Below are 170,253 nucleotides of genomic sequence, written 5' to 3'. Positions count from 1 at the left end.
TTCCCGCAAATCCGAAGCCAAAGTTTCTGCAACTTTCTTTCCGGCCGCGTTCCTCTCCACCCCAGCGCATCCGCCGGGGCCGCAAAGGTAAGTGCACCGCCCGCGCTCCTGCAAACATTCCGGAAGGTTTCTTTTCCGAAAGATCCAGTCGCAACCGTCACCCGGTACCGCTCCCCCCAGCGCGGCGGCCGCAGCCACCCCCGGGGGTAAAGGAAAACCGGATGGACCCACCTCAGCCCCCTCAGGGACCCCGGTGAATCGGGCACCGCTCGTCTGCGGGGGCGCAAAAGTACAACGACTCGCTTCACCCCTGCAACCTTATCGCAGATTAATTTTCAATTCCGCTCGAGGCGAAAGTTTCAATGCGCTGCGGCCGTTGCCGCATACGCTTTTCAGCGAAACCTGCCTGGAAAGGGGGGGCGCGCCAATTCGGTAAGAAGTTACCAGTGTTGGGGCGCAGGATTGTAAACGCACAGAGACAAGGAGGGTTGAACCACCTCTCCTTTTTTCCGACTTTTTTTCCGTTGGCGCGGTCCTACAGGACTTCCCGCAGAAAATTACGGGCGAATGGCCCCACCGGCACGGTAGCCATGAGGCGCAACTCATCCAGCAAGCTGCTCTCCCCGTTCAGAAAGGCCAGCACCCGGGCCGGGGGGTTGCGCCGGAAGAGGTCAACGAATACCTTGTCGCCCGGCAATTCGTTCCGCTGCAGAATCCGTAACAGGGTAGCGTCGTAAGTGAGGTGACGCCGCGTCCAGGGTGCCGTCACCGCCGGTGCGGGGAAATCCTCCGCCATTTGGGCCAGCTGTCGTTGCAACCCGTAAAAAGTATAACCCGTGGAAGGCCGCGCCGCGCCGCCACCGAGTCCTATATATATAAGATTACCGTCCTGCTGCGGAAAGGGGTAGGTGGTCATGGGGATATTGCCGCTCTCCGTATGGGTGATCCGGTAGCCGTCGCGCGTCCACCGGGTCGCTATGTAGTCGCGTAGCAGAGCATCATACTCTTCGGTCAGCAGGTGGTGGTTACCAAAGATGGCCAGTTCCACGACGGCCCGCCGGGGGGTAAAGGGCAGCACGTAAAAGAAGCGTGTCTCGCCGGCTTGTGGCGTCCGGAAGTCCATGAAAGTGGCCAGTGCGGGATCGAATACCTCGGTATCCGTCTCCACGAACCACCCCCGGAAGTGCTGGTCGAGGTAAGGCTCCTTGACTTGCCGGTAGTCCAGCGGGCGCGGCAGGCTGCTGTATACGCGCTGGGCGGTGTAGGTCTTTCCGTCGGCCACGAAGCTTGCCCCTTGCGGCGTGTTCTGCAGCTCCGTTGCGCGTGCACTCAGGTGCGTCAGTCCGGCGATCCCGTCCACCACGGCGTTGACCTTGGCGTAGAATTCGGTGCTGCGAATCAGCTTGTAGGTATAGGGGCGCAGATCGCAGGTGCAATGGGAAGTGGCATTGAGCAGTGCAACGCGGTTCCACCGGTGGTATACAATATCTTCGAAGGGGCCCTCCCCCCGTTCCCAGAACGACCAGGTGCGGTCGTGGGCCGTTTTCCGTTCCGGATCGACCAGCAGTACCCGCTTGCCGTGGAGCCGGCCCGCCCGCTCAAAGTGATACAACAGGCTCAACCCGGCCAGCCCCCCACCCACTACCGCAAGGTCATAGTCGTTCACAGGGCAATGTTTAATACGAGGAAGAAGAATAGCTGGGCAAACAGGTACACCAGTAGCAACGGACTGCGGTACCGGATGCGGAGCAGCTGCAGGGGCAGGGAGATCAGGAAGGCCACCACCGCCCACATCAGGTAATTGCGCAGGGGGATCGTCCCACCCGCCCACTGCCAGTAATCCAGGGCGATGGCCACGGGCTCGATGGCCACGTCGTACAGGGCGATCAGGACGCTAGCCAATGCCGCGACCCACCAGGGTCGTGGCCCCACCAAGCGTTCCGCGAGTTCGTTGGTGGCCAGTGTCAGGGCGCACCAGTTCAGCGCGATGACGAAGGGCACCCCCAGCCACTGCCACCACATTGTAGGTCCGTAAGCGTAGGATCCGAAGATGGCCCCGGTAGCCACCCCCACCGCCTCCGCGGCGAAGGTGAAGCAGTACGCTCCCACCAGCCAGACCCACAGTCCGGGATCTTCGTTACGCCGGTAGATACTGTACAGGAGTAGTCCGTTGATGACCAGGAGCAGTCCATCCGTAGTATACCGCGTGACCGGCAAGACCGCAGGCAGGGTATGGGCCAGGGCACCCGAGGCAAAGGCGAACAGGAGAAAGGCCGCCAGGTACTTTTCAAAGGGGGTGCGGAGAGGAAGGGTGCTGCCCCGGGCGGGGGAATCCAAAGGGATCAATCAAGCGGCGGTTTGGTCATGGTATAGACGCGGGCGACGGCAAATGGTTCTCTCGCCCGGGGCCGGGGTATACCGCTTGCCGATCCGTGACGTACTTTCCACTTTATTACGCGCTACACCGCTATCGCATGTTACTACGCTCCTTACTGGCCTTCCTCTTGATCGCCGGATCCTCCGCTGTCTTCTCCCAACAGGGGGATGCCGCCACCGGGCGTCCGCCGATCATCGATATCCACGTCCACACCCTCCGGGTCAACCCCGCCTTTACCACACCGCTGTGCCCCTGGTTCCTCAGCGACATGCCCGGCGGTGACCCGCGTGATCCTGCGCCCCCCATCTTCAACTCCGACTGCGCGGATCCCCTGCCCGCCGCCGCCAGCGACGACGAACTGCGGGAGGCGATCCTCGCCCGCATCCGGGACCTGAACATGACGATGGTTGCCTTCGGTGATCCCGGCGTCCTTCACGAATGGGCAGCCGCCGCCCCGCCGGGCCTCATCCTGCCGGGTATTGGTATCAATACCGATATGCCGGTGGCGGACTTCCGGGATTCGCTCAGCAGCGGATTTTACCGGGTCGTAGCGGAGGTAGCCCCCCAGTACCGGGGGATGTCGCCCAGCGATACGGTCTTTACGCCCTACTTCTCCGTCGCCGAGGAGTTGAATATTCCGGTGGGCATCCATATGGGCACGGGAGGCAACGGTCAGGCCAACATCGGGCAACCGGCTTACCGTGCTTCCCTGGGTAACCCCCTATTACTGGAGGACCTGCTGGCCCGCCACCCCAAAATGAAGATCTGGGTCATGCACGCCGGCTACCCCCTGGTCGACGAGCTGATCGCCCTCATGGGTGCCCACGCCTACGTATACCTGGACGTATCCGGCTTCATCTGGAGCTACCCCCTCGACGAGGTCCACTACGTGATCCGGCGGCTCGTCCAGGCGGGCTTTGGCAAGCGGATCATGTACGGCACCGACTTCATTTACTGGCCGCGGATGATCGAAACCTCCATTGGCGTGATCGAGAACGCTCGTTACCTGTCCGCGGACCAGAAGCGCGACATACTCTTCAACAACGCGGCTCGCTTTTTCCGGATGAACCACGAAGACTTTGCCTGGCCGACGGACTAGGTACCCGCGCTCCGCCGCCCGGATGTTTGTCCGTGATCCCGCGTATCTTCCATTCCCACGACCGCTATGCAAAGCCAATCCTACCGACTGAAAGCCGGAGCGCTGAGTAACCTTAACCTCGTACAAGAGGAGCTTCCGCCCCCCGCCCCCGGGGAGGTGACGGTGGCGGTGCGGACGATCGGACTGAACTTCGCCGACATCTTCGCCATCTGGGGGCTGTATGGCGCCACTCCGGATGGCGTCTTCACCCCCGGCCTGGAATATGCTGGTGTGGTAGAGGCGACGGGAGTAGGCGTACAGAACGTGTCCGTCGGCGACCGGGTCATGGGCGTTACCCGCTTCGGGGCCTACACCTCCCGGCTGAATATCGACCACCGCTACGTGCTCCCGCTGCCCGATGGCTGGACACTGGAAGAAGGGGCTTCCTATCTGGTACAGGCCCTGACGGCCTATTATGGTCTGGTACACCTGGGGAACATTCAGTCCGGGCAGACGGTCCTGATTCATTCCGCGGCCGGGGGTGTAGGCACCTTCGCCGGACGCATTGCCCGGCAATTTGATGCCTACACCATTGGGACGATCGGCAGCGACAAGAAAATCGGCTACCTGCGGGAAGAAGGCTACCACGACTGGATCGTCCGGAATAAGCGCACTTTTCGCCGGGATCTCAACCGGGCCCTCGGCGGCCGGGAGCTGAACCTCATCATGGAATGCATCGGGGGTAAGATCTTCTCCGTGGGGTTCGAGACGCTGGCTCCCATGGGCCGGCACGTTGTCTACGGCTCGGCGCGCTACGGCTCGGTGGGTAACCGACCGAATTACCCCCGCCTCCTCTGGCAGTTCCTCACTCGGCCGAAAATTGATCCGCAGAAGTTGCCCGAAAACAACAAGTCCGTCATGGGCTTCAACCTGATCTGGCTCTACGAGCGGGCTGAGCTCATGCACCGTACGCTGGCGGAGCTGGACAAGCTCGACATCGGCAAACCCAGGGTAGGCCATACTTTCCCTTTCCGGCAGTTACCGGACGCGATCCGCAAATTCCAGGGCGGAGAAACGACCGGCAAGGTGGTCGTCACCGTGGCGGAGTAGGCACCCGCGCGCCGCCGCCCCCCGGTCAGAGCAGGTTAAAGCGGTGCTTAACGGCGGAACTGGCCAGAAGGTACACTTTGCGATGGTCGGCCACGCGGATGCGTTGCTCGGTCACCTCGCGGGCGGGGGAGTTGCGGATCTTCTGGAAGAGCTTGGTGTAGTACACGTAGGCCAGGTAAACGCCGAAGCGGGCGCTGGGCGGCAACTGGAGGATGCCCGTGTAGGCGTGGTCGAAGTCCGCCTTGATGTCGGCTTCGATACTGGCCTTGACGTCGTTGTCGAACCTCTCGTAGTCTACGCCAGGAAAGTAGACCCGCCCGCGCTCGTGGTAATCGGAGCGGATGTCGCGCAGGAAATTGATCTTCTGAAAGGCGGCACCCAGCGAGCAGGCGGGGGCCTTGAGGCGCTCGTACTCCTCCTCATTGCCGTCGACGAAGACCCGCAGACACATCAGTCCCACCACCTCGGCCGAGCCGAAAATGTACTCCTTATATAAGGACGGGTTGTAGCGGGTATTGTCGAGGTCCATTTCCATACTATCCAGGAAGGGATCGATCAGGTCGCGGCCGATGCCGTAGCGATGGGCCACCTCCTGGAAGGCCTGCAGAATGGGGTTGAGGCTGATGCCGTGTTCCAGGGCGTGGTAAGTGTCTTCGCGGAACCGGCGGAAGAGTTCCTGTTTGTCCTTGTGGTGGAAGGTGTCCACGATCTCGTCGGCGAAACGCACGAAGCCGTAAATGCCGTAGATGGGGGCACGCAGCGGCTTGTCGAATACCCGAATGCCCATGCTGAAGCTCGTGCTGTAGCGGCGGGTGACGAGGGAGGCGCACTCCCGGCAGACTTGATGGTAAAGGCTAAGCATGAGCGGGTTGGGCACTGAAGATGTCACGGGCGGCTACTTCGCCGGAAATGATGCTGGGGGGCATGCCGGGGCCGGGGGTCGTTAACTGGCCTGCGTACCAAAGGTTCTTCAATTTACGGCTTCTCAGCTTGGGTTTCAGGAAAGCGGTCTGCCGCAGGGTGTTGGCCAGCCCGTAGGCGTTACCGCGGTAGGCGTTGTAGTCTTCCCGAAATTCCCGGTGGGCGTAGCCACGGCGGTAGAACACGTGGGGGCGGATGTCGAAGCCGATGCGCTGGCTCAGCCGATCGCACATCAGGCTCCAGTAGTGTTCCCGCCGTTCGGGGTTGTCGTCGAGGTCGGGGGCCAGCGGGAGCAGAAAGAACATATTCTCACAACCCGGGGGGGCTACCCCAGGATCGGTGACCGAGGGGGCGCAGACGTAAAAGAGTGGATCTTCCGGCCAGCGGGGCTCCTCGTAGATGTCGTGGGCGTGGCGGTTGAAATCGGCGTCGAAGAACAGCGTATGGTGGTGGAGGCCCGGCACCTTGCGGTCGAGGCCCACGTAGAACAGCAGGCTGGAGGGGGCCATGGTGCGGTTGCGCCAATAATCTTCCGAGTAGACGCGATCGGCGGGGTCGAGTACCTCCTGTTCGAAGTGGTGGTAGTCGGCGGCGCACAGCAGGATATCGGTGGGATACACCGTGCCGTCGGCCGTGGTCACGGATTGGACTTCCCCGTGCGTAGTCTGCACACTGGCCACCGGCTGGCTGGTCAGGATCTCGGCTCCCTGCTCACGGGCCACGGCGGTCATGCCCTCGATGATCTTGTGCATACCGCCCAGCGGGTACCAGGTGCCCAGCTCCAGGTCGGCGTAGTTCATCAGGCTGTACAGCGCCGGGGTATTGGCGGGGGTGGCGCCCAGGAAGAGTACGGGGAATTCCAGCAGCTGGATGAGCTGGGGGTGTTTGAACAGCCTGCGGACGTAGGTGGCCATATCGGTGAGCATCTGCAGCCGGAAAACCGACTGGAAGACCCGCCGGTCGGCGAAGTCGAGGATGCTGTGGCCGGGCTTCTGCACGAACTCGTTGATGCCTACGCGGTACTTGTACTCGGCCTCGTCGAGGAACTTCCGCAGGTTGGCCGAGCTGCCCGGCTCGAGCCGCTCGAAGAGGGCAAACAGTTCAGCGGTGGTGGCGGGTACTTCGACCCGGTCCTCTACTCCGAAAACTACCTCGTAGCTGGGGTCGAGGCGGACGAGCTCGTAGTAGTCGGCCGCCGAGTGCCCGAAATTTTGGAAGAACTGCTCAAATATCTCGGGCATCCAGTACCAGCTCGGCCCCATGTCGAAGGTGAACCCTTGCTCGTTGAACTGGCGGGCGCGGCCGCCGAGGCCGGCGTTCTTTTCCAGGATGCGGACGCGGTACCCGCGGCTCCCGAGGTGGGCGGCGGCGGAGAGGCCGGCGAAGCCGGCCCCGACGATGGTGACTTGTGGGTTCAAGCAGGCGGGGTATAATAGTGTACCGGCCTAACACGGTTTCCCCAAATCGGTTTATCGGTTGTAGGCGCTCATGGTATTGGCCAGGCCGTGGGCGCAGAAGCTGAGGCAGGCCTCGCTGGCGTCCTTGAGCAGTTTGGGCAGATCGATCCGCTCGTCGGCTGTCCAATCGCTCAGCACGTAGTCGGCCTGTTGCCCGGGGTGGAAGTCGTTGCCGATGCCGACGCGCAGGCGGGCGTAGTTGTTGCCGCCGGTGAGCTGGTCGATACTCTTCAGACCATTGTGCCCCGCGTCGCTGCCCTTGCCGCGCAGCCGCAGGCGGCCGAAATCGAGGTGGAGGTCGTCCATCACCACGAGCAGGTTCTCCTTCGGAATCTTCTCAGCCTGCAGCCAGTAGCGCACGGCCTTGCCGCTGAGGTTCATGTAGGTACTAGGCTTGAGCACCACGATTTGCTTCCCGCGGTGGGTGATGCGCGCCAGGTCGCCGTGGGTGCCGGGTGCCCAGTCGTCGCTGAGTTGCTCCACGACGCGAAAGCCGACGTTATGGCGGGTGTCTTCGTACTTGGGCCCGGGGTTACCGAGGCCGACGATGAGAAATTTCATGGCGCGAAGGTAAGTGGTCGGACGACTTAGTGGTCGGACGGCCAATGGTCCGACTACTGGGCGTTGGACGACTTAAGTGGTCCAACGATTAATCGGTCGGACCATTCAGCACCGAACGACCGAAGCCACCCTGCGACTTACCTTCGCGCCGATGCAGTTCACCCTCGAGCACACCGACCCCACCACCAGCGCCCGGGCCGGCCAGGTCACCACCGATCACGGGACCATCCAGACCCCCATCTTCATGCCCGTAGGCACCCTGGGCACCGTCAAGGGCGTCCACCAGCGGGAACTGCGGGAGGACGTCCGCGCCCAGATCATCCTCGGCAATACCTACCACCTGTACCTGCGGCCCGGCACCGAAGTGCTCGAGGCCGCCGGTGGCCTCCATCGCTTCATGCAGTGGGACGGGCCCATCCTCACCGACAGCGGCGGCTACCAGGTGTTTAGCCTGGCCCACCGGCGCAAGATCACCGAGGAGGGCGCCACCTTCGCCAGCCACATCGACGGCAGCAAGCACCTCTTCAGCCCAGAAAGCAGCCTGGCCATCCAGCGTTCCATCGGGGCCGACATCGTCATGGCCTTCGACGAGTGCCCCCCCTACCCCAGCACCCGCCAGTACGCCGAGAACAGCATGCACCTTACCCACCGCTGGCTCGAACGCTGCGTGGCCTATATGCGCGACAGCGAACCACGGTACGGTCATTCCCAGGCCCTCTTCCCCATCGTGCAGGGGGGCAGCTACGACGACCTGCGGCGACAGTCGTGCGAATTTATCGCCGGCCAGGACCAGCCCGGTAACGCCATCGGCGGACTCTCCGTCGGTGAACCCATTCCGGATATGTACCGCATCACCCAACTGTGCTGCGATATCCTGCCCGAAGACAAGCCCCGCTACCTCATGGGCGTCGGTACCCCGGCCAATATCCTGGAGTGCATCAGCCGCGGGGTCGACATGTTCGACTGCGTGCTGCCCAGCCGCAACGCCCGCCATGGTATGCTCTATACCCGGCACGGCATCATCAACATCCGCAACGCCCGCTGGAAGAACGATCACTCTCCCATCGACGACCACCCCGAGGCGGCGCCCACCTCGCAGGTACACAGCAAGGCCTACCTCTGCCACCTGCTCCGCTGCGGAGAACTCCTGGCCGGCCAATTGGCCACCCTGCACAACCTGGCCTTCTACCTCTCGCTGGTCCGCGAGGCCCGGCAGCGGATCCTCGACGGGAGCTTCCGCGAATGGAAGGACGCGCTGGTGCCGCAGTTGGAACGCAAGCTCTAGCCGGACACATTTTTCGGGTGCGCCCACCCGTCTGGTCGCCCGCGGTTGGCGGCCCGGGGAACCGTCGATTAATTACCTTTGCGCACCGCCGCAGGCCGCAGCGTAGCAAAACCCATATGAATATGGCCCTGAAATACCGCCGCATCATGCTCAAACTGTCCGGGGAAACCCTCATGGGCGACCAGCAGTACGGCATCGACCCCAATATGCTGGAGTACTACACCAAGCAGATCAAGGAACTGATCGACATCGGCGTGGAAGTGGCGGTGGTCATCGGCGGCGGAAACATCTTCCGCGGACTCTCCGCGGCCGAATCCGGTATCGAACGTACCCAGGGCGACTATATGGGCATGCTGGCCACCGTGATCAACGGCATGGCCCTGCAAAGCATGATGGAAACCCACGGGGTGTACACCCGCCTGATCTCGGCCATCGAGATGCAGCAGATCGCCGAACCCTACATCCGCCGGCGGGCCATCCGCCACCTGGAGAAGGGGCGGGTCGTGATCTTCAGCGCCGGCACCGGCAACCCCTACTTCACCACCGACAGCGCCGCGGCCCTGCGGGCCAACGAGATCGACGCCGACGTCATCCTGAAGGGCACCCGCGTCGACGGCATCTACTCCGCCGACCCCGAAAAGGACCCCTCGGCCACGAAGTACGACCGCATCTCCTTCCGCGAGGTACTGAACAAAAACCTGCGCGTGATGGACCAGGCCGCCTTCGCCCTCTGCGCCGAGAACAACCTGCCCATCATCGTTTTCGACATCAACGAGCCGGCCAACCTCCGCAAGATCATGTTCGGCGAGCCGGTCGGCACCCTCGTCACTAACGGGGGCGGCGTCGTTCATACGCCAGTATAGCCCGCCCCAGACGGCCGAAGAAGGGCATGCCCACTTCCTCGTATTCGTACACCCCGTCGTTGTAGATGCGGTTGGCGTTGGTGTGGATCGTACCCACCAGCATGAATTCCACCTCCCCGTCGGTGATGTAAGCCGCGTCGGTCAGATAGCCGTACGCCCAGCCCACCTTGTTGAGAATGCGCACTTTGTCGGGGATGCGGGTAGACTCAGGCTGGTCGCCGTAGATCCAGAACTTGACGTAGTTGTCGGGCTTCGTGTAGCGCGGCGAGATACTTTCCCGCGGCCGTTGGGCCATGGCCGTACGCAGCAGCTCGTAGTCGGCCGGAGTGAGGCGGAAGGTATCGTTAACGGCCTCGGGCACCACTACCTGCAGCAGGATGTCGTGAAGGTTCTGCAGCGACAGGTAGTTCTTGCGGCGGAAGTCAAAGGGCGCGTTCACCAGGCTGTCGCCCTCCAGGTAGCCCACCCCCCGCAGCTGGCCGCAGAGCGTGCTTAAGGGATCGTAAAAGGGGTCGTGTCGCTCCCCGATCTGGTAAAGGGTCTCGTAGCCTGCGGCGAAGCGCACCGGGTTGAGGTAGGCGTGATTTTCCGGGGTAAACCCGTCCACCCCCACCCGGTGCAGAATACGCCCACCCGTGATCCCCACTTCCCGCAGGGCCGCATTGATGTAGGTCGGCCCGAGCCATTCGAACAGGCGGTTGTAGGCGTCGTTGTCGCTCGCCAGGAAGATCTTGCGCACGTAATGGGCTACGCTGGGCAGCCCGTCGAGGCTGCTCGTATCCCGGCTGACGGGGGTTTGCGGCGCGGACGCGAGTACCGTACCCGTACCGTGAAACAGCGGGGTATAGGCATCCATCCCCAGCACCCCCAGTTCATTGAGCCGCTGCAGGGCCAGGACGGCCACCGGCAATTTGACCGTGCTGGCCGGGTAAAAGTATTCGGTATCGTCGACGCCCCAACGGTGGGTGGTCAGCGCGACCGAGCCGTCCGGTGAGCGATCGATTTGGGTATACAGCACCTGCACTTCGTACCGGGCTGGGTCGTCTACCCAGGGTGCGAAGCTGTCGCGTTGCTCCTCGATGATGCGCGCCAGGGGATTATCCTGTGCGGAAACCAACAGGGTGGTCAGCAACCATCCGAGCAGCAGTCCGCCCCGGAGACACAGCGTAAGGATTTGGGTTGGCATAACAACCAGATAGTTTTAGTGCGTTCCCCAGGAGCCGTCGATCATACGGCGCAGCCCGAGGGGATTGTCGTCACGCAAGGCCGGGGGCAGCAGGAAGGACGGAAAGTTTTGGTAGCAGACCGGCCGCGCGAACCGCAGGATGGCCCGGGTACCCACCGAAGTGGTGGCGGCGGCCGTGGTGGCGGGGAACGGTCCGCCGTGCACCATGGAATGACACACCTCCACGCCCGTGGGGAAGTTGTTGACGATGAGCCGTCCGACCTTGCCCTCGAGGATCGCTACCAGATCCTGGTATTCGGCCAGGTCTTCCTCGGTACCGAAGAGCGTAGCCGTCAAATGACCGTGCAGGGCGCGGGCGCTCTTCAGCAGCTCATCCCTGCGATCCCCGGTTACCAGGACGGTCGAGGGCCCGAACACCTCCTCCTGCAGTTCGGGATCCGCCAGGTAGCGGTCGGCGGTGGTAGTAAAGACCCGGGCCGTGCCGGTGTAGCCGGTATTTGCGGATTTTCCTTCGGCCAGTTTTTCCACTCCGTTGGCGGCGGAAAGGTCCCGGACGCCCCCCTCATAGGCGGCCCGGATGCTTTCGCTCAGCATGACCGCGGCGTCAACCCCGCGGAAGTTTTCGGCCACCGCTTCCCGGAAGGGGGCCACGGCGGCACCGGCTTCCAGGAATACGAGTCCGGGCGTAGTGCAGAATTGTCCTACCCCGAGGGTGACGGATTGGGTAAGCCCCCGCGCGATCTCCTCGCCCCGCTCCCGGAGCGCGCCGGGCAGGATAAATACGGGATTCGAACTGCCCATCTCGGCGTACACCGGAATGGGTTCCGCCCGACGGTTGGCGGCGTCGAAAAGGGCCTTGCCGCCGCCGTATGAACCGGTAAAGCCAACGGCCTTGATGGCGGGATGACCAACCAGCCGGCCGCCGCTCTCGTGGGTGTGCCCCTGAACGAGGGAAAACACCCCCGCCGCCAGGCCGCAGCGCTCCGTAGCCCGGTGAATCGCCCGGGTGATCAATTCGCAGGTGCCAGGGTGACTGGGGTGCGCCTTGGCCACCACCGGGCAGCCTGTGGCCAGGGCCGAGGCGGTATCTCCTCCGGCTACGGAGAAGGCCAATGGAAAATTGCTGGCGCCGAATACGGCCACCGGCCCCAGGGGGCGCAGCATCGAGCGTACGTCCGGTTTGGGAACGGGTTCGCGGTCCGGCTGGGCGCGGTCGATGCGGGCGTCCACCCAGGAGCCTTCCCTGGCTACTTCGGCGAACAGCTTCAGTTGATTTACGGTGCGGCCGCGCTCCCCGGTGATCCGGCCGGCCGGCAGTCCGGACTCCGCGCAGCAACGCTCAATGAGCGCGTCGCCCAGGGCCATGATCTCTTCGGCGATGGCCGTCAGGTAGCGGTGGCGTTGGTCGGGGGTGGAGTTGCGGTAGCTTTCGAAGGCCGCCTCGGCGGCCTGAGCTGCGCGGTCGACTTCCTGCTCGGTGGCGGCGTGGAAGCGGGTGTCCAGTTCTTTTCCCGTGGCCGGATTGACGGCGGTGAAGGTCTGGCTGCCCTCCGCGGAAGATTCGCCGGCGATATAATTGGTGCCCGTTAGTGTCATTTTACGTAATTGATCAGTGTTCCGATGGGGGGAATGGTGATGCGTATCTCATCGCCGCTCGCCAGGGTGAATTCGGGTCCCGGCACGATGCCCGTCCCGGTCATCAGCAGGCAACCGTGGGGGAAGCTGCATTCCCGAAAGAGGTAATCTACCAAATCTTGCAGTTTACGCTTCATGCTGCCGAGGGTGGTCCGCCCCCCGAAGACTTCGTGGCCGTCGCGGTGGACGGTCAGCACGATCTCCGTTTCCGGCGCGGGCGGCGTCTCGGCGATCAGCAGGCAGGGGCCGAGGCCGGCGCAGCCGTCGTAGGTCTTGGCCTGGGGCAGGTACAGCGGGTTTTCTCCCTCGATGCTGCGGGAGCTCATGTCGTTGCCGATGGTGTAGCCGACGATCTTGCCGTTGGAGGTGACCATGAGGGTCAGCTCTGGCTCGGGCACATCCCAGGTGGAGTCTTTTCGGATGCGGACCTGCCCCCCGGAAGCCACCGCCCGCTGCGGCGTAGCTTTGCAGAATAGTTCCGGACGATCGGCGTGGTAGACCCGCTCGTAAAAGTCCCCGCCGCCGGCCCTCGCGGATTCCTCCTGCCGGGCCAGCTTGCTGTTGAAGTAGGTTACCCCGCTGGCCCAGATCTCCTGCCGCTGGGCCGGCACCTTCAGGGTGGGTTCGCCCGGCACCTGCGCGCCGCCGCCCGCTTCTACGACGGCCCTCGCTTTCCGGAGCAGGTTGTCGTCGTTCACGAATTCATCCCAATCGGCCGCGATGCGAAAGAATTGCCGCTCGGCCTCCAGCAACGGGCCCTCGGTGGTATGGTAGAGTTTCATGGTCGGTATTTGCTGTGGGCAACGGGCTACCCGGCGATGAGATAAACGAAAAACAGGGTGACGGCCGCCGAAAATCCGAGGACGAGCGAGGCCAGCGACATGAAGCGGTAGCCCATTTTGACGTCCATGCCCGAAAGCCGCGTCACCACCCAGAAAAAGCTGTCGTTGGCGTGCGACACCACCGCGGAGCCGGCCCCGATCGCGACTACCACCAGGGCCCGGTCGATGGGCGTTTCGAACTGCAATTCGGTCATCATCGGCGCCATGATAGAGGCGGCGGTGATGAGGGCCACGGTGGAGGACCCCTGGGCGGTCTTGATGGCGGCGGCCAGCAGGAAGGGCAGCCAGATGTTGAGGTTTACGCCGGCGAGGGCCTCCCCGAGAACATCGGCGATGCCCGAGTTTCGCAGGATCTGTCCGAACACGCCCCCCGCCCCCGTGATGAGCAGAATGGAGGCCGCCCCGGTGAGGGCCTTGCCGATCCAGCCGGAGGTGGAGAACATTTCCTTCTCCAGCCGGCGCGGCAGCAGCAGCGCCAGGAAGCACCCGATGGTGAGCGCGATAAAGGGTTCGCCGAGAAAAAATACCAGTCGCGGTCCGAAGGGCAAGTCACCGTAGCCGTCGGCGTCGTAGCCCGCGACCGAGACCAGTACCGAGCGGATCACGATCAGCACGATCGGTACGAAGATCGGCACCGAAGAGAGCAGGGCCCCGGGTGCGGTGGTCATCCGGGCGGCGATCTCCTCCTCGGAGACCTCCGGGGCGGGGTCAATGTAGGTGGTAGCCACGAAGCGGCGGATAAAGAGCAGACAGACGCCGAGCGCCACCAAACTGACCGGAATCCCAAGCAGCAGCACCAGGCCCAGGTCGGCCCCCAGGTAGTAAGCGGCGGCGATGGGGCCCGGCGTCGGGGGAACCATGGTGTGGGCGGCCATGAGTCCCATGGCCAGGGCGATGGCCGTACCCGCGAGCGACAGACCCGCCTTTTTGGACAGGCTGCGGTTGAGGGGGGCCAACAGCATGAAGCCGCTGTCGGCGAAGACCGGAATGGACACCACCCAACCGATCAGGCCCATCGCCAGGGGCACGCGCTCGCGACCGGCGATCTTCAATACCCGGTTGGCGAGGGCGTAGGCTCCGCCGGTGTTCTCCAGGAAGGTGCCGATGATGACGCCCAGGATGATGATGAGGCCAATGCCGCCCAGGGTGTTACCGAAGCCTTCGTTGACGGAAGCCACGATGCGGTCGAGGGGCATACCCACCAGTACGCCGTAGCCCAGCGCCACCAGCATGAGGGCCACGAAGGGGTGCACCTCCGCGCGGGCGGTGAGGAAGATGATGGCGGCGACGCTCAGCAGCAGCAGAAGTACGGTAAGCATGGCCGGATCAGTGTAGGTCGCGGTCTACGGCCGAGCCGGACTTGCCGGTCAGGATATCCAAGTCGGCCCCCAGTTCCGCCTGTTCCACGTGGTCGAGATAGAGGCGTACGTAGCCCCGTGTGGCCCGGGGTTCGGGGGCCTGCCAGGCGGCCTTTCGCCGGGCGAGTTCTTCGTCGGAGATCTCCAGCCGGAGCAGCCGCCGCGGTACGTCGAGGGTAATCAGGTCGCCGTTGCGAACGACGGCCAGCGTGCCGCCCACCGATGATTCGGGGGAGACGTGCAGCACGACCGTCCCGTAGGCCGTACCACTCATGCGCCCGTCGGAGATGCGGACCATATCCTTTACGCCCTGACGGATCAGCTTTTCGGGCAGGTCGACGTTGCCTACTTCGGGCATGCCGGGGTAGCCGCGGGGCCCTACTCCTTTCAGGACGATCACGCAGCTGGGGTCGATGTCGAGTTCCGGATCGTCGATGCGGGCGTGGTATTCTTCCATGCTCTCGAAGACCACCGCCCGGCCGGTGTGCTGCATCAGGGCGGGGGTGGCGGCGCTGGGTTTGATGACCGCCCCGTTCTCGCAGAGGTTGCCGCGGAGTACGGCGATGCCGGCGTTGGACTGCAGCGGCGCGGCGCGGGTGGCGATTACCTCCCGGTTGTAGCACTGCGCATTTTGGTAGTTGTCGGCGATCGACCGGCCGTTGGCGGTGACAGCGTCCCCGTGGAGGAGGTCGCCGAGTTCCTTCATGACGACGGACAGTCCGCCAGCGTAGCAGAAGTCCTCCATCAGGTACCGCCCGGAGGGCATCAGGTTGACCAGCAGCGGCACCCCGCTGCCCAGCCGGTCGAAGTCGGCCAGCTCCAGGTCTACGCCGATACGGCGGGCGATGGCCGTCAAATGGATGATGAGGTTGGTGGAGCCGCCGACGGCGGCGTTGGTCACGATCGCGTTCTCGAAGGCCTGGCGGGTGAGGATTTTGGACATCTTAAGGTCCTCCTTCACCATGTCTACGATGCGGCGGCCGGAAAGCTGCTGCATGACCTGCTTGCGGGAGTCGACCGCCGGCAGAGAGGCGATGCCCGGCAGGGTGAGGCCGAGGGCTTCACTCATCACCGCCATGGTGGAGGCCGTACCCATGGTGTTGCAGTGGCCGATGCTGCGCGCGGCGCAGATCTCGGCTTCCCGCAGGTCGTCGGCGTCGAAGGCTTCGTTGGTCTGCTTTTCCTTGATGAGCCAGTTGAAGGAACCGGAGCCGATGGTCTCGCCACGGAAGCGGCCGTTGAGCATGGGGCCACCGGGCACGACGATCGTGGGCAGGTCGACGCTGCAGGCTCCCATGATGGTGGAAGGGGTGGTCTTGTCGCAGCCGGTGAGCAGCACCACCCCGTCGAGGGGGTTGGCGCGGATCGACTCCTCGGTGTCCATACTCGCCAGGTTGCGGAAGAGCATGGTGGTGGGCCGCATGATGGTCTCGCCGAGCGACATCACCGGAAACTCCAGCGGGAAGCCGCCGGCCTCGATGACGCCCCGCTTCACCCGCTCGGCCACCTCGCGCAGGTGGCCGTTGCAGGGGGTGAGCTCCGACCAGGTGTTGCAGATGCCGATGACCGGCTTGCCCCGGAAGTAGTCGTCCGGGTACCCCTGGTTGCGCATCCAGGACCGGTGCACGAAGCCCATCTTGTCGTTGCCGCCGAACCATTCCTGACTGCGCAGTTTTTTCTCTTCGCTCATTTCCTCTTGCATGATGTGGGTAAGATAGGGTGTTGGCCCCGGCTTCACGGCCGGCGGCAAAATGGCAGTACTGCTCTTAGTGCGGGACGGACAGGATAGCCTCCAGCGCAGGTTTCGGGGTCAGGTCCCGGTTGAAGGGCAGCACGTAATTCGTGCGGTTGGGGATGGGGTAGTCGTTTTTCCACGACATCCCGTCGTGTACCCCCCAGAAGGTGACGCGGTCGATCTTGTCGCGTTTGCGGTAAAAGATTTCGAAGAGCTCCCGATAGCGGTCGGTGAGCCGTTGCTGGACGCTGTCGGGCAATCCCGAGGCGTAGGGGTCCAGGTACTCCTTGAATTCTTCCAACTGAAATTGCGGATGCATCATGCCGGTGCCGATGATCTGTCCTTCGCGGGTCAAGGGAAGCACGTCCACGTCCAGCTCCGTAATCATCACCTTTACGCCCAGGGAGGCGAAGGAGTCGATGGCGGCCTCGATGTATTCGTTTTTGGGGTAATTGAGGCCCCAGTGACCCTGGATGCCGACGCCGTCGATGCGGATTCCCGCCTCCTGCAGCATGCGCACCATGCGCATGATCCCGTCGCGTTTGGCGGGTCGCCAGGCGTTGAAGTCGTTGTAGTACAGCTCGGTGCCGGGAGCGTACTGCTCGGCGTAGCGGAAAGCCAGCTTCACCAGCGTATCCCCTTGGCCGATCCCCTCCACCCAGGTGGTTGGGCGGTAGGAGCCGTCGTCGGCGATCACTTCATTGACCACGTCCCAGGCGTCCACCTGCCCGGCGTAGCGCCCGGCCACGGCCGCGATGTGGGACCGCAGCCGCTCCGCCTGCTCCGCCGGACTGTTGGGCTCCCCCGCTGCATTGGTAAAAAACCAGGCGGGGGTCTGGTTGTGCCAGATCAGGGTGTGGCCGACCAGGAACATATCCTGGGCCTTGCCGAAGGCAATGAATTCATCGGCCGGGGCCCAATCGTAGACCCCCGGCTCAGGATTGATGAGGGCCGCCTTCATGACGTTTTCCACCGTGATGGCGTTAAACTGCTCCCGTACGATGCGGCTCGTGGCCGTATCCCGGCCGGAAGTGATGTCGGGGTTGACGGCCGTGCCGATCCGGAAGGCACCCGCGTACGCCGCCTTGAGCGTCTCGGCGGGGCGGCCGGAGCCCGGTTGGGCCGCCAGCAGCAGCGGAGTGACCAAGACCAGGAGAAGTAAGCGGAAAACTTGCATAGGTGATATACTTAGGATGCTCCGGTATATGCCACGAGGGCTGCGAGTGGTACGCTGACGCCCAATCGTCGTGGACGCGATCGGCCAGCGGATAAGCACGGACGCTTGCCAAATATAAGTGTATAAAATACATTTGTTCCCTTGCCCCCTGCCTCTCTTTATGCTTACATTCATCCGTGTTCGGACTGGCGCCTACTGTATGCGACGCGCGAGGCTATAATTCCGGTTGTTCCAAACCATAATTCTACTCGATGATGCGCTTATTTTACGGCTTGCTGCTCGGTCTCCTACTGGCGACGTGCCAGAATACCTCGACCCCGGATTCCACACCGGTGGAAGGTAACGAGGTCCACACCTACCAGAATCCGATTCTGGCCGGCTTTTACCCCGACCCCGCCATCACGCGGGCCGGCGACAAGTACTACCTCACGCAATCTACCTTCAGCTATTTCCCGGGCCTGCCGATCTTCGAAAGCAGCGACCTGGTCAACTGGACGCAGGTCGGCAATGCCATGCACCGCCGCGAGCAGATGGATACCGACGGGGAGCCGATCACGCGGGGCCTGTTCGCGCCAGGGATCAGTTACCACGACGGCTTGTTCTACGTGATCTGTACCCGCATCGACCGCGGTGGCAACTTCATCGTGACGGCCACCGACCCGGCCGGCCCCTGGTCCGACCCGGTTTACCTCCCCGAGGTAAGCGGTATCGACCCTTCGCTCTTCTTCGATGGCGATTCCACCTATGTGGTCTACAACTCCATCCCACCCGGCGACAAGCCGCTCTACAGCGGACATCGCACCATCCGGATGTACGCCCTGGACCGCGAAAGCCTGAAAGTGGAGGGACCCCAGACCCTGTTGGTAAACGGGGGCGTAGATCTGAGTAAGGAGCCCGTCTGGATCGAGGCCCCACACATTTACCGCATCGACGACTACTACTACCTGATGTGCGCCGAGGGCGGGACGGGGTACAATCACTCCGAAGTGATCTTCCGGAGCACCGATGTGCGCGGGCCATACGAACCCTGGTCGGAGAACCCCATCCTCACCCAGCGGACGCTGGATCCGGCGCGCCCAAACCCCGTAACCACCGCCGGGCACGCTGACATGGTCCAGATGCCCGACAGCAGCTGGTGGGCCGTCTTTCTAGCCTGCCGGCCCTACGAAGGCAACTACTTCAATATCGGCCGGGAAACCTTCCTGGCCCCCGTGGAGTGGTCCGACGACGGCTGGCCCGTTATCAACCCCGATTACGAGGAAGTGCAGTACCGCTACCCCACCCCGATGAACAGCCGCATCGATACCAGTCTCTTTCCCCTGAATGGGAACTTCACTTTTCAGGACGATTTCGACGAGGATGAGCTGGCCCTCCACTACCTCTTCATGCGCACCCCGGCGGAGAAGTGGTATTCGCTGTCCGCCGGAAAGCTCACCCTCAAGGCCCGACCCGAGACGGCCGGCGAAATGAAGGTACCCAGCTTCATCGGGCACCGGCAGCAGCACCACCGGGGATCAATTTCCACCGCCCTGGAATTTGATCCGGCCTCGCCGGAGGAAAAGGCCGGCCTGCTGGCCTTCCAGAACGAAAGCCACCACTACCTGCTGGCGAAGTCCGTCGCCGACGGCCAGCCCGTGGTACAGTTGCTCAGAGCCGGCGAAAACGGAATGGAGGAACTGGCCAGTGCCACCGTTGATCCTGGCCCTTTACGGTTGCGCATAAGTTTCGACGGTGCGGAGTACGCCTTTTCATACGCTCAGGCAGACGGATCCTACAAAGAGTTGATCGGCGGCGTGGACGGAAAGTACCTCAGCACGGAAGTTGCGGGTGGCTTCGTTGGCACCGTCATCGGGATGTACGCCACCGCCTCGGGACGCTCATCCAACAACACGGCCGCCTTCGACTGGCTACGGTATACCGGGAACGATGCGGTACTGGAACCCCGGGGGAAGTAAGCTTTCTGATCCTTGCAAAGCAGGCGGGTGATGTTACCAGCAATGGCGCTGTACTCATTTCCGCGGGCGTTGGCTTGCTCCTGTCCATCTGGTAGGTGTGGCGCAACGGCAGGATCAAGGGTTTTGCAGGGAAGGATAGAAGCGATGGTCTAAGGACGTACTAATCAGCCGGCTCAAAGCCTGAATCGCGGGAAGGGGCGGCGGCGCGCGGGTGCCGGGCGAAAGATCAGATGCCCTTCATCCGTTCCCACATCTGCCCCAACATCCCCTCCCGTTCCCGCTGCGGTCCTTCGCTCTGCTGCACTACCCGCACCGGGCGTATGGTGGTGTCGATCTTCCAGCTGAAGATGTAGGCGTCGGGGTCAGCGGGATCGGTCCCCAGGATGCCGTACCGCAGATCGCTCAGTTGCACGTGGCCGGAGTCGCGTGGCAGGACCACGAAGTAGCCCTGGGTGAACCAACGCAGGATCTCCAGTTCGCGGTCGCCGGCGTAGGGGTCCAGCCAATCGTGGTGCCCCGCGATGCCCTGGAACGGTACGAACCGCCGCTGCCGGTCCAGCAGGCTGTACTGCCCCACGTAAAAGGAATCCCGTCCTACCTGGGCGGTAGCCGACCAGAGTAGGTTGTTGCCGATACTGGGACTGTGGATCGAGCGTGCGGCGGTAAGGTCGCGTTCAACCAGCGTCTGATCCAGGACGGCACTTACGTTGAGGTGGTTGACTACCGTGAGCAGGAGATAGGCGGAAGAAACCACCAGCCCGGCGGTATTGATCCGGCGCCGCACCCGCGTGCCCCGCCCCAACCTGGCCGCCCAGACGAGCAAAAGCAAGAACGGGAGGGTGTACAGCGGATCCACTACCGAGATGGTGTTCCAGGCGATGCGCAGGGCCGTGAAGGGCTGCAAAAACTGGGTGCCGTAGGCCGTAAAGCAGTCGAGCAACGGGTGGGTCACGATCGTGAGAAAGAACAGCCACGACCACTGACGGGCACTGGTGTTCGGCCCCCGCAACCGCCGACGGCGCAGGTATACCCAAAGCCCAACTACGCTACAGATCGAAGCGAAGACCAGCGTCACCACGACGGCGATCTCCGGCAAGTGGTACACCTCCACCGGCATCAGAAAGCTCCCCGTGAACAGCAGCAACCACAGGGCAAGCAGGGCCCCGGCAAAGACAATGGGCGTACTGACTCTCGGCAGTGACTTCCCCCCGTAGAGGCGGTGCACCGCCAGGCCGATGATGGGGGCCGCCAGCACCGCGAAGGGCAGACTGTGCGTGAAGGCACGGTGGTACGCCAGCGCGCTCATCGGGTCCGTAACGAGGCGGGCGAAGACGTCAAGGTCGGGCAGGGTGCCGGCAATACCGCCCCAGAGCAAGGCCCGGTTGCCCACCTTGCGGCCAAGAGCGGCTTCTCCGACGGCGGCGCCGAGAACGATTTGCGTGAGGGAGTCCAACGTGGTTACAGGCCGGTGCCGAACCCGCGGAATCCAACGGAAAGGAGCACCGATACCCGCGAGCGGTCGGTCAGGATGGTTTGCCCCGGCACCGCGAGGGTTTCGTAGGGGTTCTGGAAACTGCTGTACGCCTGGTACTGTGCGGCGAGGTCCACGAAGAACTTGCCGAGGCTGTAGCCGGCACCCGCGCTGTAGGTCATCACCGCCTCGTCCTCGTTGTTGAGGTACTCAGCGAAGGGGACTTGCCGGTAGCCGACGCCGGCCCGCACCTGGATGGGATCGATGTTGATCTCGCCGCCCGCGCGTAGTCCCAGGCTGGAACCCAGAATCGCGTCCACGTCGGCGTTCACGGCGTCGGATACGGCGTTGGCCGTGGCGAAGTCGTCGAAGCTGATGCTGTTGCTGGTGAAGTCGGCGTAATCGGCGTCCAGGCTCACGAATCCGCGATCCCCGATCAGGGCACCGACACCGAACATGAACCGCCAGGGGGTCTGCAGATTATAGGCTTGCGAGAGCAGGGGGCTGCGTTCCGTGCCCCCCTCCGCCGATCCGTTTTCGGTGTAGAAGTAGCCGAAGGTGGTAGAGAACTGCTCGTCGATGGTCCAGAAAGTGGGCGTATGGACGGCGGCGCTGATGCGGATCTGCTCGGTGGGCAGGGCGGTGAGTCCTAACTTCAGGTTGAAGCCGGTACCGCTATTGTTCAGGTTTTGGTTGTAGGCGGAGTTTTCGAAGGCGGGGATCACATCCTGATCGTCTACCTCCTCGTAGGTGTATACCTCATCGTAGCTGAAGAAAGGGATACCAAGACTGAATCCCCACAGCACCTTTTCGCGATAATTCCCGCCCAGTCCGATGGCCGCTTCGTTGATGCTCCCCCGGCGGTCGTACAGGCCGTTGCGGCTGATGGGCTCGTCGCGGGTGGTCTGGTTGTCGAAGTCGTAAAAGTCGGAGTACACCCGGTTCGTGGCGGGGTCCTCAATGAGGAAGGGCAGCGCCAGGTCGGCACCGTAGGGATCCGAGTCGCCGATGTCGATGATCTCGGCGAAGCCCTCAATGATGCTACCCGGGGTGCGGCCGGAAAAGGCAAGTTGCTGGTTGAGGTCGGCCAGCCGGGTGACGCTGACGCCGAAGTTAAGGGTCGACCAGTTCACCGAGCGGGTGGGCCCGGCGAAGATGAGTCCGACGCTCGGCAGGGTAAAGGTGGCCGCGGATTCGCTCACGCTGGAGGCATCGGTGCTGTTCGCCAGGTTGGCCGAGGTGCCCGTGAAGGAAAAACCCGGTGTGATTTGGGCCATGTTGTAGCGGTTCCAGCCGATGCCCGCCGGATTGGTGTGCAGGGTGGTAGCGTCGACGCCCATCGGGGTGAGGCTGCCGCCCGTGGCCGCAAAGCGGGCCGATCCCTGGGGGGAGAAGTAGGAGTACCGCAGCACGTCGGAATAGGTCTGTCCGGTCGCCGAACCTGCGACCACGAGGGCGAGGACGGCGCTGAGAAGGATTTTCATAAAGCGGGAATTGGCCCAGATGTAATCCCGGTGCCCCGTGAAAGTTTGCCGGCGTCGGGCTTATTATGGTTTCTTTAATGACAGCGCGTAAAAAAGGGGATGAGTACCGTGGTCCTCATCCCCTTTTAATTGGGTTGGTCAGGTCGGGCAATTATTCCTCGCCACCACCGCCCCGGCGACTGGGTGCGGCCGAGCGACCGGCACCGCTGCTGCTGCCGCGGCTGGGCGATACGCTGCGGGCGGGCGAAGCACTGCGGCTGGGAGTTACCGAGCGGCTGGGGGCAGCGCTGCGGCTGGGCGTGTAGTTACGCTCGGGCGTGGCACTGCGGCTCGGGGTATAGTTCCGGCTGTTGCCGCTGCGGGAGGGCGTAGCGCTGCGGGTAGGCGTCGTAGACCGGCTGGGGGTATAAGTGCGGTTATCCGGACGGGTAGCGCGCTGGGGAACGGCGCGTTGCGGCGTCGTGCTGCGAGGCTGTACCGTGGTACGGGTACGGTCGATACGGGTATCGTCCGTAGTGCGGGTACGGCCTACGGCCCGGGTATTTTCACCGGTGCGGCTCGAGGACTGGATGGTCCGGCCATCGGCCGAGCGGGGAGTTACCGCGGAGTTGCGGCGGGCCCGCTCTACGCGGTCGGCGATTGAAGTCGTAGCGGCGCGGGGGGTATTGGATACCGGACGGTCGTTGATGCTGTTGGGCACGGCGTAAGTGTTGCCACCGCTCCAGGCGGGGGGGCAGTAGTAGCCGGCACCGGCTCCGTAGACGCCGCCCAGGTTACCGTAGGCACCGTATGCGTAGGGGTTGCCGTAACCGAAGGGGTTGCCGTACAGGGAGCGGCGACCGAATCCAGGGTTATAGGCCCGGCCGTAGAGGAAGGGATCGTTGAAGCCGTAGGCTCCGGCGAATCCGCGGTTCCAGCCCCGGTAAGCTCCGCCCCAGGGGGAGAAGCGGGGGTCGTACACATTCCCGAAGGAATTGTAGATCAGCACCGTGGTACCGGCGGGGCGGAAGAACGGATCGTAGTAGGCCACGTCGACGTAGACGGGGTCATAGTATCCAAATCCGTAGTACGGCCGGTTGAAGCGCCGGATGCGGCTGGTGTAGTAGTAGTCGTAGTATTCGTCGTCCTCCGAACTGGAATAGCGGCGATCGTCGCGGTCCGCGCGATCGTAGGAATCTTCGGAAAAATCACGGGCCACTTCGGTACTCCGGAAGTTGTCCGGGTCGTAGTACATGTCGTCGTACTGCGCCTGGGCACTGGTGGAAACCAGCAGCAAAGCGAAGAGCGAGACGGCCGCGAAGTATATTTTTTGCTTAAGCATGTTGTTGGTGTTTATCGGGTCCGGGGGCCTTGGTCCTATTACAAGGTGTAATGTAGTAAGTTTGTGCCCCCGAATGGGTTAAAGCGGTCTTAAAGCGGGTGCTCAATGCGTTAAAACGCCTGCTTTGCGACCAAACCCTCTATATATCAACATTTTACCCCCATCTTAAGTTGCCCCATGGCCAAAGCAATAACCCCCCGGGAAGAGAATTATTCGGAGTGGTACCTGGATATCGTAAAGAAGGCTAACCTCGCCGCCAACAGTGCCGTACGGGGCTGCATGGTCATCAAACCCTACGGCTTCGGCATCTGGGAACGGATGCAGCGGCAGCTGGACGATATGTTCAAAGAAACCGGCCACGTCAACGCCTATTTCCCCCTCTTTATCCCCAAATCCTTCCTCAGCCGCGAGGCCGAACACGTGGAAGGCTTCGCCAAGGAATGCGCCGTGGTCACCCACCACCGCCTCATGAACGACCCCAACGGCGGCGGCGTAGTGGTGGACCCCACCGCCAAGCTGGAGGAGGAACTCATCGTCCGGCCCACCTCCGAAACGATCATATGGCATACCTACCGCGACTGGATCACCAGTTACCGCGACCTGCCCCTCCTCATCAACCAGTGGGCCAACGTCGTCCGGTGGGAACTGCGCACCCGCCTGTTCCTTCGCACCGCCGAATTCCTCTGGCAGGAAGGCCACACCGCCCACGCCACCGCCGACGAAGCACTGGAGGAAGCCCTGCGCATGCAGGAAGTCTACGCCACCTTCGCTGAAGAGTACATGGCCATGCCCGTACTGCGCGGCGTGAAGACCGCCAACGAGCGCTTCGCCGGGGCCCTCGATACCTACACCATCGAGGCACTCATGCAAGACGGTAAGGCCCTGCAGGCTGGTACCAGCCACAACCTCGGACAGAATTTCGCCAAGGCCTTTGACGTCAAGTTCAGCAACGCCGACAACCAGGAAGAGTACGTCTACGCCACCAGCTGGGGGGTTTCTACCCGTCTGGTGGGCGGACTGATCATGACCCACAGCGACGACGAAGGACTGGTACTGCCCCCACGCCTGGCTCCCACCCAGGTCGTCATCGTCCCCATCCCCAAACCCAACGACGCCCTCAACGCCAAGGCCCGGGAACTGATGGATGAGCTGAAGGCCTGCGGCGTGCGCGTCAGCTACGACGACGACGACAAGCAGCGCCCCGGCTTCAAATTCGCTGAGAACGAACTGAAGGGCATCCCCGTCCGCCTCGGCATCGGCCAGCGCGACCTCGACAAGGGCACCATCGAAGTGGCCCGCCGCGACGAGAAAACGAAATCCAACCAGCCCATCGAAGGGATAGTGGACCACGTGGTGAATCTCCTCGACGAGATCCAGCAGAACCTCTTCGACCGCGCCGTACGCTTCCGCGAGGAGCACACCACCTACGTCGACACCTTCGAGGAATTCCAGGCGGTGCTCGACCGCGACATCCCGGGCTTCATCCACGCCCACTGGGACGGCACCACAGAGACCGAGCTGAAGATCAAGGAAATGACCAAGGCCACCATCCGCTGTATCCCCCAGGATCAGTCGGAAGAACCCGGAAAGTGTATCCTCACCGGCGCACCCAGCCGGGGCCGGGTGGTTTTCGCCAAGGCCTATTGATGCAGAAGCACCTGGTTGAGATCAAGGCACGCTCGGTTCACCACGACCGCCAGCGCGCGGCGCTGCTGGAGGCCGGGGCGGTATTCCACGGTACCGATCACCAAATCGACCATTACTTCCACGTACCCGAAGGCAGGCTCAAGCTGCGCATTGGCACCATCGAGCGCAGCCTGATCTTTTACCGGCGGCCCGACGCGGCGGGCCCAAAAGACAGTTCCGTATCCCTCACCCGCCTGGAAACGGAAGGGGCCGCCACCGACCTGGCGCAGACCCTCGACCACGCGCTCGGCACCTGGGTGGTGGTCGACAAGCACCGGGAGATTTACTTCATCGGGAACGTGAAATTTCACCTCGATACCGTCGAGCGGCTCGGCACCTTCGTGGAGGTCGAGGCCATCGGCGATGCCCCCGAAGAGCGGGACGCCCTGCTGGAGCAGGTCAACCACTACCGGCAACTGCTCGGCATCCGGGACGCGGACCTGCTGGCGCGCAGCTACAGCAATCTGCTGACCGACCACTGATTATCTTGCCCGTATGATGGACGATCCGGCACCCCTGCGGTCCTATCCGGCCAAGGTCCTCCTCTACGGAGAACATAATGTGCTGCGGGGCGGACAGGGCCTGGCCGTCCCCTACCCCCGCCTTTCCCTGCGCTGGGTACGGGGTGAGCGCGATCCACGCCTGGCGGAATTCGCCGCCTACCTCCAAAAATCCTTCTCCGAGGTGATCGATGCCGACCGTTTCCGGCACGACGTCGACCGCGGCGCCCGACTGTCCGGCAACATCCCTACCGGCTACGGACTCGGCAGCAGCGGGGCGGTGTGCGCTGCCGTTTGGGACCGCTACGCCCTCCACTCCTCCCCCAGCCGTTCCACCTCCGAGTTGCGCGATCTGCTGGCCCGGCTGGAATGCTTTTTCCACGGCAGCAGTTCCGGAACGGACCCCCTGATCTCCTACCTCGACCGTCCCCTGCTGCTGGGCGGGGGCGCAACCGATGGGCGGCGGAGCGCGGGTCCCGTAGAATTACCGGATGCCTGGTCCGCGGGTTTCTTCCTCGTGGATACCGGGATCGAACGCACGGCCGCACCCCTCATCGAACACTTTCTGGCTCGCTTCGACCGGGAGCCAGGGGCAATCCGGGCGGGCTGGCTGGAACCGGCCAACCGGGCCATTGCCGCACTGCGCACGCACGACCGTCCGGCACTGTACGCGGCCACGGCGGCAATATCCGAGTACCAACTGGAGCATTTTCCGCGCCTGATCCCGGAAGACTGGTGGGCCCTATGGAACGGGGGCGAGGCCTACCGATTGAAGCTTTGCGGGGCCGGGGGCGGGGGCATGATGCTGGGGCTGGCCCTTGATCCGCAGGCCACGCGCCGGGCTTTGGGCGACGAACTATTGTGGCTCTGAACCTATAACCCGCTGGTCATCAACAGGTCGATATCCGTATGCCGCATCTCAAAGCGCTGTCCGAGGTAGCGGTTGGTGAGGCAGCCCCGGAAGGTGTAGATGCCGTGGCGCAGTCCCGTATGGTGAAACAGGAAATGCTCGAAATTGCGCGCGCCTTCGGCGCGCAGGAGCAGGGGGGTGAGGATGTTGCTCACCGCGATGGAGGCTGTGCGCCCTACCCGACTGGCAATATTCGGTACGCAGTAATGGACCACATCGTGCTTCAGGAAGGTGGGCTTATCGAGGCTGGTGAGTTCGCTGGTCGCGAAGCACCCGCCCTGGTCGATGCTGACGTCGATGATCACCGAGCGGGGCTTCATAGAGCGCACCATATCCTCGCTCACTACGATGGGCGCGCGGCCGTGTTCGGCGTGGATGGCCCCGATGGCCACTTCGGCGTCGAGCAGTTCGCGCCGCAGGTACACCGGGTTCATGGAGGAGGTATAGAGTTGGCGGCCGACGGAAGTCTGCAGACGCATCAGCTTGTGGATGTTGTCGTCGAAGATGCGCACCTCCGCGCCCATACCGAGGGCGGCACGGGTGGCGTATTCGGCCACGACGCCCCCGCCGAGGATGACCACCTTGGCGCTGGGTACGCCGGAGATGCCGCCGAGCAGGATGCCCGGTCCGCCGTGGCTCGTACTGAGCAGTTCGGCGGCCGTCTGGATGGCCGAGATGCCGGCCATTTCACTCATGATGCGGACGATGGGGAAGCTGCCCTCGTCGTCCTGCATGTACTCCATGGCCAGGGCGATGATCCGCTTGTGCTTCAGCCGGTATAGGTATTCGGCGTTGATGATGGGCAGTTGCAGGGGCGAGATCAGGATGCAGCCCTCCTGCATCATCTCGATCTCCTCGAGGGTGGGCGGCGCTACCTTGATGATCACCCGGGCGCGGCGGTACACTTCCTGGGCGGAGTACGCGATCTCTGCGCCGCACTCGCTGAAGTCGTGGTCGGTAAAGTTGCTGGAAGCGCCCGCCTGGGTCTCCACCAACACCCGGTGGCCGCGGCTGGAGAGGGTATGCACCCCGCTCGGCACGATAGCCACGCGCTTTTCCTGCAGGGTGATCTCGCGGGGAATGCCAATGAACAGCTCCTCCGATTTCGACTCCACCATGAGGGTTTCGGACTGCGTTTTGGCATAGCCCGAGGTCAACTCCTTGGGTACGTCGATCTTCTCCTTTTCCTTGCTGCTCATACGTTAGCTTGCGGGTTCACCGCCGGTTATGCTGAGGTGACGCTGCTCCCCACCCTGCGGATCGTGGCCCAGACGCAGAAAAACAACGTCGGGGGGCAATAAGGGTTCTATCACCGCCGGCCATTCTACGAATACGGCCCCCGGCGCTTCCGCCAGCAACTCTTCTAATCCGGCAGCTATTGCCTCCTCCACGTCCTCCAGCCGGTAGCAATCGAGGTGGTAAATCACCCCGCCGCGCCCGGCGTATTCATTCACGATGCTGAAAGTTGGACTCGACACGGCAGTTTCCACGCCCAGTTGGCGGCAAAGCTCGGCCACCAGGGTGGTCTTGCCGGCACCGAGTTCGCCGGTCAGGGCGAAAACCCGATCGCGGCCCCACTCCCGCAGCAGGCGGGCGGCAATATCCGGGAGGTCTTGCAGGGAGTACCAGATTTCCATGGCGCAAAGCTAGCCCAATAAAAAAGAGGTTGCCCACCTGACGTGGACAACCTCCCAATGGTTTTGATATTAGGTCGTTTACTGACGCGCTACCAGGCTCAGGTTCAAGCCAACCTCATCGTTGATGATGTTGTCCTGGGCAATGCCGGCAATGGAGCCCGAACCGTACTGCATGCCCCACTCGGTGCGGTCGATGACGAAGTCCGGGGTATTGGCGGTGATCTGGTTGTTTTCCATCGTGACCATGGCCGGGATGGTGATGCTGCGGGAAGTACCCTTCAGCGTCAGGTTGCCGGTGATCTCGTGGTTGTAGTCGGCCTGGCCCGTTACCGGGGTCACCTTGGTGATCTCGAAGGTAGCGGTGGGGTGCTGCTCCACGTCGAAGAAGTCGGCGCTCTTCAGGTGGCCTTCGAGCTTGCCTTTGCCCTCGCCGTCGAGGTCGCGGTTCTCCAGACGGGTCACGTCCAGGACGAAAGTGCCGCCCACCAGTTCGTTACCGTTGGCGTTCAGGCTGCCGCTCTGGATGGGGATGATGCCCTCGTGGGAGCCCCCGACGAGTTTGCTGCCTTCCCACTGTACCGCGCTGGCGGCAGTGTCAACGGCGAAAGAGGCAGTGGCAGCAGCAGCGTTCTCGGCCGCTACGGCATCGGAAGATTCGACCTCGGTGCCGGAAGGACCACAGGCCACAACCACCAGGGCGAGAAGGAGAAGGGTGAAATAAGCTTTCATAAGGGATAAATTGGGGGAAATGGGAGGATCACCGCCCGGCGGTGACAACTGAATGGTAAACTCATGTAGGTACATGAAAGTTTAACCGCCTCACAAATTTAATGTATATACAGTTAATCCACCCGATTATTTTTCCCGCACGACCTTCGGGTCCCAGCTGGAATGGAAGATTCCCTTCTGATCCAGCCGCTCGTAGCTGTGCGAGCCGAAGTAGTCGCGCTGCGCCTGCACGAGGTTGAGCGGCAGTCGTTCGCTCCGAAAGGCCTCGAAGTACTGCAGGGCGGAAGAGAGGCACATACTGGGTACCCCACGTTCGTTGGCCTGGTGCAGCACTTCGGCCAGGGAATCGCGGCAGGCGTGAAGATCCTCGCGGAATTCGATGGTGGCCATCATGTTCTTGAGTCCCGGCCGCTTGCCGTAGGCCGACCGGATCGTCTCCAGCAGTTCGGCCCGGATGATGCAGCCGCCGCGCCAGATGCGGGCGATGCCTTCCAGGTCCAGATTGTAATTCATCTCCTCGCTGGCCTCGGCGAGCATGTGCATGCCCTGGGCGTAGCAGACCACGAAGCCGAAGTAGAGGGATTCCTCCACGGCCTTGGCCAGTCCCTCCCCCTTCAGCAGCACTTCGTCGGGGTGTACTACGGTATAGAGCTTGGAGTTGTCCTGCCGGTACTCCTTGAAAGCGGAGATGGCGCGCATGGTCACGGCCGAATCAATGGTTGGGATGGGCACGCCGATGTCCATGGCCGACTGGCTCGTCCACTTGCCGGTACCCTTTTGCTTGGCCTTGTCGAGGATGACGTCGAGCAGGTGGCTATCCGTCTGCTCATCGCGGAATTTGAGGATGGCCGCGGTAATTTCGACGAGGTAACTGTTGAGGCGCCCGTCGTTCCAGCGGCTGAAGAGGGCCGACATTTCGTCGTTGCCCATGCCCCCGACCCGCTTCAGGATATCGTAGGCTTCGGCGATGAGTTGCATGAGCCCGTACTCGATGCCGTTGTGGACCATCTTCACGTAGTGCCCGCTGCTGCTCTCCCCAATGTAGGTCACGCAGGGCTCACCGTTTACCTTGGCGGCTACGGTTTCCAGGATGGGCTTGACGTCCTCCCAGGCGCTGCGGTCGCCACCGGGCATGATGCTGGGCCCCAGTCGGGCACCCTTGGCCCCGCCGGATACGCCCGTGCCGAGGAACCGGATGTTCTTGGCCTTGAGGAATTCATAGCGGCGGTTGGTATCGTCGTAGTGGCTGTTGCCGCCGTCGATGAGGATGTCGCCCTCGTCCAGCAGGGGCAGCAGGCCCTCGATCACGTTGTCGACGATCTTGCCGGCCGGCACCAGCATCATGATTTTGCGGGGGCGGCTGAGCAGACTTACGAATTCCTGCTGGGTGCTTACCCCCTTAACGCGCATGTCCTTTCCCTCGGCGTTGAGGGCATCGACGGATTCCTGGTTAATATCCGTACCCAGGGCGCCGAAGCCGTCATCGGCTACGTTAAGGAGAAAATTGCGGCCCATAACGCCAAGGCCGATCATGCCGAAATCATAAAGTTGCTGGTCCATCAAGAGATATTTTAGTGCGCCGGAGCGCGGGTGCAATGCGAATCAGACCGGAGGAAACCCGGTAAAGCTGGCTTTGGTCAAAAGGTTACGGGCGGGAATGGTTCGCTATTTGTAAAAGTAGATGTTATAGTCCGAAGACCATCCGAGGGTATCGCTCCGAAGTTGCCGCGATCGTACGCTCAGGATGTGTTCGCCGCGGGGCAGGTCGTGCACGGGGATCATATACAGCAGACCGGGTTGTTGCCGTACCGGGTGAATATGAAAGCGCGGCGTGGGGTCGAGCAGGCTGTCGTTCACCGACAAGCTGAACAGGTCCGAAAAGGCCGCCAGCAAAGCCTGGTTGTCCGCAGCTGCGTTGCTTCGCTCTCCTACGGTGAAAGCACCACTGAGTTTTGCGCCGGTATAGCGGGCCACTTCCAGTTCCGGGGCCAGCTTTTCCAGGATTTCATCGTGAAGGTAGGGGCGGTAGGGCACGAAGGCCTCCACGTAATTGTGGCGCGGGTAGCGACTTTCCAGGGTGATGCGTCCCAGTTCGGTGCCGGTCCAGCCGTCGGTGTCCAGGTAATTCTCCGCATCGACGAAAGCCAGTCCGTCGCGCAGGTAAAAGGGGTAATACCGGTACTTCACCACCACGAAGGAAACGGCAACCAGCAGCAGCACCACCACTACCGGCACCAACCGCGCCAGCCGGCGGCCGAAGCGGTGGTCGATCAGGTTGTAGTAAAGGGGGCGGTACAGGTCGGCCAGGGTGATCCACCCCATCACGCGGTACAGATAGTAGTAGGGGCGCGCCGTATAGCGGTTGCGCTTGAAAAAGCCGAGCGTGACGAAATCGAGGAAGTAGATCAGGCTCAGCAACAGCAGGAGCAGTGTGAACACCCCCGCCCCCCGCAGGATCCCCGTGCTATTACTGAGGTCGCGGCCCAGAAGCCAGTTGTAGCCCTCCTGCAGCGCGATCATCACCAGTATCCAGCTGCCGATACTCAGGAAGCAGAACAGCACCAGGAAGGCCAGGGAAAACAGTACGCTGCTGTATCGCTCCAGTCGCTCGATGTAGTCGTCGAAGCTGCCGATCTGCCCCTCCAGCCACCGGGTGTAGCGGGGCCGGAACTTCATGACTTCGTAGTCGATGTCTCCGGAGACGTACCGCAGTCCCACGGCCGCGATCCAGAGTCCCCGGATCACGACGTGCAGCAGGAGGCAGACGAGCAGGGCCAGGTAGGCGGTGCGCCCCGTCATGTACAGGAAGAACAGCAGCCGGTAGCTGCGGCTGTCGTCGATGAGCAGGCGCAGGTCGGTCTCGTAGCCTTTCACGGCGGGGTAGCCGCCCAGCAGCAGGAAGATCACGAAACCGCTGATGAGCAGTTCGAGCTGCCAGCTTTCCTGCTGCAGGTTGTCGAGCCAGGACTTCGTACGATCCTGCGCTGCCGCTGCCTCTTGCTCTTCGGGGATATTCTTGGTACCTGCGCTCCGCCGGCCCCAACAGCCAACGACGGCCGTCGGGCAGGGCCGGCTACTTTTCCAGTTCGGCTACCTTGCCCATGCGCCGCAGTTGCCGGGGTAGTGCCTGGTATTCGGCCTTCAGGAAATTGTCGAGCAGCTCCTTGGCCAGTTCTATGCCGATCACGCGGCCGCCGAGGCAGATCATGTTCATGTCATCGTGCTCCACGCCCTGGCGCGCGCTGTAGGTCTCGTTGATGAGGCAGGCGCGCACGTTGTTGATCTTGTTGGCCGCGATGCTCGCGCCCACGCCGCTGCCGCAGACGGCCACGCCCCGCTCCACTTCCCCGTTGCCCACGGCTCGGGCCAGGGGGATGACGAAGTCCGGGAAGTCGTCGGCCGCGTCGTAGGAATAGGCACCGAAGTCCCGCACGGAATAGCCCTGACTTTCCAGGTAGGCCTGCAATTGCTGCTTGAGTTCGATGCCGCCGTGGTCGGTAGCGATGCCGATAGTCATGGAACGCGTTTTTAGTGGATGGGCCTAAAATTACCTTGCAGCGGCCGTAAACCTTCTAAAAAGTGGGACCTTTGATAAGGAACCGATTACGCAGTACCCTTCACCCACGCATGGCCAATACACTCGACCCCCACATCCTGATCATTTACGGCGCTTCCGGCGACCTGGCCCAACGCAAACTCATCCCCGCCGTCTTCGATCTCTACCGCGGGGGGTACCTACCGGAAAAATTTGCCCTCCTGGGCGCCAGCCGGACGGATTTTACCGATGAGGAGTTTCGCAAGAAAGTGGTATTCGAGAATGAATTCTTCGAAGCGGAAGGCCACGAAGACAAGCTGGATGCCTTTTCCCAGTTGCTCTTCTACCAGGACCTGAAGGCCTACGACGGAGCCGAAGACGTGAAAAAACTGAAGGACCGTCTGGAGGACCTGGGCCAGCGCTTCGGTACGGGTTCCAACTATATCTTCTACCTCTCCACCCCGCCAAAACTGTACAACACCATCCCCAAGGCGCTCGCCGACGTGGGCCTGAACAAGCCGGCCGACGGCTGGTCGCGCCTCGTGGTGGAGAAGCCCTTCGGCTACGACGAGGCCTCGGCCCGCCAGCTGAACGAGGAACTGCAATCGGTTTTTCGCGAGAACGACATCTACCGGATCGACCACTACCTCGGCAAAGAAACGGTGCAGAACCTACTGGTGACCCGCTTCGCCAACGGATTCTTCGAGCCCCTCTGGAACCGCAATTACATCCAGTCGGTCCAGATCACCGCCGCCGAAACCGTTGGCGTGGGCAGCCGGGGCGGCTACTACGACGAGAGCGGGGCCATGCGCGATATGGTGCAGAACCACCTGCTGCAGGTGCTGGCCCACGTAGGGATGGAGCCCCCCATCCGCGCCGACGCTTATTCGATCCGCGGCGAGAAAATGAAACTGTTCCAGTCGCTGCGCCCCATCAAGGGAGAACAGGTGGCCGAGCAGGTCGTGCGTGCCCAGTACACCGCCGGAAAAACCAAGGAGGGCGAGGTACCCGCCTACCGCGACGCGGAAGGGGTGCCGGACGACAGCACCACCGAGACCTACGTGGCGATGAAGTTTTTCATCGACAACTGGCGCTGGGCCGGGGTACCCTTCTTCATCCGCACCGGCAAGTGCCTGCCGCTGAAGGTGACCGAGGTGGTCATCACATTCAAGAACCCGCCGCAGGCCATCTTCGCCGCCTACGATGACTATGCCATGAAGTGCGACAACCAGCTGATCATCCGCATCCAGCCCGACGAGGGCATGGCCATGGAATTCGGCATGAAGGTGCCCGGTGAGGGATTCCGCGTGAAGAACGTCGACATGGACTTCTTCTACCGGGACCTGACCACCAAGGACGTCCCCGAGTCCTACAGCCGCCTGCTGCTCGACTGCATGAAGGGAGATCCCACCTTGTACGCCCGCGGCGACAGTGTCGAACAGGCCTGGGCCTTTGTAGACCCCATTCTCCAGGCCTGGGAAAACAACGAGGCCCCGCTGACGATGTACGAAGCCGGCACCTGGGGACCCGTGGAGGCCGACAAGCTGTGGGACGGCGTGGAGGGCGGCATGTGGCGCAACCCCAGCAAATCGATCACCGAAGACCGGCACTATACCAAGCTGTAGCGTCAAGGCCCGTAGCGGCATTCGACAAACCAAACTCCCGGCCCGGACTGTCCGGCCCTACGATTCACCTTTCCCGATACCCTGACCGTGCAACAATCCAATCCCCGCACCCTGACCACCGACGTCCTCATCATCGGCTCCGGCATCGCCGGCCTCAGCACCGGCATCAAATTGGCCATGCTGCGGCCCGATCTCAAGATCGACGTGCTGACCAAGGTCAACGAACGCGAAAGCAACACCAGCTACGCCCAGGGCGGGGTGGCCGCCGTGTGGGATCACGGGGCCGACAACTACGAGAAGCACATCGCCGATACCCTTGACGCGGGAGCGGGACTGTGTGAGGAGCACATCGTGCGCATCGTGGTAGAGGAAGGGCCGGAACGGGTGGAGGAGATCATCGAGTGGGGTACCCGCTTCGACCTCGACCAGTTCCAGAAATACGACCTCGGCCGGGAAGGCGGACACAGCGAAAACCGCATCCTGCACTACAAGGACCTCACCGGATGGGAAATCCAGCGCGCGCTCAGCGCCAAGGCGGCAACCCTAGACAACCTCGTGGTGCACGAGCACTATTTCGCCCTTGACCTGCTCACCCAGCACCACCTGGGTCATATCGTAACCCGCCTGACTGCAAATATCGAGTGCTACGGCGCCTACGTCCTAAATAAGGAAAACTGGGAGATCACCACCATCCTCGCCCGCAATACCGTGCTGGCGGCCGGCGGCAACGGACAGATCTACCGCAGCACCACCAACCCGGTCATCGCTACCGGCGACGGACTGGCCATGGCCCACCGCGCCAAGGTGCACCTGGAAAATATGGAGTTCGTACAGTTCCACCCCACCGCGCTGTACAATCCCGGACTCGAAAAACAGGCCTTCCTCGTCAGCGAGGCGGTGCGGGGCTTCGGCGCCATCCTGAAACGGCCTGATGGTACGGAGTTCATGCACGACTACGACCCCCGCGGCAGCCTGGCCCCCCGCGACATCGTGGCCCGCGCCATCGACAATGAAATGAAGGTCACGGGCGCGGAATATATGTGCCTGGACTGCACCCACCTCGACCGGGAGAAGTTCGTAGCCCACTTCCCCACCATCTACGACAAGTGCAAGGAAAAGGGGATCGATCCCATGAAGGACCTGATCCCCGTCACCCCCGCCTGCCACTACATGTGCGGCGGCGTGCAGGTCGACGAATTCGGTCGCAGTTCGGTCAACCAACTGTACGCCTGCGGAGAGTGCACCAGCACCGGCCTTCACGGCGCCAACCGCCTGGCCAGTAACAGCCTCCTGGAAGCCCTGGTGTTCGGCCACCGGATCGCCCACTCCATCGCCGCCAACATCGACAACTGCACCCTCGAGGAGCGCATCCCCCAGTGGGAACGGACCGGCACCACGGAACCCAAGGAGCAGGTATTGATCACCCAGAGCACCAAGGAACTGAAGGAGGTAATGTCGAGCTACGTAGGCATCGTCCGCAGCGACAAGCGTCTGAAGCGCGCCAAGGATCGCCTGAACCTGCTCCACGACGAAACCGAGGAGCTGTACCGCAACAGCCTGGTAAGTCCGCAGCTCTGCGAACTGCGCAACCTCATCACCGTCGGCTACCTCGTCACCAAGGCCGCCTCCCTGCGCAAGGAAAGCCGGGGCCTGCACTACACCACCGACTACCCCGAGAAGGCGGATTTCGTGCAGTATTCGGTGCTGTAGACGTCGGATGTCTAAGACATCCGACGTTTACAGCAGCAAAAGACCCCATCCAGTATCTACCGGACGGGGTCTTGTTGTTAGGTCGAGGGTTTCTAATTGTACCCAGGGTTCTGCTGCAAATTGGGGTTGGCGACCGTCTCCCGCGCAGGAATGGGGTACACCAGTTCAGGGGCGTCGTAGTTGAAGTTCCCGACCGAGCCCTGCAGCCGCTTGATGTCGTGGATGCGGAAGCCTTCGAAGGCCAGTTCACGCCGCCGCTCCAGCAAGATGAAGTCCAGGTCGACCTCGTCGCGCGGTTCCAGTCCGGCGCGGACCAGCAGCCGGTTAATGTCCTCGGTGGGGGAAGCCCCGACTTCCGTGCCCAGTCGCTCGTTAGCCTCGGCCCGGATAAGGTACATTTCCGCCAGGCGGATCACGGTCACGTTAGCGAACTGGTTGTTGAACTTGCCGGTGTAGGTGACCCCACCGCGCTCGAAGAACAGCGCCAAGCGGTCGTCTTCCGGATCGTAGAGGGCCAGGTGGGCGGGCAGGATTTCAATGTCGCCGTCGCGGCCGCCGAATTCCGGGACCGAGAAGAAGGTCGTCAGGGCATTCACCCCGTCCTGACTGCTCACCTGGATGGCGAAAATGTCTTCGTTCGAATTGCTGCCGTTCATGAAGGCGGAGGCGTAGTTCGGCGTCAGGGAATAGAAGCCGCTCTCAATGACCGTATTGGCCGCGTCGCGGGCCTCGGCGTAGCGGTCCATCTGCAGGTAGACCCGCGCGAGCAGGGCGGTGGCCGCGTACTGGTTGGCGAAAAAGCCGTTCGTTTCCGGAAGAAGGTCGGCCGCGGTGGTCAGGTCTTCGATGACCTGGTCGTAGACGGCCGCCACGGAGGCGCGACTGACGTTGTTCTCCTCCGAAATGCCGCGCGTAGGCGTCAGCACCAGTGGAACGCCCAGCTGATCGTTGGCCGCACCGCCCTCGTACGGCAGCGCGAAGTAACGCAACAGGTCGAAGTAGACTAGTCCGCGGATAAACCGGGCTTCCCCCTCTACCCGGGCGCGATCGTCGGCATCGACGACCTCCAGTGCGGAAAGGACATTGTTGACGGTATTGATCACCTCATAGCTTTCCAGCCAGGTCTCCTCGGCGTCGAGGTTTCCGACGGAAATCTGCTTGCGGGCTATCTCATCCGGGCTGTTGAAGGTGCCGACGAAGAGGATCTCGCCGGTTCCTCCCAGCAGTTCGGCGTCGCGCAGGTTGTTGCCGCCGTACAGGTCGCCCGATCCCAGTTGGTCGTAGGCTCCGACGAGTACCGCCTTTACGGTAGCGTCTGAACCGAGAGCAACATCCTCGCTGACATTCTGGAAGGGTTGGATTTCGAGCTCGTCGCTGCAGGCCGTCAGCAGTCCGATGCCCAGTAGAAGGAAAATATGTGAGATTTTCATGGTATTCGTTTTGGGTATGGGAGGGGGTTAGAGGCCGACGTTGACGCCAACGATGATGGTCCTGGGCTGCGGGGCCGTGTAGAAATCCACGCTGGTCAGGATATTGGGTGAGCTGTCTGAGAGGAAGTCGGCAGCTACCTCGGGGTCCCAGCCGTCGTACTTCGTAATGAGGGCCAGGTTCTGACCGGTGACGTAGACGCGGAGACGGTTCAGACCGATGCGATCGACCAGGGTCGGGGGCAGCTCGTAAGCCAGGGTAAGGGTCTTGAGCCGGATGAAGTCACCACTGCTCAGGTATCGGCTGCTGCGGCCGTTGTCGGCGTTGCCCCAAAAGAAGCGGGCTTCCGGCACGTTTGTATCGGTATTCTCGGGCGTCCAGGCGTCGAGTTGGTCCCGCGTCTGGTTATCAAACCAGCAGCCGCCGCAGCTTTGGAAGACGCCGGCGGAGTTGTGCACCTCGTTGCCGAAGCTGCCCTGAAAGAAGATATCCAGCGATACGCCGCCGTAGGTGAAGTTGTTGGTCCAGCCGGCCAGCGTGGTGGGCAGCGCGTTGCCGAGCATGGTGAAATTGGCCTCGTTGGCATTGTTGGTAGTGGCGTCCGGGTTGACGATGTTTCCGTCGTCGTCGGTCTCATTGATGTAGAAAAGGCCGTCGCCGTTCGCAGGGTCCACGCCCGCATACTCGAGTCCGTAGAAGGCACCCAGGCTCTCCCCTACCTTCACGACGTTCATGTACCGGCTACCGCCGTCGTCGATGATGTCCTGCCCGGGGGCCAGGGAGAGGATCTCGTTCTTGTTGTAGGAGAAGTTAAAGCTCGAACTCCAGCCGAAGGCCGCGTCGGAAACCACCGCGTTCAGCAGTAGTTCAACTCCGCGGTTGCGCAATTCGCCCAGGTTGCGGAACTGGGTGCGGAAGCCCGAGGTGCCGGGGATGGGCACGTTGAGCAGCAGGTCGTTAGTGTTCTTGACGTAGTAGTCGAGCTCACCGCTCAGTCGGTTGTTAAAGACGCCAAAATCGATACCGAAGTCGAACTGCAGGGTGGATTCCCAGGTCAGGTCCGGATTGGGAATCTGCACCGGTGCGAGGCCCGAAACCCCGCCGTAGCCGGAGGCACCATAAAGTCCGAGGCTGGCGAAGTTGCTGATGTCGGCGTTGCCGGTGAGTCCGTAGCTGCTGCGCAGTTTGAGGTAACTGACCAAGGGGTTGCCTTCGAGAAAATCTTCCTCGCTCAGTACCCAGCCGGCCGCCACGGCGGGGAAGAAACCGTAGCGGTTGTTGGCACCGAAGCGGCTGGAGCCGTCCATGCGCGCGCTAAGGCTGAAGAGGTACTTGCGGTTATAGTTGTAGTTGGCCCGGCCGAAATAGCTCAGGAAGGAGAACTCGGTCAGGGTAGTCGAGCCGCCCGTAATGTCGGCCGCGCTGGCGATGGTGCGCAACTGGTCCAGGGGGAACTCCTGGGCGTCCACTTCGATGTCTTCGTTGGTGGACTGCTGGAATTCCACCCCTCCGACAAAATCCACGTTGTGGCCAGCATCGAAGCCACGGTTGTAGAGCAGCAGGGCCTTGGTGGTGTAGTTGACGATATTACTCCAGCGGCTGTCTGCGAATCCGTTCGTAGATTCTCCACCGTCGGTAAGGCGGCCCAGGAAGCGGTTCTGCTTGATGTTGGCCACGTCTACACCGGCTTCGGCCCGGGCGGAGAGTCCTTCGGTGAGTTCAAACTGGCCGAAGACGTTGCCCAGGGTCCGGTAGCTGATCGATTGCTTTTCGCTGTTGGCCAGCTCCACGAGTCCGTTGTAGTAGGTGGTGATGGGGCGGTCGAAGAGTTGGCCGGGCGCGAAGCCCTGGTACTCTTCGCCGGTGGTGTTGCGGACCGGCGTGATGGGGGCCAGCGCGATCAGCTGCAGCGGCGTGCTGAACTGGTTATCGTTGCTCACGCGTTCGTTGTCGCTGCGGCTGAAGCCGACCCGCATACCGTAAGTGAACCGGTCGGAAGCCTGAGCGTCCAGGTTGAGGCGGGTACTGAGTCGCTGAAATCCATTGCCGGCCAGGATGCCCTCCTGGTCGGAGTAGCCGAAGCTGGCGTAGTACGTCAGTTTATCGGTGCCCCCGCTCAGGCTCAGGTCGGCGTTTTGGTTACGGCCGGTCTGGAAGGCTTCTTCTTGCCAATCGGTGTTCGTCTCGTTATTGCGCCAGTCGCTGGGTCCGCTGTAGCGGTCGAAGCGCCCTTCGACGAAGTCGGTATACGCAGCGATGGTATTCTCCAGGGTATAATCGTCGCCCAGACCGAACTCATCCAGTTGGTTGTCCCAGTCGTAGCGGGCGCCCCCGGCGGCGGTTTGCCGGAAGAAGGAAACGAATTCCTCGGCGTCCATGAACTCTCGCAGGCGGCTCGGTTCGCTGGCCCCCGAGCTGATGTTGACGTTCAGGCGGGCCTTGCCGCTTTTCCCCTGCTTGGTGGTTACGAGAATTACACCGTTGGCGGCGCGCGAGCCGTAGATGGCCGCGGCGGAGGCATCTTTGAGAATCTCGATCGATTCCACGTCGTTCGGGTTCAGGTCGGCCAGGAAGTTCTGGCTACCGGAGCCCGGACTGCTGAAGGTGCCGCTGGTGATGGGCACCCCGTCGACAACGTACAGCGGCTGGTTACCCGCTGAAATGGAGGAGCTGCCCCGGACGCGGATGTTGATCCGTCCGCCGGGCTTACCGCTGACCGACTGCACGAACACCCCGGCCGAACGCCCCTGCATGGCCTGCTCGACACTCGACACCGGCAGGTTCTCAATATCCCCGCCGTCGATCTGGGCAACGTTACCGGTCAGGGTGCTGCGGATTTGCTTGCCGTAGCCGACCACGACCACTTCAGACAATTGGGCGGCATCCTCGGAAAGAATGATCTCCAAGGTGGTGCTGCCGTCCAGCGGTACCACGCGGGTGGCAAAACCGGTATAGGAAACTATCAGGTTCGTCACTTCATCGGCGACGGTTAGCGTGAAGTTGCCGTCGATATCCGACACGGTTCCCGTGCTCGTACCCTGGGCCAGGACCGAAGCCCCGATGAGCGGCATTCCACCTTCGTCAGTAATGGTCCCCTCGATCACGCGCTGGGCCATCAGGCCCACAGACAGCGCCAAGCCAAGGATGGCAAGTAGATATTTTTTCATAGCACTAGTGAATTATATGATCTGCTAAAGGTAATGAGCCGGTGCACCAAGCCACCGCAAATAATCGGTCAAAATGTGACCGGCAAGCCGCTGCAAGGTACCGTTGCATAAATTTAAGGTGCTGAAATATAAGCTATTGAGAATGCTAGCAACAACGGTAATGTATCTTGCCCAACCGGTTGAATTCCGACTTCCCACGCCGGACAGGACGGACAATCTGCTTTAACCACCGAGTTATGTACATCCGTTGGTTCGCGGCACCCGCGCGCCGCCGCCCTATTCCCCGTAGGCTTGCAGTAGGGCCTCCAGGTCATCCTTGGTGTTGGCTTCTTCTACGGGCTTGTCGTGTCGCCAGCGTAGCATCCGGGGGAAGCGGAGCGCCACGCCCGACTTGTGCCGGCTGCTCCGGCGGATGCCCTCGAAACCGATCTCAAAGACCTGTTTGGCCTTGACGCTGCGTACGGGGCCGAAACGCTCCACGGTATTGCGGCGCACCCAGGCGGTGATCTTGTTGAATTCCTGGTCGGTGAGGCCCGAGTAGGCCTTGGTGAAGGGCACCAGTTGATCACCATCCCACACCCCGAAGGTGAAGTCGGTGTACAGGTTGGCCCGGCGGCCGTGGCCCCGCTGGGCGTACATCATGACGGCGTCAATGGTGAGGGGATCGACCTTCCACTTCCACCAGTCGCCTTTCTTGCGCCCCTGGCGGTAGGGACTGCTGCGGCGCTTGAGCATAATGCCCTCGCTGTACTTTTCGCGGGCGGTTTCCCGCTCGGCGGCCAGCTCGCCCCACTCCGTAAAGTCAAATACCGGGGAAAGCTGCAGCACGCCATTGGTGGGGTACTCCTCGACCAGTCGCTCCAGGAGTTCGCGGCGGCCTTCCATGGGCAGCTGGCGGATGTCGCGCCCCTCGTACTCGAGCAGGTCGTAGCACATGAGCACCACGGGGGCGTCCTTGAGCAGTTTCTTGCTGACCGTCTTGCGGCCGATGCGCGTCTGCAGCACATTGAAGCCCAGGGGACGCCCATCACGGAATGGCAGAATCTCTCCATCGATCACCGTGCCGTTGGGGATGGCGGAGGCGAGTATGTGGTATTCCGGATACTTGTCGGTGACCAGTTCCTCGCCCCGCGACCAGACAAACACCTCGTCGTTACGCACGATCACCTGTCCGCGGATGCCGTCCCACTTGTGCTCGGCCTGCCAATCCGCGGGGTTGCCGAGGTCTTCAGCCGCCTGCTCCAGCTGGTAGGCCAGGTAGAAGGGATAAGGACGGGAGATATCGTCGGTGGCCGACTCGCTGTGGATCAGGTCCTCAAAAGTGGTATCGTTCGGCGTCCAGTTGCCCATCAGGCGGTGGGCCAGGTTGGTTTCCTCGATGCCGGTGGCGCGGGAGAGGGCGCGCGTCATCAGTTTCTGGCTTACCCCGACGCGGAAGTTGCCGGTGATGAGCTTGTTGAAGAGGTAGCGTTCGGTGGTGTTGAGTCCGCGCCAGGCTTCCTGCACGGCTTCCTTTTTTCCCGTTTCGTCGTAATCGGCGAATTGCTGGATGTACTCGATCCAGTGGGTGAGGGTATGGTCGTAATCTTCTTCCGGCGGCGGGAGGATAAGGGCGATGGTTTCCGCCAGGTCACCCACCACATGGTAGCTTTCTTCCAGGATCCAGGGGTCGATGCCGCTCAGCTCCGAGGCCCAGGCGCGGAGCAATTTGGAATTCACGGTGCGGCGTGGTCGGCGGTGGCTGAGCAGGGCTACGGTCCAGAGCTTGTCCTCATCGTCCACCTGCACGAAATAGTCGGCCAGTGCATCCACCTTGGCGTTGGTCTTGGTGGTGCGGTCGAGGCGGCGGAACATTTCTGCGAAGTTCTTCATGGGTGGCTGGGTGTTGCGTATTCACCACGGAGGACGCAGAGGGCTTCACGGAGGTCCACGGAGAGGCGCGGCATGAACACCTCTGTGAAACCTCTGTGCCTGCCTCCATGACCTCTGCGGTAATCCCTACTCAGCATCAGCAGCAGCATTTTCCTTCTCCGTTTCTGCATTCCCCTTCGTCTCGATCTCCGCCAACTCCCCCTCGTACTCGGTGTGGAGTTCGACGGCGTTCAGGCCCTGTTCGCGGAGGTACTTGCTGAAGATGGCCGTATAGCCGTGGGTGACGTACACATTGTCGGCCCCCGTCAGATCGATGGCCTCGAGCAGGCTGGGCCAGTCGCAATGATCGCTGAGCACGAAGCCCCGGTCGGCGCCCCGGCGGCGGCGGGCCCCGCGGAGGGTCATCCAGCCGGAGGCGGCACCAATAGAGGCGTTGCCGAATTTCTTGACCCAGGGTTGGCCGATGGCGCCGGGAGTGGCAACCACGATGTTGCCGGGGTAGTCCTTTTTGTTGATCTCGCGGGTTACGCGGGTGGTCGGGGGCAATTTGATGCCCTGCTTGCGGAGCACCTCGTTCGTGTTCTCAATGGCACCGTGGGTGTAGATCTTGCCGATGGAGGTGTCGAGGCCGTCGAGCAACCGCTGCGCCTTGCCGAGGGCGTAGCCGGTGAGGATAGCCGTACGGCCCTCGCTGGCGGTCTGTCGCCACCAGTCGTTGATGTCGGCCATGACCTCCTCCTGGGGCGTCCAGCGGTAGACGGGTAGTCCGAAGGTGGATTCGGTAATGAAGTGCTGGCACCGTATCGGTTCGTATGCTTCTGAGAGGCCGTCGTCCTCGAGTTTGTAGTCGCCGCTGGCCACCCATATTTCGCCCTGGTATTCGACCCGAATCTGGGCCGAGCCGATGATGTGGCCCGCAGGGTGGAAACTGAACCTGACGCCGTTGATGGTGCGTACTTCGCCGAATTCCACGGTCTCCAGTTTGATGTCGCCGAGGCGGTAACGGATGACGGGCGCCGCGGCGCGGGTGCAGAGGTAATACTTGTTGCCCCAGCGGGAGTGGTCGGCGTGGCCGTGGGTGATCAGGGCGCGGTCTACCGGTTTCCAGGGGTCGATATACACGTCGGCGCGTTCGCAGTAGATCCCGCAGTCGTTAAAGGTCAGGAGGGGCATTGGGGGTGGAACGGGGGCGGGCGGGCGGAGGTTTAGGGAATTTTGTGGGGTGTGGTGGGGGTGATGAGCGCAAGGCCCCTGCTACGCTGCGCTTTGCTGTGACCTTGCTTGTCCAGGACGTCCCCTCCGGGGCCGGTTTGGTAAGTAGGAGGCAGTTGTTGAGGGGATTCGTTCATCGCAAGGCTCTCACTGCGTAGTGACCTTGCTCGTCGGGGACGTCCTCTCCGGGGCCGGTTTTGTAAGTAAGAGGCAGTTGTTGAGGGGATTCGTTCATCGCAATGCTCTCACAGCGTATTGATCTTGCTCGTCTGAGAAGTCCCCTCCGGGGCCGGTTTTGTCAGTAGGAGGCAGTTGTTAAGGGGATTCGTTCATCGCAAGGCTCTCACTGCGTAGTGACCCTGCTTGTCGGACGATGTCCTCCCGGGACCGGTTTTGTAAGTGGGAGGCAGTTGTTGAAGGATTCGTTGATCGCAAGGCCCCGCTGATTATTGACCATGCTTGTCGGACGATGTCCTCCCGGGACCGGTTTTGTAAGTGGGAGGCAGTTGTTGAAGGATTCGTTGATCGTAAGGCCCGCTGCATTCGGACATTGCTTGTAGGACGATGTCCCCTCCGGGGCCGGTTTTGTAGATGGGGGTAAATTGTTAAGGGTATTCGTTTATCGTAAGACCCCCACTGCATACCTACCTTGTTCGTTGGACGATGTCCCCTCCGAAGCCGGTTTTCTAAGTGGGGGGGCGGTTGTCGGGGAATGTGTAATCGTACGCCCCCGGTCCGCAGTGACCTTGCTCATTCGAGACGTCCCTCCGGGGCCGGTTTTGTAAGTGGGGGGATATGTTGAGGGGATTCGTCTACCGTAAGGCCCCCGCTGCATAGGGACCTTGCTTGTTAGTAGGCCTCCCCTCCGGGGCCGTTTTATGGGCTCGGCCTCCATCCGGAGCGAATTTTATGCGCCCCGATGTATCTTCCTTGCCATGAAAATCGACTGGCAGAATCACCTGGTGAACTTCGTCCTCATTGTCTTCAGTATTCTTCTGGCCTTTAATCTGGAGCGCTGTGCGAGTGAGCGACGGGAACAACGGTTGGTCGACGCCCACCTGGCGGAGATCGTGAAGGAGACCCAATTCAACCTCAACAGCCACAGCGAAACGATCGAAGGTCAGCGCAAGCAGCAGGTGTTCCTCGATTCACTGATCCGGCTCATCCGCTCGGGCAGTGACCCCGCCGAGATCAATCCGGTGGTCATGCAGGCCATGAATATGTCGCTGCCCTTCACCAAAACGACCGCCTACAATACCTTCCTGCAGACCGGCGACATTCGCTATATGAACGATTTCAAGGTGAAATCGGACCTGATCTCCCTGTACGAGTTCTACAAGATCGCCGAGGTGTACAACGAATTGATGGTCGAGAATTACGACAACGGTTTCTTCAGCCACATCAAGGCTCACCTCGATATCGTAGGCCAGGAACCACAGGAACTGGAGGTGTATACCGACCGCAGCTTCGTTAACTCCATTGCCTCCGTGCGCTACTTCCTCGTCAACAGTATCGATATGCTGGAGAACGATCGCGAACGGATGCAGGCCTTCATCGATCAGCGCGAAAGCGCGAAGTGATGCCCACCTATTCCCCCTGACTCAGCCATTTGCCCAGTCCCCGCTGGAACATCAATTCCTCGGTTCCCCAGGTGACAAGATCAAAGCCGCGCGCCGCCATCGCGGCGGCATCCTTGGGGCGGGTTGTGAATATGCCGGTAAACAACCCCTTCTCCCTGGCCACGTCTTGTACCCGGTCAAAGACAGCCAGCAGCTCCGGGTCGGAAAAATCGCCCTGCCGGGGACGGCCGAGGCTCACGCTCAGGTCCCAGGGACCGATATACAGCCCATCCAGCCCCGGGGTGGCCGCGATAGCATCCAGTTCGTCCACGGCACCCGCCGTTTCAATCATGACGAAACACAGGGTTTGCTCATTCGCGGCGGCAAAGTAGTTGCCCTCAAGGAGCATCGCCGCCCGAAAGGGGCCGAAGGAACGGTTGCCAAGGGGCGGATACTTCGCCGCGCGCACAAAGGCCCGGGCTTCCTCGGCGGTATCTACCATCGGACATATCAATCCCTCAATACCGTAATCAAGCGCCTTCATGATCAGTTCCGGCCGGTTCCAGGCCAGTCGGGCGAGCGGGATGGCACCACCCGCACGGATGGCCTGGACCAATCCGAGGACAGCATCCCCTTCTATGGAACCGTGTTGCAGGTCCAGGGTAATGCTTTCCACGCCACTGCTGCCCATGCGCTCCGCCAGAAAGGGAGCCGGGAGGGTCATGAAGACATTGCCCAGGGAGCTGGTTCGGGTGAGTAGTTGGTGCAGTTGCAAGGCCTAGCGCGTTGTGGAAGTGCGCACCACCGGCACGCGCACCACGCTGGGGTACTCGGCCGAGTGGTGGATGACGTTGTGGGCCACTACCCCCTCCTTCTCGTCGTAGTTGTTGCCGCCGGTGTTCATATTCCGCTCGAAGCGGGGGAAGTTGGAGCTGCTTACCTCGATGCGCAGCCGTTGTCCTTTCTTGAAAAGGTTACTGGTACTCATCCGGGTGAGGTCGACTTTGTAGACCTTCCCCTTCTCCATGAATACTTCCTTATCGTATCCCTCGCGATAGCGGACGCGCTGGATGGTTTCGTCAAGATTGTAGGCGGCACCGTCCTCGTCTACGACGATCAGCTTGAGGGTCAAATCGGTATCCTTCACGTCGCTGCTGAGGTATAGGGTGCTTTCAATTGAGCCGGTCACTTCGGTATCCTCGGGAAATGGTTCGGAGGTATAGACGAGTACGTCATTACGGGTTTCCATCCGGCGTTGGTCCATGGAGCCACCCTCAACGGCGTCGCCGGTGCAGCAGACGTTGCCGCCGTAGCTGTACACCGGGTTCATAGGATCGTAGAGGAAGCTGTCGGGCTTATCCTGTTGGGGGGCTTGCTTGACCAGCTTGCCGTCGCCGTACATGGTGTTGGCATTACCGTTGCTGCCGAGGTAGTAGTCCACCGTTTCGACCGAGGGGGGCGGCCAGGCGGAAGTCGTCTGCCATTTGTTGCTGCCCATCGTGTAATAGGTCACACGGTGCAGGGTATCGATCAGCTGGCCGGGTTCCTCCTCCTTCAGCCACTTGTCGAAGAAGCCGTAGATCAGGCCGTCGTAGTCATAGCGGGCATCGCCGACGCTGCGCTCGCCTACGATGGTATTCTCCGTGGCGCGGGTGTAGGCGCAGTGCAGCGTAGGGGCGATCCAGAGGTACTGGTTATCGCGGGCCTCCTGCGATTCCGCGTTCTTGCGTACGTGGTTGAAGAGCGCCAGGTTTGGACTGATCGATACGTCGTACCAGCTCGTGAACCAGAAGGTGGGCACGTCGAAGGGCATGTCATCGTGGTAGAGGCCGCCCTCGTACCAGGCCGGATCGTTGGGCTTGCGCTTAATCATGTCCTCGTAGATGCCTTCCGGGCCGTAATTGCCCGCGATGATGGAGTCGACCGGCAGGGTGCTCAGCATCTCCATCGAGGAGATCTCGGGGTACTCCGGCTCCATGTCGTAGAAGCGCTGCAGGCGCAGGATGTCTTCGCGGGGCAGTCCCTCCGCCAGTTTGGGGCCGTTGGGGTCGTGCTGCACGTGGTAAAGCCAGCTGGTGAAGAGCATCTGCTGGGCCCCGCCGCGGTACCAGTTGCCCTGCTCCATAAATTCCCCTACCCGGCCCACGCCTGCCCCGTAACCCATCGGTACCATGGCCTTAAGGGCGGGGTGTCCGAGGCTGGCCACGGCCATTTGCCATTCGGCGGTGGAGCTGCAGCCGTACAGTCCCACGTTGCCGTTGCTCCAGGGCTGCGTGCTCATCCACTCGATGGCGTCGTAGCCGTCGGTTAGCGGTACGCCGAGGATGTCCCAGTCGCCCTCGCTGAAGTAGCGGCCGCGCTCATTCTGTACCACGTAGGCGTAGCCGCGGCTGACGGCCTCATAGGCCCGCTCGTAGTTGCGCTCCTGCTCTTCACCGTCCACCCAGCCGTTGAACTGGTAGGGGGTACGCACGAAGATGATGGGCGCCTTTTCGACGTTCTTAGGCCGGTACACATCGGTGGCCAGTCGCTTGCCGTCGCGCATGGGCACCATGATCTTCTGTTCGATCTCAGCGATTTTGGCCAGTTCTCGGTACGCATCCGAGTTCTGGGCGCGGACGCAAGTGCAAAGCAGTACCAAAAGAAGCAGTAAAAGGTGGTTGCGCATGGCTGTGTTGTTCGGTTAAGGGGTTGGTAATATACATTCCCTTCTTAACCCAATAACCGTACTTGCTCTCACGGCTCGCGACCTCCGGCTCGTGACCTCTGGTCGCGGCGCGGTTCGTGACTTAATCGCGATGCCACCAATTATCACCATTACCCTTACCAACCCGACAGGATGTCGGGAACCGCCCGGTTCGTGACCTCCGGTCGCGTAGCTCGGCTCGTGACCTCCGGTCGCGATGCCCGGCTCGTGACTTCCAGTCGCGATGCCACCAAATACCACCATTACCCTTACCAACCCGACAAGATGTCGGGAACCGCCCGGCTCGTGACCTTCGGTCGCGTAGCTCGGCTCGTGACCTCCGGTCGCGTAGCTCGGTTCGTGACCTCTGGTCGCGTAGCTCGGCTCGTGACCTCCGGTCGCGATGCCCGGCTCGTGACTTCCAGTCGCGATGCCACCAAATACCACCATTACCCTTACCAACCCGACAGGATGTCGGGAACCGCCCGGTTCGTGACCTCCGGTCGCGTAGCTCGGTTCGTGACCTCCGGTCGCGTAGCTCGGCTCGTGACCTCCGGTCGCGATGCCCGGCTCGTGACTTCCAGTCGCGATGCCACCAAATATCACCATTATCCTTAACAACCCGACAAGATGTCGGGAACCATCCGGTTCGTGACCTCTGGTCGCGGCGCGGTTCGTGACCTCTGGTCGCCATGCCCGGCTCGTGACTTCCAGTCGCGATGCCACCAAATACCACCATTACCCATACCAACCCGACAGGATGTCGGGAACCGCCCGGTTCGTGACCTCTGGTCGCGGCGCGGTTCGTGACCTCTGGTCGCGATGCCCGGCTCGTGACTTCCAGTCGCGATGCCACCAAATATCACCATTACCCTCAACACCCCGACAAGATGTCGGGAACCATCCGGTTCGTGACCTCCGGTCGCGTAGCTCGTTTCATGACTTCTAGTCGCGCTACCACAGAAAATACTTCCCCAATGAATACCCCGACAGGATGTCGGGAACCGCCCGGTTCGTGACCTTCGATTGCGCCACCACTAATCATCCTCTCTCCCTTCAAAACCCCCGACAAGATGTCGGGAACCACCCGGCTCGCGACCTCCGGTCGTGCACCTAAGAAATATCTCTACTATTCACTACCCCATCAATCTGCTAGACAATTTATTTTAAAACAATTTGATTTTTTATTCATAAAAAATAATATTTGTTTTGTCTAAAGCAATCATTCACTCTTAATTCTACGCTATGAGCGAGTTCGGCAAATTACCGCATCGTCCCTTGCGCCACATACCGATGCATATCGTGTACAGATTAAGTGGCAGCATCCCTCAGAAGGTCTTGACAGAAATGAGAGAGAAGTATTGGAAATACCAGGAGGCATACGGCGAGGCACAAACACCCTTCAATGAACCAGGTCCAAGAATACTAGCAGAACAGCTACTTGAGGAAGCGCTCCACCACAAATCAAATGGCCCCTACCACCTGGCAAATCCAGCCATAGCCAAGCTGGTTCTCGACTCCTGGAAATGGTTAGCGGAACACAGAGGTGTTATGTTGTTTGCGATTTGTGTAATGAGTAACCACGTTCACGTACTGGCCCGGAGTTCCTCCGAAGCAGAAGTAGACACCGGCTCGATTATAAAAGCGCATAAGAATTTCACGGCCCTGCGCGCTAACCGTATTCTCGGGATTAGAGGGCAGCCGTTCTGGGCCACCAGCTATTTCGATCGGGATGTTAGGACGGGTAAGTTTTCTACTGTGATGTGGTACCTGCTAAACAATCCTGTTAAGGCCGGACTAGTGAAACACTGGGAAGATTGGCCGCATACCTACCTACACCCTGACTATGATTTGCTATTCAGGAGGTGTGAGTGGGAGGCTTCGGCCGCATGACCTCCGGTCGTGCAGCTCGGTTTGTGACTTCTGGTCGCGTAAACCCCAACCATCCGCCGACCCCTCAATGACCCGACAGGATATCGGGAACCGCACGGCTCGTGACCTCCGGTCGCGCGGCACGGTTCGTGACCTCTGGTCGCGTAAACCCCAACCCTCCGCCCCCCACTCAACAACCCGACAGGATGTCGGGAACCGCACGGCTCGTGACCTCCGGTCGCGCGGCACGGTTCGTGACTTCTGGTCGCGTAAACCCCAACCATCCGCCCCCCACTCAACAACCCGACAGGATGTCGGGAACCGCACGGCTCGTGACCTCCGGTCGCGCGGCACGGTTCGTGACCTCCGGTCGCGTAAACCCCAACCATCCGCCGACCCCTCAATGACCCGACAGGATGTCGGGAACCGCACGGCTCGTGACCTCCGGTCGCGCGGCACGGTTCGTGACCTCCGGTCGCGTAAACCCCAACCCTCCGCCCCCCACTCAACAACCCGACAGGATGTCGGGAACCGGACGGCTCGTGACCTCCGGTCGCGCTTCACGGTTCGTGACCTCCGGTCGCGTAGACCCCAACCATCCGCCGACCCCTCAATGACCCGACAGGATGTCGGGAACCGCACGGCTCGTGACCTCTGGTCGCGCAACCACAACAATTATCATCACCACTCAACAACTCCGACAAGATGTTGGGAACCGCCAAACCTACTTAAGTTTCCCCTCCCGAAGCTTATCCAGATACTGGCGTACGCCGTGGTGGCTGACGGTGCGTCCTTCAAAGAAGTTGACCGTTTGGCGGCGCTCGGGGGGGCTAGCCTGGAGGCTGGACAGGATGTTCTGCAGGTGCATCTTCATGTGACCCTGCTGGATGCCGGTGGTCACCAGACTGCGCAGGGCGGCGAAGTTTTGGGCCAGACCGGTGGCGGCGGCGATGCACATCAGTTCTTCGGCGTTGGGTCGCTCCAGAAGCTTCAGGGACAGATCGGCCAGCGGGTGCAAGCGGGTTAGACCGCCCACCGTACCCAAGGCTAGGGGGAGGGTAAGCTCGAATTGGAATACGTCATCGGCCACCCGGCAACGGCTTAGCGAAGCGTAGCGCCCCCCCGAAGCGGCGAAGGCGTGCGCGGCAGCCTCCACGGCCCGGAAGTCGTTGCCCGTCGCCAGCACCACGGCGTCTACCCCGTTCATGATTCCCTTGTTGTGGGTAACGGCCCGGTAGGGGTCCTCGCGGGCAATGGCTACGGCCAGTTCGAAGCGGCGTACAAAGTCGGCGGCGTCTACCCCCGACCCGGGAATGTTCATCTCCTCAATAGGACAGCTCACCCAGGCACGGACGGCGCAGTTAGGCGTATGGTTACTGAGGATGGCCATGATGATTTCCAGCTCCCGCTCATCGTCGTACAGCGACTCACTCTCCCCCGCCCACCGCTCGAGTTCGGCGGCATAGGTCTCCAGGACGGTGTTGATGAAGTTGGCCCCCATACTGTCGCCGGTACCGAAACTCACCAGCAATTGGTAACACTGCCGGTCCACCTCGGGAAGGTGCTTCCACTGCATCCCGCGTACCCCGCCGCCCCGTTTCTCCATGCGCGCGGTGAGTTCAGCGGTAGCTTCCCGGAGCCGGTCCTCCAACTCCCGAAAGAGGGAAGCACGCCGCTCTGGCGTACCGCTCCACCGGAAATGGAGCTGGCCAAGTTTTTCGGAAGCCAGCACTTCGGCGTGGAACCCCCCGCGGGTCGACCAGTACTTAGCGGCGCTGCTGGCCGCGGCCACTACGCTGCTTTCCTCGATGACCATGGGTACGGCGTACGTCCGACCATTAACGATGAAGTTGGGCGCCACGCCAAAGGGGAGGGGGAAGTTGGCGACCGTGTTCTCACTGAAGTTGTCCAGCACATCCTGCAGATCGGAACTGCCGGCCTCGAAGAAGGCGAAATCATCCTCCCCGTGTTCGGGCAGAAAGTGCTCCAAAAGCCACTGTCGGCGCTGTGCCTTGTCGAATTTACTGAATCCGCTGATGCGGTGAGGGTCGCTTACTTGCTCGGCCACAGGGGGAGGGTCTAAGATTTAAGGCCGGGGGCGAAGATAGGCCTTGGCCAACTCTAAACCGCGCAGCTGGGTGGCTACGTACCGCTGCAGACTCAGGTAATCCTCGCGGGCGTGTCGCAGAAAGGCTGACGCCTGCCCGTAGATCGCCGGCAGTCGCGAGAGCTCCGTCAGGTAGTAGCCGTCGAGAAAGTCCTGCACTCCGCCGCTTACGATGAGGTGGGAACAACGGATCTCCCGGGGGGATTCTTCCACGATCCGATTTACCTGCCGAACCATCTCCTCGGCGGAATGCCCCACCTGGGTAAGGCCGCCGTAGGCACTGCGGGCCAGCGCGTCGGACCGAAAGAGCTCCAGTTTGCTGAAGTTGGTCCCGCCGTTAGCCGCCGTGTCGAGGGCCAGCAGGGGCAGCTCCAGCAGGGCGCGCAGACTGGCGGGGCCCATCCCCTGCCCTACCTCCTTGACGATCACCGGCAGGTTGGGCAATGCCCGCAGCAGTTCGCGGATGGTTTCCAGGGGGGCCACCGTGAAGCGGTCACCTTCCGGTTGCAGCCATTCCTGCAGGGGGTTGACGTGTACGATGAGACCGTCGAGATCGAGTGCGTCTATTAGTTGGGTAACCAGATCCGCCTCGCCCCGTTCCAGCAAGCTTTGCAACTGCGCCGCGCCCAGATTGGCAAAAATGGGCACCTCCGGACCCGCCAGGGGCCGCACGTTGAAGTCCTGAAAACGGTCGTCCTCGTAGAGCAGGCTACGGCAGGAGCCCAGCCCCATACCGATGCCGAACTCGCCGGCGGCCCGCGCCAGGTTGTGATTGATGATGAGGGCCTTCTCGGTACCCCCAGTCATGCTGCTCACCCAAAGGGGGGCACGCAGGGATTTTCCGCCCCAATCGATGGGCGTCAGGCTACCGGGTGCGGGGTGGGCCGCCAGCAGGGGTTCGTAGTCGAATCGTTGGTCCAGGTTACCGCGCTCGGCCTGCGATTTGAAGGCCAGTTCGATGTGGTCCTCTTTGCGTCCCGGTGCCGTAGGATCACCGGCGACGGGCGGGGGGAAAGAGAAGGATGGGCTATCGGACATATCTGTGGCAACGCCGGCGAAAAAGAATGGTTTACGCAAAAAAAGGGAGCACCTGACGGTGCTCCCTGAAAAAACGGTCTTTCCAAAAAGCAAACACTTGACAAAATTCTTGTGCCCCGGCGGGGCGGCGCGCTGGCGGTTGCCTTATTTATCGGTCGTCAGTAAACCGATACCGCGCTTTGTAACTTAGGGTTCTAGAGCTTAATGCACCTACAAACCGGCCAATGAAGAACTCTTCCACCATTGTTTTCGTGATTCTCGTGCTGTGCCTGGTGGCACTGGCGCTGCTGATCTCACAAGTTGTAACGGCACCTTCGGATGGCCAAACCGAGTTCGAAGATAACGTGAATTACACGGAACTGCCAAAATCCTTCCCGATTGATTCATCGGCAAGCCGTGACGACCAGCCACTTACTGCCGATGCGGGCTCTTCGAGGGAGCAACAATTCCGGGACCTTGTCCCGGCAACCGCCGCCGACAGCTCCATTGCCTCCTCGGCGGGAGACGCCGAAGGCCGGTACCTGGTGATCGCCGGTACCTTCCGGCAGGTGATCAACGCCCGGACCCGCGTGCGCGACCTGGTGCAGGCCGGTTTTGCGGAGACCGAACTCAAAATTTTCGATCGCGGCACCTATGCCGTGGCGCTGGTGGATCGCTCAAACAGCTATACCGAGGCCGCGGAACTGGCCGGGCGCGTTCGCTCGGCCGGATTTGAAGCCGACGTTTATCGACAAAGGTGAGTTAACTAGCCCTGGTAGGCCAGCATTCCCCCCTCAAGGTTGCGGACATTCTTGAAGCCGGACTGCCGCAGCAATTCCTGCGCCATGGCCGACCGCTTGCCGCTGCGACAGTAGACAATGATCTCCTGATCGCGGTAGGGGGTCAGTTTGTCCATCGACATACTCAACTGTCCCAGGGGAACGTGAATGCCGCCTACGTTGAATTCCGCCCGTTCGTAATCTTCCCGAACATCCAGCAAAACGTAATCGTCTTTGCCTTCCTGTTCCCGTTTTTTGAGTTCGTCTACGGTTGCTTCCATATATGATAAACCATTTAATGAGGCTCAACAAGAAAAAGGGCAAATAGATTATTGCCTGACAATTTTATGACGCCCGACCCGGTCCCCTACCCAATATTCCAGCAAATACAACCCCCGGGGTAAGCGGCTGAGGTCCAGGCGATCGGTGCCCACGCCGTCAATTACCGTACGGCCCGCGGCATCCAGCAGCCGAAAGCGCAAGTCAGTTATCGAGTACGACGGATCGAGCCGCAGCGTGACCGCGCCCTCCGTTGGGTTGGGATAAACCTGCACGGCGGGTGCCGACCCCGGCAAATCGTCCGTTGCGGTGGGCATAACCTCGGCCCCCGACAGGAGTGGGCGGATCATGATGGCTCCGCCGGTGGAGCCGTTCAAGGCTTCCCAGCCGCTGCCGGCGTCGAAGTATTGCACACCGGATACCGGGTTGTTGCGGTCAAAGCCTACCGGCAGCGACCGGTTGGCCGGGTCCTGCCGCCAGCCCACGTAGAAGTCGCCCGCCGGCAGATCCAGGGGCTCCCGCAGGGCGTAGCTGGTGAAGGCCTGTAAGGAATCGGTGTAGAAGTCCTCGGCGTAGAGCACGGGCTCACTGGCCGAGTACAACAATTCGCCCGGCGTACCCTCCTCACCCGCACCGTACACCACCAGGTTCAGCCGCTGGTCGTCGACCGACCCCAGTCCGCGCGGCAACCGCAAACGAATACCCACCAGCTGATCGGGCACGAAGGCCGTATACCGCTGTACGATCACGTTGCCCGCCTGCCCCTCGATGGCCACTTCCGCGCTGCCGTCGTCGTAGGCGAAGTAATCATCCAGGACCGTAATCTGGGTGGCCTCATTGTTGGCCGCGATCAGGGGAGAGAAGCCGGGGTCCTCAGTAGCCACGGTGAGGGAATAGGTAGTGGCGATCCGGTAATCGCCCTCAGGATCCAGCCCGAACAGGAAACTGCGGATCCCGTTGTAGGTCGGCAGCTGGTCAAAGGTAGCCGACCGTATCTCGAGGCTCAGCGGAGCGATGCCGTTGTCCTGGCCAAAGTAACTGGAAGGGAAAAGACCCGCCCCGGATATAAAAGAAGGCTGCCCCAGGTTTCTTACCTCGTACGAGGAGCGGGTTACGGGGGTGACGTCCGCCCGGTGGTTCCAGAGTTTCAGGAAGATGGAATCAACAAGCAGGGTTTGCCCCGCGGCCTGCAGGTGCCTGACGGGCAAACTCGTATACGGGGCCACCAGGCGGAAGGGCGCTTCGCTCAGGGCCAGGTCCTGGGTGACCAAAGAGGTAGACTGATTGCTGAGCTTTACGTAGTCAAGGTTCCAGTTGTCCACCGCCCCCTGCTCGGTACTGAGGTTTACGAAGCGGAACTGGAAGCCGTCGTAAAGGTATTCCTGCGGTACGGGCACCAGCTCCCCGCGAAAGGCGGTCTCCCGGGTATTGGAAGTGGTGCTGAGCAGCCCCTCCCGTGAGAATACGGTTTCCCACTCTCCCGTGGCGGTTAAGAATTGCACCAGGAAACTGTCCTGTACCTCGGGGCGGTTACCCAGTCCCCGCGGTTGCAGGTAGAACGACAGTACGCTGCCCGTCTTACCGGACATACGCAGGGGCACGGAAGTAAGGTAGTCACGCGGCACCCCCCGCCGCCCGTTTCCCGTACTGGGGTAAGGCCGTCCGTCGAAGTCGATCGCGTCGAAGGTGGCCACCCCCAGGGAGGGCGGATTTACGCCGTAGCTGCGGTTGACGAGCACGTCCTCATCCTGCCATAGCGAAGTTGCCGGCCGGAATCCCTCGTAGCTGAAATCATCAAAGAAGGGCAACTCCACCGCCGGTCGGTCTACGGTAAAAGTGGCGCGGTAGGTGTCGCAGAGGCCCAGCTCGTTGCAGAGCGTCACGCACACGGCATCCGTTCCGCCAAAGCGGCCGGCTTCGTACCTGAAGTCGTTGCCCTCCTCCATGGTGGTGCGAAAGGCAAAGCGTTGGCCGCGCCCCGGATAATCGTCGGCACAACCCGTGATGGTGCGGCAAAAGGCGCCACCGGGCAGCAGGCTGTCGGTCGGTACGGTCAGATCAATGACCGATTCCGGCTGCAGCAGCACATTGCCCAGTTCCACCTGGCGCGACGCGCGTTGCACCAGAAAGACCAACTCGGTAGTGTCGGCGCATACGCCCCGGGGTGAGCAGACGGTCAGGCCTATTGTATCCAGCCCCTGCACCGTCCCGGGGAAAGCCGTATAGATCACGGTGTCCGAGCGCAGGACCACGGTGCCGAAGTCCAGCGTTTCACAGCCGATGCAGCGGTAGTCCGTGAGGTCGCTGCCCAGGCCCGCGGTATCGAGGTCGATTTTTACGCTGTTGTTGCCTCCCGCGACGATCCGCTCCACGCCGGGCAAATCCACTTCGCCGCACACGGCCAGCCCGGCCGGCAGTGTCTGCGTACGGCCGTCAAAGAGCTGGGCATGCTCCATGAGGGGTACGATGTGCTGGGCGCCGAGGGGGGCCAGCAGGAGCAAAAGGAGGGGCAGTAGGTACAGCTTCATGTTCTTTCGTTGGCCACTACCCCAACGTATGGGGCGGGCATTTGGTCCTGCGCCGCTTCGGCCCGTTCCCGACTTACTCGCAATCGTCCGGCCGTTCGTCGCTGAGGTAAACGTCGACTTTCGCGCCGGTCTCCAGCGTGGCGCCGGCCCCCGGGTCGGTGCGCACGATCCAGGCGTCGTTGCGGTTGGCCACCTCCCCCATCACCCGGCCGATGACCAGCTGGCTGCCCGTGATGGCAAATTCTGCCGTCCCGAAGGTCTGACAGCGATAGTCGGCCAGGACCACGTCGTCGCCCCGGCGTTCGGTGATCACGAAGTCCAGCGTGCTGCCCATGGGCACCTTGACGCCCTCGCGCAGGTCCTCGTCGGTGATCTTTTTGCCGTCGTAGTAGAGGTACAGGATGGTGCCGTCCTCCTGCCGGGCGTCAAACTTGCGCTCGCGTACCCGGTACTTGAGGTTTTTCACCTTGAGCAGCCGCACGTACTGGTTGTAGTCGTAGTTGCCTACCAGGCTTGGAAGTACCACGTCGGGGGCTTCATCGCTGAGAATGGTCAGGTAGACCGTCCGGTTGTTCTTCACCCGGCTGCCTACGCGGGGCTGTTGCTGCACTACCAGTCCGGCGGGCTGGGCGGGGTCGAAGGCGCCGACCGTCACGTCGATCTTTAGGTCGTTGGCGTCAGCAAGCGCGCGGGCCTCATCGATCAGCATCCCTTCAAAGGTCGGTATCGCCATGCTTTCGCCGTGGTTGGTGTACCAATTAAGGCCGGTGCGCAACAACAGGAAGAGCAGGCCCAGGAAGAGCAGGGCGGCAATGACATTCTTTACCAAGGGACCGATAATTGAAGAGCGTTCGGGAGAATTGTCCCTGTGGGCGGTCACCGCGGGTGCCGGCTCGGTCCCGTAAGCCGTGGCCGCAGGTTGCACTACCGGAGGCGCCGTAGCACCGCGCCGTGTACGTTCCCGTGCGAAGTCGAGGATGGCGGCGATGAACTGATAGGGCTGGTAACCGGCGATGGCCGCCTGGTGAAAGATGGCGGTAGCCGGGGTAATGCCGGGTAGGCTGTTGACCTCGATCACTACGGTTTCGGCGCGCCCGTCGGGGTACACGCGCACGAAGGCGTCGATGCGGCAGTAGCCGGTCACGCCGAGCAGTCGGGCAGCGCGCTCCAGGTCGGCCTTGACCTGGTCGGCCACGTAGTCGTATCCGTACTCCCGGGTGGCCAGGCGGGCTGGGGTAAGGTTTTGTCCTTCGCCGGCGAGGAACTTCTCTTCCAGGCTCAGGATCTCTCCTCCGGCCAGGGCCTCACTGGGCTCGAAGACCTCGTACGTAATCCGCCCGTCGGCGTCGTAGTGCGTGAGCATCCCCCCGGTGATTTCCAGGAACTTGGTGGCACCAGCAGCCGTGATGGCCGCTTCGAAAAGGATGGTGGACTTGCCCAGCGGCCATTCTTCTTTCTCGCCGACCTTCAGGGTCCGGCGGGCCTGCTTTTCCTTCCCCGATCCGGGGCGGAAGGTAAGTTCGCAGTAGGCTTCCAGTTGCTCGCGGTTGCGCAGCAGCAGTACGGCTGAGCTGCAGCCGTCGTCGACGGGCTTGGCGATCAGGGGATAGGCAAAACGGTCCTCCACACGATCGTAAAAGGCGCGGGCGTTCAGCAGAAAATCTTCGCGTCGGCCGAGCCACTGTTCGGTGACGGGCAGGCCGCCCTGTTTCAGAACCTGCAGGGTTTCAAACTTGTCAATGGTGACCGCCGAGCTATCGGGTCCGGAACCGTTGTACGGCAGGCCCAAACGCTCGAGTTGTCGTTGTACCTGTCCGTCCTCTCCGGGCCGGCCGTGCAGCGCAATGAATACCAGATCGACTAACTCGGGCAGTTGGTCCAGGGCTACGTGGCGGGGGGTGAAAACGACGTCGGGGTCGGCGTAACGGGCCGTTATGGCGCGGCAGCTTCGGCGTATCTCGTCGATGACGGGGTGCTCCGCGGGTTTCGTGAGCTTGTCGCGGATGTCGTCGGCGTTGTCCTTGAGCAGGAGGTTGACCGGCAGTTGGTAGAGTACGAAGTCCTGCCCGCGCTGGTCGTCGTTCAGCGGAGCCGTCAGCATGAGAGGCAGGGGCCGGAACCGGTCGCTCGAGCTGAGCTTTTCGAATACGTTGCGCCCGCTCTCGACGCTGATGTGGCGCTCGAAGCTGGTGCCGCCCAGCAGTACGGCCACCCGTTCCCGGGCACCCGCGCTCGCCGCCAGATCGTCTAATTCGGTGTCCAGCTGGGCCATGAGCTCATCGTGGTCGCGCTCCTGCAGGCTCGTGCGGATGATGTAGGTCAGGAACTGCGAGGGACTCAGGCCGATCTCGGCGGCCTGGTGGAAGAAGAACGACGAGGGCATCATGCCGCTGGTCGTATTCGGATCGTTGAGGTAGATGGTGCCCTCCGGTGTGTAGAAGCCATCGATGCGGGCATACACCGCGAAGCCCAGTTCGCTGAACAGCCGCTCGGTCTCCCGCCGTATCCGCTGAATGGCCTCCGAAGGCAGGTCGATGGGCGTCACCTTGCGGCTGCGCCCGGGAAGGTACTTGCTGCGGTAGTCGAACAATTCACCCTCGAACTTCACGATCTCGGTGGGCGGCAGGGCCACTACCCCACCGTCGGGCTTGCGCAGCACGATGGTGCTGAATTCCTTGCCGTTGATGAAGCCCTCGATGATGACGCGCTCCTCGCTTTGGTGGCCTTCCAGCACGACCAATGGGTGACCGCCATCGTCGGCGGCCTTTTCCAGGTAATCGAAAAGGTCGTCGGGGGTATAGAGTGTCAGCCGGTGGTCGCCCCGCTGGGCGTCCATGGGGAAGGCGATGCCGTCGCGCAGGTCACTTACCCGGCGCACGTACTCGATGCGGTCGGCGGGCGAACGGTTGGCGTAGTCCGCCAGCAGCAGTGCTTCGCGGAAGAAGGCCGCGTTGACCGCCCGCTCGAAACCGGCGAGCCCCTCCTCTTCGTGCAGGATGGAAACTCCGATACTGCTGCCCTGCCGGGCCGGGCGCACCACCATGGGCCAGCCGATGCGCTCCAGCGACCGGTGGAAGAGGTCTTCGATCGCGCCGTCGGTCAGGGCGTCCTGCTCGATGACCAGGATGGGGGGTGAGGGATAGCCGGCGCGGGACATGAGCTCCTTTTGCAGGGCCTTGTCCATCCCGATCTCGCTGGCTTCCACGCCACTGCCGGTGTAGGGGACGCCGGCGTATTCCAGTTCGCGCTGGAGTTGCCCGTCCTCGCCGTACTCCCCGTGGAGGGCCAGAAAAGCGATGTCGATCAGTTCGGGCAGTTCTTCCCGCCGGATGCGGCGCCCGATGTGGGTACCCATTTCCTCGAGGGCCAGTTCGTCCTGCGGGCCCAGGCTTTCCTGGTAGACCTGGAAAGCGTGCCGACTTTCGGGGGCGAGGGATACGGGCGGAAAAAAGTCGCGGATGCTGCCGCGGTAGAGGTATTGCCAGTCGAGGAGGTACCAGCGCCGGAAGCTGTCGACGAAGATCGGCACCGGCTCGAAGAGCGACTTGTCCAGGTTATCGTATACCGTACGCCCTCCGGCAAAGGAGATTTCGCGTTCCCGGGAGGGGCCGCCGAAGAATATGCCTACTTTAATACTCATACGCTGGTTTAAAAGACCACCCGGGGGCCGGTCTTATTGGGCCGCGAAGTTAAGGGCTTACCACGACTTGTTTAGCGCAGTTCCAGTGGCGGCAGACCCACTTCCGGCCGGAAAACGAAGCTCATCTCTTCGAAGCGCGGCTTGCGGAACCAGCTTTGCAGGGGGCGGCTCAGCGCGTAGGGCTCGGCGGGCAGCCCCAGGAAATTGGTGTCCAGTTCGCCGTTGTCGTTCACGTCGTGGAACACGGCGATGGCGTAAGCCTTGCCCACCCTCAATTCATCGATTGCCAGTCGGGCCGATCCGGCCGCGCGCACGGGCTGCTGTACCAGGCGAGCCCGGTGGCGGTCCAGAAAGTCGTTCTCAGATTCGTAAATGCCCACCCAAAGCGAACCCTGGTCACTGCGGATGTTGTCGATCTGCAGCACGAGGGTAGCCCGCTCCCCACCGCCCGGCGGGGTGGTGGCGGTCCCGAAAAACAACAGGAACAGGATCAGAAGCGGGAGTTTCACACCCTTAGAACAAAGCGGGCGGCCCCTTTGTGAAGAGGGACCGCCCGCGTAGTAAGCTTGTTTGGTCGGATACTACACCTACCGCTATTTCACGATGGCGTACTTGTAGGTCCGTTCGGGGTTGTCGGGATAGACACCCTCCAGGGTCACCGCGCCTTTGCTGCTTTCGAGCAGACGCTGCAGTTGCTGTACGTCCTCAACCTGGCGCCCGTTGACGCGGGTAAGGATAAAGCCGGGCCGGACACGCGTCTGCTCGGAGAGCAGCCCGTTGCCGAGCTCGGTTACGGCAACTCCGCCCTGGAGACGCAGCTGGCGGACGTCGTCCTCGGAAAGGTCTTCGAACTTGGCACCGAGGGAAGCTACGGCCTCCGGCTTTTCGCTCGGCCGGACGATGCCGGTGGTACCCTCGGAATTCTTCAGCACGACGGTGAAGTCGCGCTCCTTACCGTCGCGTTCGGCGGTGATGGTCACCTGATCGCCGGGGCGGTGGCGGCCCAGTTGCTCCAGCAAGGTGCTGTTGCGGAGGGTGCGTACGCCGTCGACGGCCACAATGACGTCGCCGCTCTGGATACCGGCTTCTTCGGCGGCACTGCCTTCCATTACCTCGAATACGTAGACGCCGTTGTTGCGGTCAATGTCGAGTTCACGGGCGTAGGCCGTATTCAACTGACGGATCTGGGCACCCAGCAGGCCACGCTGCACTACGCCGAACTCCCGCAGGTCCTCGGCTACCTTCTTGACGATGGCACTGGGAACGGCAAAGCTGTAGCCGGCGAAAACACCGGTAGGACTGCTGATGGCCGTATTGATGCCGATGAGGTCACCGTTCTGGTTTACCAGGGCACCGCCGCTGTTGCCGGGGTTGACGACCGCGTCGGTCTGGATGAAGGATTCAATGGCAAGGTCGCCACCGCTGCGCCGCACGATATCGATGCTGCGGCCCTTGGCCGAAACGATACCCGCGGTTACGGTGCTGGTGAGGCTGAAGGGATTACCTACGGCTACCACCCACTCCCCTACCCGCACATCGTCGCTGTTGGCGAACTGCACGGTGGGCAGACCGGTCTCTTCAATTTTCAGGAGGGCAATGTCGGTAGTGGGGTCCGTGCCGATCACCTTGGCGGTGTAGGTGCGTTCGTCGTTGAGTACCACTTCCAGGGTTTCCGCGTCCTCGACCACGTGGTTGTTGGAGACGATGTAGCCGTCGCTGCTGATGATCACGCCGGAACCACTGCCCTGCTGCAGGGGCATCTCCTGATCGTTGCCGCCGCGGCCGGGATTACCGAACAGGTCGCGGAAGGCATCGGGGAGCTGATCGGGATCGATACCAAAAGGGATCTGGCCACCACGCCCGGCGGGCTTGCTGGCCTTGATGTGCACGACGGCCGGCAGGGAACGTTCGGCGGCGATGACGAAACCGTCGGTCGGGGCCGGCACCACCCGCGTACCGGGGGCGGTGGCAAAGGAGGTTAAACTGGTCGGAGTATTGGCGACCTCCACGTATCGTGTATCGCCCCACCCCAGGTAGTTCGCACCGCCCAGGGCGATGAGCCCACCCAGTACGGCGACGAATACGATTAAGAGAAACTTTTTCATTTGACGTTGCTGTTTATTTGTTGCACTCGGGATTTAGTGGGAGAAACCACGGCAATAAGACGGTATTACCGCAAATATGGTTGGTGCGCCGTTGCCTTCTTAACAGTCTTTAACGGCGTTTGGATCAGACGGGCCGCCGCCCCTCCGATACCCCACCCGTGGAGTCAGGAAAGGGGGCGGCGGCACCACCTTACACCAGCGGAGACTCTTCGGCCTGCCGCTCACCGGCCCGCGCCTGCCGGAAGACCACGACGTCGCCGAAGACGTCCAGCACGACCTGGCTGCCCGGTTGGATGTCGCCCTGTAGCATCTGCTTGGACAACTGCCGGAGTACGCGCTTCTTGATCACGCGCTTCAGCGGGCGGGCACCGAATTCCGGATTATAGCCTTCGGCGGCCAGCCAATCCATGGCCTCGGGGGCCACCGAGAGGTGAATGTCCTGGGCGGCCAATTGCTGCATGACCTGATCGAGCTGCAGCTCGACGATCTGCCGGATGTCGCCGCGGCCCAGGGGACGGAACATGACCACGTCGTCGATGCGGTTGAGGAACTCGGGTCGTACCGTTTGCTTCAGGACGTTGAACAGGGTTTCCTTGGTCTCCTTGATGATATCTTCCTCGTTGGAGGGGTTGATCTGCGAGAATTTCTCGCGGATGATGTCGGAGCCGATATTGGACGTCATGACGATGATCGTATTCTTGAAGTTGGCTACCCGTCCTTTATTGTCGGTCAACCGGCCGTCGTCGAGCACCTGCAGCAGAATGTTGAACACGTCCGGGTGGGCCTTTTCGATTTCGTCTAGCAGTACCACGCTGTAGGGCTTGCGGCGTACGGCTTCGGTCAGCTGGCCTCCTTCGTCGTAGCCTACGTAGCCCGGAGGGGCACCCACCAGCCGGCTAACGGCGTGGCGTTCCTGGTACTCGCTCATATCGATGCGGGTCATCATGTCGGCATCGTTGAAGAGGTATTCGGCCAGGGCTTTGGCCAGCTCCGTCTTACCCACCCCGGTGGTACCCAGGAAGAGGAAGGAGCCGATGGGCCGGTCCTGATTGCTCAGTCCGGTCCGGTTAAGCCTGATGGAATCAGCGACGGCCTCCACGGCCTCGTCCTGACCGATCACCCGCCGGTGCAGCTCTTCCTCGAGGTGCAGCAGTTTTTCCCGCTCGCTCTGCAGCATGCGGGTGACGGGGATGCCCGTCCAGCGGGCCACGATCTCGGCGATGTCCTCGCTGTCGACCTCTTCCTTCACCAGCATTTTGGCCTTCGTCTGCATTTCACTCAGGCGGCCGGTGTAGGTTTTCAGTTCGGCTTCAACCTGCGGGATTTGTCCGTAGCGGATCTCGGCCACCTTGGAGTATTCGCCGGATCGCTCGAGGCGCATGGCTTCGTTCTTCAGTTCGTCGATGCGCTGTTTGGCCTGCTGGATGCCCAGTACCACCTCGCGTTCCGTTTCCCACTGGGCGCGCAGTTCGTTGCGGCGCTCTTCGAGGTTGGCGAGGTCTTGCTTGATGCGGTCGATCTTCGCGGCGTCGTTTTCGCGCTTGACGGCCTCCCGTTCGATCTCCAACTGCCGGATGCGGCGCTCGAGCTCATCGAGTTCCTCGGGCATGGAGTTCATTTCCAGGCGCAGCCGGGCGGCGGCCTCATCGATCAGGTCGATGGCCTTATCGGGCAGGAAGCGGTCGGTGATGTAGCGCTCGGAAAGCTGAACGGCGGCCACTACGGCCTCGTCGAGAATGTTGATCTTGTGGTGCGTTTCGTAGCGCTCCTTGAGGCCACGGAGGATCGAGATGGCGTCCTCCTCATTGGGCTCATCGACCGTTACCTGCTGGAAGCGTCGCTCGAGGGCCTTGTCCGTCTCGAAGTATTTCTGGTACTCGGCCAGCGTGGTGGCTCCGATGGCGCGCAGTTCGCCGCGGGCCAGGGCGGGCTTGAGGATGTTGGCGGCGTCCATGGCGCCCTGTCCCTTTCCGGCCCCCACCAGGGTGTGAATTTCGTCAATGAAGAGGAAGATCTGTCCCTCGGCCTGGGTCACTTCGTTGATCACACCCTTGAGGCGCTCCTCGAATTCGCCCTGGTACTTAGCCCCGGCGATCAGGGCACCCATGTCCAGGCTGTAGATATCCTTTTCCCGCAGATCTTCCGGCACGTCGCCGTTGACGATCCGGTGTGCCAGGCCTTCCACGATGGCGGTCTTACCCACGCCGGGTTCACCGATCAGTATCGGGTTGTTCTTACTGCGGCGGGCCAGGATGTGCAGCACGCGGCGAATCTCCTCGTCGCGGCCGATGACCGGATCAAGTTTGCCGTCGCGGGCCCGCTCGTTCAGGTTGATGGCGTATTTCTCAAGAGAATTATAGGCGTTTTCCGCGCTGTTGGAGGTCACCCGCTTGCCACCGCGGAGCTCCTCGATGGCCAGTTTGAGTTCCTTGGTGCGGATGCCGGCGTCCTTAAGTACCTGTCCGGCCGGGTCGTTGATCTTCAGGGCGGCCAGGAGCAGGTGCTCGATGGACACATACTCGTCTTTCATATCGCGCGCCACTACGTTGGCCTGCTGGGCCAGTTCCACGCCCGCACGGCTGAGCACCTGCTGCGCGCCGGTGACTTTGGGTACGCCGCTCACGATGCTGTCGATGGCGGATTTGATCGCCTGATAGTTAACGGCCAGTTTCTTGAAGAGGAATGGCGTTACGCTTTCGTCCACTTCAAAGATGGCCTTCAGGATGTGCCCCGGCTCAATGGACTGCTGCTGATTGCCTACCGCGATCTCACTCGCCCGCTGCAGCACCTCCTGACTTTTGATGGTGAAGTTGTTGAAGTTCATAATCGTTGTTTTATCTGTCGGTTGACGGGGCATTTGGCTGGCTACCAACCGATGGGTTTATCTGTCCTTGCACGTCGCAGCTGAAACCGAAATACGCTATACACCGGTTCGCCGCTTGCGTCCTATTAAGATAGGCAAACTGCGCACCCAAAACTCACGTCGGTAATTTTGTCAGCTTCAACTGGTTATAGCATGACATTTTTTCAGCCGCGCCCGCAGGTGCCGTCTTCCGATCCAGCGCGGAGGTTAGTGGTTGAACACGCATATGCGTATTTCCTGATTCAGAACACCCCACTCCCAATTCAGAACATCCGTTTTCAAATTAGCGACTTTCTCAATAGATGTACCTACGTTTGTATCATCACAAGCAACAAAAGCATACCCACCGACCCTGTCGTCTTATTTACGGCACAGCACGTTCCCGCCACCCGGCCATGCGTGAATGGTGATCATCTCCTCTGCAACCGGCCGGCCCCGGTACCCGTGTTCGGGGGATTTCTCGCACCGTTGCCCCAAAATATACAGGTTGGATAAATTTCAGATCGACCGGACCAAGTGAAATTGGTTCGGTCGATTTTTTTCCAGCCACTCCGAAGACGTACATTCGTCGCCCGGAAAGATTAAGTGTCTCTCAATTCAATGTGTTAAAAACAGTGTTTACGGGGGTGCCGACCTGGTCGGCACCCCCCTATTTTTGCCCCAGTCGGACAGAAAAGATCCGCCCGACGCATGCACCGGTGCGGTCAAATTCCTCTGGGTTCCGCCCCCGGTCAAATGCCCGCCCCCCGTTCCGCCGTTGGCTTCCGGTCTTTCTCCTTAGAAAAAGGAGCCCGAAACCCATTTTTTCCCGCTACGGTTCAGTCATTCAGAACACCCAGGGCACCACTCAGCACAAAAAATGTCCAAAGTCGCCGAATTGGCAAAAACGGACTTAGGTTTGTCCCAGACAACGATTAGAGAGACACTATTTTGATTTGACACTTTTTATTACGCACAATTTCATTTGTACTCAAGCCAATTGATGATCTCCTGAGACATCAATTTGGACAAGTCAACAACCGCCCGATCATTAATTTGATTCGGGCGGTTCTTTTTTGCCCCCTGCCTGCCCGAAAACACCTTCTGGCGGCTGCGTCCCCGGCTTCCCGGATGCCGCCGCCGCTTCTCACCTCGTCCTAATGTAATTTCCACCACACAGCTCAGTTCAGAACACAACCTGGTGGATTCAGAACAAGATGCTCCCGTCCTTCGTGATTCTCGAACCGATGTACCTACGTTTGTTTCATAACGAACAAGGGAGTGATGATCCCTTAGCTGTGTACAGCAGTCCGCAGCACCCGCATTACTTGTTTGAGACCAGAACGCTACAATTTCACAGATCGACGACACAAGGTTATAATCCCAAAATGATTCGCATTTAGAGTTATTGAATCGCCCGGGCCATCACATGGCCCGGGCGATCTTTTTGGTGGACCTCGCTCATCGACGTTTTCTGAATCTGTGCCCCCGCCCGGTTGAGCTGGCCATTCCGGGCCGAAATTTCCAGATGCGACTTCGTAAAGTCGAACGGTTCTTGAAGAAGAGGAAACCCTGTTGTACGGCTAAAATCGGGCGATGTTCGAACTTTTACTAAAATTCAGAACAATCTGGCCCGGATTCAGAACAAGGGACCTACAATTTTCGCCACTTTGAAATCAATGTACCTACGTTTGTTTCATACAAAGAGAGACACAGCCTTCAAAGAGAGACGTAGTCTTATAAAGAGAGACCAGTTTTTTATCGTGTTGCGAGCGTATTTGAGAGACACGCACATTCTTGCTTACCTATTGTACCGCAAGATCTTGTAGGACCGCAACAAGAGTTTATGATCCCGAATTACTAAACAGTTAGAGTTATTTAACCGCCCTGATCCTCGCACGGTCAGGGCGGTTTCTTTTTGGCCCGAACCCTGGTGGGGCAGTACAGTATCCAGCATACTTCGGGCACGTCGGGTACGAGCCGCCACTACCTGTGCCGGTGAAAAAACACGCAAACCTCCGCCCCCCCACCGGCCCGCGTTGGGTATTCCACCGGATTCAGAACACCCTGCCCCGGGTTCAGAACATCCAGCTTCGGATAGTACGCGGGAGCGGCCCGGGTGAAATATGTTTGTATCATCATAAGAAAAGAGCGTTACTGCAAACTGCGGTAATTGACAGAGAGAGAGCGAGTTTTTAATCCCGAAACTAGTTTATAAGCAGAGCGTACAGAGACACTACGGACTCACGATTTTCACCCACAGATGCTGAAAATCAATGTCCCAGAAACGAATTGGATTTGGAATTTTTGTTCGCCCGGACCACATTGGTGGCCCGGGCGGATCCTTTTAAAGGCATTCCCTGAGCCGCCCGCGCCAACCCTCACCGGTGATCCTAACCGGTAAACTGCCGGATTCAGAACAGGCAGTTCCCTATTCAGAACATGCCTCCCCTATGATGGTAGTGACGGGCTTGAGAGGAGTAATTTACACTTACACTAATTGGTCATACCGGTAATATTTGGCTATGCCGCCATTCCTTGCCGTTTCCCTGATCATTCAGGAAAGCCTTTTAGTTGCATTATCAAACTGTCTTTCAGATTTGACCCATTGACCCGAACGACCTTTCCCTACCGCGCGCCTTTACCCTCTCCGGTCACGGTAGGAAAAGCTGACGGCGAGACGGCGAGCGATCGATTCGGAAGACTACCTAATAAGTTGTTGGCCGTACCTTTATCCGTCCAAGTATTTGGTGGGTTGCGGTCAGGACCAGTCTGGGTTTACTGACCCCCCTCATGAAAATACCTAGCGTGAACCCAACCAAAATCCTGCTGCTGTACATTCTGCTGCTCCCGTGCGCTCTGGTGCACGGACAGAGCGAGAACATGTGGCGCCAGCTCTTCACCGCTGAGGACCTGATCACGGCAAGTAAGAACGACAGCGCAATAACCGTGCTGAACCAACTTAACGCTTCCCTGGCGTGTGAGGACACCGAACCGTGGGTCGACAATTTCCGCCTGCTCATTCGCCTGAAGCACTGCAACGCCCTCCTCCGGGCCCGGCGCTTCGGCGAAGCCACCCAGAAACTGCTGCGCCTCATCGACGATGCCCAACAGTCCCAGCGGCATTCCATTCTGGCGGAAGCCTATATCTGGCTGGCCTTCATCCACCAGCATCAGCAGCAACCCCAGGAGTGCCTCTCCCTGTTGCAGCAGGCGGATGCGATTATCCGTCAGCATGGACTGCGGACGCTCGTCCCCATCCTGCACAACCGCATGGCCGGTTACCACCGCTACTTCGGCGAAACGGAAAAAGTGTACGACCATGCTTCGGAAGCCCTGACGAGCGCCAAAGAGCAAAACAATGCCCACCAAATAGCCCTGGCACATTTCAACCTGAGCTTCTACTACCGCGAAAAGGACCTCCAGGCCAGCGAGGAGCACCTCCAGGAAGCAACCGACTACTATTACAACACCGGCAGCATGGGCGACTACTTCGCCATGACACTGGTGCTGACCGGCCTCAAGATCGAGAGCGGGAACATGGCGGAAGCCCTGGAGGCCAACGACTCTTCGCTGATCTACGCCGCCAAGGTGATCGAAACGGATAGTACCTACCTGAATCGGGTCTACGACTACCGCGCCACCATCCTGAAATCGATGGGTCAGATGGATTCCGCCTGGCACTACCTGCAGCTGGCCCACGACGCCGAACTCGACCACGTCGACCGGATGAACCAGCAGAATGCCGTCGCGATCGAGGACCGCTACAACAGCGAAAAGAAAAGTCTCCTCATCGCCGAGCAGAGCAAACTGCTGGCCTACGAACGCTCACGGATCGCCCGCCTCCTGCTCATCTTCGTATTGGTGATCGTGATCCTCTTCCTGGCCTATCTCGTCACCAGCCGCGTCCGGCGATCGCGCGACGCCCTGGAGCAGCAAATGATCACCCAACTTAAAAACGATCAGCTTTCCGAATCGCTGGCCCAGCAAAAGCTACTGCAGGGCGAGGTACACCACCGGGTGAAGAACAACCTCCAGATCATCATCAGCCTCCTGCAGATGCAGATGAAAAAGCTCAACGACCCCGCCGCGCGGGCCCAACTGGACGCCATGGCGGGAAGGGTATACAGTATGGCCGCCGTCCACGAGATCCTCTACCAGCAAGGTCGGGTAGGTGAGATCAACTTCCGCACCTACGCTACCAAGATCTGTCACCACTTTGAAATGCTGTCGGAACTGCCCCACGCCTCCCATTTCGACCTCGACGTCGGCGATTTCTGGTTCAACCTCGAAACGGCCATCCCACTGGGCACCATGTTCAACGAACTGCTCACCAACAGCTTCAAGTACGCCGTAGTTCCCGGCCAGCAATTGCGCATCAGCGTTACGCTCACCGAAAACGACGACGAACTCCTGCTCACGTACCACGATAACGGCCCCGGATTTGACCCCGCCGCCCTGGATGGTCGGGACAGCGGACTCGGTAGTTACCTGATCCGGGGAATGAGCCGGCAATTGCGGGGCCGGGTCGAGGTCTCCAACGAGAATGGCGCCACCACCCGCATCTGGTTCCGGCGCAAGAACGAACACCTTGGTCAGCCCACGGGAAAAGACAGAATTACTACCTTGGAGGCACCGATTACCGCCTAACCCGTTCAAACCGCCCCCCGAAGGGCAAGAGTTCCTTTTAGATGCAGCAGACGCCCCCTTCCGCCTCCGGTCGCCGCATACTCATTGTCGAGGATGAATTCATCATTTCCGACACCATCGCCGACCAACTCCGGGAACAGAATTACATCGTTACCGGAGAAGCCATTTCCTACGACGAAGCCGTCGAACTCTACCATAAATCCCCCCCCGACCTGGCCCTGCTCGACATTCGGCTGAGCGGACCGGAATCCGGCATCGATTTCGCCCACTTCCTCCGGGCCCAGAAAGAGCAGATCCCCTTCGTCTACCTTACTTCCCAGGTCGACGAACAGCACCTGGCCCTGGCCCGCGAAACCTTTCCCGCCGGCTACCTCAGCAAGCCCGTCCAGATCAACAGCCTGCTCACCACCATCGACGTGGCCCTGCACAACCACCAGTCGCAGCAGCAGGAAGAAACGGTGGCCGTGAAGACCGGTCAGGCTACCCACATCCTGCCCCTCTCGGCGATCCGCCACCTGCGCGCCGATCACGTCTACGTGCAGGTGAGCCTCGTGGACCAGAAGCCGCTTGTCCTGCGCCGTTCCCTGAGCGACCTGGTGTCCGAGATCAACCACTTCAGCATCGTACAGACCCACCGCAGCCACGCCGTGAACCTTCAGCACGTCACGCGCTACGAACACCGGACCGTCTACATCGACGACGACGCCGTACCTATCAGCGACAAGTACCGCGACCAGGTGCTTTCCCGCCTCTGATCCATCGTTTACCTGGGGGCGCGGCCGCGGGTGCCGGAAGCCGTGGTTGGCGCCGTGCGGGCCGGCCCTTACCTTCGCTACACCGTAGCCGACCAGCGACCGACGCACCCTAAATCCACTATCATGCGCACCTTGCTCTTTCTGTTGACCCTGGCACCCGCGCTCATTGCCGCCCAGGGAAAAGTCACGCCCGTAGTTCCCTTCGGCGGCATCTACGAGATCCCGGAGGCCACCGTGCGACCCGATCCCGACCTGGAATACCGAATGATCATCGACGTCGTGACCGGAGCGGAAACGCCCGACAGCGTAGGGCAGGGACTGCATAACGTGGCCCGCATGCTCAACCTCTTTGCGGTAGGCGGCGTACCGGCCGATCAGGTTTTCGTGGTGCTGGCCATCCACGGCGGGGCTACCGTGGGGGTGATGGACGACTACCACTACCGCGAGCGCTTCGGGGTGGATAACCCCAACCTGCCTCTCATTGAATCGCTGAAACAGGCGGGCGTAAAACTGACGGTTTGCGGCCAGTCGCTGCGCGGCCGCGACGTACCGGTGGAGGCCGTCGTACCGGAAGTAGAAATTGCTACTTCCATGCTCACCACGGTGGCCATGTACGAGATGATGGGGTACGGTCTGCTGCGCTTCTAGACGCCGCGCGCAAGGGCCAGCCGCCCCGGCAATTCCCGTTGCAGCCCGTCGATCAACCCCCGCAAGTAGCGGTATTCCCGCAAGAACAACCGTTTTTCCCGCTGCTGACCTTCCGATTCCGCCGGTCCGGTGAAGTAGGCCAGGGCCCCGTCCGTTTCCGTGCGCGGGGGAAGTGGTCTGGTGTGCCCCGTCTCCAGCAGGTCGCGGCACGCTTCCAGTCGGTGGGTAAGGTCATTGATGAGGGCTGAGAAGTGCTCGTGGGATACACTCACCGGATGGTGCTGGAGATAGGTGCCCAGGTAAGCGATGGAGGATAGGATTTGATGATTGCACGTCACGATGCGCGAAAGGCTTTCGGTAGCTGCCCGCTTGCGGACGGGTTCCCGCAGGGCCCGTGCGTAGCTGTCGTCGAGCTCGCCCAGGTATACAAAGGCGTGCCGCCGGGCGATGCGGTAGGCCAGGCTGTCGTCTTCCCGGTTCAGGTAGAGGTTGGATTCTTGCCGCAGGTAATTGCCGATGCCGTCCAGGGCCCGGACCATCAGTTTGGGGATCGACCGGCTTTCCCAGGCCGGCCAGAGTAGTCGGCTGGCAACAAACGAGAGCGCCGCGCCAATCACGGTATCGACCACCCGGTAGGCGATAACCGTGTAGGCATCCGGGTGCAGGAGGGCGTAGGTGAACACCAGATTGAGGGTAACGAAGAAGGCGGAGATGCGGTAATCGCGGTCGAGGTAGGTGAACACGAATGGCATGGCCGCCGCCCCGATCACGGCGTATACCAGGTGGCTGTCGGTGAGCCAGACCACCCCGGCCGCTACTACGGCTCCGGCGAGGGTGCCGAGGGTGCGCTCTACGCTGCGGTCCTTGCTCTGCACGTAGGTGGGGCGCATGATCACGACCACGGTAAGAATGATCCAGTAGGCGTTTTGCAGGGAAAAGTAGCGGCCGATCAGGTAGCCCAGCAGTACCACGAGTGACAGGCGCAGGCTGTGCCGGAAGGCAGCCGAATCCATCGAAAAGTTTTCCCGCAACACCGACCAGTCGGTGTCGGCCGGCGGCCTCAGGCGCGACTTGGCCTCCCGGGAAAAGATGGCGTGGCTGACCAGCCCACGGGTATCGGCCAGCCGTTCGATGGTCCGCAACTTGCCGATCTGCTTTTCGAGGTTGTCGTAGAGGATGTAGAGGTAGTGCTCACCCCGCTCGTCCGGTGCGGGGCCTTCCGCTCGGCGCTCCCCCAGGGAAGCCAGCCGCTGGGCCAGGGTATCGGGGTGGGCGGAGACGAAGTTGCGCGATTTGAACGCAACGCGCCGCAGGCTGGTGGCTACTTGTTCCAGTATACCGGCCAGCTCGGCTGTTGTGTTGGAGGTGTCCGGTTGGCGGGCTTCGGGACGCACGGGCACCGCAGCCCCGAGTTCTACCAGGTCGACGAGCTCCAGGTAGAGTACGCCTTCCCGGGATTGCTCGCCGAGGGTGTCCTGTTTGGGCGACTGTCCCAGGAAGTAATCGGTCAGCACCTTGCGGATCTCGTTGATGCGGTTGTGGGTACGGATGACTTCCGGCCAGAGATGGTCCGGATCCTGGGCGACGACCTGCCGGCTCTTCAGTTCGAGGTAGTCGGCGGTCAGCTGGATGCAATCGTTCAGCAATCCGAGACGGTAGCGCTTGTAGCGGAAGGGATGCACGATCACGTTCAGCAGGATGAACCACAATCCGCCCAGACCGATGTACAGGGCACTGAGCACGATGTCCCACCCCGCTTTGGGAAAGGCGTAGGCCAGTACCAGCGCCAGCAACCCGCTGAACGAGACCAGCCCCGCCCGCTTCCCGAACACGGAAAGGTAGGCGGTGACGAAGACCAGCAACGGAAGCGCAAGCACGTGGAGTTCGCCCGCGGTATGGGCCAGCTGGATCAGTACGATGTTCACGACGGCCAGGAGCAGCCCGTACACCATATTTTTCAGGTGATCGAGCTTGTTGCCCGGCAGGTCGCAGATCGAGACCAGAAATACACCCACCGCGCAGCTCACGCCGGTCGGCAGGTCGGCCACCGCGGTACTCAGCACCAGCACCGACAGGATGGCCAGCACCATGAGCACCCCACGGGAGAAGGCATAGTCCTTCAGCAGTCGGATAATGCGCCGCCGGGCCACCAGGGCAATTCGGTCCACTCCCATCGGGGGTAATTGAGTACGTTAGGTACTAACTACCCCCCAGCGGGCAAAAGGGTCGATTCGCCACGGTGTTTTTGCCCGCGGGAGCGGTATTGCGGCCGGCAGTGTACATTGTCAGGACTACACCAACCGCTCTCCGCCGTGCTTCCACTTATCCAGCGTGCCGATTCCTTCCGCGACCGAACAGCCATCAGCGACGGGGCCACCGACTTTACCTACGCTGAACTGCTGAGCCGGTCCGAAGCCATTGCCCGCGCGCTCCTGGGCGACGAGGAGGACCTGCGGGAAGCGCGGGTGGCATTTCTGGTGTCTCCGGGTTTCGACTACGTCGCCGTCCAGTGGGGCATCTGGCGGGCCGGGGGCATCGCCGTCCCACTGTGCGTAAAGCACCCCCTGCCCTCCCTGCAGTACGTCATCGAAGACACTACGGCCCGTTCCGTCGTCTACGGTCCGGAGTTCCGGGAACGGCTGGAACCGCTATTCGGGCCCATCGACACAGACTTCGTGGCGATCGACGATTTGGCGGGGGGCGCCCAGGAACTGCCGGAGGTGACCCGCGATCGCCGCGCTATGATTCTGTACACCAGCGGTACGACCGGTCGGCCCAAGGGGGTGGTGACCACCCACGCCAACCTGGAGGCCTCGATCCGGACCCTGGTTGAGGCCTGGGAGTGGTCGGAAGACGACCGCATCCTGAACATCCTGCCCCTGCACCACGTCCACGGCATCGTCAACGTGCTGTGCTGCGCCCTCTGGAGCGGGGCCTGCTGTGAGTTCATGCCGCAGTTCGACGCGGGGGAGGTATTCGAACGATTTGGCACGGGGCGGATAAATGTCTTTATGGCGGTCCCGACGATCTACTTCAAGCTTATCACACATTACCGGCAGCTGCCCGTGGAGGATCAGCGCGAGCTGTCGCGCAAGCTTCGGGCGTTCCGGCTGATGGTTTCTGGCTCCGCCGCCCTGCCGGTGTCGGTACTGGAGACCTGGCGGGAGATCAGCGGCCACACCCTGCTCGAGCGCTACGGCATGACCGAAATGGGCATGGCCATCAGCAACCCCTACAACGGGGCCCGCCGGCCGGGCTTCATCGGGCAGCCGCTGCGGGGCGTGACCGTCCGGCTGGTCGACGAGAACGAGCAGGAAGTGCCCGAGGGCGAACCCGGCGAGATCCAGGTGAAGGGAGAGAACGTCTTCCTGGAATACTGGAACCGCCCGGCCGCTACCGCGGAGGCCTTCTCTCCCGACGGCTGGTTCCGCACGGGCGACATTGCCGCGTGGGAAGACGGTGCCTACCGCATCCTCGGCCGCAACTCCGTGGACATCATCAAGTCCGGCGGCTACAAGATCTCGGCCCTTGAGATTGAGGAGGTACTGCGTCAGCACCCGGCCATCGGGGAATGCGCCGTAGTGGGCATACCCGACGAAGAATGGGGGGAGATCATCGGGGCCAGTCTGATCGTAGAAGGGCGACAGCTCGACCTGCAGGAACTCAACGACTGGCTGAGGGAGCGCCTGCCGGGCTACAAGGTTCCGCGGCGCTATCTCTTCCAGGACGAGCTGCCGCGCAACGTGATGGGCAAGGTGACCAAGCAGGAACTCAAGCAGCTCTTCGCATGACCATCTATGGCGTGGCGCTGCTGGCTTTCTGCTTCCTGGCGGGCAAGGTAACGGGCACCCTGCTCGGAGCGGCTATCGGCATCAACGGCGACGTGGGCGGGGTGGGCTTCGCCATGCTGCTGCTCATCTTCCTGAACGCCTGGCTAAAACGCCGGGGGTGGCTGGACGGGCCCACCACCGCGGGCATCCTGTTCTGGAGCTCGATGTACATCCCGATCATCGTGGCGATGGCCGCGGTACAGAACGCCACGGCGGCCCTTTCCGGCGGTTGGCTGGCCCTCATCGCCGGGGTCGCGGTGACCGTCGCCGGACTGTCGCTCGTCCCCCTCTTGTCGCGAATCGGCCGCCCGCCCGCACCCCAACCGCCGGGACCATGACGGAGCTCATCACTGAAGTATTAATTAACAATGGACTGCTGTTCGCCTTCCTTTTCGTGGGGGTCATCATGCTGGTCTCTTTCTGGCTGACACGCCACCTCTTTCGCGGGCTCATCCCCGGGGTGGCGCTGGCCATTCTCATCGGGCTCGGCCTGGCGTTCCTGGGGGGCAATAAGGGGATCGCCGATTTTCCCCTCTTCGCGGGTATGGCCCTGCTCGGGGGTTCCATGCTGCGCGACTTCGCCGTAGTGGCCACCGCCATGGGGGCCGATCTCGACAAGATCCGCCACGCCGGCCCCGCTGGCGCGGTGGCGCTGCTGACGGGCGTACTGCTTTCCTTCGTGCTGGGCGTGACCATCGCGTGGGGCTTGGGCTACCACGACCCGGTGAGCCTGGCCACGATCGGTGCCGGGGCCTGCACCTACATCGTCGGGCCCGTCACGGGTACGGCACTGGGAGCAAGCTCGGAAGTGATGGCCATAAGCATTGCTACGGGAGTGGTCAAGACCATTGCCACCACGGTACTTACGCCGCTGATTGCGCGGCGGGTGGGACTGGACAATCCGCATTCGGCCCTCGTTTTCGGCGGACTGCTGGGCACGACCAGCGGCGTGGCGGCCGGCCTGGCGGCTACGGATCCTAAACTGGTGCCCTATGGCGCGCTGACGGCCACTTTCTACACCGGACTGGGTTGCCTGCTCTGCCCGTCGGTTCTCTACCTGGCCCTGCTCTGGCTGAGCGGCTGGTAGGCGGGGATTCAGGAGGTACGCACGACTTCGTCCAGCTCCGGAAGGCGATCCAGGAACTCACGCGTCAAGCGCAGCTGATTGCGGGCCCGCCGCAGGTTGTGGTCGGGACTGGTGATCTTGTAGTAGACGTCGCCGGAGAGGTAATCGGTTAGGAAGCGCACCCCCATGATGAAGGTCATGTAGGCCCCTGACAGTCCGAGGTGCCTGAGCTCTAGAGGCGAGAGGACGTCGCGGGTGACTTCCAGGTAGCCGGCGGTGAATGCCCGGAATTTGTCCATGTCCACGGTCACCTTGCTGAGGTCGGCCTCATCTTCATTGGCCGTTCCGATGCCGGAGCGGACGGCGTCGCCGAAGTCGAAGTGGACGATGCCCGGCATGACGGTATCGAGGTCGATCACGCACTTGCCCCGATCGTCGGGGGTGAGCAGCACGTTGTTGAACTTGGTGTCGTTGTGGGTGACGCGCTGACGGATCTGACCCTCCTTGTGGAGCCGGTTGATGACGAGCAGGTCGTCTGCCATTTTGACCACCTGCCGGATGGCCTCCGGACAGGCGCGCTCGCGACCGTTTACCGGCTGCGCACGCGCCGCCTCAAAGGCCCGCAGTCGCCGGGCCAGGTCGTGAAATCCGGGGATCACCTCAGTCAGCCGCGCCGCCGGAAAATCGTCCAGGAATCGCAGGAAGTAGCCGTAGGAGCGGGCCCCTTCGTAGGCTTGTGCGGGCGTGGCTACCAGGTCGTACGCGTGCAAAGTATCCAAGAACAAAAAGACCCGCCAGTAATTGCCGTCCGGCGTTCGGTGATAGGGGTCACCCGTCCGGGTGCGTACGACGGTCAGGGTGGTCTGCTCGTTGGCCGGCGGCGGGGCCTGGGCGATCCGTCCGCGCAGGTGATCGGTGACCAGGACGATATTCTCCATGAGCCCTTTCACGTCGGGAAAGACCCGGTGATTGATGCGCTGCAGCAGGTAGTCAGGGCCGCCGGGCATTCCGTTGCGGATGCGAAAGGTATCGTTGATGTGGCCGCCGCCGAAGGCTTCGATGCTCGCGATGGTCCCGTCCAGACGGAAGTGTTGGGCGATTTCGTGCATGCCGGGTACGCTAGCAGTCCATTACGGGTTCCTCCGGCCGGGAGCGGCTGGCGCGCAGCACTTTCTCGTAGTAGGCTTCGTACTGGGGGATCATCCGGTCGATGTCGAAGCGTTCGGCCTGCTTCAGGGCGGCGGCGCGGAACCGCTGCAGGGTTTCGTCGCTCTCGAAGATCTTCATGACGTCCTCGGCCATTTTGTCGACCATGCCCACGCCGGAGGTGAAGCCGGTGACCCCGTCGATATTCACCTCCGGGATGCCGCCTACGTTGCTCGACACCACGGGCACTTCACAGGCCATGGCTTCCAGGGCGGCCAGACCGAAGCTCTCGCTGGCGGAGGGCAGGAGAAATACGTCGGCTACCGCCAGCAGTTCCTCAACCGCGTCCTGCTTGCCGAGGAAGCGGATGTCTTTGGTGAGGCCCAGGCGTCGGCTCAGGTCCTCGCACTTGTTGCGCTCCGGTCCGTCTCCGATGAGCAGCAGCTTGCTCGGCGTCTGGTCGTTGATGATCTTGAAGATGTAGATCACGTCGTCGACCCGCTTGACGGGCCGGAAGTTGGAGACGTGGATAAGGATGCGCTCACCCTGGGGGGCGATGGCCTGCTTGAAGTGGTCCTTGTTGTTCCGCTTGAAGCGCTCGAAGTCGATGAAGTTATAGATCACCTGGATAGGCCGGCAGATCTCGAAATTGTCGAGGGTAGCTTTCTTCAGGGCGTCGGATACCGCGGTCACCCCGTCCGATTTGTTGATCGCGAAGGTGATGGTGGGGGCGAATGCGGGATTGGACCCGACCAGCGTAATGTCGGTGCCGTGCAGGGTCGTCACGAAGGGCACGTAGCGGCCGCGGCTGATCAGGATCTTGCGGGCCATGTAGGCCACTGCCGCGTGGGGCACGGCGTAGTGGACGTGCAGCAGATCAAGTCCGTAGTTCTCGACCACGTCGACCAGTTTGGAGGCCAGAGAGGTTTCGTAGGGCGCGAATTCGAACAGGGGGTAATCCGCCCCGCTGTCCACCTCGTGGTAAAAGACGTTCTCGTGGAAGAACCCCAGGCGTGCCGGACGGCGGTAGGTGATGAAGTGGATTTCGTGTCCGCGACGCGCCAGCCCCAGGCCGAGTTCAGTGGCCAGGACGCCACTACCTCCGTAGGTGGGATAACAAACGACGCCGATCTTCATAAAGGTCTTTTTGCGGGAACGCGGGTGCAAGGGTCTATTCCAAATGCAATATGCGTTCAAATAGTTTGCTGCCCCGGCGTAGGTGAACCTCCCCTTCCCCGGTGACCTTACTGCACTATGACCAAGATTACGCTACTCTCCGCTACCGGCGCGGACGACTTTACCGGCGCCGTACCGCCCGACTCCTACCTGCGCACCCTCTCGCCCCCCCGCATCATTGCCCGTTTGCCGGAAAACGCGGCACCCGCGTCCGCGCGAAAACTGGGACACCTCCTGAGCCACCAGGAAGCCAAGCACCTGGAGTCGACCGTGGAAGTGGAGGCCGCCGGCATCGACGCCGACCTGGCCGCGGCCTTTCTGGGCGGACTGCGCATGGGCAGCTACTCCGCCGGCGCACGTAAGGAAGGGCACAAAGCCCACCCCCTCTCCGCGGGAGACTTTTCGCTGACCCCACCCTCCGCCGCCGCCGAGCGGGAACTCATACTGGCCAGCGTCCAGAACCGCGTCCGCGCCCTTGTGGACGCCCCCGCCAACAAGAAGCGGGCGCAGGACCTGGCCGCCTGGGCCGTCGACAGCGGCAAATCCCACGGCTACGAGGTGAAGGTGCTGGACAAGAAAGCCTGCCTGGACGAAGGGCTGCACGGCCTCCTGGCCGTGAACCGCGGCAGCGAAGACCCCGCCGTGCTCATTGTTTCTGAATACCGCGGCGCGCCCGACCAGGAGGACGTCACCGCCATCATCGGCAAGGGCATCACCTTCGATACCGGCGGCGTGAGCATCAAGGGCAGCCAGAACCTGCACCTGATGAAGAGCGACATGGGCGGGGCGGCAGCCACCTTCGGGGCGGTCGAGGCGGCGGCCCGCCTGAAGCTTCCGGTCAACGTGGTCGGCATCGTACCCGCCACCGACAACAGCGTGGACGCCCTGAGCATCAAGCCCAGCGACGTGATCGAAAGCCACGCCGGCAAGACCATCGAAATCATCGACACCGACGCGGAGGGCCGCCTGGTCATGGCCGACGGACTATCCTACGCCGTCAAGCACTACGCCCCGACCACCCTGATCGACGTGGCAACCCTGACGGGCAGTGCGGTGCGCACCTTCGGCTACGTCTGCGCCGCCACCCTGAGCAAGAACGAGGAACTGGTGGAGCAATTCCGGCGCGCCGGCGACGCCTCCGGAGAGCGCGTGTGGCCGTTGCCGCCGTGGGACGATTTCGCAAAGGGACTGGAAAGCGACGTAGCTGACGTCAAGAACTTCAGCGGCACGCCGCTACACGGCGCCACCGACGCCTTCAAATTTCTGGAGAATTTCACCCACGGCCACGAACGCTACATCCACTTCGACATTGCCGGGGTGGCCCTTACGCAGGGGCCTTTCGCCAAGGATCGTCAGGCCACTGGCTTCGGCGTGCGGCTGTTCGTGGAATGGCTGCGGCAGCGGTAGGTCGTGATCATCGCAAGGCCGTAAAGGTGTAAGTCCCCGAAGCCAGGTCAAAATTCGCGCGGCCGGCGGCGAATCCGGAAGGTTTGATCCCCGGTCGGGCGGACACTTCCTCCCCACTCTCGCGCACGGAAGCGGGATCGGAGGTGGGCAACGCCAGGCTGGCCGTGGTATTGGCGGGCACCGTGACGCGGTAGGTGAGGCGGTCGCCGTCCGTTTCCCAGGCCGCGGAGATGCGGCCGTAGGGAGAGTCGTAGTGGCCGGAGGCTTCGGTCATTTGACCGGTGGGGTCGGGTTCGGGGCGCAGGTTGAAGGACTTGAAGCCGGGGGCACCGCGCTGAATGCCGAGCGAGTGCGCGATCATCCACTGTCCGACCGCGCCAAAGGAGTAGTGGTTGAAGCTGTTCATGCTGTTGTTGTCGCCGAAGCCGTCCTCGATGGTGTATGAATTGAGCCGTTCCCAAATGCTGGTGGCCCCCTGCGTTACGGGATAGAGCCAACTGGGGTAATCTTCCTGCTGCAGCAGGCGGTAGGCCACATCGGTGTAGCCGTGGTCGGACAGGGCTTTGCTCACCCAGGCGGTACCGATGAAGCCGGTCATGAGCGAGTAGGGTGGCCGTGCCACGCCCCCGTCGTCCTCGTTCCGCCGCGCCACGGCTTCGGCCAGCCGGGCGGCGAGGCTGTCGGCCGTGGCCCCCTCCACCGCGCCCAGCGCCAGGGGCAGGGCGTAGGAAACCTGGGTATCGACGTAGTTCGGCTTGCCGTTCAGCAGCTTGCCCTGCCGGTCGGCGGGCGGTGCGCCCCAACTGTTACTTACGTAGCCCGAGCGGACGGTGCGATAGGTGCCCGGCTCCAGGTAAGTGCGCAGGAAATGTTGGCGGCGCTGTTTCACCCGCTCGGCGTAATCGGCGGCCGCTGCGTCGTGCCCGAGCACCCGGGCTACCTCCGCCATGATTCGCAGGTCGAAGATGTAGTAGGCTTCCCAGAGCAGGGTATTATCGTTCTGCTTCCCTTCCGGACTGAGCCAGTCGCCCAGTTGGCTGCCCGCCATGACGTTCGTGGCGGAATCGATGTTCCCCTCCAGGAATTCCAGGTAGGACCGCATCGCCGGGTAGTGTTCGCGCAGCACCGCCGTATCGCCGTACTGCTGCCACATCTCCCAGGGGATGGTCACGCCCGCGCTGCCCCACAGGATACCGCCGAAACCGTCGAAGGCGGGGGCCACGTCGGGGAATTTGCCGCTGGCGTACTGAATGTCGCGCATGGCCATCAGGTGGCGGCGGAAGAACTGGTCGGCGTCGCTGAAGTAGGTAGCCGTGCGGCTGAAGACGCTGATGTCGCCCGACCAGCCCATGCGCTCGTTGCGCTGCGGGCAATCCGTGGGTATGCTCAGGAAGTTGCCGTACTGCGAGCGGACGATATTGTCGAAGAGCTGGTTGACCTTGGCGTTGGACGTCTGGTAGTCGGCGGTGACCTCATGAACGGAGCTGATGACCAGTCCCTTCACCGCATCCGGCGGCGGGGGCACGTCCACGCCGGTGATCTCCAGGTAGCGGTAGCCGTGAAAGGTGAAGCGCGGCTGGAGCACGTTGGGGCCCGCTTTGGTGATGTAGTGGTCGTGGGTAAGGGCCGCACGCAGGTTTTCGACCATGATCATGCCCACCTTGTCGCCGTAGGCGGGCAGGTCGGGGTAGCGCACTTCGGCGTAGCGTACCCAGATATCGCGGCCGGCTTCCTGGTCGCCGAGGTCGATGCGCGGCACGCCCACCATATTGGTGCCCATGTCGTAGACGTACACGCCAGGCCGGATCTCCTCCACGGACTGGGCCGTCAGTTCCTGCACCACGCGGGCATTATCGCCGATCTGCCCGATCAGTTTCATTTCCGAGTAGTCGACCGGCGTGCCGTTGTTCTCACCCTGGAACGCCGTGCCTTCCAGCGGAACGGTACGGGCCGGTGACCAGGCGGAGTCGTCGTAGCCGGCGGTGGTCCAGCCCGCAATGGCGTCCTCGCGGCGGGCGTCGAAAACTTCGCCCTGGAAGAAGCTGCCGTAGCGTAGGGGGCCATCGGTGTATAGGCGCCAGTTCTCATCCGTGGTGATGGTCTGCGTGCTGCCGTCGGCGTAATCGATCACCAGCAGGGCGAGCAGCGACTGCCGGTCGCCGAAGTAGTTCCAGTTCAGTCCGGTGAAGGTGTAGTTGCCGCTCCACCAGCCTTCGCCGAGCCAGGCGCCAATGGCGTTGGTGGCGCCGGCCTCCACGCGGTCGGTCACGTCGTAGGTCTGATACATGTGCGTACGGTCGTACTGGGTGAGGCCGGGGTTGAAGTAGTCCTCCCCTACCCGCTCGCCGTTCAGGAAAACTTCGTACACCCCGCGGGCGGTGACGTAGAGGCGGGCCTGGTCCACTCTGGGCTTGGCTTCGAAAGTGGTGCGCAGCATCGGCGCGGCGTGGTGACTGGGATCGGCAACCACGAACGTACCGTCGGCCCCGCCGCGCAGGTGGTAGCCCCGTTCGTCGGCCTCCAGCACCCCGGCGAAGATGCCCCGGTAGTCCCCGCCGGTGTCCTCCGCCCAGAGCACGTTGGCCGGGGCGCGGAAATTCCGGATCGCGACCTCCGAAAAGGTGGCCTGCTGGCCGGCGGGGACGGCAAACCCTACGTCGGCCACCATGGGATAACCGATGACGTCGCTGGCCCCGTGCGGATTGACGATCAGGCCGCCGCGCCCCCACCCGCCCTGGTAATAATCCGGGTGGTCAGCCCCGATCTCCGTACCGTTGATCAGGATGCGGGTATTGCCGAAAACGCTGGTGAACTCTATCCGGTGGGGGTCGTACCGCCCGTCGGCCGCAATGACCGAATCGGGTACCGGCAGCGTGAAGAGCGGCCGGCCGGCCCCGTCCTCCCGGGTATAGCCCACGCGGTAAAGTCTAATGGTGGCCTGCGGACCGGCTATGTCGAGCTCCAGGCGCACGTAGCTGCTGTCGCGGGGACTCGCCACGCCGTACAGGTTCTTGTGGGGGTCCAGCAGGCGGACATCGTTGGCGCCGTACACGAAAGAGGCACGCGTACTTTCGCTGTCGCGATCGAGTTGTACAGTGTACGCCAGGCGGAAAACCGAGAGGTAGTGGCTCTGCAGGATCAGGTCTTCCGCACCGCCGCCGATCCATTGCGCGCCGCGCCAGGCGGATTCGCGGGTATCCAGCAGGCCGGTTTCGAACCAGGATTGCGCGCGACGGGCTTCCCCTCGTTGGTCATAGACCGTTACCGCCCAGTCGTAGCGCGTAGTGGGTTGCAGGGCGGGGCCATCGTAGGGGATGCCCAGGGCTTCTCCGCTCGTGATTCGCCCGCTGTCCCAGATAAGCGTATCTCCGGGCCCCGAAACCTGGATTTGATAGGCAGTTTGTTGCCACCCGCGCGCCGCCGCCCCCTGTTCCAGTTGCCAGCTGAAGCGGGGCGTTTGCACGTCGATGCCCAGGGGGGTGGACGAATATTCCACCTCCAGACCCGTGATCTCCTGCGCCGCCAGCGTATTCACGGAGCCAAACAGCGAGGCAAGGAGCAGGATGGAAAGGGTGGTAACGGAACGGAACCGCGGAAGATGAAATGCGGGATGGAGCATCATGGGGAAGGAAGAATGAACCGTGAATGATACGGCATCCCCGACCAATGGGTATCGGGTGGTGTCCGGGTATCCCGAACGGCCGATGACTCCGCGGAAAAACAATCGCGAAAATAACGAACAAATTGTTTTAAATACGCATTTAAAGGGAAATCGACCACCATGAAAGTTGAAGTAAAAGAAAAACCGCGGCTACAGAACGGCCGCCACGTAGTGACCATCACCGAAATTTCCGAGGGAAAAAGTGAGTACAAGGGTATTCCCTTCTTCGCCGCCCGTATGGAGACCGACGAGGGATTCGTGGAGCAGCGCTTCTACGACAGCGAGCCCAGCCAACCCATTCTGGCCGAGCTGATGCGGGCCGTAGACCTCGAAGGCGAAACCCTGGATACCGAGAAACTCGTCGGCCGGCAACTCAGCGTGGAAGTACACGAGCGCAGCTACCCCGACCCCGATACCGGACAGGAAAAGACCATTACCGAAGCGGGCCACTTCCGGCGCGTGGGGGAGGCGGACACGAGCGATCAGCCGAAATAAGTCACCGATCCGTCGAAAGGCGACGGCCGTTGATCAGAATAGTGCGTCGGGGCGTAACCCTTCGCACTATTCGTCGTTTAGCCTGCAGCTATGAAGTACCTGCTCACCGCCATTCTGACGCTCGCAACGCTACTCCCCCTCAAGGCCCAGGACAACGTAACCGTGCGGGGCTACGTACGCGACGCCGCCAACGGGGAGAGCCTGATCGGTGCCACCGTTTACCTGGAGGGGACGGGGAAGGGTACGGTGACCAACGATTACGGATTCTACTCCCTCACCGTGGCCCCGGGCACCTACACCCTGGTGGTCACCTACCTTGGCTTCGCAGACCAGCGGGTCACCCTTGACCTCCTGGGTAACACGATGCGCGACTTTGCCCTCGGGGAGGCGGGAAGCGTACTGGAGGAAGTGATCGTGACGGCCACCGAGGAAGACGAGAACATCAGCACGGTACAAATGAGCGTCGAGCGCCTCGACATGGGCACCATCGAAAAACTGCCCAGTCTGCTGGGTGAGGTCGACGTGCTGCGCAGCATCCAGTTGCTGCCCGGCGTGACCAGCGTGGGTGAGGGGGCGGCCGGCTTCAACGTACGCGGCGGCAGCATCGACCAAAACCTGGTGATTCTGGACGAGGCACCGGTCTTCAACAGCAGCCACCTTTTCGGCTTCTTTTCGGTATTCAACCCCGACGCGGTCAAGGGTGTAAAGCTGTACAAGGGCGGCATTCCGGCGCGCTACGGCGGCCGGCTGTCGTCGATCCTCGACGTGCGCATGAAGGAGGGCAACAACCAGCAACTGGAGGTGCAGGGCGGCATCGGCACCATCTTCAGCCGACTGAGCGTGGAGGCCCCGCTGGTGAAGGACAAATCTTCCTTCCTGTTGGCCGGACGCCGCAGTTACATCGACGTACTGGCCGCGCCCTTCCTCAACGACGACCTGGCCGACACCCGCCTGAATTTCTACGACCTTACCCTGAAAACCAACTACCGCTTCAGCGACAAGGACCAGGTATTCCTCTCGGGCTACCGCGGGCGGGACATCTTCAGTCCGGGCGGCGACCAGGGTTTCAGCTGGGGCAACGTGACGGGGACCCTGCGGTGGAACCACCTGTTTTCGGACAAGGTATTCTCCAACCTGACGCTCTATTACAGCGACTACGACTACGCCATCATCTTGGGCGACGAGCCCGAACGGGACGCCTTCAACTGGGACGCGAGCATCGTTAACCTGAGCCTGAAACCGGAATTCACCTATTACCTGATGCCCGACAACGTACTCCGCTTCGGCGGGCAGGCCATCCACTACCGTTTCGAGCCCGCCAACGCGCTGGCCGTCAGTGCGGGCGAGGAGATCGACATCAGCCTGAGCCGGCAGCTGGCTCTGGAGTCGAGCGCCTACGTCGAGAACGAGCTCAACCTCTTCGACCGCCTCAAACTGAACTACGGGCTGCGCCTGAGCCACTTCGCCTACCTCGGGGACCGCAACGTCTATGCCTTCGGCGAACCCCCGCGCCGGGGCCTCCCCCGCCCCCTCACCGGGATCGGGCGGGCGGAACGCAACGAGATCATCAAGGACTGGACCTACCTGGAGCCGCGCGCCGCGGTGCAGTACTCGCTGGACGCCACCAGCTCGGTGAAGGCCAGCTACCAGCGCACGGTACAGTACATCCACCTGCTGAGCAACACCACCGCCTCCATCCCCCTCGACATCTGGACGCCCAGCACGAACAACATCGATCCCCAGCGCGCCGACCAGTACGCCGTGGGGTACTTCCGCAACATCTCCGAGAATCGCTATGAGCTCAGCCTGGAGACCTACTACAAGAAACTTTACGACCTCATCGATTACATCGACGGGGCCGATCTCATCCTCAACGAGCTCGTGGAGGGGCAGGTGCTCACCGGCCGGGGGCGGGCCTACGGATTGGAGTTCCAGCTCAAGCGGACGGAAGGACGGCTCTCCGGCTGGCTCAGCTACACCCTGGCGCGCACCGAGCGCCTCGTGAAGGGCATCAACAACGATGAGTGGTACCCCAACCGCTTCGACCAGACGCACAACCTTAACCTGAGCGCCTTCTACGAGCTGAGCGACCGGGTTACCCTGAGCTCCAACTTCGTCTACAACACGGGTACCCCCACCACCCTGGCCAACAGCGGTTACTACCAGCTCGGGTACTTCATCCCGCACAACAGCGGCAGCCTGCGCAACAACTTCCGCATCCCGGATTACCACCGACTCGACTTCAGCCTGACGCTCGACCCGTCGAAGGACAAGAGTGACCGCCGGTGGCGGGGGCAGTGGATCTTCGGCGTCTACAACGCCTACGCCCGCCGCAACCCCTTCACCGTGTACGGCAACCAGGTCGACGGGCGCGCCCCCGCTGGCGGTGCCGTTGACACCGAGGCCATCAAGCTCTCCGTGGTCGGCAGCATCATCCCTTCCGTATCCTACAACTTCACCTTCCAATGATGCGCCCGGCCACCCTCCTGCTACTGGCAATGTTCTGCTTCGGCTGTACCGACGTGATCGAGCTGGAAACTGACTTCCAAACCCCGGAAATCGTGGTGGATGCCTGGCTCACCAACCAGTCCGCCCCCCAGGAGATCCGACTGTCGCTGAGCCAGGACTACTACGATAACCGCCGGCCCACCGGGGTCACCGACGCCGAGGTGATCGTGTGCCGCACCGCGCCCGACAACCGCTGCTTCAACTTCGTACACCAGGATTCCGGGCGGTACCTCTGGACGCCCAGCCCCGGGGACAGCCTGGGTGCGGTAGACGCCGAGTTCGTGCTCGGCATCCAGCGCGGCACCGAATCCTACGGGTCCCAGGCGACCATCAAGCGCGTGCCGGACATCGATTCGCTCGTGGTCAACTTTCAGGAAGAGCAGCTCGGCCAGGAAGCGGGCCTCTACGCTGAATTGTACGCGCGGGACTTTCCGGGCACGGGCGACGTCTACCTCACCCGCACCTACTACAACGACACCCTGCTCCTGCGGCCCTTCGAACTGAACCTCATCTACGACGGCACCTTCGACGCGGGCAGCCGTACGGACGGGCTCGTCTTTATCTCGCCTATCCGGCAGAGCATCAATCCGCGCGACGACTCCGGAGCCTTCCTCCCCCTGCAGCCGGGCGACGAGCTGCGGGTGGAACTGTGGTCGGTGTCGCAGGCCGCCTACTTCTTTCTGGGCGTGGCGCGCGATCAGCTGCAGAACGGCAGCAACGGCATCTTCCAGATCCCGGTAGCCAATGCCCCCGGCAACGTCTTCAACCTCGAAACGGAGGGGCCCGTGCTGGGTCTTTTCAACATCGCCGCCGTGAGTACGGCCACCCGCCGGGTGGAGGAATAGCCGCGCGCCCGGCAATTTTTCTCCGTTTGTGACGCTTACAGTAATTTACCGTCTCACCTAGGGCAACCGCAAAAGAACGGTTGTCCTGTAGTTTGCCACTCAATGCCCAGCGGAGCACCCAGCTACGGATGCGATACGACGATGGAAGACATGGATATCGTGCGGGCCTACCGGGCTCACCAGCACGCTACCTGCTTCCAGATACTTTACGATCGCTACGCCGGCAAGGTGTACAGCAAGGCGATGACCATGCTGCATAAACCCAGCGAAGCGGAGGATGCCACCCAGGAAATCTTTACCAAGATTTTTCTGAGTCTCGGCCAGTTCGAGGGGGAGGCCAAGTTTTCCACCTGGATCTATTCGATCACCTACAACCTGTGCATCGACAAGATCCGCAAAAGCAAGCGCAGCCGCGAACTCTTCGCCACCGAGATGGAAAATCCACCGGATACCGCCGAGGAAGTTCCCGACGAGGCACTGATGAGCATGCAGGTCAATGAACTGCGCTACGTACTCGGCCAACTCACGGAGGCGGAGCGCACCCTGTTGCTGATGAAATATAAGGACGGGGTAAAGATCCGCGCCATCGCCGAGCTGCTCGGTAAAAATGAATCCGCCGTAAAGATGCAGCTCAAGCGCATCAAGGAAAAAGCAAAACGCATCCACGACAAACAATTCACCTCCGTAGCCTAACGCCATGAACAGCTTTCTTGCACTCCGGGATCAGGACCTGGCCGCCTTCACGGGCGAGCGGCGCACGGGAATACGCAAACGCGTGGAACGGGAATTGCGCACGGCCGAGTTCATCGCCAGCATCGTGGAGCTCTTCGGACCCGTCATGGCCGATACCGTGAGCGTGCTCAGCGGCGGCCACTCCATGCAAGCTGAGGAATCCTACCGTACCTTTTCGGAATCGGAAGACGACGATCCGTTCGGGGAGCCCCCCGCGCGCCCCCCGCAGGAGATCGTCCGCTAAGTGAGTATTATGAATTCAGCCCTTAACGTCTTGCGCCTCCAGGCCTACGAATTGCTTGCCCTTATTCCCACCCTGCTCAAGGCAGCCTTCATCTTTCTGGTCGGTTATATCCTGGCCAAGGTCCTCTACCAACTGGTGCGGCGCCTGGTATCGGCTACGGGTCTGGACCGGCTTACCGACCGGCTCATGACCATCGATTTTTTCCGCCACTTCACGGTGCGCGTGGCGCCCAGCCGCATCCTGGCGGCTTTCGTGTACTACTTCATCCTGATCGTCTTCACGATGGCGGCCGTGCACGCCCTGGGCATGGATATGCTGTCGGCCCTCATGGCTAATCTGGTGGCCTACCTGCCCAACGCCATCGTCGCCTTCCTCATCCTGATCGGCGGCATATTCCTTGCCGACTTCGTGAAGCGCATGGTGGTCTCCGCCTGTCGTTCCCTGGCCATCCCCTCCGACAACCTCATCGGCAACGCCGTCTTCTACTTCATCCTGCTCAACATCATTCTGATCGCACTGCGGCAGGCGCAGCTGCAGACGGAGTTCATGGAGACCAACATCAGCATCATTCTGGCGGGGATCGCGGGTGCCTTTGCCATCGGGTACGGCATGGCTTCGCGGCACATCATGAGCAACATCCTGGCCAGCTTCTACAATCGCAACCAACTACGCGTTGGCGACGAGGTGAGCATTGACGGCAAACGCGGTGAGGTAATTCAGCTCAACAACGTCAGCATCACACTGCGTACCGAGGAATCGGAGTACACTATCCCCTTCAGTAAACTCAGCACGGAAGGCTTCGAGATGCACAGCCGCCGCGAGGTAGGGGGCCCCCGGCTGCCGCCCCACCAAAACCCGTAGGCCGGTCGGGGAATCCTTATCATTGCAGCGCTGACCGTTCGGGAACCTGCCGTCGCGGACGGCCCCCAAGTAACGCTACCATGAAGCCACCCCTACTGCTGCTCCTGTTCCTGTTTTGCACCTGCGCCCTCGCCGCCCAGGAGAAAGAACCCATACCGGACGGCTGGCGCATCGGCGCGGGCATCGGACTGGACATCACCCAGCTCCTGCAGATCAACCCCAAGCAGGGGGCCGGTCAGAACCGCCTCGGATTCGGCAGCGCCGTGAACAGCTTCGCTAAGTACCGCATGGGCCGGCTCGACTGGGACAACACCCTGCTCTGGCAGTTCGGGCTGCAGCGACTGGGCGCGGGCGTCATTTCGCAGGGACTGAGCAGCCGCATCCCCTTCCAAAAGACGGTCGACGAACTCCGCCTCGGCAGCAAGTATGGCTACCGCATCAAGGAAGACGGCAAGCTTTTTTATTCCGTTAACGGTACCTTCCTGAGCCAGTTCTTTCCCACCTACCAGTTTCCGGACATCTACTCCGGCAATTTCGTCACGGACTTCCTCGACAGCGGCCGCAGCCCCTTGTCCAAATTCCTGGCCCCCGCCACGGCCACCCTTTCGGTGGGTATTGATTACCAGCCCAACGAGAATATCTCGATCTTCTTCTCGCCGGTCAGCTCCAAGTTTATCATCGTGGCCAACGACAGCATCGCCAGCCGGGGGGTACACGGTAACCCCGTCAGCGGCGAGGCCAACGACCTAGGCATCTACCCCGAATTCAAGCAGGTCGACGCGCAGATCGGTGCCCTGGCCCAACTGGGCTACGCCGACAGCTTCCTGGAAGACGACCGCATTACCTTCACCTCCAAGCTGGGGCTCTACACCAACTACCTGCGCAACCCGCAAAACGTCGACGTGGACTGGCAGAACAGCTTTTCCTTCGCCTTGACGGAGCACCTGCAGTTCACCCTCTTCGCTAACCTGTTCTACGACGACGACATCCGGGTACGCATCACCGATTACTCCGCCCCGAACGGAACCGCCGGGCTCGGCAAGCGGATCAGCTTCACGGAGCAGCTCCTGATCACCTACGCCCGTACCTTCTAGCCGCCGTGGCCGAGCGCTTTCAGCCCACCTACCCCCACCCCCTGCTCGACCGGGCGCGGGCGTGTACGGTATGCGCGCCGGTACTGCCGCTGGGTCCAAATCCCATCTTCCGCATTCACCCCGAAGCCCGGATAGCCCTCATCAGTCAGGCCCCGGGCCGGCTGGCCCACGAATCCAGCGTAGCCTACGATGACGCCAGCGGCCGCCGACTGCGCGACTGGCTCGGCGTATCGGAGGCGGAATTTTACAATACGACCACCTTCGCCGTGCTTCCGATCGGCTTCTGCTACCCCGGCAAGGGGAAGGGGGGTGACCTTCCGCCCCGCCCGGAGTGCGCACCGCTGTGGCAGGATGCCCTCCTGCGCCTGATGCCGAAGCTGGAGCTCAAGTTGCTGATCGGCGCCTACGCCCAGGCGCACTACCTCGGGGATCGCCGCCGGAAGAACCTCACGGAAACGGTACGCCACTACGCCGACTACCTCCCGGAGTACTTCCCAATTCCGCACCCCAGTCCGCGCAACGGCATTTACCTCCGACGCAACCCCTGGTTCGAGGAGGTCAACGTACACGACCTGCGCGAGCGCGTGGCCGCGATCAGGGCGGGTGCCTAGATGGCAGACAGCCCGCCGTCCATACCGATCACCTGTCCGGTGACGAATGCCGCCTTCGGTTCCAGCAGGAAGGCGGCCATGGCGGCCACTTCGGCCGGGCTGCCTACCCGGTCGAGGGGGTGGCGCTTGGCGGCGGAGGCCCGCTTGTCTTCGGTGGCCAGCAGCCGGTCGGCCAGGGGCGTGTCGGTTAGGGATGGGGCGATGGCGTTCACCCGGATGTTCGGGGCGTATTCGGCGGCCAGGCTGCGGGTGAGTCCTTCCACCCCACCCTTGGCGGCGGCCACGGCGGCGTGGAAGGGCATGCCACGCTGTACGGCTACGGTGGAGAAAAGCACCACGGAGGCGGGGCGCTCGCTGCGCTTGAGCGCCCGCTCAGCGGCTTGCAGGCAACGCACCGCGCCCACTACGTTCACCTCGAACGCGCCGCGGAAGGCGTCGGGCTTGAGGCTGCGGAACGACCGCAGGTCGATGCTGCCGGGGCAGTAGACGAGACCCTGGAGCTGGTCGGGCACCGCGGCGGACAGGTCAGTGTCGGCGGTCACGTCGACGGAGGTGAAGTGGACATCTGCGGGCAGGTCGCGCGCTTCGCGCGCCCATACGTGGACGGTGTGGCCCTGCTGGAGGAGTTGGTCGACGAGGGCGCGGCCGATGCCCGAGCTGCCGCCGACGATGAGGTAGGTTGACATGGTTTTTGGTTGGGGGGTAAACAGAACGACCCGGCCGGCGGGGGCCGGTCGGGTCGTCGTAGATGGGAATCGGTTCCTCGGGAGAGGATAATTAGTTGACCGACTCGCTGAGTTTCTTGCCGGGCTTGAACTTCACTACGTTCTTGGCCGCGATCTGGATGGTCTCATTGGTGCGAGGGTTGCGTCCCTCACGGGCGGGCCGGTTGTTCACCGAGAAGGTACCAAAGCCTACCAGGCTCACACTGTCTTCGCTCTTAAGCGCGTCTTCAATGCTGGCGAGGGTGGCGCTCAGTGCGCTTTCTGCTTGGTCCTTGGTGAGGCCGGATTTATCGGCAATGGCCGATACAAGTTCTCCTTTGTTCATTTGATAGGAATTTGGATAGTTAAAAACGGTGATTTGGATTTACCGTCTGAAAATGGTTACGTTAGGTACTTCATCGACGGGCGCGTAACGCCGGACCCAAAGCTCCCTAGTAGCCGTACAAACGTATGAAAAAGCGCTGTGTTTATCCCACTTTCCTTATTTTACTAGGCTTCGCGCTCCTTTTTTCCCCTTCCTGTAGCCGAAAATCGGGCTGCGCGGGCATCGACAAAACGGTAAAACCGGACAAACGCCCGAAACGCGGTAGCAACCGCGACCTCTTCGGCCACCGGATGCGCTAGTCGGCCGTACGGCGCAGGGGCTCGGGCGCCAGGGGCTGGGCCACCGCCTCGTCATCCTCTAACCGCTTGATTTCCCGTATTTTATATGGCCGTTTATTCTGGCTTTCGTAGTAGGTCCGCATCAGCACCTCCACCATAATACCCACCGTAACCAATTGAATACCGGCCAACACCAGCATGGCTCCCAGGATGAGCAGGGGCTTACCCCAGATGTCCTGGCCCATGATTTTCAACACCAGCAGGTAAACGTTAATCAGGGCGCCCAAGGCGAAAAGTGCCAGCCCCGCCTGTGCAAAGAGGTGCATGGGCTTCTGGAGGTAGCGCTTCAGGAAGACCATCAGGAGCAGGTCGCTGACCACCTTGAAGGTGCGCCCAAGCCCGTACTTGCTCTGTCCGAACTGCCGGGCGTGGTGCTTTACCGGCACCTGGGTGATGCGGGCACCCTCCAGACTGGCCAGCACGGAGATGAAGCGGTGCAACTCTCCGTAGATACCGAGGTCCTTGGCAATGTCGGCCCGGAAGACCTTGAGGGCGCAGCCGTAGTCGCGCAGGTGCACCCCGCTCAGGTGGCGGATGATCCAGTTGGCAACCTGGCTGGGCAGCTTCCGCGTGACCCGGCCGTCCTGCCGGTTGACGCGCTCCCCGACCACCAGGTCCCACTCGCCATCCTCCACCAGCCGCAGCATGGCCGGAATGTCCGAGGGGTCGTTCTGCAGGTCGCCGTCGAGGGTGGCGATGTAAGCCCCGCGGGCCACGTCGATACCGGCCATCAGGGCAAGGCTCTGGCCGTAGTTCTTGCGCAACTCCACCACCACCAGGCGGGGGTCGCGGATGCTTTTGAGCAGGGCCACCGAACCGTCGGTGCTGCCGTCGTCGACGTACACGATCTCGTAATCGATGCCCGGCAGGGCCGCGTGGATGCGGTCGATCAGCGGCTGGATATTCTCCAGTTCATTCAGAATGGTGACTACGACGGATAGCTGCACGGTGGGTAGCATGGGGTGCAAGGTACGACTTCCGGCAGCCGGCCGCTACCGGCGCAGGGGAATACCGGAGCCCATCCCGTCGCGCAGATCCGGTTCGTCCGGCACCGGGGGTACCGGTGGCACGAGGGGACCTACCGGATACTTCAATTGCAGGTGGCGCAGGTACAGGGAATCCGTAGCCGCAATGCGCAAACCCGGGTACTGCAGCGGACTGGCAACGTATGCCGTACCGGAAGGGAAGGAATCAAAGTGCCGGGGCACCACCGCTCCCCGCGCCTCGGTGAGGTACCAGCCCGTGGCCGGCTCGATCAGCGTGTATCCGTATATGGCGAGCTCACCGTCTTCGTGGCCGGCCGCGACGTGTCGGGCCGAGGCCCGCACCGCCAACCCGCGCTCATCGCCGGCGGCGCGCACCGGCAGGACGAAGAGGTCGAAGCCCACCCGCAGCACCAACAGGAAACAGCACAACAGAAGCAGGAAATTCTTCCGGTCGCGCCAGCCCGCCACCGCTACGGCACCCGCGACCGCGCCCACCGCAACGCTCTTGACCCAGGGGTAAGTCACCCCCACGGAAACGGCCGGCACCAGGGGTGCAAAGGGCAGGGCCGCCGCCACGAGGGACATGACCCCCAGCAACAGGTACCGTAAAAGCTGGTACGACCGGCTGCGGTCCACCGAATGCAAACGGTGCAGCCACAGCAAACTGGCGAACAGCAGGGGAAAGAGCATGAGCAGGTAGCGGGGGTAGACATTGGGCGAAAGCCAGTACACCGGCAGGTGAACCGCAAAGGCCAGCAAGCAGAAGGCCGCGTAGTCGTTCTTCCGCACCAGCGCCCAGCTGCCCCGCCGCAGCAGATAGACCAGGAGCAGCGTCCACGGCAGGAAATGGTAGCTCATCTCGAAGGGGAAAGCCAGCAGGTGGCGCACCGTCTCCCAGGGGCCGTGGGCCACCGCCGTCCGCTTGCCGCTTTCTGAGAGAAGCCGCTCGGCTACCACGCCCAGGTCCACGTATTGAGCGTAGGCGGAGTAGTACAGCCCGAGCAACAGCAGGCAACCCAGCCCGCTAACCAGGTGGGCCGGCCGCACCAGCTGGATCCACGCCCGCTGCCAACCCAGAATGGCAAAGACCGTAATGCCCTGAAAGACGATGGCCGGCAGCCCCTTCAGCATAAAGGCCACGGCGGTGAGCAGGTAGGTCCACCCGAAAGCCTGCCACCACTGCCCCCGCCGGCCGAAGTGATACAGCAGCATGATCTGGGTGTAGACGACCCAGCTGAAGCAAACGTCGATGAGGGCGAGCATGCTGTCCCAAAAGAGCATACGCCCGCAGGTAACGACGGTCAGGGCGTGCACGAAAGCCAGGTAGTTGCCGAAGTAGCGGCGACTGAAGGCGTAGGTAGTGAGTCCAAAACCCAACAGGCTGACCACTGTTGGCAAGCGGGCCGCCCACTCACCGGCCGCGCCGTGGAGGGAGAAGCTCAGCGCCAGTATCCAGTTCCACAGGGGCGGCTTGTTGAGGTACGCGTCGGCGTGGAGGGTGGGCGCGATGAAGTTTTCCGACCAGAGCATTTCCTGGGCGACCAGCGCGCGGATGGCTTCGTCGTCGATAAAAACGGCCAGTCCGAGGTGGATGAGCAGGGCCGGAAAGAGCAGGACGATCGCCCCTATGTAGTACCACTTCCGCACCGGGGCGAAGATACGGCTACCGGCTCGCGTCCAGCGTGAAGGTGGTGGTACCCAGCCACTGGCGGCCCGTGGCATCGCGCAGCAGGACCACCACCCGGTAGCTGCCGGAATCGTCGGTGCCGGGGAGGGGCAGGGAGACCGCGCCGCCCTCCGTGGTTCCGGTTTGCCAAAGCAGCAGGGGGGAGATGCGGGGCAGGGCGGCGGGGAGCGGACGGAAGCCCAGGGCGGGTTGCCGGCCATTTAGGGTAAGCAGGTTGGCGGCGTCGGCGGCGGGCAGGTCGTCGGCCGGGCGCAGGCGGTCGATCTGCACTACACCCTGGTTGCCTAGAGCGGGAAACTGCTCCCGCAGTTCGCGGTTGCCGTAGTAGAAGGTGAGGCGGTCCACCTCCGCCGGATCGAGGCGGGCTACGTAGTCGGCGTCGCGCGTGAGGCGTCCGTCCACAATGAACAGCGGAGCCTCCAGGAAGAAGCGCTGGGTGGGTGCGTTGTACAGCCGGGCCGTATAGCTGCCCCGGCGCTCTCGGTAACGAAGTTCGCCCGCCACTTCCCGGAAGAAGGTGTACAGGTCGGGGAAGGCCTTGTAGTCCTGCACGTTGTACGCCTTGCTCGGCACCAGGGGGCGCCGCTGCTCCCGCACGGGCTCGGCCTCGAGGGGGGTCTCCACCGTGCGGTAGAGCTGGAAGATCTTGCGGCGGCGGTAGCTGAGCTCGAGGTACGCCACCACGGCTTCGGTCAGGGGCGGACGTTCCGCCAGTGACTCCAGCCGGGGCTGCCCCAGGCGGGCCACCAGGGCCGTCGAGCCGCTGATGTCGCGGGCCTGTACGGTCTTCTGGCCTTCGAAGGCTGGGACGGTAAGCAGAAAGCGCCCCTGTGGGTCCGACTTGCTGAAGTAGGTCGCGAAGGTAGTGCCGTCGAATACCGGCAACAGGTTGACCGCCACCGCTTCACCGCCATCCGCGGCCGTCACCTGCCCCCGGTAAAAGAGCGTATCCTGGTAGGCAGCGGCCGGACGGACCGGCTCCGCCGCTACCGTTTCCCCCGCGCGGTCGCCCACCACCGAGGCATTGAATACCGACAGGCTGTAGGTCCCTGCCGGAGCGTCGGAGAGGCGCAAGGTTCCGTCCTCCACCCGCACGCTTAGGTTGGTTGCGCCGAGCGGAGAGGCCGCAGCCACCGTTTCCGTAGGGGTGGTTCCACGATCGCCTACGCTGTAGACGGCGTGGCGAAAGGTGCCCAGGTGCACGTCTTGTCCGTCGGCGGAAAGGGCCGTCAGTACAATGCGGTAGTACCCCGTCGGCAGATCGTACCCCCAGCGGTAGTACCCGTCGGCCGCGCCGTCGGTGGTCCCGAGGAAGAAATAGTCCAGCCGCTGCCCGTCGGGGCCGTAGATCTCGGCGCGCACCGAGGCGGGGGCCGGCTGCGGCAGGTAGGCGCGGAACCAGCTCACTTCCCCCGCCGCGTGGTAGGGGCGGTCGAGGTGCAGGGTGGTGGTGCCCGGCTGCGCCGCCAGCGGAAGCAGGCAAAGAAGGAAGAATAGGAGGGTCAGCGATCGCATCGGGCGGGTCGGTTAGAAGGTCCAGAAGGGCGGCGGGGTGAGGGAGGATCCATCGAGGCGCAGGCAGTCGTCGCAGGTAGTCGGCGGGGCGTTGGGCCGTTCGGGGGGCGGAAGCGGGCAGAAGAAGGAGGGGTTACCGGCCTCTTCGGGGGTCACGGCAATGCGGTCCAGGGTGCGGTTGGTCGCGTAAAAGTAGCCGAAGACGTTGGGGGTCAGGCCGTTCAGGTCGGTTACGTTGCCGGCTACCGGACCGGGCGGACTCCCGAAGATGCTTGCGTCCTGGTCGGCGATGCTCGCGATCTGGCTAAAGTAGGAAAAGGCGCCCCGACTGAGGGCCTCCTGGTAGACCGTGGTGTAGTTCCCTTCGGCGTAGAGGTGGTTGACCCGTACGGTGGCCAGCGGATAATCGGTCACTCGGTCGGAAGCCGCGTCGCGGCCGTCGAGCAGGTACAGGCGGTTGCCGGCCAGGTTCTGGCGGATGTAGCAGGTCTTGGGGTCGTTGTTGGTGAAGGGGAACTGCACCGGCTCGTCGGTCAGCGCGTAGTCGACCTCCAGTTGGTAGCGCAGCCGCGCGGGCGTGCCGTCCGGGTAGCGTACGGGCGCGCTCACGGTGTAGGCGATACCCGGAACGGTCACGGGCGTACCGGCGGGGGAGGTGGTCTGCAGGTCCACGAAGGAGCGGCCCACGGATTCAATCGGCAGCGGCGGTTGCAGGACGTCAAACTCCGACTGGTAGGCTTCTTCCTCCTGGGTCAGGATGGTCAGCCGGTACCCGATGCCGGGCCGGATGGTCATTTCCGGGTTGTCGAGGCCGATATCGAGGCGGTAGGCCCCGGCGCGGTAGGGCAGGATCAGCGATTGCCCCTCGGTATTCTCCAGGGTTACGCGGGCCGATACGACCTGGTTGGGTAGGTTGGAGGAGAACTGGAACAGGCGCTCCAGGTTGACCTCCGCTACGGCACCGTCGGGTTCCACGGCGAGTCTGCCGCGCACGACGATCCCCTCGGGCAGGCTATCCGCTTGTCCCAGATCGATTTCATCCACGCAACCCAGCAGCAACAGGGCGAGCATCAGGAGGGCGGGGACGCGGGTGCAGTACCCGGCGGTACAAGGTGCTGGGCTCATCGGGTTTCGATATTCAGGGTGATGGCGGGGAATACGGTGCCGAGCACGGCCAGCCGGTTGGCTACGTTGGTCTGGTCGGCCGACTGGGTGTAGTACACCGAGAAGGCATTCTTGCGGGCGTACACGTTGTAGAGGGAGACCGTCCAGCTCGTCTGCACGGTCTGTTTCTTGTTGTAGCTCTTGCCCAGGGTATAGGCCAGGTCGAGGCGGTGGTAGTCGGGGATGCGCAGGCTGTTGCGGGAGGTGTAGACCGGCACCAGCAGTCCGTTGTCCACGCGGTAGTTCCCCACCGGAGCGGTGATGGGCCGGCCCGTGCCGTAGGTGAAGTTGGCGGTGAGCGTATTGCGCTGGTTGGGGTTCCAGTTAAAGGTCATGACAAAGTTGTGCGGCTTGTCAAAGTTGGAGGAGTAGTACTCCCCGGCGTTGATGCCGGGCACCCGCCGCTCGGTGCGGGAGAGGGTGTAGCTCACCAGCCCGTTGATCTCACCGACCTTCTTCTTGCCGCTCAGCTCGAGGCCGTAGGCGCGCCCCTCCCCTACCCGGATCTCCGTTTCCAGCTGGGGGTTGACGATCACGTCGGCGAAATCGCGGTAGTCCCACAACTGATCGATGAGGCGGGCGTAGAGTTCCGCGCCGAGCTCCACATTGTTGTTGTCCAGGTTGAGGAAGTAGCCCAGCGAGACGTTGTGCGAAAGGAAGGGCGGGATGTAGCCCGTGCTCAGCTGGAACTGGGAGCTGGGCGTCGGCGAGGCGCTGAGATAAATCTGGTTGAGGTACTGCGCCGTGCGGGCGTAGCCGGTCCGGATGGAGCCGGTGCGGCCTACCCGGTAGCGGGCGCTCAGGCGGGGTTGCAGGCTGTTGTAGGCCGCTACGGTTTCGCCGGGACCGTATTCCCGGGTTCCGGTTTCGTTGCCCAGGGCGGGGATGCCGTCGGCGTACTCGGTGACCGTGCGGCCGCCCAGGAAACGGTAATTGGTATAGCGCAGTCCGGCCTTGACGCTGAAGCGGTCGGAGAAGCGGTAGTCGGCCTCGCCGAAGAGGCTCAACTCTACCCCTTCTTCCTGGGGCAGTGCACGCGGCGTGACCAGGGATTCACTGCCCTCGGGCTGCCGCTCTCCCGGATTGACGCGGTAGTGATCGATCTCCAGTCCGCCGGAGAATTGCAGGTCGTTGGATACCTCGAAGGTGAGCTGGGGCTTGAGGATGAGGTACGCTACTCCGTTGTCCAGCACCTCTCCGGTGGTGGCACCCAGGTCGGTCTGTCGGCTCTGGTAGTCGCTGTACGCCAGTCCAACCTTACCGTAGAGCCGGTCGCTGAAGATGTGGTTGTACTCGCCCTGCCCGAGCAGGGTGCGGTAGCGGAAGCCGAAGGCGTCGTTGTAGGTGAACTGGTCCTCGGAGCCGTAGCCCGACAGCGAGAGCGTACCAACGGTGCCGATGCGCTGCGTAAGGCGCAGGTTGCCGTCGACGAAGAAGGCCGAAGAGTTTTTCACGTTCTCCTGATTGGCCAGCCGCAGCACCCAGCCGGTGTAGCTGCTCCGCACCCCGGCGATGAAGCTGCTGCGGTCCTTCACGATCGGCCCCTCGAGCATCACGCGGCCTGTGACGGGGCCGATGCCCGCCTTCACCCGCAGGTGGTCGAAGTTGCCGTCGCGTTGCTGTACGTCGAGCACCGAGGCCAGTCGCCCACCAAAGCGGGCGGGCATGTTCGCCTTGTAGAGGTCGACACTCTTGAGCAGGTCGGCGTTATAGGTGGAAAAGAAGCCCAGGGCGTGACTGCTGTTGAGCAGGATGCCGTAGTCCTGCAGCAGCAGGTTTTGGTCGATCTCCCCGCCGCGGACGTTGAAGCCGGTGGCCCCTTCCCCGATGGTGCTTACGCCCGGGTTGAGCAGCAGGGCCTTCACTACGTCGGTCTCCCCCATGAAGGTGGGCAGGCGTTCGAGCTGGGCCAGGTCGAGCCGTTGCACGCCGGCCTGTACGCGGCCTACGTTGGCGTCCGCTGCTTGTTCGGTGACCGTAACCTGTTGGAGGTCGGTGGCCGCCTGCCGCAGGGCGATGTCGTAGTTTCCGTCGCCCAACACCCGGATCTCGCGCTCTTGGCGGCCGTAGCCGATGTAGGCGATCTGGAGGCGGTACTGCCCCGGCTCTACACGCAGGGTATAGTTTCCGTTCGCGTCGGTAGTGGTGGCGAGGTCGGTGCCTTCCACGCGCAGGGTGGCGCCGATGATGGGCTCCCCGTCGTCGGTCACCGTGCCCGACACGGTGGCCGTGCCACTGGCGCCCAGCGACTCAAAGCTTCCGATGGACTCCGGTCCGCGGTCGTCGGCCCCTTCCGGATCGGCGTCCAGTTGCTGGGCCACGGCGGCGTAGTAGGCGGCGTCAAATTCCGTACCTATGGTCTGAGCGGGACCGATGACGTAAACGTCGCGGTAGGCGATGAACGACAGTCCGGTGCCCGCCAGAATGGCTTCGAGGGCTTCCCGGGGGGTGGCGTTCTGCAACGAAAGGGAAATGCGCTCGTCCTTAAGCTGTTCCTCCTGCCAGAAGACACGCATGGGGGTGGTGCGGTCCAGTTCCCGGAGGGCCTGGGCGCGCCCGATGGCCGGGTCTTCGAGCCGGATCGAGCCCGCCTCCTCCTGAGCGGAAAGCGACAAAGACAGGATTGAAAGGAAAAACAGAAGGTGAACGTGGACTTTCATTCGCAATTTGGCATTCGGGCACCGCTTCGGCTCGCCAAAAGTAATTGATAATTAATTCGGTGTTAAACCACCCCGTGTGCTACCCCCGACTAAACTACTGGCAGCCGCAGAACATTTAGTACGTATCACTCCGTACAAACCCAACAATTCAGGGTCCACTGGCGGAGTTGTTAAAAGAAAATCTATGAAAACGAGAGCCCACCTGCTCTTCTCCGCCCTCCTGCTGGTATTTGCCCTGATCGCGGCTACCCTGCCGACGCATCAGATCCAGGTGCCCCCCGGTGATGCGCCCTCCGTGATCCTGCGCACCATGCTCGCCAACCTGGAGAATTATCACTACCAGCCGGTCGACATCAACGACAAATTTTCCGAGCGGGTCTTTGACCAGTACCTGAACGACGTCGACGGCGCTCGCCTGTTCTTTACCCAGGATGACATTGCCGCCTTCTCCAAGTACCGCACGGAAATCGACGATCAGAGCAAGGCCGGGGAGTTCACCTTTTACAACCTGGTACAGGAACGCTGGATGGCCGCCCTCGACAAGACCCAGGCGTGGTACGAGGAGATTCTCGCCGAACCCTTTGACCTCGATGCCGAAGGCACCTTCACCGACCGCGACGAAACCTCCCCCTGGGCCGCCAGCGACGCCGAACTGAAGCAGTACTGGCACGACTACATGAAGCGCGACGTGATCAACCAGATCGTCGAAAAGCGCGAAGAAATCGAACGCGACACCACCGGCCAGGAGTTCCCCAGCCTCGACAGCCTCGAAACGGAATACCGCGGCAAGATCCTCGAACGCTACCACGACTGGTTCAAGCGGATGCGGGAAATGAAGCCGAGCATCAAGGAGGGCCAGTACCTCAACGCCATGACGGCCGTATTCGACCCGCATACCAGCTACTTCCGGCCCAAGGACAAAGAGTCCTTCGACATCCGCTTCAGCGGCCGCCTGGAAGGCATTGGCGCCACGCTACAAACCGACGATGAATACACCAAGGTCACCTCCATCGTGGTGGGCGGACCGGCCTGGAAGGGCAAGGAACTCAAGGAAGACGACGTCATCATGGGCGTGCGGCAGGACGGCCAGGAACTGGTCGACATCAAGGGCATGCCCCTGGAAGACGTGGTCGACAAGATCCGCGGCAAGAAAGGAACCACCGTACACCTGAAAGTACGCAAGCCGGACGGCGTGATCCAGGACATCTCCATCGAGCGCGACGTGATCATCATCGACGAGACCTACGCCAAGTCGCTCATCATCGACGACGAGGAGGGCAACGAAAAGATCGGCTACATATCCCTGCCCAGCTTCTACGCCGACTTCGAGAACGCCGACGGTCGCTTCAGCGCCAAGGACGTCGAGGCCGAACTGGAAAAACTGAAGGATCAGGACGTCGATGGCATCATCCTTGACCTGCGTAACAACGGCGGTGGATCGCTGCGCGACGTGGTGGATATGACCGGCTTCTTCATCCCCGAAGGCCCCGTGGTACAGGTAGCCGGCCGCGGCATGGACAAGGAAATCCTGAAAGACAAAGACCGCCGCGTCCAGTACGACGGCCCCCTGGTGGTGCTCGTTAACCAGTACTCCGCCTCCGCCAGTGAGATCCTGGCCGCCGCGCTGCAGGACTACGGTCGGGCCGTGATCGTAGGCAGCAACTCCACCTTCGGCAAGGGTACGGTACAGCGCTTCATCGACATGGACCGCACCATCGCCGGCCACAACGACGTGAAGCCCCTCGGTACCGTCAAGCTGACGATGCAGAAATTCTATCGCATTAACGGCGGCTCCACCCAGCTGCGCGGGGTGACTCCCGATATCGTCCTGCCCGACAGCCGCTCGCTGCTCGAAACCGGCGAGAAGGAGCAGATCTTCCCCCTGGCCTGGTCGGAGATCGATCCGGCTGACTACAGCCAGGACATCTACCGCATCCGGAATATGGACTCGCTCAAAGCCCGCAGCGAACGCCGCGTGAGTGCCAGCTCCACCTTTAATCGCATCGAAGAAAACGCCCGCCGGGTCAAGCGGCAACGCGACCGCAATACCTACCCCCTTAGCCTGACGGAGTTCGAGGAAATGCAACGCGCCGCCCGCACCGAAGCGGAGATGTACGACGACCTCTTCGACGACGTGGTGAACCCCGGCGTGCTCAACCTCCAAGTGGACCTGGAGCCTATTCTGGCCGACGAGAGCAAAACGGCCCGCAACGACGACTTCAAGCAGAGCGTCAGCAAGGACGTCTACATCCGCGAAGCCGTCAACATCGTCGAGGACATGATCCGCCTCGAAGGAAAGAAGGGAGTGGCCGACCGCTAGGCAACAGCCCTCCTAATCGAAAGTATAAGGCCCCCGGTGCTCCTTAGGGAATGCACCGGGGGTCTTGTGTTTTTCGGTAGCGGGTCACCGACATGACGGCACGCACGCCCTATGGGAAAACACCTGAACCGATCCACCTAACCACTGCTCCACCCGGCGGGTGGAGGCTCCGGGCCACCCACGCGCTACATGAACAGCCGGACAACCCATGCGCCGCGTAACCCACGCGCCGCGTAACAAGCCGAACAGCCCACGCGCCGCGTGGGATACCACCTAAACCGATCCGTCTAATCATTACTCCACCCAAAGGGTGGAGGCACCAGACCGCCCACACGCCACGTGGGAAAATCCCCTACCTGCCAAGAAGCTCGTGCAATGAGGCAGTCTCCTGCTCCCCGGTCTTCATATGCTTGACGGAGTATTGTCCGGTTTGCGCTTCGCGGCTGCCGATGATGATGACCCGTGGTGCATTGCGCTGGTCGGCGTACTTGAGCATTTTGCCCAGTTTGCCGGCTTCGGGATAGAGGTCGGCGTTTTGCCCAGATTGGCGGAGCAGGCGCAGTACATCAAAGCCGTGGGCAAGGCTTTCGTCATCGAGGCAAACGAGCAGGTATTGCAGATCTTCGCTGGCGTCGGCGGGGAAGAGGTCGAGCTCTTCCAGTACGTCGTAGATGCGCTCGGCACCGAAGCTGATGCCCACGCCCGGCAGGTCGCGGCCGCCGAAGATGCCCGTCAGGTCGGCGTAGCGGCCGCCCCCGGCAATGCTGCCCATCTTGATGGTGGGGTGCGCGTCGGTGTCCACGGCCACTTCGTAGATGCAGCCGGTGTAGTAGTTGAGTCCGCGGGCGAGGGTGACGTCGAATTCCACTCGGCTGGTGAGGCTGCCCACCCGGTCGAATACCTCTTGGAGTTCGGCGATGCCACGCCGGCCGATCTCGCTTTCCTGCAGCAGGGGGGCTACCTTCTCCAGGCTGGTAACCCCGAGGAATTGCTTGATTACTTGTACGGCACCCGCGTCCACGCCCCGTTCCAGGAGCTCCTTTTCCACGCCCGCTTCCCCGATCTTGTCGAGTTTATCGATGGCGATCGTGATGTCCATCATGCGGTCGGCGTGTCCGGCGATCTCGGCCAGGCCGGCCAGAATCTTGCGGTTGTTGAGGCGGATGACGGCCTTCAGGCCCAGGGCGGCGAAGACCTCGTCGAGCAGCTGGGTGAGTTCGGCCTCGTAGAGGAGCGAATCGGAGCCCACCACGTCGGCATCGCACTGGTAGAACTCGTTGTAGCGTCCCTTCTGCGGCCGGTCGGCGCGCCACACCGGGGCGATGGCGTAGCGCTTGAAGGGGAAGGCCAGGTCGTTCTGATGCATAACCACGTAGCGCGCGAAAGGCACGGTGAGGTCGTAACGCAGTCCGCGCTTGGAGATCTGCGGCAGCACGGCGTCGCTGTCCTGGGCGGCCAGGTCGCCGGTGTCGGCCTTGCGCAGGAAATCGCCGTTGTTGAGCACCTTGAAGAGCAGGCGGTCGCCCTCTTCGCCGTACTTCCCGGTGAGGGTGGAGAGGTTTTCCATCACCGGCGTTTCGATGGGCTGGTAGCCGTAGCGGTGGAAATGCTGACGGATCACGTCGAAGATGTAATTGCGCCGGCGCACTTCGTGGGGCAGGAAATCCCGGGTGCCTTTGGGGATGGACGGTTTCATGGGCGCGAAGGTAGGGAAGTACGGATTACGGGGCGGCGTGCAGGCTGGCGGACGATCCTTTCAGCGCCCTACTCCGTCGCCGATATTACGCGGATGACCTTCCCTTCCGCATCCAGGAATTCGATCCGCGCCGCGCCCGCCGAATCCACCACCGCCCGGAGGCGTTCCTGGCTTTTCCAGTCGCTCAGGCGCAGGGCCGCCATGCGCCGGTTGCTTTCCAGGGCAACCCGGCGGCCGCCGAATTCTCCCGCGTCGGCCCGGGCCTTAAAGCCCTGCAGGACGGCCTGCCGCTCCTGCTCCGGCAGCAGCGCCGTGGAATCGAGCAGGGCTTTGTAGTCGTAGAGGTCAAAGTCCGTCGACCGGTCGTTCACGTAGAAGCCGGCGCGCTGCCGCTCCCCGTACCCCTCGTATTGCATCAGGGCCACCTGGTCGTGCCGGTACTGGTCCAGGGATAGGTGGCCCAAGGCGTACGGTTCCTCCCGGTGATCGTCGAGGCGGTAGATCAGTCCGCCAACTTCGTGGCCTTTATAGAAGAAGATAAGTCCGGCCGAGCCGCCCCGGGTAGTGACCGTATCGCCACCGATCACCACCCCCGGCATCTGGACGGAATTGGCCGCCAGCAGGGCCAGGCTGCCGTCGGGCTCCACCACATCCAGCCGGCCGGTGACTACCACATCCGCCCGCAGGGTGTCGGCTTCCACCACCCGGGCCGCTAACTCTCCGAAATAAACGGTCTTGACGGGCCCCGCCGCAATGAGCAGAACCCCCGCGAGCAACAGAAACAACAGAGTAGTCAGGCGGGTAAGCAGGTGGACGCGGCGTTCCAGTTCATTGAAGGTCATAGGGTGGACTTTTGGCCGGTGGCAAAAGCACCGGCAGGACGGAAATGTGGCGGCGCGACCCTCCGATTCCGGGAGCAGCCTCCGGATGGAATTTACAATTCGCCCAGCAACTCCACCGCCCGCTGCCGGTAGGGGTGGGAAGGATCGTCCGCGATCCGTTTCAGCTGGGTCCGGGCTTGGGGGCGATTGCCGAGGGCCAACACCGCCAGGGCATCGTACCACCGGGCGGCGTCGTGGAAGGGGCTGTCGACCGGCAGACGGGCCAGCCACTGTCGGGCGCGGGCGGGATCATCCAGTGCCAGGGCACTTACGCCCAGGTAAAGGGGTGCGGCGGGGTAGGCATCGGCCGTGGGCAGCAATTCTTCGTAGGCCGTGCGGTAGTCGCCGCGGTCGTAGTAGGTGAGGATCTGGTTCAGGTCGCGCTCTTCGGCCGTGGTGGGTGGCGTGGTGGCAAAGTGGTTCGGGTAGGGAGTAAAGTAGGTGGCATAGAGCCCTTCCGGACTCGCCTGCGCGTAGAACGTATCGTAAGCCAGCCACAGCAGGATGCCCGTCAGGAGGCCGGCCAGCACGATTCCGGGCGTGGGGGCGTTCAGTTTCCAGCGCTGGCGGGGAGATAATTTTACGGCCTGGGGCGGCGGCGGCGCGGGTGCTGTAACCTCCTCCGCTGGTGCCGGCTCGCGACCGAGTGTTTCCATCAGGTCCTGTCGTCCGGCCACGGTGATTACCGGAGTGTACAGCAGGGTTCCGCCGGAGAAGTCCGTCTCCAGGGCCCGGCGGCAGGACGCGATATCGGCGGCTACTTCTTCGGCTTCGTCCTCGCGGTCCAGGACGCGGGCGATGACGTGGGGCTCCAGTTCGTGGTAATCGGCCAGCAGGAGCAATTCCCGGCAGTCGCTTCGCTCGTTCAGTAGCTTCAGTAGTTCCCGGCCCGGCTCATCGAGTTTGATGGTCTTGGGGAGGTAATCGAGTGGACTCTCCCCCAGCGGAAACTCGCCCGTCCGGACGCTCTGCCCCGTGAAGTACCGCTCGGCGATGGTCGTAAGGTAGGTGAATACGTCACCTGTATAAGGGTCGTCGGACCGCTTGCTGGCCTCGTACCAGGCGATCAGGGCCCGGCGGTAATTGAGGCGCGCTTCCGCCAGGGGATACTCCTGTTCGGCCGCCCACTGCAGGTAGTCGGACAGGTGCGCCGCATAGTGTTTCCTGAGTTCGGCGAGCAGTCGGCCGTTTTGCATGGGTGAGGGTTACGGTGATGCGAACGCCGGGGGGCGGGGTGGGGTTTGGGGGGCTCGGGGCACGTTATGTCCGCGAAGCCCATTCCTCGGTGCCCTCGGAATTGACTTCGCTAAGTCGGAGGCGTCCCTTTCAGGGCCGCTTGGGCGGGCTGCTGAGGGAAACTGACGTTATGTCCGCGAAGCCCATTCCTCGGTGCCCTCGGAATTAACTTCGCTGGTAAGGGGGCGTCCCTTTCAGGGCCGCTTTGGGGGGACGAGCCTTAGCCGTCGTACCTGCGGGGCCGATTCGTAACGCCGTGCAGGGAACAAAAGGGGGCCTCATCCTTTTGGAATACCTAAATTCGCGACTCCTTGCCGTAACCGGCATTTTACATAAACCATACTCCATACATGGCAGACATCCAAGAACTAAAGAAAATCGCTTCCCAGGTCCGGCGCGACATTATCCGGGAGGTATTCCTCTGCCAGAGCGGCCACCCCGGCGGTGCCCTCGGCAATGCCGATCTGCTGGTAGCCCTCTACTTCGAGGTGATGAAGCACGACCCGTCCTTCAATATGGAGGCGGAAGGCGAAGATGTTTTCTTCCTTTCCAACGGCCATATCTCTCCGGTCTGGTACAGCGTCCTTGCCCGTGCCGGCTACTTCCCGGTGGAAGAGCTCAAGACCTTCCGCGCCATCGACAGCCGCCTGCAGGGGCACCCCACCACCCACGAAGGTCTGCCCGGCGTACGCGTCGCATCCGGTTCCCTCGGACAGGGCGTCAGCGTAGCCTGCGGCATGGCTCTTTCCAAAAAGATGAACGGCGACGACCGTACCGTATTCGTACTGACCGGGGACGGTGAGCACCAGGAAGGGCAAATCTGGGAAGCGGCGCTCTTCGCCCCCGATAAGCAACTGGACAACCTGGTCCTAATCATTGACGACAACGGCCAGCAGATCGACGGCCCCACCAAGGAAGTGATGTACATGGGTTCCTTCGAAGCCAAGTACAAGGCCTTCGGCTGGGACGTGCTTCACATGAACGGCAACGACATGGAGGAAGTGGTTACCACCCTGAAGAAGGTCCAGACCAAGCGCAACGGACAACCCACCTGCATCGTCATGGAAACCGAAATGGGCATGGGCGTCGACTTCATGATGGGCTCCCACCACTGGCACGGCAAGGCTCCGAGCAAGGAACAGGCCGAAACCGCCCTCAACCAGTTGGAGGAGACGCTGGGCGACTTTCCCGCTGAAGGAATATGAGTAGGTCTTTAGGCTTTTAGTTCTTTAGGCACATAGTCCCCAGGCCGGCGCTTCGTTTCCGGCTCGCTTTTCAATCATCACCCAAGAATATCCTAGCGCATGCTATCCCTCGATAAATTACAATCCACCGGCAAGAAAGCCACCCGCGACGGCTTCGGCGCCGGACTTAAGGCCGCCGGCGACCAGCACGACAACGTTGTAATGCTGACCGCCGACCTGCGCGGCTCCATGAAGTCGGAAGATTTCATCAATGCCTACCCCGATCGCTTCATCCAGTGCGGCATCTCGGAAGCCAACATGATGGGCGTCGCCGCCGGTCTGGCCACCGCGGGTAAGATTCCCGTCACGACCACCTTTGCCAACTTCAGCACGGGCCGCGTCTACGACCAGATCCGCCAGTCGATCGCCTACAGCGACAAGAACGTCAAGATCTGCGCCAGCCACGCCGGCCTTACCCTGGGCGAGGACGGAGCCACCCACCAGATCCTGGAAGACATCGGCATGATGCGCATGCTGCCCGGCATGACGGTCATCAACCCCTGCGACTTCAATCAGACCAAAGCCGCCGTCCAGGCCATCGCCAAACACCACGGTCCGGTCTACCTACGGTTCGGCCGCCCGAGCTGGCCCATCTTCATCCCCGAGGACACCAAGTTCGAGATCGGAAAAGCCCTGCACCTCAGTGAAGGCAGCGATGTGACCATCTTCGCCACCGGCCACCTGGTCTGGAAAGCCGTCGAAGCAGCCCGCCAGCTCGCCGAGGAAGGCATCAGCGTCGACCTGATCAACATCCACACGATCAAGCCCCTCGACGAGGAAGCCGTCATCGCCAGCGCCAAGAAGACCGGCGCCGTAGTCACTTGCGAAGAGCACAACAAGTACGGCGGACTCGGCAGCGCCATCGCCGAATGCCTCGCCAAGCACCACCCCACCCGCCAGGAGTTCGTTGCCACCGACGACACCTTCGGCGAATCCGGTGAAGCCGAAGAACTGCTAGAGAAGTACGGCCTAGGCACCAAGGACGTGGTCGCCGCCGTAAAACGCGTACTGGGTAAGTAAACCCATTACCGACCCCCAACTTGACGAAGGATTGAAGACTAGCCGAAAGGCGCTTCAATCCTTCGTTATTTTAGGGAGGCTGCATCCCACCAGTCGTCACGAACTTTGCGCTAGGCGCCAAGGATTCGTCGGAAGACGGTGGCGACGAGCCTAAGGCGAGCAGCGCCATACCTTAACCCCTTTACCCCTTTAACCTTCCCCCATGGAAGCGCCTATCAAAATCACCCTGGCCCGCAAGGACTACCAGCTCAAGCAGATCCTTGCCCTCCAGCGCGCCAACCTGATCGAGAGCGTTGATGCGGACACCGCCAGTGCCCAGGGCTTCGTCACGGCTACGCACGACCTGCCCCTGCTCCAGCGCATGACCGCCGCCGCCGCCTCGGTGATCGCCATCCGTGAACGCAAGGTCCTCGGCTACTGCCTGGCCATGACGCGCGACTTCAGCGAGGACATCCCGGCCCTGACTTTTCTGATCCAGCGGCAGGACAGCCTCATGCACCGCGGCCAACTTCTCGGGGAAAGTGAATACATCATCATGGGACAGATCTGCGTAGCGGAAGAGGCCCGCGGCCTCCGGCTGCCCGACCGGATGTACAAGTACCTGCGTGCCTGCTACCACCTGCGGTACACCTACTGCGTCACTGCCATCGACGCGCGTAATACGCGGTCGCAGCACGTCCACGAGCGCGTCGGGTTTGAGGAACTGGACCGCTTTACCTCCGCCGACGGCCGCAACTGGATCCTGGTGATCTGGAACTGGCGCGACGGCATGGAAGGATTCGGGGAAGACTAGCTTTCCTGAAGCACGGGCTCCTCCTCCGTAGCCACGCCCAGTCCATTACCTTCCACGTAAGGCAGGCCCGGCAGCAAGTTATCCTCCGCCGCTTCCGGTACGTACAAGTGGACGTAGAAGTGACCATCCAGATCCGCCACGATCATCTGATGGCCCAGAAAGACCACTTTGGCGCGGTCAATCTCTTCCGGGAAATCCAGTTTTTCTTCCAGGGCAAAGGTGAATGACCGTTCCAGGTCATCGTCGCGAAAGACAAAGTGCAGGACCTCGTCTCCGTCGGACCGCGGCTTGAACTCCACCTCCGATACGGTACCAATCGCGCAAAAAGCCCTGGCCTCCTCTAGCTCTTGGTCGCCAATGTTGGCATTATAGTTCTCCACCAGCGTTTCCGCGTCCACGCCCGAGACCGGCAGCACCGCCTCTGGATCGTCGCAGGAGAAGAAACACAAGCCCATGCACAGCAAAAGCGGTAAAAGGGAAAAGAGAGAGGACATGACTAGGTGTTTGGTAATTTCGGCTAGAGCGCTTTCCGTAAAATAAGGCTTGAGCGGCACTATAACAAGGTGTTTGCAGATGCCCCAACCGCGGCAAACCCCGCAGCGTTATTAATGTACCTACAACGATTACGCCATGACCTACCGCACCGTCGCCAACGTCCTTTCTGGTCATCCCCTGCAGATGGGCATGCTTACGGTTTATCAGCCCCTGCCTACCCAGCGGGTGGACCAGATCGACCCTTTCCTGTTACTGCACCACTTCGGTCCGGTCGAGGTGGAGGCCGGGGGCCGCGATCCACTGGACCTTGGTCCGCACCCCCACCGCGGATTTGAGCCCGTCACGTTCCTTTACCAGGGCGGGATCCGCCATCGCGACTCCCGGGACAATACCGGGCACCTGCGCGCCGGCGACGTACAATGGATGACGGCGGGCCGGGGCATCATCCACAGCGAACGCGGCAGCAAGGAGTTCATGGAATCCGGCGGCACTCTGGAGGGTATCCAGCTGTGGGTAAACCTGGGGCCCGACCACAAGATGGTACAGCCGCGCTACCAGGACATCAAGGCCGCTACCATCCCCCAGGTGGAGCTGGGCGATGGCGCGGAACTGCGTGTCGTGGCCGGTAATTTTGGCGGGCTCGCGGGTGCCGCGCAAACCCACAATGCCATACTGGCGTGGCAACTGACCCTGCCCCCCGGCGTAACCGTGGACCTGCCCGTACCGGAATCCTACAACCTGGCTGCCTACCTGCTCGACGGCGGGGTGGCCGGCAGCAGCGGCTTCGAGAACCCGGCCCGCACCCTGCTCCACTACCGCAATGACGGCACGGGCATCCACCTAACCAATACTGCTGGCAATCCCGCCCGCGTCCTCGTGCTCGGCGGGGAACCCATCGGCGCGCCCGTCGTGAGCCACGGCCCCTTCGTGATGAACGACCAGACCCAAATCATGGAGGCCATGCGGGATTATAAGATGGGGAAGATGGGCTTTTACGTGGAGGAGTAAGGCAACACACCTGCGTGACGGGAGTGGGCAAACCGGATGCTCAGCCAGGTCCGGCACAATTTGTGAGTTGTCACATTGAAAAAAACCCTATATTTAGGTACACGCACCGGTGACCGCTGAATTACCGCCCCCTCCCGCAGGGCGTGGGTCACTTACCCTGACAAGTATTTGAGAGCCTGCCACCCGCCGGGCAGCAGCCAATTCAGCACTATTGAACAACGCATACCATGTTTCCACTCGCCTTTCTCCGATGGGGTCTCCCCCTGTTGGTGCTGATTGCACCATTATCCCTGACGGCCCAGTCCACAAATATGTACCTGGACATCCCGGGGATCAAAGGGACATCAACCACGACTGGGTACGAAAACCTAATAGAAATTCAGGACTTCTCCTGGAATACGGAGACCACCGTATCCGATCCTTCCACCGGCGGGCCCAGGGATGCCTCGCGGCCATCCTTGTGCACCATCCGGTTAGGCAAGCAAGTCGACATATCTTCTCCTTACCTTTTCAAGAGTGCGGTTTTGGGTGAGGTGCACCTCCAAATAAAACTCCAACAGGTACAATTATCCCAATCCGGCCCGTCCAACGTTTTTGTGGAGTATGTGCTGGACAACGTCATCATTTCACTCTACGACACCGGAGGAGTTGGAACCGAGCGTGGGCAGGAAGTGATTGCCCTTAGTCCTTCCCGGATTGAAATGACGGTAAACGAGATTGACCCGGCTACCGGGGCGGTGGGAAAAACCCATACTGCCTATTACGACTTCGAAACCGGTAACGGAGGATGAACCTGAGGACTACTCGGCTGCTCTGTTACGCTCTGCTGCTGGCTTACGGGGGGTATACCGGCACGGCCAACGGCCAGACCCCCTCGGCCTTTGCCGTTAAATACAGCAGCGTATCCGGCTACGCAGTGGGTGGGTACTCCATTGCCCCGCTGTCGGAAACCTTTGAAAACGCCTCGGGCTGTATGGTCGCAGCCGAAGCCCCGCCCCCCTTCCCCCTTCGTATCACTGCCCTGGAAGCTACCCGCGACAACGCCACCACGGTGACCCTGAGCTGGGAAATTGAGGAAAGCGACAGTGGTGAATACCGCTGGACGCTGGAGCGCCGCCTGGACGTGGAGGCCGTATTCACCACTGTCCGCGAACTGCCGCGGGCGCTCATCCTGCAGCGGGAGTACCTCGACCCGAACGCCCACTTCGGCACCTCCTACTATCGGGTCCGGGGGGAAGCCGCCGACGGGGCCAACATCTACAGCCGCATCCGCGCGGTGGACAACGAATTCCGGCGCCCCGAGCTGAGGGTGTTCCCCACCCCGACGCGCCGCGCGGCCAGCGTACAGCTGCCGGATGCGGACCACCCCTTCGCCCTGCGGTTGTCCGACCACTTCGGCCGCACCGTCTGGGCCCGCCGCTTCCCCGCCGCCTCGGCTAATCCCCTGCGGCTCACCTTTCCTGACCTGCCCCCCGGGGTGTATCTCCTCCACTGGTCATCGGGCGCCGCCCCGGGTACGGTGGCCCGGGTGGTGGTGGGGTATTGAGTGGGCTTTTGGCTGTGTCCGTGCCCCGCGACCACTTTGTGGTAGAACTAACCCTAAATTAGTTCACCTTCCCACAGTGGTTTCACCGTGCGATGAAGCTAGTTCCCCCTCCCAGCGCCTCGAGATCCTGGGCCAGGTCGACGCCGGCACTCCCCCACCCAAACTATATCCGCTGCGATAATGGTCCGGAATTTATTCGCCATAATGTGCGCCAGTGGGCTGACGACCGTGCCGTAGAACTCCGGCACATCCAGCCGAGAAGACCGAGCCAAAACGGACACATCGAACGGCTGAACAAACCCTTGCGCTTGGAGTGCATGAACCAGAACAGGTTCGCCTCACTGGAAGGGCTCAACGAGCAGATCCAGGACGGGTCAGTAATCTAAACTATGACCGGTCGCCCCAGATCCTTGGCTAGTAAAGCCCCGGAGCCTACGAAAACGCAAACGACAATTTCTACTTTCCACTGGTCGCGGCTTAGGGGAGGCGTACAACCGGGAAGAATCCATATGCCAATTGCTCACGCTGAGAAATTAATTGTCGTGCCCTAGCTCGTAGCAGGAGGGAGTGAAAGTATGGTAACAGACTACTCGCTACCAGCTTCAGGAGCATCGGTGTTCCAGATGTCCCGGATGCACACGTATTTCCCATCCCGTTTTTCGAATACGGAGACGTACTTCCCCGTAGTGACGTTGCCCGCGGCGTCGGTTGTCGTACTGGTGCCCGCTTCTACGAGGAGATCGCCCGAAGCTTTAATGTCCGTGACCTGGAAGGTGGTGGTAGAGCCCGCGGTATCCCTGGCCATATCCGCCCTGACCTGGTCCAGGATGGCTGCCTTCCCGCTAACCGTTGGCTGATTATTAGGCATACTTACCGCATCGTCGGCGTAGTAAACGACTACCCCATCCGGGTCTTTGGCGTTTTGGGCTTCGGCGTAAGCGTCCTCCATCGCCTGGATTTCCGCTCTGAGCTCGTTCATGTCTAGGGCCTGGGCTTCTTCCCTTTCCGGTTCATTGCAGGAAACGAGGGAGATCAGCAACATGCCGGCAAGGAGTGAAATTGGTGTGATGTTCATGGTGAATGTCTTGTTTCAGTGTAAATGGTCATGGCGGTGTTCCCAGCGGATGTGGTTGACCCGGAGGATTGGTATGCAATAGCTCTCTTAATATACGATCTATTTAACTGGCTTTCACCGGATTATTAAGCACCGCCGGGGTCGTGATGGGCCAGACTGAGCTAGAGTGGCAGGGTACCGGTCTCCGTATTTGTCACTGCGTACGCCTCAATCGGTAGTCCTATGCATGCTTCCAGTATGCCGCAATGCTGAATGAGATCACATCTCGCTTGTTTATTTGGAGGGTTCCACTGACGCTTTCGAAGGGTCCGCTCCAGTCCGGGGTTCCACCAGGGCGGCCCTAGGCGAGGATTCTCCGGCACAGGCCGGCACAACCGGGAAAGCCCGGAACCCGCGCCCCCGCACACCTTGTGCATGTACGACGTAGTAGCGGTGACGAATCGGGGGGGGGGTAAAGCATAGGTGACTCAATAAGCATATCCGTTTATCTTCGGTGCAATCAATTCCGTTCCGACCATGCACCCCCGCCCACTACTCCTCCTACTCTCCTGCCTGATGGCCTTCAGCCTCCTGGCCCAGACGCCCTCCGTACAGCAGTCTCCCCCGCTCACCACCGCCGATCCGGCCAGCGTGGGGATGTCGGAGGAGCGGCTGGCACGTATTGGCACCATGCTGGAGGAGGCTATCGCGGAGGGGCAGGTCCCCGGGGCCGTAGCGCTGGTGGCCCGCAACGGGAAGATCGTCTACCACCAGGCCTTTGGCACGGCCGCGGCCGACGGGCGGGAATTGGAGCGGGACGCCATCTTTCGCATCGCATCACAGACCAAGGCCATCACCTCCACCGCAGTGATGATGCTGTGGGAGCAGGGGCTCTTCCAACTCGACGACCCGATCAGCAAGTACATCCCCGCGTTCGCGGACGCGCAGGTGCTAGATACCCTGTACGAGGACGGTACCTACGACACCCGTCCGGCTGACAAGCCCATCACCATCCGCCACCTGCTCACCCACACCTCCGGACTTGGCTACGGCGTCATCGACGGCGACCCGCGCTTCAAGCGGATCTACGCGGACGCAGGGGTCACGGATCTCTTCACCACCGAGGACATCTCCATCGAGGAGAGCGTGCTGAAGCTGGCCGCCCTGCCCCTCCACCACGATCCCGGTGCGGCGTACACTTACAGCGAGGGGCTGGACGTACTCGGCTACTTCATCGAGGTTATGTCAGGGGAGCCGCTGGACGAATACTTTCGCAACCACATCTTCGAGCCGCTGGGCATGGACGACACCTGGTTCTACCTGCCCCAGGGCAAGCACGACCGCCTCGTGGCCATTCAGCGGCCCGCGGACGACGGATGGGAGAACTACCCCACCACCTTCTACGATCCGAATTACCCGGTGACCGGCGCCCAACGCTTCTTTTCCGGCGGGGCGGGACTTTCCAGCACGGCCGAGGACTACGCCGCCTTCCTGCAGATGTACCTCAACGGCGGGGAGCTGAACGGCACCCGCCTGCTCAGCCGCACCACCGTAGAGAGCATCATGGCTAACCAGGTGGGCGACCTGCTGAACCCCGGCTCCTACTACGGACTGGCCTTCGGCGTGGTGGACGAAACCGGTCAGGGCCGGGGCGGCCGCGGCAGTGAGGGTACCTTCGACTGGGGCGGCTACTTCAACACCCAGTACTTCGCCGATCCGCAGGAGCAGATTATCGGCATCCTGATGAAGCAGACCCAGGGCACCTCCAAGGACCAAACAGGCTGGAAGTTCCGCCTCCTGGTCGGCGCGGCGGTGGACGACTGAGGTGCTTTATTATGCGAGGGACTAACCCAGCAGGGAAGGCTTGCGCAGCAGCGTACCCGCGTAGATCATGGCACCGATCGTCAGTCCCGGCCAGGGTACCTGGTCCAGGATCAGCTCCGCCACGGTGATGCCGCCGACGTAGGAGCAGAAGAGAAAGAAGCCAAGGTTACTCGTCCGCGGGATCCAGTAGAGCAGTACGCAGGCGATTTCGGTCAGTCCGATAGCTATGGCGTACTCGCCCATGCCCAGTTGGGCCAGCAGCGCGTGGATCTCATTGTCGGGCCAGAACTTCGTCATCCCCGAGCCGAGCACCGCCAGGGAGGGCAGAAACGAGAGGAGGTAGCCGATCGCGCGGCGGACCTGGCTGATTCCCGGGTCGTGTAACTGCAACATCATCTGGGTATTTGGCATTAGGCAGCCACCTGGCGGCCGGTTGTTTGATCGGATTTCTTCCCCCTCCCCAATTCTCCCCTATGGACCTTCCTGCCGTCGCCACTTATTTTTCGGGGGTATCCTTCCTCTTCTTCGGGGCGAGCTGCCTGACGTCCTCCTACATGAAAAGCGAGTTCATCCGTTACGGGCACGACCGCGAGCGGCCCCTCACCGGGGTGCTGCAGATGCTGGGGGGTGCGGGCCTCATCGCTGGTTTCTGGCTAATGCCCCTGCTCGCTTTCGCCGCCGCCACCGGGCTGTGCCTGATGATGGCGTACGGATTCGGCGTTCGGATGAAGATCGGCGACAGCCTTTGGGCGGCCACGCCCGCCTTTCTTTACGCCGCACTCAACCTGTACCTGGCCGTCCATTACGCCGGCCGTTGGTGAGTAAAGTTGGCTTCGAGCGGCCCCTCCAGCCGGGATCAACTGCCGGGAACGAAGGCAATGATCAGGCACAACACCAGGAACAGCGCCGCGGGGAAGGACTTGTACAGGGGGTCGCTGATCTTGAGGTGCATCAGCACGGAGCCGGTGAGCATGGCGGCCAGCCCGATGGCCGCGGGGAACCGCAGCGCCGGGTACCAGATGGCCGCGATGAGCAGGAGCGCCAGGACCACCTTAATTACACCCACCACGTACACCGACCAGACCGGCAGGCCGTAAGCCTGAAACTCTTCTACGAGGGTGGTGGCGTCGCCGCCGCGCCAGCGGGTGGCCTTCTGATTCTGCACCAGCCAGACGTTCAGGATACTGAGTCCGACGATAAGTTGGAGGGCGATAATGATGTATTCCATACTGCTATTTTGTGGGCGGAACCGCTGGAAGATACCCCCGGCCTTGCGGGGGTTCAACAGCAAAACGTGCATCCGGTTCCGGGCGGGGCAGGTGTGGGGCCGGCTGTCCCTGGGGTGTCGCGGTTGCGTCGCGGGAATTATTGCGCATATCATTTAGGGGGTTCACGGAGCTCCGAATTGCAGGGCGCGAACGCGGGTGCCATGTTTTGAGGAGAACAGCCACGGCAGTCGGCATCGAAGCCGGGGACTCTGCACCTGCGGCCCCGCCCACCCTTTCAATTGCCGTCCACGGCAGAGTGGTTACCTCCGGAAATAATATAGCATCTGCGTTCCGCACCCCAGCCCTGGACGGTGGACACACGGCTCCTCAGAGTGGGTGGGAGAACCCACCCGGCCACCGCCGCGCTGACGTCCCCCCACCGGCCGCACCACCGCCCACGCCGGTGGCCTTTCCACCCCGGGTACTAAAAGGGGGCAGATGAAGGTTAATGGACAGGCTATCCCGGATCCGTCCGGTACCGGGGCACGGCGGGGCAACGCGTCTATGAAAGTATTGGAGCAGTCCCGGCGGCATTGGTGCGGAAGAAGGGGAACTGTTGGGAAGGAACAGCCAGCCGGTGCACAACAAATGTAGAGAAACTAAATTATAAATACAAATTGTTTTATCAATTTCCTTCCGGTATTCTATTACTGGTCGCAGAGTGGTGAAAGACTCGCTTTCCGCCTGATTTACAGCCTTCACGCTCTGGTAATAAAGGTGACAGAAGCCAGGGCAACCTACCTCCGAATTCTATTTTAATTCACTACCTTCGCGGCCACACCAAGCACCTGGCATGGCAACTGTATTAAGCTTACTGAACCACAAAGGCGGCGTTGGAAAAACCACCAGCGCCATCAACATCGGAGCCGGACTCGTCGAACTCGGCAAGCGCGTACTCCTGGTCGACCTGGATCCCCAGGCTAACCTCACGCTCAGCCTCGGCATTCCGCGGCAAGCCGTAACCATCTACGAGAGTATGATGGGGGAATCCGATCTGGCACCCTTCGAGATCAAACCGGGCTTTGAGGTCGTAACCTCCAGTCTCGACTTGTCGAGCGCCGAAATGGAACTGGTGAACGAAGCGGGCCGCGAGTTTATCCTGCGGGAACTCTTCTCCGCCGTTGACGAGGACTACGATTTCATCATCATCGACTGCCCGCCGAGCCTCGGTCTGCTCACCCTGAATGCCCTGACGAGCAGCCAGCAGGTGATTATCCCCCTGCAGACCGAATTCCTTGCTATGCAGGGCCTGGCCAAGATCAAGCAGGTCATCCAGAAAGTCAAGCTGCGCCTCAACAAGGAGCTCCACATAAGCGGGGTACTCGCTACGATGTACGACCAGCGGAAAGTCCTCAACCGGGACGTCGTGGAGACCATAAAAAAATACTTCGGCCCCCTGCTTTTCGAAACTTACATCCGGGATAACGTTTCTCTAGCGGAGGCTCCGGCCAACCGTCAGGACATTTTCACCTACAGTCGGTCGAGCCACGGTGCCAAGGATTACCTCAAGCTCTGCAAGGAAATCATTGATCGGACGGAAAATCCCATCCACCTGCGCGCCCGCAAGAAAGACCAACCCGCTACGACCCCCGTCAAGTAACCCGTAATGGCTAAGAAACGCTTCACCGACGACCTATCCGGACTCTTCGAGGACAATTACCTCACGGGTACCGACACCGCCACGCAGGAGGACGAGGAAGCGGTAGAGGTAAGCGTGCCCGTACGGACCAAGAAGGCCCAAAAGAAGATCTCGAGTAAGAACTTCACCCAGAACCTCGACGTCTTCCTCAGCGACGACCAACGCCGCGCCGCCGCCGGCGGTACCACCGCCAATCGGCAGACCCCCCGCCGCCGTACCGGCCTGGACTACCTGATCCGCTCCACCGTGCAGGACGAGGACCGCGCCGCGCCCACCGAGCCGGCCAAACCCGACACCAAACGGGTGACTCTCATCTTCAACAAGGAACACCTCGTCACCCTCAAGGAGCAGGCCAAAGAGCGCAAGATGTACCTCAAAGATGTCGTACAGGAGATGGTCGCTCAGTACTTGGAGAAGTAGGCTAACCAATCCTCACCTTTTCCGTTATCTTGACCTTACCATTGTCTTCCCGCTGGTCCGGAGCTGCCGCAGCCCCGTGCCCCGTACCGGGAGATTGATTTAAAGGTCACCCTTGATGCGTCTACTCTTTATCCTCCTGGCCTGCTTCGTGCTGTCCGATCTTCCGGCCCAGACCTCCCGCGTGGAGTTCGGCAAGAACCGGGTGCAGTACCACGACGACTTCGAGGAGTGGGAGAAGTACGAATCCGACAACTTCGTCACTTACTGGTACGGGAACAACCAGGGCGTCGGTCAGGCAGTCGTACAGCTGGCGGAATACGACTTCGCCTACATCCAGAAGATGCTGGAAAGCCGGATGAACCAGAAGGTGCAGTTGATCACTTACCGCGACATCACGGACGTCAAGCAGAGCAACATCGGCAACGAGGAGGTCTTCGAACTGACCGGCAACCAGTCGCTGCGCACCAACACCAGCTACATCTCGGGCACCGAAGCCAAGTTTCTCGGCAATAAGGCCTTCGTTTACTTCAACGGCGACCACGCCGACCTGCGCCGGCAGGTGCGCGAGGCCATGGCCAGCGTATACATCGAACAACTGCTGTACGGCTCCACGGTCCAGGAAGTGGTCCAGAACGCCGTCCTGCTTAATCTGCCTACCTGGTTTAAGCCCGGACTGGTGGCCTACCTCGGGCAGGATTGGTCCAGTGAACTCGACGATCAGTTGCGCGACCTCATGGCGACGGGGGAGTACGAGGACTTTAGCGACCTGGCCGCCGATTACCCGCGCCTGGCGGGTCATTCCTTCTGGTACTACATCGCCGAAAACCTGGGGAAGCCCACCGTCTCGAATCTACTGTACCTGACCCGAATTAATCGTTCGGTCGAGAACGGCTTCCTCTACGTGCTGGGCAGCAACTACGAAACGGTCTTGTACAACTGGCTGGAATTTTACCGCAACCGTTACGCCGAGGACAGTCGCGGACGCCAGACCCCCACCGAGGACCTGCTCACGATCCAGAACAAGAAGCGACTGCCCATTACGCAGCTGAAGGTGAGTCCGGACGGGCAGCGCATCGCCTACGTGCTGAATGAGATCGGCAAGTACAAGGTCTACCTCCAGGACGTGAACACCGGCGAACGCGAGCTGCTCCTCAAGGGCGGCCAGCGCAATTTGCTGCAGGCGACTGACTACGCCTACCCCCTCATCGATTTTTCGCCCACCAACCAAGAGGTGGCAATCATGTACGAGTTCCGCGACCAGCCGAAACTCCTGCTGTACGACCTGAATACCGGCAAATCGACCACCGACATTCTCGGTATCCGGCTTGATCGGGTACTCAGTCTCAAGTACTACGACCCCAGCAACTTTCTGATCTCGGCCATGGCCGACGGTTTCACGGACATCTATACCTACTACCCCGCCTCGCGGCAGGCGGTGAAGATCACCAATGATTTCTGGGACGACCTCGACGCCACCCCCGTCAACGTGCGCGGTCGCCGCGGCGTGGTCTTCTCGAGTAACCGTCCGGACACCTCCCTGCTGGCCCAGCCCCTGGATACCCTCCTGCCCATCGGTCACTACGATCTCTTCTACTACGATCTGGAGAACAAGCCGGGCGAGCTGGTGCGGATTACCAACACTCCTCTGGCCGACGAGCGCCAACCCGCGCCGATCGACGACCAGCACTTCGCCTACCTCAGCGACGCCAACGGCATCTACAATCGCTACCAGGCCCACCTGGAAGACTACCTTGACCACTACGAGCAGCGTATCTACCTGGAGGACGGCACCCAGATCGTGCTGCACGGCGATTCAACCCTGGAATCCCTTGACACCTCCCTGATCGATTCCATCTCGATCTACCCCGTCATAAAGGAGCGCGCCGTCACGGAGGCCACCACCAACTACGGCACGAACGTGCTGACCCTCGACGGCAGCAGCAAACTGCCCGTGGGCCTGGAAAGCTTCATCGTGGATGGCACCACCCTCATCCGCCGCTTTACCTTCGACACGACAACCACGGTCAGTCTGACGCCCACCGCTTACCGCCGCCGGAGTTACCGGGCTGCGGGGCAGACCGTCCCCCAGTTTACGAACGTGGTTAAGGGGGCGCCCGACCGCGTAATGCGACCCAACCGGCGTAACCCCCTGATCGAGTCCGACGACGAGGGACTCCTTTTTCAGACCCGCTTCCAGGACACCATCACTCCCCCACCGGTGGAAGAAGCTCCGGCCGAGGATCTCCTGTCCGATCCGCCCGTCAGCGGCAACCTGCCGCCCGCTGGAGCCGCTCCGGACACTACGGGGACCCGCCCGCCCCTGACCGTAGTAGGCACGCCCCGCGAGCAACGCCGTAGGGAACCCAATACCGGAGCGGGCACCATTTTCCGTGGTGAACGCCCCGTGCCGGAGCTCAACCGCATCTACCGCTTCCGCCCCGGCCGCGTTACGTCTTACCGGACCACCTTCCGGTTGAACTACGTCAAAACCACCGTCGACAACGAGCCGCTGTTCAACGGCATGAACGTTTTCGCCGCCAACCCCGACGGCTACACCCAGCAGCCGGTGGGCATCCTGATCAAGGGAAACGTCATTGACCTGCTCGAAGACTACACCATCACGGGCGGCATCCGCATCCCGACCAGCTTCAACGGCACGGAGTATTTCCTTACCGGTTCCGACCTCAAGCACCGCCTCGACCGCACCTATACCTTCTACCGGCGCAACCGCCGCACCCAGGAGGGCATCTACAACACCACTTCCTTCCTCAACGGTCCGCGACTGGTGGAGGAGAACACCCTGATGGCACAGTACGGTCTGCGTTACCCCCTCGACATCTTCCGCAGCCTGCGGGCCTACGCCACCTTGCGCCGCGACCGGGTCCAGACGCTTTCTACCGAACTGGCGGCCCTGCAATCCGAGCCCATCAGCACCGAACGGGTCGGCCTGCGCCTAGAATACGTCTTCGACAACACCATCAACCTGGGCACCAACCTGCGCATGGGCACCCGGTATAAGGTGTACGGAGAAGTATTCAAGAGCTTCGATATTTCCATCGCCGAGGGTTTTGGAGCACAGTTTGATCCCGGTATCCTGGGCATCATCGGTATCGACGCCCGGCACTACCAGCGCATCCTGAAGCGCAGCGTGCTGGCCTTCCGGATCGCGGCGGCAACAAATTATGGGCAACAAAAGGTGCTTTACTACCTGGGGGGTGCCGACAACAGCGTGATCAACAATTTCAACCAGTCGATCCCTACGCCTCAGACCGGGGAGTTCGTGTTTCAGGACCTGGCTAACCCCCTACGGGGCTTTGATATCAACATTCGCAACGGCGGCACTTACACGCTGGCAAACGCCGAACTGCGCGTACCCATCTTCAACTATATCTTCGAAAACCTTCGCTCCGCTTTCCTGCGCGATTTTCAGGTCGTCGGCTTCTTCGACACCGGTACCGCCTGGGCCGGAAAGAACCCCTTCGACGAAGACAACCCCGTTAACATCACCGAGTACCCCGACCAGAACGCCGGTGGCTACAGCCCCGTGCGTGTCCGTGTCCGTCGCTTCCGCGAACCCATCGTCTACGGCTACGGCGGTGGCGTGCGCACTACCTTGTTCGGCTATTTCCTTCGCGCGGATTACGCCTGGGGCGTGGAAACGGGCATCCGCCAGGCTGGGAAGCTCCACGTTTCTCTGGGACTTGACTTTTAAAAAGCAATAGAACAGCCGCAATACGCAGGTGCTGAGCGGGTAACCAAATGGCCATTATCGGTGGATCGACCTGAGGTCACGAGCCGGGCGGTTCCCGACATCCTGTCGGGCTGCTTCAAACGCGACTTGAGGTCGCGAGCCGGGCGGTTCCCGACATCCTGTCGGGCTACACCAAGCGCGACCTGAGGTTACGAGCCGAGGTACGCGACCAGAGGTCACGAGCCGCACGGTTCCCGGCATCCTGTCGGGCTGCACCAAGCGCGACCTGAGTTCACGAGCCGAGGTACGCGACCTGAGGTCACGAGCCGCACGGTTCCCGACATCCTGTCGGGCTGCACCAAGCGCGACCAGAGGTCACGAGCCGAGTTACGCGACCAGAGGTCACGAGCCGCACGGTTCCCGACATCCTTCGGGCTGCATCAAACGCGACCAGAGGTCACGAGCCGCACGGTTCCCGACATCCTGTCGGGCTGCACCAAGCGCGACCTGAGGTCACGTGCCGCACGGTTCCCGACATCCTGTCGGGCTGCATCAGGCGCGACCAGAGGTCACGAGCCGAATGACGCGACCTGAGGTCGCGAGCCGGGCGAAGCGAGGGAAAAATGCAAGTCGGGAAACTCAAAAACCCGACAACCCACAACCCTAAACAATCAACATAGCGTCCCCATAAGCAAAGAACTTATACTTCTCCTTCTGGGCCTGGGCGTAGGCTTCAAGGATGAGGTCGATGCCGCCGAAGGCACAGGTGGTGATGAAGAGGCTACTCTTGGGCAGGTGGAAGTTGGTCAGCAGGTGATCGGGGATGTGGAAGTCGTAGGGCGGGAAGATGAACTTGTTGGTCCAACCCTCGCTGGTGGCCAGGAGACGCTCGGCGCTGACGCTGTTCTCGAGTGCGCGCAGGGTGGTGGTGCCTACGGCGCAGACCAGTCCGCCGTCTTTCTTGGTAGCGTTGACGGTATTCACCGCGGGTTGCTCGATGCGGTAGTACTCGGCGTCCATCTTGTGCTTGGAGAGGTCTTCCACTTCGATGTCGCGGAAGGTGCCCAGTCCGAGGTGGAGGGTGACTTCGGCTTTCTTGATGCCGGCCAGTTCCATCCGCATCAGGGTTTCGCGGCTGAAGTGCAGTCCGGCGGCGGGGGCGGCAACGGCCCCGACTTCCTTGGCGAAGACGGTCTGGTAGCGCTCGGCATCGCGGCTGTCGGCCTCCCGCTCCAGCAGTTTGGGCAGGGGGGTGTTGCCGAGGCCGTGCAGTTCCTTGGTAAATTCATCGTTGGGCCCGTCGTAGAGGAAGCGGATGGTGCGTCCGCGGCTGGTGGTGTTGTCCACGACCTCGGCCACGAGGCGGTTGTTACCGCGCTTGTCGTTGAAGTACAGCTTGTTGCCGACGCGGATCTTGCGGGCGGGATCGACGAGTACGTCCCACAAGCGGGCCTGACTATTCAGTTCGCGCAGCAAAAATACCTCGATGCGGGCTTGGGTTTTTTCCTTCAGGCCGTACAGACGGGCGGGAAAAACCTTGGTATTATTGAAGACCAGCGAATCGCCCTCGCTATAGTAATCGAGCAGATCGGAAAACTGCTTGTGCTCGATCTCCCCCGTAGCGCGGTTAACCACCATGAGGCGGCTGTCGTCGCGCCGCTTGCTGGGGGTTCTGGCGATGAGTTTGTCGTTAAGTTCAAATTTAAATTGTGAAAGTTTGGTCCTCATCCCGGAATATGATTATTTACGCTGTGTACAAGAAACAGCGCGCAAAGGTAAGAGTTTCCGTACAATTAGCTGTCCGACCAACGGGGCAGTGCCGGTACCCGCGGCGGAGCACGGGGCGTCTGCCCCCAGCACCCTGCCTTTCGTCGAAAACCCGGCACCCGCGGCCGCGCCCCACGCTATTTTAGCCGTTCAAAGTGACACAGGATGGTTCTCTCCAAGGTTATAGCGGAAAGTTTCCGGCAGGCGTGGCAACAGCTTACGGGCAACAAGCTGCGCACCTTCCTGTCGCTGCTCGGTATCTCGATCGGCATTTTCTGCATCATCGGGGTGCTCTCCGCCGTGCAGTCGCTGCAAAAGGAAGTCTCCGGCAGCCTAGCCAAGCTCGGCGACGACGTAGTTTACATCGACAAGTGGCCCTGGAAAGACAACAGCGACGACTGGTGGGAATACTACCAGCGCCCCTACCCCGACCACGACGACTATGAGGCCCTGAAGGAAAACCTCGCCACGGCCAACCTGGTCTCCTACTGGACCGTACCCGGCACCCGTACGCTTAAGTACCAGGGAGAAGCCGTGGAAGGCGGCTACCTCTTCGTGACCACCTACGAGCTCGACCGCCTGTTCAATATAGAGATCGACCGCGGCCGCTACTGGTCCACCACCGAATACCGTAACGGCACCGACCGCATCCTGTTGGGCCACACCATTGCCGAGCAACTCTTCGGGCCCATCAACCCCATCGGCAAGGAGGTGAAGATGCAGGGCCGCAAGTACCGCGTGATCGGCACCCTGGCCCCGGCCGGCGACGACCTGGTGAACCCCCTCGACTTCGACGACGCCATCATGGTCACCTACAACAACGCCGCCCGCTTCATCAACCTCAAGACGCGCAACCAGTACGGCGGCACAATCGGCGTAAAGGCGGCATCCGGCGTGGAACTGGAGCGCCTGCAGGACGATATCCGCGGCATCCTGCGCTCCAACCGCCAGCTGCGCCCGCGGGAAGACGACAATTTTGCCCTGAACGAACTGAGCATGACCACCGAGGCACTCGGCAACATCTTCGGGGTGCTGAACATAATCGGACTGGTCATCGGCCTGTTCTCGATCATCGTCGGGGCCATCAGCGTGGCCAACATCATGTTCGTCAGCGTCAAGGAACGCACCAGCCTGATCGGCGTGAAGAAGGCCCTTGGCGCCCGGCAGTACATCATCCTGCTGGAATTCCTTACCGAATCGGTGATCCTGTGCATCATCGGCGGCGCCATGGGCCTTGTGATGGTGGTGGCCATCACCTCAGTCATCAATATGTTTCTGCCCGGCTTCCAGATTAGTCTGAGCGTGCTCTACGCTATTGCCGGCGTGGCCATCTCGGCGGTGGTGGGCATCTTCGCGGGACTGGTTCCGGCCCTGCTGGCCGCCCGCATGGACCCCGTGGAGGCGATGCGCAGCTAGGCGCGAACAAAGCACCGCGGCGGGCCGGTTGCTTGCCGTATGCAGCAGATCCTTTTCATCGCGGGCGCTTTCGCCGTGGGCGCCTTGGTTTCGACCTACCTGACCCTCAATTCCCTCCTCTCCGAAAAGGTGGGCTCGGCCGCCCAGGCCAACCTGCTTTACTTCACGATCGCCTTTGCGATTACGGCGGTGGTCTTCCTGATCCGGGAGCAGCCCGCCAGCCTCGCCAGGTTCGCCGACGTGCCGGTGTGGGCCTTGTGCGCGGGGGTGGGGGGTGCCATCGCGCTGTTCGGCTCCACTTATCTGATCGAGGCGATCGGCCCGGACCGCTACTTCGTGGCCGGAGTGGCGGGGCAGGTCATTGTATCGGTCCTGCTGGCCCACTTCGCCTGGCTGGGCGTGGAGGAAAACGCCATCAACTGGCAGAAGATCCTCGGGGTCGTGCTCTCGATCGGCGGGGTGTTGCTCGTCACCCTCGGCAATGCGGCCTCGGCCGAGTAATTACTGTACGCGGCGCACGGTGGCATCGCCGTAGCCGGCCTCACGCACGCGGTCGCGCAGGTCGCGGGCCTCATCCTGGAAGTAAAAACGGCCGGTGAACACCCGGTAGACCTTGCCAACCCGCGCGAACCAGGCATCGCTGAAACCTTTGGTCTGCAGGTCACTGACCAGCTCGCTGGCGTTCTTCTCCTGGCTGAAAGCGCCCACCTGCACGCCAAAGAGCATCTCGTCGGGGGCAAATTCTTTCTTGCGCTGCGGCGCGGGCTTGTTCGTTTCCGGGGCGGCGGGCGCGGGTACCGTATCGGGCCGTACCTCCGTGATGGTGGTTACCGGAGCCTGGGCTTCCGTGGCGGCCAGGGCGGGCCGGTCACGATTTTCCGTTCGCGTCCTTTTCCGCTTTTCGGCGCGCGTCCAGGCGCCGCGGTGACAGGTAGGCCCCTGGTCGCCGAGTTCCACCACCTTTACTTGCACGCGGGCGGTGCCGGTGCGCAGCAGTCCGATCGAGCGGGCGGCGGCGCGGCTGAGGTCGATGATCCGGTTGGGGTGGTGCGGACCGCAATCGTTGACGCGCACCTCCACGGAACTGCCGCTGGTGACGTTGGTGACCTCCAGCACCGTACCGTAGGGGTAAGCCTTACTGGCGGCGGTGTAATCCTCCTTGTCGTACGACTCTCCGGTGCTGGTGAGCCGGTCGTGAAAGCGATCGGCGTAGTAACTCGCCATCCCCTCGTCGGGCTGGGCGGTCAGGGGCAGCACGAGCAGTTGCAGAAAGAAAATAAGGACGGCACCCCGCAGGGACCAGGGGAGAAAAGGCATATCGGCAGGGTTATCGGGGCGGTCCAAAGTAAAGGAAAACCTCCGACCACGACAAACGCCCAAAAGTTAGCAGCCTGCAGCGTAACACCCCGGCGGTCCGGCGAATCAACTCCCAAGGCCCACCGCCAGTGGGATTTCGGTCACAAAAACACTACATTTGAAAGGAACCACTTCAAGAGCACGCAAGGGCACCGGACGCAGATGCAAACCGAAGACAATGATCTTTTCGCAGCGATAAAGTGCGGTCAGTACGAATTGATTGATCAACTCTACCTGCAACACCGCGACGCCTTCGTCACCTACGCCCAGCGGCAGTTGTTCGCTACGGAGGAAGATGCAGCGGATTGCTTCCAGGATGCCGTTATCGCTTTTTACCGCAACATCGTCGCCGGTCGGCTCACCGAACTAAGCTGCAGTATCCGCACTTATCTGTTCAGTATCGGCAAGCGACTCGTGTACCGCCGCAACCACCAACGCCGCCGCGAACGCCCCACCGACCACGAAGCGGGACCCAACCCCGCCGACGAACTCGACTGGAGCCTGATCGACCGTTTTGAGCAGGAGCACTACCACACGCTGCTGCTGAGTGCCATGGATCAAATGGGTAGCCCCTGCCGGGAAATTTTGACCCTCTATTATTTTCACCATTACCCCATTGAAAGTATTGCCCAGACCGTGGGCCTGCCCTCCGCCGGAGCGACCCGCATCAAGAAAATGCGCTGCTTGCAGTCGCTCAAGCAGTTAGTCAAACCCTGAAGCCAAATTATGAACCATGATGAGCAGCAAGAGCGGATCGACGACTTCTTGACCGGTCGCCTCGGCGATACCGAGGATTTCGAGCGCCAATTGCAAGCCCAACCCCAACTGAAAACCGAAATGGAAGCTACCCGACGGGCCCTGGAGGCCATCGACATCAGCGAGCACCACCGCCTGAAGCGCCGCCTCCAACAACTGGAGACCGACCACGTCGGCCCGCGGGCGCAAGACGGGGCCCGGGTGATCCCGATCCGGCACGTGCGCAAGAGACGCTGGCTCACCCTGGCGGCTACCGCGGCACTGCTTCTCTTTCTGGCCGGTTACCTTATCCTGGCCCCCGACCGCGACCCTGCCGCCGTGCTGGCCGTGCGCGATATTGAGCCCTTTGGACAGGTCCCCTCCCCGGGTTCCGACGCAAATTACCTGCTGAGCGACCCACGGGCAGCCGCCTACGTGGCTTACGAAGCCGGCGATTACGCCGGGGCGGCGGCTGCCTTCCGACGGTTCGGTGCCCCCGAGCCCGTAGACCGTTTCTATCTAGCCCAGAGCCTGCTGGCCCAGGCGGACTACGCTGAGGCAGCAACCCTCTTTGAAGACCTGGTCGATCTGACCGACTTCAACCTCTCCGCCGAGGCGGCCTACTACCGCGCCGTAGCACGATTGGGAGCGGGCGAATGGGTCGACGCCAAAGCACAACTGAGCCGCATCGCGGATACCCCGGGCCACCCCTCAAGGGATGCGGCCGAGCAACTGCTCGATAAATTCTGATTTTCATGACGGCAACAATCGGCCTGGAAGACGTACGTTTTCACGCCCCCCACGGCTACTTCGAGGAAGAACAGCTGATGGGCAACGAATTCAGCATCGACGTAGAGGTGGAAGCCATGGTCGCGGAAGCGGCTACGGAGGACGACCTCGGCGGTACGGTCAACTACGCCACCATTTATTACCTGCTGCAGGCAGAGATGAAAAAACCCACCCGCCTGCTGGAGGCCCTGGCTTACCGGATGGGCCAACGCATCCTTAATCAGTTTGATACGGTAACCTCCGTACGACTGAAGCTGCGCAAGCTCAATCCACCCCTCGGTGGGCGCGTCGGTGCTGCCACCGTGGAAGTGCGTCTGGGCGGGGACGGCGGGGCGCCCGGCTTCCCGGGCCAGCGCGAGCAGCACACCTTCGAAGATCCGGACGACGATGATTTTGGTGACGAAGGGTTCGGGGGCGGAAACTTTGACCTGACCGGCTTCAAGTTTTAGTTCCCGTCACATTGCCCCCACCAAACCAATGGGACCGGATTCCGCTTATAGAGAGGCCTCACCAAACCAAGCATATGCAGCGCCTCCTGATTCTTGTCCTTCCCCTCTTTTTCCTCGGTTGTACCAGCCAGCAGATCAACCAGACGCTGAACACCGTCCTGAACGGCGGCCTCACTTCCACTGACATCGCCAACGGCCTGAAGGAAGCACTCCGTATTGGTGCCCGGGAAGGAGCCGAGGAGTTGGCCAAGCCCGGTGGCTACTACGAAGACCTGACCTATCGCATCCTTCTACCGGAGGAGGTAAGGAAGGTGACGGAGCGCCTGCAAAATGTACCGGGCTTCAGCAACCTGGAAGCGGTGATCCTGAAAAAGATCAACCAAGGCGCCGAAGATGCCGCCACGAAGGCCGCTCCCATTTTCGTTGATGCCATCCGGCAGATGTCGATCCAGGACGCGGTGGGCATCCTCAAGGGCGACAAGACGGCCGCTACGGATTACCTGCGCCGCACCACCTCCCAGGCCCTCACCGCCGAGTTTGCCCCCGTGATCAACGCCAGCCTGGACAAGTACGACGCCAACAAGGTGTGGCTTGACGCCGCGAGTGCCTACAACAACTTCCCCCTGACCCGGGAAAAGGTTGAAACCGACCTGGGGGCCTACGTCACCCAGCGGGCGTTGGACGGTCTATTTCTCAAGGTGGCCCTGAAGGAACAGGATATCAGAGAAAACGTGGCCGCCCGCACCACCGATCTCCTGCGGCGGGTCTTCGCCCAGCAGGATAACTTGAACTAGACCAGTATCACCTTAAGCTTTATCACTATGAAACTACAGGGTAGAAAGGGCAGCAGCAACATCGACGACCGGCGCGGTCGGGGTGGCGGCAGCTTCATCGGGGGTGCGGGCAAAGCCGGCAGCTTCGGCATCGGCACCATCATCATCATGATCATCGTCTTCTTCCTGGGGGGAAATCCGCTTGACTACCTGGGCATGGGTGGTGGCGGTAGCCCGGCCCCCACGGAGAGGCGATCCAATCCCGGCGCCGACATCGCCGAAGACGACACCAATGCCAGGATCGTGTCGGTCACCCTGGCCGAGACCGAGGACGTCTGGAACTCGATCTTCCAGCAGCAGTACGGCCGCAGCTACCAGGAGCCCGTGCTGGTCCTCTTCAGTAGGCAGGACCGCAGCGCCTGCGGATTCGCCTCCGCCGCTACCGGACCGTTTTACTGTCCGGCTGACCAGCAGGTGTACATCGACCTGTCCTTCGCCGATCAACTGCGCGAACGCTTCGGCGCGCCGGGCGATTTCGCCCTGGCCTACGTGGTCGCACACGAGGTGGGCCACCACATTCAAAACCTCCTAGGTTACAGCCAGCAGGTAAGCCAGGCGCGGGGACGGATGAGTGAGGCCGATGCCAATGCCATGTCGGTGCGCCTGGAACTCCAGGCGGATTACCTGGCCGGTGTCTGGGCCAAGTACGCCAATCAGCAATCCCAGCTCCTTGAGCCCGGAGACATTGAAGAGGCCATCGGAGCAGCCACCGCCATCGGTGACGATCGCTTGCAAATGGAATCGCAGGGGTACGTCGTTCCGGAAAGCTTCACCCACGGCACTTCGGAACAGCGGGTGCGCGCCTTCACCAGCGGCTACCAGAGTGGCGACGCCAGCAAGGCGGCCCTTGACCGTTTTTTCTCGACCCGCAACCTTTGATTAGGCGCTGACCTCGCCGTATACCTCGTGGATCTCATCCAGGGTGGCGTGCAGTACGGCCGGGTCAAATTCACTGACGAGGGTCTTGCGGTACTGCTTGATGTGCGGCAGGCCGCGGAAGTAGTTGGTGTAGTGTCGGCGCATTTCCAGGATGCCCAGGGTTTCTCCCTTCCAGTCGATGCTGCGCTTCAGATGCTCCCGGGCCGCGGCTACCCGCTCCTCCACGGTGGGGGGCGGGAGTAATTGTCCGGTGGCGAAGTAGTGCTTGATCTCGCGGAAGATCCAGGGATAGCCGATGGCTGCCCGTCCGATCATGATTCCGTCGACCCCGTAGCGCTCGCGGTACGCGGCGGCCTTTTCGGGGCTGTCGATGTCTCCGTTGCCGAAGATGGGTATTTTGATGCGCGGGTTGTCTTTGATCTTGCCGATCAGCGACCAGTCGGCTTCGCCCTTGTACATCTGCTTGCGGGTGCGCCCGTGGATGCTGAGGGCCTTGATGCCTACGTCCTGCAGCCGCTCGGCTACCTCCTCGATGTATTTGCTGTTGTCGTCCCAGCCGAGGCGGGTCTTTACCGTGACCGGGAGGGCAGTGCGGTCGACGATGGCCTTCGTCAATTCGACCATCTTGGGGATGTCCTGGAGAATACCGGCACCGGCGCCCTTGCACACCACCTTTTTGACGGGGCAGCCGAAGTTGATGTCAAGCACTTCGGGATTCGCCTCAGTCACGATGTCGGCGGCCTGCACCATGCTGTCGAGGTTGGCCCCGAAAATCTGGATGCCAATGGGTCGTTCGTAGTCGTAGATATCGAGTTTGGCGACGCTCTTGTCCGCGTCCCGGATGAGTCCCTCCACGCTGATGAACTCCGTGTACATCATATCGCAGCCCTGGGCCTTGCAGAGGGCCCGGAAGGGGGGGTCGCTCACGTCTTCCATGGGGGCGAGCAGGAGGGGGAATTCTCCCAATTCAATGTCGGCGATTTTGACCAAGGGGCGGTTGAGTTTGGCGCAGGTAAAATTACAACCGGGAGGCGGGAATGGTTGTGGCAGACGTCGGACGTGTCAGTCCGGACATAATTGCAGACGTCGGACGTCTGCAATTATGTCAGCCCAGCAAATACTGGATTTTCTATAGGCCAACGACAAAACACCGCCTATCCACCCCAGCCGAACCCTCCTTTTCTCGTGGCAGACGTCCGACGTCTGTCACATTGTCACAGCTGACACGTCCGACGTCTAAAACCCGCCCACTCCTCCATTTATCTTTCCCGATCTATTTTCACGCCATGAATCAGACAGGCAGCATCACTTCCGAGCTACGCACGAATTTCATGCGTATCGTCTTCTCCCACCCCTCCCACAACAGCATGCCGTCGCACCTGCTGGCCGAACTCGTCGAGCACATCGAGGCCGCCGGCCGCAACGACGCCGTGAAGTCCATCCTCCTGCGCAGCGCCGGCGACGGCACCTTTTGCGCCGGAGCGAACCTGGACGAACTCCTCGCCATCCAGGACGAGGAAAGCGGCCGCGAGTTTTTCATGGGCTTCGCCAACGTAATCCTCGCCATGCGCCGCTGCCCCAAACCCATCGTGGTCGCCGTGCAGGGCAAGGCCATCGGGGGGGGCGTCGGCATCGCCGCGGCGGCCGATTACTGCCTCGGTTGCCGGGCTTCGGAGATCAAACTCAGTGAACTGGCCATCGCCATCGGCCCCTTCGTCATCCTGCCGGCCCTGACGCGCAAAATGGGCGTGGCCGCCGCCGGCGAACTCTGCCTCGACACCGAGTGGCACGACGCCAAATGGGCCCGCGAGAAAGGCCTCTACCAGCGGGTCTATGCCGGCCCCGAGGAACTGTTCCGCGAAGCCCGCCTGGTCGCCCGAAAGCTCGCCAGCTACAGCTCCGGCGCGGCCACCCGCCTCAAGCGCAGCCTCTGGGAGGGCACGGAAGACTGGCCACAATTGCTTGCCGAACGGGCCGGCATCACCGGCCAGCTCATCCTGCAGGATGACGCCAAAGCCGCCCTCGCCAAGTTCAAGCAGAAAAAGTAAGCCCCCGTGAAGCACGTAGTCGTTCTCTCAGGGGCGGGCATCAGCGCCGAATCCGGACTGAAGACCTTCCGAGACAGCAACGGACTCTGGGAAGAGCACCGGGTGGAGGACGTCGCCACGCCCGAAGCCTTCGCCCGCAACCCCGAGCTCGTTATGCGCTTCTACAATCTGCGGCGAGCCCAGTTGCGCGACGCCCGACCAAACGAAGGCCACCGGCTAATCGCGGAACTCGAACAGCAGTACCGCGTCACCGTCATCACCCAGAACGTCGACGATCTCCACGAACGCGGCGGCTCCACCCGGGTACTCCACCTCCACGGCGAGCTGACCAAAGTGCGGCCGGTACGCGGTCACGGCAAGCCCCGCCCCTGGTCGGGCGACCTGGCCATCGGGGACGTCGACGAGCAGGGTACCCAGCTGCGCCCCCACATCGTCTGGTTCGGCGAGGAAGTGCCCATGATCGAACGGGCGGTGGAGGAGGTGCAGACCGCCGACGCCGTCATCATCGTGGGTACCTCGTTGCAGGTTTATCCGGCGGCCGGACTGGTGGGTTTTGCGCCCGAGTCGGCCCCGGTCATTTACATCGACCCCAGTCCGGCCGTCAGCTTCGAACTCCGCAACCGCTCCCAACTTCACGTCCTGGAAATGGGCGGCAGCGAAGGCATGCGCGAAGCCACCGCGCTCCTGAAAGAGCTGCTGTAGGGCGACGGCGCGCGGGTGCCGGGTTTGTACCGGGGGCCAGCCCGGCGGGTACCAAGGGTCATAGTTTGGGCGTTCGCTTTTCTTTATCCCGGTTATTATGCGGTTGAGAACCACCCTCCTTGCTTTTCTGGTATTGCTCGGCACCTGCGCGGGGCGCCACCTGAATGCCCAGGTGGAAACGGCCACCGTAACGGGAAAGGTCACCGATCTGGTCAGCGAACTGCCCGTCGACTTCGCCACCATCTACGTCAAGGGCGCCACCAGTGCCGCGGAAAGCAGCGAAACCGGCCGCTACGTGGCCACCGTACCGGCGGGTGAGGACTTTATCCTGGTCTTCAGCCGCATCGGGTACCGCGAAACGGAAGTACGGGTCGCTGAACTGCCCGCCGGCACCCGAAAACAGATCGACGTGGCCCTGGTACCCGTCGAAAGCCAACTGGAAGTGGTGGTGCGCGAAAGCAAGGTCGAGGAAGGCGGGATGGTCCGCGAGGACCCCACCCAACTGCGCCTGCTGCCCTCCGTGACCGGCAACCTTGAAAGCCTCCTGCCCAGCATCGCGCTCGGCGTAAGCAGCGGCGCCGGCGGCGAACTTACCAGCCAGTACAACGTCCGCGGCGGCAACTACGACGAGAACCTGGTGTACGTCAACGATTTTGAAATCTACCGACCCCAGCTCATCCGGCAGGGGCAGCAGGAGGGACTCACCTTTGCCAACCCCAGGTTGATGCGAAGCCTGAGCTTCAGTTCGGGGGGCTTTGAGGCGCGCTACGGCGACAAGCTCTCCTCCGTACTGGACATCAAATACAAGCGGCCCGATACCCTCCGCGGCTCCCTCGAGGCCAGTCTGCTCGGCGGTGCCGCCCACGTGGAGGGTAGCCAGCGACTCGGGCGCAGCAGTTACCAGCGGCTGCGTTACCTGGTCGGCGCCCGCTACAAAACGACGCGGTACATCCTGGGCTCACTGGAAACCACCGGTGAGTACCTGCCCAACTTCTTCGACCTGCAGGCTTACGTGACCTACGACTTCAGCCGCACCCTGCAACTCGGTCTGCTCACTAACTACAACCGCAGCATCTACAACTTCAATCCGGTGAGCCGGTCCACGGCCTTCGGCGGCTTTTTCGAGACCCTGCAGCTGTTCAGCGTCTTTGAGGGCGCGGAACGGGACGATTTCCTCACCCAGATGGGCGGCCTGTCGCTGACCTACATCCCGGAAAAGACGGAGAACCCCCTCTTCCTCAAATTCCTTACCTCCGCCTTCCGCAGCGACGAGAACGAGGGCATCAGCATCGGCGGCCGCTACACGCTCGGGGAACTGGATACCGACCTCGGCTCCGAAAATTTTGGGGAAATCAGTCGCACCATCGGCACCGGCACCCAGCAGGAGTACGTGCGTAACTTCCTTGACATCCAGGTCTATAACGCGGAGCTGCGCGGCGGACTGGAACTCAACGGCGGCGACGCCACCACGACCCGCGCGCATTTCCTGCAGTGGAGCGTGAAGGCCCAACACGAGCGGGTCAACGACTACATCCACGAGTGGGAGCGGCTAGATTCGGCGGGCTACAGTCTGCCGTTCGACGAGGACGCGGTGCGGCTGTTCAGCTTCCTTCAAACGGAGAACGAACTGCTCAGCAACCGCTTCAGCGCCTTTTTCCAGGACACCTACACCTGGCGGCAGGAGGACCGCGCCGACATCCGCCTGAGCGCTGGAGTGCGGGCCGTAGCCTGGGACCTCAACGGTGACCTGGACGTGAGTCCACGCGCGCAACTGCTCTACAAGCCCCTCGGCGGCACCGCCGACATCACCTACAAGCTCGCCGGCGGACTGTACGTTCAGCAACCTTTTTACCGCGAGATGCGGGCACCCAACGGCACCGTCAATACCGACCTGCGCAGCCAGAAATCGCTACACTTCGTCGGCGGCATCACGAGCGACTTCTACTACGGCAAGCGCAACCCGAAGAAGTTCCGGCTCATCACTGAGGCTTACTACAAGTCGCTCTGGGACCTGGTCAGCTACGAGATCGAGAACGTCCGCATCCAGTATTCCGGACTGAACGACGCCAGCGGCTACGTTGCGGGACTGGATTTCCGCCTGAACGGTGAGTTCGTGCCCGGCGCCGACAGCTGGCTCAACCTGAGTTTGCTGCGCGCCCGCGAAAAACTGCTCGGCGTGGAGCATCGCGAAGTGATCGGCCGCGGCCAGGACGGCGAGGTCATCGATGAAGTGAAAGAGTACGTCCCCCGGCCTACCGATCAGCTTTTTCAGTTGTCGCTGTTCTTTCAGGATTACCTGCGCAACAACCCCAACTTCCGCACCCACGTCAACCTGACTGTCGGTGGCGGCCTCCCCTTTGGCATCCAGGGCAATAACCAGGTATACCGCAATACCCTGCGCTTCGACACCTATCACCGGATCGACATTGGATTCAGTCTCCGCCTCTTCGACCGGGAAACCTCCCGCAATCTGGCTACCTCTCCCCTGCGCTTCACCCGCTCTACCTTCCTGAGCCTGGAAGTCTACAACCTCATGAACGTCGGCAATCAGGCCGGCAACACCTGGATCAAGACCATTTTTCAGCAGCAGTATGCTGTGCCCAATCGCCTTACCGGGCGGCGGGTCAATTTGCGGATGGTGGTGGAGATTTAGTTTGACGGTTCCCGACATCCTGTCGGGCCTAACACTCGACTAGAAGTCACGAGCCAGCACGGTTCCCAACATCCTGTCGGGCTTACCGCGCGACCAAAGGACGCGAGCCAGCACGGTTCCCAACATTCTGTCGGGTCTACTACGCGACTAGAAGACACGAGCCGAGCGGTTCTGGTTCCCAACATCTTGTCGGGTTTACCGCGCGACCAGAGGTCACGAGCCGGGCGGTTCCGGTTCCCAACATCCTGTCGGGCCTAATACGCGACTAGAAGTCGCGAGCCAGCACGGTTCCCGACATCCTGTCGGGCTTACTACGCGACTAGTAGTCACGAGCCGGGCGGTTCCCAACATCCTGTCGGGTTTACTACGCGACCAGAGGTCACGAGCCAGCACGGTTCCCGACATCCTGTCGGGTTTACTACGCGACTAGAAGTCGCGAGCCAACACGGTCCCAACATCCTGTCGGGCTTACCGCGCGACCAGAGGTCACGAGCCGGGCGGTTCCGGTTCCCGACATCCTGTCGGGTCTAATACGCGACTAGAAGTCGCGAGCCAACACGGTTCCCGACATCCCATCGGGTTTAATACGCGACCAGAGGTCACGAGCCAGCACGGTTCCCGACATCCTGTCGGGCTTACTACACGACCAGAAGTCGCGAGCCGGGCGGTTCCCGACATCCTGTCGGGTTTACCGCGACCAGAGGTCGCGAGCCGACTACAACCGCCCCTCCCGCGGAAAGGCCACCCAAAAGAAAGCAGCAGCTCCGACGCCTACACAGCCCGGGACCAGCCAGATGGCCCACCAATTGTGCGTACCGTCGGCCAGGAGGTTGGCGTTGACCACCTCGCCCGCGATCCAGCTGCCGATGAAGGCCCCGACGCCGAGGTTAGCGAAGGAGATCAGACCCTGGGCCGTGTTGCGCAGGTAGGTTGGCACGCGGTTGTTGACGTATATCTGCGCGGCAATGATGATCCAGGCGAAAGCGACGCCCTGCACTACGATGCCGGCGTAGAGCAGCCACTCGGATTCTCCCGGTCGTCCGATTCCGAACGCAAAGTACCGCAGGCCCCACGCCATGAGGCCCCAGAAGATGATGTTCCGGAAGCGGAAGCGGCGAAAAATGAACGGCATGGCCAGCACCACGCCGATCTCGAAAAGCTGTCCGAGCGCCATCTTGGCCGCGGCCGCCGGCCACCCTACCTCGTTGAGGAAGGGATTGAGGAAACTGTAGTAAAAGGAGGAAGGAATGCAGCTCGCCAGCAGGGCAATGAGCAGTACGATCATTCCCCGCTGCCGGAAGATGCCGCGCACCTCCTCGCCCTTCAGGGTGGCCCAGTTGAAGCCCGGTTCCGGCGGGGTATGCGGCAGCAGCAGGGAGTAGGCCGCCAGCAGCAGCGCCACGAAGCCCCCCGACAGTAGCGGCAGGGCCGACTGCTCCACCCGGAAGACGCTCAGGCCGATGCCCACCAGCATAAATGCCACCGTGCCCCATACCCGGATGAGCGGATACTGCTCAGCCGGCCGCTCCAAGTGGTAGAAGCACATGGCCGCGGCCAGACTGAAGGTGGGAATGAAGCACAGGTTGAACAGCAGCATCAGGCCGTAGAACCAAGGGAAACTGACCGTGAAGTAGCAGGCGATCAGACTGAGTCCGCCCACCGTATTCAGTACGCCCATCAGGCGTTCCGATGGGTAACTCCGGTCGGCCAGCCAGCCCATCAGCGGGGGCGCCACGGTGGCGGCGATCGCGTTGGTCGCGTAGATCATACCCACCTGCAGACCGGAAAAGTGCAGACTTTCCAACAGGTAGGTACCCAGGTTGATGAGCCAACTCGCCCAGACGGCAAACTGGAGGAAAAGCAGGATCGATAGCCGAACCCTAAGCGTCAAGTCGTTCACGGACCCGGTCCGCAATTTTCTTCACTACGCCGTCCTCAAATGGATTCTCAAGTCCGGCCAGCTTCACCAGCTCCAGAAACGATTTCGAACCACCAGCCTTGCAGAGTTTGACGTAATCGGCCCAGGCCGAGGTGTGGTCCTGTTCGTCGCGGAGCAGAAACTGAAAGGCGCAGATCTGGGCCAGACAGTAATCGATATAGTAGAACGGTACGTTGAATACGTGTCCCTGGCTCTGCCAGAAGGTGCCGTCCTTCAGGTGGTCGTTGTCGCTGTAGTCGAGGTGGGGCAGGTAGGCCGCCTCCATCTCCTTCCAAATCGCGTTGCGGCCGGCATTGCCGAGGTCAGGGTTCTCGTAGACCCGGTGCTGGAACTCATCCACCGCGCAGCCGTAGGGCAGGAAGCGGAAGGCACTGGCCAGGTGGCTGAAGTAGTACTTGCCGGTATCTCCCTTGAAGAAGCCCTCCATCCACGGGTAAGTAAAGAACTCCATGCTCATGGAGTGGATCTCGGCCGCGTCGAAGGTGGGCCAATTGTATTCCATCGGCCGCTGGTTGCGGCTGCTGTACACCTGGAAGGCGTGGCCGAACTCGTGGGTGAGTACGTCGATGTCGTGACTCGTCCCGTTGAAGTTGCTGAAAATGTACGGCGTCTGGTACTCGTTGATGTAGGTGCAGTAGCCGCCGGGCGCCTTGCCGTCCTTAGCCTCGAGGTCCATGAGTTTCTGGTCCTGGAGGATGCGGAAAAAGGTGCCAGTTTCCGGACTCAGCTCCTGGTACATCTTCTCCGCGTGGGCCACAATGGCTGCGGGATCGCCCTTGGGCGTGGGGTTGCCGTCGGGGAAGCGAAAGGACAGGTCGTAGTACCGCAGCCGGTCCACCCCGATCCGCTCGCGCTGCTGCTCATAGAGCTGTTGCGCGATGGGCACAATGTGCTCGCGGACTTGCCGGCGAAAATTGGCTACCTCTTCCGGTCCGTAGTCGGTGCGGTTCATGTTCGCGTAGCCTAGACCTACGTAGTTCTCGTAGTCCAGCTTCCGTGCCATGGTGGTACGCAGCTGCACCATCTCGCCGTAGATGTTCTCCATGCGCTCCCGGTGCTCGGCGTACCAGTTCCACTTCGCGGTGCTTGCCGCCTTGCGCTTTTCACGGTCTGGTACCTGCTCCAGGGGGGCGATGCTGGAAAGATTGTAGGTTTTGCCGTCGATCTCAATTTCCGCGCCGCCGCGCATCTGGGTGAATTCGCTACTGAGCTTGTTGACGGCCTGGAGCTCCTCGAGGATCTCGGGGCGGAAGGTGTTGATACTCACCCGGGCCGAATCGAAGAGCTGGTCGCCGAAGTGTTTCTGCAGCGCTTCCCGGTGCGGATTGTCAAGCAGGGCGCGGTAGTAGTCGACCCGCCACTGCTCGGTGCGGGGGAGGTTGGTGTCGAACCAGTCCTTTTCCTCCCGGTAGAAGGAATCGCGGGTATTGATGCTGTAGCGGATGTAGCCGATGTTGTAGGCAGTGGCTACGCTCGCCCGGATGCTGTCGATCTGCTCGACCGCGGCAATGGCGTCGTTTACAGTTTCGGCGTCCCGCAATTCAACAAGCACCGCCTGAAATGCATTTTCTAGTTGATCGAGGTCCGGCCGCTTGTATTCGAATTCGGGGAACGTAATTTGTGACATATGGTTAGGGTAGAGAATTGATCTGATTCACCCGGCCCACGTATTCGCCGATCCGAGTGTTGCCCCGTCGGGGCGTCCAAACTTAACCACTAACTTACACCCGTTAGTTCAACCGCATGCTAGGACAATCGCTCAAGCAATCGCAGCTCCAGAAACTCAGCCCCCGTCAGATCCAGCTGATGCAACTGATGCAGTTGCCCCTGTACGAGCTGGAACAGCGGGTCAAGGAGGAGCTGGAGCGCAATCCTACCCTTGAGGAAGGGATCCCTGATTCGCTCGACGGGCCCGCCGATCACGACGCCCAGGAAGCCGAAGCGGGCAAGGAGGACCCCTTCGAAATGGAGGAACTCTTCCAGCAGTACATCGAGGACGACCCCACCAACTACCAGCAAAACGGTAATAGCGACGACACTTACGACGCGCCCGGTAGCTACACGGCTGATGAAAATTCCTTCTTCGAATACCTGGAAGGGCAACTCGCGAATCTGGAGTTCGAAACCCCACTCGACCGTACCATTGCCCTGCAGATCATCGGCAACCTCGACGATGACGGCTACCTTCAGCGCCTGCCCAGCGCCATCGCCGACGACTTGCTCATCAATTACGATATCGAGGTCGAGCCCCGACGGATCCGGGAAGTCCTCAAGGTGGTACAGTCGCTCGAGCCCCCCGGCCTGGCCGCCCGCAACCTGCGCGAATGCCTCCTGCTGCAACTGAACAGCAAGATCGACAACGGCGACCAGCTCGATGATCACCTCTTTGCCGACCTCGTGCTCGCCCAGACCATCATCCGCGACTACTTCGACCTCTTCAGCAAGAAGCACTACGAAAAGCTGCGCGACAAGCTGGAGGTGGAGGAGGACGAACTCCGGGACGCCCTCAACGAAATCCTCAAGCTCAACCCCAAGCCCGCCAGCGGCCTCAGCGGCCGCGCCGGAGGCCGCGCTGCCCGGGTGGTGGTGCCCGACTTTCTGGTGACGGTGGTCGACGGTGAATTGCGCCTCAGCCTCACCGCCCGCAATGCCCCCGACCTCAAGATCAACGACTACTACCAGCAGCAACTCGCCGAATACCGCCGCAAGCAAAAGGAATCCGGCGCCCTCACCACCGCCCAGAAGCAGGCCGCGGGCTTCATCCGCCAGAATATCGATTCCGCCAACTGGTTCATCGAAGCCATCCAGCAGCGACAGCAGACCCTGTATAGCGTAATGCACGCCATCGTCCGCTACCAGGAGCAGTTCTTCCGCACCGGCGACCTCAAAACCCTGCGGCCCATGATCCTTAAGGATATCGCCGGTCCTACCGAGCTCGACATCAGCACCGTGAGCCGGGTTGTGAATTCCAAGTTCGTACAGACCGACTTCGGCACCTTCTCCCTGCGCGAATTCTTCAGCGAGGGCATGACCAACGATGACGGGGAGGAAGTAAGCACCACGCAGGTCAAAAAGGTCCTGGCCGAGATCATCTCCGCCGAGGACAAGCGCAAGCCGCTCAACGACAGCAAGCTCCAACGCGCCCTGAAGGATGCCGGTTACGAGATCGCCCGGCGCACCGTCGCCAAATACCGCGAGCAACTCGGCCTGCCGGTCGCCCGCCTGCGCAAGGAGCTCTAACAAACATCTGGGGTTGCCCTGCGTATCAATGGCACCTGTCTAATCCAAGTAGCATGTCCACCAACCACGAGTCTGTTGTTAACAATGTCGACAAAAGCCGATTTGAGGTCGTCAGCGGATCCCAGCGATCCGAACTAATCTACCGCATGAAGGGAGACAACCAGATCGACCTGGTCCACACCGAGGTGCCGGAAGACCTGACCGGCCAGGGCATCGGCAGCGCCCTCGTCACTACCGCCCTCCAGTACGCCCGCGACAACGACCTGGAAGCGATCCCCTCCTGCCCCTTCGTGGCCTCCTACGTGAGCCGTCACCCCGAATGGAACGACGTGGTAGTCGAACCCTAGATGCTGCTTCTGCTGCTGCTGGCCTTCACCGTCCAGCTCCTGATCTGGTTATTCGTTTTCTATCCGGCCTTGAGTCCGGGGTCCACCCCCGGTCAGCAAGACCGGCCCGTCTCGGTGATCGTCTGCTTCCGCGACGAGGCCCGCCGGATCGAAGCCTGCCTGCGCGGCCTCCTGGCCCAGCGGCACTCCGATTTTGAGGTGATCGCCGTCGACGACAATTCCAGCGATGAATCGGCGGCCATCGTCCAGCGCATCTGTGGGGAAGCCCGGCACCTGCGGCTCGTCCGCCCCGGCCCTACCCGCCCCGGGAAAAAAGATGCCCTTTCGGCCGGCATCGCCGCCGCCAGCCACCCGCGCCTGCTGCTCACCGATGCCGACTGCGTACCGGCCTCCACCGACTGGCTCTCCCGGATGGCTGCCCCCCTCGACGATGGCGCGGAGACCGTCCTGGGCTGCTCACCCTACCGCCGCGCCCCCGGCTGGCTCAACCGCTGGCAACGCTTCGAATCCACCCAGACCGTGCTGCAGTACCAGGGCCTGGCGCGCCTCGGCATGCCCTACATGGGCGTCGGACGCAACCTCGCCTACTCGGCCGACTTCTTCTCCCGCGCCGGCGGCCTCGAAGGCCACGCGCATGTACCCGGCGGTGACGACGACCTGCTTGTGAACGGCAACGCCGTAGCCACCCGCACCGCCCGGGTGACCCGCCCGGAAGCCTGGACGTTATCGGAGTCTTCACCCGACTGGGAAAGCTACTTTTTCCAGAAGACCCGCCACCAGTCGGTGGGCCTGCACTACCGCCGCCGCCACCAGTTGTTGCTCATCGCCATTGCGGCCAGCCACGGCCTGTTTTACCTCAGCGGCCTGCTGCTTCTGCTTACCCCCCTGGCCCCTTATGCGCTCATGCTCTACGCCGTGCGCGCGGTGGTGGTCGTAGCCACGTACGTGCGCAGCCCGGTTTCCCGGTTTTTGGGCGGGGGCGCGGGTGCCGTAGCCTGGTGGAAAGTGCCGGGCCTGCTGGTTGCCGATTCCCTGTATTCTTTCTACTACCTGTTTTTGCTGCTGGCCAGCTTCTCCGACCGCCGCAGCTGGTAGCGCGGGGGTAGTATCTTCGGCGGATAGTTACACCGGTTTCCGAATCCTACCGCCATAACCCCCGGCCCATGAGCAGTACGACCCGCCGCCAGCAGCAGGCCCGCGTGTTGCGGCAGACCCGCCGCATCCACCGCTGGTCGGGAATCACCCTATTCGTTTTCTTCTTCGTGATCGGCGTCACCAGCGTCCTGCTGGGCTGGAAAAAGGACAGTACCTACATCATGCCGGCCACCGCCCGCGGCAGCAGCACTGAACTGACCGAGTGGTTGCCCACCGCCGAGTTGCTGGCCCGCGCCCAGACCACCCTGGTGGATTCACTGGGCTCAGCCTACGATCCCACCATCGACCGCATCGACTACCGGCCCGACAAGGGTTCCCTCAAGTTCCTCTTCAAGGATCACTACGGTGAGGTCCAGCTCGACGGTGCCACGGGACAGGTGCTGAGCGTGGGCATCAGACGGGCTGACTTCATCGAGCAGGTGCACGACGGATCGATTGTGAGCGACCTGTTCAAACTGATCTACTCCACGATCATGGGCCTGGCCACGATCGTCTTCACGGTGTCGGGTTTCTGGTTGTGGTACGGTCCACGGCGGATGCGGCGCTAATCTGTGTTATTGCTTCCACTTGATGCCGCACCCGGCGCTGGGGTACTGCTTTTCAGGGCTGGGTTTGCCGGCGAGCAGGTCGTCGAGGGCCGACCGCAGGTCGGCACCGGTGACGGGCGTACCGGAGCGGGGGCGGCTGTCGTCGAGCCGGCCGCGGTAGTATAGCTTGCCCTGTCCGTCGAAAAGGTAGATATCCGGCGTGCAGGCGGCATCGTAGGCGCGGGCCACTTCCTGGGTTTCGTCGTAGAGGTAGGGAAAGGTGAAAAGATTGTTTAGGGCGAAAGCCTCCATATTCTCGGGGCTGTCGACCGGATACTTTTCCACGTCATTGCTGCTGATGGCCACCGCTCCGATGCCTTTTTCCTCGTAGTCGTTGGCCACGTCGACCAGTTCATCGATCGTGTGGATGACGTAGGGACAGTGGTTGCAAATGAAGTAGACCAGCGTGCCCTTTTTGCCCTTTACGTCGTCGTAGTTGTATTTGGCGCCCGACATGGTATCGGTCAGGTTGAAGTCGGGGGCGGGGGTGCCGATGTCGACCATGGTGGATTCGGTGAGGGCCATCTTGCGTTACTTTAGTGCGTTCTTGGTTAGCTTGCGTACTCCTGTAAAGGCTTTCCCCCATGGGTGGGTTTACTTACTTGCCCGCCTTGTCTTACCCGCCAACGTTTCGTCATGACCTTCCTCTGCATCTCCTGCTACTTCAAGGGCGTCCCGTTCCTACGTGCCCTCAAGAACGCGGGCAATACCGTATACCTCCTGACCGTCAAGAAACTCGAGCACGACCCCTGGCCGCGCGAGGCGATCGACGAGTTTTTCTACCTGGAGAGCGACAGCAACGCCCCGGGCAGCCTGGCCAACCTGGCCAAGGGCTTTGCCTGGATGCTCCGCAGCCGGCCCATCGACCGCATCGTGGCCCTGGACGATTTTGACGTGGAAAAGGCGGCGTACCTGCGCGAGGAGTTCCGGCTGCCGGGCATGGGTCAGACCACGGCCAGGTACTTCCGCGACAAGCTCGCGATGCGCATCCGGGCCCGCGATCACGGGATTCCCGTACCGGAATTTTCCAGTCTATTTAATGACGTGGCCCTCACCGAATTCGCCAACCGCATCGAATACCCCTGCCTGATCAAGCCGCGGGGCGAGGCCAGCGCCACCGGCATTACCAAGGTGCATTCCGCCGAGGAACTCTGGGAGCAGGTCCACGCCTTGGGTGAACGCCGCAAGGATTACCTCGTCGAGCAGTTCCGCCCGGGTGACGTGTACCACGTCGATGCCCTTTCGGTCGACGGTGAGGTAGCTTTCTGCCAGGTATCGCGTTACCTGAGTACGCCATTCGAGGTGGCCCACGGGGGTGGCATCTTCCGCTCGGTCAGTGTGCCGTACCACGACGAGGAGGCCGTCATCCTGCGGCGGATGACCGAAGGGGTGATGCACGCCTTCCGGATGCAGTTCAGTGCCTCCCACACCGAGTTTATCAAGACCCAGGACGGCAGCTTCGTATTCCTGGAAACGGCCAGCCGCGTGGGCGGGGCCCACCTGGCCGAGATGGTAGAAGCGGCCACCGGCGTGGGCCTGTGGACGGAATGGGCGCGCCTGGAATCGGCCAAGGCCGCCGGGCGTAGCTACCAGGTGCCGCCCCGGCGCTACGACCAGGCGGGCATCATCGTGAGCCTTTCGCGCTTTGAGCACCCGGACACCTCCTCCTTCAACGACCCCGAGATCGTGTGGCGCATGGACAAGCAGCAACACATCGGATTGATCGTGGCCTCCGATTCAGTGGGCCGCGTGCGGGACTTGCTCGATAATTACGCTGGCCGGGTGGCCACCGAATTCCACGCTTCGGCCCCCGCCCCCCGGAAGTCCACCCACTAAACGGATCGGGGAGGGGAAAAGGCGGGCGGCCCGCCGCGGGTCCCGCGGCCGTTGAATCCCTATCTTTACAGGTAAACCAAATAGCTTTCAACATGCAACTACGTATACTAGCCCTTTGCCTGGCCCTATTCACCACTCCCTTCGTGCACGCCCAGATCCAGAGCCCACCGGCTTCCCCCGGCGTGACCATGGAAACCACGGTCGGCCTGACTGATGTTTCCCTCGAATACAGCCGTCCCGGAATGAAGGGGCGTACCCTCTTCGCGGCTGACGGTCTCGTACCCTACGGCGAGCTCTGGCGCACCGGCGCCAACCAGGCCACCAAGATTACCTTCAGCGACCCCGTCCAGGTAGCTGGCAAGGAAGTTCCCGCCGGTGCTTACGCCATCCTGACCAAGCCCTCCGCCCAAAGCTGGGACGTCATGTTCTACCCCTACTCCGGCGGCGCGTGGACCAACTACGTGGAAATGGACCCCGCCGTCACGGTAACCGCCAAGGTCAGCGAAATGCCCCATTCGGCCGAAACCTTCACCATCGACATCCGCAACTACACCATGGACGGTGCCGACCTCGTAATGATGTGGGGCAACACCATGGCTACCCTGCCGATCGTCTCCAACGCCAAGGAAAGCGTCATGGCCACCATCGACCGCGTTATGGCCGGACCCAGTGCCAATGATTACTTCCAGGCCGCCACCTTCCTCAGCGAGACGGGTGCCGACAATGAAAAGGCCCTCGAATACGTGCGCAAAGCCATCAGCATGAGCGACAACCCCGCCTACTGGATCGTGCGCCGTGAGGCGGTGATCCTGAACGACCTCGGTCGCAAGCAGGAAGCCGTAGCCGCCGCCAAGAAGTCACGTGACCTCGCCGAGAAAGCCGGTAATATGGACTACGTTCGGATGAACGACAAATCCATCGAGGACTGGAGCAAATAAGCCAATTCCCCCTCCGACGACAAAGGGCGCGATGGAAGATCCATCGCGCCCTTTTGCTTTTCGGTCGGTCAGCGGTTAGCGCCGGGCCAACGATGAGGTGATCAGGCTGGTGGTCGCAATGACGGTACCGAAGACGATCAGGGAGGCGAGGGCGCGGACGGTGGAGCCCTTCACCACGATACCGCTTTCCTTGGCCGTATCGTCAAAGTCACCGTGGCTTCCGTGGTCGCCGGGCACCGTTTCAAAGAGGTAATCCTTGTCGTGGGTAGCCGGCCGGTCAGTCTTCTGACCGCTCACGCCGGTCTTGCCCAGGAAGACGTCCATCAGTCCCGGAAACAGCTTGCTGCCCAGGATGGTCTGTACCGCGGGCATGCCCACGTAGTACTCGCGGTCGTTGGTATCGGCGGCAGAAACTACGGCCCGGGCGGCCACCTCGGGCTGATAGATCGTTCCCATGGGGCGGGGTGCCTTGTCGATCTTGTTGCGGACCAGGCTGAACTGGGTGGTATTGATGCCGGGCAGCTGGACCATAGTGGTCTTGACGTTGCTCTTCTCGTGGCGCAACTCGGCGCGCAGGCTGTCGTAGAACCCCTCAATGGCGTGCTTGGCGCCGCAGTAGGCGGTCTGCAGGGGAATTCCCCGGTAGGCCAGGGCCGAACCGACGAACACGATACTGCCGCGGTTGCGGGGCTGCATCCGGTTCAGGGCGCACTTGGCACCGTAGACCGTACCGAGGTAGGTCACGTCCGTCACCCGCTTGAATTCGTCCATATCGATGTCCTTAAACAGGCCGAGTACGCTGTTCATGGCGTTGTTCACCCACACGTCGATGGGTCCGAAGGTTTCTTCAATCTTGCTGGCGGCGTTGTCGAGTGCCTGATAATCGGATACGTCGAGGGCCAGGACGAGGGCTTCCCCCCCGAGGGCTTCGACTTCCTTGCGGGCGGCTTCCAGGCCGTCGCGGTTGCGGGCGATCAGGCCGATGCGGGCGTGCTCCTTGGCGAATTCGCGGGCGATGGCGCGGCCGATTCCGGCCGAGGCCCCGGTAATTACGATGGTCCGGGGGCGTTCAAATTTTGGGCTGTGCATAGTAAATGTTGATGTTTTAACGCTTCTAGTTACAACCGGATGCGTAGGCGGGATTGTTCGGATACTCTATGAGTGCAACCGCTGAAATGCCCTACTTCGTCCGCCCGTCCAAAAACCTCTCCGCCGAGGAAAAGGAACGGGCCTACGCCCAGGCCTACGCCGCCATTGCCGCCACCCTCACCGGGGAGACCAACGAACTGGTAGCCATGGTCACCATCAACAGCCTGCTGAAAACGTACCTGCCCTACTTCTACTGGACGGGCTTCTACCTGGTGGTCGCCCCTGACAAACTTGCCGTCGGCCCCTACCAGGGCACCCTGGGCTGCCTGTCCATCGACTTCGGCCGGGGCGTATGCGGGGCGGTAGCGGCTTCCGGCCAGACCAAGATCGTGCCCGACACCCATGCTCTCGAGGAAGGACGGGAACACATCGCCTGTGACCCCAACAGCCGTTCCGAGATCGTGCTTCCGGTGCGCCGGTCCGACGGTAGCCTGCTGGGCGTCTTTGACGTAGACAGCACGGAACGCGACAGCTTCGATGCCATCGACCAGCGTTGGCTAGAGAAGATACTGGCCATTTTTTCTGAATCAGTCCTGCCGCTCCGCGCCACCTGGGCCGATTACGCGGTAAGCCGCTGACCGTCGGCTGCTTACCTTTGCCGGCAGCAATCCTGAACCACCGTGGGCTATAATATCCGGTTACCCCAATTCGAGGGCCCCTTCGATCTGTTGCTGTTCTTTATTGAGCGGGACGAACTGGACATCTACGACATTCCCATCTCGCAGGTGACCAACGACTTCCTGGATTACATGCGGCAGGCGGAGCGGATGGACATCGACCTGGCCAGCGAATTTGTACTGGTGGCCTCCACCCTGTGCCGCATCAAGGCAAAGATGTTGATCCCGCGCAAGCCGGTAGATGAAGAAGGCAACGAGATCGACCCGCGCGAGGAACTCGTGCACCGGCTGCTGGAATACAAGCGCTACAAAAGCGTGCTGGAGGAATTACGCAGCCTGGAAACCGAACGGGGCCTGCGCAGCTACCGCGGCAACATCACCGACGAACTCGCCGAACTGGCCACGCGCGCCTTGGTGGACGTCGAGTTGGAAAGCGTTACGCTCTTCAAACTCCTCAGGGCCTACGAGCGCATGCTGGGCCGGCTGGAAGAGGCCAGTCAGCGGCCCGTAGTCCACGAGATCGCCCAGTTTACCCACACCATCGAGGAGCAACAGGAGCGGATCATGGCCCTGGTGACGGCCGCCGATTACGGACAGGCCAGGCCCAGTTTTCAGGATATCTTCGGTGTATGTACGACCCGACTGCACGCCATCATTACGTTCCTGGGGTTACTGGAACTGCTGAACGCACACCAGGTGCGCCTGCTGCCGGGCAGCGGGATCAACGATTTCACCCTGGAATTGGGTTCGGGAGAAGAGGAATAGAAATTGCTAGTTCAGGATGGCGGGCGCAATGTGGAGGAAGCGCGGCACCTTAACGTGGAAGTAGTTCTCCACGCCATCCCTTTCCCGAAACATAACGTAGCTGCCTTCCATGGCCCCGATGGGGGTCTCGAACTGCACCCAACTGTTGTACTCGTACGATTCGCCGGGGGGAATCACGGGTTGCTGTCCGACCACGCCATCGCCTTCGACGTGGCGGCGGAAGCCGGTTGCGTCGATCACCTCCCAGCTCCGGCTCAGCAACTGAATGGGCAGGGCACTATTATTTTCAATACGGATCCGATAGGCGTGGACGTATTGTCCTTCCTGTGGTTGGGAGTACCGCTCCTGGTAGAAGCTTTGGGCACTTACCCGGATGCGCTGGGTGGTCTGGCTGGTCATGGTGTCGGTTTGGGTTAGAAGGGCAGGTCGTCGTCGGCTTCGACTACGGGGGCGTCGTCGGCCTGGGGGAAGGGGCCGGGATTGTCGCTGGACGTATTGCCGGGAGCGGCGTTGGCCGTGGTGGCTTCGACGCGCCAGGCGTTCAGGTTGGTGAAGTACTTGTCCTGCCACTGCCGTCCGCGCAGGTCGAAGTGGACTTTCAGCTCGTCGCCTTCGTTGAAGTCGTCGATTATGCTGGTCCGGTCCTGGGTGGTCTGGAACTTCACGAAATTGTCGTACTGCCCGCCATCGTTGGCTTTGATGACGAAGTCGCGCACGCGAAAGCTCTCGCCTTTGGTTTCGGTTTCGTATTTCTTGACGAGCGTTCCAGTAATTTCGAAGGACATAGGTAAAGATTTAGTCTTTTGTATCAAGCAAATTAGGGGCCGTCCCGGTTCGGGATGTCGGCGAATTTAAGCATTTCGGAGGGCTACTGGGTGCGCTCGCAGGCACCGGCGCACTCGCCGAAGAGGTTGAGGCTGTGACCGGTGACCCGGAAGTTCAGGATCTCGCCCATCATATTCTTGATCTGCTGCACCCGGGGGTCGCAGAATTCGGTCACCCGACCGCAGGTATTGCAGATGAGGTGATCGTGCTGTTTGTACCCGTAACTCTTCTCGTACTGGGCCAGGTTCTTGCCAAACTGGTGCTTCTTGACCAGGTCGCAACTGACCAGCAACTCGAGGGTGTTGTAGACCGTAGCCCGGCTGACGCGGTAGTTGTTGGTCTTCATGTGGATGTACAGCGACTCCGCGTCGAAGTGATCGTCGCGGTTGTAAATCTCCTCCAGTATCGCGAACCGTTCCGGCGTCCGGCGGGCCTTACGCTCGCGGAGGTGCTCGGAAAATATATCCTTAACCTGTTGGATGTCGGTGGTGGGATTGGATCGCATAGACGGGAGCGGGGAAGATCTTTATTCTACTCGTGAAACGGTTGAGACGTTGTCTAAGTTTTGCAGGGCCCGGGTAGCCAGCCGCAGCTGGTCGGTATTGCGTACCAGCAGGCTGATGCGGGCGGTGAAGGTGCCGCTCTCGGCGGCGATGTTGAAACTGCGGATGTCGAGGTCCAGGTGGGTGATCTCGTGGCTGATGCGCTCGATGACGCCCTTGCCGCTGTCCAGGCCGGTGAGCTTGAGTTCGGCGACGAAGCTGTGTTCCGAGGTGCTCACCCACTCCGCCTTCATGATGCGGTAGTCGTAGTTGGCCATCAGGTTCTCGGCGTTCGGGCAGATTACGCGGTGGATCTTCAGTCCGGCATTGGAGGTCAGGTAGGCAAACACCTGGTCGCCCTGTACGGGGTTGCAGCAGCTGGCCATGGTGTACTCTAGTTGGTCGCCGGGCTCACCGTTGATCAGCAGTCGGGTGGTACCCTTGGGCCGGTTGGCGCCGCTGCGCCGGCTGCGGCTATCAGCGTCCTTCTCCTGCACGTGCGGCTGCCCGTTGGAGGCCGGCGGTGCGGCGAGGACGAGCTTGCCGTGCTCTACCGTGAATGGCTTAAGGACCTGACTGATCTGCAGGGTTTCCTGGCCTATCTCGTAGAAGAGGTCTACGTGGCTGCCTTCCGTAAAGTGACGGGCGATGGTCTCCACGGCCGCCTTTTCGTCTTCGACGTGCAGCTTTTTCAGCTTGCGGTGGAGGGCTTCCTTGGCGAGTTCGCCCTGTTGCCGCTTTTCTTCCTTAAGGGCCTGGCGGATCTTGGCCTTCGCCTTGCCCGTCTTGACCATATCCAGCCAGTTCGGGTTCGGTTTCTGGTGCGGATTGGTGTTGACCTTCAGGCGGTCGCCGTTGCGCAGTTCGTACGACATCGGCACGATGCGCTCGTCGCAGAGGATGCTCTGGCAGTGGTAGCCGACCATGCTGTGGACGCTGAAGGCGAAGTCCAACGCCGTCGAGCCCTTGGGCAGGGCCTTCATGTCTCCGTCGGGGGTATAGACGTACACTTCCTCGTTGAAGAAGCTGTTGGCCCGGAAGTCGCCCAGGAACTGTACCGTATCGCTGTTGGGGTTCTCGAGGATGTCACGGACGCTCTCGAACCATTGCTCGTAGACGTCGCGCTGGTTGGTCACGCCCTTGTACTTCCAGTGGGCGGCAAAGCCCCGCTCCGCGATCTCGTTCATGCGTTCACTGCGGATCTGCACCTCCACGAAGCGGGCGCCGGGCCCGACCACCGTGGTGTGGAGGCTTTCGTAGCCGTTGGACTTTGGGATGGTGATCCAGTCCTTGAGGCGCGACGGCACGGCCTGGTAGGCATCCGTGATGGCGCTGTAAGTGGCCCAGGCAGCGAGCTTTTCCTTTTCGCGGGGCACGTCAAGGATCACCCGGACGGCGAAGAGGTCGTAAATCTGCTCGAAGGGTACCTGCTTCTTCTTGATCTTGTTGGCGATGCTGTAGATCGACTTCGGCCGGCCGAAGATGCGGTAGGGGTAGCCCAGTTCGTCGAGTTTGGAGCGCAGCGGGGCGATGAAGCTCTCGATGTACTTCTCGCGGGCGGCCTTGGTTTCCTGCAGCTTGCGGGCCACGGCGTTGTATTCGTCGCGTTCCAGCACCTTCATGCAGAGGTCCAGGAATTCGGAACGGAAGTTGTAGAGCCCCAGGCGGTGCGCGAGCGGCGCGTAGATGTAGCTGGTTTCGGCGGCGATCTTGAGCTGCTTGTGCTCGGGCATGCTCTTGATGGTCCGCATGTTGTGCAGGCGGTCGGCCATCTTAATGAGCACGATGCGGACGTCGACGATCAGGGTGCTGAGTACCTTCTTGAAGTTCTCGGCCTGCTTGCTTTCCGACTGGTAGGCGCTGTCGAGTTTGGTGAGGCCGTTGACCATCTGGGCGATGCGTTCCCCGAACTCGTCCTGCAGTTCCTCAATCGTAACGGGGGTATCCTCCACCACGTCGTGCAGCAGCGCGGCGCAGATGGCGGTGGGCCCCAGGCCGATCTCCTCGGCGCAAATGCGGGCCACGGCGATGGGGTGGAAGATGTAGGGCTCCTCTGATTTCCGGCGCTGGTGGCGGTGGGCGTAGTTGGCCAGTTTGAAGGCACGGTCCATCTGCTCCCGGTCCTCCTGCGAGAAGGGGGTACGCAGACTCGCGATCATGTCTTCGTAGGCGCTGCGGATGGCAGCCTGTTCTTCCGTTGTTATGTCTAATACCTCAGCCATACCCTCTAACAACAATTATACGGCATTCCTGGACGAAATGCCGGGTGACGAACTCCCCCAAAGGTCGGCCGTCGACTATTCTCCGAGCCGCCGCAGCTTCACCAGATCGCGGAAGGCCTTGCGGGCTTCCTGCACGGGTGAACCGAACCAGGCCTTGCCCCCTTCGAGGTCGCGGCCAACACCGCTCTGGGCCATTATGACGGTTCGTTCCCCGAGGGTCACGTTTTGGGCAATGCCCGCTTGCCCCTGCAGTATGGACCAGTCGCCGATCACGCAGTTTCCCGCTACCCCCACCTGGGCGGCCATCTGAACGTGGGCACCAATGCGGCAATCGTGGCCGATCTGTACCTGGGCGTCGAGTTTGCTGCCCCGACCGATTACGGTAACGGAACTGACGCCCCGGGCGATTGTGCAGCAGGGCCCGAGAAAAACGTCGTCCTGCAACCAAACGCTGCCCCCGCTCCGCCAGGGAATAAGGCCTTCGGCGGTCCGTTTGAAATAGAAGGCCTCACCCCCCACCACGCAGCCCGAGCTGACCGTCACGCGGTCGCCCAGCACGCAGCCGTCACCGATCACGCAGTTGGGTTCCAGGCGGCAGTCGCGACCGATGCTAACCCCCTTGCCGAGCACCACGCCGGGAGCGACGACTGTACCGGTGCCTACCGACGCCCCCGGCTCCGGCGACTCATACGGCACCGGCGGCCGCGCCTCCCAGACGAGCCGGTTGTACAAGGCGAATGGCTCCGGGTGTACCAGCAGTGCCTTGCCGGCGGGGCACTCCTCTTCTCGGTCGATCAGGATCACCGTAGCCGCGGAGGCCAGCGTGGGGGTATAATACCGCGGGTGGTCTACGAAACAGAGGTCGCCCGCCTCTACGTGGTGAATTTCGTTCAGGCCCGTCACGGTGAGCGATCCGTCGCCGACCAACCGGGCGCCGAGCCATTCGGCCAGGGCGGCGGCAGTGGTGGATGCGGGTAGTTTCATGGCGGGGGATTGCGGGGCAGGCCTTAGTTGAGGACGCCCTCGAGTTTGTACTTGTAGTAATCTACCCCGGCACCGTATACCCAGCCTTGCTGACCGTTCGACATGCGGATCTTCACCCAGGGGGCGGTGGGCGTGATCTCGCCCAGATCGATCTGGTAGAGGGAGTCGGTTGTCTCGTTCATGAAGGTCACGGGCTCGTACAGGCTGAGCCGACCGATGACGGCCGCTCCGAGGCGGGGCTGCACGCGAACGTTCAGGCCGTCGATGGTGCTGTAGAGGGTGGTCTCCTTCTGCACCACGATCTGCCGGGGGGTGCGGCCGGGCACGACGTTCACGCTGTCGCCCGGCAGGGGTTGGGTACGGGCCCGCAGCAGGGCGGCTTCGCGCGCGAGGGCTTCCTGCTCCGCGTCCGAGAGGAGTGATTCGGCGGGAGTGGCCAGTGCCTGGGCCGCCTGCAGTTTGCGGATGCTGTCGCGCAGGATGCTGTCACGCCGCTCCAGGTAGTCTTCCCGCGTTGCCTGCTCCTCAATCATGGCGTAATCGCTGTCGTTCTCGTTGCAGCGGCGCATGGCCCAGATCATGAAGACCAGGGTGACCAGTGACACCAGGATGAACGGGACGAACTGTGAGGTGCTGCGTTGCGGAGAAGCCATGGCGCGAAGGTAGGGAGCGGGATGTCCGATTTACAATTGCCCATTTGCAATTTATCATTGCAGGCCGTATCAATGCCTGGCCTTTACCAAAACCGAACCCTCCAAAACGCAGTTGTGCCAGTGTACACCCGCACGGGTCCTGATCGCTGAGGCAAGCGCATTTTAGCCGGTATACGCGCGACGCGAGAGAGCCGCAGCTCGTACATTGTATATCACAAACGGTAAATTTTTCATGCCGCGCCACTACTCCCAACTCTATCGCGAACTGCGGGCCGTCGACCCGGCCGATTACCACCGCATCATCCGCATGTACGAAGAGCGGGAGCAGGAGATCGGGCGCCTCGACGTGTTGGAGAACTTCGAACTGACCGTCCACTACGTCGATGCCCTTTTCGAGACGGGCGCTTACCGCCAGCACCAGCTAATGGTGGACCTGGTCATCCACGCCAGTATCCGGCACGACATACGCTACGTACCGGGCCGGGAGGAGGAGATTTACGAGTACCAGCTCTTCCGCAAGGCCGCCAGTGCCTTCCGCATCCAGGAATACGGCACCGCCGAGCACGTGCTGCGGGAATTGATCCGGATGCGGCCGCGGCGCGACGTTTACGTCCGATTCCTGCGCACTACCCTGTTCCGGCAGCAGCGGGAGGTACTGCAGTTCGGCCGCGCCGCCTGTATCCTGTGCATGCTGCTGACCGCCCTGGTCGTGACCCTCAACCTCCTGGTAATCCAGAATTTTTTCCCCGTTTACGCCGACGTCGCCACCCGCCTGAGCTTCTACGTCTTCCTCACCGGAATGCTGAGCCTGTTTGGTGCCTACGGGTACGCATACTACCTTACCTACCGTGAAGCCACCAATTTTCGGTCGGCACAGATAAACAAACGGCTCTCCTAGCCGCTCTACAGAAAAATACTTTCATGGCAGTTACCAAACCCACTTTAGTCATTCTGGCCGCCGGTATGGGCAGTCGCTACGGCGGTCTCAAGCAGATCGACGGCGTAGGCCCTAGCGAGGAAGGCATCATCGAATACTCTATTTATGACGCCATCCGCGCCGGATTCGGTAAGGTGGTGTTCGTCATTCGCAAGGACATCGAAGCCCCCTTCCGGGAGAAGTTCGACGGCAAGTTCAAGGATCAGATCGAGGTAGCCTACGCCTTCCAGGGCATGGACAGTTTCGTTCCCGACGACGTTGACCCGGAAAAGCGGGAAAAGCCTTGGGGAACCTCCCACGCCATGCTCGTGGCCAAGGACGTGGTGAACGAGCCCTTCGCCGTCATCAACGCCGACGACTACTACGGGGTAGAAGCCTTCCAGAAAATGGCCTCCTTCCTGGTGGCCGAAGCCGACCCCGAAACCTTTGCCATGGTGGGCTACGTCCTCCACCGCACCCTCTCCGACCACGGCACCGTTAACCGCGGCGTGACCGTCGTCGCCGAAGATTACCTGCTGCGCGACGTCAACGAGCGCCTGAAGATCCAGCGCGGCAACGACAATAAGGTCACCTACCTGGGTGAAGACGGCCACCGCTACGAACTGGCCGACGACGCCGTGGTGTCCATGAATTTCTGGGGCTTCCACCCCTCCATCTTCGACCGCCTCGAAAAGGGCTTCACGGAGTTTGCCCGCGACAACAAGGACAACCCCCGTGCCGAATACCTCATTCCCGAACTCGTCGACGGCATGATCAAAGACGGCAGTGCCAAGGTGAAGGTCCTCGTCAGCGAAGACAAGTGGTACGGCGTAACCTACCAGGAAGACAAACCCAAGGTACAGGAAGCCTTCAGCATGCTGGTGGCCGAGAATACTTACCCCAGCCCACTATTCAGCTAGCAGGTACTCACTCCAGCTGCCCGGATACAGGGCGGGGAGTTCATCAAAGGCGTAGTAGTACGCCAGGATATTGTGACAGGCCGTCACGCCAGAGCCGCAGTAGAAAACATTCTGCTGCGGCTCTTTTTGCAGTGCAGCGAAGCGTTCGCGCAGGGCTTCCCGACTTTTGAATTTGCCGTTCTCGAGATTATCCGGCCACGGGAGGTTGATCGCTCCGGGGATGTGTCCGGCCACCGGATCGATGGGCTCCACTTCGCCGCGGTAGCGCTCGGGTGTACGGGAATCGACCAGCGTGCAGGAGGGATCTTTCCGGAGTTGCTCCGTCTGGGCGCGGTCGCGGGTGCCGAGTCTGCCGGCAGGCGCCAGGGGGTAGGGTTCCGCAGGCTCGGCCATTACCGGGCCCCATTCGGTGCGGCCGCCGATTTCTAGCCAGGCGTCGTAACCGCCGTCCAGCACCGCCACGGCGTCGTGGCCCAGGTCCTTGATCAGCCACCAGGCCCGCGCGGCGATGCCGCCGCCCTTGTCGTCGTAGGCCACCACGGGCCGGTCCGGGGTAAGGCCCAGGCTGCCCATCAGGCGAGCGAAGTCGTGCCGGTCCGGCAGGGGATGGCGCCCCGTCTTGCCGGGCACAACGGTTCCGGAAAGGTCCTCATTGAGGTGCAGGTAGCGGGCGCCGGGTATGTGGCTTTCGAGGTATTGCTGCCGCCCCGCGTCCGGGGCCATGAGGTCAAAGCGGCAATCCAGCACCAGCGGATTGTCGGCAAGCAGCGAGGATAGTTCTTCGGCGGAGATAATGGGCGTGGTCATACCCGAATATACTGTAGCGATGGCTTCATCCGTCAGGCTGCTCCAATATCGGACGGCCCACGCGCCGCGTGGGCCAAATTTTCGCGGGCGTTCCCTCCTCGCACAGCTCTGTTTACGTCGGGCCACAGGCCCGACGGCCCGTTGTACGCGTAGCGATGGCTTCAGCCGTCAAGCTGCTAAAAAAACAGCAGCTTGGTGCGCAAATCGGGCTTGAAAGCCCTCAACCCGTTTTGTAGCGATGGCTTTAGCCGTCAAGCTGCTAAAAAAACAGCAGCTTGGTGCGCAAATCGGGCTTGAAAGCCCTCAACCCGTTGCAGTAGCGACGGCTTCAGCCGTCAAGCTGCCGAAAATACCCGAAAACAAAGCAGCAGGCCGACTCAAGTCGACGCTACAAACACTATTCCGCCCAAGCAGGTGGAACCAATCCAGCCGGAGGACAAGACCCTACGCTCCTAATAGTCCTTCCAATGCCGCATCTCTATGACCAAATGGTCGGCACCCTGGATGTGGGTAACCAGCTCACCGAAGGAGGGGGCGCGCCATTTGCTGGGCGGCAGTTTGCCGAAACCGTAGGGCTCGGTCGGTACGCCCAGGAAATTCCGGTCGAGCAGACCGTTGCCGTTCAGGTCCTGGAAGGCGGCTACGACGTAACGGCCAGCCCGGGGCAGACTGAGGTCCAACTCCGCTCGCAGGGCCTCCTCGCCCATGAGGTGGCGGGCGTTCGCTACGTGGTCGTCGTTTTCAAAACCGTCGGCGCTGTCGTACACGGCCAGGTAAATTTCGCCGCCGGCGGTGGAGCTGACCACTTCCACGTTCACCGTTTGGGGGGTGTGGAAGGGAAAGAGCAGGGCTATAATGGCGAACAGTAAAGGCAAATCGCGAGGGTTTATCCGGTGCAAAGATCGTCCTAACAACAGAAAACGCCCCGGGAAAGTCCATTCCCGGGGCGTTAAACCTTTCTTATCGCCGGCTGACTAGGAGCAGTAGCGGTCGAAAGCCATTTTGAGGTTCTGGGCGATCACTTCCGCCGGGCGGCCTTCAATGTGGTGGCGCTCCAGGAAGTGGACCAGCTTGCCGTCCTTGAAAAGGGCAATGCTGGGGCTGCTCGGGGGGTAAGGCAGCAGGTGCTCACGGGCCTGGGCGGTCGCCTCGCGGTCTACGCCGGCAAAGACCGTGTACAGCCGGTCGGGCTTGTGTTCGTTCTTGACGGCCAACTTCGCGCCGGGGCGGGCGTTGGCGGCGGCACAGCCGCATACGGAGTTGACCACCAGCAGGGCGGTTCCTTCTTCCTGGCCGAGGGCGGCATCCACTGCCTCGGGCGTGGTGAGGGACTCAAACCCGAAATTGGTCAGGTCCTTTGACATCGGGATGGTAAGCTCGACGGGGTACATACAGTATTATTTTCTTGATGATGGTTCTGTATTTACACCTGTCCGCCTACTTTGGTTGTCGATACACCGGGAGTCGGCGGTTATTACGCTGGCCGGACAATTCCCTCGCCCCCGCCGAGTGGGTTGCGAAGGCCACCGTGCTAGTATTCGAACTCCAACTTTTCCGAAGGGTAACCGAACAGGCAGTCGCCTTTCACCAACTTGGCCACGCGGTCGGGGACCATCTTCTCCCAGCCGTCTTCCCCGGCACGGATCATCTCCAGTACGTTCCGGCTGTAGATGTGGAGGATATTGGGGTTGAAGCCCTCGATGTCCACAATTTGCCCGCTGTCGATGAGGTGGCGGTAAAGGAACTTGACGCCTTCCGGGATCGGTACGTTCTCGGCCGTCATCAGGTCGGCACTTCCCTCCTGCTGCGCCGGGTATACGTACAGTTTAACGTTACGGGTGAATATCTCCCCGAAGGCGGCCAGCAGCCGGCCGTCCTGGTTGGCGTAGTATTTGTCGCTGATGAGCTGCAGCAAATCATTCACCCCCACTACGATGCCGAGCGGCGACACCTTGTAGAGCGAGAGGTACTCGATCAGGTCGCCGTAGCGGTGGTAGTTGCTGATGATTACGGTCTGCCCCAATGCGTTGAGCAGGGTGGCCCGGTGGAGGTAGTCCCGCTCGTTCAACTCCGAACTGTGTTGCAAGTTGTCCAGCGTGAGTTCGGTCAGCAGGAAACTCTTCGAGGGGTCGATGTTTTCCTCCGACCGGAATTGCCGGTAGCCGGATTCCAGCATGTCGGCATTCACGAGCGTAGTGGGGCGGAAGCTCCCGCGCACCACCATCACGGCCTTCTTGTACAGGAACTCACTGGGGTGAATGCTACGGCCCCGTGGGTCGAACATGGTTATGTCGGTCAGGCCGTGCTTCACCAGCCACAGACTGAGCAAACGGTTATCCACCGAAAAGTCCGCTCCACTCAGCACCATCATGTCGATGGCGATCCGGCCTTTCAAGCCATCGAGGAGACTTTCCACCAGTGCTTCGGGGTCGTCGTGCAGGCGGAAGGCACCGTATATCATGTTCACCCCCAGGATACCGATGGCCTGCTGCTGCAACTGGTTATCGTTGTCGAGCATACGCGCGTGGAGCAGCAGGTCATTGGGTCCGCCGTTGGGGGATAGTTCGAAGCGCAGACCCAGCCAACCGTTGCCCCGGATGGTACGGGTGTAGTTGATGGCGGCCACCGTATCGGCGAAGACGAAGAAGTTGGTTTCCGGCCGGTCGTGCCGCAGTCGGTCGACCATCAGGTCGTACTCGTGGTCGAGCATCTTGTGGATGCGGCTTTCACAGACGTAGCGCCCGCTGGGTTCCACCCCGTAGATCTGGTCGGAGTACACCTTGTCATAGGCACTCATCGTCTTGGCGATGGTGCCGGCCGCCGCGCCCACCTGGAAAAAGTGTCGGGCAACCTCCTGTCCGGCCCCGATCTCGGCGAAGGTGCCGTAGATCTTGGGGTTGAGGTTAATTTCGAGGGCTTTCTGTTCGGTTTCTAGGAGTTGGCGGGCCATAGGGACATTCACTTTACGAACGACAATGTACCATTTACCCGGCTACCCCGGCGAGCCTGATGGCGGTCCGGGTCGCGTGCCGACATACCTCCGGGCATGCCCCTACCCCGCCAAAGCCTCCAGCACGGCCGCGGCCGCCCAGGTACGGTTATTGGCCTGCTGCAGCACCAGGGAGCGGTCGCTGTTCAGCACGCCGTCCGAAACGATGACGTTGCGCCGCACGGGCAGGCAGTGCATGAAGTAAGCATTGTCGGTCAGGGCCATTTTATCCTCATCCACGATCCAGCCGGGCAGGTCGGCGGTTGCCCCGTAATGGGTGTAGCTCGACCAGTTCTTGGTGTACACGAACTCCGCCCCCCGCAGGGCCGCAGCCTGATCGTGCACCACCTCGGCACCGGCGGTGAACTCCGGGGCCAGGTCGAAGCCTTCCGGATTGGCGATCACCAGGTCGACCTCACCCCAGTTGACCATCCATTCTGCGAAACTGTTGGCCACCGCCTGTGGCAGTTTGCGCGGATGCGGTGCCCAGGTCAGGGCCACGCGGGGGCGCGCCGACCGCCGGTGCTCGCTGATCGTCAGGCAATCGGCCAGGCTCTGCAGCGGATGGCGGATGGCCGATTCCAGACTGACCACCGGTACGGTGGCGTACTTCACGAAGGCGTTGATCACCCGGTCGGCGTAGTCCGCGTCCCGGTCCACCAGTTCGGGAAAGGAGCGGACCGCCAGGATATCGCAGTACTGGCTCAGCACACCGGCCGCTTCCCGCACGTGTTCGGCGCGGTCCAGATTCATAACTATCCCGTCCTCGAATTCCAGCTTCCAGCCCCCGGCCATATCCATGGTGATCACCTGGAAACCCAGCGTCATTCCGGCCTTTTCGGTACTCAGTCGCGTCCTCAGGCTGGGATTGAAAAAGAGGTTGATCAGGGTCTTGTGGTGCCCGGTTCGCTCGTGGTCGAAGGGGTCGGCCTTGATGGCTGCGGCCCGCTCGATGAGCCGACCGACCGAGGGCGCGTCGTGGACGGAGAGGAAATTCTTCATGGGTGTGTTTGTATGTGCTTAGGGTGGTTTCCGTCGCTATCCCGCGACCAGGGCTTCCCGGAACGCACCAATCACTACATCGCAGTCTTCCCGCCCAACATTGAGCGGCGGCAGGAGCCGAATAGTATTTGGATCCTTCGCCGACCCGGTAAATACCTGGTGCTCGAAGAGGAGTTTCTTCCGCAGTTCGCCGATCGGTTCGTCCATATCCAGGCCGATCATGAGTCCGTGCCCCCGTACCTCCCGAAATCGTCCGGTGGCCTTCAATTCCGTTTGCAGGTAATCCCCCAGTCGGCTGGCGTTGTCCATCAGCGCTTCCCGCTCCAGCACGTCAAGTACGGCAATACCCGCCGCGCAGGCCAGGTGGCTTCCGCCGAAGGTGGTGCCGAGTTGTCCTTTGATAGCCGGAATCTCCGGCGCGATCAGCACACCCCCGATCGGAAAACCGTTGCCCATGCCCTTGGCTACGGTGATGATGTCCGGCCGGATATCGCTGTGTTGGAAAGCAAAGAATTTGCCACTGCGCCCGTAGCCCGACTGTACCTCATCCAGGATCAGCAGCGTGCCGTGAGCGTGGCACAATTCCGGCAGGGCTTCCAGGTAACCGACGTCGGGAATGTGAATGCCTCCGATGCCCTGGATACCCTCGATGATCACGGCCGCTACGTCGCCCTTCTTGAGTTCCCGGCGCAGCGCGTCCAGGTCATTGATCTCCAGAAAAGTGACGGGGTAGTTGCGGTTGATGGGGGCCTTGATGCCCTCGTTGTCCGTAGCGTTGACGGCGGCGGAGGTGCGGCCGTGGAACCCGCCCCGGAAGGCGATCACCCGCCGCCGGCCGGTCCGGAAACTGGCCAGCTTAAGGGCGTTCTCGTTGGCCTCGGCACCGCTGCTGACGAGGAAAAGTTGGTAGTCGTCCAGACCCGACAACCGCCCCAGTTTATCCGCCAACTCCTGCTGCAGGGCATTTTCCACGCTGTTGCTGTAGAAGCCGAGTTTGCCGACCTGATCGGCGACCATCCGGACGTAGTGCGGGTGGGCGTGCCCGATGCTGATCACCGCGTGCCCGCCGTAGAAGTCCAAGTAGCGGGTACCGTCGGCGGTGAAGACGTAGCTGCCCTCGCCGCGGACGGGTTCAATCGGATAGAGGGAGTAGACGTCGTAGAGTTGCATCGTAGTATGGGTTTCCGTTTGGTCGAAGAAGTAGCCGCGGCTAAAACATGGAGGCTTTAAGATTGAGTCCCATTCGCTCGTCCAGGCCCAGCGCCAGGTTCATGTTCTGAACCGCCTGGCCACTGGCCCCCTTGAGGAGGTTATCGATGGCGGTGGTCACCAGCACCTTGCTGCCGTGCTTTTCGACGTGCACCAGCCCCTTGTTGGTATTCACCACCTGCTTCAGGTTGATGCCCTCGTCGGTGACGTGGGTGAAGGCCGCCCCGGCGTAGAAGTCGCGGAACAGCTGCCGCAGCTCCTCCTCCGAACGGTCGGTGTCCAGGTAGCAGGTCACCAGAATACCCCGGGCAAATGGACCCCGCACTGGCAGGAAATGAATGTTGTCGGTCGCCCGGCGGCCAACCTGCGCGGCGCTACGGCTGATCTCGGCCAGGTGCTGGTGGTTGAAGGCCTTGTACAGGCTCACGTTGGCGTTGCGCCAGCTGAAGTGGGTCGTGGGTGACGGACTCTGTCCGGCACCGGTGCTGCCCGTGATACCGTTCACGTGCACTTCCCCTTCGGCCAGGCCGGCGGAGGCCAGCGGCAACAGGGCCAGCTGGATCGCCGTGGCAAAGCAGCCTGGATTAGCAATTCGCCGGGCGCCGCGGATGGCTTCCCGGTTGATTTCCGGCAGGCCGTATACCCACGCCGGATCGAGCCGGTAGTCGGTACTCAGGTCCACCACCAAAGTACCTTGCCGGGGCCGGTGAGATTCTACCCACCCCCGGGAAACGCCATGGCCCATGCAGAGAAAGACGGCATCCACCGGACCCTTTTCCGGGGCCCCGCCACCCGTAAGCGCGGCACCCGCGGACCCGACAAAATGAAGGTCCGTATCGCCGATCAAATCACTGTGTACTTCGTGTACGGCCTTGCCCGCCTGGCTGCTGCTTTCCACGAAAGCAATTTCCACCTCCGGGTGGTGCACCAGGATGCGAAGCAGTTCGCCAGCCGTATAGCCTCCGCCGCCGATGATTCCTATCCGCTTCATGAGTCCTGGTGTACGCTGTTACGAATGCGACCGGGGACGCTCAGAATCTTGGTGAATCCGCGGACGTCCTCGCCGCTCCAGCCCTTGTTCATCTCCCCATAGGAACCGAAGCCGGCGCCCAGCAGATCGTCCGGCGAAGTAATGCCGTCGAGGGTGAAGCGGTGGGGGTGCAGCGTAAGGTGTACGGTGCCGTTGACGGTGTCCTGTGAGCTTTCCAGGAAGGCTTCCACGTCGCGCATGACGGGGTCCAGGAACTGACCCTCGTGAAGCATCATGCCGTACCAGTTGCTGAGTTGTTCCTTCCAAAAGAGCTGCCACTTGCCCAGCGTATGCTTCTCCAGCAGGTGGTGCGCCTTGATGATGAGCACGGCGGCGGCGGCGGCGAACCCCACGCGGCCCTTGATGCCGATGATGGTATCGCCCACGTGGACGTCGCGGCCCACGCCGTAGGGTGCGGCCAGTTTCTCCAGCGCGCGGATGGCGGCGACCTGTCCGACAAACTCTTCGCCGTCAAACCCGGTGATCTGCCCCTGCCGGAAGTGAATGTCCAGTTTTCGCGGCTCGGTGGCCGTGACCGGTACCGGCCAGGCGTCCTCCGGCAGCGGCTGGTCGCTGGTGAGGGTCTCGGCGCCCCCGACTGAGGTTCCCCAGAGGCCGGCGTTGATGCTGTAGGTTCCCTTTTTTTCGGGCCACTGCAACCCGCGTTCGGCCAGGAAGTCCACCTCTTCCTGCCGCGACAGCTTCAGGTCGCGGATGGGGGTGATAATCTCCAGTTCCTTGCCGCTCAGCTCAAAAGCCAGGTCGAAGCGCACCTGGTCGTTGCCCGCGCCGGTACTCCCGTGCGCTACGCCGTCGGCGTCGATCTCCACGGCGTAGCGGGCGGTCGTCATGGCCTGGAACATCCGTTCGGCGCTGACCGACATAGGGTAGGTCTGATAGCGCAGGCAATTGCCGTAGACCAGGAAGCGGAGGCATTCCCGGTAGTATTCGTCGGTGACGTCGATGCTTTTGTAGGATGCCGCGCCGAGGGTCAGGGCCCGCTCCCGCATTTCGGCCAGTTCCTCGCGGGAGAAGCCGCCCGTGTCGACGGTGAGGGCGTGCACTTCGTAGCCCTGTTCGGTGAGGTAGGCGACGCAAAAGCTGGTGTCCAATCCGCCCGAGTAGGCAAGAACTATCTTTTTCAAGGTATGCTGGTTTGTATGGAAGCGGCGGGTGGGGCCGCGGCTTCCCAATTCAAAGGTCAATATCGGAATTTCGGACCCGCCTAGGCCTCCACGATCATATCGGAGAGGTCCACCGCCATCTTGCGGGCCTCCACGGCACTGGGGGCCATCATGGCCGTGCACAGGCACATCCGGCGCTGGTTGCGTTCCAGGATGTCGTGGTTGGGGCAGGTCTTGCAGCCGGCCCAGAAGGCATCGTCCTGGGTGAGTTCGGAGAAGGTGACCGGCCGGTAGCCGAGGTCACTGTTGATTTTCATCACCGGCAGACTGGTGGTAATGCCGAAGATGCGGGCCTCGGGGTACTTCGTGCGCGACAACCGGAAGATGGCCGCCTTGATGCGGCGGGCCAGTCCGTGACGGCGGAAGGCGGGGTTCACGATGAGGCCGGAGTTGGCCACGTACTTGCCGTGCTCCCAGGTCTCGATGTAGCTGAAGCCGCCGATCTCTCCGTCGACCAGGGCCAGGATGGCCTTGCCGCTGAGGATCTTTTCCTCGATGTACTCCGGTTTACGCTTGGCGATACCGGTACCACGGGCCTTGGCGGATTCTTCAATGAGGGCACAAATGGCCGGAGCGAATACGGTATGTTCCGGTTGGGCAACCAGGATCTTAATCTGCATAGCTAAAAAGGAGGGACCGCCGCGCGGGTAGTCAAAATGAAGGGGGAGGGTACTGCGTCGGGCACTGAAGTGCCGGCTTCCGGGCCGTAGCGGGAAGCGTATTAAATCCTTCGCCTGAGTAGGCGGATGCTGGGCGGTACCTGTTGCATGCGGCAAAGTTAGTGCTATTAATACAATCCCTACCCCCTGAGGTTCAATTTGGGCGCGGCCGCGGGTGCCGGGCCAAGTCGTTAGCCGCCGTAAATAAAACCGGGGGCGGACCGCTTTTCAGACGGCCCGCCCCCGGGTAATAAGCCTATATCATTCGGACTACTGCCGCATGATCTGCTGGCTGTAGACCTTCCCGTTGATCAGCAGGGTCAGGTTGTATACGCCTTTTGGTAGGCCGCTGACGTCCAGCTTGTTGTTGACGGCACCGAACTGGCGACCGCCCACGAAGCGTCCTTGCATATCGGAAACCAGCACCGTAAAGTCGCGGATAGCGGGGTCGTGGTTGACGATGTTGACCACATCTACGGTCGGATTGGGGAAGAATTCCAGGGCCAGGCCGCTCTGGGAGATGGGCTCAGCCACGCTGGTGGAGGTGGTGTCGAGCTCGATGGCCCCGATGTCGGGCAGGCCGATGCGCGTGCGGTTGTAGAAGTCCACTTCCGGTACCAGGTCGCCCGTGGTACCACCGTTGATCAATACGTTCGTTTCGCTATCAACGAGGTTGACGTTCGGGAAGTCGGAGTTGGGGTCGGATTCGAAGGGATCCACGAAGATGTCCTCCAGGTCAACCTCAACGTTCACGATATCCTCGCCACTGACGTCGGTGAAGGGCAGGTTGGCCGCCAGGCTGCTACTGAAGTAGTTACCGCCGAGGGAATTGACGGTGATGGCACCAAAGCCGGTGGGGTCGCTGACGTCGCCGGTGTTCAGTTCCAGGCCGATGCTTTCCTCCTGCGGGGCATCCATGAAAAAGGCGTTGTTCTGGATGGTCAGGACGACCGCGTTGGAGTCGGCGTCGGTATTACCGGGCTGGAAGATGGCTACGGCATTACCCACCGATCCGGGGAGGGTGTCGATGCCGATACGGCCGCCGTCGCGGTTGTTGTAGAAGGTATTGTTGATGAGGTAGTTGTCCAGCACGGCGCCCGGGGAGGAGCTGCCGTTGATGATGATACCACCACCGCTGCCTTCGCCGTTGTCGACGGTGTTGCCGAGCATGATGGAGTTGCGCATGTCGATCGTGCTGGAGAAGAGGTTGATCGCTCCGCCCTGCACGCCGGCATTGTTGTTCACGAAGAGGCTCCGCTCGACGGTCAGCGTCGGCAGGTTGTCGGGCAGGTAGAAGGTAAAGGGCACGTTGTCCAGCGTGTCCCGCTCGGGCAGTTGCCACATATTGATTGCGCCGCCGTTGCCGGAGGAGGAGTTGGCGAAGAAGTCGGAGTTGATCACTTCCAGGTTGGTGCCGTTGATTACCTCGATGGCCGCGTCGGCGTCGTTGGTCGAGGCATTGTTTACGAAGCTGGAGTTCATCACCCGGAAGCTGGGTACCATTGGACCGGTGTCTCCGCTGACGTAGATGGCCGAGCCGCCGCTAATGAAGTCGTCGCCCGAAACCACGTTGCCGCTGAAGGTGCAGCTGTCGACAACCACGCTGTCGCCAAGGTTGCCGCCGCTTAGACCGGCCCAGATGCCCGCCCCACGGGCGAAGGTGGAGTTGGTCGAGGATCCGTTGTTGGTAAATTCGGAGTTCACCACGTGGTAGGCCTTTCCACCGGCTCCTACGTAGAGACTGCCGTTGGTGGCGCTGTTTTCCATGAAGCTGCTGTTCGACACCGTGGATTTCTCGAAGAGCAACAGAGCCGCGGCGGCAAAACCCGCGCCCGCCGTATTGCCAACGAATTCGCAGTTATCGATCATGCTTGCGGTGACCCGGTCGGTGCTGGATCCCTGGAGGAAGATGGCACCCGCGTTACCCGCCGCAATGTTGCCTTCAAACCGGCTACCGGTAATTTTCACGTCTACGCCATCGGCAAAGTAGAAGATCGCTCCCCCGCTGCTGCCACTGGTGGTGTTGCGGATGAAGTCGGTATTGTCGATGTGGTAGGCATAGCGGATGGTGTCCCCGCTTTGTCCGTAGACAGCACCGCCGAGTCCGCCGGTCTGGGCTCCGATACCGTCGGTGAAGGTGGAATTGCTGATGGTGTGGCTGATGTTGCCGAAGAAAGCGGCGCCGCCCCAGCGCTGGGCGTTGATGTCCGTAAACGTGCAGTTATCGATCACGCACTCTTCGGCGTTCGTTTCCCGGTCCGCGAGGTAGAGGTTGGGGTTCCGCAGGTACAGGGCCCCGCCGAGGTCGGCCGACAGGTTGCTGAAGTCGCTGTTCATGATGCGGATATCGAGTGTACTGGCCGTGTTCAGCGCACCGCCGCGGACTACGTCGCCGCCGTTGAGGTCACTGAAACTGCAGCCGTCGATGGTCAGGCCGGTCATGGCAACAGTGGAGATGAAGCCTCCGTCCACTACCACGTCGGTTGACCCGCTGAAGGTGCTGTTGGTGAAGGAGATCGAATCGACGCTGTTGAAGTAGTGGTTGCCGCGGATGCCGGAGTAGTTACCCTCGCTTACGACGTTGTCGAAGGTGGACTGCGAGCCGGTAGTGAAGATGTGGGCCGATGCCGAACCGAAGGGCGCCCGGTTGGCCGTGAAGGTGACCCGGGAGATATCGGTGCGGGCTTCGCTGTAGAGTCCACCGCCGGCAAAGGGGATGGGGGAGCCCTCTTCGTAATCCGCCGCTACGGCACCGTCGCGGATCGTGAGTCCATCCAGGGTAACCGTAAAGGAACTGGTCACCTCGCTGGTATCGATGATGATCAACACACGGTTGTTGTCTGCCGCCAGGGTACTATCGTAGACCGTTCCGTTGTCGTTGCCCATCACGTCACCGCTAAGGATGGTGGGATTGGTGACGGGGTCGGCCTCTTCCACGGAAGTTTCGGAACCGTCGAAACCACCGTAGAGCGATAACTCGCGATCGATGAAGAAAGCGGCGGTGTCCGGGGTAACGTAACGGCCCCCGGCGATCCAGAGTGAGCTGCCGGCTTCGGCGTTATTGATCGCTATGCCAAGGTCGGTGTAGGCGTCCGTCCAGGATGTACCGTCGTTGTTTCCCCCGGCGTCGGCGTCCACGTAGATCACCTGGGCGGTCGCGGTAAAGGCCGAAAGGACGAGGCCAATTAGGAGTAAAATTTTCTGCATAGCAATTGTTAGTTTGGAAGTTGGTTTAGCGGTCCGGAAGCCGGAGATACGTGTCGTGCGCCAATATTACGACCCGGTAAATGGATTAAGAAACTAATCATTCCTACGTAGGGGACCGGACAAAATAATAAAATCCGCCGCCCCCCGCCGGCCAAGACGATAATTCGGGCATCATTCGGTGGCTTTTGCCGCAAAAGCCCCTTCATGCGGTAAATTTGGTACCTACCGATCCCATTTGCTCATGCGTTTTTTCTGTCTGCTTACGGTCCTGGCCCTCCTCATCGGGGGATGCACCCCGTCCAGCCCGCCCTTTGACCTGGTCGTCCGCAATGGACTGGTATACGACGGCTCGGGCGGGGAACCGTACCGGGCGGATATTGGCGTACGCGGTGATTCTATTGCGGCGATCGGCCCCGATCTCGGCCGGGCCATCCGCAGCATCGACGCCACCGGCATGGCCGTCGCCCCGGGATTCATCAATATGCTCAGCTGGGCCAACGAGTCGTTGCTGGTCGACGGTCGCGCGCAAAGCGACCTGCGGCAGGGCGTCACGCTGGAAGTGATGGGGGAAGGCCGTTCCATGGGTCCACTCAATGCGCGCATGAAGCAGGAAATGACCGAAAACCAGCAGGCGTTGCGGTACGAAGTCAGCTGGACCACCCTGGGTGAATACCTCAAGCATCTGGAAGACCGGGGCGTAGCGGTGAACGTGGCCTCTTTTGTCGGGAACGGCACCCTGCGTACTCACGTGATCGGCTACGCGGACCGGGCGGCCACCCCGGAGGAGATGCAGGAGATGAAAGACTTGCTCGCCCGGAGCATGGAAGAAGGGGCCGTCGGGCTTTCCTCCTCCCTGCTTTACTCACCCAGCATGCACGCCGATACGGAAGAACTCACCGAACTGGCCCGCGTGGCTGGACGGTACGGGGGCATGTACATCTCCCATATCCGCAACGAAGGCGATGAACTGTTTGAGGCAGTGGATGAACTGATCTCCATTTGCCGCGACGCCGACGTGCGCTCGGAGATATACCACCTCAAAGCCTCCGGGGAAGCCAACTGGTGGAAAATGGACAGCGTCATCCGCCTGATCGATCGGGTGCGGGCGCAGGGGCTCCCCGTGACCGCCGATATGTACACCTACAATGCCAGTTCCACCGGGCTCCACGTACAACTGCCGGAGTGGGTACGCAAAGAAGGCATTGACGCCATGCTTAAGGAACTGGAGGACCCCGCGGTGCGGGAACGGGTGATCGGGGAATTGACCTTCCGCAATCCTCCCGACCGCATCCTGTTCGTCGGGTTCAAGAACCCGGACCTGCGGCAATACAACGGCCGGCGCCTCGATGAAGTGGCCGCCGAACTGGGCCTGCCCCCCGGCGAGGCGGTGGTCGACCTGATCGTCCGCGACCAGAGCCGGATCCAGGTGGTCTACTTCTCCATGTCGGAGGAGAACATTGACCGCAAGATTCAGCAACCCTGGATGAGCTTCTGCTCAGATGCCGGCGCGTACTCGGCCGAGGGGGTTTTCCTGGAGCAGAGTACCCACCCGCGGGCTTACGGCTCCTTCATCCGGGTACTTGGGCAGTTCAGCCGCGACAAAGGGCTGTTTCCCCTGGAGGAAGGTATTCGCCGCCTGACGTCCCTGCCCGCCGAAAACCTGCGGTTGGAACGGCGCGGCCACCTGAAAGTCGGCCACTATGCCGATATCGTCGTCTTCGACCCCGCTGAAGTACGCGACAACGCCACCTTCGCCGATCCCCACCAATACGCCACCGGGGTCCGCGACGTGCTCGTTAACGGCTGCCTTTCCCTGGAAAATGGCACTCCTACCGGCAACCCCTGCGGCCGCTTCGTGAAGGGGCCGGGCGCGCGGGCAGCGATGCCCTGAGACCGGATGCCCACCAATGCAAAAGGCCCGAAGCGGATGCTTCAGGCCTTTTATCGCTGGTTTGTGTAGACCCACAGGTTTTAAACTCTACCCCATAATAGCATGACTTATTTGTAATCCGAAACATTGCCTAAAATGAGGCCAAATAAGAGCCACTTTTTGAGCAGGTCAGTGATTTATTCCCATTTTTTTTATTTTGATGACTAATTTAACGTGAGGTTGGGGGCAAATCGGCTGCAGATCAGCGATTTACGCAAGATGAGACGAGTAGTTGGTACCTTGGAAGGACATCTCAACTCCCTTCCGGACCAAAAACCCGCCTCATGCTCACCGAAGATAAAGCATTCAAACTAATCGAGATCTTTGTTACGGTCGACGATTTTTGCCAGCAGTTTGACCAGTGGTTAACACTCCATCCCCAGCCCGTTTATCGCAACCCACGTTTCGAAGGTATTATGAGTATCAGTGAGGTACTCTCCATTATTGTTTTTTATCAGTACTCCGGATA

At 61.6% G+C, this 170,253-nt stretch carries 138 protein-coding genes and 1 pseudogene; 64 read left to right on the top strand and 75 right to left on the bottom strand.

All coding sequences use genetic code 11. From position 1 onward, the window contains the following. Window positions 1-535: 535 nt before the first annotated feature. Window positions 536-1,666 carry a lycopene cyclase family protein gene (locus tag E4021_RS13880; protein ID WP_168797608.1) on the bottom strand — a complete coding sequence of 377 codons (1,131 nt, stop codon included), beginning with the start codon at window positions 1,664-1,666 and terminating at the stop codon, window positions 536-538. Beyond that, window positions 1,663-2,346 (bottom strand): carotenoid biosynthesis protein, encoded by a 684-nt coding sequence (locus tag E4021_RS13875; RefSeq protein WP_246050306.1) that lies wholly within the window; start codon window positions 2,344-2,346, stop codon window positions 1,663-1,665. The genes E4021_RS13880 and E4021_RS13875 overlap by 4 nt, the downstream gene beginning before the upstream one ends. A gap of 128 nt (window positions 2,347-2,474) precedes the next feature. Between E4021_RS13875 and E4021_RS13870 the strand changes: the two genes are divergently transcribed. Together E4021_RS13870 and E4021_RS13865 are read left to right on the top strand one after the other, a co-directional pair. After that, entirely contained in the window at window positions 2,475-3,476 is a 1,002-nt protein-coding gene (locus tag E4021_RS13870; RefSeq protein WP_136459966.1) for an amidohydrolase family protein, read from the top strand. 66 nt (window positions 3,477-3,542) lie between these two features. Then, on the top strand, window positions 3,543-4,565 hold the full coding sequence (locus E4021_RS13865; protein WP_136459965.1) for an alcohol dehydrogenase catalytic domain-containing protein: 1,023 nt from the start codon (window positions 3,543-3,545) through the stop codon (window positions 4,563-4,565). Window positions 4,566-4,590: 25 nt separating this feature from the next. Here E4021_RS13865 and E4021_RS13860 read toward each other — a convergent pair whose 3' ends face one another. From E4021_RS13860 to pth, 3 genes are read right to left on the bottom strand one after another with little or no spacing between them, the layout of a single operon-like run. Continuing rightward, window positions 4,591-5,427, bottom strand: coding sequence for a phytoene/squalene synthase family protein (locus E4021_RS13860; RefSeq protein ID WP_136459964.1), 837 nt, complete (start codon window positions 5,425-5,427; stop codon window positions 4,591-4,593). Further along, window positions 5,420-6,904, bottom strand: coding sequence for a phytoene desaturase family protein (locus E4021_RS13855; RefSeq protein WP_136459963.1), 1,485 nt, complete (start codon window positions 6,902-6,904; stop codon window positions 5,420-5,422). Before E4021_RS13855 ends, E4021_RS13860 begins: the two co-directional genes overlap by 8 nt. Window positions 6,905-6,955: 51 nt before the next feature. Further along, window positions 6,956-7,504 carry an aminoacyl-tRNA hydrolase gene (gene pth, locus E4021_RS13850; RefSeq protein ID WP_136459962.1) on the bottom strand — a complete coding sequence of 183 codons (549 nt, stop codon included), beginning with the start codon at window positions 7,502-7,504 and terminating at the stop codon, window positions 6,956-6,958. 151 nt (window positions 7,505-7,655) lie between these two features. Between pth and tgt the strand changes: the two genes are divergently transcribed. Further along, window positions 7,656-8,789, top strand: a complete 1,134-nt coding sequence (tgt, locus tag E4021_RS13845; protein WP_136459961.1) for a tRNA guanosine(34) transglycosylase Tgt — start codon at window positions 7,656-7,658, stop codon at window positions 8,787-8,789. 122 nt (window positions 8,790-8,911) lie between these two features. After that, entirely contained in the window at window positions 8,912-9,652 is a 741-nt protein-coding gene (pyrH, locus tag E4021_RS13840) for a UMP kinase (RefSeq protein WP_136459960.1), read from the top strand. Here pyrH and E4021_RS13835 read toward each other — a convergent pair. The 6 genes from E4021_RS13835 to E4021_RS13810 form a co-directional block, all read right to left on the bottom strand. Beyond that, complete coding sequence (locus E4021_RS13835; RefSeq protein WP_136459959.1) at window positions 9,618-10,838, bottom strand: serine hydrolase; 1,221 nt, start codon at window positions 10,836-10,838, stop codon at window positions 9,618-9,620. The genes pyrH and E4021_RS13835 overlap by 35 nt on opposite strands. Before the next feature lie 15 nt (window positions 10,839-10,853). Beyond that, window positions 10,854-12,434: an aldehyde dehydrogenase (NADP(+)) gene (locus E4021_RS13830; protein WP_136459958.1), complete on the bottom strand. Its 1,581-nt coding sequence runs from the start codon at window positions 12,432-12,434 to the stop codon at window positions 10,854-10,856. Continuing rightward, window positions 12,431-13,255 (bottom strand): fumarylacetoacetate hydrolase family protein, encoded by an 825-nt coding sequence (locus E4021_RS13825; protein ID WP_136459957.1) that lies wholly within the window; start codon window positions 13,253-13,255, stop codon window positions 12,431-12,433. The genes E4021_RS13830 and E4021_RS13825 overlap by 4 nt, the downstream gene beginning before the upstream one ends. 26 nt (window positions 13,256-13,281) lie before the next feature. Then, window positions 13,282-14,634, bottom strand: a complete 1,353-nt coding sequence (locus E4021_RS13820; RefSeq protein ID WP_136459956.1) for a GntP family permease — start codon at window positions 14,632-14,634, stop codon at window positions 13,282-13,284. A 7-nt stretch (window positions 14,635-14,641) separates the two neighbouring features. After that, a complete protein-coding gene (locus E4021_RS13815; protein WP_211097025.1) occupies window positions 14,642-16,375 on the bottom strand; it encodes an IlvD/Edd family dehydratase in 1,734 nt (577 codons plus the stop codon). 64 nt (window positions 16,376-16,439) lie between these two features. Then, window positions 16,440-17,585 (bottom strand): endo-1,4-beta-xylanase, encoded by a 1,146-nt coding sequence (locus E4021_RS13810; RefSeq protein ID WP_136459955.1) that lies wholly within the window; start codon window positions 17,583-17,585, stop codon window positions 16,440-16,442. A gap of 251 nt (window positions 17,586-17,836) precedes the next feature. On the opposite strand from E4021_RS13810, the gene E4021_RS13805 reads away from it, so the two are divergent. After that, window positions 17,837-19,540: a glycoside hydrolase family 43 protein gene (locus E4021_RS13805; RefSeq protein ID WP_211097024.1), complete on the top strand. Its 1,704-nt coding sequence runs from the start codon at window positions 17,837-17,839 to the stop codon at window positions 19,538-19,540. A gap of 226 nt (window positions 19,541-19,766) precedes the next feature. Here E4021_RS13805 and E4021_RS13800 read toward each other — a convergent pair whose 3' ends face one another. From E4021_RS13800 to E4021_RS13790, 3 genes are all read right to left on the bottom strand, one after another. Next, on the bottom strand, window positions 19,767-20,993 hold the full coding sequence (locus tag E4021_RS13800; protein ID WP_136459954.1) for a metal-dependent hydrolase: 1,227 nt from the start codon (window positions 20,991-20,993) through the stop codon (window positions 19,767-19,769). A gap of 5 nt (window positions 20,994-20,998) precedes the next feature. Next, window positions 20,999-22,495 carry a hypothetical protein gene (locus E4021_RS13795; RefSeq protein WP_136459953.1) on the bottom strand — a complete coding sequence of 499 codons (1,497 nt, stop codon included), beginning with the start codon at window positions 22,493-22,495 and terminating at the stop codon, window positions 20,999-21,001. 151 nt (window positions 22,496-22,646) lie between these two features. Next, a complete protein-coding gene (locus tag E4021_RS13790) occupies window positions 22,647-23,816 on the bottom strand; it encodes a hypothetical protein (RefSeq protein WP_136459952.1) in 1,170 nt (389 codons plus the stop codon). Between the two features lie 177 nt (window positions 23,817-23,993). On the opposite strand from E4021_RS13790, the gene proS reads away from it, so the two are divergent. Genes proS through E4021_RS13775 form a run of 3 tightly spaced genes read left to right on the top strand, consistent with a single transcriptional unit; the run spans window position 23,994 to window position 26,873 of the window. Further along, complete coding sequence (proS, locus tag E4021_RS13785; RefSeq protein WP_136459951.1) at window positions 23,994-25,463, top strand: proline--tRNA ligase; 1,470 nt, start codon at window positions 23,994-23,996, stop codon at window positions 25,461-25,463. Then, a complete protein-coding gene (locus E4021_RS13780; protein WP_136459950.1) occupies window positions 25,463-25,984 on the top strand; it encodes a class IV adenylate cyclase in 522 nt (173 codons plus the stop codon). Before proS ends, E4021_RS13780 begins: the two co-directional genes overlap by 1 nt. Window positions 25,985-25,997: 13 nt before the next feature. Then, the gene (locus E4021_RS13775; protein WP_136459949.1) at window positions 25,998-26,873 is read left to right on the top strand and encodes a mevalonate kinase family protein; all 876 of its coding nucleotides are present in this window, start codon (window positions 25,998-26,000) and stop codon (window positions 26,871-26,873) included. Window positions 26,874-26,875: 2 nt separating this feature from the next. Here the strand turns inward: E4021_RS13775 and E4021_RS13770 are convergent, their stop codons facing one another. The 6 genes from E4021_RS13770 to E4021_RS13745 all read right to left on the bottom strand — a co-directional run bounded on the left by E4021_RS13770 (window position 26,876) and on the right by E4021_RS13745 (window position 32,795). Further along, the gene (locus tag E4021_RS13770) at window positions 26,876-28,111 is read right to left on the bottom strand and encodes an alanine dehydrogenase (protein WP_136459948.1); all 1,236 of its coding nucleotides are present in this window, start codon (window positions 28,109-28,111) and stop codon (window positions 26,876-26,878) included. 3 nt (window positions 28,112-28,114) lie between these two features. Beyond that, complete coding sequence (tsaE, locus tag E4021_RS13765; RefSeq protein WP_136459947.1) at window positions 28,115-28,549, bottom strand: tRNA (adenosine(37)-N6)-threonylcarbamoyltransferase complex ATPase subunit type 1 TsaE; 435 nt, start codon at window positions 28,547-28,549, stop codon at window positions 28,115-28,117. 78 nt (window positions 28,550-28,627) lie between these two features. Further along, window positions 28,628-29,278 carry a YceI family protein gene (locus tag E4021_RS13760; protein WP_168797607.1) on the bottom strand — a complete coding sequence of 217 codons (651 nt, stop codon included), beginning with the start codon at window positions 29,276-29,278 and terminating at the stop codon, window positions 28,628-28,630. A gap of 126 nt (window positions 29,279-29,404) precedes the next feature. Next, entirely contained in the window at window positions 29,405-30,838 is a 1,434-nt protein-coding gene (gene gndA, locus E4021_RS13755; protein ID WP_136459945.1) for an NADP-dependent phosphogluconate dehydrogenase, read from the bottom strand. Window positions 30,839-30,943: 105 nt separating this feature from the next. Further along, window positions 30,944-32,185, bottom strand: coding sequence for a hypothetical protein (locus tag E4021_RS13750; RefSeq protein ID WP_136459944.1), 1,242 nt, complete (start codon window positions 32,183-32,185; stop codon window positions 30,944-30,946). Between the two features lie 166 nt (window positions 32,186-32,351). After that, complete coding sequence (locus tag E4021_RS13745; protein WP_136459943.1) at window positions 32,352-32,795, bottom strand: RpiB/LacA/LacB family sugar-phosphate isomerase; 444 nt, start codon at window positions 32,793-32,795, stop codon at window positions 32,352-32,354. 110 nt (window positions 32,796-32,905) lie between these two features. Here E4021_RS13745 and zwf point away from each other — a divergent pair, with 110 nt between their 5' ends. Together zwf and nadB are read left to right on the top strand one after the other, a co-directional pair. Continuing rightward, window positions 32,906-34,438, top strand: a complete 1,533-nt coding sequence (gene zwf / locus E4021_RS13740; RefSeq protein ID WP_136459942.1) for a glucose-6-phosphate dehydrogenase — start codon at window positions 32,906-32,908, stop codon at window positions 34,436-34,438. 87 nt (window positions 34,439-34,525) lie between these two features. Beyond that, entirely contained in the window at window positions 34,526-36,148 is a 1,623-nt protein-coding gene (gene nadB / locus E4021_RS13735) for an L-aspartate oxidase (protein WP_246050305.1), read from the top strand. A 92-nt stretch (window positions 36,149-36,240) separates the two neighbouring features. Here nadB and E4021_RS13730 read toward each other — a convergent pair whose 3' ends face one another. From E4021_RS13730 to E4021_RS13715, 4 genes are all read right to left on the bottom strand, one after another. Continuing rightward, on the bottom strand, window positions 36,241-37,578 hold the full coding sequence (locus tag E4021_RS13730; RefSeq protein ID WP_136459941.1) for a RagB/SusD family nutrient uptake outer membrane protein: 1,338 nt from the start codon (window positions 37,576-37,578) through the stop codon (window positions 36,241-36,243). A 27-nt stretch (window positions 37,579-37,605) separates the two neighbouring features. After that, window positions 37,606-40,743, bottom strand: a complete 3,138-nt coding sequence (locus tag E4021_RS13725) for a SusC/RagA family TonB-linked outer membrane protein (protein WP_136459940.1) — start codon at window positions 40,741-40,743, stop codon at window positions 37,606-37,608. Window positions 40,744-41,019: 276 nt separating this feature from the next. Continuing rightward, window positions 41,020-42,615 carry an ATP-dependent DNA ligase gene (locus E4021_RS13720; protein ID WP_136459939.1) on the bottom strand — a complete coding sequence of 532 codons (1,596 nt, stop codon included), beginning with the start codon at window positions 42,613-42,615 and terminating at the stop codon, window positions 41,020-41,022. 126 nt (window positions 42,616-42,741) lie between these two features. Next, a complete protein-coding gene (locus E4021_RS13715; protein ID WP_136459938.1) occupies window positions 42,742-43,788 on the bottom strand; it encodes a ligase-associated DNA damage response exonuclease in 1,047 nt (348 codons plus the stop codon). Between the two features lie 974 nt (window positions 43,789-44,762). Here E4021_RS13715 and E4021_RS13710 point away from each other — a divergent pair. Next, window positions 44,763-45,407: a hypothetical protein gene (locus tag E4021_RS13710; RefSeq protein ID WP_136459937.1), complete on the top strand. Its 645-nt coding sequence runs from the start codon at window positions 44,763-44,765 to the stop codon at window positions 45,405-45,407. A 7-nt stretch (window positions 45,408-45,414) separates the two neighbouring features. Here E4021_RS13710 and E4021_RS13705 read toward each other — a convergent pair whose 3' ends face one another. Beyond that, window positions 45,415-46,161: an HpcH/HpaI aldolase family protein gene (locus E4021_RS13705; protein WP_136459936.1), complete on the bottom strand. Its 747-nt coding sequence runs from the start codon at window positions 46,159-46,161 to the stop codon at window positions 45,415-45,417. Window positions 46,162-46,164: 3 nt separating this feature from the next. Then, on the bottom strand, window positions 46,165-48,054 hold the full coding sequence (locus tag E4021_RS13700) for a CocE/NonD family hydrolase (protein ID WP_136459935.1): 1,890 nt from the start codon (window positions 48,052-48,054) through the stop codon (window positions 46,165-46,167). A gap of 171 nt (window positions 48,055-48,225) precedes the next feature. Here E4021_RS13700 and E4021_RS13695 point away from each other — a divergent pair, with 171 nt between their 5' ends. Further along, window positions 48,226-48,690, top strand: coding sequence for a hypothetical protein (locus E4021_RS13695; RefSeq protein ID WP_136459934.1), 465 nt, complete (start codon window positions 48,226-48,228; stop codon window positions 48,688-48,690). Between the two features lie 627 nt (window positions 48,691-49,317). Further along, window positions 49,318-49,965, top strand: a complete 648-nt coding sequence (locus tag E4021_RS13690; RefSeq protein ID WP_136459933.1) for a transposase — start codon at window positions 49,318-49,320, stop codon at window positions 49,963-49,965. A gap of 703 nt (window positions 49,966-50,668) precedes the next feature. Here E4021_RS13690 and E4021_RS13685 read toward each other — a convergent pair. Together E4021_RS13685 and E4021_RS13680 are read right to left on the bottom strand one after the other, a co-directional pair. Then, the gene (locus E4021_RS13685; RefSeq protein ID WP_136459932.1) at window positions 50,669-52,012 is read right to left on the bottom strand and encodes a hydroxymethylglutaryl-CoA reductase, degradative; all 1,344 of its coding nucleotides are present in this window, start codon (window positions 52,010-52,012) and stop codon (window positions 50,669-50,671) included. A gap of 18 nt (window positions 52,013-52,030) precedes the next feature. Beyond that, the gene (locus E4021_RS13680) at window positions 52,031-53,089 is read right to left on the bottom strand and encodes a beta/alpha barrel domain-containing protein (RefSeq protein WP_136459931.1); all 1,059 of its coding nucleotides are present in this window, start codon (window positions 53,087-53,089) and stop codon (window positions 52,031-52,033) included. A 224-nt stretch (window positions 53,090-53,313) separates the two neighbouring features. On the opposite strand from E4021_RS13680, the gene E4021_RS13675 reads away from it, so the two are divergent. Further along, window positions 53,314-53,829 carry an SPOR domain-containing protein gene (locus E4021_RS13675; RefSeq protein ID WP_136459930.1) on the top strand — a complete coding sequence of 172 codons (516 nt, stop codon included), beginning with the start codon at window positions 53,314-53,316 and terminating at the stop codon, window positions 53,827-53,829. Between the two features lie 5 nt (window positions 53,830-53,834). Here the strand turns inward: E4021_RS13675 and E4021_RS13670 are convergent, their stop codons facing one another. From E4021_RS13670 to clpB, 6 genes are all read right to left on the bottom strand, one after another. Beyond that, window positions 53,835-54,128 (bottom strand): rhodanese-like domain-containing protein, encoded by a 294-nt coding sequence (locus tag E4021_RS13670; protein WP_136459929.1) that lies wholly within the window; start codon window positions 54,126-54,128, stop codon window positions 53,835-53,837. Between the two features lie 48 nt (window positions 54,129-54,176). After that, window positions 54,177-56,654: a T9SS type A sorting domain-containing protein gene (locus tag E4021_RS13665; protein ID WP_136459928.1), complete on the bottom strand. Its 2,478-nt coding sequence runs from the start codon at window positions 56,652-56,654 to the stop codon at window positions 54,177-54,179. A 73-nt stretch (window positions 56,655-56,727) separates the two neighbouring features. Continuing rightward, the gene (locus E4021_RS13660) at window positions 56,728-60,294 is read right to left on the bottom strand and encodes a PASTA domain-containing protein (protein ID WP_136459927.1); all 3,567 of its coding nucleotides are present in this window, start codon (window positions 60,292-60,294) and stop codon (window positions 56,728-56,730) included. Window positions 60,295-60,365: 71 nt separating this feature from the next. After that, window positions 60,366-60,803, bottom strand: coding sequence for a DUF2141 domain-containing protein (locus E4021_RS13655; RefSeq protein WP_136459926.1), 438 nt, complete (start codon window positions 60,801-60,803; stop codon window positions 60,366-60,368). A gap of 84 nt (window positions 60,804-60,887) precedes the next feature. Beyond that, window positions 60,888-62,399, bottom strand: coding sequence for a trypsin-like peptidase domain-containing protein (locus E4021_RS13650; RefSeq protein ID WP_136459925.1), 1,512 nt, complete (start codon window positions 62,397-62,399; stop codon window positions 60,888-60,890). Window positions 62,400-62,589: 190 nt separating this feature from the next. Continuing rightward, complete coding sequence (gene clpB / locus E4021_RS13645; protein WP_136459924.1) at window positions 62,590-65,223, bottom strand: ATP-dependent chaperone ClpB; 2,634 nt, start codon at window positions 65,221-65,223, stop codon at window positions 62,590-62,592. A gap of 2,826 nt (window positions 65,224-68,049) precedes the next feature. Between clpB and E4021_RS13640 the strand changes: the two genes are divergently transcribed. The 3 genes from E4021_RS13640 (at window position 68,050) to E4021_RS13630 (ending at window position 71,294) form a co-directional block, all read left to right on the top strand. After that, window positions 68,050-69,891: a sensor histidine kinase gene (locus tag E4021_RS13640; RefSeq protein ID WP_168797606.1), complete on the top strand. Its 1,842-nt coding sequence runs from the start codon at window positions 68,050-68,052 to the stop codon at window positions 69,889-69,891. A 41-nt stretch (window positions 69,892-69,932) separates the two neighbouring features. Next, the gene (locus tag E4021_RS13635) at window positions 69,933-70,646 is read left to right on the top strand and encodes a LytR/AlgR family response regulator transcription factor (protein WP_136459922.1); all 714 of its coding nucleotides are present in this window, start codon (window positions 69,933-69,935) and stop codon (window positions 70,644-70,646) included. A 123-nt stretch (window positions 70,647-70,769) separates the two neighbouring features. Next, a complete protein-coding gene (locus E4021_RS13630; RefSeq protein ID WP_136459921.1) occupies window positions 70,770-71,294 on the top strand; it encodes a DsrE family protein in 525 nt (174 codons plus the stop codon). Here E4021_RS13630 and E4021_RS13625 read toward each other — a convergent pair. Continuing rightward, entirely contained in the window at window positions 71,291-73,462 is a 2,172-nt protein-coding gene (locus E4021_RS13625) for an FUSC family protein (RefSeq protein ID WP_168797605.1), read from the bottom strand. The genes E4021_RS13630 and E4021_RS13625 overlap by 4 nt on opposite strands. Window positions 73,463-73,606: 144 nt before the next feature. Between E4021_RS13625 and E4021_RS13620 the strand changes: the two genes are divergently transcribed. Genes E4021_RS13620 through madM form a run of 3 tightly spaced genes read left to right on the top strand, consistent with a single transcriptional unit; the run spans window position 73,607 to window position 76,211 of the window. After that, window positions 73,607-75,085, top strand: a complete 1,479-nt coding sequence (locus tag E4021_RS13620) for an acyl-CoA synthetase (protein WP_136459919.1) — start codon at window positions 73,607-73,609, stop codon at window positions 75,083-75,085. Continuing rightward, window positions 75,082-75,462 (top strand): malonate transporter subunit MadL, encoded by a 381-nt coding sequence (gene madL, locus E4021_RS13615; protein ID WP_136459918.1) that lies wholly within the window; start codon window positions 75,082-75,084, stop codon window positions 75,460-75,462. The genes E4021_RS13620 and madL overlap by 4 nt, the downstream gene beginning before the upstream one ends. After that, entirely contained in the window at window positions 75,459-76,211 is a 753-nt protein-coding gene (madM, locus tag E4021_RS13610) for a malonate transporter subunit MadM (RefSeq protein WP_136459917.1), read from the top strand. Before madL ends, madM begins: the two co-directional genes overlap by 4 nt. Window positions 76,212-76,219: 8 nt before the next feature. Here madM and E4021_RS13605 read toward each other — a convergent pair whose 3' ends face one another. Both E4021_RS13605 and bshA read right to left on the bottom strand, forming a co-directional pair. After that, on the bottom strand, window positions 76,220-77,299 hold the full coding sequence (locus E4021_RS13605; protein WP_136459916.1) for a phosphotransferase enzyme family protein: 1,080 nt from the start codon (window positions 77,297-77,299) through the stop codon (window positions 76,220-76,222). A gap of 10 nt (window positions 77,300-77,309) precedes the next feature. Continuing rightward, complete coding sequence (gene bshA / locus E4021_RS13600; protein WP_136459915.1) at window positions 77,310-78,473, bottom strand: N-acetyl-alpha-D-glucosaminyl L-malate synthase BshA; 1,164 nt, start codon at window positions 78,471-78,473, stop codon at window positions 77,310-77,312. A gap of 117 nt (window positions 78,474-78,590) precedes the next feature. Here bshA and E4021_RS13595 point away from each other — a divergent pair, with 117 nt between their 5' ends. Next, entirely contained in the window at window positions 78,591-79,919 is a 1,329-nt protein-coding gene (locus E4021_RS13595; protein ID WP_136459914.1) for a leucyl aminopeptidase family protein, read from the top strand. A 7-nt stretch (window positions 79,920-79,926) separates the two neighbouring features. On the opposite strand, the gene E4021_RS13590 is transcribed toward E4021_RS13595, so the two are convergent. Then, entirely contained in the window at window positions 79,927-83,541 is a 3,615-nt protein-coding gene (locus E4021_RS13590) for an alpha-L-rhamnosidase (RefSeq protein WP_136459913.1), read from the bottom strand. 159 nt (window positions 83,542-83,700) lie between these two features. Between E4021_RS13590 and E4021_RS13585 the strand changes: the two genes are divergently transcribed. From E4021_RS13585 to E4021_RS13550, 8 genes are all read left to right on the top strand, one after another. Then, window positions 83,701-84,075 carry a hypothetical protein gene (locus E4021_RS13585; protein WP_136459912.1) on the top strand — a complete coding sequence of 125 codons (375 nt, stop codon included), beginning with the start codon at window positions 83,701-83,703 and terminating at the stop codon, window positions 84,073-84,075. Window positions 84,076-84,165: 90 nt separating this feature from the next. Then, complete coding sequence (locus E4021_RS13580; RefSeq protein ID WP_136459911.1) at window positions 84,166-86,544, top strand: TonB-dependent receptor; 2,379 nt, start codon at window positions 84,166-84,168, stop codon at window positions 86,542-86,544. Then, complete coding sequence (locus E4021_RS13575; protein ID WP_136459910.1) at window positions 86,541-87,428, top strand: DUF4249 domain-containing protein; 888 nt, start codon at window positions 86,541-86,543, stop codon at window positions 87,426-87,428. Before E4021_RS13580 ends, E4021_RS13575 begins: the two co-directional genes overlap by 4 nt. Before the next feature lie 102 nt (window positions 87,429-87,530). Beyond that, the gene (locus E4021_RS13570; protein ID WP_246050304.1) at window positions 87,531-88,121 is read left to right on the top strand and encodes an RNA polymerase sigma factor; all 591 of its coding nucleotides are present in this window, start codon (window positions 87,531-87,533) and stop codon (window positions 88,119-88,121) included. Between the two features lie 4 nt (window positions 88,122-88,125). Next, complete coding sequence (locus E4021_RS13565) at window positions 88,126-88,404, top strand: hypothetical protein (RefSeq protein WP_136459909.1); 279 nt, start codon at window positions 88,126-88,128, stop codon at window positions 88,402-88,404. Window positions 88,405-88,413: 9 nt separating this feature from the next. Next, on the top strand, window positions 88,414-89,265 hold the full coding sequence (locus E4021_RS13560) for a mechanosensitive ion channel family protein (RefSeq protein ID WP_136459908.1): 852 nt from the start codon (window positions 88,414-88,416) through the stop codon (window positions 89,263-89,265). Between the two features lie 80 nt (window positions 89,266-89,345). Then, window positions 89,346-90,359, top strand: coding sequence for a DUF3078 domain-containing protein (locus E4021_RS13555; RefSeq protein WP_136459907.1), 1,014 nt, complete (start codon window positions 89,346-89,348; stop codon window positions 90,357-90,359). Between the two features lie 5 nt (window positions 90,360-90,364). Continuing rightward, window positions 90,365-90,970, top strand: a complete 606-nt coding sequence (locus tag E4021_RS13550) for a uracil-DNA glycosylase family protein (RefSeq protein WP_136459906.1) — start codon at window positions 90,365-90,367, stop codon at window positions 90,968-90,970. On the opposite strand, the gene E4021_RS13545 is transcribed toward E4021_RS13550, so the two are convergent. From E4021_RS13545 to E4021_RS13520, 7 genes are all read right to left on the bottom strand, one after another. Beyond that, window positions 90,967-91,656, bottom strand: coding sequence for an SDR family NAD(P)-dependent oxidoreductase (locus E4021_RS13545; protein ID WP_136459905.1), 690 nt, complete (start codon window positions 91,654-91,656; stop codon window positions 90,967-90,969). The genes E4021_RS13550 and E4021_RS13545 overlap by 4 nt on opposite strands. A 91-nt stretch (window positions 91,657-91,747) precedes the next feature. Next, a complete protein-coding gene (locus tag E4021_RS13540; RefSeq protein ID WP_116125561.1) occupies window positions 91,748-92,020 on the bottom strand; it encodes an HU family DNA-binding protein in 273 nt (90 codons plus the stop codon). A 295-nt stretch (window positions 92,021-92,315) separates the two neighbouring features. Continuing rightward, window positions 92,316-93,317, bottom strand: coding sequence for a glycosyltransferase family 2 protein (locus E4021_RS13535; protein WP_168797604.1), 1,002 nt, complete (start codon window positions 93,315-93,317; stop codon window positions 92,316-92,318). A 33-nt stretch (window positions 93,318-93,350) separates the two neighbouring features. Beyond that, entirely contained in the window at window positions 93,351-94,991 is a 1,641-nt protein-coding gene (locus E4021_RS13530) for an ArnT family glycosyltransferase (RefSeq protein ID WP_168797603.1), read from the bottom strand. A 16-nt stretch (window positions 94,992-95,007) separates the two neighbouring features. After that, window positions 95,008-96,546: a hypothetical protein gene (locus E4021_RS18140; protein WP_168797602.1), complete on the bottom strand. Its 1,539-nt coding sequence runs from the start codon at window positions 96,544-96,546 to the stop codon at window positions 95,008-95,010. A gap of 12 nt (window positions 96,547-96,558) precedes the next feature. Next, complete coding sequence (locus E4021_RS13525) at window positions 96,559-97,671, bottom strand: DUF4249 family protein (protein ID WP_136459903.1); 1,113 nt, start codon at window positions 97,669-97,671, stop codon at window positions 96,559-96,561. Continuing rightward, window positions 97,668-100,370 carry a TonB-dependent receptor gene (locus tag E4021_RS13520; protein WP_136459902.1) on the bottom strand — a complete coding sequence of 901 codons (2,703 nt, stop codon included), beginning with the start codon at window positions 100,368-100,370 and terminating at the stop codon, window positions 97,668-97,670. The genes E4021_RS13525 and E4021_RS13520 overlap by 4 nt, the downstream gene beginning before the upstream one ends. Window positions 100,371-100,554: 184 nt before the next feature. On the opposite strand from E4021_RS13520, the gene E4021_RS13515 reads away from it, so the two are divergent. Further along, a complete protein-coding gene (locus E4021_RS13515) occupies window positions 100,555-102,690 on the top strand; it encodes a carboxy terminal-processing peptidase (protein ID WP_136459901.1) in 2,136 nt (711 codons plus the stop codon). Between the two features lie 352 nt (window positions 102,691-103,042). On the opposite strand, the gene hisS is transcribed toward E4021_RS13515, so the two are convergent. The 3 genes from hisS to E4021_RS13500 all read right to left on the bottom strand — a co-directional run bounded on the left by hisS (window position 103,043) and on the right by E4021_RS13500 (window position 106,463). Next, window positions 103,043-104,386, bottom strand: coding sequence for a histidine--tRNA ligase (hisS, locus tag E4021_RS13510; RefSeq protein WP_136459900.1), 1,344 nt, complete (start codon window positions 104,384-104,386; stop codon window positions 103,043-103,045). Between the two features lie 68 nt (window positions 104,387-104,454). After that, window positions 104,455-105,228, bottom strand: a complete 774-nt coding sequence (locus tag E4021_RS13505; protein WP_136459899.1) for a hypothetical protein — start codon at window positions 105,226-105,228, stop codon at window positions 104,455-104,457. Window positions 105,229-105,320: 92 nt separating this feature from the next. Next, window positions 105,321-106,463 carry a tetratricopeptide repeat protein gene (locus E4021_RS13500; protein WP_136459898.1) on the bottom strand — a complete coding sequence of 381 codons (1,143 nt, stop codon included), beginning with the start codon at window positions 106,461-106,463 and terminating at the stop codon, window positions 105,321-105,323. Between the two features lie 390 nt (window positions 106,464-106,853). On the opposite strand from E4021_RS13500, the gene E4021_RS13495 reads away from it, so the two are divergent. From E4021_RS13495 to E4021_RS13485, 3 genes are all read left to right on the top strand, one after another. Continuing rightward, window positions 106,854-107,708 carry a transketolase gene (locus E4021_RS13495; protein ID WP_136459897.1) on the top strand — a complete coding sequence of 285 codons (855 nt, stop codon included), beginning with the start codon at window positions 106,854-106,856 and terminating at the stop codon, window positions 107,706-107,708. A 99-nt stretch (window positions 107,709-107,807) separates the two neighbouring features. Next, window positions 107,808-108,767, top strand: coding sequence for a transketolase family protein (locus tag E4021_RS13490; RefSeq protein WP_136459896.1), 960 nt, complete (start codon window positions 107,808-107,810; stop codon window positions 108,765-108,767). 202 nt (window positions 108,768-108,969) lie between these two features. Then, complete coding sequence (locus E4021_RS13485) at window positions 108,970-109,560, top strand: GNAT family N-acetyltransferase (protein WP_136459895.1); 591 nt, start codon at window positions 108,970-108,972, stop codon at window positions 109,558-109,560. Here the strand turns inward: E4021_RS13485 and E4021_RS13480 are convergent. Beyond that, window positions 109,557-110,054, bottom strand: coding sequence for a hypothetical protein (locus tag E4021_RS13480; protein ID WP_136459894.1), 498 nt, complete (start codon window positions 110,052-110,054; stop codon window positions 109,557-109,559). The genes E4021_RS13485 and E4021_RS13480 overlap by 4 nt on opposite strands. A 136-nt stretch (window positions 110,055-110,190) precedes the next feature. Here E4021_RS13480 and E4021_RS13475 point away from each other — a divergent pair, with 136 nt between their 5' ends. From E4021_RS13475 to E4021_RS18425, 4 genes are all read left to right on the top strand, one after another. Then, a complete protein-coding gene (locus tag E4021_RS13475) occupies window positions 110,191-111,063 on the top strand; it encodes a pirin family protein (protein ID WP_136459893.1) in 873 nt (290 codons plus the stop codon). 227 nt (window positions 111,064-111,290) lie between these two features. Beyond that, a complete protein-coding gene (locus E4021_RS13470; protein ID WP_136459892.1) occupies window positions 111,291-111,854 on the top strand; it encodes an Hcp family type VI secretion system effector in 564 nt (187 codons plus the stop codon). Continuing rightward, window positions 111,851-112,609, top strand: coding sequence for a hypothetical protein (locus E4021_RS13465; RefSeq protein WP_136459891.1), 759 nt, complete (start codon window positions 111,851-111,853; stop codon window positions 112,607-112,609). The genes E4021_RS13470 and E4021_RS13465 overlap by 4 nt, the downstream gene beginning before the upstream one ends. A gap of 206 nt (window positions 112,610-112,815) precedes the next feature. Continuing rightward, window positions 112,816-112,995: a transposase gene (locus E4021_RS18425; protein WP_246050303.1), complete on the top strand. Its 180-nt coding sequence runs from the start codon at window positions 112,816-112,818 to the stop codon at window positions 112,993-112,995. Between the two features lie 200 nt (window positions 112,996-113,195). Here E4021_RS18425 and E4021_RS13455 read toward each other — a convergent pair whose 3' ends face one another. Further along, entirely contained in the window at window positions 113,196-113,684 is a 489-nt protein-coding gene (locus tag E4021_RS13455; RefSeq protein ID WP_136459889.1) for a YybH family protein, read from the bottom strand. 516 nt (window positions 113,685-114,200) lie between these two features. Between E4021_RS13455 and E4021_RS13450 the strand changes: the two genes are divergently transcribed. Continuing rightward, complete coding sequence (locus E4021_RS13450) at window positions 114,201-115,487, top strand: serine hydrolase domain-containing protein (protein WP_136459888.1); 1,287 nt, start codon at window positions 114,201-114,203, stop codon at window positions 115,485-115,487. A gap of 21 nt (window positions 115,488-115,508) precedes the next feature. Here E4021_RS13450 and E4021_RS13445 read toward each other — a convergent pair whose 3' ends face one another. Beyond that, window positions 115,509-115,883: a DoxX family protein gene (locus E4021_RS13445; protein WP_168797601.1), complete on the bottom strand. Its 375-nt coding sequence runs from the start codon at window positions 115,881-115,883 to the stop codon at window positions 115,509-115,511. A 77-nt stretch (window positions 115,884-115,960) separates the two neighbouring features. Here E4021_RS13445 and E4021_RS13440 point away from each other — a divergent pair, with 77 nt between their 5' ends. Then, complete coding sequence (locus E4021_RS13440) at window positions 115,961-116,308, top strand: DoxX family protein (RefSeq protein WP_136459886.1); 348 nt, start codon at window positions 115,961-115,963, stop codon at window positions 116,306-116,308. A gap of 35 nt (window positions 116,309-116,343) precedes the next feature. Here the strand turns inward: E4021_RS13440 and E4021_RS13435 are convergent, their stop codons facing one another. Next, entirely contained in the window at window positions 116,344-116,715 is a 372-nt protein-coding gene (locus E4021_RS13435) for a DoxX family protein (protein WP_136459885.1), read from the bottom strand. Window positions 116,716-117,548: 833 nt separating this feature from the next. On the opposite strand from E4021_RS13435, the gene E4021_RS13430 reads away from it, so the two are divergent. The 3 genes from E4021_RS13430 (at window position 117,549) to E4021_RS13420 (ending at window position 122,526) form a co-directional block, all read left to right on the top strand. Then, complete coding sequence (locus E4021_RS13430) at window positions 117,549-118,355, top strand: ParA family protein (protein ID WP_136459884.1); 807 nt, start codon at window positions 117,549-117,551, stop codon at window positions 118,353-118,355. A gap of 6 nt (window positions 118,356-118,361) precedes the next feature. Further along, the gene (locus E4021_RS13425) at window positions 118,362-118,814 is read left to right on the top strand and encodes a hypothetical protein (RefSeq protein WP_136459883.1); all 453 of its coding nucleotides are present in this window, start codon (window positions 118,362-118,364) and stop codon (window positions 118,812-118,814) included. Window positions 118,815-118,929: 115 nt separating this feature from the next. After that, complete coding sequence (locus tag E4021_RS13420; protein WP_136459882.1) at window positions 118,930-122,526, top strand: hypothetical protein; 3,597 nt, start codon at window positions 118,930-118,932, stop codon at window positions 122,524-122,526. Window positions 122,527-123,168: 642 nt separating this feature from the next. Here the strand turns inward: E4021_RS13420 and queA are convergent. Beyond that, entirely contained in the window at window positions 123,169-124,233 is a 1,065-nt protein-coding gene (gene queA / locus E4021_RS13415; protein WP_136459881.1) for a tRNA preQ1(34) S-adenosylmethionine ribosyltransferase-isomerase QueA, read from the bottom strand. A 204-nt stretch (window positions 124,234-124,437) separates the two neighbouring features. On the opposite strand from queA, the gene E4021_RS13410 reads away from it, so the two are divergent. After that, window positions 124,438-125,688, top strand: a complete 1,251-nt coding sequence (locus E4021_RS13410) for an ABC transporter permease (RefSeq protein WP_136459880.1) — start codon at window positions 124,438-124,440, stop codon at window positions 125,686-125,688. 39 nt (window positions 125,689-125,727) lie between these two features. Further along, window positions 125,728-126,189, top strand: a complete 462-nt coding sequence (locus E4021_RS13405; protein ID WP_136459879.1) for a DMT family transporter — start codon at window positions 125,728-125,730, stop codon at window positions 126,187-126,189. Here E4021_RS13405 and E4021_RS13400 read toward each other — a convergent pair whose 3' ends face one another. Continuing rightward, entirely contained in the window at window positions 126,190-127,005 is an 816-nt protein-coding gene (locus E4021_RS13400) for a septal ring lytic transglycosylase RlpA family protein (RefSeq protein ID WP_136459878.1), read from the bottom strand. It lies immediately after the preceding gene. Between the two features lie 201 nt (window positions 127,006-127,206). Between E4021_RS13400 and E4021_RS13395 the strand changes: the two genes are divergently transcribed. From E4021_RS13395 to ypfJ, 5 genes are all read left to right on the top strand, one after another. Continuing rightward, complete coding sequence (locus E4021_RS13395) at window positions 127,207-127,761, top strand: RNA polymerase sigma factor (protein ID WP_136459877.1); 555 nt, start codon at window positions 127,207-127,209, stop codon at window positions 127,759-127,761. Between the two features lie 9 nt (window positions 127,762-127,770). Then, entirely contained in the window at window positions 127,771-128,529 is a 759-nt protein-coding gene (locus tag E4021_RS13390) for a tetratricopeptide repeat protein (protein ID WP_136459876.1), read from the top strand. A gap of 5 nt (window positions 128,530-128,534) precedes the next feature. Next, complete coding sequence (gene folB, locus E4021_RS13385; RefSeq protein WP_136459875.1) at window positions 128,535-129,017, top strand: dihydroneopterin aldolase; 483 nt, start codon at window positions 128,535-128,537, stop codon at window positions 129,015-129,017. 74 nt (window positions 129,018-129,091) lie between these two features. After that, window positions 129,092-129,811, top strand: a complete 720-nt coding sequence (locus E4021_RS13380) for a DUF4197 domain-containing protein (RefSeq protein WP_136459874.1) — start codon at window positions 129,092-129,094, stop codon at window positions 129,809-129,811. 27 nt (window positions 129,812-129,838) lie between these two features. Next, on the top strand, window positions 129,839-130,729 hold the full coding sequence (gene ypfJ, locus E4021_RS13375; RefSeq protein ID WP_136459873.1) for a KPN_02809 family neutral zinc metallopeptidase: 891 nt from the start codon (window positions 129,839-129,841) through the stop codon (window positions 130,727-130,729). Here ypfJ and dusB read toward each other — a convergent pair whose 3' ends face one another. After that, window positions 130,730-131,719 carry a tRNA dihydrouridine synthase DusB gene (gene dusB / locus E4021_RS13370; RefSeq protein WP_136459872.1) on the bottom strand — a complete coding sequence of 330 codons (990 nt, stop codon included), beginning with the start codon at window positions 131,717-131,719 and terminating at the stop codon, window positions 130,730-130,732. Window positions 131,720-132,015: 296 nt separating this feature from the next. On the opposite strand from dusB, the gene E4021_RS13365 reads away from it, so the two are divergent. The 3 genes from E4021_RS13365 (at window position 132,016) to E4021_RS13355 (ending at window position 136,132) form a co-directional block, all read left to right on the top strand. Further along, the gene (locus E4021_RS13365; RefSeq protein ID WP_136459871.1) at window positions 132,016-132,777 is read left to right on the top strand and encodes an enoyl-CoA hydratase/isomerase family protein; all 762 of its coding nucleotides are present in this window, start codon (window positions 132,016-132,018) and stop codon (window positions 132,775-132,777) included. Between the two features lie 6 nt (window positions 132,778-132,783). Next, entirely contained in the window at window positions 132,784-133,479 is a 696-nt protein-coding gene (locus E4021_RS13360; RefSeq protein ID WP_136459870.1) for an SIR2 family NAD-dependent protein deacylase, read from the top strand. 97 nt (window positions 133,480-133,576) lie between these two features. After that, on the top strand, window positions 133,577-136,132 hold the full coding sequence (locus E4021_RS13355) for a TonB-dependent receptor (RefSeq protein WP_136459869.1): 2,556 nt from the start codon (window positions 133,577-133,579) through the stop codon (window positions 136,130-136,132). Window positions 136,133-136,847: 715 nt separating this feature from the next. Here E4021_RS13355 and E4021_RS13350 read toward each other — a convergent pair. Both E4021_RS13350 and E4021_RS13345 read right to left on the bottom strand, forming a co-directional pair. Beyond that, window positions 136,848-138,032: an MFS transporter gene (locus tag E4021_RS13350; protein ID WP_168797600.1), complete on the bottom strand. Its 1,185-nt coding sequence runs from the start codon at window positions 138,030-138,032 to the stop codon at window positions 136,848-136,850. Beyond that, entirely contained in the window at window positions 138,013-139,698 is a 1,686-nt protein-coding gene (locus E4021_RS13345; RefSeq protein WP_136459867.1) for a M3 family oligoendopeptidase, read from the bottom strand. Before E4021_RS13345 ends, E4021_RS13350 begins: the two co-directional genes overlap by 20 nt. A 116-nt stretch (window positions 139,699-139,814) precedes the next feature. Between E4021_RS13345 and rpoN the strand changes: the two genes are divergently transcribed. From rpoN to E4021_RS13325, 4 genes are all read left to right on the top strand, one after another. Further along, complete coding sequence (gene rpoN / locus E4021_RS13340) at window positions 139,815-141,311, top strand: RNA polymerase factor sigma-54 (RefSeq protein WP_136459866.1); 1,497 nt, start codon at window positions 139,815-139,817, stop codon at window positions 141,309-141,311. Between the two features lie 53 nt (window positions 141,312-141,364). Further along, on the top strand, window positions 141,365-141,658 hold the full coding sequence (locus E4021_RS13335) for a GNAT family N-acetyltransferase (protein WP_136459865.1): 294 nt from the start codon (window positions 141,365-141,367) through the stop codon (window positions 141,656-141,658). Further along, window positions 141,659-142,753: a glycosyltransferase gene (locus tag E4021_RS13330; RefSeq protein ID WP_136459864.1), complete on the top strand. Its 1,095-nt coding sequence runs from the start codon at window positions 141,659-141,661 to the stop codon at window positions 142,751-142,753. Window positions 142,754-142,821: 68 nt separating this feature from the next. After that, window positions 142,822-143,361, top strand: a complete 540-nt coding sequence (locus E4021_RS13325) for a PepSY-associated TM helix domain-containing protein (protein ID WP_136459863.1) — start codon at window positions 142,822-142,824, stop codon at window positions 143,359-143,361. A 6-nt stretch (window positions 143,362-143,367) separates the two neighbouring features. Here the strand turns inward: E4021_RS13325 and E4021_RS13320 are convergent, their stop codons facing one another. Continuing rightward, window positions 143,368-143,925 carry a thioredoxin family protein gene (locus E4021_RS13320; RefSeq protein WP_136459862.1) on the bottom strand — a complete coding sequence of 186 codons (558 nt, stop codon included), beginning with the start codon at window positions 143,923-143,925 and terminating at the stop codon, window positions 143,368-143,370. 111 nt (window positions 143,926-144,036) lie between these two features. On the opposite strand from E4021_RS13320, the gene E4021_RS13315 reads away from it, so the two are divergent. Further along, window positions 144,037-145,236 carry an ATP-grasp domain-containing protein gene (locus tag E4021_RS13315; RefSeq protein WP_136459861.1) on the top strand — a complete coding sequence of 400 codons (1,200 nt, stop codon included), beginning with the start codon at window positions 144,037-144,039 and terminating at the stop codon, window positions 145,234-145,236. Between the two features lie 92 nt (window positions 145,237-145,328). Beyond that, window positions 145,329-146,174: a DUF2911 domain-containing protein gene (locus tag E4021_RS13310; RefSeq protein WP_136459860.1), complete on the top strand. Its 846-nt coding sequence runs from the start codon at window positions 145,329-145,331 to the stop codon at window positions 146,172-146,174. A 75-nt stretch (window positions 146,175-146,249) separates the two neighbouring features. Here E4021_RS13310 and E4021_RS13305 read toward each other — a convergent pair whose 3' ends face one another. Continuing rightward, the gene (locus E4021_RS13305) at window positions 146,250-147,263 is read right to left on the bottom strand and encodes an SDR family oxidoreductase (protein WP_136459859.1); all 1,014 of its coding nucleotides are present in this window, start codon (window positions 147,261-147,263) and stop codon (window positions 146,250-146,252) included. Between the two features lie 68 nt (window positions 147,264-147,331). Between E4021_RS13305 and E4021_RS13300 the strand changes: the two genes are divergently transcribed. Next, the gene (locus E4021_RS13300) at window positions 147,332-147,901 is read left to right on the top strand and encodes a GAF domain-containing protein (protein WP_136459858.1); all 570 of its coding nucleotides are present in this window, start codon (window positions 147,332-147,334) and stop codon (window positions 147,899-147,901) included. A gap of 42 nt (window positions 147,902-147,943) precedes the next feature. Further along, window positions 147,944-148,705: a segregation and condensation protein A gene (locus tag E4021_RS13295; protein ID WP_136459857.1), complete on the top strand. Its 762-nt coding sequence runs from the start codon at window positions 147,944-147,946 to the stop codon at window positions 148,703-148,705. Window positions 148,706-148,711: 6 nt separating this feature from the next. On the opposite strand, the gene apaG is transcribed toward E4021_RS13295, so the two are convergent. The 6 genes from apaG to E4021_RS13265 form a co-directional block, all read right to left on the bottom strand. Further along, a complete protein-coding gene (gene apaG, locus E4021_RS13290) occupies window positions 148,712-149,104 on the bottom strand; it encodes a Co2+/Mg2+ efflux protein ApaG (RefSeq protein WP_136459856.1) in 393 nt (130 codons plus the stop codon). A gap of 14 nt (window positions 149,105-149,118) precedes the next feature. Continuing rightward, window positions 149,119-149,490, bottom strand: coding sequence for a DUF3127 domain-containing protein (locus tag E4021_RS13285; RefSeq protein WP_246050302.1), 372 nt, complete (start codon window positions 149,488-149,490; stop codon window positions 149,119-149,121). 83 nt (window positions 149,491-149,573) lie between these two features. Next, window positions 149,574-150,035, bottom strand: coding sequence for a Fur family transcriptional regulator (locus E4021_RS13280; RefSeq protein ID WP_136459855.1), 462 nt, complete (start codon window positions 150,033-150,035; stop codon window positions 149,574-149,576). Between the two features lie 21 nt (window positions 150,036-150,056). Then, the gene (locus E4021_RS13275) at window positions 150,057-152,294 is read right to left on the bottom strand and encodes a RelA/SpoT family protein (protein ID WP_136459854.1); all 2,238 of its coding nucleotides are present in this window, start codon (window positions 152,292-152,294) and stop codon (window positions 150,057-150,059) included. 75 nt (window positions 152,295-152,369) lie between these two features. Further along, entirely contained in the window at window positions 152,370-153,278 is a 909-nt protein-coding gene (locus E4021_RS13270) for an LpxD N-terminal domain-containing protein (protein ID WP_136459853.1), read from the bottom strand. Between the two features lie 23 nt (window positions 153,279-153,301). Beyond that, window positions 153,302-153,931 carry an SH3 domain-containing protein gene (locus E4021_RS13265; RefSeq protein ID WP_136459852.1) on the bottom strand — a complete coding sequence of 210 codons (630 nt, stop codon included), beginning with the start codon at window positions 153,929-153,931 and terminating at the stop codon, window positions 153,302-153,304. Between the two features lie 232 nt (window positions 153,932-154,163). On the opposite strand from E4021_RS13265, the gene E4021_RS13260 reads away from it, so the two are divergent. Together E4021_RS13260 and E4021_RS13255 are read left to right on the top strand one after the other, a co-directional pair. Continuing rightward, entirely contained in the window at window positions 154,164-154,829 is a 666-nt protein-coding gene (locus E4021_RS13260; RefSeq protein WP_136459851.1) for a hypothetical protein, read from the top strand. Window positions 154,830-154,852: 23 nt separating this feature from the next. Next, a complete protein-coding gene (locus tag E4021_RS13255; protein WP_136459850.1) occupies window positions 154,853-155,767 on the top strand; it encodes a nucleotidyltransferase family protein in 915 nt (304 codons plus the stop codon). On the opposite strand, the gene E4021_RS13250 is transcribed toward E4021_RS13255, so the two are convergent. From E4021_RS13250 to E4021_RS13205, 10 genes are all read right to left on the bottom strand, one after another. Next, the gene (locus E4021_RS13250; protein WP_136459849.1) at window positions 155,756-156,574 is read right to left on the bottom strand and encodes a sulfurtransferase; all 819 of its coding nucleotides are present in this window, start codon (window positions 156,572-156,574) and stop codon (window positions 155,756-155,758) included. The two genes, E4021_RS13255 and E4021_RS13250, sit on opposite strands and share 12 nt — an antisense overlap. Window positions 156,575-157,026: 452 nt before the next feature. Further along, a complete protein-coding gene (locus E4021_RS13245) occupies window positions 157,027-157,449 on the bottom strand; it encodes a DUF2141 domain-containing protein (protein WP_211097023.1) in 423 nt (140 codons plus the stop codon). Window positions 157,450-157,548: 99 nt separating this feature from the next. Continuing rightward, a complete protein-coding gene (locus E4021_RS13240; protein ID WP_136459847.1) occupies window positions 157,549-157,965 on the bottom strand; it encodes a BrxA/BrxB family bacilliredoxin in 417 nt (138 codons plus the stop codon). A 140-nt stretch (window positions 157,966-158,105) separates the two neighbouring features. After that, a complete protein-coding gene (locus tag E4021_RS13235) occupies window positions 158,106-159,524 on the bottom strand; it encodes a TonB-dependent receptor (RefSeq protein ID WP_136459846.1) in 1,419 nt (472 codons plus the stop codon). A gap of 102 nt (window positions 159,525-159,626) precedes the next feature. After that, a complete protein-coding gene (locus E4021_RS13230; RefSeq protein ID WP_136459845.1) occupies window positions 159,627-160,565 on the bottom strand; it encodes a Rossmann-fold NAD(P)-binding domain-containing protein in 939 nt (312 codons plus the stop codon). A 36-nt stretch (window positions 160,566-160,601) separates the two neighbouring features. Then, window positions 160,602-161,735 carry an aspartate aminotransferase family protein gene (locus tag E4021_RS13225; protein ID WP_136459844.1) on the bottom strand — a complete coding sequence of 378 codons (1,134 nt, stop codon included), beginning with the start codon at window positions 161,733-161,735 and terminating at the stop codon, window positions 160,602-160,604. 40 nt (window positions 161,736-161,775) lie between these two features. Next, the gene (argC, locus tag E4021_RS13220; protein WP_136459843.1) at window positions 161,776-162,765 is read right to left on the bottom strand and encodes an N-acetyl-gamma-glutamyl-phosphate reductase; all 990 of its coding nucleotides are present in this window, start codon (window positions 162,763-162,765) and stop codon (window positions 161,776-161,778) included. Then, complete coding sequence (locus tag E4021_RS13215; protein ID WP_136459842.1) at window positions 162,762-163,949, bottom strand: argininosuccinate synthase; 1,188 nt, start codon at window positions 163,947-163,949, stop codon at window positions 162,762-162,764. The genes argC and E4021_RS13215 overlap by 4 nt, the downstream gene beginning before the upstream one ends. Before the next feature lie 80 nt (window positions 163,950-164,029). After that, on the bottom strand, window positions 164,030-164,608 hold the full coding sequence (locus E4021_RS13210; protein WP_136459841.1) for a GNAT family N-acetyltransferase: 579 nt from the start codon (window positions 164,606-164,608) through the stop codon (window positions 164,030-164,032). A gap of 309 nt (window positions 164,609-164,917) precedes the next feature. Further along, entirely contained in the window at window positions 164,918-167,854 is a 2,937-nt protein-coding gene (locus tag E4021_RS13205; protein ID WP_136459840.1) for a T9SS type A sorting domain-containing protein, read from the bottom strand. Between the two features lie 241 nt (window positions 167,855-168,095). Here E4021_RS13205 and E4021_RS13200 point away from each other — a divergent pair, with 241 nt between their 5' ends. Together E4021_RS13200 and E4021_RS18295 are read left to right on the top strand one after the other, a co-directional pair. Further along, window positions 168,096-169,745, top strand: a complete 1,650-nt coding sequence (locus tag E4021_RS13200) for an N-acyl-D-amino-acid deacylase family protein (RefSeq protein ID WP_136459839.1) — start codon at window positions 168,096-168,098, stop codon at window positions 169,743-169,745. A gap of 323 nt (window positions 169,746-170,068) precedes the next feature. After that, window positions 170,069-170,253, top strand: a pseudogene (locus E4021_RS18295) (IS982 family transposase); the annotation flags it as partial.

This window comes from Neolewinella litorea (genome assembly GCF_004803465.1).
Classification (GTDB): Bacteria; Bacteroidota; Bacteroidia; order Chitinophagales; family Saprospiraceae; genus Neolewinella; species Neolewinella litorea.
Note: the sequence above shows the minus strand (reverse complement) of the source record. Positions and strands in the feature narration are given on the sequence as shown.

Excerpts from the sequence above, each read along its gene's own strand:
- E4021_RS13870 (WP_136459966.1), top strand. The coding sequence starts at position 2,475 with ATGTTACTACGCTCCTTACTGGCCTTCCTCTTGATCGCCGGATCCTCC.
- E4021_RS13865 (WP_136459965.1), top strand. The coding sequence starts at position 3,543 with ATGCAAAGCCAATCCTACCGACTGAAAGCCGGAGCGCTGAGTAACCTT.
- E4021_RS13860 (WP_136459964.1), bottom strand. The coding sequence starts at position 5,427 with ATGCTTAGCCTTTACCATCAAGTCTGCCGGGAGTGCGCCTCCCTCGTC.
- pth (WP_136459962.1), bottom strand. The coding sequence starts at position 7,504 with ATGAAATTTCTCATCGTCGGCCTCGGTAACCCCGGGCCCAAGTACGAA.
- tgt (WP_136459961.1), top strand. The coding sequence starts at position 7,656 with ATGCAGTTCACCCTCGAGCACACCGACCCCACCACCAGCGCCCGGGCC.
- pyrH (WP_136459960.1), top strand. The coding sequence starts at position 8,912 with ATGGCCCTGAAATACCGCCGCATCATGCTCAAACTGTCCGGGGAAACC.
- E4021_RS13835 (WP_136459959.1), bottom strand. The coding sequence starts at position 10,838 with ATGCCAACCCAAATCCTTACGCTGTGTCTCCGGGGCGGACTGCTGCTC.
- E4021_RS13830 (WP_136459958.1), bottom strand. The coding sequence starts at position 12,434 with ATGACACTAACGGGCACCAATTATATCGCCGGCGAATCTTCCGCGGAG.
- E4021_RS13825 (WP_136459957.1), bottom strand. The coding sequence starts at position 13,255 with ATGAAACTCTACCATACCACCGAGGGCCCGTTGCTGGAGGCCGAGCGG.
- E4021_RS13820 (WP_136459956.1), bottom strand. The coding sequence starts at position 14,634 with ATGCTTACCGTACTTCTGCTGCTGCTGAGCGTCGCCGCCATCATCTTC.
- E4021_RS13815 (WP_211097025.1), bottom strand. The coding sequence starts at position 16,375 with ATGCAAGAGGAAATGAGCGAAGAGAAAAAACTGCGCAGTCAGGAATGG.
- E4021_RS13810 (WP_136459955.1), bottom strand. The coding sequence starts at position 17,585 with ATGCAAGTTTTCCGCTTACTTCTCCTGGTCTTGGTCACTCCGCTGCTG.
- E4021_RS13805 (WP_211097024.1), top strand. The coding sequence starts at position 17,837 with ATGATGCGCTTATTTTACGGCTTGCTGCTCGGTCTCCTACTGGCGACG.
- E4021_RS13795 (WP_136459953.1), bottom strand. The coding sequence starts at position 22,495 with ATGAAAATCCTTCTCAGCGCCGTCCTCGCCCTCGTGGTCGCAGGTTCG.
- E4021_RS13790 (WP_136459952.1), bottom strand. The coding sequence starts at position 23,816 with ATGCTTAAGCAAAAAATATACTTCGCGGCCGTCTCGCTCTTCGCTTTG.
- proS (WP_136459951.1), top strand. The coding sequence starts at position 23,994 with ATGGCCAAAGCAATAACCCCCCGGGAAGAGAATTATTCGGAGTGGTAC.
- E4021_RS13780 (WP_136459950.1), top strand. The coding sequence starts at position 25,463 with ATGCAGAAGCACCTGGTTGAGATCAAGGCACGCTCGGTTCACCACGAC.
- E4021_RS13775 (WP_136459949.1), top strand. The coding sequence starts at position 25,998 with ATGATGGACGATCCGGCACCCCTGCGGTCCTATCCGGCCAAGGTCCTC.
- E4021_RS13770 (WP_136459948.1), bottom strand. The coding sequence starts at position 28,111 with ATGAGCAGCAAGGAAAAGGAGAAGATCGACGTACCCAAGGAGTTGACC.
- tsaE (WP_136459947.1), bottom strand. The coding sequence starts at position 28,549 with ATGGAAATCTGGTACTCCCTGCAAGACCTCCCGGATATTGCCGCCCGC.
- E4021_RS13760 (WP_168797607.1), bottom strand. The coding sequence starts at position 29,278 with ATGAAAGCTTATTTCACCCTTCTCCTTCTCGCCCTGGTGGTTGTGGCC.
- gndA (WP_136459945.1), bottom strand. The coding sequence starts at position 30,838 with ATGGACCAGCAACTTTATGATTTCGGCATGATCGGCCTTGGCGTTATG.
- E4021_RS13745 (WP_136459943.1), bottom strand. The coding sequence starts at position 32,795 with ATGACTATCGGCATCGCTACCGACCACGGCGGCATCGAACTCAAGCAG.
- zwf (WP_136459942.1), top strand. The coding sequence starts at position 32,906 with ATGGCCAATACACTCGACCCCCACATCCTGATCATTTACGGCGCTTCC.
- E4021_RS13730 (WP_136459941.1), bottom strand. The coding sequence starts at position 37,578 with ATGAAAATCTCACATATTTTCCTTCTACTGGGCATCGGACTGCTGACG.
- E4021_RS13725 (WP_136459940.1), bottom strand. The coding sequence starts at position 40,743 with ATGAAAAAATATCTACTTGCCATCCTTGGCTTGGCGCTGTCTGTGGGC.
- E4021_RS13720 (WP_136459939.1), bottom strand. The coding sequence starts at position 42,615 with ATGAAGAACTTCGCAGAAATGTTCCGCCGCCTCGACCGCACCACCAAG.
- E4021_RS13715 (WP_136459938.1), bottom strand. The coding sequence starts at position 43,788 with ATGCCCCTCCTGACCTTTAACGACTGCGGGATCTACTGCGAACGCGCC.
- E4021_RS13710 (WP_136459937.1), top strand. The coding sequence starts at position 44,763 with ATGAAAATCGACTGGCAGAATCACCTGGTGAACTTCGTCCTCATTGTC.
- E4021_RS13700 (WP_136459935.1), bottom strand. The coding sequence starts at position 48,054 with ATGCGCAACCACCTTTTACTGCTTCTTTTGGTACTGCTTTGCACTTGC.
- E4021_RS13695 (WP_136459934.1), top strand. The coding sequence starts at position 48,226 with ATGTCGGGAACCGCCCGGTTCGTGACCTCCGGTCGCGTAGCTCGGCTC.
- E4021_RS13690 (WP_136459933.1), top strand. The coding sequence starts at position 49,318 with ATGAGCGAGTTCGGCAAATTACCGCATCGTCCCTTGCGCCACATACCG.
- E4021_RS13680 (WP_136459931.1), bottom strand. The coding sequence starts at position 53,089 with ATGTCCGATAGCCCATCCTTCTCTTTCCCCCCGCCCGTCGCCGGTGAT.
- E4021_RS13675 (WP_136459930.1), top strand. The coding sequence starts at position 53,314 with ATGAAGAACTCTTCCACCATTGTTTTCGTGATTCTCGTGCTGTGCCTG.
- E4021_RS13670 (WP_136459929.1), bottom strand. The coding sequence starts at position 54,128 with ATGGAAGCAACCGTAGACGAACTCAAAAAACGGGAACAGGAAGGCAAA.
- E4021_RS13665 (WP_136459928.1), bottom strand. The coding sequence starts at position 56,654 with ATGAAGCTGTACCTACTGCCCCTCCTTTTGCTCCTGCTGGCCCCCCTC.
- E4021_RS13660 (WP_136459927.1), bottom strand. The coding sequence starts at position 60,294 with ATGAGTATTAAAGTAGGCATATTCTTCGGCGGCCCCTCCCGGGAACGC.
- E4021_RS13650 (WP_136459925.1), bottom strand. The coding sequence starts at position 62,399 with ATGAAAAAGTTTCTCTTAATCGTATTCGTCGCCGTACTGGGTGGGCTC.
- clpB (WP_136459924.1), bottom strand. The coding sequence starts at position 65,223 with ATGAACTTCAACAACTTCACCATCAAAAGTCAGGAGGTGCTGCAGCGG.
- E4021_RS13635 (WP_136459922.1), top strand. The coding sequence starts at position 69,933 with ATGCAGCAGACGCCCCCTTCCGCCTCCGGTCGCCGCATACTCATTGTC.
- E4021_RS13630 (WP_136459921.1), top strand. The coding sequence starts at position 70,770 with ATGCGCACCTTGCTCTTTCTGTTGACCCTGGCACCCGCGCTCATTGCC.
- madL (WP_136459918.1), top strand. The coding sequence starts at position 75,082 with ATGACCATCTATGGCGTGGCGCTGCTGGCTTTCTGCTTCCTGGCGGGC.
- madM (WP_136459917.1), top strand. The coding sequence starts at position 75,459 with ATGACGGAGCTCATCACTGAAGTATTAATTAACAATGGACTGCTGTTC.
- E4021_RS13605 (WP_136459916.1), bottom strand. The coding sequence starts at position 77,299 with ATGCACGAAATCGCCCAACACTTCCGTCTGGACGGGACCATCGCGAGC.
- bshA (WP_136459915.1), bottom strand. The coding sequence starts at position 78,473 with ATGAAGATCGGCGTCGTTTGTTATCCCACCTACGGAGGTAGTGGCGTC.
- E4021_RS13595 (WP_136459914.1), top strand. The coding sequence starts at position 78,591 with ATGACCAAGATTACGCTACTCTCCGCTACCGGCGCGGACGACTTTACC.
- E4021_RS13590 (WP_136459913.1), bottom strand. The coding sequence starts at position 83,541 with ATGATGCTCCATCCCGCATTTCATCTTCCGCGGTTCCGTTCCGTTACC.
- E4021_RS13585 (WP_136459912.1), top strand. The coding sequence starts at position 83,701 with ATGAAAGTTGAAGTAAAAGAAAAACCGCGGCTACAGAACGGCCGCCAC.
- E4021_RS13580 (WP_136459911.1), top strand. The coding sequence starts at position 84,166 with ATGAAGTACCTGCTCACCGCCATTCTGACGCTCGCAACGCTACTCCCC.
- E4021_RS13575 (WP_136459910.1), top strand. The coding sequence starts at position 86,541 with ATGATGCGCCCGGCCACCCTCCTGCTACTGGCAATGTTCTGCTTCGGC.
- E4021_RS13570 (WP_246050304.1), top strand. The coding sequence starts at position 87,531 with ATGCCCAGCGGAGCACCCAGCTACGGATGCGATACGACGATGGAAGAC.
- E4021_RS13565 (WP_136459909.1), top strand. The coding sequence starts at position 88,126 with ATGAACAGCTTTCTTGCACTCCGGGATCAGGACCTGGCCGCCTTCACG.
- E4021_RS13560 (WP_136459908.1), top strand. The coding sequence starts at position 88,414 with ATGAATTCAGCCCTTAACGTCTTGCGCCTCCAGGCCTACGAATTGCTT.
- E4021_RS13555 (WP_136459907.1), top strand. The coding sequence starts at position 89,346 with ATGAAGCCACCCCTACTGCTGCTCCTGTTCCTGTTTTGCACCTGCGCC.
- E4021_RS13545 (WP_136459905.1), bottom strand. The coding sequence starts at position 91,656 with ATGTCAACCTACCTCATCGTCGGCGGCAGCTCGGGCATCGGCCGCGCC.
- E4021_RS13540 (WP_116125561.1), bottom strand. The coding sequence starts at position 92,020 with ATGAACAAAGGAGAACTTGTATCGGCCATTGCCGATAAATCCGGCCTC.
- E4021_RS13535 (WP_168797604.1), bottom strand. The coding sequence starts at position 93,317 with ATGCTACCCACCGTGCAGCTATCCGTCGTAGTCACCATTCTGAATGAA.
- E4021_RS18140 (WP_168797602.1), bottom strand. The coding sequence starts at position 96,546 with ATGCGATCGCTGACCCTCCTATTCTTCCTTCTTTGCCTGCTTCCGCTG.
- E4021_RS13525 (WP_136459903.1), bottom strand. The coding sequence starts at position 97,671 with ATGAGCCCAGCACCTTGTACCGCCGGGTACTGCACCCGCGTCCCCGCC.
- E4021_RS13520 (WP_136459902.1), bottom strand. The coding sequence starts at position 100,370 with ATGAAAGTCCACGTTCACCTTCTGTTTTTCCTTTCAATCCTGTCTTTG.
- E4021_RS13515 (WP_136459901.1), top strand. The coding sequence starts at position 100,555 with ATGAAAACGAGAGCCCACCTGCTCTTCTCCGCCCTCCTGCTGGTATTT.
- hisS (WP_136459900.1), bottom strand. The coding sequence starts at position 104,386 with ATGAAACCGTCCATCCCCAAAGGCACCCGGGATTTCCTGCCCCACGAA.
- E4021_RS13505 (WP_136459899.1), bottom strand. The coding sequence starts at position 105,228 with ATGACCTTCAATGAACTGGAACGCCGCGTCCACCTGCTTACCCGCCTG.
- E4021_RS13500 (WP_136459898.1), bottom strand. The coding sequence starts at position 106,463 with ATGCAAAACGGCCGACTGCTCGCCGAACTCAGGAAACACTATGCGGCG.
- E4021_RS13495 (WP_136459897.1), top strand. The coding sequence starts at position 106,854 with ATGGCAGACATCCAAGAACTAAAGAAAATCGCTTCCCAGGTCCGGCGC.
- E4021_RS13490 (WP_136459896.1), top strand. The coding sequence starts at position 107,808 with ATGCTATCCCTCGATAAATTACAATCCACCGGCAAGAAAGCCACCCGC.
- E4021_RS13485 (WP_136459895.1), top strand. The coding sequence starts at position 108,970 with ATGGAAGCGCCTATCAAAATCACCCTGGCCCGCAAGGACTACCAGCTC.
- E4021_RS13480 (WP_136459894.1), bottom strand. The coding sequence starts at position 110,054 with ATGTCCTCTCTCTTTTCCCTTTTACCGCTTTTGCTGTGCATGGGCTTG.
- E4021_RS13475 (WP_136459893.1), top strand. The coding sequence starts at position 110,191 with ATGACCTACCGCACCGTCGCCAACGTCCTTTCTGGTCATCCCCTGCAG.
- E4021_RS13470 (WP_136459892.1), top strand. The coding sequence starts at position 111,291 with ATGTTTCCACTCGCCTTTCTCCGATGGGGTCTCCCCCTGTTGGTGCTG.
- E4021_RS13465 (WP_136459891.1), top strand. The coding sequence starts at position 111,851 with ATGAACCTGAGGACTACTCGGCTGCTCTGTTACGCTCTGCTGCTGGCT.
- E4021_RS13455 (WP_136459889.1), bottom strand. The coding sequence starts at position 113,684 with ATGAACATCACACCAATTTCACTCCTTGCCGGCATGTTGCTGATCTCC.
- E4021_RS13450 (WP_136459888.1), top strand. The coding sequence starts at position 114,201 with ATGCACCCCCGCCCACTACTCCTCCTACTCTCCTGCCTGATGGCCTTC.
- E4021_RS13445 (WP_168797601.1), bottom strand. The coding sequence starts at position 115,883 with ATGATGTTGCAGTTACACGACCCGGGAATCAGCCAGGTCCGCCGCGCG.
- E4021_RS13440 (WP_136459886.1), top strand. The coding sequence starts at position 115,961 with ATGGACCTTCCTGCCGTCGCCACTTATTTTTCGGGGGTATCCTTCCTC.
- E4021_RS13435 (WP_136459885.1), bottom strand. The coding sequence starts at position 116,715 with ATGGAATACATCATTATCGCCCTCCAACTTATCGTCGGACTCAGTATC.
- E4021_RS13430 (WP_136459884.1), top strand. The coding sequence starts at position 117,549 with ATGGCAACTGTATTAAGCTTACTGAACCACAAAGGCGGCGTTGGAAAA.
- E4021_RS13425 (WP_136459883.1), top strand. The coding sequence starts at position 118,362 with ATGGCTAAGAAACGCTTCACCGACGACCTATCCGGACTCTTCGAGGAC.
- E4021_RS13420 (WP_136459882.1), top strand. The coding sequence starts at position 118,930 with ATGCGTCTACTCTTTATCCTCCTGGCCTGCTTCGTGCTGTCCGATCTT.
- queA (WP_136459881.1), bottom strand. The coding sequence starts at position 124,233 with ATGAGGACCAAACTTTCACAATTTAAATTTGAACTTAACGACAAACTC.
- E4021_RS13410 (WP_136459880.1), top strand. The coding sequence starts at position 124,438 with ATGGTTCTCTCCAAGGTTATAGCGGAAAGTTTCCGGCAGGCGTGGCAA.
- E4021_RS13405 (WP_136459879.1), top strand. The coding sequence starts at position 125,728 with ATGCAGCAGATCCTTTTCATCGCGGGCGCTTTCGCCGTGGGCGCCTTG.
- E4021_RS13400 (WP_136459878.1), bottom strand. The coding sequence starts at position 127,005 with ATGCCTTTTCTCCCCTGGTCCCTGCGGGGTGCCGTCCTTATTTTCTTT.
- E4021_RS13395 (WP_136459877.1), top strand. The coding sequence starts at position 127,207 with ATGCAAACCGAAGACAATGATCTTTTCGCAGCGATAAAGTGCGGTCAG.
- E4021_RS13390 (WP_136459876.1), top strand. The coding sequence starts at position 127,771 with ATGAACCATGATGAGCAGCAAGAGCGGATCGACGACTTCTTGACCGGT.
- folB (WP_136459875.1), top strand. The coding sequence starts at position 128,535 with ATGACGGCAACAATCGGCCTGGAAGACGTACGTTTTCACGCCCCCCAC.
- E4021_RS13380 (WP_136459874.1), top strand. The coding sequence starts at position 129,092 with ATGCAGCGCCTCCTGATTCTTGTCCTTCCCCTCTTTTTCCTCGGTTGT.
- ypfJ (WP_136459873.1), top strand. The coding sequence starts at position 129,839 with ATGAAACTACAGGGTAGAAAGGGCAGCAGCAACATCGACGACCGGCGC.
- E4021_RS13365 (WP_136459871.1), top strand. The coding sequence starts at position 132,016 with ATGAATCAGACAGGCAGCATCACTTCCGAGCTACGCACGAATTTCATG.
- E4021_RS13355 (WP_136459869.1), top strand. The coding sequence starts at position 133,577 with ATGCGGTTGAGAACCACCCTCCTTGCTTTTCTGGTATTGCTCGGCACC.
- E4021_RS13345 (WP_136459867.1), bottom strand. The coding sequence starts at position 139,698 with ATGTCACAAATTACGTTCCCCGAATTCGAATACAAGCGGCCGGACCTC.
- rpoN (WP_136459866.1), top strand. The coding sequence starts at position 139,815 with ATGCTAGGACAATCGCTCAAGCAATCGCAGCTCCAGAAACTCAGCCCC.
- E4021_RS13335 (WP_136459865.1), top strand. The coding sequence starts at position 141,365 with ATGTCCACCAACCACGAGTCTGTTGTTAACAATGTCGACAAAAGCCGA.
- E4021_RS13330 (WP_136459864.1), top strand. The coding sequence starts at position 141,659 with ATGCTGCTTCTGCTGCTGCTGGCCTTCACCGTCCAGCTCCTGATCTGG.
- E4021_RS13325 (WP_136459863.1), top strand. The coding sequence starts at position 142,822 with ATGAGCAGTACGACCCGCCGCCAGCAGCAGGCCCGCGTGTTGCGGCAG.
- E4021_RS13320 (WP_136459862.1), bottom strand. The coding sequence starts at position 143,925 with ATGGCCCTCACCGAATCCACCATGGTCGACATCGGCACCCCCGCCCCC.
- E4021_RS13315 (WP_136459861.1), top strand. The coding sequence starts at position 144,037 with ATGACCTTCCTCTGCATCTCCTGCTACTTCAAGGGCGTCCCGTTCCTA.
- E4021_RS13310 (WP_136459860.1), top strand. The coding sequence starts at position 145,329 with ATGCAACTACGTATACTAGCCCTTTGCCTGGCCCTATTCACCACTCCC.
- E4021_RS13305 (WP_136459859.1), bottom strand. The coding sequence starts at position 147,263 with ATGCACAGCCCAAAATTTGAACGCCCCCGGACCATCGTAATTACCGGG.
- E4021_RS13300 (WP_136459858.1), top strand. The coding sequence starts at position 147,332 with ATGAGTGCAACCGCTGAAATGCCCTACTTCGTCCGCCCGTCCAAAAAC.
- apaG (WP_136459856.1), bottom strand. The coding sequence starts at position 149,104 with ATGACCAGCCAGACCACCCAGCGCATCCGGGTAAGTGCCCAAAGCTTC.
- E4021_RS13285 (WP_246050302.1), bottom strand. The coding sequence starts at position 149,490 with ATGTCCTTCGAAATTACTGGAACGCTCGTCAAGAAATACGAAACCGAA.
- E4021_RS13280 (WP_136459855.1), bottom strand. The coding sequence starts at position 150,035 with ATGCGATCCAATCCCACCACCGACATCCAACAGGTTAAGGATATATTT.
- E4021_RS13275 (WP_136459854.1), bottom strand. The coding sequence starts at position 152,294 with ATGGCTGAGGTATTAGACATAACAACGGAAGAACAGGCTGCCATCCGC.
- E4021_RS13270 (WP_136459853.1), bottom strand. The coding sequence starts at position 153,278 with ATGAAACTACCCGCATCCACCACTGCCGCCGCCCTGGCCGAATGGCTC.
- E4021_RS13265 (WP_136459852.1), bottom strand. The coding sequence starts at position 153,931 with ATGGCTTCTCCGCAACGCAGCACCTCACAGTTCGTCCCGTTCATCCTG.
- E4021_RS13260 (WP_136459851.1), top strand. The coding sequence starts at position 154,164 with ATGCCGCGCCACTACTCCCAACTCTATCGCGAACTGCGGGCCGTCGAC.
- E4021_RS13255 (WP_136459850.1), top strand. The coding sequence starts at position 154,853 with ATGGCAGTTACCAAACCCACTTTAGTCATTCTGGCCGCCGGTATGGGC.
- E4021_RS13250 (WP_136459849.1), bottom strand. The coding sequence starts at position 156,574 with ATGACCACGCCCATTATCTCCGCCGAAGAACTATCCTCGCTGCTTGCC.
- E4021_RS13240 (WP_136459847.1), bottom strand. The coding sequence starts at position 157,965 with ATGTACCCCGTCGAGCTTACCATCCCGATGTCAAAGGACCTGACCAAT.
- E4021_RS13235 (WP_136459846.1), bottom strand. The coding sequence starts at position 159,524 with ATGGCCCGCCAACTCCTAGAAACCGAACAGAAAGCCCTCGAAATTAAC.
- E4021_RS13230 (WP_136459845.1), bottom strand. The coding sequence starts at position 160,565 with ATGAAGAATTTCCTCTCCGTCCACGACGCGCCCTCGGTCGGTCGGCTC.
- E4021_RS13225 (WP_136459844.1), bottom strand. The coding sequence starts at position 161,735 with ATGCAACTCTACGACGTCTACTCCCTCTATCCGATTGAACCCGTCCGC.
- argC (WP_136459843.1), bottom strand. The coding sequence starts at position 162,765 with ATGAAGCGGATAGGAATCATCGGCGGCGGAGGCTATACGGCTGGCGAA.
- E4021_RS13210 (WP_136459841.1), bottom strand. The coding sequence starts at position 164,608 with ATGCAGATTAAGATCCTGGTTGCCCAACCGGAACATACCGTATTCGCT.
- E4021_RS13205 (WP_136459840.1), bottom strand. The coding sequence starts at position 167,854 with ATGCAGAAAATTTTACTCCTAATTGGCCTCGTCCTTTCGGCCTTTACC.
- E4021_RS13200 (WP_136459839.1), top strand. The coding sequence starts at position 168,096 with ATGCGTTTTTTCTGTCTGCTTACGGTCCTGGCCCTCCTCATCGGGGGA.